This is a genomic window from Spirosoma humi, assembly GCF_054776575.1.
This window is the reverse complement of sequence record NZ_BAAHBR010000015.1, coordinates 224368-455053: the sequence shown is the minus strand read 5'-3', so window position 1 is coordinate 455053 and position 230686 is coordinate 224368. Positions and strand designations below refer to the sequence as shown.

188 protein-coding genes and 1 tRNA gene (1 of these 189 cut by a window edge) are annotated in these 230686 nt (G+C 51.4%); 110 read left to right on the top strand and 79 right to left on the bottom strand.

Features of this window, described 5'->3' with window-relative positions; translation table 11 throughout:
- Both porU2 and ACYU8Y_RS18195 read right to left on the bottom strand, forming a co-directional pair.
- Positions 1-2700 carry the 5' portion of a putative type IX secretion system sortase PorU2 gene (gene porU2 / locus ACYU8Y_RS18200; RefSeq protein WP_460939481.1) on the bottom strand. It extends 1320 nt beyond the left edge of the window, so the window shows 2700 of its 4020 coding nt (coding positions 1-2700); its start codon is at positions 2698-2700; its stop codon lies beyond the left edge, outside the window.
- 129 nt (positions 2701-2829) lie between these two features.
- On the bottom strand, positions 2830-4014 hold the full coding sequence (locus tag ACYU8Y_RS18195; RefSeq protein WP_460939479.1) for a glycosyltransferase family 2 protein: 1185 nt from the start codon (positions 4012-4014) through the stop codon (positions 2830-2832).
- Between the two features lie 154 nt (positions 4015-4168).
- Here ACYU8Y_RS18195 and ACYU8Y_RS18190 point away from each other — a divergent pair, with 154 nt between their 5' ends.
- The 14 genes from ACYU8Y_RS18190 to ACYU8Y_RS18125 all read left to right on the top strand — a co-directional run bounded on the left by ACYU8Y_RS18190 (position 4169) and on the right by ACYU8Y_RS18125 (position 22800).
- A complete protein-coding gene (locus ACYU8Y_RS18190) occupies positions 4169-7615 on the top strand; it encodes a carbohydrate-binding protein (protein WP_460939478.1) in 3447 nt (1148 codons plus the stop codon).
- A gap of 20 nt (positions 7616-7635) precedes the next feature.
- On the top strand, positions 7636-7833 hold the full coding sequence (locus tag ACYU8Y_RS18185; RefSeq protein WP_460939477.1) for a hypothetical protein: 198 nt from the start codon (positions 7636-7638) through the stop codon (positions 7831-7833).
- A gap of 158 nt (positions 7834-7991) precedes the next feature.
- Complete coding sequence (locus ACYU8Y_RS18180) at positions 7992-8966, top strand: glycosyltransferase family 2 protein (RefSeq protein WP_460939476.1); 975 nt, start codon at positions 7992-7994, stop codon at positions 8964-8966.
- Positions 8967-9085: 119 nt separating this feature from the next.
- Positions 9086-10504: an O-antigen ligase family protein gene (locus tag ACYU8Y_RS18175; RefSeq protein ID WP_460939475.1), complete on the top strand. Its 1419-nt coding sequence runs from the start codon at positions 9086-9088 to the stop codon at positions 10502-10504.
- The gene (locus ACYU8Y_RS18170; protein WP_460939474.1) at positions 10491-11696 is read left to right on the top strand and encodes a glycosyltransferase; all 1206 of its coding nucleotides are present in this window, start codon (positions 10491-10493) and stop codon (positions 11694-11696) included. Before ACYU8Y_RS18175 ends, ACYU8Y_RS18170 begins: the two co-directional genes overlap by 14 nt.
- 45 nt (positions 11697-11741) lie before the next feature.
- Complete coding sequence (locus ACYU8Y_RS18165) at positions 11742-12551, top strand: TolC family protein (protein WP_460939472.1); 810 nt, start codon at positions 11742-11744, stop codon at positions 12549-12551.
- A 4-nt stretch (positions 12552-12555) separates the two neighbouring features.
- Complete coding sequence (locus ACYU8Y_RS18160; protein WP_460939471.1) at positions 12556-14790, top strand: GumC family protein; 2235 nt, start codon at positions 12556-12558, stop codon at positions 14788-14790.
- Positions 14787-16223 carry an MOP flippase family protein gene (locus ACYU8Y_RS18155; RefSeq protein ID WP_460939470.1) on the top strand — a complete coding sequence of 479 codons (1437 nt, stop codon included), beginning with the start codon at positions 14787-14789 and terminating at the stop codon, positions 16221-16223. Before ACYU8Y_RS18160 ends, ACYU8Y_RS18155 begins: the two co-directional genes overlap by 4 nt.
- Before the next feature lie 4 nt (positions 16224-16227).
- Positions 16228-17184 carry a hypothetical protein gene (locus tag ACYU8Y_RS18150; protein ID WP_460939469.1) on the top strand — a complete coding sequence of 319 codons (957 nt, stop codon included), beginning with the start codon at positions 16228-16230 and terminating at the stop codon, positions 17182-17184.
- Between the two features lie 156 nt (positions 17185-17340).
- Positions 17341-18213 carry an alpha-1,2-fucosyltransferase gene (locus tag ACYU8Y_RS18145; protein WP_460939468.1) on the top strand — a complete coding sequence of 291 codons (873 nt, stop codon included), beginning with the start codon at positions 17341-17343 and terminating at the stop codon, positions 18211-18213.
- A 39-nt stretch (positions 18214-18252) separates the two neighbouring features.
- Positions 18253-19350, top strand: a complete 1098-nt coding sequence (locus ACYU8Y_RS18140; RefSeq protein ID WP_460939467.1) for a glycosyltransferase family 4 protein — start codon at positions 18253-18255, stop codon at positions 19348-19350.
- A 7-nt stretch (positions 19351-19357) separates the two neighbouring features.
- Complete coding sequence (locus tag ACYU8Y_RS18135) at positions 19358-20437, top strand: acyltransferase family protein (RefSeq protein WP_460939466.1); 1080 nt, start codon at positions 19358-19360, stop codon at positions 20435-20437.
- 25 nt (positions 20438-20462) lie between these two features.
- Positions 20463-21329: a glycosyltransferase family 2 protein gene (locus ACYU8Y_RS18130; protein WP_460939465.1), complete on the top strand. Its 867-nt coding sequence runs from the start codon at positions 20463-20465 to the stop codon at positions 21327-21329.
- On the top strand, positions 21322-22800 hold the full coding sequence (locus ACYU8Y_RS18125; RefSeq protein WP_460939464.1) for a T9SS type B sorting domain-containing protein: 1479 nt from the start codon (positions 21322-21324) through the stop codon (positions 22798-22800). Before ACYU8Y_RS18130 ends, ACYU8Y_RS18125 begins: the two co-directional genes overlap by 8 nt.
- On the opposite strand, the gene ssb is transcribed toward ACYU8Y_RS18125, so the two are convergent.
- The gene (ssb, locus tag ACYU8Y_RS18120) at positions 22797-23165 is read right to left on the bottom strand and encodes a single-stranded DNA-binding protein (protein WP_460939463.1); all 369 of its coding nucleotides are present in this window, start codon (positions 23163-23165) and stop codon (positions 22797-22799) included. The genes ACYU8Y_RS18125 and ssb overlap by 4 nt on opposite strands.
- A 167-nt stretch (positions 23166-23332) precedes the next feature.
- On the opposite strand from ssb, the gene ACYU8Y_RS18115 reads away from it, so the two are divergent.
- Positions 23333-24001 carry an SGNH/GDSL hydrolase family protein gene (locus ACYU8Y_RS18115; RefSeq protein WP_460940320.1) on the top strand — a complete coding sequence of 223 codons (669 nt, stop codon included), beginning with the start codon at positions 23333-23335 and terminating at the stop codon, positions 23999-24001.
- Positions 24002-24103: 102 nt separating this feature from the next.
- On the opposite strand, the gene ACYU8Y_RS18110 is transcribed toward ACYU8Y_RS18115, so the two are convergent.
- The 7 genes from ACYU8Y_RS18110 to ACYU8Y_RS18080 all read right to left on the bottom strand — a co-directional run bounded on the left by ACYU8Y_RS18110 (position 24104) and on the right by ACYU8Y_RS18080 (position 31871).
- A complete protein-coding gene (locus ACYU8Y_RS18110; protein ID WP_460939462.1) occupies positions 24104-24877 on the bottom strand; it encodes a DUF2490 domain-containing protein in 774 nt (257 codons plus the stop codon).
- A 59-nt stretch (positions 24878-24936) separates the two neighbouring features.
- Positions 24937-26076, bottom strand: a complete 1140-nt coding sequence (locus ACYU8Y_RS18105) for a DUF3179 domain-containing (seleno)protein (protein ID WP_460939461.1) — start codon at positions 26074-26076, stop codon at positions 24937-24939.
- 57 nt (positions 26077-26133) lie between these two features.
- Complete coding sequence (locus ACYU8Y_RS18100; RefSeq protein ID WP_460939460.1) at positions 26134-28290, bottom strand: outer membrane protein assembly factor BamB family protein; 2157 nt, start codon at positions 28288-28290, stop codon at positions 26134-26136.
- A 219-nt stretch (positions 28291-28509) separates the two neighbouring features.
- Entirely contained in the window at positions 28510-29958 is a 1449-nt protein-coding gene (locus tag ACYU8Y_RS18095; RefSeq protein WP_460939459.1) for a DEAD/DEAH box helicase, read from the bottom strand.
- Positions 29959-30160: 202 nt separating this feature from the next.
- Positions 30161-30934 carry an SDR family NAD(P)-dependent oxidoreductase gene (locus ACYU8Y_RS18090; protein ID WP_460939458.1) on the bottom strand — a complete coding sequence of 258 codons (774 nt, stop codon included), beginning with the start codon at positions 30932-30934 and terminating at the stop codon, positions 30161-30163.
- Entirely contained in the window at positions 30919-31044 is a 126-nt protein-coding gene (locus ACYU8Y_RS18085) for a hypothetical protein (protein ID WP_460939457.1), read from the bottom strand. Before ACYU8Y_RS18085 ends, ACYU8Y_RS18090 begins: the two co-directional genes overlap by 16 nt.
- An 11-nt stretch (positions 31045-31055) precedes the next feature.
- Positions 31056-31871, bottom strand: a complete 816-nt coding sequence (locus ACYU8Y_RS18080) for a phytanoyl-CoA dioxygenase family protein (protein WP_460939456.1) — start codon at positions 31869-31871, stop codon at positions 31056-31058.
- A 333-nt stretch (positions 31872-32204) separates the two neighbouring features.
- On the opposite strand from ACYU8Y_RS18080, the gene ACYU8Y_RS18075 reads away from it, so the two are divergent.
- The gene (locus ACYU8Y_RS18075) at positions 32205-33188 is read left to right on the top strand and encodes a BamA/TamA family outer membrane protein (RefSeq protein WP_460939455.1); all 984 of its coding nucleotides are present in this window, start codon (positions 32205-32207) and stop codon (positions 33186-33188) included.
- Between the two features lie 5 nt (positions 33189-33193).
- On the opposite strand, the gene ACYU8Y_RS18070 is transcribed toward ACYU8Y_RS18075, so the two are convergent.
- From ACYU8Y_RS18070 to asnS, 3 genes are read right to left on the bottom strand one after another with little or no spacing between them, the layout of a single operon-like run.
- Entirely contained in the window at positions 33194-33862 is a 669-nt protein-coding gene (locus ACYU8Y_RS18070; protein ID WP_460939454.1) for a phosphatase PAP2-related protein, read from the bottom strand.
- A gap of 53 nt (positions 33863-33915) precedes the next feature.
- Positions 33916-34998: a complex I subunit 1/NuoH family protein gene (locus ACYU8Y_RS18065; protein ID WP_460939453.1), complete on the bottom strand. Its 1083-nt coding sequence runs from the start codon at positions 34996-34998 to the stop codon at positions 33916-33918.
- Positions 34999-35057: 59 nt separating this feature from the next.
- Positions 35058-36497: an asparagine--tRNA ligase gene (gene asnS / locus ACYU8Y_RS18060; RefSeq protein ID WP_460939452.1), complete on the bottom strand. Its 1440-nt coding sequence runs from the start codon at positions 36495-36497 to the stop codon at positions 35058-35060.
- A 299-nt stretch (positions 36498-36796) separates the two neighbouring features.
- Here asnS and ACYU8Y_RS18055 point away from each other — a divergent pair, with 299 nt between their 5' ends.
- The 3 genes from ACYU8Y_RS18055 to ACYU8Y_RS18045 are packed head-to-tail and all read left to right on the top strand — an operon-like array spanning position 36797 to position 37926.
- Positions 36797-37300, top strand: a complete 504-nt coding sequence (locus ACYU8Y_RS18055) for a SixA phosphatase family protein (protein WP_460939451.1) — start codon at positions 36797-36799, stop codon at positions 37298-37300.
- 32 nt (positions 37301-37332) lie between these two features.
- A complete protein-coding gene (locus tag ACYU8Y_RS18050; protein ID WP_460939450.1) occupies positions 37333-37527 on the top strand; it encodes a hypothetical protein in 195 nt (64 codons plus the stop codon).
- Positions 37528-37533: 6 nt separating this feature from the next.
- A complete protein-coding gene (locus tag ACYU8Y_RS18045; protein WP_460939449.1) occupies positions 37534-37926 on the top strand; it encodes a VOC family protein in 393 nt (130 codons plus the stop codon).
- Positions 37927-38004: 78 nt separating this feature from the next.
- On the opposite strand, the gene ACYU8Y_RS18040 is transcribed toward ACYU8Y_RS18045, so the two are convergent.
- A complete protein-coding gene (locus tag ACYU8Y_RS18040) occupies positions 38005-39198 on the bottom strand; it encodes an aminotransferase class V-fold PLP-dependent enzyme (RefSeq protein WP_460939448.1) in 1194 nt (397 codons plus the stop codon).
- Positions 39199-39279: 81 nt separating this feature from the next.
- Between ACYU8Y_RS18040 and ACYU8Y_RS18035 the strand changes: the two genes are divergently transcribed.
- On the top strand, positions 39280-39816 hold the full coding sequence (locus tag ACYU8Y_RS18035; RefSeq protein ID WP_460939447.1) for a hypothetical protein: 537 nt from the start codon (positions 39280-39282) through the stop codon (positions 39814-39816).
- Positions 39817-39997: 181 nt separating this feature from the next.
- Here ACYU8Y_RS18035 and xerD read toward each other — a convergent pair whose 3' ends face one another.
- On the bottom strand, positions 39998-40927 hold the full coding sequence (xerD, locus tag ACYU8Y_RS18030; protein ID WP_460939446.1) for a site-specific tyrosine recombinase XerD: 930 nt from the start codon (positions 40925-40927) through the stop codon (positions 39998-40000).
- A 111-nt stretch (positions 40928-41038) separates the two neighbouring features.
- On the opposite strand from xerD, the gene aroQ reads away from it, so the two are divergent.
- The 6 genes from aroQ to ACYU8Y_RS18000 all read left to right on the top strand — a co-directional run bounded on the left by aroQ (position 41039) and on the right by ACYU8Y_RS18000 (position 48325).
- Positions 41039-41467 carry a type II 3-dehydroquinate dehydratase gene (gene aroQ / locus ACYU8Y_RS18025; protein WP_460939445.1) on the top strand — a complete coding sequence of 143 codons (429 nt, stop codon included), beginning with the start codon at positions 41039-41041 and terminating at the stop codon, positions 41465-41467.
- Positions 41468-41586: 119 nt separating this feature from the next.
- Entirely contained in the window at positions 41587-42633 is a 1047-nt protein-coding gene (locus ACYU8Y_RS18020; protein WP_460939444.1) for an aminotransferase class V-fold PLP-dependent enzyme, read from the top strand.
- A 91-nt stretch (positions 42634-42724) separates the two neighbouring features.
- A complete protein-coding gene (locus tag ACYU8Y_RS18015) occupies positions 42725-43300 on the top strand; it encodes a MarC family protein (protein WP_460939443.1) in 576 nt (191 codons plus the stop codon).
- 331 nt (positions 43301-43631) lie between these two features.
- A complete protein-coding gene (locus tag ACYU8Y_RS18010; RefSeq protein ID WP_460939442.1) occupies positions 43632-44669 on the top strand; it encodes a glutamine synthetase beta-grasp domain-containing protein in 1038 nt (345 codons plus the stop codon).
- Between the two features lie 128 nt (positions 44670-44797).
- A complete protein-coding gene (locus tag ACYU8Y_RS18005) occupies positions 44798-46987 on the top strand; it encodes a glutamine synthetase III family protein (protein WP_460939441.1) in 2190 nt (729 codons plus the stop codon).
- Positions 46988-47158: 171 nt separating this feature from the next.
- Positions 47159-48325, top strand: coding sequence for a M28 family metallopeptidase (locus tag ACYU8Y_RS18000; protein ID WP_460939440.1), 1167 nt, complete (start codon positions 47159-47161; stop codon positions 48323-48325).
- 19 nt (positions 48326-48344) lie between these two features.
- Here the strand turns inward: ACYU8Y_RS18000 and ACYU8Y_RS17995 are convergent, their stop codons facing one another.
- The gene (locus ACYU8Y_RS17995) at positions 48345-49244 is read right to left on the bottom strand and encodes a hypothetical protein (protein WP_460939439.1); all 900 of its coding nucleotides are present in this window, start codon (positions 49242-49244) and stop codon (positions 48345-48347) included.
- A 168-nt stretch (positions 49245-49412) separates the two neighbouring features.
- Between ACYU8Y_RS17995 and ACYU8Y_RS17990 the strand changes: the two genes are divergently transcribed.
- From ACYU8Y_RS17990 to bioB, 14 genes are all read left to right on the top strand, one after another.
- Positions 49413-49976, top strand: a complete 564-nt coding sequence (locus tag ACYU8Y_RS17990; protein ID WP_460939438.1) for a hypothetical protein — start codon at positions 49413-49415, stop codon at positions 49974-49976.
- A gap of 95 nt (positions 49977-50071) precedes the next feature.
- On the top strand, positions 50072-50545 hold the full coding sequence (locus ACYU8Y_RS17985; RefSeq protein WP_460939437.1) for a pyrophosphohydrolase domain-containing protein: 474 nt from the start codon (positions 50072-50074) through the stop codon (positions 50543-50545).
- Between the two features lie 73 nt (positions 50546-50618).
- Positions 50619-51866, top strand: coding sequence for a peptidase T (gene pepT / locus ACYU8Y_RS17980; RefSeq protein ID WP_460939436.1), 1248 nt, complete (start codon positions 50619-50621; stop codon positions 51864-51866).
- Between the two features lie 79 nt (positions 51867-51945).
- Positions 51946-52914: an MBL fold metallo-hydrolase gene (locus ACYU8Y_RS17975; protein ID WP_460939435.1), complete on the top strand. Its 969-nt coding sequence runs from the start codon at positions 51946-51948 to the stop codon at positions 52912-52914.
- A 134-nt stretch (positions 52915-53048) separates the two neighbouring features.
- A complete protein-coding gene (locus tag ACYU8Y_RS17970) occupies positions 53049-53270 on the top strand; it encodes a DUF2281 domain-containing protein (RefSeq protein WP_460939434.1) in 222 nt (73 codons plus the stop codon).
- A complete protein-coding gene (locus ACYU8Y_RS17965) occupies positions 53270-53653 on the top strand; it encodes a type II toxin-antitoxin system VapC family toxin (protein WP_460939433.1) in 384 nt (127 codons plus the stop codon). The genes ACYU8Y_RS17970 and ACYU8Y_RS17965 overlap by 1 nt, the downstream gene beginning before the upstream one ends.
- Positions 53654-53658: 5 nt before the next feature.
- Positions 53659-54297 (top strand): ribonuclease H1 domain-containing protein, encoded by a 639-nt coding sequence (locus tag ACYU8Y_RS17960; RefSeq protein WP_460939432.1) that lies wholly within the window; start codon positions 53659-53661, stop codon positions 54295-54297.
- An 89-nt stretch (positions 54298-54386) separates the two neighbouring features.
- Complete coding sequence (locus ACYU8Y_RS17955; RefSeq protein ID WP_460939431.1) at positions 54387-55142, top strand: tRNA1(Val) (adenine(37)-N6)-methyltransferase; 756 nt, start codon at positions 54387-54389, stop codon at positions 55140-55142.
- 83 nt (positions 55143-55225) lie between these two features.
- On the top strand, positions 55226-56221 hold the full coding sequence (locus ACYU8Y_RS17950) for a glycosyltransferase family 2 protein (protein WP_460939430.1): 996 nt from the start codon (positions 55226-55228) through the stop codon (positions 56219-56221).
- Positions 56222-56271: 50 nt separating this feature from the next.
- On the top strand, positions 56272-56874 hold the full coding sequence (locus tag ACYU8Y_RS17945) for an inorganic pyrophosphatase (RefSeq protein WP_460939429.1): 603 nt from the start codon (positions 56272-56274) through the stop codon (positions 56872-56874).
- A gap of 109 nt (positions 56875-56983) precedes the next feature.
- On the top strand, positions 56984-58756 hold the full coding sequence (gene sppA, locus ACYU8Y_RS17940) for a signal peptide peptidase SppA (RefSeq protein WP_460939428.1): 1773 nt from the start codon (positions 56984-56986) through the stop codon (positions 58754-58756).
- 85 nt (positions 58757-58841) lie between these two features.
- Entirely contained in the window at positions 58842-60068 is a 1227-nt protein-coding gene (locus tag ACYU8Y_RS17935; protein ID WP_460939427.1) for a helix-turn-helix domain-containing protein, read from the top strand.
- A gap of 82 nt (positions 60069-60150) precedes the next feature.
- Entirely contained in the window at positions 60151-61356 is a 1206-nt protein-coding gene (locus ACYU8Y_RS17930; protein ID WP_460939426.1) for an acyltransferase family protein, read from the top strand.
- 118 nt (positions 61357-61474) lie between these two features.
- Positions 61475-62470, top strand: a complete 996-nt coding sequence (gene bioB / locus ACYU8Y_RS17925) for a biotin synthase BioB (RefSeq protein WP_460939425.1) — start codon at positions 61475-61477, stop codon at positions 62468-62470.
- A 270-nt stretch (positions 62471-62740) separates the two neighbouring features.
- Here the strand turns inward: bioB and ACYU8Y_RS17920 are convergent, their stop codons facing one another.
- The 4 genes from ACYU8Y_RS17920 to ACYU8Y_RS17905 form a co-directional block, all read right to left on the bottom strand.
- Positions 62741-63643, bottom strand: coding sequence for a Nif3-like dinuclear metal center hexameric protein (locus ACYU8Y_RS17920; RefSeq protein ID WP_460939424.1), 903 nt, complete (start codon positions 63641-63643; stop codon positions 62741-62743).
- A 229-nt stretch (positions 63644-63872) separates the two neighbouring features.
- On the bottom strand, positions 63873-64793 hold the full coding sequence (locus ACYU8Y_RS17915; RefSeq protein ID WP_460939423.1) for a helix-turn-helix domain-containing protein: 921 nt from the start codon (positions 64791-64793) through the stop codon (positions 63873-63875).
- A 12-nt stretch (positions 64794-64805) separates the two neighbouring features.
- On the bottom strand, positions 64806-65693 hold the full coding sequence (locus tag ACYU8Y_RS17910; RefSeq protein ID WP_460939422.1) for an NmrA family NAD(P)-binding protein: 888 nt from the start codon (positions 65691-65693) through the stop codon (positions 64806-64808).
- A 218-nt stretch (positions 65694-65911) separates the two neighbouring features.
- Positions 65912-66682 (bottom strand): hypothetical protein, encoded by a 771-nt coding sequence (locus ACYU8Y_RS17905; protein WP_460939421.1) that lies wholly within the window; start codon positions 66680-66682, stop codon positions 65912-65914.
- A gap of 193 nt (positions 66683-66875) precedes the next feature.
- On the opposite strand from ACYU8Y_RS17905, the gene ACYU8Y_RS17900 reads away from it, so the two are divergent.
- On the top strand, positions 66876-67652 hold the full coding sequence (locus ACYU8Y_RS17900) for a UDP-2,3-diacylglucosamine diphosphatase (protein ID WP_460939420.1): 777 nt from the start codon (positions 66876-66878) through the stop codon (positions 67650-67652).
- Positions 67653-67784: 132 nt separating this feature from the next.
- Here the strand turns inward: ACYU8Y_RS17900 and ACYU8Y_RS17895 are convergent, their stop codons facing one another.
- The 4 genes from ACYU8Y_RS17895 to ACYU8Y_RS17880 form a co-directional block, all read right to left on the bottom strand.
- Positions 67785-68513 carry a carboxypeptidase-like regulatory domain-containing protein gene (locus ACYU8Y_RS17895; RefSeq protein WP_460939419.1) on the bottom strand — a complete coding sequence of 243 codons (729 nt, stop codon included), beginning with the start codon at positions 68511-68513 and terminating at the stop codon, positions 67785-67787.
- A gap of 111 nt (positions 68514-68624) precedes the next feature.
- Entirely contained in the window at positions 68625-69458 is an 834-nt protein-coding gene (locus ACYU8Y_RS17890) for a phosphatidate cytidylyltransferase (RefSeq protein ID WP_460939418.1), read from the bottom strand.
- On the bottom strand, positions 69439-69657 hold the full coding sequence (locus ACYU8Y_RS17885) for a putative signal transducing protein (RefSeq protein ID WP_460939417.1): 219 nt from the start codon (positions 69655-69657) through the stop codon (positions 69439-69441). Before ACYU8Y_RS17885 ends, ACYU8Y_RS17890 begins: the two co-directional genes overlap by 20 nt.
- A gap of 64 nt (positions 69658-69721) precedes the next feature.
- Positions 69722-70621: a lysostaphin resistance A-like protein gene (locus tag ACYU8Y_RS17880; RefSeq protein WP_460940319.1), complete on the bottom strand. Its 900-nt coding sequence runs from the start codon at positions 70619-70621 to the stop codon at positions 69722-69724.
- Between the two features lie 241 nt (positions 70622-70862).
- On the opposite strand from ACYU8Y_RS17880, the gene dusB reads away from it, so the two are divergent.
- The 4 genes from dusB to frr all read left to right on the top strand — a co-directional run bounded on the left by dusB (position 70863) and on the right by frr (position 73854).
- Entirely contained in the window at positions 70863-71852 is a 990-nt protein-coding gene (gene dusB / locus ACYU8Y_RS17875) for a tRNA dihydrouridine synthase DusB (protein ID WP_460939416.1), read from the top strand.
- A gap of 83 nt (positions 71853-71935) precedes the next feature.
- Positions 71936-72433 carry an acyl-CoA carboxylase biotin carboxyl carrier protein subunit gene (locus tag ACYU8Y_RS17870; protein ID WP_460939415.1) on the top strand — a complete coding sequence of 166 codons (498 nt, stop codon included), beginning with the start codon at positions 71936-71938 and terminating at the stop codon, positions 72431-72433.
- Between the two features lie 42 nt (positions 72434-72475).
- The gene (pyrH, locus tag ACYU8Y_RS17865; protein WP_460939414.1) at positions 72476-73210 is read left to right on the top strand and encodes a UMP kinase; all 735 of its coding nucleotides are present in this window, start codon (positions 72476-72478) and stop codon (positions 73208-73210) included.
- 83 nt (positions 73211-73293) lie between these two features.
- Positions 73294-73854: a ribosome recycling factor gene (frr, locus tag ACYU8Y_RS17860; RefSeq protein ID WP_460939413.1), complete on the top strand. Its 561-nt coding sequence runs from the start codon at positions 73294-73296 to the stop codon at positions 73852-73854.
- Between the two features lie 82 nt (positions 73855-73936).
- Here frr and ACYU8Y_RS17855 read toward each other — a convergent pair whose 3' ends face one another.
- A complete protein-coding gene (locus ACYU8Y_RS17855; RefSeq protein WP_460939412.1) occupies positions 73937-74191 on the bottom strand; it encodes a hypothetical protein in 255 nt (84 codons plus the stop codon).
- Positions 74192-74301: 110 nt separating this feature from the next.
- Here ACYU8Y_RS17855 and ACYU8Y_RS17850 point away from each other — a divergent pair, with 110 nt between their 5' ends.
- From ACYU8Y_RS17850 to ACYU8Y_RS17830, 5 genes are all read left to right on the top strand, one after another.
- Complete coding sequence (locus ACYU8Y_RS17850; protein ID WP_460939411.1) at positions 74302-75495, top strand: glycosyltransferase family 2 protein; 1194 nt, start codon at positions 74302-74304, stop codon at positions 75493-75495.
- Positions 75496-75695: 200 nt separating this feature from the next.
- Positions 75696-76517 (top strand): TolC family protein, encoded by an 822-nt coding sequence (locus ACYU8Y_RS17845; RefSeq protein WP_460939410.1) that lies wholly within the window; start codon positions 75696-75698, stop codon positions 76515-76517.
- Between the two features lie 9 nt (positions 76518-76526).
- Positions 76527-78716 (top strand): GumC family protein, encoded by a 2190-nt coding sequence (locus ACYU8Y_RS17840; protein ID WP_460939409.1) that lies wholly within the window; start codon positions 76527-76529, stop codon positions 78714-78716.
- Between the two features lie 111 nt (positions 78717-78827).
- Positions 78828-85601 carry an amino acid adenylation domain-containing protein gene (locus ACYU8Y_RS17835; RefSeq protein WP_460939408.1) on the top strand — a complete coding sequence of 2258 codons (6774 nt, stop codon included), beginning with the start codon at positions 78828-78830 and terminating at the stop codon, positions 85599-85601.
- Between the two features lie 6 nt (positions 85602-85607).
- Entirely contained in the window at positions 85608-89681 is a 4074-nt protein-coding gene (locus tag ACYU8Y_RS17830; protein WP_460939407.1) for a non-ribosomal peptide synthetase, read from the top strand.
- Between the two features lie 331 nt (positions 89682-90012).
- On the opposite strand, the gene ACYU8Y_RS17825 is transcribed toward ACYU8Y_RS17830, so the two are convergent.
- From ACYU8Y_RS17825 to ACYU8Y_RS17815, 3 genes are all read right to left on the bottom strand, one after another.
- Positions 90013-91452 (bottom strand): MOP flippase family protein, encoded by a 1440-nt coding sequence (locus tag ACYU8Y_RS17825; protein WP_460939406.1) that lies wholly within the window; start codon positions 91450-91452, stop codon positions 90013-90015.
- 43 nt (positions 91453-91495) lie between these two features.
- A complete protein-coding gene (locus ACYU8Y_RS17820) occupies positions 91496-93820 on the bottom strand; it encodes a T9SS type A sorting domain-containing protein (protein ID WP_460939405.1) in 2325 nt (774 codons plus the stop codon).
- Between the two features lie 65 nt (positions 93821-93885).
- On the bottom strand, positions 93886-94887 hold the full coding sequence (locus tag ACYU8Y_RS17815; protein ID WP_460939404.1) for a T9SS type B sorting domain-containing protein: 1002 nt from the start codon (positions 94885-94887) through the stop codon (positions 93886-93888).
- A 134-nt stretch (positions 94888-95021) separates the two neighbouring features.
- Here ACYU8Y_RS17815 and ACYU8Y_RS17810 point away from each other — a divergent pair, with 134 nt between their 5' ends.
- From ACYU8Y_RS17810 to ACYU8Y_RS17800, 3 genes are all read left to right on the top strand, one after another.
- Positions 95022-95777, top strand: a complete 756-nt coding sequence (locus ACYU8Y_RS17810; RefSeq protein WP_460939403.1) for a 4'-phosphopantetheinyl transferase family protein — start codon at positions 95022-95024, stop codon at positions 95775-95777.
- A 74-nt stretch (positions 95778-95851) separates the two neighbouring features.
- Positions 95852-96811, top strand: a complete 960-nt coding sequence (locus ACYU8Y_RS17805) for a hypothetical protein (RefSeq protein ID WP_460939402.1) — start codon at positions 95852-95854, stop codon at positions 96809-96811.
- Positions 96801-97448 carry an acyltransferase gene (locus ACYU8Y_RS17800; protein ID WP_460939401.1) on the top strand — a complete coding sequence of 216 codons (648 nt, stop codon included), beginning with the start codon at positions 96801-96803 and terminating at the stop codon, positions 97446-97448. The genes ACYU8Y_RS17805 and ACYU8Y_RS17800 overlap by 11 nt, the downstream gene beginning before the upstream one ends.
- On the opposite strand, the gene ACYU8Y_RS17795 is transcribed toward ACYU8Y_RS17800, so the two are convergent.
- The 7 genes from ACYU8Y_RS17795 to ACYU8Y_RS17765 form a co-directional block, all read right to left on the bottom strand.
- On the bottom strand, positions 97445-98623 hold the full coding sequence (locus tag ACYU8Y_RS17795; protein WP_460939400.1) for a glycosyltransferase: 1179 nt from the start codon (positions 98621-98623) through the stop codon (positions 97445-97447). The two genes, ACYU8Y_RS17800 and ACYU8Y_RS17795, sit on opposite strands and share 4 nt — an antisense overlap.
- A 41-nt stretch (positions 98624-98664) precedes the next feature.
- Entirely contained in the window at positions 98665-99816 is a 1152-nt protein-coding gene (locus ACYU8Y_RS17790; protein ID WP_460939399.1) for a glycosyltransferase family 4 protein, read from the bottom strand.
- Positions 99800-101263 carry an O-antigen ligase family protein gene (locus ACYU8Y_RS17785; RefSeq protein WP_460939398.1) on the bottom strand — a complete coding sequence of 488 codons (1464 nt, stop codon included), beginning with the start codon at positions 101261-101263 and terminating at the stop codon, positions 99800-99802. The genes ACYU8Y_RS17790 and ACYU8Y_RS17785 overlap by 17 nt, the downstream gene beginning before the upstream one ends.
- A 29-nt stretch (positions 101264-101292) precedes the next feature.
- Positions 101293-102522 carry a glycosyltransferase family 2 protein gene (locus ACYU8Y_RS17780; protein WP_460939397.1) on the bottom strand — a complete coding sequence of 410 codons (1230 nt, stop codon included), beginning with the start codon at positions 102520-102522 and terminating at the stop codon, positions 101293-101295.
- Positions 102523-102536: 14 nt separating this feature from the next.
- Positions 102537-103466 carry a glycosyltransferase family 2 protein gene (locus ACYU8Y_RS17775; RefSeq protein WP_460939396.1) on the bottom strand — a complete coding sequence of 310 codons (930 nt, stop codon included), beginning with the start codon at positions 103464-103466 and terminating at the stop codon, positions 102537-102539.
- Positions 103445-104617: a sugar transferase gene (locus ACYU8Y_RS17770; RefSeq protein WP_460939395.1), complete on the bottom strand. Its 1173-nt coding sequence runs from the start codon at positions 104615-104617 to the stop codon at positions 103445-103447. Before ACYU8Y_RS17770 ends, ACYU8Y_RS17775 begins: the two co-directional genes overlap by 22 nt.
- Positions 104618-104825: 208 nt before the next feature.
- Positions 104826-105323: a response regulator transcription factor gene (locus tag ACYU8Y_RS17765; RefSeq protein ID WP_460939394.1), complete on the bottom strand. Its 498-nt coding sequence runs from the start codon at positions 105321-105323 to the stop codon at positions 104826-104828.
- 621 nt (positions 105324-105944) lie between these two features.
- Here ACYU8Y_RS17765 and ACYU8Y_RS17760 point away from each other — a divergent pair.
- The 3 genes from ACYU8Y_RS17760 (at position 105945) to ACYU8Y_RS17750 (ending at position 109622) form a co-directional block, all read left to right on the top strand.
- A complete protein-coding gene (locus tag ACYU8Y_RS17760) occupies positions 105945-108554 on the top strand; it encodes a hypothetical protein (RefSeq protein ID WP_460939393.1) in 2610 nt (869 codons plus the stop codon).
- 188 nt (positions 108555-108742) lie between these two features.
- Entirely contained in the window at positions 108743-109174 is a 432-nt protein-coding gene (locus ACYU8Y_RS17755) for a MarR family winged helix-turn-helix transcriptional regulator (protein WP_460939392.1), read from the top strand.
- Positions 109175-109184: 10 nt separating this feature from the next.
- On the top strand, positions 109185-109622 hold the full coding sequence (locus ACYU8Y_RS17750) for an organic hydroperoxide resistance protein (RefSeq protein ID WP_460939391.1): 438 nt from the start codon (positions 109185-109187) through the stop codon (positions 109620-109622).
- Between the two features lie 79 nt (positions 109623-109701).
- Here ACYU8Y_RS17750 and ACYU8Y_RS17745 read toward each other — a convergent pair whose 3' ends face one another.
- The 3 genes from ACYU8Y_RS17745 to dprA form a co-directional block, all read right to left on the bottom strand.
- On the bottom strand, positions 109702-109824 hold the full coding sequence (locus ACYU8Y_RS17745; RefSeq protein ID WP_460940318.1) for a 30S ribosomal protein THX: 123 nt from the start codon (positions 109822-109824) through the stop codon (positions 109702-109704).
- Between the two features lie 95 nt (positions 109825-109919).
- Complete coding sequence (locus ACYU8Y_RS17740) at positions 109920-110915, bottom strand: glycoside hydrolase family 43 protein (protein ID WP_460939390.1); 996 nt, start codon at positions 110913-110915, stop codon at positions 109920-109922.
- 98 nt (positions 110916-111013) lie between these two features.
- The gene (dprA, locus tag ACYU8Y_RS17735; protein WP_460939389.1) at positions 111014-112126 is read right to left on the bottom strand and encodes a DNA-processing protein DprA; all 1113 of its coding nucleotides are present in this window, start codon (positions 112124-112126) and stop codon (positions 111014-111016) included.
- 247 nt (positions 112127-112373) lie between these two features.
- Between dprA and ACYU8Y_RS17730 the strand changes: the two genes are divergently transcribed.
- The gene (locus tag ACYU8Y_RS17730) at positions 112374-113852 is read left to right on the top strand and encodes an alkaline phosphatase PhoX (protein ID WP_460939388.1); all 1479 of its coding nucleotides are present in this window, start codon (positions 112374-112376) and stop codon (positions 113850-113852) included.
- A gap of 81 nt (positions 113853-113933) precedes the next feature.
- Positions 113934-115784, top strand: a complete 1851-nt coding sequence (locus ACYU8Y_RS17725; protein ID WP_460939387.1) for a cytochrome c peroxidase — start codon at positions 113934-113936, stop codon at positions 115782-115784.
- A gap of 40 nt (positions 115785-115824) precedes the next feature.
- On the opposite strand, the gene ACYU8Y_RS17720 is transcribed toward ACYU8Y_RS17725, so the two are convergent.
- Positions 115825-116214, bottom strand: a complete 390-nt coding sequence (locus tag ACYU8Y_RS17720) for a MerR family transcriptional regulator (RefSeq protein ID WP_460939386.1) — start codon at positions 116212-116214, stop codon at positions 115825-115827.
- A 151-nt stretch (positions 116215-116365) separates the two neighbouring features.
- On the opposite strand from ACYU8Y_RS17720, the gene alaS reads away from it, so the two are divergent.
- The 4 genes from alaS to murI all read left to right on the top strand — a co-directional run bounded on the left by alaS (position 116366) and on the right by murI (position 120549).
- On the top strand, positions 116366-119038 hold the full coding sequence (gene alaS / locus ACYU8Y_RS17715; protein WP_460939385.1) for an alanine--tRNA ligase: 2673 nt from the start codon (positions 116366-116368) through the stop codon (positions 119036-119038).
- 103 nt (positions 119039-119141) lie between these two features.
- Positions 119142-119336: a hypothetical protein gene (locus ACYU8Y_RS17710; RefSeq protein ID WP_460939384.1), complete on the top strand. Its 195-nt coding sequence runs from the start codon at positions 119142-119144 to the stop codon at positions 119334-119336.
- Positions 119336-119719 carry a type II toxin-antitoxin system death-on-curing family toxin gene (locus ACYU8Y_RS17705; RefSeq protein ID WP_460939383.1) on the top strand — a complete coding sequence of 128 codons (384 nt, stop codon included), beginning with the start codon at positions 119336-119338 and terminating at the stop codon, positions 119717-119719. The genes ACYU8Y_RS17710 and ACYU8Y_RS17705 overlap by 1 nt, the downstream gene beginning before the upstream one ends.
- A complete protein-coding gene (gene murI / locus ACYU8Y_RS17700; protein WP_460939382.1) occupies positions 119716-120549 on the top strand; it encodes a glutamate racemase in 834 nt (277 codons plus the stop codon). Before ACYU8Y_RS17705 ends, murI begins: the two co-directional genes overlap by 4 nt.
- Before the next feature lie 101 nt (positions 120550-120650).
- Here murI and ACYU8Y_RS17695 read toward each other — a convergent pair whose 3' ends face one another.
- The 3 genes from ACYU8Y_RS17695 to ACYU8Y_RS17685 form a co-directional block, all read right to left on the bottom strand.
- Positions 120651-121676, bottom strand: coding sequence for an MlaD family protein (locus ACYU8Y_RS17695; RefSeq protein ID WP_460939381.1), 1026 nt, complete (start codon positions 121674-121676; stop codon positions 120651-120653).
- 125 nt (positions 121677-121801) lie between these two features.
- Positions 121802-122557, bottom strand: a complete 756-nt coding sequence (locus ACYU8Y_RS17690) for an ABC transporter ATP-binding protein (protein WP_460939380.1) — start codon at positions 122555-122557, stop codon at positions 121802-121804.
- A gap of 80 nt (positions 122558-122637) precedes the next feature.
- Complete coding sequence (locus ACYU8Y_RS17685) at positions 122638-123441, bottom strand: MlaE family ABC transporter permease (RefSeq protein WP_460939379.1); 804 nt, start codon at positions 123439-123441, stop codon at positions 122638-122640.
- Positions 123442-123734: 293 nt separating this feature from the next.
- Between ACYU8Y_RS17685 and ACYU8Y_RS17680 the strand changes: the two genes are divergently transcribed.
- Positions 123735-124586: a CvfB family protein gene (locus ACYU8Y_RS17680; protein WP_460939378.1), complete on the top strand. Its 852-nt coding sequence runs from the start codon at positions 123735-123737 to the stop codon at positions 124584-124586.
- A 108-nt stretch (positions 124587-124694) separates the two neighbouring features.
- Here ACYU8Y_RS17680 and ACYU8Y_RS17675 read toward each other — a convergent pair whose 3' ends face one another.
- On the bottom strand, positions 124695-125525 hold the full coding sequence (locus ACYU8Y_RS17675; RefSeq protein WP_460939377.1) for a lytic transglycosylase domain-containing protein: 831 nt from the start codon (positions 125523-125525) through the stop codon (positions 124695-124697).
- 328 nt (positions 125526-125853) lie between these two features.
- Between ACYU8Y_RS17675 and ACYU8Y_RS17670 the strand changes: the two genes are divergently transcribed.
- Positions 125854-127560, top strand: a complete 1707-nt coding sequence (locus ACYU8Y_RS17670) for an IlvD/Edd family dehydratase (RefSeq protein WP_460939376.1) — start codon at positions 125854-125856, stop codon at positions 127558-127560.
- A gap of 2 nt (positions 127561-127562) precedes the next feature.
- Complete coding sequence (locus ACYU8Y_RS17665; protein WP_460939375.1) at positions 127563-128327, top strand: SDR family NAD(P)-dependent oxidoreductase; 765 nt, start codon at positions 127563-127565, stop codon at positions 128325-128327.
- An 83-nt stretch (positions 128328-128410) separates the two neighbouring features.
- Here ACYU8Y_RS17665 and ACYU8Y_RS17660 read toward each other — a convergent pair whose 3' ends face one another.
- The 3 genes from ACYU8Y_RS17660 to ACYU8Y_RS17650 form a co-directional block, all read right to left on the bottom strand.
- On the bottom strand, positions 128411-129331 hold the full coding sequence (locus ACYU8Y_RS17660) for an EamA family transporter (protein WP_460939374.1): 921 nt from the start codon (positions 129329-129331) through the stop codon (positions 128411-128413).
- Between the two features lie 121 nt (positions 129332-129452).
- Positions 129453-130883, bottom strand: a complete 1431-nt coding sequence (locus ACYU8Y_RS17655) for a leucine-rich repeat domain-containing protein (RefSeq protein WP_460939373.1) — start codon at positions 130881-130883, stop codon at positions 129453-129455.
- 193 nt (positions 130884-131076) lie between these two features.
- Positions 131077-133881 carry a M16 family metallopeptidase gene (locus tag ACYU8Y_RS17650; protein WP_460939372.1) on the bottom strand — a complete coding sequence of 935 codons (2805 nt, stop codon included), beginning with the start codon at positions 133879-133881 and terminating at the stop codon, positions 131077-131079.
- Positions 133882-134114: 233 nt separating this feature from the next.
- Here ACYU8Y_RS17650 and ACYU8Y_RS17645 point away from each other — a divergent pair, with 233 nt between their 5' ends.
- Positions 134115-134237, top strand: a complete 123-nt coding sequence (locus tag ACYU8Y_RS17645; RefSeq protein ID WP_460939371.1) for a hypothetical protein — start codon at positions 134115-134117, stop codon at positions 134235-134237.
- A gap of 27 nt (positions 134238-134264) precedes the next feature.
- Entirely contained in the window at positions 134265-135608 is a 1344-nt protein-coding gene (locus ACYU8Y_RS17640) for a Gfo/Idh/MocA family protein (RefSeq protein ID WP_460939370.1), read from the top strand.
- Between the two features lie 74 nt (positions 135609-135682).
- On the opposite strand, the gene ACYU8Y_RS17635 is transcribed toward ACYU8Y_RS17640, so the two are convergent.
- Together ACYU8Y_RS17635 and ACYU8Y_RS17630 are read right to left on the bottom strand one after the other, a co-directional pair.
- A complete protein-coding gene (locus ACYU8Y_RS17635; protein ID WP_460939369.1) occupies positions 135683-135868 on the bottom strand; it encodes a CsbD family protein in 186 nt (61 codons plus the stop codon).
- A 176-nt stretch (positions 135869-136044) separates the two neighbouring features.
- Positions 136045-136494: a DUF2147 domain-containing protein gene (locus tag ACYU8Y_RS17630; protein WP_460939368.1), complete on the bottom strand. Its 450-nt coding sequence runs from the start codon at positions 136492-136494 to the stop codon at positions 136045-136047.
- Positions 136495-136744: 250 nt separating this feature from the next.
- Between ACYU8Y_RS17630 and ACYU8Y_RS17625 the strand changes: the two genes are divergently transcribed.
- Both ACYU8Y_RS17625 and ACYU8Y_RS17620 read left to right on the top strand, forming a co-directional pair.
- Complete coding sequence (locus ACYU8Y_RS17625) at positions 136745-137272, top strand: acyl-CoA thioesterase (protein ID WP_460939367.1); 528 nt, start codon at positions 136745-136747, stop codon at positions 137270-137272.
- A gap of 78 nt (positions 137273-137350) precedes the next feature.
- Entirely contained in the window at positions 137351-138622 is a 1272-nt protein-coding gene (locus ACYU8Y_RS17620; RefSeq protein WP_460939366.1) for a dicarboxylate/amino acid:cation symporter, read from the top strand.
- A 1-nt stretch (position 138623) separates the two neighbouring features.
- On the opposite strand, the gene ACYU8Y_RS17615 is transcribed toward ACYU8Y_RS17620, so the two are convergent.
- A complete protein-coding gene (locus tag ACYU8Y_RS17615; RefSeq protein ID WP_460939365.1) occupies positions 138624-139544 on the bottom strand; it encodes a bestrophin family protein in 921 nt (306 codons plus the stop codon).
- Positions 139545-139737: 193 nt separating this feature from the next.
- Between ACYU8Y_RS17615 and ACYU8Y_RS17610 the strand changes: the two genes are divergently transcribed.
- A complete protein-coding gene (locus ACYU8Y_RS17610) occupies positions 139738-140235 on the top strand; it encodes a hypothetical protein (protein WP_460939364.1) in 498 nt (165 codons plus the stop codon).
- Positions 140236-140494: 259 nt separating this feature from the next.
- Positions 140495-142546, top strand: a complete 2052-nt coding sequence (locus ACYU8Y_RS17605) for a M3 family metallopeptidase (protein WP_460940317.1) — start codon at positions 140495-140497, stop codon at positions 142544-142546.
- A gap of 90 nt (positions 142547-142636) precedes the next feature.
- On the opposite strand, the gene ACYU8Y_RS17600 is transcribed toward ACYU8Y_RS17605, so the two are convergent.
- The 3 genes from ACYU8Y_RS17600 to ACYU8Y_RS17590 form a co-directional block, all read right to left on the bottom strand.
- Complete coding sequence (locus ACYU8Y_RS17600; RefSeq protein ID WP_460939363.1) at positions 142637-143557, bottom strand: helix-turn-helix domain-containing protein; 921 nt, start codon at positions 143555-143557, stop codon at positions 142637-142639.
- 50 nt (positions 143558-143607) lie between these two features.
- A complete protein-coding gene (locus ACYU8Y_RS17595; protein ID WP_460939362.1) occupies positions 143608-144624 on the bottom strand; it encodes an aldo/keto reductase in 1017 nt (338 codons plus the stop codon).
- 185 nt (positions 144625-144809) lie between these two features.
- Positions 144810-147488 carry an MGH1-like glycoside hydrolase domain-containing protein gene (locus ACYU8Y_RS17590; RefSeq protein ID WP_460939361.1) on the bottom strand — a complete coding sequence of 893 codons (2679 nt, stop codon included), beginning with the start codon at positions 147486-147488 and terminating at the stop codon, positions 144810-144812.
- A 284-nt stretch (positions 147489-147772) separates the two neighbouring features.
- Between ACYU8Y_RS17590 and ACYU8Y_RS17585 the strand changes: the two genes are divergently transcribed.
- Positions 147773-147988 (top strand): VF530 family protein, encoded by a 216-nt coding sequence (locus tag ACYU8Y_RS17585; protein WP_460939360.1) that lies wholly within the window; start codon positions 147773-147775, stop codon positions 147986-147988.
- 111 nt (positions 147989-148099) lie between these two features.
- Here the strand turns inward: ACYU8Y_RS17585 and ACYU8Y_RS17580 are convergent, their stop codons facing one another.
- From ACYU8Y_RS17580 to ACYU8Y_RS17560, 5 genes are all read right to left on the bottom strand, one after another.
- Positions 148100-149332 carry a TlpA family protein disulfide reductase gene (locus ACYU8Y_RS17580; protein WP_460939359.1) on the bottom strand — a complete coding sequence of 411 codons (1233 nt, stop codon included), beginning with the start codon at positions 149330-149332 and terminating at the stop codon, positions 148100-148102.
- A gap of 72 nt (positions 149333-149404) precedes the next feature.
- Positions 149405-150760, bottom strand: a complete 1356-nt coding sequence (locus tag ACYU8Y_RS17575) for a serine hydrolase domain-containing protein (RefSeq protein ID WP_460939358.1) — start codon at positions 150758-150760, stop codon at positions 149405-149407.
- A 22-nt stretch (positions 150761-150782) separates the two neighbouring features.
- Positions 150783-151589: a helix-turn-helix domain-containing protein gene (locus tag ACYU8Y_RS17570; protein ID WP_460939357.1), complete on the bottom strand. Its 807-nt coding sequence runs from the start codon at positions 151587-151589 to the stop codon at positions 150783-150785.
- A gap of 102 nt (positions 151590-151691) precedes the next feature.
- A complete protein-coding gene (locus ACYU8Y_RS17565; RefSeq protein ID WP_460939356.1) occupies positions 151692-152570 on the bottom strand; it encodes an oxidoreductase in 879 nt (292 codons plus the stop codon).
- A 126-nt stretch (positions 152571-152696) separates the two neighbouring features.
- Positions 152697-154226: a hypothetical protein gene (locus tag ACYU8Y_RS17560; protein WP_460939355.1), complete on the bottom strand. Its 1530-nt coding sequence runs from the start codon at positions 154224-154226 to the stop codon at positions 152697-152699.
- A gap of 92 nt (positions 154227-154318) precedes the next feature.
- On the opposite strand from ACYU8Y_RS17560, the gene ACYU8Y_RS17555 reads away from it, so the two are divergent.
- Complete coding sequence (locus tag ACYU8Y_RS17555) at positions 154319-155707, top strand: glycoside hydrolase family 140 protein (RefSeq protein WP_460939354.1); 1389 nt, start codon at positions 154319-154321, stop codon at positions 155705-155707.
- Position 155708: 1 nt separating this feature from the next.
- Here the strand turns inward: ACYU8Y_RS17555 and ACYU8Y_RS17550 are convergent, their stop codons facing one another.
- Positions 155709-156185, bottom strand: coding sequence for a response regulator (locus tag ACYU8Y_RS17550; protein ID WP_460939353.1), 477 nt, complete (start codon positions 156183-156185; stop codon positions 155709-155711).
- Positions 156186-156409: 224 nt separating this feature from the next.
- Here ACYU8Y_RS17550 and ACYU8Y_RS17545 point away from each other — a divergent pair, with 224 nt between their 5' ends.
- From ACYU8Y_RS17545 to ACYU8Y_RS17535, 3 genes are all read left to right on the top strand, one after another.
- The gene (locus ACYU8Y_RS17545) at positions 156410-157114 is read left to right on the top strand and encodes a DUF421 domain-containing protein (RefSeq protein ID WP_460939352.1); all 705 of its coding nucleotides are present in this window, start codon (positions 156410-156412) and stop codon (positions 157112-157114) included.
- A gap of 162 nt (positions 157115-157276) precedes the next feature.
- A complete protein-coding gene (locus ACYU8Y_RS17540) occupies positions 157277-159079 on the top strand; it encodes a thiamine pyrophosphate-dependent enzyme (RefSeq protein ID WP_460939351.1) in 1803 nt (600 codons plus the stop codon).
- A gap of 114 nt (positions 159080-159193) precedes the next feature.
- Positions 159194-160126: a sterol desaturase family protein gene (locus ACYU8Y_RS17535; protein ID WP_460939350.1), complete on the top strand. Its 933-nt coding sequence runs from the start codon at positions 159194-159196 to the stop codon at positions 160124-160126.
- A gap of 109 nt (positions 160127-160235) precedes the next feature.
- Here the strand turns inward: ACYU8Y_RS17535 and treS are convergent, their stop codons facing one another.
- Positions 160236-163553, bottom strand: a complete 3318-nt coding sequence (gene treS, locus ACYU8Y_RS17530; protein WP_460939349.1) for a maltose alpha-D-glucosyltransferase — start codon at positions 163551-163553, stop codon at positions 160236-160238.
- Positions 163554-163877: 324 nt separating this feature from the next.
- Here treS and ACYU8Y_RS17525 point away from each other — a divergent pair, with 324 nt between their 5' ends.
- The 4 genes from ACYU8Y_RS17525 (at position 163878) to ACYU8Y_RS17510 (ending at position 168480) form a co-directional block, all read left to right on the top strand.
- Positions 163878-166082: a bifunctional alpha,alpha-trehalose-phosphate synthase (UDP-forming)/trehalose-phosphatase gene (locus ACYU8Y_RS17525; RefSeq protein WP_460939348.1), complete on the top strand. Its 2205-nt coding sequence runs from the start codon at positions 163878-163880 to the stop codon at positions 166080-166082.
- Positions 166083-166132: 50 nt separating this feature from the next.
- Entirely contained in the window at positions 166133-166810 is a 678-nt protein-coding gene (locus tag ACYU8Y_RS17520; protein ID WP_460939347.1) for a response regulator transcription factor, read from the top strand.
- Positions 166807-168183 carry a sensor histidine kinase gene (locus ACYU8Y_RS17515; protein WP_460939346.1) on the top strand — a complete coding sequence of 459 codons (1377 nt, stop codon included), beginning with the start codon at positions 166807-166809 and terminating at the stop codon, positions 168181-168183. Before ACYU8Y_RS17520 ends, ACYU8Y_RS17515 begins: the two co-directional genes overlap by 4 nt.
- Positions 168184-168273: 90 nt before the next feature.
- Complete coding sequence (locus ACYU8Y_RS17510) at positions 168274-168480, top strand: hypothetical protein (protein ID WP_460939345.1); 207 nt, start codon at positions 168274-168276, stop codon at positions 168478-168480.
- A gap of 91 nt (positions 168481-168571) precedes the next feature.
- Here ACYU8Y_RS17510 and ACYU8Y_RS17505 read toward each other — a convergent pair whose 3' ends face one another.
- Complete coding sequence (locus ACYU8Y_RS17505; RefSeq protein WP_460939344.1) at positions 168572-169597, bottom strand: rod shape-determining protein; 1026 nt, start codon at positions 169595-169597, stop codon at positions 168572-168574.
- Between the two features lie 225 nt (positions 169598-169822).
- Between ACYU8Y_RS17505 and ACYU8Y_RS17500 the strand changes: the two genes are divergently transcribed.
- Positions 169823-170851, top strand: coding sequence for an SDR family oxidoreductase (locus ACYU8Y_RS17500; RefSeq protein ID WP_460939343.1), 1029 nt, complete (start codon positions 169823-169825; stop codon positions 170849-170851).
- Between the two features lie 124 nt (positions 170852-170975).
- Entirely contained in the window at positions 170976-171788 is an 813-nt protein-coding gene (locus ACYU8Y_RS17495; RefSeq protein ID WP_460939342.1) for an AraC family transcriptional regulator, read from the top strand.
- A 194-nt stretch (positions 171789-171982) separates the two neighbouring features.
- On the opposite strand, the gene ACYU8Y_RS17490 is transcribed toward ACYU8Y_RS17495, so the two are convergent.
- Together ACYU8Y_RS17490 and ACYU8Y_RS17485 are read right to left on the bottom strand one after the other, a co-directional pair.
- Positions 171983-172780 carry an aldo/keto reductase gene (locus tag ACYU8Y_RS17490; RefSeq protein ID WP_460939341.1) on the bottom strand — a complete coding sequence of 266 codons (798 nt, stop codon included), beginning with the start codon at positions 172778-172780 and terminating at the stop codon, positions 171983-171985.
- A 61-nt stretch (positions 172781-172841) separates the two neighbouring features.
- Positions 172842-173840, bottom strand: a complete 999-nt coding sequence (locus ACYU8Y_RS17485) for an aldo/keto reductase (RefSeq protein ID WP_460939340.1) — start codon at positions 173838-173840, stop codon at positions 172842-172844.
- Positions 173841-174007: 167 nt separating this feature from the next.
- Here ACYU8Y_RS17485 and ACYU8Y_RS17480 point away from each other — a divergent pair, with 167 nt between their 5' ends.
- From ACYU8Y_RS17480 to ACYU8Y_RS17440, 9 genes are all read left to right on the top strand, one after another.
- Positions 174008-174904 carry a helix-turn-helix domain-containing protein gene (locus ACYU8Y_RS17480; protein ID WP_460939339.1) on the top strand — a complete coding sequence of 299 codons (897 nt, stop codon included), beginning with the start codon at positions 174008-174010 and terminating at the stop codon, positions 174902-174904.
- Between the two features lie 708 nt (positions 174905-175612).
- Entirely contained in the window at positions 175613-178777 is a 3165-nt protein-coding gene (locus tag ACYU8Y_RS17475) for a SusC/RagA family TonB-linked outer membrane protein (protein WP_460939338.1), read from the top strand.
- 40 nt (positions 178778-178817) lie between these two features.
- Entirely contained in the window at positions 178818-180287 is a 1470-nt protein-coding gene (locus tag ACYU8Y_RS17470) for a RagB/SusD family nutrient uptake outer membrane protein (protein ID WP_460939337.1), read from the top strand.
- Positions 180288-180379: 92 nt separating this feature from the next.
- Positions 180380-182107: an amidohydrolase gene (locus ACYU8Y_RS17465; RefSeq protein ID WP_460939336.1), complete on the top strand. Its 1728-nt coding sequence runs from the start codon at positions 180380-180382 to the stop codon at positions 182105-182107.
- A 72-nt stretch (positions 182108-182179) separates the two neighbouring features.
- Entirely contained in the window at positions 182180-183346 is a 1167-nt protein-coding gene (locus ACYU8Y_RS17460; RefSeq protein ID WP_460939335.1) for an LLM class flavin-dependent oxidoreductase, read from the top strand.
- Complete coding sequence (locus ACYU8Y_RS17455) at positions 183343-184809, top strand: APC family permease (RefSeq protein ID WP_460939334.1); 1467 nt, start codon at positions 183343-183345, stop codon at positions 184807-184809. The genes ACYU8Y_RS17460 and ACYU8Y_RS17455 overlap by 4 nt, the downstream gene beginning before the upstream one ends.
- An 82-nt stretch (positions 184810-184891) precedes the next feature.
- Positions 184892-185383, top strand: a complete 492-nt coding sequence (locus tag ACYU8Y_RS17450) for a c-type cytochrome (protein ID WP_460939333.1) — start codon at positions 184892-184894, stop codon at positions 185381-185383.
- A gap of 1 nt (position 185384) precedes the next feature.
- Complete coding sequence (gene soxC / locus ACYU8Y_RS17445) at positions 185385-186647, top strand: sulfite dehydrogenase (protein WP_460939332.1); 1263 nt, start codon at positions 185385-185387, stop codon at positions 186645-186647.
- A 199-nt stretch (positions 186648-186846) separates the two neighbouring features.
- Entirely contained in the window at positions 186847-187710 is an 864-nt protein-coding gene (locus ACYU8Y_RS17440; protein ID WP_460939331.1) for an SDR family oxidoreductase, read from the top strand.
- Between the two features lie 314 nt (positions 187711-188024).
- Here ACYU8Y_RS17440 and ACYU8Y_RS17435 read toward each other — a convergent pair whose 3' ends face one another.
- Positions 188025-188303: a hypothetical protein gene (locus ACYU8Y_RS17435; protein WP_460939330.1), complete on the bottom strand. Its 279-nt coding sequence runs from the start codon at positions 188301-188303 to the stop codon at positions 188025-188027.
- A 452-nt stretch (positions 188304-188755) separates the two neighbouring features.
- Here ACYU8Y_RS17435 and ACYU8Y_RS17430 point away from each other — a divergent pair, with 452 nt between their 5' ends.
- Both ACYU8Y_RS17430 and ACYU8Y_RS17425 read left to right on the top strand, forming a co-directional pair.
- Positions 188756-190156, top strand: a complete 1401-nt coding sequence (locus tag ACYU8Y_RS17430; protein WP_460939329.1) for a Gfo/Idh/MocA family protein — start codon at positions 188756-188758, stop codon at positions 190154-190156.
- 244 nt (positions 190157-190400) lie between these two features.
- Positions 190401-191777 carry a DUF1593 domain-containing protein gene (locus ACYU8Y_RS17425; RefSeq protein ID WP_460940316.1) on the top strand — a complete coding sequence of 459 codons (1377 nt, stop codon included), beginning with the start codon at positions 190401-190403 and terminating at the stop codon, positions 191775-191777.
- Positions 191778-191885: 108 nt separating this feature from the next.
- On the opposite strand, the gene ACYU8Y_RS17420 is transcribed toward ACYU8Y_RS17425, so the two are convergent.
- Positions 191886-193448, bottom strand: a complete 1563-nt coding sequence (locus ACYU8Y_RS17420) for an FAD-dependent monooxygenase (protein WP_460939328.1) — start codon at positions 193446-193448, stop codon at positions 191886-191888.
- A 49-nt stretch (positions 193449-193497) separates the two neighbouring features.
- Positions 193498-194073, bottom strand: coding sequence for a TetR family transcriptional regulator (locus ACYU8Y_RS17415; protein WP_460940315.1), 576 nt, complete (start codon positions 194071-194073; stop codon positions 193498-193500).
- A gap of 185 nt (positions 194074-194258) precedes the next feature.
- Here ACYU8Y_RS17415 and ACYU8Y_RS17410 point away from each other — a divergent pair, with 185 nt between their 5' ends.
- Positions 194259-194558 carry a hypothetical protein gene (locus ACYU8Y_RS17410; protein WP_460939327.1) on the top strand — a complete coding sequence of 100 codons (300 nt, stop codon included), beginning with the start codon at positions 194259-194261 and terminating at the stop codon, positions 194556-194558.
- A gap of 280 nt (positions 194559-194838) precedes the next feature.
- Here ACYU8Y_RS17410 and ACYU8Y_RS17405 read toward each other — a convergent pair whose 3' ends face one another.
- The 4 genes from ACYU8Y_RS17405 to ACYU8Y_RS17390 all read right to left on the bottom strand — a co-directional run bounded on the left by ACYU8Y_RS17405 (position 194839) and on the right by ACYU8Y_RS17390 (position 197325).
- Positions 194839-195396 (bottom strand): DinB family protein, encoded by a 558-nt coding sequence (locus ACYU8Y_RS17405; protein WP_460939326.1) that lies wholly within the window; start codon positions 195394-195396, stop codon positions 194839-194841.
- Complete coding sequence (locus tag ACYU8Y_RS17400; protein ID WP_460939325.1) at positions 195383-195817, bottom strand: DUF4345 domain-containing protein; 435 nt, start codon at positions 195815-195817, stop codon at positions 195383-195385. Before ACYU8Y_RS17400 ends, ACYU8Y_RS17405 begins: the two co-directional genes overlap by 14 nt.
- A gap of 71 nt (positions 195818-195888) precedes the next feature.
- The gene (locus ACYU8Y_RS17395; protein WP_460939324.1) at positions 195889-196473 is read right to left on the bottom strand and encodes a Crp/Fnr family transcriptional regulator; all 585 of its coding nucleotides are present in this window, start codon (positions 196471-196473) and stop codon (positions 195889-195891) included.
- A 57-nt stretch (positions 196474-196530) separates the two neighbouring features.
- The gene (locus tag ACYU8Y_RS17390; protein ID WP_460939323.1) at positions 196531-197325 is read right to left on the bottom strand and encodes an APH(3') family aminoglycoside O-phosphotransferase; all 795 of its coding nucleotides are present in this window, start codon (positions 197323-197325) and stop codon (positions 196531-196533) included.
- 397 nt (positions 197326-197722) lie between these two features.
- Here ACYU8Y_RS17390 and ACYU8Y_RS17385 point away from each other — a divergent pair, with 397 nt between their 5' ends.
- The gene (locus ACYU8Y_RS17385) at positions 197723-199084 is read left to right on the top strand and encodes a hypothetical protein (protein ID WP_460939322.1); all 1362 of its coding nucleotides are present in this window, start codon (positions 197723-197725) and stop codon (positions 199082-199084) included.
- Between the two features lie 146 nt (positions 199085-199230).
- Here the strand turns inward: ACYU8Y_RS17385 and tpx are convergent, their stop codons facing one another.
- Complete coding sequence (gene tpx / locus ACYU8Y_RS17380) at positions 199231-199824, bottom strand: thiol peroxidase (RefSeq protein ID WP_460939321.1); 594 nt, start codon at positions 199822-199824, stop codon at positions 199231-199233.
- Between the two features lie 146 nt (positions 199825-199970).
- Positions 199971-200552, bottom strand: a complete 582-nt coding sequence (locus ACYU8Y_RS17375; RefSeq protein ID WP_460939320.1) for a DUF6273 domain-containing protein — start codon at positions 200550-200552, stop codon at positions 199971-199973.
- A gap of 149 nt (positions 200553-200701) precedes the next feature.
- On the opposite strand from ACYU8Y_RS17375, the gene ACYU8Y_RS17370 reads away from it, so the two are divergent.
- From ACYU8Y_RS17370 to ACYU8Y_RS17335, 8 genes are all read left to right on the top strand, one after another.
- Positions 200702-202033 carry a chloride channel protein gene (locus tag ACYU8Y_RS17370; RefSeq protein ID WP_460939319.1) on the top strand — a complete coding sequence of 444 codons (1332 nt, stop codon included), beginning with the start codon at positions 200702-200704 and terminating at the stop codon, positions 202031-202033.
- A 71-nt stretch (positions 202034-202104) separates the two neighbouring features.
- Positions 202105-202779 carry a response regulator transcription factor gene (locus ACYU8Y_RS17365; protein ID WP_460939318.1) on the top strand — a complete coding sequence of 225 codons (675 nt, stop codon included), beginning with the start codon at positions 202105-202107 and terminating at the stop codon, positions 202777-202779.
- 2 nt (positions 202780-202781) lie between these two features.
- Positions 202782-204170, top strand: coding sequence for a HAMP domain-containing sensor histidine kinase (locus ACYU8Y_RS17360; protein ID WP_460939317.1), 1389 nt, complete (start codon positions 202782-202784; stop codon positions 204168-204170).
- A gap of 266 nt (positions 204171-204436) precedes the next feature.
- The gene (locus ACYU8Y_RS17355; protein ID WP_460939316.1) at positions 204437-205300 is read left to right on the top strand and encodes a helix-turn-helix domain-containing protein; all 864 of its coding nucleotides are present in this window, start codon (positions 204437-204439) and stop codon (positions 205298-205300) included.
- 72 nt (positions 205301-205372) lie between these two features.
- Positions 205373-206272 (top strand): DJ-1/PfpI family protein, encoded by a 900-nt coding sequence (locus ACYU8Y_RS17350; RefSeq protein WP_460939315.1) that lies wholly within the window; start codon positions 205373-205375, stop codon positions 206270-206272.
- A 297-nt stretch (positions 206273-206569) separates the two neighbouring features.
- On the top strand, positions 206570-208009 hold the full coding sequence (locus ACYU8Y_RS17345; RefSeq protein WP_460939314.1) for a TolC family protein: 1440 nt from the start codon (positions 206570-206572) through the stop codon (positions 208007-208009).
- Positions 208010-208014: 5 nt separating this feature from the next.
- The gene (locus tag ACYU8Y_RS17340; protein ID WP_460939313.1) at positions 208015-211272 is read left to right on the top strand and encodes an efflux RND transporter permease subunit; all 3258 of its coding nucleotides are present in this window, start codon (positions 208015-208017) and stop codon (positions 211270-211272) included.
- Between the two features lie 12 nt (positions 211273-211284).
- The gene (locus ACYU8Y_RS17335) at positions 211285-212418 is read left to right on the top strand and encodes an efflux RND transporter periplasmic adaptor subunit (protein WP_460939312.1); all 1134 of its coding nucleotides are present in this window, start codon (positions 211285-211287) and stop codon (positions 212416-212418) included.
- 20 nt (positions 212419-212438) lie between these two features.
- On the opposite strand, the gene ACYU8Y_RS17330 is transcribed toward ACYU8Y_RS17335, so the two are convergent.
- Positions 212439-212798: a winged helix-turn-helix transcriptional regulator gene (locus ACYU8Y_RS17330; protein WP_460939311.1), complete on the bottom strand. Its 360-nt coding sequence runs from the start codon at positions 212796-212798 to the stop codon at positions 212439-212441.
- Positions 212799-212924: 126 nt separating this feature from the next.
- Here ACYU8Y_RS17330 and ACYU8Y_RS17325 point away from each other — a divergent pair, with 126 nt between their 5' ends.
- The 3 genes from ACYU8Y_RS17325 to ACYU8Y_RS17315 all read left to right on the top strand — a co-directional run bounded on the left by ACYU8Y_RS17325 (position 212925) and on the right by ACYU8Y_RS17315 (position 215110).
- Complete coding sequence (locus ACYU8Y_RS17325; protein WP_460939310.1) at positions 212925-213905, top strand: alpha/beta hydrolase family protein; 981 nt, start codon at positions 212925-212927, stop codon at positions 213903-213905.
- A 51-nt stretch (positions 213906-213956) separates the two neighbouring features.
- On the top strand, positions 213957-214667 hold the full coding sequence (locus tag ACYU8Y_RS17320) for a DUF2461 domain-containing protein (RefSeq protein ID WP_460939309.1): 711 nt from the start codon (positions 213957-213959) through the stop codon (positions 214665-214667).
- Positions 214668-214819: 152 nt separating this feature from the next.
- Positions 214820-215110, top strand: coding sequence for a hypothetical protein (locus tag ACYU8Y_RS17315; RefSeq protein WP_460939308.1), 291 nt, complete (start codon positions 214820-214822; stop codon positions 215108-215110).
- Between the two features lie 3 nt (positions 215111-215113).
- On the opposite strand, the gene arr is transcribed toward ACYU8Y_RS17315, so the two are convergent.
- The 5 genes from arr to folP all read right to left on the bottom strand — a co-directional run bounded on the left by arr (position 215114) and on the right by folP (position 223344).
- A complete protein-coding gene (gene arr / locus ACYU8Y_RS17310) occupies positions 215114-215530 on the bottom strand; it encodes an NAD(+)--rifampin ADP-ribosyltransferase (protein WP_460940314.1) in 417 nt (138 codons plus the stop codon).
- A 205-nt stretch (positions 215531-215735) separates the two neighbouring features.
- Entirely contained in the window at positions 215736-217226 is a 1491-nt protein-coding gene (locus tag ACYU8Y_RS17305; RefSeq protein WP_460939307.1) for a glutamate synthase subunit beta, read from the bottom strand.
- Between the two features lie 15 nt (positions 217227-217241).
- Positions 217242-221816 carry a glutamate synthase large subunit gene (gene gltB, locus ACYU8Y_RS17300; protein WP_460939306.1) on the bottom strand — a complete coding sequence of 1525 codons (4575 nt, stop codon included), beginning with the start codon at positions 221814-221816 and terminating at the stop codon, positions 217242-217244.
- Positions 221817-222348: 532 nt separating this feature from the next.
- A tRNA-Lys gene (locus tag ACYU8Y_RS17295) sits at positions 222349-222421 on the bottom strand.
- 80 nt (positions 222422-222501) lie between these two features.
- Positions 222502-223344, bottom strand: coding sequence for a dihydropteroate synthase (gene folP / locus ACYU8Y_RS17290; protein ID WP_460939305.1), 843 nt, complete (start codon positions 223342-223344; stop codon positions 222502-222504).
- 85 nt (positions 223345-223429) lie between these two features.
- On the opposite strand from folP, the gene ACYU8Y_RS17285 reads away from it, so the two are divergent.
- From ACYU8Y_RS17285 to ACYU8Y_RS17275, 3 genes are all read left to right on the top strand, one after another.
- On the top strand, positions 223430-223996 hold the full coding sequence (locus tag ACYU8Y_RS17285; RefSeq protein WP_460939304.1) for a DUF1599 domain-containing protein: 567 nt from the start codon (positions 223430-223432) through the stop codon (positions 223994-223996).
- A 64-nt stretch (positions 223997-224060) separates the two neighbouring features.
- Positions 224061-225203, top strand: coding sequence for a BT_3928 family protein (locus tag ACYU8Y_RS17280; RefSeq protein WP_460939303.1), 1143 nt, complete (start codon positions 224061-224063; stop codon positions 225201-225203).
- Between the two features lie 82 nt (positions 225204-225285).
- The gene (locus tag ACYU8Y_RS17275) at positions 225286-225792 is read left to right on the top strand and encodes a shikimate kinase (RefSeq protein WP_460939302.1); all 507 of its coding nucleotides are present in this window, start codon (positions 225286-225288) and stop codon (positions 225790-225792) included.
- A gap of 52 nt (positions 225793-225844) precedes the next feature.
- On the opposite strand, the gene ACYU8Y_RS17270 is transcribed toward ACYU8Y_RS17275, so the two are convergent.
- Together ACYU8Y_RS17270 and ACYU8Y_RS17265 are read right to left on the bottom strand one after the other, a co-directional pair.
- Positions 225845-227425, bottom strand: a complete 1581-nt coding sequence (locus tag ACYU8Y_RS17270; protein WP_460939301.1) for a hypothetical protein — start codon at positions 227423-227425, stop codon at positions 225845-225847.
- 173 nt (positions 227426-227598) lie between these two features.
- Positions 227599-228927 carry a hypothetical protein gene (locus tag ACYU8Y_RS17265; protein WP_460939300.1) on the bottom strand — a complete coding sequence of 443 codons (1329 nt, stop codon included), beginning with the start codon at positions 228925-228927 and terminating at the stop codon, positions 227599-227601.
- Between the two features lie 313 nt (positions 228928-229240).
- Between ACYU8Y_RS17265 and proS the strand changes: the two genes are divergently transcribed.
- Positions 229241-230686 (top strand): proline--tRNA ligase (gene proS / locus ACYU8Y_RS17260; RefSeq protein WP_460939299.1); only part of this gene is annotated, 1446 nt, incomplete at its 3' end.

Genomic DNA, 230686 nt, shown 5'->3' with positions numbered 1-230686 from the left:
AACTGGTTTCTGGCTGGAAATCGTTAGTTCGGTAGTGGCCTGATTGTTGGCATGAACCGCTTCATTTTGGGCAATGGGTGAATCCACCGGATTGATCGTTACCTCAAACTGGTTCTGGCCTTGGGCATCGCGCTCGTTTGGGAACGATAGACTGAGTGTGTCCCGATAGGCAACCGGCGATACCCGCATCGTGAATACACCCGATTCCCGTCCATTAACGAACCGACGCACCCGCACCGGGATCACCCCACGCCAATATTGTCCGTTGTTCTGAACGATGGCTCTGATCTGTACCGAATCGCTCAGGCTCGTTAGTGGTTTCTGATCGGCATCAGTAACGGTCAAGCCACTGGTTGTCAATACATAATCGGGTGTGCGAAATGGGAACAGGCGAATGGCCGGGTCGCCTTGCAAAACCATTTGCTGACAATTCGCCACCGCTCGTCCATCGGCCGACTGAGCCAGAACACGCCGGATGGTTTCCTGCTGAAGTTGGCCAATGGACTTGTCAAGCTGTACGCTGTCGGCCAATAAAGAGTAGAACGTGGCGCTGTAAGTGTGCATCACATCCAAATAGCCAAGGTGACTGTGGGCAATGGCCGCAATAGCGCCCCGGTCGGGTGCCAGCACCCAGTCGGTAGCCAGCGTTGGCCGACCGTAAAAGAAATTGCCAATCGCGCAGCCATTGACGAGTAATAGGGGATACCGGCCCTTGTTGCGATAGCCGAGAACATCATTGGAGCAGAAACCAATGTCCAGGTCGGTGATGTCCAGGCCCGAGTGACCAAAAAAAGTAATAAGCCCTACGCCCTCATTAACGGGCGTTACGACCTGAACCGGCTCAACCGGTCTGTTCGTTTCTTTTGATAGAATGGTTACCTGTGCGCCCAGCGATTGCGCACTGACCTGGGATCGGTACCCCTCGATCAGCCGACGAAATAAGTCCTGTTCGCCCGCTGTCTGACCACCACTCAGATGAAGTAGTTTCTTTCGCCAGCTTTTGTCCGCGTCCGGATGCTCATACGCTTTAACTTTAGCCAGATAATGAAGAACGTCCTGGGGCGTCCCGGCATTGATGCGCCCCGTTGGAATGGCTGGAACGTGTTCAGGCTGGCCATCCAGACCAGCCGAAAACAACAGGTCGGAGCCGGGAAAACCGGCCGTCATGACCATGTCCAGACTGGCCTGATCTGGATTTCGCCGGATGCCGGGCGTGCTGCGCGACTGCCCAATAAGCAGCAAATAGGCGAGTGACCCTTTGCTTTGGCGAGAAAGCTGCGTCAAAAATCGGCGGACGGCAAGCGGGTGGCGTTCGCCGTAGCTGTACTGATCGAACAGTTGCTGCATCGTTACCGTCAGCGTATCGTAGCCACCACCCGTTGCCGAGGCCCGGTACGCAGCATACTCCCGAACAGCATTGGCCGACGTTGCTACGGGTCTGAAAAGCGATTCATGGCTGACGATCAGATAAGTGGGCTTTCGGTTATTCCAGTTCGTGAAAGTGACCGGACGAATGGCCGATATCGATAGGGGCTGACGGCTGCAGAAAATTGTCTTCGCTACCGAGGTGCCCTGAACAAGCAACTGCATCGACCCGCTGGCGGAGCTTACTGGCTTAAGTTGACCAGGGGCGTTTGGGTCGGTGATATCCCAGAAACGAGTGTCGGCTGCGGCATCCGGAATTAGTAATAATGACTGATTTTCAAGGGTATTTGGCTCAAGCTGGAAGCGATGAAGGTCCTTCCCATTAACCGTAAAGGCCTGCGGATAGCGGAGCCGGATATAGGAAACCGAATACTTGTCGACAGGACTATTCTCACCCCGCGAAACCGTTGAAACAAACAGGGTACCATCAGGCCCAACATCCGACCAGTTGATGGGCTGCTGAATGCGGGCATTGTCGTAGGTCGAAAAGCGAACGGAGTCGAGCAGGCGCATCTGATCGGGCCGTGGACCAATAAAACAGTCGACCTGATGGTTAGTATAATCGCGGCCCGTGAGTAGGATATCGATCTGTGGCGACGGCCCGGATCTAACGACATTCGTCAGTGAAAATGGAAGGGTATAGGGCTTTCCCTTCTGTTGAACGACACCCGTGTATCCTTCGCCGGCTTCGTAAAAACTGTACTCGATTTTAGGCGCAAGACCAGCCGCCCAGCCGGGGTAATTCTCCGTGAATAGCCGTAGATCTTCGGCCCAGTGATACGGGTCGGGGATTCGATTATGCCGGATTGTATCCGCGTAGACGGTCATTCGCCTGCCGGGCTTTCCGTTCGTCTGCCAGGTCAGGAAATAGGCGGTTGTATCGTTGAAAAGACTGTACATACGGTGAGGCTGAGCGCCTGCCGGATGGTAGAGCAGCGAATCCGGCGCGCCATCGTTACCATGTCCGTAGAATTCCAGATAATCATCCGTATCAACCTTTCGGTCGGCTTCACCGGCCAGAAAAATGGCCTGCTCAACTCCCCGGTGGAAAAGTTGTATGGTTGTTGGGTCAATCTCCCGAACCGGAACCCCCGCCTGTTGCAGGTCACGGGCCGTAATTCGGTAGATACCGGCTTGGGCAATCGGAATTTTGTAGTAAGATTGCGAATAGGTCAACCACCGGGTCGGGTCAGGATCCGACGTTGCCTGTCCTGCAGAAATGAGTGGAATGAACGCGAACAGGAAAAGGAACAGGGAGGTAACTGGTTGCGCCATAGGGGTATACTATTTCCCTTAGACGTAGCGTACCCACAAGAAGTATCAGGCTTTTGGCTGTATTGGGTTAATTGATTTGACGTAATTAACCGCCAGATCGAACCAATTAATCCAGCGTAGCAGGTCGCGCTATTCGGTCGTTTCGGCGTGTGGCGTGTGTAGAAATACTTTACTGGCCTGTTTGAAGTTGAGCAAAGCCCGGAACATACCAAAAATCAACGACGGAAGAACGACGAAGTCCTGAATCGATATTTTTTTCCACAGAGCGGTTGGAATAGACACCACCAGACAAAAAATCATGAGGCCAAAAAGCCCCACCGCGAACAACTGAAAGGCCAGGCTGCCAGTAAATAAACTCACAAACGCCATCAGGAAAAGGGCCGTCAATAAAATGGTCCGTGGCAGCAGCAGCGACCTGAAGAAAGCGTTGAAGGCCTGCCAGTTACCTTTTTTAAGTTGCTGGAAGCCAACCTTATAATAGGCCTTGATGAAATACAATTGTGCGGCTATCCAGCGCGTACGCTGTTTGTTGAACACGGCCACATTTTGGACTTTTTCGTCGTAGATAACCGCATCCTGTAAATACCCGACCCGGACATGGTTGATTGTCAGGAGCATTTCGAGTTCTTTGTCATAGCCGCCCACGGTCTGTATCTGGTTCATAACCCGCTTCATCATCTTCGTCTCAAAAGCCATGCCGGAGCCAATACACATAGCCGAAAGGCCCAGCGCCCGTTGTCCCGCCCGGAAGAGATTGTTATTCACTTCTTCGTTCATGGCGTCAAAAATTGCCACGCTCTTATTCGTATTTTTAGCTTTACGGTGCCCCTGAACGGCTAGCCAGCCTTGCCCAAAAGCATAGTTGATCCGTTCCAGAAAGTCGGTAGCCATGTGGTTATCGGCGTCCGAAATCACGACCAGATCGTATGTATTCTCGGGAAGTGCATTCAGGGCATAAGTAATGGATTTTTGCACCGTCGATTGCTCGAACTGAACCGGTAGTACTTTAATGGGATAATGCGAAAGTTTTTCCAGCGTTTCGGGAAGAAATGAATCGGCAATGACAATTAGGTCGTATAATGCTGGAGGATAGCTCTGTTTTAAATTGGCAACGACTGAGCCCAGAATGACGGCGTCTTCTTTGTAGGCCGGAATCAGAACCGCAATGCGCCGTTGGACATCCGTAGCCTTAGGCGAATAGCTGTCACGTTTGCAACCCAGACGGCCCGCTATGGCTGAAACTGACAAGTAGACAACGTTAAGTAACAGGAAGCCAGCAATCAGGAACCCGATAAAATAAAGTAACAGAGCCATTGCGCGTGATGAATAAATAGGATCTAAGCTTTGGTACTACAAAGAAGCGAATAAAATTAATGAGTTATGGTATTTGTAAACAATAAGTATATGAAAAATTGTTTGTATGAATTAAAAGTATAAATTTTGTAATGCAGTACAAATGAACTCTTACATGGAAAAAAGTTTACTTTCAATCTTTACATGTGTTACTATAGCCCTGACGGCCAGCCTGCATACGGATCGTAGGCAAACCGTTGGGCCGGAAGTGACGAGTCTATCCATTACCCCTGCCATCAATCCGGTAAGCATCAATGTGCCCGGCCGGATCGAGGCAGAAAATTTCGTCTCCATGCAGGGCATCGGTCTGGAAACCACGGACGATCAGGGGGGGGGACAGAACATCAACAGCATCGATACGGGCGACTGGCTCACGTACAGCATCAATGTCCCGCAGACCGGAGTATACTCATTTCGCTTCCGGGTCGCCAATGGCTACGGTGATGGCTCGAAATTCCAGATCCGACTGGCGGATGGTACCGCGCTGAGCACCGTCGACGTGCCCCGGACGGGCGGTATCCAGAACTGGCAAACGACAGGGGCTACCGCTCACCTGAATGCCGGTAGCCAGACCATTCAGATTTACGTTTTGAAAGGCGACTGGAATCTGAACTGGTTCGATATTACAACCGGCCAGTCGCTTCCGGGAAAAGTGGAAGCGGAAAGCTTCGATGTCGCCACCGATGTCCGGCCTGAGCCGGTAACGGATACCGATGGGGGGGCGGACCTGAATTACATCGACGACGGTGACTGGATGGATTACAATGTCACGGCCCCCTCGGCCGGCATTTATACGTTCCAGTTTCGGGTCGCCAATAGCTGGGGAAATGGACGCATCGACATCCGGACGGAGTCGGGAACGGTGTTGGGCAGTATTGATGTCCCGCGAACGGGCGGCTGGCAGAACTGGACCACCATCAGCACCACGGCCACGCTACAGGCGGGAAGCCAGGTGCTGCGCATCTTCTCCGTTCGCGGAGCCTGGAGTTTCAACTGGGTCAACATTACGCCGGGAGGAACGGCCCTTGCGCCGTCGGTAATCAGTTTTGGTGCACTGCCCGACAAGACGACCGACGATGGCGATTTTGCGCTGGTCGCCACGAGTACCAACAACCAAACGCCCATTACGTTTTCGTCATCTAACCCATCCGTCTTGTCCGTGTCGAACGCTACCGGTTCGTGGAAGGCTACTGTCGTTGCTGCCGGAACCGCCATCCTGACGGCGTCGCAAGCTGCTTCCTCGTCGTTCCTTGCCGCCAACGACGTTACCCAAACGCAGGTTGTCCGGGCGTCATCCATCATCGCGGCCAATAAGAAAATCCCAATTGATCCGAAACGCTGGTATCAGCTGACAAACGTTAGTAATGGGCTACAGGGCCTGTTCGATGGCGTCACCGATACCAACGTTGAAACGGGCTGGGGAAAAGTGTTACCGCAGTACGATGCCTATTACCCGCTGCTGCCTGGGGAGTCGATGACGCTGGAAAGTTTACGGTTTTACGATTTTGTCGGCTCGTGTCAGGATACACCCATGACGCTGGCGATCATCACGGATCAGTGGCAGCGCATTCCCATTGCCACCTTCACGGGTAGCGACTATGCCGCCTGGGTTGGTCCGTACCCCGACCGCTCTACGACCGGTAATGTCAAGTTCAAGCTGGATCAGCCCATTGCCAATGCCCGGTATCTGGTTATCAATACCTACGGTTCTTTCCCGACGGAGATAGAACTGTATGGGTCCTATACCCCACCCAGCCAGCAGCCGACACCGACGCCGGCAAAGTCCGTCAAACTGGGCGATATGCTGGGCGTGAACGCCTACGAGTGGAATTTCGAAGATGGTAATTCGCCCTGGATGATCAATGAGGCCAAGATGAACATCGTGAAAAGCTTCTCTGGTATTCGGCATTACATGGACTGGAACAAACTTGAATCGACCGAGGGAAGCTACTCCTACAACCCAACGATGAGCGGAGGCTGGAACTTCGACGCGATCTATGAACGCTGCAAAGCCGAAGGTATCGACGTGCTGGCCTGCGTGAAAACGATTCCGGACTGGATGGTCAATACCTATCCGCAGGATCAGCGGGATGCGGAAAACACACCCCTGCGCTACGGAAAAGACTTCGCCGACCCGAACTCGTATCTGGAACAGGCAAAAATGGGTTTCCAGTACATGGCGCGCTATGGCTACAACCCAAACGTGAACCCGGCCTTACTGAGCGTTAATTCAACTCCGCGCTGGACGGGCGATACGCCGAATTCGGTTAAAATCGGCCTGGGGCTGATCAAATACATCGAATGCGAGAATGAGCGTGACAAATGGTGGAAGGGCCGAAAAGCCTACCAGACGGCCCGCGAATATGCGGCCAACCTATCGGCCTTCTACGACGGTCATAAAAATACGATGGGCGCAGGCGTCGGGGTTAAAAACGCCGATCCTTCCGTGAAAGTAGTGATTGGGGGGCTGGCGTCGGCATCGAGCGGGTCCGATTATGTAAAAGGGATGATCGATTGGTGCAAGCAGTACCGCGGTTACAAACCCGACGGCTCGGTCAATCTGTGCTGGGACATTATCAACTACCACATGTATTCCGATAATACGTCGTCGTCGCAGAGTGGTAACTCCACGCGGGGTGCGGCTCCGGAAGTAACGCCGATCAACAAAATTGCCGAGGATTTCCGGCAAACGGCCCACCGGCAATCCTACGATATGCCGGTCTGGATTACGGAGGCTGGCTATGATGTCAACCAGGGAAGTCCGCTGCGGGCCGTACCCATCGGAAACAAATCGGCTCTGGAAACGCAGGGCGACTGGATCCTGAGAACGGCGTTGTTTTATGCCCGGATGGGAATCGAAAAGGTGTTTTTCTATCAACTGTACGACGACAATTCGGGCGGGGGAATGTTTGGAACATCGGGGCTGGCCAATGGGGATAACATGACCCGGCGCCCGGCGGCTGATTATCTTTTCCAGACGAAAAAGCTTTTCGGGAATTACGTGTATAAAGAAACGCTTGCCCGGGATCCATTCGTGGATCGGTATGAGCGAAGCGGCAATTCCATGTACATGCTGGTAGTTCCGGATGAAGTGGGCCGTACGGCATCCTACACGCTGGATTTGGGTAATGTGACACAGGCCCGGATTTACCGCCCCAAGGCTGGGAGTAATGACATGGACATGGAAGTGGTCACGACCAATCTGGGTAAAGTGCCGTTGACGGTAACCGAAACGCCCCTGTTTGTGGTGCCCGGTAATGTAGCGCCCAGTGCACGAACGGCCGCGGTAACAGACGTGAAAAGTCTTGAGGAGTCGGTGCAGGTATACCCTAATCCAACGGTCGATTTCGTGTCGATTCAGGCGGAGCGGGCCGCTACGGCCCCGATTCGCGTACGTCTTTTCAATGCCGGGACCGGGCAGATGCACCAGCGGCTCGTTATCGCTAATACGGGTACCCATTTTTCGGGCAAGATTGATCTGTCTCAACTGCCTGCCGGAAACTACCTGCTGGAAATAAAGCAGGGCGACGAACGGGTCATGCGCAAAGTGCTTAAAAACTAACCTAGTGATTCTGCCTCACGATGGCAGCAAGTACAGGTTATAGCGACGCCTGGTTTCGGTGCACCGAAACCAGGCGTCGCTGCATAAAACGCATCGGCCCAGCCCGATCGGATAAAGTGCCTGACTATGAAAGGGATGGATTGCCTGACTTAGATCTTCCGGCAACGATTCAGGTGAAGCGCACATTTTTAGGTATTATTAAATGGGGTAAATTATAAATAATAGATTCTCTTAATGAAGATATTAGAATATATTTTATTTATTTTATTTAGAAAAAGTAAATATTGGATTTATCTTTATGGGTGCATTGATATATATGATAGCGATGGCAAAACCTAGGGTAATGGTCTACCCAGGATGGTAGCCTGTAGAACGTATGGCAGACGTAAAACGGATAAATACAACACCACTCATATCCCTCATTACGATCAACTATAACCAGGCGGTGGTAACGTGTGACCTGCTGGAGTCAACCCGGCAGCTTACCTATCCCAATTATGAGATTATCGTTGTCGATAATGGATCGGCAGAAGACCCGACCGAGCGAATACGGCAGGGTAACTATCCTAATGTGCGCGTGATCGTTAGTGCCGAGAATCTTGGGTTTTCCGGCGGAAATAACCTGGGAATTCAGCAGGCGAAGGGTGACTATTATTTTTTGCTGAACAACGATACGATTGTTACCCCTGATCTTCTGGATCAGTTGATCAAGCCCTTCTTTCAGGATTCAACGATTGGTGTTTGTTGCCCTAAAATTCGGTACTACGACCAGCCAACCATTATTCAGTATGCCGGGTACCATCCGCTCAACAAATACACGGGTCGGACATGGGCCATTGGGCTGATGGAGCCCGATCAGGGACAGCATGACCAGGCTAAAGCCACTCATTTTGCGCACGGGGCTGCCATGTTGGTTAGCCGGGAGGTGCTGGATCGGGTGGGTAGCCTGGACGACAGTTTTTTCCTCTATTACGAAGAACTGGACTGGTCGATGCGGATACGCAAAGCAGGCTTTCAAATTTATTACCAGCCCCAGGCCCTGATCTATCACCGCGAATCGATGAGCGTGGGCAAGCAAAACCCCATGAAGGTGTATTACCACACGCGTAACCGGCTGTGGTTCATGCGCCGAAATGTGGGAAAACTGCCGCTATTGGTTTTCTGCACCTACTATTTGGGACTGGCTCTGCCCAAAGCACTCCTTCAGTATATGCTTCGCTGGCAACCCGATTATCTGAAAGCCGTGCGCGATGCGGTTGTCTGGAATCTGAAGCATACGGTAAACAAAATCCATCCCGAAGGAAAATCGTCGCCCGTAGCCAAGCCGTTTGATGCGGTGGTAACGAATTAGGGACACTACGCGACAAACTACTACTCGGAATCAGCATGCCCCTATCTGCCTTTTCTATTTCTAGCAATCTCAGGTCAAATCAGTTCTGGCTGTTTACGCTCTTCGGAGGTATCTACACCATGGCTGTAGGCTATTTTGTTAGTCAGCTGGGTGTACCGGGGGCCGTACTGGCTATTGTGGCCCCAATCGCCATCGGACTGGTCATGCTGGTGTTTATGCAACCGCGCTGGGGCTTGTTTCTGTATGTGCAGTTGAGTTATGTCATCGGGTTCACCCGCTTTTTGCTGGTTCAACTGCCCGTGGGCCTGCTCATTGATGGCTTGTTGTTTCTGACGCTGTTTAGCCTGTTTCTGAACGGCCAGCGGATGGAGTGGAACCGGTTGCGCACCGGGGCATTTGCCCTGATTGCCATCTGGTTTCTATACACCGTTATTGAACTGATCAACCCGGAGGCACCGTATCGCCCGGCCTGGTTTTTTCACGTGCGCCCCTTTTCGCTGCACTGGATCATTGTTGCCTGCGCTGTGCTGGTTATACCCCTTACACGCCGGGATGTCCGGATTTTCGTCAACACCTGGTTGATCTGGTCGTTTCTGGCGGCCTTATGGGGATTCAAACAGCAGTATCTGGGTCTGTCGTCCGCCGAGGTCGTCTGGCTGAACAGCGGATTCAATGCCCGGACGCACATGCTCTTTGGCCAACTCCGCTGCTTCTCGTTCTATTCGGATGCGGCTCAGTTCGGGGGTGAAATGGCCGGGGTGACGCTGGTGGCGCTCATTCGGGTTTTCGAAGAGAAAACACTCCAGAAAAAGATAGCTTATACAGCCCTTACCCTGGTTTATTTCTGGGGATATGCCATCTCAGGAACGCGCAGTGCCCTGTTTGTGATGGTGGGTGGCTTTGCCTTTTACCTGCTCCTCAAGCGCGATTTTCCGAAGCTGATGATCGGTATGATTTTATCGGTTCCCTTGTTTTTGCTGTTGATGTTTACCAGCGTGGGGAGCTCAAATTACCAGGTGCAGCGCATGCGCTCGGCGCTGACGCCCATGAATGATCCCTCGTTTATTCTTCGTCTCCAGAACCAGGCAAAGCTCAAGGCGTACCTGGCCGATCTTCCTTTTGGGGCAGGCATCGGCACATCGACCGATATGGGCGCGCGGTTTTCCCCCTGGCACTGGGCCGCCCAAATTCCGCCCGATAGCTGGTATGTTGAGCTTTGGATCGAAACCGGCCGGGTAGGGGTCGCGCTATACATCGCGATGCTGATCGGGATTACCGGAATAGGCGTATACCGGGTCTGGCAACTGAAAGACCCGTGGATGATCAAGGTCATGTATGCGTTTCTGGCCGAGTTTGTCGGCATGGCCATTATGGGCTATTCCAACCCCGTACTGGGGCAGTTTCCGACCAGCAGTATCGTGTTTATCAGTACCATGCTGGTCGTTTCCTGCAATCGATGGGATAGCCAGCCGACCCTTTCCGGTTCCGTTCATGGCGAACGCAGCCTTATAACGCCCGAACCTTATGCCGCAATTTGACAGTATCATCTGCCTGACCCAAACACCCTGGGCGGGCGATTTTCAGAAGGCCGTGGTGCAGTTGATGACCGAGTTATCGGCTCGTCATCGGGTGCTGTTTGTCGATTACATGTATACCGTCAAAGACCTGGCGGTTGGTCGGAAGGAGATGCCGGTTCGGGAAACCCTGCGTCTACGCAGCCCATTAACCAAAATGTCGACAAAACACGGCGGAGAACTTTACGTCTGGCACCCGCCCCTGATGCTGCCCATCAACTGGTTGCCACCTACGGCGCATGATCGTTTACTCCACTGGAATACGAACCGGCTGGCTGGTGGCCTGCGGGCTATCATGCGCCAACTGGGCATGCGTAAGCCGTTGATCATCAATGCCTATAATCCGGTGATTGGTTTGCCTTTGCTGGGTAAGCTGAATGAATGCGCTACGATCTATTACTGTTTCGACGAGATCACCGCAGCCGGCGACTGGATGAGCCGGCATGGCGATCGCTTCGAAGACGAATTTATCCGGCGTGTCGATGCCGTCGTGACAACCTCTGAAACCCTGCGGCAGGATAAGGCCCGGCTGCAACCCAGGACGTTTTGCGTCAAGAACGGCGCCAATTTCGAGCTGTTCAATCGCACGCGGCAGCTGGCGCAGCAGGAGCCGCCTACCAGGCCGGTCGTTGGTTATCTGGGCTCGGCCGACAACCGGATTGACGGGGAGCTGATGGCCTATTGCGCGGAGAACATGCCGGATGTTGAGTTTCAGTTCATTGGTGAGGTTCATGACCCTACGTTACCGGCGCGGCTAGCTACTTTCCCGAATGTGCGGTTCATTCCGCCCCGTCAGCCTGCCGAGTTACCGCCACTGCTGGCAAAGTTCAGTGTCGGGATCATCCCGTTTGTGTGTAACAAGCACACCTACACCATTTACCCGCTCAAGATCAATGAATACCTGGCGGCTGGCTTGCCGGTTGTGTCCACGCCTTTCTCGATACTGGATGAATTTGCCGGAATCATTGAGCTGGCCGACCGTCCGGATCGCTTTGTCGATGCGCTTCGGCGGGCACTGGCTGATACCGATGAGGAACGCATCCGGCAACGGGTCGAGATGGCGCAGGCGAACTCCTGGGAGCAGCGGGCCAGGGAGTTTGATGTGGTGATTCAACGCTTGCCCACGGCCTTGAAACAGGAACACGTAGTTCAATAATAAACTAACAAATACGCTATAACGCACGACTTTACCACATTATTAATGAATCGTTTTCATCACTTTACGCGTCGATGGTTGCTGAGTCTGGTACTATGGGCTACGGTAGCAACTGTCAGTTACGGGCAGGTTGCCAGCCCCGCACCCGTATCGGTCAAACCAGCCATTACGGCGGCCGATGGTTTGCCCATTGATAGCATTGGGTTCGACTTTGACAAGGATATTGCCATTCAGCTTGTGCCGTTCGATGAGATCTTCAAACTGGCACTGGCCTATGCCCCATCCGTAAAATTTGAGGGAGCGGTGGCCACCTCACAGGCCGCGGCCTACCGGTTAGCCAAACTGCAGGTGCTGCAAAACTTTACGGGCTACGCCAACTACTCGACGGGTAACCAGGCTATCCTGTCTACCGGCACCAACGTTACGGATCAGCTGGGGCAAATCTCCAATGGCTACCGGGCCGGGGTCAACGTAGCCATCAGCATCCATGATCTGTTTGGCCGGCCGCACCAGATCCGCTTAGCCCAGGCCAACTACGAAGCCACGCTGGAACGTCGTAGAACGGCCGAGATTCTGCTGAAACGGGACGTATTCAACTTATACCAGGATATTATTCTGGCCCAGCGCATTTTGCAGATCCGCCTGCGCGACGATCAGGCATCGCTGGCCGCTTACCGGATTGGGGAAGTCGAGCTGCAAAAGGGGAAAATCACTCCCGAAACCCACGCCTTCAACAGTAACCGCTATGCCGAAACCCGATCGACCGTGGAGCAGGCCAAGACCCAGTTCATCAAAAGCATATACGCACTGGAATTATCCGTTGGGGTACCTATTCATCAACTGAAACGCAATTAACCACATGACTATTCAAGGACTTACCCGGCTCCTGAAACAGCATCTTATCTGGTTTATTCTGTTCCCTTGCCTGGCTGGTGGAACGGTGTATTATTTGATGCGCCATGAGACGAAGGTGTACAAAACCAAGGCAACCCTGTATACCGGCTTAACGTCGGGCTATACCCTGCGGTCGGCGCAGGAGGGCTTTCAGACGGATTACTCGGCGGTCAGCAACGCCTTTGACAATATCCTGACAACGCTGACCTCCAACCAGACGCTCTATTACGTTGGCCTGAACCTGCTGGCCGAGCACCTGCAACTCACCAAGCCATCCGAACGACAACTTTCGGCGGCTAATTTTCAGGCACTGCAAACGGCCATTCCGGCCAGCTTCCGGCAGTCGCTGCTCCGGTCTGGCGACCTGGCCTATACCCGCGTGCGGCTCGACAGCCTGGCGAAAAGCTCGACGGATAACCCCGTCCGGCAGCTATTGATCGGGTCCGACTCCTATTACACCGCCGACTACATTGGTAAAAAGCTGAAAGCAACCCGGAGGAGCGGCAGTGATATGCTGGACCTGGAGTATGAAGGGGATGACCCCGCTGTGGTTCAGCAGACGCTGAAACTGGCCATTACGGAACTCAACGAGCGGTACACTGCCCTGAAGCGGGGGGAAACCAATCCCGTGGTTGGCTACTACGAAAACAAAGCGAAAGAGGCCAAGCGCCAACTGGATAATGCGGAGGCTAAGCTCAAGGCATTCAATGTGCAGCACAACGTACTCAACTTCGAGGAAGAACTGAAAACGCGCTCCATTACCCGCGAGGCTCTGGTTGCCGAGTACAATCAGGAAGTCATGCGGAACCAGGCGGCCAAAGCGGCCATGAACGCCCTGAATCAGCGGATGACCCAGGGGGGGAGTTTGCTCAAGATCAACACGGCGCTGACCGATAAACAAGCCGAACTGACCGCGGCTGAATCCCGGCTGATTACCGCCCGGACGAATGGTCAGCCGCAGGCAGTTCTGGATAAATACCAGGCTAAAATCAACCAGGCCTCGGATGAACTGAAGCAGATCGCCCAGACTTATTTTGCGGCCGATAATGGGTCGGAGTCGGTTCCAAAGATGAAACTGGTGAACGAGTGGCTGACGAAAGTACTGGAATATGAAGAGTCGGGAGCCCGGATGGGCGTCGTCAAAAAACGGCTGGACGACTATCAGGCTGAATCCACGACGTTTACCCCGCTGGAATCGGAACAGCGTCAGTTGACCCGCGACATGGATATCGCCGAGAAAGAATACCTGGGTCTGGTACAGTCGCTGAATCAGGCTACCACGCATCGGCAGGATATTAGCATCGACGGGTCGTTATCGGTACTGGACCCGCCCGCCTTTCCGCTGTCGGCACAAGCCCTCAAGCGCTGGCTGTTCACGGCCATTGCGGCTGGTGTGGGCCTTGTTGTTGCCTTGGTGCTGGCAGCCATCCGTTTCTGGGTCGATAAGCGGATAAACTCCCTGGAGCAGGCCGAACAAGTACTGGGTAAATCCATGACGGCCGTATTTCCGCTGGTTAAAAAGTTTGAGGCTAAATCAAAGGCTGGCCGGGCGGCTGTTGGTATGTTCGAGCAACTGGGCAATGCCATCAACATCGAAATCGAGCACCGGCGACCGGCGGACCAAACGCCCCTCATCACTCTATTCAGTATGCGGTCGAAGCAGGGGAAAACCTGGTGTGCGCACGGGTTGGCCCGGATGTATGCCGAATCGGGCGAGAAGGTGGCTTATTTTTACCCCCGGCTGTCCGATGCGGATAAGTCGTTTGAACAGGAAAATATCATTTTTCTACCCTACGAACTACATCCCAATTTTATGAATGTGCGGGAGCCGGAGCAGCTAACGGTCAATGGCGATATGCCGCTGATGAGCACGGTGAACAAAATTATTTTTGAGTTGCCCGCACTCGTGGGTAGCCCGATACCGCTGCATCTGGTCAACCAGAGTGCCGTGTCGCTCATGGTGCTTACGGTACACACGCTCTGGGGGCGTCGGGATAGAGAACTGTTCGGGCTCTACGCCAAAGCAGTTAGACATCCGATGCTGATTGCGCTCAATAAAGTGGAGGGCAGCGATAACGATGCGCCAACCCTGGAAGATATCGAACAGGGACTGGTGCGTACCAAACGCTATACAGAACCTAACCTGGTGGTGCCCGGTGCCTCGCCAACCGAAAAAGTACTTGACCCGCAACCCAAATGAGTCAGAAACAACAGGCGCTTAGCGGGGGCAAATGGATGACGATGTCCACGGCTATTTCCACCATCTTTCAGTTTGGCCAGGTTGCCATTCTGGCCCGGTTGCTGGAGCCGTCGGTGTTCGGGATCATCAGCGTGAGTACGCTGATGATTGCCTTCTTCAGCATTTTCGCCAACCTGGGATTTTCCAATTCCATCATTTACAAGCAGGAGGAGGACCGGCGCGTTTTGTCGACGATCTATCTGCTTAATCTGATCCTGGGGCTGCTGATCGGTGTTGTCGTTTTCTTTAGCTGGCCGCTGGTGGTGGCTTATTACAAAGAACCCCGGCTGGAGCAGGTCATCAAATTGTCGTCCTTGTATTTTAGTATTGTTTACGTTGGGCAGATCTACCTGTTTCTGCTTCAGAAAGAACTTCAGTTCAAGGCCGTTGCCTGCATCGATATTGCCGGAACCGTTATCGGAAGCAGCGTAACCATTCTGCTGGCCTACAATGGGTATGCTGAATTATCGCTGATGTATGGGCAACTGGCGCAGCAGGGCATTAAATCGGTTCTTCAACTGCTGTACGGGCGAAAGCTGTTCAAACCCGTGCCTACGTTCGATCTGAGTCTGATCAAGGATCACCTCCGGTTTGGGTTGTATAACGTTGGCGACGGCATTGTTGGGTTTATTCAGGCCAACTCCGACAATATTCTGGTTGGGGGTATGCTTGGGGTGAAGCAACTAGGCTATTATACCCTGGCCTCGCAACTGGCTGTGTTTCCCATTCAACGGCTCAACCCGATTGTTCTTCAGGTTGCTTACCCGATTCTGGCCCGGCTGAAAGGCGACACCAACGAACTGAAAAAGTCGTATCTGACCATTCTCGACCTGCTCAGTTACGTGAATTTGCCGCTGCTGGCGGGTCTGTTTATCATGGCCGATAGCGTGGTGTTCCTGTTCTACGGACCCGGCTGGGAGCCAACGGTGCTGTTGATCCGAATTTTTGTTTTCGTCAGCATATTCACGTTTCTCAGTAATCCGTTGTTTACGCTGGCCTTTTCGAAAGGGAAGCCGAAGCTGCTCTTTTTTCTCAACATCATTACGCTCGTCATTAAGATTCCGCTGGTTTTTTTATTCGCTCAGTACTGGGGCGTCGTCGGTATAGCGTCGGCTTTTCTGGTGGCAACGCTCGTAAACCTGCTGTTTAACTTTGGCATTGTTCAGTCGCTGATAGGCTCGTTCCTGGGCGAGTTTGCCCAGAATATCAGCAAGCCGATCCTGTTCTGCCTGCTGATGGCGGCTGCCATTCTGCTGTATAAATCGTATGACGATACAATCAATACGGTCAATACACTAGTGGAAATTCTGCTGGGGGGACTGATTTATATTGGCCTGACGATTCGCTACAAATACCCGATCAACGACCTGAAAACGTTTGGCAAAGCTGCCTGATTCTATGCAAAAATTGCTGTTGAAATCCCTGTATGTCGTCGCCCGGCTTTCCTACCCGAAGCTGCCCCACGATCTATGGTATTTTGTGCGGGATAACTACTACTGCAAGCTGGTTCAGGGGCGTTATGTGGTGCGCGATTATGTCCTGAAGAAAAAGTATAAAGTGATCAGTTATCATGGCGAGTTCGATCAGGAATTACGCTATGTATTGCCCTTCGCCTACTGGCATCACCTGAATGGTACGCTTCGTAAAACGATTTCGACCCGGCATACGAAGGAGTTTTATTTCTTCAGCGAAGACCATGAGGAGCGGTTCGAGAAACGGGTCTGGACGGAATCCTACGCGCACTACGACGTGCCTAACATGACGCACAGCAATTCCTACAGCTTCCGCAAGTGGGTGCCGGTGCCGTATAAAACGCATTTCAAAAATGATGTTTTCGTTTTCGACAAACCTATTCTGGTCATTGCCAACAAGTACAACATCGAATGGGACCAGCCGCCCATCAACTTTCTGGACATTCCGACCCTCGATCGAATTATCAGGCGGGTTGGGTCTACCTATCAGATCATTTACAATCGGCCCTTACCCACGCACATCGTGCAGGATAACAGCGAAACGATGGTCCTGAACGAGCACGCGTGGCTGCGGGAAAACCATCCGGATGTTGTGCTGATGGATGATCTGTTTGCGCAGTATCATCCGGCGACGGTTGCCAATTATAATCACCTGCAATTGATGGTTTACGCCAACTGCAGCCATTTTATTTCAATGCACGGGGGAACAGCCGCCCTGGCAAGCTGTTTCGGGGGCACCAATATTATCCTGTCTAACCCGGATTGGGGAAAAGAGCACCCCTTTAACGAATACGAAAACCTGTTTCCCCGGTTATCCGGGGCCACTATCCTGCACGCCAAAGACCGGGAGGGCGTGTTGGCGCATTTATTCGCCAACTACTAAAGTTTGCCAATTTTCTGGTCTATTTATTTGACATAAATTGCATAAACGTTAACTTTAGATTTACAAATAATAAATATATAAAACTTATTTAATTTAGTCTTCCATCCGCAAGGACACGTATTGAAGATTAAAAATCTGCCCGGAGCCGGACCTACTATGATTATTAGCAGAATTACCAGTGGCTTAGGAAATCAGCTTTTTCAGTATGCGACGGGTCGGCATCTTGCCCTGAAAAATAAAGCCGCTTTGTACCTGGACTTAAGCTATTACCTCTATGAGTATGCCGACGATACGGTGCGGCCGTTTAAGCTGGATCACTTCAAGGTACCTTATCGGCTCCTCCAGAAATCGCCAATGGAATACGTGTCCAAAGCCACCAAACTGTTGCCTAACCGGAGTTTGCCGCCCGTCGTTCGGTTTTTGAAGGAAAAGCATTTTCACTTCGATCAGAGTATACTCGATGCCCGCGCTGGCTGTATCATTCTGGAAGGTTTCTGGCAGTCGGAAGCGTATTTTCGAGAGAATGCCCAGACAATCCGGCAGGAGTTAACCCTGGCGGACGTACCCAGTCCGGAGTTTTCGCATTACCGGCAGCAGATCGGCAATACGCCGACACCCGTTTCGATCCACATTCGGCGGGGCGATTACGTGAACCACCCGGAGTTCAGCAAGACCTTCGGCTTCGTGGGATTGGACTATTACAAACAGGCGCTTCAGCAACTGAACGACCATTATGAAAACACGCAGTTGTATGTCTTCAGCGATGATCACGCGTGGGTACATGAGAACCTGCCGCTTCCGGACAATACAGTTTTTGTTCAGAATAGCGGGCCCAACGGCGACGTAGCCGATCTGGTGCTGATGAGTCATTGCCGTCACCATATTATTGCCAACAGTTCCTTTAGCTGGTGGGGTGCCTGGCTCAACCCGCACGCGGATAAACTGGTCATCACGCCCCGGAAGTGGTATAAACAACAGCCTACCTGGAATACCAAAGACCTGTTGCCATCGACCTGGATGGCCCTATAATTCTCCGAAAATGAAACACCTTTCCGACCGCTTTATCCGATGACTAAAGTATTGATTGACCATCAGAAGTTTACAACCCAAAAATACGGAGGCATCAGCCGGTACTTTGCCAATATTATTCAGGGAATAAAGCAGACCAATGACATTACGTATCAGCTGGGGGTGATGCATGCCAAAAATCACTACATCCAGAACGAGCCCCTTCCCCTGAAAGGTAACCTGAGCGATAAGGTATTGAATCGGAATGAGCGTTATGATTATCGGCTGAACGAGTTTTACTGCAAACGCCTGCTGGATAAATCGGACTTCGACGTCTTTCATCCTACCTACTACGATACCTACTACATGAATCGGCTCAAGAAGCCGCTGGTAATTACCATTCACGACATGACCTACGAGCGGCTGCCGGAGTACTTCTGGGCGCTCGATCCACTCACCCGCCAGAAGCGGGAGAATATTCTGCGGGCCGACGCCATCATCACCATTTCGAACACGACCCGGAACGATATGCTCAGCTTTTTTGATGTCGACCCCAAAAAAGTATGGACGATCTACCATGGCATTGATCTCGATAGTCCGGTGGTGACGCAGCCGGTGCCCGATTTGCCCGAGCAATATGTGCTGTTTGTGGGGGATCGGAGCGGGTACAAGAACTTTTATCTCTTTCTGAACGCGATCAGTAAACTGGCTCCTCGGTTTCCGGAACTGAATGTCGTTCTTGCTGGTGGCGGAAAGCTGGAAGTGGCTGATCTTGAGTTTATTCAACGACTAAAGTTGACGAGCCGCGTCAGACACATTGGTGCCACGGATGAACAGCTCAATTACCTCTACCAGCATGCCCAGGTGTTTGCTTATCCTTCGCTCTATGAAGGGTTCGGGTTGCCTATTCTGGAAGCCTTCAAAGCCAAATGCCCCATTCTGTTGAGTGATACGGAGTGCTTTCGCGAGGTCGCAACGGATGCTGCGGTGTATTTCAGACCGACTGATCTGGACGACCTGGCCGAAACACTGGCCGACCTGCTGACCAATTCGACGTTGAGAGACCAGTTGGTGGCGAAGGGAACCCAGCGGCTGAGCGATTTTTCGCTTCGGAAATCCATTGATCAGACCCTCGACGTCTATAAATCCTTAGCCTGATCGTGTCATGAGATTTAAAGCGGTTGATTCGTTTCGGGGGATGGCGGCCATTATGGTAATCCTGTTCCATTTACAGCACCTGGAGTTGTTGTCCGGTATCGCCTTCATTGCCAAAAGTGACATTTTTGTCGATTTCTTTTTTGTGTTGTCGGGCTTCGTCATTACCCACAGCAACTATGACCGGATCACCAATGTAGCCAGTGTGTGGCCTTTCATACGAAAACGGTTTAACCGCCTGTATCCGCTTCATCTGTTTACGCTGCTCCTTGTGCTGGGGTTCGAAATAGTGCGGTACGGCCTGGATCGGTACGTTGTTAAGTTGAGTTTTCCCGTCTTCGCCAGCGACAAGAACCTGCCGTCGTTTATCGCCAACCTCACGTTGACGCAATCGTTGAACCTCTTCGATCAGGTTACCTGGAACGGGCCAAGCTGGAGCATCAGCGTCGAGTTTTACACGTACATCGTGTGGGCGTTGTGTCTGGTTCTGTTTCGTAAAAACCTGCTGCTCATGGGCGGCTTCCTTTTCAGTCTTATAGGCTGGTTTATTGTCCGGCATGACGGCAATATCATTTTCAACTACGATTATGGATTTGTGCGTTGCCTGTACAGCTTCCTCATCGGCATGTTCACCTACCGAATGAACCGGCAGTTGTCCCTCCGATTCAGTTATCGGCAGTTTTCTTTTGTGGAGGTTTCTCTCTTTATACTGACCATCGTGGCGGTCAATTTATTCACGCACCGGGAGAGCTGGCTGATGCCCTTTCTGTTTGCCGTGGTCATTGTCGTTTTCTCCCGCGAATCGGGCGCTCTAGCTAAGCTGCTGGCCAGCCAACGGCTTGCGTTTCTGGGAAAGCTTTCTTACTCGTACTACCTGAATCACACGCTTGTGCTGACGGTTATGGATCTGCTTTTTTTCAAGCTGATGAAGGTGCCGCACTCGGCCATGAGCGAATTGCTTTTTGTGCTCATCTGCCTGGCCTGCGTTCATGTGATGTCTGTCTTCACCCATCGACATGTTGAGTTAATTCTTCAGCCGCCTGCACCGGATCGATCCGGTAAGGCAATGCCCAAAATGGTGGTTTCCTAAGTTCGACCTTTATCAACGACACGCTATGTCTATTTTCAACGCGCCAACCTGGCTTGATCAGTTCAACTTCCCCTATACGTCGTACGACGACGTGCCGCAATCGACGTTCGATGCGATCAACAAGGATCTGGATGCGCTTCAGCATCCCGAGCCCCTGGTCAGTGTTGTCATTCCGGCCTGGAATGAAGAGGTGAATATTCTCCGTAGTATTGCCTCGCTGGCTAAACTGAAAACGTCCATTCCAATGGAGATTCTGGTTGTCAATAACAACTCGACCGACCAGATGCAGAAAACGCTGGATAAACTACACGTTCGGTCGGTGTTTCAGCCCATACAGGGCTGGGGCCCGGCCCGGCAGATGGGGCTGGAGCAGGCGCGGGGTAAATACCTGCTGACGGCCGATGCCGACGGGATCTACCCCCCCGAATGGCTGAACGAAATGATGGCCGTCTTGCAGCAGCCGGGGGTCATCTGTGTGTGTGGCCGGTATTCTTTCATCCCCGCGCCGGGTTTTCCGCGCTGGGTATTATCGATTCATGAATCCCTGAAAGACACGTTGGCAACGGCTCGTCATGTGAAGCGCCCCCACCTGAATGCGTATGGCATCAGTATCGGGTATGAGCGCAAATATGCCCTTAAAATCGGGTATGTCATGCGAAAAGTCCGGGGCGAAGATGGCCGGATGTGTTTCGATATGTTGCAGTATGGCAAGGTGAAATTAGTGAAGTCGAGGAAAGCTCGTGTCTGGACCGGTACCCGTACGCTTCGGGTAGAAGGCAATGGAAGTTATGCAAGAGCCCTATGGCTGAAAGTAGGTACCGAGCTACGGCGGTTGGGTGGTCTCTTCGTGGCCCAGGCTCCTCACGATACAAAGACGTCGATGAATGAATAAGTGTGCGGTGGCCCTTGCCCTGCTGTTGGTCCTGATCGCACCCATCGTGTGCCGGGCGCAGTGCAGTGAGGGGGCTATCATTTGTGAAACGTTTGGCAGGGGGCCAACGGGTCCGCTGGCGCCGGGCTTGACCAATTTCAAGTATGTGTCGAAAAGCTGTCCCGACGACGGTGAGTACAGTGTTATGGACACCGTGGCGGGTAGCTGCCACGGACAGGCCTGGCATGCCGTACCGGAAGATCATACACCCAACGACGTTCGGGGCAACATGTTCGTTGTCAACGCATCGTACCAGCCCAGCGAATTTTATAGCCAGAAAGTAGTGGGCCTTTGTCCCGGCGTCGTGTATGAGTTCTCGCTTTGGGCGCTCAACCTGAACCGGATTCTGCAGGCGGGGGCCTGCGATGATTACAGCCTGCGCAACCCGATCATTGCCATGCGGATCGAGTTGCCGGATGGTACACTGATTCGCGAAGTGGTACAGCCCGCCATTTCCCGTTCGGCAGCGCCCGTCTGGACGCCCTTGTCCATGCAGTTTTCTATACCCACCAGCGGCAATGACATTGTCGTCAAGCTCATCAATAAGGGGCTCGGCGGCTGCGGCAATGATCTGGCCATTGACGACATTAGTTTTCGCCCCGTCCACCCGATTCTGAGCATTGAGTTTCCCGGCTCATCCGTTTCGGAAATGACCGTTTGCGCCGATACTCCACTTAAGCTGGCCGTTGGCGCAGCTCCTGGGTATATCAACCCCGTTTATATGTGGCAGCAGAGCCAGGATAATGTAAACTGGGTACCCGTACCCAACGCGAATCAGACAGCAGCCTACGGTATTAATCAGGTTCGCGCCGGGCGCACCTATTACCGACTTCGAAATACCCAAGCCATCAACGCGTCTGCCGTGGGGAGTGCCCAATGTTCGGCCGTATCGAATGTACTTGTTGTAAACGGGCGTCCGGATAGTCCCTTTTCCCTGGGCGATGACGTGGCGCTTTGTCAGGGCGTTACGAAGGTTTTGGGGAAACCGGATTCGTGGCCAGCCGGCACCTCCTTTTTATGGTCGGATCAGAGTACAAATTCCACCCTGCGTGTCGGTACGCCCGGCAGCTATTGGCTGGAAACGAACCTGAATGGCTGTCTGTATCGGGATACGGTCGAGGTTATCGACCAAAACTGCCGACTGAGTGATATCTATGTTCCCGACGCGTTTTCGCCGAATGGTGATGCCTACAATGATCAGTTACGGGTATTCCACGAAGGTCTGTTCTCGACCTACTCGTTTCGGGTTTATGACCGCTGGGGAAGTGTCATTTTCTCTAGCCAGCAGGCCGATATAGGCTGGGATGGCATGTACCACAACCGCCCCTGCTCCGAAGATATATACGCCTGGACGGTTCACTACAGTGTCATAAATCAGGGAAATAAGGAAGAATATTTTGTCCGGAGCGGGCGGGTGATGCTGGTGCGCTAGTTGAGTTTTCGCTGGTCATCCCCCGGTATCGGATCGCCTTTGTCGAGGACAACGATATGCTCGCCCATAATTTCGGTTATGTGATGCGTTTTTCCATCTGTATCGTCAACCCACTGCGTGTTGACTTTGCCTTCCAGAAAGATCAAACTGCCACTTTTCAGGTATTTATGCGCCAGTTCCGCTAGTTCTTTCCGTAACACAACGGTATGTTGTTCGGTATTTGCCAGGATCTGTCCTTGGTGATCTTTAATGGTTTCCGTAGTTGTCAAGGCAAACCTGGCTACGCTGATTTGGTCTTCCACTTGCTGAATTTCGACATCGTTAGTTATGCTCCCAATAAGGGTTACTTTATTTAATCCTCTCATAGTTTAGGAATATACTAGGTTGACCAGTTTTTGGATTTATCCTTATTCGAAAGAAATAAGTTACCGCCTATCAGACGATGAAGGGATTTTTTGGTAACGCCCGTAACCTGTTTTATAAAATGAATCCGGAGATGAGTAATGGACCGGGGCTTGCTACTTTATCAGGAATGACTATACTTATCCGATCTCTGCTTTTCATAGCTACCGTTGGCGTACTGGCCATGACCGTTGCCAAACCGACCCGAGTTGTTTTCTTTGGAGACTCCATCACCCAGGCTGGCGTAAACCCCGGCGGCTACATCGACCGCCTGAAAAAAATGCTTCCCGCCGAGCAGTTCGAACTGCTCGGTGCTGGTATCGGAGGCAATAAAATCTATGACTTGTTCCTGCGTATGGACGATGACGTACTCGCCAAACAGCCCGATGTCGTGATCGTATGGGTGGGCGTCAATGATGTCTGGCACAAAGCCTCATACGGGACGGGGACCGATCCCGATAAGTTTGTGAAATTTTACGAAGCCGTCATCAGGAAACTTCAGGCCGCCAATGCCAAAGTTATGCTGTGTACGCCAGCTGCCATTGGCGAGAAAACGGATTTCAGTAACCAGCAGGATGGCGATTTGAATCAATACAGCCAACTGATCCGCGATCTGGCAAAACGGCAGAACATACCCCTGATCGACCTGCGGAAGGCGTTTCTGGAATACAATCTGAAGAACAATCCCGATAATAAAGAGAAGGGTATTTTGACCACCGATCGCGTACACCTGAACGAAGCGGGTAATCAGCTGGTGGCCGAGCAAATGCAGAAGGCCCTACAAAGCATGGGGAAATAACGATCAAATTGACCGTCGGTCGCTGATCCTGATTCGGCCATCCTGCTAAACCAGGGTGGCCATTTTTATGGCGGGTAGACTGATCGTCTATTTGTGGAACCCTCACTTTTTGCTAAAATCCAGGTCGTATTTCACGTTCAGCCGGAAGCCGTTGTTGATTTCGAAGACGGGTTTCTGTGTACTAGGCTCCAGTTCAGGGTGCTGCGTAATCTGGTTGAGGTAATTGAGTTCAATTTTAAACGTGTCCCGAAACTGATAGCCCAAACCGCCTGAAATCCGATTTTGGTTAAAGACATTTTGTTCGACCTGATGGCCGAAGCCAATGAACAGCTCATCGAAGAAATTGGCGTACCATTCGCCATCGTCGATGGCTGCCCCCTGCAGTGGAACCGTGCCCGAAATCTGGTAGCGCGCCCGATTCTGGTACTCCCAGCTTTCGATATGGCGCGGATTCGCATCGGCCCCGATTCCAAGCCACCGCTGTTCGAGCCGGAATCGGTGACTCAGGTTAACGATGCCCGCCGTTGCGCTGAGTTGAATGTCTTCATGCGTTCGGCTCTCGATCGTCGGAACGCCCGCGTCGGCAACGGGAAAATCGCCATAAGGGTATGTGGTAAAGAAGGTGTAGCCACCCGCCAGTTTTACCTGGTCACTCAATGTATACCCCAGTCCAAGCCGCGCCAGCGACTGTTGCCAGGACTGAATCAGTTCCACCCGTCGCCATTGGTATTCGGTGTGTACTTCCCAGCGTTTACTCAATTTATGATCGCCGTTGTAGACATACCAGCCAATGGCATTGCGGTCGATGATCCGGTATTGTTGCCCGAAACTGGTTGCTGAAAGCAGCAGAAAGAAAAGGAAATAACGAAGCGTCATCGGGCCAATGGGTGTACATGATAGGTGTACAAGCGCTTTATGACCCTATAGGTTTGAAATTAGTATCGTCCGGTAGCCGGATGGAAGGTTTGCCAGCTATGCCAAAACTCCTGATGAGCAGGCAGCCGAACGAGCCCAGGACCGGCACTCAGCGAACGACCACTAAAGGCATAGGTTTGTTTTCCATCGCTAAGCGTGTCATGATGCAGTACGAAGTGGCTGGCAGAAGCCGGGCGCTCATAAGCGAAAAAGGAACGATTGTCGTTCGCCAGGACCAGTAAAACCGGCCGGTTGGCGAGTGTATCCTGAATCAGGCGTTCGCGTTTCAGGCGGTTCCAGTCGTAGGCTTTGCTATGTTTGCCAACGCTCAGGCCCACCACCCACGATTTATCATGCCACGACAGGCTATCCATTCGGGTAAGGTCGCTGCTGCCTTTGCCGCGCTCGTAGGTATCCATCTTCGTGTACCGCTCCGAAAAGGTCGTGTCGGGTTGCATGACGAGGCTGTTCGGATGCAGGGACATCCATTGGTTCAGCGTCATCTGCTCACTGAATACTTCGGGCAGGGTATCGCCCTTGAGCACTCCGGCAACGGATTCGCCATTTGCCTGACGCCACCAGCTTCCGGTACCCGCATCTTCAAACATCGCATTGAAGTGGTCCATGCCGACAAGCCGGAAAGTCGCAGGTTTCCCGTTTATGATTGGTCGAAACACGCGCCCGGTCCGGCAAACGGTGCAGTAGGTAACCATAATGGGTTGCCCATCAATCGTATCCAGCACCTGATGATGATACCCGATAAATTGAATGGGATACGCCTTGGCCTGCCCGTTCACCTCGATGCCCAGAATCTCCCGATCTGATTTGACGGTATTGTGGCTGGCGGGCTGGAGTTGTACGGAGGTGGGTTGGTAAAACATGTGGTCGGCTGCCATTCGGAAATTAAAGGCGTAGCCAACCCCCGCCACCAGCACCAGCGCGATCAGTGCGCCCCATCTTGACTGCCTGATGGCCGACAGGGCACCTGCTACAATCAATAAGCCAAAAACAGCCCGGAATACCCACCGCCATCGATACAGAAAGTAAGCCAGATCGAGGCTGTTCATACGCTGGCTACCGGGCATTGGCATAATGAAATAGACGTTGGCTACTTCAAACAGGAGCAACCCGGCAATTCCAATATAAAAGAGAGTTTTCATGCTGTGAAGGGTTGTTAATTAATGAGTTAAGGCTTTTAATAGACGAGCGAATGCTCTTTACGGCAACGCAAACGCCACGTACTGGTTGCCTTTCTTTTGCCCAAGTTTTCCTCCGCCACAGGCGATGACTACATATTGTTTGGTACCCACCTGGTACGTGGCTGGCGTGGCGAACCCGGCGGCCGGTAAGGTCGTTTCCCAAAGCAGTTTGCCGTCCTTTTTATCAAATGCCCGGAACTTCCCGTCTTTTGTCGCCCCAATAAACAGCAGGCCACCCGCCGTTACAACCGGGCCGCCATAGTTTTCCACGCCTGTGTTATGAATGCCTTTGGCGGCTAGTTCGGGTTCTTCGCCCAGAGGAATTTTCCAGAGGTACTCGCCTGTATTCAGATCGATGGCGTTTAACGTTCCCCAGGGGGGCGAAATGCCGGACAACCCTTTGCTATCCAGGAACTTCGTGTAGCCCGAAATTTTGTAGGGCACATATGGCGTCTTGCTGCCCTTGGCTACTTTTCCAATGGCTTCTATCTTTTCGTCATCAAAAAGAAAGCCGACCAGAGCCTGCTTTTCTGCGGCTGACAGTTGAGTAAAGCCCGGCATCATGCCTTTCCCATGACCAATAATCTGCGTCACATACGCCCGGTCACGTCGTTGCCCAATATTAACCAGCGATGGGTAGCCGCTCGTGGCATTGCCCTTGCGTTCGGCTCCATGGCAGCTCGAACAGGTGGTGGTGTACAGGCGATTCCCCAACGTGAGGTGGGCCAGTTCATCCTGTTTGGGGGCCAGGTTCAGCGCAATCAGCCAGGCGGCTTCGTTGGCGTTGACATACATAATGCCATTGGGGTCGGTGGCAGCCCCGCCCCATTCGGCCCCGCCATCGAGACCAGGATAAATGAAGGCACCCCGCCGGCTGAGCGGTTGAAAGGTACCCCGGTCACTGCGTCGATACTGCGCAAGTAGGGAGTCCCGCTCGGTGGAATAGGGGTTCAGGTCAGCTTCGCCAAAATTCTGACGGGCAAACGGAGCCGGCCGGGCAGGTATGGGTTGTGTGGGCCAGGTTTCTTCGCCGGGCACGTCGGATTTGGGCATGGGCGTTTCCGTGATGGGGAAAAGCGGCTTGCCCGTAACCCGGTCGAATACAAAAACAAAGCCCGATTTTGTAACCTGAGCGACGGCATCGACCCGCTTGGGCCGACCGTCGGGGCCTTTGCTGGTAACGGTCAGGAGGTTTGGTGGGGCCGGGAAATCACGATCCCAGATGTCGTGGTGAACGGCCTGAAAGTGCCAGAGCCGTTTGCCGGTGCGGGCATCCAGCGCCAGCAAGCAGTTGGCAAACAGGTTTTGCCCTTTACGATTGCCGCCGTAGAAATCAAACGCGGCCGAACCGGTTGGCACGTAAAGAATACCCCGTGGCCGGTCAACAGCCATACCCGACCAGTTATTGGCGCCACCCACGTCCGTATTTTTGTAGGTTTCTTTTGGCCAGGTATCATACCCGTATTCGCCGGGTTGCGGAATGGTATGGAATGTCCAGGCCAGTTTGCCCGTGCGGACATTGAACGCCCGTACATGACCCGGTGCGGCATCGGCTCCTTCCGAAAGGCGGACGGGCATGATAATCAGGTCTTCAAAGATGGTACCAGGTGTGTTGGAAATAACGAATTTATCCCTGGCCTGCTCGCCCAATCCCTCATGCAGATCAATATGGCCGTTCTGTCCGAAGCTCGAAATGGGTTTTCCGGTTTTGGCATCCAGGGCGTAGAGCGACGAGCCAACGGTGTATAGGATTCGGGCTTCCGGATCACCACTAGCAGCTTGTTTGGCTGACTGCCAATAGGTAACTCCCCGACTGGTGCTCAACGATTGCTTGTCTGGCGTACCAAATTTCCAGATTTCTCTACCCGTAGCCGCATCGAGAGCAAAGGCCTGCACGGTGGGCGTTACCCCGTACAAGACCCCGTCAACAATGATTGGATTAGCCTGAATCTGTCCGCTATCGGGCGTGGCATACGTCCAGGCTACTGTCAGGGTCTTGACATTTTCGGGGGTAATCTGGGTCAGGGCCGAGTAATGGCTTCGGTCCGGCCCCCCGAGGTATTCGCCCCAGTTTGTATAATCGTTTGGCTTGGTATCCGTGGTATTTTGGGTAAAGCGAGACCAGCCAAGGGCTAGTACCGCACAAACGAGTAGCGCACAAAGTAAGCGTGTCATGGAGCTTAAGGGGTAGTCTGACAAATCTACGTCAAAAGCAAAAAGGATGGGTATTGTTACTATACGTCATGCCATAGCGCCAGAAATAAACAGCTCGTTTCCTGGTGGTGTCAGCCGGGTCGCTGGTGCGATACTTACATCTGACACTATAAAAAGAATGGCCAGTAAACGAAGCTTCGTTTACTGGCCATTCTTTTTATGATTAGGTAATTGCTGGTCCTAGTAATTCTTGTCAGGATTTGAATTGCTGAACCGGCTATTGCCTGTGCCCCGGCTTTGCGGCTGCGGACGACTGGTGTTGCGGCTTGGACGGCTGCTTTCTGTGTTACGCTCACGCGGTGCTGATGAACTGCTACCCTGGCCTTCCGACCGTGGGCGCTGACTTTGGTGGCGTGACTGTCCGCCACCATTGTTCGACGATCCGGCTGAGCGTCCGTTAGTATTTCCTGGACGGCCACCACCCCGGCGATTGTCATTGCGGCCGTGCCCCTGACGGGCAGGAGCAGGCGAAATGGTTGATTCCGATATAGTAAGCGCGTAAGGGTGGTCGTTAATAACCGGAACGCGTTTGCCGATCAGTTTATGAATATCGCGCAGAAATTCGGTTTCTTCGGCATCGCAGAACGAGAGCGCAATACCATCATGGCCCGCCCGCCCTGTCCGACCGATGCGGTGAACATAGGTTTCGGGAATGTTCGGTAACTCGTAGTTGATCACATGCGACAGTTCATCGACGTCGATTCCACGAGCGGCAATATCCGTGGCAACCAGCACGCGCGTTTCCCGGCTTTTAAAGTTCGACAGAGCGCGCTGACGAGCATTCTGCGACTTGTTGCCATGAATGGCTTCAGCGCCGATGCCTGCTTTCAACAGGTCTTTCACCACCTTATCAGCACCGTGTTTGGTCCGGGCGAAAACAAGGGCCGATTTAATATTCTTGTCGTCAAGGATATGCACAAGCAGTTTACGCTTGTCATCTTTCCCGACGAAATACATGGCCTGTTCAATGGTGTCGGCCGTTGAGGAGACGGGCGTCACTTCAACTTTGGCCGGATTATGCAATATTGTGTCGGCAAGTTTGGCTACATCAACTGGCATAGTTGCTGAGAAGAACAGCGATTGTCGGCGCTCCGGCAACTTGGCAATAACCTTTTTTACGTCGTGAATAAAGCCCATGTCGAGCATCCGGTCGGCTTCATCCAGAACAAAGAACTGTACATCACGGAGCGAGATAAAGCCCTGGTTCATAAGGTCGAGCAGGCGGCCGGGCGTAGCAATAAGTACATCCACGCCTGCCTTTAATGTGTTTACCTGGGCATGCTGCGAAACACCACCGAAGATAACCGTACTACGCAGGTTCAAATAGCGACCGTAAGCGGTAAAGCTTTCGGCAATCTGAATGGCTAATTCACGGGTTGGTGTCAGAATAAGCGTCTTGATGCGTCGTGGGCCACCCGTACTTTTGCTGCGGTCTTCACTCAGTAATTGCAGGATTGGAATAGCAAAGGCGGCTGTTTTACCGGTTCCGGTTTGGGCGCAACCCAGGAGGTCCCGGCGGCTTAACAAAATCGGTATGGCTTTTTCCTGAATAGGGGTAGGGTTGGTGTATCCTTCTTCGGCAAGGGCCTTCAGGATGGGATCAATTAATGATAAATCGGAAAATTGCATGTGTTGGTTGGACGTCGGTAGGCAATGGAATAGGGTACTAAAATGGGTCCAGCATCCAACGTCTTTGTAAAGTTATATGTGTACAACGGCTGTAGTGCAAATAAAGTGCCATTTATTGGCTGAATACAATTCGCAGTAAAAACAAAGACGGCCCCAGCGCCATGGCAAGGCCGTCCTGCTTTCTGATAATCGATCCGATAGTTTAGTCGTAAATGCTACCCGCGGTTTGTTCAACCAGGCCTTTGGGCAACAGCCAGGCCATTAGTTTTCCGGCCTTGTTCAGCAGTCCCGTCACCAGTTCGGTCTTACCGGCCAGGGTAGCTTCTACAGCTTGGCGGGCCACCTCGGCTGGGGTCATGTTAACTTTCTCGGCGGCTTTTCGGCCCTTATTGCCAATTTGTGCCCGGTTAACGAAGTCTGTATCCGTTGAGCCGGGACACACGCAGGTGACCGACACTGTTGAGCGTTTTAATTCCTGATGCAGCCCACGGCTGAACTGGAGTACGAACGACTTGGAGGCTGCGTACAGGCTTAGCCCCGGCACCGCCTGGTAAGCCGCCGAACTGCCTATGTTCAGGATATAAGCTTTCGTCTGCTGGCGAAGCTGCGGCAGAAAGAGGTACGTCAGCTCGACCAGGGTTGTCATATTGACGGCCATCATATTGGTATGCTCGTTTATCGAGTGCTTCTCAAATGGACCGCTCAGACCATAGCCCGCATTATTAATCAGCATCTGAAGGGGGTACTGCTTTTGGCTGCACCAGTCGAACACGTGCTGAGCCGATCCCGCCTGGGCCAGATCAATCGCCAGAAAGTCTGTTTTAACGCCATGCTCGTTCGCCAGTTGCCTGGCTACCTGCTCCAGCAGTGATTCTGATCGGGCTACCAGCAGTAAATCGAACTTTCGATGGGCCAGTTCTCCGGCAATGGCCAGGCCAATGCCCTTACTGGCTCCGGTGATTAAGGCGTAGGCCATGTTGTGCTAATGAGTAGTGAAAACCGCAAATGAGCAAGTCGCAGGGAGTAAGTGGCTAACGTGCGCATATTGCGTTCGCGTCGGCCATTTACTCCCTGCGACTTGCTCATGTACGACAGGTTTAAATATTTACTTTCGAGATAAACCGGTGGTAGAATGGAGTTTTGCTGTTGGCATTTTTGGGCATGTATTTCCCCGTTACGACCGGTACGTACATAACGCGCCGACGGCTGGCTTCGCCCACGAAGGGAGACTGCTGCGCCCGGTGCCAAAGTCGTCCATCGTGTACCGACAGGTCACCCGCGTTGATATCGAAGCCGATTTCGTGTTTGTCAGGGTCATTGTCCACGAAGTATTTTTTGCGGAACAACATTTTGAAAATACCCTGTTTGTGAGTGCCTGGGATGACCCGCAGACCGCCGTTTTCGTAAGGGGTCGGGTTGAGGTGAATTCCCACATTGAGCATCGGCATAATGCGCTGCCCGAGGAAAATGTCGCGTGGGCTATCCGTATGCCAGCCCATCTGCGAAAATTTACTGTTAGGGGTCCGAATGTAGTGGTTAAGAATAAGCCCGTCTTTTTCGATCTCGGCGATACGCCCTTCGTAGGGCTGAAGCAGGTCAACGACTGCCTGAAGCCGTGGGTCCTGTAAAAATTCGTGGAGCGCCTTGCTGTGCTGCGACAGGAAACACATCCGCTGAATCATTGGGTTTCCGGACTCGTCCTGACCAAATTTTAACGGCACACCGTTGATTTTGTCACGACCTTCGGCCAGCCACTCCTTTTCAATGCGTTCAACTTCGCTGATAAATACTTTGACTGTTTCCGGATGGATAAAATTGCGAAAAACGATAACACCATTTTTGTTGAAAAACTGGCGTTGTTCGGGGGTAATGGTTTCGCCCAGCGTAAAGGGCGGCAAGTTTAATTTGCTCATATCGGTGGTTTACAATTCGGAGGTTCCGTCGTTGATGCCAACCGGCGACCGCACGCTAACCGACGGGCGCAAGTTTCACTGTTTATTAACGGCTCAAATCTACGAAATTTACAATTTTAGGATTACTTTGGCGCAATTTAATTAATGTGACTTTAATTAACGGTCATTCCGGTTGTTGTGCATATTTTACGTGATAAAAGGTCATTTCTGCTGTTAATCAGCTTTTTAATAGGTGGATTTACTACGTTATTAGCCCAGTCAGATAGTATTCCAGTCCCTCAGGAACCCATACCTAATCAGCTGTTAAAAACCAGAAATACCCTAATTCTACCCTTGGTAGCCCGGTCGATCGAAACGGACTGGTCGTTGGGGCTGGCGGGTTCGTTTACCTTCCGGTTCAACCGGCATGATACCCTTACGCGTACATCGAATACACAGGCACTGGCATTATACTCGCTCCGGAAACAATTCATTGCCGCTATAAACGGCACTACCTATTTCCCCGGCGAACGGATCATTCTGAACTATCAATTGTCGTATAGTGATTTTCCTGATAAATTCTGGGGCCTGGGGAAAGATGCCCCCAGCAGTCAGGAAGAAGCATACGCCTTTCGGCAATATTACGTTTACCTGCATTTTCAGCGGAAACTTCGGGATCGTGTCTTTCTGGGTGTCGTCTACGAATACCAGCGGTTGCTGGCCGTCGATTACCTGCCCGGTGGTTTGTTCGACCAGTTACCCGTAACCGGTCGCGATCCGTATCATATTTCGGGAGCAGGGCTAAGCTTAACATACGATTCACGAAACAATGCGTTTGCCCCCGATAAGGGTGGGTTTTTGCAGGTATTTTTTAACCATTTTTCGCCCGCCTTTGGTTCCAACTTTCAGTACACCAATTACGTTATTGACTTCCGGCGTTTTCTCCGAATTTACGAGCAACAGGTCCTGGCTATTCAGGCGTATGGCTTTTTTAACTCGGGTGATGTTCCCCTGCGTAGCCTGGCCAGTTTTGGCGGCTCCAACAGTATGAGGGGGTTTTATGACGGGCGTTACCGCAGTAAAAATCAGGTAGTGGCCCAGGCAGAATACCGCATTCCATTATTCTGGCGGATCGGGGCGGTCGGATTTGTGGGTGTCGGCAATGTGGGGAACCACCTCCGCGACCTGAACTTTCAGGAACTTAAGTATTCCTATGGCGGGGGCGTTCGCCTGGCCCTGAATCGTAAGGAGCGGTTAAATCTGCGGGTCGATTATGGCTGGGGCGCCGGGCAGGGGACGTCGCATGGCCTGTATTTTCAACTGGGCGAAGCGTTCTGATATCATTAATTTTCCCGTTTCTCTACATTGTCCCAGCCAGAGAGGGCAAACTTTTTGGCCAGCCAGTAAAGTGGATACGTAAAGACAAATGCACCCAGTACATCGACCGTGTAATGGACATGCTGGACCAGTAATAAACCGCCGACAACGATGGAGCCGATCAGCGCAAAGAGTCGGTCCCACCACCGGCGCAGGCATAAAAACATCAGGAAAATAGACGATGTATGGCCTGAATAAAATAAGTCTTTCGTGATGTATGTTTTGCCATAGAAGGCATTACTGATCGGGTCGATGAGGGGAATCAGGCCAACGGGCGGATCGAGTGGTACGAGGTTGATGCTGAGCATCCGCGACAGGCTGACAATGATGTAGCCATAAATAAACATCATAAATACTGCCGGGCTGTATCGGGCGCGAATAACGAGGAGCAGCGCCGTTGCCCAGATCGTCAGAAAGATGGCTATCGACACATCCGTAGGGGGGAGCTGATTCAGTACCCAGTCATTCAAAACGGGTCCCGAATGGCTCTCGATGGTTTGAAAGAAACCAGGAAACGTGAACAGCAGGGCGACGGTAGCGATGAGCCCCAGCGTGAATTTCCAGCGAAATGTGCTCGATTGCCAGGCTGCCTGCCAAATTAGGTCGCTGGTCGGATTGGGTGTGAGAATGGACATGTAAAACTGTAAAAGGCCGCAAAGGTACAACGAGGCTTTTAAATGCGCCAAGTCTAAACCATTAACAACCGCCAAATCCCCGATAGTAACAGTAAAACCAGGCCGACAGGGGTCAGCACCTTCCAGCAGAGAAACATCATCTGATCGACCCGAACGCGGGGAAACGTCCAGCGAACCCACATTTGTACTAAAACGGCAAAAAACACTTTCGACAGGAGCCAGAAGCCGCCCGTCAGGTTGCCCCAGATCGTACCGGGGGCACCACTTGTCCAGTCGGCCAGCCGAACGGGACCGAGATTGGGGAGGGGCGTATTCCAGCTACCCAGAAACAGCACCGCCCCCAGAAACGAAACCAGCAGCATCATGGCGTACTCCGACAGGTAGAGCAGGGCAAACCGCATTCCCGAATATTCGGTGTGAAAACCGGCAACGATCTCCGACTCGCCTTCCGGTAAATCAAAGGGAGCCCGGTTGCTTTCGGCCAGCGTACAAATGAAAAAAATGATATAAGCGATCAGCAGAAAGGGATTCCGAACGATGTTCCAGGCGAAGAGGCCACCCCAGTGCGTAACGTCGATGCCCAGGCTTTTCAGCCCAAACAGGTAGTTTTTATCCGACGTAAAAACGCCCTGCTGAAAACTGATTTCCTGCAAATCAAGCGTCTGGCAAATCATGACCACGCACAGGATTGTTAACCCCAGCGGAATCTCGTAGGAGATGATCTGGGCTACCGACCGCATGGCGCCAAACAGTGAATATTTGTTGTTGGAACCCCAACCCGCCATTAGAATACCCACGACATCGAACGAGACGATGGCCATCAGATAAAATACACCAACGGCCGCTCCCGACCCCTGTAAGTCGGGGGTGAGGGGAAGTACGGCAAAGCCGGCAAACACCGACGCGAAAATGATGGCCGGGGCTAGCAGAAACAGCCGCCGATCGGCTGCGGTCGGGACAATGTCTTCTTTCTGGAGAAGTTTGAGCAGGTCGGCAAAGAGCTGAAGCATTCCCCATTTGCCCGTTTCCATGGGACCAAGCCGGTCCTGCATAAAGGCAGAAACCTTGCGTTCCGTATACACGCCCACGACCACAAAGCCGGATGCCAGAGCAAGAAAAATGGGAAGTGCCAGCATAAAAGAAGTGAAGAATGACGACTGAAGAGGCTATTCACTCTTCAGTCGTCACTACGAAATTAAAACTCTGCCGTTTTAGGCGCGCGCGGGAATGGAATGACATCGCGGATGTTGCCCATACCCGTGACGAACAGCACCAGTCGCTCGAAGCCGAGCCCAAAACCGGCGTGGGGCGCCGAGCCAAACCGGCGCGTATCCAGGTACCACCATAGCGCTTCGGGTTCAATGCCTACCTCATGCATCCGGGTCACCAGTTTATCCAGATCGTCCTCCCGCTGCGACCCACCGATGATTTCGCCGATACCCGGAAAGAGTACGTCCATTGCGCGAACAGTTTTACCATCCGGGTCCTGCTTCATATAGAACGCTTTGATCTCCCGCGGGTAATTGGTCAGAATCACCGGCTTTTTGAAATGCTTCTCGACCAGGTACCGCTCGTGCTCCGACTGTAAATCGACGCCCCAGCTCACGTCGTACTGGAACTGTCCTTTTTTGGCGGGTTTCGAGTTTACCAGAATGTCGATGGCTTCCGTATACGTAAGCCGAACAAAATCATTGCTGATGACGAACTGTAGTTTTTCCAGTAGTCCCAGTTCGCTCTGTTCTTCTTTCTTTTTGGTTTTTTCTTCCTCTTTCAGGCGGTTATCCAAAAAGGCCAGATCGTCGGCGCAGTGTTGCAGCGCATAGCGAATGATGGTTTTCAGGAAGTCTTCGGCCAGGTTCATGTTGTCTTCCAGTTCATAGAAGGCCATTTCCGGCTCAATCATCCAGAACTCGGCGAGGTGGCGCGTCGTGTTCGAATTCTCGGCCCGGAACGTTGGTCCGAAGGTATAAATTTTGCCCAGTGCCATAGCCCCTAGTTCACCTTCCAACTGCCCCGACACCGTGAGGTTGGTTTCGCGGCCGAAGAAATCCTGGCTATAATCAACTTTACCATCTTCGGTTAAGGGCGGCCTGGTGGCATCGAGCGTAGTGACGCGGAACATTTCGCCCGCGCCTTCGGCATCCGAAGCCGTGATGATCGGTGTGTTGAGGTAATAAAACCCGTTGTCGTTGAAGTACTTATGGACAGCGAACGCCAGCGCGTGCCGGATACGCAGAATGGCGCTAAAGGTATTGGTGCGGGGACGCAGGTGGGCGATCTCGCGCAGAAACTCCAGCGAATGCCGCTTGGGTTGCAATGGATATTTTTCCGGATCGGCCGAACCGTAAATGATAACCTCTGAAATTTTTACTTCAACGGCCTGCCCGGCCCCCTGCGATTCGACCAACTGGCCCGTAACCGCCAGACAGGAGCCAGTGGTGATGAGCTTTAATGTCTCTTCGGGAAGTTGGCCTGCTTCGGATACCACCTGAATGTTATTGATGGTCGATCCATCATTAAGGGCAATGAAAACGGCGTTTTTGCTCTCGCGTTTGGTGCGGACCCACCCCTTTACGGTTACGGTGGTTCCGACAGGGGCAGTTTTTAATAATTGCTGAATAGGTAAATAACTCATACGAAAACGGCGACCAGTATAGTGGTTGTGGGCGTAAAAGTACGGATTGTCGTCCGAAACGTCCATAAAGGAGGGAAACACATTTCTGGGAAGTCAGTTTTTATCAGTGATTCCGTAAAAATCGCCCGCTTGGGGGCGGCTGGTGTAGGCCGTGCACGGCTGAACGACGAATACGGTCATATCCGGGCTATGGGTTGGTCATTGATAAATAAAATATGGGCTGAACGTAAACTTGTCACCCACCTGATACGGTACGAGTCAATAACCCGCTTACTTTTGCGCTTAATTCTTTCCAGACAATGCCCATTACACTCTACATCGTTCGTCATGCTAAAGCCGAAGATCGGGCGATCTTCATGACTGATCATGACCGTCAGCTAACCCCCGACGGTACTATAGCCGCGGCCCGGATGGGTCGTTACCTTCACGGAAAGACTATCCGGCCCGATGTAATCCTTAGCAGTACGGCCCCGCGTGCCAAAGACACTGCTATGGTCATGGCCGAACAGATCGGGTATGATCCGGCGGAGATTCGATTAGATAGCGGGTTGTTCGATGGGGGACCCAAAGCTTATCTTGCTGCACTCAACGCCTTGCCCGCTTCGGTTCAATCGGCCATGATCGTGGGGCACAACCCGGATGTATCGTACCTGGCCGAATACCTGACGCACCAGCGTATTGGGTCCATGAGCAAAGGCGCTGTGGTAGCCATCGGATTCGACGAGGTGAACTGGGCCGAAATGTCGGGTCGTACGGGTCATGTCGCGTTTAGCATTAGCCCCCGGCAACTACCTGCTGAGTAATTGATCTTATCTGGAAAATCAGCATTACGTTTATGAATCGAAACCGCCGAATCTTCATCATCGTCTTTATCCTTTTTACGTCCATCGTGATCCTGATCGCGATCGACATGGGCCGCCGGACAACGGCTCCCTGGAACAAACGCCGGGAGGTTGAACGGGCGCTGCCGATGTCAAAAGATGGCGTCGCCATCGATACAATGGCGACAGACACACTCCTTGCTCCCTGAAACTATATGCTCAACTTATCGGCTGTTCATCACATTGCCCTTATCTGTTCTGACTACGAAACCTCGAAGCGGTTTTACACAGAGATACTGGGGCTGACTATTCTGGGAGAGTATTTCCGGGCCGAACGAAATTCATATAAACTGGATCTGGCGTTGAATGGCCAGTACATCATCGAACTGTTTTCGTTTCCGAATCCACCCAAACGCCCGTCCCGTCCCGAAGCCCTGGGACTTCGTCATTTGGCTTTCGCCGTTCCCGATCTGGATGCAGCCATTGCGCACTTAAACGAAAATGGCGTGCCTACAGAACCCGTCCGGGTCGATCAGCACACCGGTCGGCGCTTCACCTTCTTCGCCGACCCCGACGACCTGCCCCTGGAATTTTATGAACAAACGTAGAGCCGCATAATTGCGGCTCACATCCGGATGGCTTTTAATGAACGATTGCTGACGCATATGAGCCGCAAATATGCGGCTCTACGTGAGGACTTTCGTTAATACCCGTACCAGGGCATCGGCATCTTCGGGCGTATTGTACAGGTGAGGGGCAATACGCAGCGCCTGCGCCCGGGCGGATACCGATACCTTTTCAGCCTGTAAGGCCTGTTGAATGGCCATGGGGTCGGTGTGGTCAGGTAGCCATACCCCAACCAGATGATGAGCCCGGCCCCGCGTTCCATCTATGGGCTCGACCCGGCAGCCAAGTTCTTCCAGCACGGGCCAGGCATCGCGCATGAGGGCATGGGTATAGGCCTGAATTCGCTCCGGTTGCCACTCATTCAGTTGGGTCAACGCGGCTTCAAGCATGGGCATTTGCAGGAAATGTGAATGCTCGCCAACATTATATCGGTACGCTTTAGGGCGGTAGGCAGGCTGGTAGTCCATCAGGCGGTGAAACTGGTTGCTGTCGAGCCGATTCATCCAGCCTTCCTCCAACGGCGTGCCTTCATCGAAGGCCGGTCCGTAATAAGCCAGCCCAAGCGAGTAGGGGCCCATCAACCATTTATACCCGGCACAAACGACGGCGTCGGGCAGAACCGCTGTCAGGTCGAACGGGAGGGCGCCAATCGCCTGCGTACCATCGACGGCCAGCCAGGCCCCAACTTCCCGTGCCCGTTTGCCGAGGGCTTCCAGGTCGAACCGGGTACCGTACATCCAGTGAACAGGCGGTGCAACGACCAATGCCGTGTCGGGACCAATGGCATCGAGCAGGCGCTCATTCCAGGCAGCGCCTTTGGGAAATTCGTCGGGGATTCGTACCCTAGTAATGGTCAGGCCCAGTTCGGTACAGACCCGGTCCCAGGCGTATACATCGCTGGGAAATTCACTGCCAACCAGCACGATGCGCTGACCCGCCCGAATCCCCGGCTTGTTGGGCAGATTTCGTGCCACCACGGCCATTCCGTACGATACCGATGGGATAACGGCAATCCGCTCTGGATCGGAATTATTGATGAGCTGGGAAAACAACGACCGAACGCGCATGGCACCACTGAAGAAATCATCGGGGCGCAGGCCAAACGGATTGGTATCGCGCCGGATCGCGTCAAGACCCGCCTGTTCAACGGTTTTGCTCAAGGGAGAGCGGGTGGCGCAGTTCAGGTAGTGAATGTCGGCGGGAAGCGTAAAGGTATCTTTTTGTGTGAGAAGTGTTGGGAGCGTAGTAGGCATACGGGGAAAAAGCGAAATGGTTAATTTAGTCTGGCACGACGTTTGTTTATGCTAGTATGAATTCTTTAACATGAGTGGTTTATGAATACCCTGTTGGGCATTGGTTCCCGCATACGGCACGACGAGTTTGGCAATGGCGTCATTATCAACTTAAAAGCAACTGGCTATACCATCACGTTTCATGATCATGGCGTGAAGATACTCAAATTCGACGCACCCCTGGCGATCATCGAAGCCATTGAGCCCGATGGTGATCTGGTCAGTTTGTTTGACGTCGAGCAGTCCATTACGCGGGTACTCCAGCGCTGGGTCGACCAGACTGAAATGGTTCCGCTGGGCGACAAATGGAAGGGCGGCAAATTGATTCTGAAGCCCGGCCGGGCTGATCTGTCACAGAAAGAAATGCCGATCGATGCTTTCTTTCACAAAATCGTGATGGTGCGGGATCGCCTTCGGGTACTCGAACAGCGCGTTAACGCCAGCTCTATCGAGGATGAAGAAAAGATTAATATTCAACAATATATCACACGCATTTACGGTAGTCTGACGTCGTTCAACTTATTGTTCAAACACCAGCACCAGCAGTTTGTGGGCGAAAAAGTCAATGCAGACGGATAGTCTGGAAAGGTCGAATGGAATGGAGTTTATATTAAGTTTTGGGTTAGTTAGAGTAGGAGCTCCCCGCCATCGACTTCAATGGCGGGGACTTTTTTTTGCCGGCTTTTTTATGATTTCGCTGGCGTTCGCCAACGTCAAAAGCAGACGATTCACTTAAAGGCTATGCCTGAGAACGGGCGAATCAGGAAGCGTCTGGCCGGACCATCGGGCGGTTTCGGCTTCGCGGATGATACTCGCGCAGGGTCTGTTGTAAATAATCCCGGTCCAGGTGCGTGTAAATTTCGGTGGTGGTAATGGATTCATGGCCAAGCATTTGCTGCACCGCCCGCAGGTCAGCGCCCCCTTCGATCAGGTGCGTAGCGAACGAATGCCGGAACGTGTGCGGACTAATCGTCTTGTCGATGCCTGCCTCGATTGCCAGCTTTTTGATGGTCGTAAAAACCGAAATTCGGGATAATTGCTTACCCCGAAGATTCAGGAAAATAGTGTCCTCGTCACCTTTCTGAACATCCAGTTTTCGACGGACATGCTCGATATACACAAGTGTATAATGAATCGCATCCTGGCCAATCGGAACCAGCCTGACCTTATCGCCCTTGCCCAGCACCCGCACAAAACCATCCTGAAAATAGCAGTTTGTCAGACGCAGGTTGAGTAATTCAGATACTCGAAGTCCTGAACTGTACAGGACTTCGAGCATGGCGCGGTCCCGCGTGCCACCGGGCGTCGACAAGTCAATGGCCGCCAGCATGGCCTCGATTTCGGGAAAGCTGAGCGTGTCGGGTAGTTTACGGCCAAGTTTTGGGGCTTCCAGCAATTGAGTGGGGTCGTGCTGGAGTAGATTTTCGAGTATCAGGTACTTAAAAAACGACTTTATCCCCGACAGCATCCGGGCCTGGCTGTGGGCCGATAAGCCCAGCTCGCCCAGATACATTAAAAAATTAGCCAGTTCCGTTTCCGTCACCTGCATGGGCGTTCGGCTGGGGTCGGTCAGGAGAATGTATTCATACAGTTTCTCGGCGTCGTGCAGGTAGGCCTCCACCGAATTTTCGGCCAGCGACCGTTCCAGTTTGAGGTAGTTCTTAAAGGCGTTTATATAACTTTGCCACACAGTTGATTTACGGTTTATGGTTTACGAATGACGGTTTATTCGGCGACCGCATACCGTAGTGACGGACTGCTGTAAATCCCGGCGGGGAACCGCGTAAATCGTAAACCATCCATGAAGTCAATCCTAATTATCAACGGCCCCAACCTGAACCTGTTGGGCAAGCGGGAACCAACCATTTATGGCAACCGCTCGTTCGTCGATTACCTGAAAACCATCGAAGCGATGTTTCCCGAGGTGCAACTTCGTTATTTTCAGTCGAATCACGAAGGCGAGCTGATCGATAAAATTCATGAGCTTGGCTTTGAGGTAGATGGCATCGTTATTAATGCGGGTGCCTACACGCACACCTCGATCGCTATTGCCGATGCGTTGTCGGCGGTTACGGCCCCGGCGGTGGAGGTGCATATATCGAATGTACACGCCCGCGAGTCGTTCCGGCACCATAGTTATTTATCCGCCAAATGTAAGGGGGTGATTGTTGGCTTAGGATTGATGGGGTATGAACTGGCGGTGCGGTATTTGATAGCGCATGAGAAATGATGAACTAAGTCACTTTGTCTGTAGTCCGTGGGTCGTGTCCGCACGGACCAAATAGGCCCCAGCAAAACCATTCGGATGAGTGGTCCGTAAAGACACGGACACGATAAACCAAAAACCAAATGATTACCTTTTACCCCGGCCCATCGAAAGTATACCCGCAGGTGGCTGATTACGCGGCTGAAGCTGTGCAGCAGGGTATCGTGAGCCTGAACCACCGAAGTGCCGGTTTCATGAATATTGTCGAAGAGACGGTTCGGCTACTGCATGAGAAACTGGCGATTCCGGCCGATTACCATATTGCGCTGGTTTCATCGGCAACGGAATGCTGGGAGATTGTGGCTCAGTCGCTCACCACAACGGCCAGCCTCCATCCCTACAATGGCGCGTTTGGGAAAAAATGGGCCGAGTACGCTTACCGCATAAAGCCACCCGTTAGTCTGAACGAAGCCGATGTGCTCTGCGTCGTTCAGAACGAGACATCCAATGGTACGCAGGTCAGTATGGAAACGCTCGCCCAGTTCCGACGGGATTTCTCGGCGCTGATTGCCGTGGATGCCGTGTCGTCGATGGCGGGAATTGCGTTTGACTGGTCACTGGCCGATGTCTGGTTTGCGTCGGTGCAGAAATGTTTTGGTTTACCAGCGGGGCTGGCCGTGCTCATCTATTCGCCTGCTGCCCTCAAACGAGCGGAGGAGATTGGCGAGAATGCCCACTACAATAGCCTACTGTTTATCCACGAGAATTTCACGAAGTTCCAGACCCCGTATACGCCAAACGGTCTGGGTATTTATATGCTCATGCGGGTGCTGCAACAGGTACCGCCAATCGCGGTTACTGATAAAATCACAAAAAAACGGGCGAACGATTGGTATTCTTTTTTTGCTGAACCCAGCTCAAATTTTGGCCGATCCTCTGGCTTGTCAACCAGAGCCGGGGCTGCGGTCAATCTCCTGATTAACGATCCCGCTATTCGGTCCGACACGGTCATCGCCGTAGAAGGTTCTGAAAATACCATAAAAGACATCAAACAGGCTGCTTATCAGGCAGGTATAATTTTGGGGAATGGCTATGGTGACTGGAAGAACACCACCTTCCGCATTGCCAACTTTCCCGCTATTTCAGACGATGAGATTGGAACCTTAATGGCATTTCTTCGGTCATATTAATCTCGTGTGCAGCCGAAATGGTCACGTACGGGATTAATTATCAACTTATTAGTCGTTGCCCGGACGTACCCGTTCTGGTTATACCACCATCATGTTTAGTTTCAAAGAAACGGTTTCCGTTACACTTATCCTTTTTTCGGTGATCGACGTTGTCGGATCACTTCCCGTAATTATTGACCTGCGCAAGAAAGCCGGTAAAATCGAATCCGAGCAGGCTACGCTTGCTTCGGGTGTATTGATGATCTCTTTCCTGTTCGTTGGCGAGCGTATCCTGAAATTATTCGGCGTCGATGTCGCTTCGTTTGCGGTGGCGGGTGCCCTGATTATTTTTCTGATCGGTCTGGAGATGATTCTGGGCCGCACCATCTTCAAATCGGAGGTGTCGACCGGTGGAGCGTCGCACATTGTACCGATTGCGTTTCCGCTGATTGCCGGAGCCGGTACGTTAACAACCATCATTTCGCTGCGGGCCGAATATCAGACACTCAACATTATCATCGGAATCATTCTTAACCTGATTCTCATTTATGTCGTTCTGAAATCATCCGGCTGGCTGGAAAAGCAGTTGGGGGCTGGCGGGCTGGAAGTGATACGCAAAATATTCGGTATCATCCTGCTGGCCATTGCCATCAAGCTGTTTAAAACCAACCTGATTACCGATTTCTGATCACTAATTAAGTCCTGTATTACATCACTGTTCCGAAAGGCATTTTCCCGGAATATGCGCATTTTTTGCCCTGGCCCCTTCATTCCTGATCACTGATCGGAAATGAAAGGGCTTTTTGTCGATAGACCGGTTTGGATTATAAACTGATAAAAAGTGTGGCTAAATATGGCTATTTACTGTACCAAACGAATTTAAATTATAATATTTCCATAAAATCAGTAAGAAATACGGTTAAAGCTTATACGGGCATTTATTTTTTATTGTAAAGCCACACTATATTTGCTGAAAGTATTGTGACAAAACCCCTATTCAATTAATCCACTTGTACATCATGGCAAAGGCGAAGTTAGAATACATTTGGCTCGATGGTTATAAGCCCACCCAAAGCTTACGTTCCAAAACAAAAATTGAAGCTGATTTCTCGGGTAATCTCGAAGATTGCCCAATGTGGTCATTCGATGGTTCTTCGACTGAACAGGCTGAGGGCGGCTCATCCGACTGTCTGCTGAAACCAGTTTTCATCTGCCCTGATCCACAGCGTAAAAATGGGTACCTGGTTATGTGTGAAGTCCTCAACGCTGATGGCACGCCACACGTAACGAACGGCCGCGCCACGATTGAGGATGACGACAACGATTTCTGGTTTGGCTTCGAGCAGGAGTATTTCCTGTGGGATACGTCAATCGACAAACCACTGGGCTTCCCCGAAGAAGGTTTCCCAACTCGCCCACAAGGACCGTATTACTGTTCGGTGGGTGCTCAGAACGCCTTTGGTCGTAACATTGTGGAAGAGCACCTGGACGTTTGCCTCGATGCTGGTCTGAACGTAGAAGGTATCAATGCAGAAGTAGCAACGGGCCAGTGGGAATTCCAGATTTTCGCTAAAGGGGCTAAAGACGCTGGCGACCAGATTTGGGTAGCCCGTTATTTGCTGGAGCGTATCGGTGAAACATACGATGTGGCCATCAACTGGCATTGCAAGCCGCTGGGTGCTACCGACTGGAATGGTTCGGGTATGCACGCCAACTTCTCGAACACGGCCCTTCGTACATCGGGAAGCAAAGAAGTTTACGATAAGATCTGCCAGTCGTTCTCACCTGCCGATGTGATCAAAGCACACATCGCCGTATATGGTGCGGATAACGAAATGCGCTTGACCGGTAAACACGAAACCCAATCAATCGATCAGTTCTCGTACGGTATCTCTGACCGGGGTGCTTCAATCCGTATCCCCATCGCTACGGTAGAACGGGGCTGGAAAGGCTGGCTGGAAGATCGTCGTCCTAACTCGGCGGCTGATCCGTACAAAGTAGCGGCTGTGATCATCAAAACCGTTAAATCGGCTTCCGACGTGCTGGAAACGGCCTAAGCTAGATTTCATATATCTGAGAAGCCCGACCACGCGAGTGGTCGGGCTTTTTTGTGCTGTCCGTTGTAATCCGGGCCGAAGGCGTGTATGTTTGGTTAAAATTTCATCCTAAACCGTTAGCTACACCGATGTCTAATTTCCGTTTTAAAGCCCTTGAGATCGCTCAAAGCCGCCAGGCGTTGCCCGTCGCTGCGCCAACCGAGCGCGTTGGTGATTTTTTTGGGAGTAATACCTTTAATAGTGAAGTGATGCGGACGCTTCTGTCGCCGGAAGCGTACCTGAAAGTAACCGAAGCCATCAGCACCAACGGCCAGATCGATCGGACCATTGCCGATGAAGTGGCGGGGGCCATGAAATCCTGGGCAACGTCGAAAGGCGCTACGCACTACACGCACTGGTTCCAGCCGCTAACCGGCGAAACCGCCGAGAAGCACGACGCTTTTTTTGACATTACGCTCGAAGGAAAAGCCGTGGAAAAATTCAAAGGGAGTGCGCTGGTTCAGCAGGAACCCGATGCGTCTTCTTTTCCAAATGGTGGTTTGCGGAACACATTCGAAGCCCGTGGGTATACCGGCTGGGACCCGTCTTCGCCGGCTTTTCTGATGGATAATGGCGCGGGTGGCAAAACGCTCTGCATACCGTCGGTGTTTATCTCGTACACGGGCGAGGCACTGGATTATAAAACGCCCCTGTTAAAAGCACTGAATGCGCTGGATAAAGCGGCCACGGCCGTTTGCCAGTATTTCGACCGGAACATCACGAAAGTAACACCGACCCTGGGGCCGGAGCAGGAATACTTCGTGGTCGATCGGGCGCTGTTTTATGCCCGTCCGGATCTGGTGCTGGCAGGCCGTACCGTTTTTGGGCATTCGCCCGCGCGGGGCCAGCAATTGGACGATCACTATTTCGGGTCCATTCCGCCCCGCATCAATGCCTTTATGGTCGATTTTGAATTTGAGTCGATGAAATTGGGAATGCCCGTTCGAACCCGCCATAATGAAGTCGCGCCGGGTCAGTTCGAGGTGGCACCTACGTTCGAAGAAGTGAACCTGGCAGTCGATCACAATGCCCTGCTGATGGATTTGATGGAAAAAGTGTCGGAGAAGCATAATTTGAAAGTGCTTTTTCACGAAAAACCTTTTGCGGGGGTCAATGGGAGCGGCAAGCACAACAACTGGTCGATGGGAACGAATACGGGCGTTAACTTGCTGGCACCCAGTACGAAGCCCAAAGAGAGTCTGCGGTTTCTGACGTTTCTGGTCAATGTGGTCAAGGCCGTACATGACAATGCCGATTTGCTCCGGGCAACCATTGCCTCGGCGGGCAACGAGCACCGGCTCGGGGCCAATGAAGCCCCGCCCGCTATCGTCTCGGTCTTTCTGGGAGAGTCGCTGACGCAGGCACTTAATGACCTGGAAACCAAGTCGGAAGTGACCGTTAATAAGGGGGATAATGTGTATTATAAACTCGGATTGAACCGGATTCCGAGCCTGATGCGTGATAATACCGACCGCAACCGAACATCGCCGTTTGCCTTTACCGGTAACAAATTTGAGTTTCGGGCGGTGGGTAGTGCGGCCAATTCAGCCTCGACCATGACGGTGTTGAATGCCATTGTGGCCGATCAGCTAAACGCCTTCAAAAGCGATCTGGATGCGCGGCTGGCAAAGGGTGAAAAGAAAGAACTGGCCATTGTCGACATTCTGAAAGAGTATTACGCCAACACCAAGCGGATTTTGTTTGAAGGCAACGGCTATTCCGACGAGTGGGTTGAAGAAGCCGCCCGCCGTGGTTTGTCAAACATCAAATCGTCGCCCGAGGCTCTGGGTGTATTTGTTCAACCCGAATCGCTGGCGCTGTTCGAGCGGACGGGCGTCATGAACCACGCCGAAGTAGAATCCCGTTATGAGATTGAACTGGAGAAGTACGTCAAAAATGTACAGATCGAGTCGCGCGTGATGGGCGACCTGGCCATGAACCATGTCGTATCGACGGCGTTAAAATACCAGAACAAACTGGCTGAAACAGCCCGAAATCTGGTCGATCTGGGCATGAATGCCGAAGCGGAACCCATCAAGGATATTCTCCGGGAAATATCGACGCGGGTCATTGCCATCAAAAAGAGCGTTGAGTCGATGGTGGACGCGCGCAAGAAAGCCAACAATGTCGAAGACACCGTCGACCGGGCTAAACTCTACTCAACGGAGGTAAAAGACCACTTCGACATTATCCGCTACGAAGTCGATAAACTCGAAGAAGTTGTGGACGACGAAGACTGGCCGCTGGTGAAATACCGGGAATTGTTGTTTGTGAAGTAAGTGGTGCGTGGCTGACGCAACGGCTATGCGTCAGCCACTATCAAAGCAAACTGTTTTCGATGGGTGAGCCTTTCCAGGATGGGCTCCTCGTCTGAAAAATCGCAAACCTCGATAAACGGTTGGCTATGGCTGACGTAAAGTCAGATAACCTATGAAGTAAATTCATTCCTTGTGAAAATTTCCGTCCAGACAATACTCGACGAACTTTCTTCTTTGCCTCATCGCGGGGCGGCTACGGCCGATGGAGCCAAAGCGGCTGAACTCCTGAAACGTTACCTTACCGGCATGGGTGCCAGGGTACAGACGGAACCTTTTGAAACGCCCAAAACCTACGCGACCATTGTGTACTGGTTAATTGGGGGCTTGCTAACGGGCCTTGCGCTGGTGCCCGTCAGTGGGGTGGCGGTTGGCCTGGTCTGGTACTTCGTGTGGATGGCCCTGTTGTATTTTAACTGGCGTTACTCGTTCATCAGCAAATTTCCGGTTCAGCATACGGATCAAAACGTGATCGGGCGCTGGCCAGCCCGTCGGACGGGCGCGCAACCCGTCCGGAAAATTATCCTGATGGCGCACTATGATACCGCGCCCATTTCACTACTGTATAATCCGAAACGGCAGGCTTCATTCCGGGGCTCACTTCTGGTCTCCCTGTTCCTGATGTTGCTGGCCGGGGTAGCCGCTACCTACGAGGTGTTCAACGTTGGGTTGCCCTATTTGACGTATCTGCGTTATGGTCTGATGGTCTATTTTCTGGTGCAGGCGGTTATCGGTACGGCAGGCTACTGGCTTAAAGGGTACAGCAATGGGGCAAGCGACAACGCAACGGGTGTGACCGCGGCCTTGGTTACGGCCAGTCGGCTTCACGAAACCAGTTTGCCGGATGTAGACATTGAGGTCGTCCTGACCAGTGCCGAAGAAGTCGGTATGATTGGTTCGTACTACTACGTAAAATCACACCGAAAGGAATGGAAACCAGCGCAAACGATGGCGATTAATTTCGATACCCTGGGTGCTGGCAAGCTTACCATCGTAGAGAAAACAGGGACCGCCGAGCAGATCAGCTATGATAACAAGCCTACCCAGCTGGCACGTCAACTAGCTACAAGCGAGGCATTTCAACACCGAACGCAGGTTGGCAACTGGCACACGGCCGACTTCGATAGTGTTTGGTTTGTGCGGCATAAAATCCCGGTGCTGGCGTTGTGTGCGCTGGACGCAACCGGGCAAATGCCACGCATCCATCAGCCAACCGATACGCTGGATCAAGTCGACACGGCACCCCTTCAAACGGCTATCGATCTGGCCGAAGCGGTCGTCTATGCCTGGCTGACCCCTTAAAAAGAATGATCCGGTTAGGTCAAGGATTCCTGACTTCATACTGCCGCCCATACAGATAGCGCAAGGAAATGCCGAATCCCCAGCCCGTTCCATCGGCTGTGATGGTGGCTTGCGTTTTTGAGTTGTTATTGACCGTATAGACCAGGTCAGACTGGAGGGCGATCCCCAGCCCCCAGTATTTGCGAACATAAAACCCCATCTCAACACGCGACGCCAGCCGGGTCGTATAGTCGAGGCCTAATTCGGCAATACCCGTAAGCTGTTTGCGTATGGTTGTCGAGTTGGTCAGCCTGATCGTGTCAACCCGATTGCGGCCATAATAGCTGTAGCCAATCAGGCGGAAATCACCCGTTTGCCCACTGCCATTCGGAATCAGCCAGCCTCCGCCCGTAATCCAGAAGCCGGTACCATTCGCAGCCCGCTTGCCCGAACCAAGGCGTCGTTTCAGGCGCAGGGGAACTCCGTGTCCGTTGTTCAGGTAGTTGAAAACGAGTGGGCTGTTGCTATTCGCAATGCTAATAGTCAGGTGAATAGGTGCGCGGGTGTATCCCGCTTCAACCGTCCAGGCGTTGCGGTATGTATAGCCCAGCAGGGCACTCCAGGAGGCTTTTACCGGCGTCGGATTGCTGACCAGCCTGTCGAGGGAGTTATTCAGTACGCTGCCATCACTTCGAAAGCCGGTTTCGGCACCCACATACCAGGTTTGTACTTCGTTGAGTTTTTCGAGCAACCCCCGTCTTCTGGTAGCTCGCTGGCTACCGCCCGATTGGTATCTTGGGTTGTTGTCCGGATCTTCGGTTAGTAATCGTTCCCGAACTACGGGTGGGGGAGCGTAATAGTTGGTATCAATGACGACCTCCTGCGCCTGCCCCGAGGTGAATAGGCCCATCAGAAACGTAAGAAGGAAGAGGTGTTTCATCGTACAGATTTTGATCACACAAAGATGACGTAGTAAACGAAATACGCAGCGAATAATAAATGCGTTGCGATTGGCCTGAATTCCTTAACGACATACTACAGGCTCAGAAAATGCCCGACTACCTTAGGGCCGATATGGTTTCTGACTAAGAAATACTAGCTTTGCCTCATGGCAAATTATAAAAATGACGGGTACGACCCCGAAGAGATCAGCGCACTGAAAGACGAGTGTAGCCAGGAAGGTAAGTCGTTCATCTATGTAGAAGACGACGATCTGGACGTATTGGAAGAAGGCGAGTGCAGGCATATTCAGTTTCCGGGACACTATCAGGGGCAGGAGGTTATTTTCGATACACTGGTTTATACGCTCCGGCTGCATCACAGCAGTTTAGTGTACGAAATGGCTGTGGAAGAAGTTCAGAAGACGTTTCCAACCTACGTGCCGCCCGAAGAGCGTAAACCAAATTACAAAATAGCACCCGAACTGGAAGAGGAGGCTGAAACAGCCCTGACCGAAATCATCGAGGAAATTGAAGAAACCGAAACGGTTAAAGTGCAGGAACACGTTGAGGTCGATCTGGAATCTGATTATGGGATTGCTCTGGACGTTTGCCTGAACGTTGATGAAATAACCGATGAGGTTATCGAAGACTTCATCGCGCAGTTCAACGCAAACACCCTGTCGCTGGATACCACGCTCTATTCGTTCAGCAGCGACGAGGAAGAAGACTAACTTTTTAAAATTGAACATGACGAGTTAATGAGGACGAATCGAATTCCCGATAATTATTCGTCCTCATTAACTCGTCATGCTTCCCGATAAACCATATGCAACAACCGGACTCGCTTAACCAGGTAGCGGAATTTCACCGCACCTTTCATGCGCCAATCTTAGAAACCCCTCAGATTCCGTCAGAAGCCCGTAGTCAGCTTCGGGTATCGCTGCTGGCCGAAGAACTGGACGAACTGCGTGAAGCCATTGCCGAGGGTGATATTGTGGCCGTGGCCGACGCACTCTGCGATTTACAGTATGTGCTGTCGGGGGCGGTGCTTGAGTTTGGCCTGGGCGATAAATTCAGCGAGCTGTTCGAGGAAGTACAGCGTTCCAACATGAGCAAAGCCTGCCTGACCATTGCCGAAGCGGAAGCCACCGTGGCCCAGTATCAGGCCAAAGGGGTTCCCTGCCATTTTATCGAATCAGACGGGAAGTTCCTGGTTTACCGCGACGCCGACCGGAAGACCCTGAAAAGTATAAATTACTCCCCGGCTGATCTGGAAGGAATCCTGGTCCCTACTGTATAAAGTAAACGACTGATAAATAGGTATCTATATAGCAGTCAGATAGAGGCCAAGGTACAAGCTAGTAAGAAACTAAATGAATAATTACCATTATACCGCCGTCGATCGTTTTCTGCGCTACGTGCAGATCGACACGCAGTCGGACCCGCAGTCGACGACGAATCCGAGTACGGAGAAGCAAAAAGACCTGAGTCGGGTGCTGGTGCAGGAGTTGCTGGATATGGGCATTGCCGATGCCGAAATGGATGAATGGGGGTATGTGTACGCAACGATTCCAGCCAATACAGATAAGCCAAATGTGCCGACAATTTGCTTCTGCTCGCACGTAGATACTTCGCCCGATGTAACGGGTGCGCATGTGAAGCCGATCATTCATGAACGCTGGAACGGTGCCGATATTAGCTTACCCGATGATCCGACGCAGCAAATCCGGCTGGCTGATCATCCCGATTTGACCCATCAGCTTGGTAACGACATCATTACCGCCAGCGGTACCACCTTGCTCGGCGCCGACAATAAGGCCGGGCTGGCCGAAATTATGGATGCCACCCAGTACCTGTTGACGCATCCCGACGTAAAACATGGTCGAATCCGATTGCTTTTCACTCCTGATGAAGAAGTAGGACGCGGCACCGAAAAAGTCGATATTCAGAAACTGGGAGCCGATTTTGGCTATACGATCGATGGTGAAGCGTTGGGTACCCTCGAAGACGAGACGTTCTCCGCCGATGCCGTTAAGCTAACCATTCAGGGCGTGAGCACGCATCCTGGCTTTGCCAAGGGGAAGCTTGAGAACGCGCTGAAAATTGCGGCTGATTTATTGGCCGTGTTACCCAAAAACGCGCTCTCACCCGAAACGACGGAGGCAAAAGAAGGGTTTGTTCATCCAACCCACCTGGAAGGCAATCAGGACAAGGCCGTGCTGGAATTTATTATTCGCGATTTTACCGAAGCGGGCTTGCAGGAAAAGGAGATCTATCTGCAAAATCAACTGAATGATGTGCTGGCCCAGTACCCAAACTCGTCGGCGCAATTCGTGGTAAAAGAACAGTACCGCAACATGAAAGACGTTCTGGATCAACATCCGGCCGTGGTTGACAACGCACTCGAAGCCATTCGCCGATCCGGGTTAACGGCCCAGCGACGCAGCATCCGGGGGGGCACCGATGGATCGCGGTTATCGTTTATGGGATTGCCCTGCCCAAATATATTTGCGGGTGAACATGCCTTTCATTCCCGGCAGGAGTGGGTATCGGTGCAGGATATGCAGAAGGCCGTCGATGTCATTGTCAATGTGGCGAACGTGTGGGAAGAACGTAGTTAGCCTCCCTGGCTTGTTTGGGCTAGATTATCAAACAATCTATTGATTCTATGGGTTGAAAGGCTAACTAAGCTCAACACCTATGGAAACGCAATTCGATATTGAATCGCCAACGGAGACCGACACCAGAACTCCCTACGATGTAACGGCCGATGTGGCGGGTATAAAAACGTTATTTGTCAACGTGTTCTTTATTGGAACACCCGGCCCCGGTAACCACTGGGTATTAATCGATGCCGGTTTGACGGGTTATGCCAGCCAGATAAAAAAACGCGCTGAACAGCTATTTGGCCCCGGTACCAAACCCGATGCCATTGTGCTCACGCACGGTCATGCCGACCATACCGGTTCGCTGGAGAAACTGCTGAGCGAGTGGGATGTGCCGGTTTACGCGCATAAACTCGAACTGCCCTATTTACGGGGTAAATCAAGCTATCCACCACCCGACCCCGCCATTGGTGGAGGGGGCATGTCCTACATGTCGTGGGTATTCCCCATTGGGCCGTCGGATTTTGGTGATCGCATTCAGCCTATTGCCGACAACGGAAAAATTCCCGAGCTTCCCGATTGGCGGGCCATTCACACGCCGGGCCATGCACCGGGTCATATTTCGCTGTTTCGCGATAAAGACCGGACACTCCTCGCGGGTGATGCCTTTGTGACCACGAACCAGAATGCGATTACGGCGGTGGCTACGCAGCGCGAAGAGTTTCACGGGCCACCCGCTTACTTTACCTGCGACTGGCAGGCCGCAAAAAAATCGGTGCTGGCCCTGAACAACCTGAACCCAGTAGCGGCCGGAACGGGCCACGGTGTTTCCGTACATGGCCTCGATCTGCAATTAGGATTGAACAAACTGGCCCACGAGTTCGAAGCCCGCTCCATTCCGTCGGAAGGGCGTTATGTGAAACAACCAGCCGTTACCGATGAAAATGGTATCGTCGATATGCCAACGCCAACATCGTTTCATGTGGCTCGTGCTATCGGATTGGGCCTGTTAGGAGGTGTACTGCTGTACGCAATCTGGGCTGGTGTAAAGAATAAGGAATAATCTGAAAAATACAATGAGTGAAGAAAGCCCTGCCATGAACGGTAGGGCTTTTTTAATGATGAGTAGATAGCCTGGACACTATTTTAAAGAAGAAACTTGTTACTTTGTCGTTTCACCAGCAAGTGATATCACTTATGAACTCTTTAGTCGTAAAAAAATACGAGGCCTTGCCCGACGATTTACAAAAAGAAGTCATTGATTTTATTGAGTTTCTTGAATTAAAATACCAGAAACAAACAGCTGAAAATGAATCACTGGCTCAAAAACGGGCATCTTTATTTGGAAACGCCAAAGGGTTGATAACTATCCTTCCTGGCTTTGATGGTATTCCGGAAGGATTCGATGAGTATAAATAATGGGGTATATTATTGATACACAAGCTTTCATTTGGCACGCAACAGGAGATAGTAAATTAAGCCCTGTTGCAAGACAAATTATTGAATCCGACGAAACTTGCTGGTTGAGTATTGCGAGTATTTGGGAAATGGCGATCAAGCATAATTTGGGAAATCTGGTTTTTGCGAAACCATTCAAAGACTTGATTAGGCAACAACTCACATTATACAATTATCAGATTTATTCTGTCGAGCTGAGACATATCTTCCTCCTTAGTCAGCTACAACAGCATCATAAAGATCCTTTTGATCGATTAATAATTGCTCAGTCTATTGTTGATACGATTCCTGTCGTAAGTGTTGACGACGCCTTCGACCTTTACTCCATTGACCGAATCTGGTAAATCGCATGGCGCAGAAAAAGCCCAAATTTTACGTTGTCTGGCACGGTAGAAAGCCGGGCGTTTATGATAGTTGGGATGAAGCCAAAGCCCAGACCGATGGTTTTGCCAAGCCCTTGTTCAAGGCCTTCGATAGTAAACCGGCCGCTTTGCAGGCCTTCAAAGATAAACCGCATGCCCACATCGGTCAGGCAACCAAGCCAGCGGGTAAACAGGGCAAACTAACCGAGCTAGTCGGTTTACCCATTCAGGACAGTCTGGTCGTCGATGCGGCCTGGAACACCGCATCCGGCGATATGGAATACCAGGGTATTTATCTGGCCACAAAGCAGAGGCTCTTTTTAAAAGGACCCTATCGCGACGGCACGAATAACATTGGTGAGTTTCTGGCCATCGTACACGCTCTGGCATTGCTCCACCAGAAGAATAGTAATATCCCGGTTTACTCCGATTCCCGGACGGCCATCGGCTGGGTGAAGAAGAAAAAAGCAAATACCAAGCTTGAAGAAACCAGCCGCAATGCCGAGCTATTCGAACTCCTCGACCGGGCTGAAACCTGGCTCCAGACACACCGATTCGCGAACCCCGTTCTGAAATGGGAAACGACCGTCTGGGGTGAAAATCCGGCCGATTTTGGTCGTAAATAAGCTGAATTTTTATGATTGACAGAATTGGCTGAATAACGCACCAGGATACGTGCTGTAATGCATAATCTTGTCAACAAATTGTAAGTCAGATGTTTCGCTTCAAGCAATTCACGATTCAGCAAGATCGTACAGCCATGAAAGTTTGTACGGATGCCTGTGTGTTGGGAGCCTATGCCAACGTTACGGATCATGAACCGCTCGAAGCAGGCGGGGCCGTAAAGCGAATCCTCGATATTGGAACCGGAACCGGCTTACTTGCGCTGATGGTCGCCCAGCGCAATCAATCGGCTCAGGTCGATGCCGTTGAGGTAGATGATGCCGCTTTTGAACAGGCTCAGGAAAACGTAGCGGCTAGCCCGTTCGCCGAGCGTGTGCATGTGTGGCATAGTCATATCCAGGAGTTTAAGCCGACGGATCGGTATGACCGGATTTTAACTAATCCACCTTTTTATACCAATCACCTGCGTTCACCTGATTCCGCCGTCAACCGGGCGCTGCATACAGACGAACTGCCCTTTCCGGAATTGATTGCGGCTATTGTGCGGCTAATGAAACCCGACGGACAGTGGTGGGTTCTATTACCACCCTACGAAGCTGAAAAATTGATTAATCTGGCCAGGCAGGCTGGCCTATATGCCAACAAACGACTCCTGGTCCGGCACAATGCACAAAAGCCGATATTCCGGGTCATAACCGGCTTTTCGTTCGAGGAACGTTCTCCTGATGAAGAAACGTTGACCATCTACGAGCTTAAAAAACAAACTGATTCACCTGGAAATCGACTCGCCGAGACCTATACGTCAGAATTTCGGACATTACTCCGTGAATTTTACCTAATATTCTGAAAACTCTGCGAACTTTGTAGTAATACCTGTGCCCGGTCAGGGTGGAGCCGTTCAGGCGGTTCGATTCTGCGTTTAAAAAGTATATGCCCGAATTGCTTCAACTTACCGTTTTAATTCCGCTTTATAACGAAGACGAGTCGCTGCCCGAACTGCACGACTGGATTGTGCGGGTTGTGACGGAACATCATTTCTCCTACGAAATTCTGTTCGTTGACGACGGCAGTACGGACGATTCATGGTCGGTGATTGAGCAACTGGCCAACCGAAACCCCAACGTGCGAGGCATCCGGTTTAACCGTAATTATGGCAAAACAGCCGCGCTGCAAACGGGTTTCCAGGCGGTGCGTGGGCAGGTTGTCATCACTATGGATGCGGATTTGCAGGACAGTCCAGACGAGATTCCGGAGCTTTACCGCATGATTGTGCAGGATAAATACGACCTGGTGTCGGGATGGAAGCAGAAACGCTATGACCCCATTACCAAAACACTCCCTACGAAACTGTTCAATGCTGTTTCGCGCTGGATTTCGGGGGTGCAACTGCATGATTTCAACTGTGGCCTGAAAGCTTACAAACAGAAAGTTGTTAAAACGATTGCGCCGTCGCTTTACGGCGACATGCACCGAAACCTCCCCATTGTCGCCAATTGGGACGGGTTCAGTCAGATCGGCGAGAAAGTCGTGCAACACCGCGCCCGAAAATACGGCACGACCAAATTCGGGCTGGAGCGTTTTGTCAACGGGTTTCTGGATGTGCTCGTGATCGCCTTCGTGCACCGGTTCAGTAAGCGGCCTATGCACTTTTTTGGTACCTTCGGTACGCTATCCTTTTTTGTCGGCTCTGTGCTGGCTATCTGGCTCATTGTAGAGAAACTCATCAATATTGCCCAGGGAGCCAAGTTTCGGAATGTGACAGATAACCCTCTGTTTTTCTTTGGCTTAGTGGCCATTATTCTGGGGGTCCAGTTGTTTCTGGCCGGTTTTCTGGGCGAAATGCTCGTTCGACAAACCCTGAATCGTTCGGCCGAACAGCTAGTGGCCGAAAAAGTAGGGTTTGCCGAACGAAACCTATCCATGTAGCTCCCTTATTTTATCAATAGATTGTTAATTTTTAGTAATACAACCAACCAATGAAGAGTAATTTTAAAGCCCATCCATGGCATGGCATCCCCATCGGCGAACTAGCTCCCCAGCAAGTGACTTGCTTCATCGAGATCGTTCCAACCGATACCGTTAAATACGAAATCGATAAAGCAACCGGCTACCTCAAAATTGACCGGCCCCAGCAGTACTCCAACGTATTACCAGCCCTTTACGGCTTTATTCCCCAAACGTATTGCGGTGATCAGATTGCACGTCTGGCCAGCGAAAAATCGGGCAAAAATGTGGAGATGGGCGACGGTGACCCCCTCGATATCTGCGTACTGACCGAACGCGAAATCACACACGGTGACTTGATTTTACAAGCCATCCCCATCGGGGGGTTCCGCCTAATCGATAAAGGGGAGGCTGATGATAAAATCATTGCTGTGCTCAAAGGCGACGCGATGTATGGACAGTATACCGAGCTGGGACAACTACCCGAAGCCGTTGTGAAACGCCTGCGCCACTACTTCCTGACCTACAAAAACCTGCCCGAAGAGCCGGCTGTCATGGAACTGGCTAACATCTACGGGCAGCAGGAAGCCTGGGAGGTTATTCAAACATCAGTCAATGATTATAAGCTGATGTAAGGATTATACCTTTCGTCCATTCTTTTCGTTCACTTAACACTTTTATAGCCTGGAAACTTTCTTCCGGGCTATATTTGTATAGAGCCTGTTAAACAAGGCCACTTTATTCATGCTACAGTTTCTTAAATATGTATTAGCCACCGTTGTTGGTCTACTGGTGTTTTCATTCGTCGGTTTTCTGCTCCTGATTGGACTGGGAGCTGCTTTGTCTTCCACATCGAATACCAAGCCCGCTATTAAAGAAAACACGGTCTTAAAATTAGATTTAGACAAACCCATTGAAGAACGGAGCGTCAACAATCCATTCAATGGATTTGGTCCTATAAGCAGCTCGGGGGATGCCATTGGTCTGGTAGAGCTGAAACGAGCGCTGAACGAAGCCAAAGATGACGATAACATCAAAGGAATTTACTTACAAACGGAAAGCCCGTCGGCGGGTTGGGCCTCGCTGGAAGAAATTCGCAATGCGCTGATTGACTTTAAGCAGTCGAAAAAGTTTGTGTATGCCTACGCCGAAACGATGACCGAAAAAGGGTACTACATCGCGTCGGTAGCCGATAAGATTTACCTCAACCCGGCGGGTGATCTGGAATGGAACGGCCTGAATGCTGAACTCTCGTTCTTTAAAGGAACGCTCGACAAGCTGAATATCAAACCCGAAATTTTCAAAGTAGGCGATTTCAAGAGTGCCGTTGAACCTTTTATTCGGGAAAACATGAGCGATCCCAACCGGCTGCAGGTTAACTCGTTCCTGAATTCGGTGAACGACCACATGTTGGTTCGGGTAGCGCAAAGCCGCAATCTGCGGGTAGATTCCCTGAAAAACTACGCCAACAACCTGACGATCCAGAAACCCGAAGATGCCCTTCGCACGAAACTCGTTACGAACATTGGCTATCAGGACGAACTGGAAAGCCTGATAAAGAAGCAACTGGGTGTTGAGGAAAAAAAGAAAATCAATTATGTTTCGCTGAGCCGTTACGAGGAGTCAGAAAAGACGAATGATGATACCGATGGTGTCAGTAAAAACCGCATTGCCGTCATCATTGCGTCGGGCGATATTCAGTCGGGCAAGAGTGGCGACAACAGCATCGGCTCGGAAACGATCGTTGAAGAGATTCGCAAAGCGCGCTTAGATGACAAAGTGAAAGCCATCGTATTGCGGGTCAACTCAGGTGGTGGTAGTGCACTGGCGTCGGATGTAATGTACCGGGAGGTGCAGCTAGCGCGCAAAGTGAAGCCGGTTATCGGCTCCATGTCCGACTATGCCGCTTCGGGAGGCTACTACATGCTGATGGGATGCGACAAAATTGTGGCCCAGCCCAACACCATTACGGGTTCTATCGGCGTATTCTCGTTAATGTTCAACACCGAGAATTTCTTCAAAGAGAAACTCGGCGTGACGTATGATCGGGTGAAAACCAATACTAATGCCGATTTTCCGACGGCAACGCACGAAATGACGCCATTTCAAAAGCAGATCATGCAACGGGCTACCGAACGGATTTATGCCGAGTTTACGAACAAAGCGGCTTCCGGACGTAAACTTCCCATCGATAGTCTGCGGGCCATTGCCGGTGGACGCGTCTGGACGGGAACACAAGGGAAAGCCATCGGGCTGGTTGACCAACTCGGTGGTCTGGACGACGCGATCAAACTGGCCGCCCGGTCGGCCAAGCTGAAAGACGATGATTTTCAACTTCGATACCAGCCTCGCAAAAAAGAGTTCCTGGAGCAATTGATGCTGTCGTTCAGTGGCGATGAAGAAGCTAAAATTCAGGCACAACTGGGTGAACTGGCTCCGTATGTAAAGTATATGAAAAAGCTCAAAATGATGGAAGGCACCCAGATGCGGATGCCATTTGAGCTGGATATCCGGTAATTAAGTTGGTTTACAGAGTGAAGACCTATGTGATGTAACGATCGCGTAGGTCTTTTTTTTACCTTCGCTACGTAATACTGTTTACATGCAACCGCTTCCCATTCATCTTGATCTATTCGCACTCATCATTTTTCTGGGCGTTGCACAGGGCCTGTTTCTGGGTATTTTTTTCCTGACTGGTAAGCGGGGAAAGAACATATCCAATCGATGTCATGGGTTGTTTATGCTGGTGTTATCCGCGATTAGCGGGGAAATATTTCTGAACTACACCAACTATACATTTCGAATATTATGGATGGGAGATTTTTCTGAGCCGTTCAATTTTTTACTAGGGCCCCTGTTCTATTTTTTCGTTTTTAGTCGGCTTTGGCAACGATTACCCCATCGTTGGGGTTGGCATTTAGTTCCATTTGGAATCTGGCTGATTAATTCGGTAACCTGGATGTATCAACCTATTGATTTCAAATACAACTCCTACATAAATTCACAGCATCCTGAATTGCCGTATATAAAACAGCATCTCTATTTGGAGGAAGATTTCACGGAACTGCGCGGTTTTATTAGTGAGATGACGCTTATCAGCTGTTTTATCTATGCTATTTTGGCATTATTGGCTATTTGGAAAGCAAGTCGTCAGGATGCAACGTTGCGCTCATCCATCAAGCTAAAATCCCTTCGTTTACCAAGTTGGCTGTTTGCCCTCGTCCCATTTTTAATTGTCTTGGTCAAACCACAGTTCGTAAATGATGTTGGCGATTATTTACTGGCAACATACATTGCGATCACGATTTACACGAACAGTTTTCTAGTAATGAGTCGGTCCGATTTTTTTCGGGAAGAACCGCCTGCCGACCCAAAAACTATTGAACCAGATTCATCTGCCGAACCCAAAAAGAAATACGAGAAGTCGGCGTTGTCGGAAGAGGTCGAAGATGCGGTTCTGGGTAAACTTAACCGCTTGCTGGAGGCCGAGAAACCCTACCTGGATAGTGACCTGTCACTTCCCAAACTAGCCGCTCGACTCGACACCAGCCCGCATAATCTATCGCAGCTGTTGAATGACCGGCTGGGGCAAACCTTCTTCGACTGGCTGGCTACCTACCGCATTGACGAAGCCAAACGATTGTTAAATGAAGCCGCAACGGCCAACCTGAAAATCGATGAAATTGCCGAGCGGGTAGGGTATAACTCACCTTCCGCTTTTCATACGGCCTTTAAACGGCTAACGAATCAAACCCCGGCGCAATATCGGCAATTCGTAGCAGGATCGCTTCCGATCCAGTCACCTCCGACTTCGTCCCGGTCGGCATGAACTTCGTTACTATCGGGACATAGGCCACCAGGCGTTGTTGAGGCCCATTTTTGGGCCATCAAAACAAACTCGTTTGCAGCTTATGGCTCCTGCCCAACAACAAACCTCCCAGGTTTCCAGTCCGGAAAATTCGGCCCTAATGCCTAACGCACGTCGGTACGATCTCGACTGGCTTCGGATTATTGCCATTATCACCCTGTTGTTTTACCATACCGGCATGATCTACGTGTCGTGGGGCTGGCATATTAAAAGCGACGAACACAATCGGCCGATGGAGCTTATCATGCGGTGGCTTCACCAGTGGCGGATGCCGCTGTTGTTCTTGATATCCGGAGCCGGAGCATTTTTTGCTTTACGAAAACGATCATTAAGCTTGTACGCTGGCGAGCGTGTCCGGCGGCTTTTCGTTCCGCTTGTCTTTGGGATGTTCGTTATTGTGCCGCCCCAGATTTACATCGAATGGTTGTTTCGCGGCCGGTTTTCGGGGACTTACAGCGAGTTTTATCCAGAGGTGTTTAATTTCCAGCCCTATCACGATGGGGGAACGGGTGGGGCTTTTAGCTGGCACCATCTGTGGTTTGTCACGTATTTATTTCTCTTTTCGTTGCTTAGTATTCCTGTATTTGGCTGGTTGAAATCCGCCAGTGGGCAACGGTTCACTACTGGTTTTGGCCGCCTGATCGCCCTGCCGGGCGGGGCACTAGGCGTCATGATTGTCAGTATCCTGGCCAGCCAGTATGCGCTTCGTCCGTTATTTCCGGACGAAACCCATGCGTTGATAAATGACTGGGCCTACTTTGCCGAGAACCTGCTGCTATTCTGGTTTGGGTATCTGCTGGTGAGTCGGCAAGAATTCTGGACAATCCTGACCGAGCAACGCCATATCTTTCTGGTGGCAACCCTTGTCTTTACGATCGTCATGTACGGGATGAATTACTGGTTTACGTTTGACGAGCTTGATACGATCTTCTGGCTCGACTTTACGTACTTCACCAATCGGCAATGCCTAATGGTGGCTTCGGTGCTGATGACCGTAGCGTATGGGTACCGCTATCTAAACATCAGTAAGCCAATTTTGCCCCGTCTGAACGAGGCCGTTTATCCGTTCTATATTCTCCACCAAACCGTAATTGTGCTTATTGGCTATGCTGTTTTAACGAGAACGAGTCTGGGCGTTTACGATGGATTTTTGGCGGTAAGCCTTTCAACACTAGTCGTTTGTGTAGCCATCTACCTACTGCTCATCAAGCCGTTCAAGGTGACACGGTTTTTCTTTGGGTTGAAATAAACGGGCGTGCTATTGATTTACGCCTGCTGGTTTACGATTTTTGATGAGCTGAAGGCATCATTCAGAGAATAGAGCGGGCCATGTCTGGTTCGTCTCGTCAATTAAAAATCGTACTGCTATGCTTCGCACTGATTGGACTCGTGCTGAAATCGCCGAAATATACAATTCGCCCGTTCTGGACCTGATGTACCGGGCTGCTACCGTACATCGCCAACACCACGACCCGCAGGAAGTGCAGGTGTGCACGCTGCTGTCGGTTAAGACCGGCGGCTGCCCCGAAGATTGTGCCTACTGCCCGCAGGCGGCCCGCTACCATACCGCCGTGAAAGTACATAAACTCATGGAAGTAAATGAAGTCCTGACGGCTGCTCAGCGGGCGAAAGACACGGGGAGCACGCGCTTTTGCATGGGCGCAGCCTGGCGCGAAGTGCGTGACAACAGCGATTTCGACAAAGTCCTGGATATGGTACAGGGCGTCAATGAGATGGGACTGGAGGTGTGCTGCACCCTCGGCATGCTGACGGAAAGTCAGGCTCAGAAGCTCAAAGACGCGGGTTTGTACGCCTACAACCACAACCTCGATACAAGCGAGGAGTTTTACGGTGACATCATCAGCACGCGTACGTACGATGATCGCCTGGATACGCTGGGACACGCCCGGAAAGCGGGAATTTCCGTTTGCTCGGGGGGAATTATCGGTATGGGCGAGTCGGATCAGGATCGGATTGGTATGCTGCACACGCTGGCTACCCTGCCGCAGCATCCCGAATCTGTACCGGTCAATGCGCTGGTGCCCGTAGAAGGAACTCCGCTCGAAGACCAGCCTCGGGTATCGGTATGGGAAATGATTCGGATGATTGCTACGGCGCGTATCATCATGCCAAAAGCGATGGTCCGTTTATCCGCCGGACGGGTTCGGATGAACACCGAAGAGCAGGCGTTGTGTTTTCTGGCCGGCGCCAACTCTATATTCGCGGGCGACAAACTGCTGACTACCCCGAATCCAAACGAAGATGCTGATCTGCAATTATTCCAGACGCTCAATATCCGTCCTCGCAAAGCATTTAAAGACGCGGACCAACCGGCGGTTGTGTTCGAGCAGATTCCGCTTTAAGCTCAATGGACCGAGTGCCGTCGTAAATTAACAAATAAGAGAGCTGGCTATGTATCAGGCATTGGCCAGCTCTTTTGGTTTTTAATTTTTAAAAATCATTTGACTTAAAATGAGACTGTTTAGGATTCCTCTTTCGGTCATAACCGTGTTTGTTCATCGATCCATTTTTACCCCTAAATCCCCTGAAGGGGACTTTGTCTAAGTGCTAGCAAAGTCCCCTTCAGGGGATTTAGGGTAAAATGGGAATGGGTAGGCCCAAATAGCCTTGAGTCATAGATAGGTGAATGCGTTACCTGACGGGATATAGGCGATTTTGAGGCCGGGGAGTTGGGGTTTCAGCCAGGAGACAACCCATTCCATACCAGCGGCTTCGCTCATGATATGGCCCAGAATGACCAGGGATAGTTTTTTACCCTGCTGGCGGGCGTCGCGTACATACTCGGGCGTCTCCCACTCGCTGGCTTCTCCGCAGAATATAACATCGGGTTTCACTTTTTCAATGGCGCTTATCTGGCTACGTCCGCCCGAAGCGCCGGGCATTAGCAGGATGCGTTGGCAGGATTGGGCAGGATCGCCAACGACCCGAACCATCTTGATTCCCAGCTTGCTTTTCGCGTGGGTAATAAGTTGACTGAGTGGTGTAGCCGGTAACGTAAGTACATGGGCATCGTCGGCGCTGGCATACTTTGTCCATCCTAAAGCAGCTAACACACCCGCCTGAACGCCATCCGGGCGGTGTGAATGAATGTAGTCATGAAAACGCCAGAGGGCAATGTTGTGCTTCGTCAGCAGGTCTTGCTTGTAGCGGAAAACCTCATCGCCTTTAAGCCAGTCCGTCTCGTCCAGGTGGTTGTAGAAAGTTGGTTCGTGGGCAATGATGAAATTAGCCCCCGACGCGATGGTTTTTTCAATGACATCGACCGTGGCAAACATGGTGGACACGATGCCGGTCACTTTCTGAGACGCGTTGCCCGACTTCAGGGTATCAACGGTCTTTTCAAAAGGTGCGTTGGGTATTGTTTTCAGAATCATCGCCATAATTTGCCCAACGGTAAATGAGGGCTGGCTGGCCTGTACGGCCTGATTGAGGCCAAAAGCTGGCATTAGTAATGAAGCCCCAACGGCTTTGGTGATAACACCCACAAATTCTCTTCGTCCAGATTGTTCCTCCATGTGCATACGCAGTTTTAGCTGACCAGGATAGGAAGCCTAGTTAAGGACAAAAATACTGTGTAGTCTCTTTAAACTGGGACCAATAACCTGATTCGTGAAGGCAGGTACTCAAACCTGCCTTGTGCGGTTTCTTAAAACCGAACCATACTAACTGTTCGGTTTTAAGAAACCGCACAAGGTCAGATTTAAGAATCTGATTCCACAGAAACAGGAGCCATTTAATGGTTTGTTAATTGAATGACTGCCTGAATTCGAGCGGAGAAAGGGCCGTTTTGGTTTTGAACAGCTTGCTGAACGACTGTGGATGTTCGAACCCCAACGCATAGGCAATTTCGCTGACGGACATATCCGTGGCGGATAACTGCTCTTTCGCCTTCTCAATCAATTTGTCGTGTATATGTTGCTGGGTGCTTTGACCTGTCAGTACTTTCAGCAGGCCGCTCAGATAAGTGGGTGATACGTTTAAGGATTCGGCAATGTACTGAACGGTTGGCAATCCTTTTTTTCGTAAATCATCACTGCTGAAATAGTCCGAGATCAGGTTTTCCAGGCGATTCAGAATCCTGTGATTGGTTATTTTGCGCGTGATAAACTGCCGTTGATAATACCGTTCTGCATATTTAAGCAATAGGTCAAGCTGAGCAACGATGATATCCTGGCTAAGTTTATCAATAGCTGAATGGTATTCCTGCTGAATATTCTGCATGAGTCCCGTAATCGTCGTTTCTTCCTTTTCAGAAAGAAACAAGGCTTCATGGACCGAGTAATCAAAGTATTCGTATTCCTTAATGGCTTTGGCTAAAGGCGTATTCCACAGGAAATCAGGATGGATGAGCAGAATCCATCCTGATTTAATTGAGGCAGCCACTTGCTCGACCTCAATTCTAAACACCTGACCGGGCGCTATAAAAAACAGGACACCTTCATCGAAATCATACTCTTGCTGACCGTATCTCAATTTGGCGCTAAAATCTCTTTTCAGCGAGATCAGATAAAAATCAAGTACCCAGCTTAGGGGATTGTTATCCGTCGAATGGACGATCGATTGGTAATCAATCACACTGATGAGCGGATGCTCCGGTTTCGGTAAACCTCTTACCCGATGATACTCGCTGATGGTTTTGAATCGATAAGGTTGTGTGTTTTTCATACGACCGAATACTTATTGTTGATTAAAAGCCGCGGCAAATTCAAGGGCAAAATCCTCCATGTTTACGGTACCCATCGTCTTTGGCTTATGCCGGTCGTAGTCTTCGTTCAATAAACCGGTATGACAGGCACCATACATTTCAACCAGCTGAGCGGCAACCTGGGCGGGTACGCCATTCGCTTCCATGCCGGTTTGCATTTGCTCATTGGTCATTGTGACCCACTTTAAGTCGGGTTTGCCAATAGCCGCTCCCAAAATCTGGGCTATCTCGTTGCAGGTACGCTCGTCACTCGCCACATACCGTACGTTCCGGCCAGAAGTCTGAGTCTCAAGCTCTTCAGCCGCAGCGGCCGCAATGTCTTTCGGCGACACCAGTACAACCCGATCGTTGTCACCATAGTTTGCTCTGATAAAACCCAGCGTTTTTATCATGTTCATGTAAGCGTACAGGTTGTAGTAAATATAGGTGGCGCGAAGGTGCGTAAGCGCTTCTAAAGGTAAAGCGTCCAGCGCATTTTCTGCGTGGTGATGGCCGACAATCAGCCCGGTACCTTTTTCTAAATGTGCCCCATAGCTACTGACATACAGCACGCGTTTCACCCCCGATTGACCAATCGCCTGCACCAGGCAATTTCCTAATTTCCTGTGCCGGGCTATTGGGTCTGGCGAGGCATTGGTGGGCGGTATCATGGCATGCACAGCGTCCGCGCCGGTGAAGGCAGACACCAAAAAATCAACGTCTTCCACCGAGCCGATAGCCGCCGTTGCCCCCAACGCTTCAATGGCGGCTTGTTTTTTGGGATCACTGCTGATCACCGTGACGGAATGGCCCTTTTGTACCAATAGTTCGGTCAGGGGTTTCCCAATGTGTCCTAGTGAACCTGTTACAACAATTTTCATTTCTCTGTTATTTTGTTTCTGCAAAGGTCAGCAGCGCGCAAAACCCAGACGTAGTCGAATCTACGGTTGTTGTAGTCGAACTTACGGCAGATCGAAAAAAGACAGTCAGACGCGGCATAGGGCCGTAACGCCAGGGTCATCAATAAACCCAATAAAAAGGCGTGCCCCGGTTCTGAACCGGGGCACGCCTTTTTATTGGGTTTATTGATTTGTATTGCTTACAGCGAGCGAGTGTATTCGTTCGCGGAGATTTTTTCGATCAGGACTTCAACCAGGCTCTGAGCATGCTCTTTCTTTACTTCAGGCTTTTCTTTGGTCTCCACCGTTACGCTGATGATGTTGTTGTTATACAGAACGTGCATCGCGCCGGTCGACGCATCCCATACCGCTTTGTCGCCTACGTTTTGTACGGCTACATAATTGCCCGTGCTAACCGCATGTTTGGTGAGCGCGGGGGTAGCCGCCGTGATACCGCCGTGCTGAGGCTGGTTGTCATCCGTAGTGTGATGAGCCGTTTTCTCGTTTTCGTCCGTTGCCGGTGTTTCGGCGTTGGTTCCTTCTGGCTTAGGACCACTGGCGATTGAGTCGTTGACTGCTTCAACGGGTTCCGTTATGGCGTTGGCTTGCTTGCCCTGATACATTTTGTCAAATGTATATTGAGCCACGTACATCGATTCGAAAGGACGGGTACCGGCAAACGAAACCAGCACCTTATTGCCTGCCCATTCAAAGGCACAGCCATCGTGCCCGATTGCTTCATCTAGCTTGGTATCTTCTCCCAGATTGAAGGTAGAACGTACATACTCTTCACCCAAAATGTTGCAGGGCTCATCATAATTCCGATCAGTAGAGAGTGCGTTCACCCCAACAACCTGTTTGGCCATAATCGGGCTGGCATCAACGTTGTTGGCAGGATCGGTGGTGGAGCTTGGGCTGCTGCAGGCTAAACACAAAACAGGAAAAGCCAGTATCAGTGATTTGATTTTCATGAGATGATTTGAGAAAAGCCAAAATTAGCGTTTTCTTACATACCATATTATCGGTCATGTTGTTTTCGCTAATTTAATCAGGAACATCGGCCTAAAATCGGGCAGAATATACCATCTGCGTACTGGCGGGTAAGCTGTAACGAATACGCGAATGAATCTGCTTGCGTACCTTTACGGCAGAATTACCCTATGCATGTCTGATCTCGAAACAATTCCGCTTGCCCCCGGCCGTAACGTTTATTTCGCTTCTGACTTCCACCTTGGCACGCCCTCTGTCGAGCAAAGCCACGAACGGGAAAAAATTATCGTTGCCTGGCTCGAATCCATCCGGCCCCATGCCGATGTCATTTTTCTGGTGGGGGATGTGTTTGATTTCTGGTTTGAATACAAGCACAGTATACCCAAAGGATTTATTCGTTTGCAGGGTAAGCTGGCCGAACTGACCGATGCCGGTATTCGCATTATTCTCTTCACGGGCAACCATGACATGTGGATGAACGATTACTTCACGAAGGAACTGGGCATTCCCGTCTATCGGAATCCGCGCCGGTACGAAATTGGCGACAAACACTTTCTAATCGGGCACGGGGATGGGCTCGGCCCCGGCGATTTCGTCTACAAACGATTGAAAACCGTATTCGAAAGCGGCTTTGCGCAAGGATTGTTTCGCTGGGTACACCCTGATCTGGGTATCGGGCTGGCCCAGGCGTGGTCGCGTCGGAGCCGCGCCAGTAACCAGGAGAAAGGGGAGGAACATTTTCTGGGAGAAGATCGGGAATGGCTGATGCAGTACTGCCGGGAGGTCGAGAGCCGCATGCACCACGATTACTACATCTTCGGTCATCGCCACCTGCCGCTCGATCTGGCCGTTTCGTCCACCAGTCGCTACATCAACCTCGGCGAGTGGGTATTCGCTAAAACCTACGCCGTATTCGACGGCAGCGATCTGACACTGAAAAAATGGACGTAATGAATACAGGATGTAGTTGGCTCACATACCGAGATTCTCATCGTCGGCGGGAGTCAGAAAGTAATCTTACCGGGCGTTCTGGCAGATAGAGCGACAAAGCGATAATGCAGTTCACTATAAACCGAGAGGAACTCAATTTCCGTCCTGTAGAACGTCTTTTCGGGTCAGGTTTTCCCGGGGCGCTTTGTTAAGTTCGCTACGCCACTCCTTTGTTTTTAGGTCGCCCCGTTTTACCGACCGGATAAAGTTAGCCCAGGCAAAAGGATTCGTGAAGGCAAACGTTGGCGTGGCACTGCGGCCAATAACCGATTCCCGCCCAAAAAATTGCTGATTCACAAAGTTCTGGTGGTTGGCGAGCGCACCCATAGGCATGGTGGCTGCCTGTCGCATAATGGCTTCCGGGCTGGTGTTTCGGGCCAGATTTTCGCGCTCTTTTTCATCGGGAAGTTTCAGGTTCACGAAGGCTTCCTTAAACAGTTCTTCCGTCGCGTACGGGTAAACTTTTACTTCGGCCAGTGTTTTAACGTCTTCCTGCAACGCTACGACCGCCGAGTACGTAAGGTCAGTTAACCGGCGCGGAATAATATGGTATTGCGTTCTGAAGCCTACATAGCTGAAAATGATACTGTCTCCCGGAAAAACTGGCAGCGCAAAATAGCCGTTTGGTGCCGACAAAACACCTTTTCCGGCCTTGGGAATGTAGATGTAAGCACCGGGTAAGGCATCGTTCGATTTACCGCCGGTGATAAAGCCCGTAAACGTAATCTGCTGCTGCTGACCCTGCGCGCGGGCGGTCGTGAAGAGTCCCGCAAGCGCAGACAATACCAGAATAAAAACAAATAACGTCAGTGACTTCTTCATAGACAAAGTTACCATACTACAAAGTAAACGACTAAAAGACCAGTAATGATTCGTATTACCCGAATTTTAAGAAAGTTTAGGCTTTACAGCCCTATTTTAATGTCGGCCGCTTCAGGCGAACAGCTTTAGAAACGTAATGATAAACGGAGCAGCCAGCAACAGACCATCGAACCGGTCCAGAAAGCCACCGTGCCCCGGTATGCTACTGCCGGAGTCTTTAATGGCAATACTTCGCTTGAACAACGACTCGACCAGGTCGCCGTACGTTCCGGTCACGACAATGATGCCGCCCACGCAGTACCACTGCCAGGGGCGTAGTTCGGGTGCCCAGAATGTCAGCCCCAACGCCACAATAGCCGCAGCGGCCGCGCCACCAATACTGCCTTCCCACGATTTTTTTGGCGAAACCCGCTCAAAGAGCTTTCGGCGACCAAACTTGGTACCGGCGAAGTAAGCGCCAATATCACTCGCCCAAAGCAGGAGCAGGCAGCCCGTAATAATCATGGGGTGGAAAGTGCCCCCCTGAAGCGCCAGGATAATGAGCAGCGCAAACGGCATGGCTACGTAAATAATGCCCAGAAACGTGAACCCAATGTTGGTAAAGGGTTTCATGTCCCGTTTTTTATACAGCTTGATGAGAAAAATCATGGAGGAAGCCGGGCAAATGAGGAAGTAATTTCCGGTTCCAATCTGGTCAGTCTCAACAAAGTAGGCCAATACACAAATCATGGTGCCAACCACCGTTCCGTAGGCGGTCAGGGGTTCAAACCCATCGAGGCCGAGCAGCCGGTAAAATTCGCGCTGGGTAAGGGCACTGACGAGGCAGAACAGCAACGCAAATGTCCAGGCGTCGTACCAGATCATGAACAGAATAAACGGAACCCCGGCCACGGCGGCAATGACCCGCTGCTGAAGGTTCGAAAGTTTAGCTAAACGTTGCTTCATTCTCAAGAATTACTTTAGCTAAGATTGCGTCCTGGGCCAATACATGAACCTCGCTTTTTCCTGAGCCAATGGTTGGATAACTGCTGCTTTGTTTATTGATAACAACCGCCGATATATCATGTTCAAGCAATAACGCTTTGGCTAATTCGGCCCTGTGGGGGAGGGGCGTCGAGTAAATTACTTCCCAGGTTTCTGTCATGGTATTGTCACGAATAAGAGGTTAGGCAAAAAAAGCACGAAGGTAACCGGATCGTGCCGACTGATCAGTGTTCGCCATTTGTCGCGGCTCGCTCCTGATTATGTTTCTGGAAATAGAGTAACAAACCCAGGGTGATAACTCCCGAAACCAAAACACCCGCCAGCGAAATGGACTCGGTACTCTCGATGTCCACAGAGACCAATTTCTTCTGGTACATATAGACCATGAGTACGGTAAATCCATTATTGACAAAGTGAGCCAGTATCGGTACCCATAAATTCCCCGACCATAGATACAGGTAGCCAAATAAGGCACCCAGCAACATACGGGGGAAAAACCCCAGAAACTGAACGTGAATGGCGCTGAATAAGGCAGCCGCCAGCCAGATACCGATGTGTGGATTTCTGGTCCAGACGGTTAGGTTGCGCTGTAGAATACCCCGGAAGAGGGTTTCTTCACCAATGGCCGGAATAACGGCAATCACGAGTATGGCAACCAGCAGCTGGCCTGTTGTCTCGAAGGTGGTTAAGTATTTGGTAATGCCTTCCAGGCCTTTCTCTTTATCCCGAATCCACTGCTCAACGGGGGCCAGGGTTTCGGGCAGGTGCAGGCTTCGGTTCCAGTCAATAATGAAGCTATCGAAGGGCATAAAAGCGATGACAATCACGCCAATCAAACCGAAGCCTGCTACCATCGAAACGGGACGGGCGTTGAACTGATCCCATGTCCGGCGTTCGATAAAGTACCAGTAGGCAAGGGCCGGCAGGAAAAACGTGCCGAGGTGATTGACCGCCTGGAGCACCATCAGTTCGTACCAGCTACCGGGCGCTGCCGACGGGTTAGCCGCTAACCGCGTAAGGTAGTTCTGGGCTTCGGTAAAGCCCATCCCTTTGCTGATCGCCATAATGCCAAAAAGCAGCAGCGTGCTAACAACCCCGCCAATCAGCACGAAACCGACCAGCATGGTTAGTCCGCCGATTGTTGGTGGTCTTGAAGAAGCGCCCTGGGGCGTATAACTTGGTTGCATAATTCGGGTAAATTTACAGACTAGTTCGCAGAAATCGTGCAAGGGAACCATTTCGGCCTTTGGATTGTGCTAAAACGTATATAAATAGCCTGTGGAATCGCACTGCTCAGGGCGATTCCACAGAAAGATTACCATCTATCACGTAATTAATTTCGGGTTTGAGGCCCGGTACTACCAAATGGTCAATATTGGTATGATACAGCTCCCGGATTTTCCGTTACTGCTTGCTCCGATGGAGGATGTCAGTGACCCGCCATTTCGTGCGGTTTGCAAGGCAAACGGTGCCGATTTAATGTATACTGAGTTCATCTCGTCCGAAGGGCTTATTCGCGACGCGGCCAAGAGTGTTCAGAAACTGGATATTTTTGAGTATGAGCGCCCCATCGGTATTCAATTATTCGGCTCCGATGTTGACACCATGGGCGAGTGCGCGCGTATTGCTTCGCGGGCCAATCCTGATTTGATCGACATCAACTATGGCTGTCCGGTGAAGCAGGTGGCTTGTCGGGGGGCGGGCGCGGCTTTGTTGCAGGACATTCCCAAAATGGTTCGGATGACCGAAGCCGTCGTGAAAGCAACCCATTTGCCCGTTACCGTAAAAACGCGGCTAGGCTGGGACGAGCGGACTAAAAACGTGGGCGACGTAGCCGAACGCTTACAGGATATTGGCATTCAGGCGCTCACCGTTCATGGCCGCACCCGCGTGCAGATGTACAAGGGCGAGGCCGACTGGACGCTCATTGGACGCATCAAAGAAAACCCCCGTATTCAAATACCAATCTTCGGCAATGGCGATATCGATTCGCCCGAAAAAGCGCTGGAGTATAAGAACCGATACGGTGTGGATGGGGTCATGATTGGCCGGGCCAGCATCGGACACCCCTGGGTATTTAACGAGATCAAGCATTTTGTTAAAACGGGTCAGCATCTGCCTCCGCCGACCGTTGCCGACCGGGTGGCCGTTTGTCGGCAGCACCTTGACTTCGCTATTCGCTGGAAGGGAGAAATCGTTGGGCTGTTTGAAATGCGCCGTCACTACGCTAATTATTTCAAAGGATTACCGGATTTCAAACCGTACCGGATGCGTCTGGTGACGATGGACTCGTACAGCGGGGTAAGCGATATTCTCAACGAGATTCAGGAAACCTACCTGGTCGAACTTGTTTAGGATGTATGGCTGACATAAACTAAGCCACCGGGTTTCAACCCGGCGAGAATGAAAAATAAGCTCAATCAATTTATAGACCCACCATGTACCAGACAACCCTGAACGACCAGCCTCTTACTGTGGACTTTACGGCTGATGGCCCACTCCTGAACAACGAGCCGTTTGGGTGGGATCTGGTAAAAATCAGCGACCGGTCGTTTCACATACTTCACCAGAGTCGGTCGTATACGGCGGAAGTGCTGGACGTAAATACGGCGGACAAACAGGTGAGTCTGAAGATAAATGGCCATATCCACCATGTCCAGCTCAAGGACCGCTTCGACCTGTTGCTCGAAAAAATGGGCATGAGCGCGGCTGCGGGTACGAAAGTCAACGAGTTGAAGGCACCCATGCCGGGCCTGATCGTGGGTATCAGTGTGCAGCCGGGCGATGTGATCAGTAAAGGCGATAGCCTGCTGATTCTGGAAGCCATGAAAATGGAAAATAACCTGAAAGCCCCCGGCGACGGAACCGTAAAAACGATACGAATTGCCAAGGGTGATCGGGTCGAGAAAGGACAGGTGCTGGTAGAATTCGTGTAAGAATTGCTCGTTTTTCTTATCTTTGCCCGCAAATTCTCCCTCATGACATCGCAAACAAAGTATAAACGCATCCTGCTCAAGCTGAGTGGGGAGGCTCTTGCTGGGCCGAACGGTTACAATATTGACCCGGCTGTACTGGAACAATACAGTCAGGAAATTAAACAAGTCGTCGATCTGGGTGTAGAGGTGGCCATTGTCATTGGCGGGGGCAACATCTTCCGGGGGGTGTCTGGTGAGCGTTCCGGAATCGACCGCGTACAGGGCGATTACATGGGCATGCTGGCCACCGTGATCAATGCCATGGCACTCCAGAGTTCGTTTGAGAAACACGGCATGTATACCCGCGTAATGTCGGCGATCAAAATGGAGCAGGTCTCCGAACCCTACGTACGTCGGCGGGCGGTGCGTCACCTCGAAAAAGGCCGCGTCGTTATTTTTGCCGCCGGTACTGGCAGCCCGTACTTCACGACCGACACAACGGCTAGTTTGCGGGCTATCGAAATTGAAGCCGATGTGGTCCTCAAGGGTACCAAAGTCGATGGCGTTTATACCGCCGACCCGATGAAGGACAAAAGCGCCACTCGCTATACCACCATCACCTTCGATGACGTTTACGAAAAGAAACTGAGCGTTATGGATTTAACGGCCTTTACGCTCTGCCAGGAAAACAACCTGCCCATCATTGTTTTTAACATGAACACCAAGGGTAGCCTGCTTCGGTTGGTGCAGGGTGATGATGATCAGGGAACGCTCATCACAATGAAATTGCCAGAATAAATCAGTTGATGTGCGATTTACGATTGGTGACGTAGGCGTCGCCTGAATCGGATTTTGTACATCGTAAATCGTACATTATACTCATGGAAGAAATCGAGTTATTTCTCGACGATGCAAAAGATACGATGGAGAAGGCGCTCAAGCACCTGGCCATTGAATTGACTAAAATCCGGGCTGGTAAGGCAAATGTCGGCATGCTCGATGGTATTCAGGTTGAATATTACGGGATGCTATCTCCCTTGCACACGGTTGCCTCCATTAACACGCCCGACGCCCGTACCATTGTTATCAAGCCATTTGAAAAAAAACTCATCGGTGAAGTCGAAAAGGCCATCCGCAATTCCAGTCTCGGCCTTAATCCAAACAACGACGGCGAACAGATTCGGCTGAGCATTCCACCTTTAACCGAAGAACGTCGGCGTGACCTCGTAAAAAAGGTAAAGCAGGAGGTGGAAACGGCTAAAGTCAACGTGCGGAATATCCGAAAAGAAACAAACGACGATATCCGCAAGCTTATCAAGGAAGGGGTATCGGAAGATGCCGTCAAAGTAGGTGAAGAGCGCGTTCAGAAACTGACCGATGCGTTTATCGCCCGAGTCGATGAAACCTTTGTGGCCAAAGAAAAAGATATTATGGTGGTCTAGACGATTATTGACCGCTTCTCAACAGCCTGAAAGCCTGTCCGACTTGTTATTGGGCAGGCTTTCAGGCTGTTGGGTGTCCTGCCTAGCGTATAGACCGAATAGCCGCTTTAACATAATGCTGGGCAGTTCGGCTGATGAGTTCATCCTCAACATGTATGATGCGCTCTCCCCGGTGTTCGTACGGCCACACTTCTCCTGTGAGGAGGTCAAACGTGCCATAGGGTAGCAATTCATACTCCTCGTAACCCCAAAATAAGAAATCAACGGCATCGACACGGTTTTCAAACCCCATCGCATATGCAATTTCCTGCTGAGCGAAAACAACGATGTAGCGCATATTACTCTATACGCAGGAATGAGGAGCGTGGTTGCGTCGTTTTTGTGACCTGATCCGAAATTGGTGGTCAAAAATAGAAAGAAAATACCCGCTAGTATGCCGGGTTTATTATGATCATCGTCTATTTCACCTACCTGATTTTACTGGCAATCGTTGCTCTCAATGTTCTATACTGGCTTGTCTTCTCCATCGCCGGCCGACTTGGTCGGGCTGACGATGTAAGTGTCGATCCGGCAACGTCCGTTTTTAGGAAAATAGGGGTTTTAATTCCTGCCTACAAAGAGGACGCCGTTATTGTCGAATCCGTTACCGAAAATCTGAAACAGCGGTATCCTGCCGATCGCTACGAGCTGATCGTCATCGCCGACTCGTTTCAAATCCAGACGCTGGCCCGGCTCGCTACCTTACCCATCAAAGTGCTGCAGGTATCCTTTGAGGTATCAACAGTAGCCAAAGCCATCCGATCGGCGTTGTCCCGGTTGCCATTGGAGCAGTATGATATTCTGGTGGTGTCGGATGCCGACAATCACATGGCGCCCGATTTCCTGAGCCGCATAAACCAGGCATTTGCCCAGGGCTGGAAAGCCGTTCAGGGACACCGCGTTGCCAAAAATATCAACACGAGCGTTGCCATTCTGGACGCTATCAGTGAGGAGATAAACAATCACATTTTTCGGAAAGCGAGTCGCGTACTGGGCCTTTCGTCGGCAACCATCGGCTCGGGCATGGCCTTCGAACCTGGCCTGATGAAAGCCGCCATGGCCACGCAACACACCATGGGCGGTTACGATAAAGAGCTGGAAACGAACATCGTATTGAGCGGGCACAAGATCGCTTATCTCGAAGAGGCCTTCATTTATGACGAAAAGGTAGCCAACCGGGCTGTCTTTGAAAACCAGCGTACCCGCTGGATTGCCGCTCAGTGGCAGTTTCTTACATCCTATTTCTGGCAGGGAATCGCCGAAATTCTACGTGGGCGGATTGCCAGTGGCTTTAAAGTATTGCAAGCAGTTTTTCTGCCTAAGATTCTCCTGCTGGGTGTATTGTTCGTCTGTATACTGGGCGGCTTACTAAGTGGCGATTCGAGTTTGTGGGCAATTCCCCTTCTTCTCCTGATTACGCTGTGCGGCAGTTTGATTATTTCGGTACCGACTCATTTGTGGAAGCGAATTACCTTCCGTGAACTACTGCTTGTGCCGCTGCTACTGCTCAGCTTCGTACGGGCGGTTCTTAACATGCGGAAGGCCTTCAAGCGGTTTATGCACACGCCACATACGAGCACAACGGGTACTCCTGTGTCTTAGTTGTTTTCATTTTGTGACAATCTGAATATAAAACAGTCAAAATAGTTAATCTATATAGGAGAATTGGTTAGTAAAATAGTTGAACGATCAAGTCTATTTAACGCACCATTTAATAAACAATCGATTCGTTACCAGCCAGTCTCCCTACTTTGTATAACCGCTATTAACGTGAGATGTATAAGCACGTGGCACTGTAAATCATGTTCAGAATAAAGTTTAGTTTTTTCACTGTAATCAATAAGGCTGGCCTTATTTTATTTCTCGGTCTGTTAACGTTTTCTGTTTGCTCCGGCCAAAGCCGGGGAGGCCGTGGGCTGGTATCGTTTGGCGCGTCATCTGGTTTGGCCGATGATACCTTGTATCTCGATATCAATCAGGACATTGCCGTTCAACTGATGCCATTCGATGAGATTATGAAAGTGGCGGTCTCTCATTCGCCCCTCATCAAATACCAGAATGAGGTCTCCAATTCGCTCAGTTCATCCTACGAGGTGGCCAAACGCCAGATTTTACAGAATGTCGCTGGCTTTGTAAACTACTCAACGGGTGATCAGTCTATTGTATCCTCCGGTTCAGCCTCCATACCGGGCCGGGATGCCCTCGGGCAAATTTCGAACGGATACCGGGTAGGCGTTGATGTCAGACTACCCCTTTACGACCTGTTTGGCCGCAAGCATCAGGTAAAGCAGGCTTATTCGAACTACAAAGCGTCGGTTATTCAGCGGGATGTTGTTGAACTGCAACTGAAGCAAAGCTTGATCGGTATTTATCAGGACATGATCACGACCCAGCAACTGCTGAAAATAAACCTGATCGATGAGCAGGCTTCCTTGACGGCGCTGCGGGTAGCTGAAGTTGAAATTCAGAAAGGACGGACAACGGCCGATGCACTGGCGCTGATCACGAGTCGGTATGTGCAGGCTAAAACGGCCTCGGAGCAGGTTAAAGGAAACTTTCTGAAAAATGTCCACTACTTCGAAGCGTTGGTAGGAATGCCTATTCAGCGGTTGAAACGTAATTAAACAACTCGTATGTCGATCGATGTCTTTCTGCGCTTATTAAAACAGCACATCATCTGGTTTGTACTCATCCCGTGCATAACGGCGGGTGTGGCATTCTTTGTCACGCGCGATGAACCCAAGGTGTATAAGTCGCAGGCAACGCTGTATACGGGTTTAGTCTCTCGGTATTCGTTGCTATCGGATAAACAAAACTCATTTACGGACCGCTCGGCCAGTGCGTTCGACAATATTCTGACGACGCTCAATTCGCGCGAAACCCTGCTTCAGATCGGGATTGGCCTGCTGAGCGATCACCTGCGTCTTCAAAAACCGGATACACTGGTCTTGGGAAATGCAGGGTTTCAAAAACTGCATCAGGCATTAACCCCCGATTGGCAAAATCTATACTTCATCGCGGGTGATTCAATTCTGCTGCATCGCACCATCGATAGTCTGGCGAAATCAACGGCCGACAACCCTATAAAAACCCTATTGCTGAAGTCAGATTCTTATTATTCCATCAATCGGTTAGGCGAAAACATTAAAGCAACCGCCCGGAAGAGTACCAACGACGTGATGTTGATGGAATACGAGTCTGACGACCCGGCCGTATCCCAGCGTACACTTACCCATGCCATTACTATTCTGAATAACCGCTACTCAACGCTCAAAACGTCTGAAACGAATTCAGTCGTTGGGTATTACGAAGACAAACTGCAAAAAGCTAAAGAGAAACTTTCGCAGGCGGAAGCGAACCTTCGGGCGTTCAGCGCCAGACACCAGGTGCTGGATTATGATGAGGAAGCCCGTAACGTGGCTGCGTCCCGCGAGGCACTCAACAACGAGTACAATCAGGAGTTGATGCGCAAAAATGCCGCAAAAGCGTCTTTGGATGCACTTAACCGGCGCATGGGGCAGCAGGGTAGCATTCGCTCGGCCAACAATGACCTGGCTGACAAACAAAAGAAACTGACCGACGTAGAAAATAAACTGGCCAACGCCCGCGCCTACGGACAGCCCAAACATGTGATCAGTCAGTTGCAGGCAAGCGTAGCCCAGGCGCAGGAAGAGCTAAAAATGAGCGCCCAGAAATACGATGCTGCAGCTAATTCGTCCGATGCGGTTCCAACGCAGACAATGGCCAATGATCGTCTGGCAAAATCACTGGAATATGAAGAGTCGGCCGCCCGTCTGGAATTGTATCAGAAGCGGATGTCGGAGTTTCAGGCCAAAACCAATGAATATGGTCCGTTGGGTTCACAACTGCGCGAGTTAAACCGGGATTTGGCGGTTTCGGAAAAAGCGTATCTCGACTTGCTGCAAAACGTTGATCAGTCAAAGACAAAACGGCAGGACGTATCCATCGGTGGAACCCTCGAAATCATCGATGCACCGGATTTCCCGTTACAGCCTTTGTCGTCCAAGCGTTCGCAGTTGATCATGATCGGTTTAGGCGTTGGTATTTTTATCGCTCTGCTCTTAACGGCGCTGCGCTTTTGGCTGGACAAACGCATCCAATCACCCGAGCAAGCCGAAGCGCTGGTGGGTATGCCCGTCACCGCCCTGTTTCCAACGGTAAAAAAACCACTTGTTTATTCACGTGTAACCCGGGCGTCGCGAAGCATGTTTGAGCAGCTCTTCAATGCCATCAATATTGAAGTATCTCAAAATGCCGCGAAGTCCTATCCGCCCATTATTACGCTGTTCAGCATCCGTTCGAAGCAGGGGAAAAGTTGGGTCGCCAATGGGTTGACTCAGTTGTACGACGTGGCTGATCAGAAAGTAGCGTATTGCTACCCACGGACCAACAGCAAAGAGCAACGGGAACAACAGCGAAACATCACATTTTTCCCCTATACCGTTCGCCCTGATTTCATGAATGTGACGGGTATTGACTACCTGATTGATTATAACCAGGGGTTTGATATTACCCAGTATGACCGGATTATTCTGGAAGTACCGGCTTTAATCAATAACCAGATTCCGACGTATCTCCTTAAAGGAAGCGCCCTGTCGCTTTTGGTCATCGATGCCAATAGCCCCTGGGCGAGAGCCGAAAAACAACTGCTCAGCATGTACGTTCGCGTAACCAATCAACCCATCTTAACCGTGTTGAACCGGGTCGAAGGAAATTACGTCGATGTGCCACGCCAGGCTGATGCAATGCAAATACCAATGAGCACAGATCGTTCAGTACAAGCTCAGCGCACGTTTCTGTAAGTTGCTCAATACCAAAAGGGTAATACTTGGTAAATAACGCATTCTACTCGTCGGCCAATCGAGGGGCGAGCAGAATGACCGAATGCTACTCAGTCTTAATTAGTTAACGGTATGCGTGTCTTCGTTGATAAAAATGTGAGCCAGGATAGTCTTCGGCCGCAATTTGTTCATCAGCTTGTCGATCAGGTTGCTCTTGAAAACCCGAATCAAGTTGCGGTGGTGTACGGCGATCAGTCGTTGACGTACGATCAATTGAATGACCGGGCGAACAGGCTCTGCCAAACTATTTTGCAAGCGGATACGGGGGCTAAACTGATTGGAGTAAGTACCTCGCGCAACCTGGAAATGGTCATTGGGGTGCTGGCCATCCTGAAGTCGGGTAAAGCCTATTTGCCCCTCGATCCCGCTTATCCTGAGCAACGTCTCCAGAAAATCATTGCCGACTCGGGCCTTCGGACAAGTGTGACCACCGATCAGGACAAAGGCTTGTTTGAGCAATTGGGGCTGACCGCCATCGCATCCGACGCCGACCATCCTTATTTTTTCCAGCCCATTCCGCGTCAGGGTAGTACGGCTTATGTACTGTATACATCTGGCTCGACCGGCAATCCGAAAGGCGTATGCATGGGGCATGGCCCGCTCATGAACCTGTTGCAGTGGCAGGAAAAAAACTCGGTCGCTGGCCTGGGTACGCGGACGTTGCAGCTTGCCCCGCTTAGTTTCGACGTTTCGTTTCAGGAAATTTTTGCGACACTGACCACTGGCGGAACGCTGATGCTAGTGGATGAGGCCTTACGGCTTGATCTGAACGCGCTCCTTCAGTTTATTGATAAGCAGGCCATTGAGCGGCTTTTTCTGCCGTTCGTTGCCTTGCAGTATCTGGCCGAAGCGGGTGTGAGCCTTCATCAGTTTCCGAAAAACCTCCGTGAGGTTATGACGGCTGGTGAACAATTAAAGATTACTCCTCAGATCGCTGCGTTTTTTTCGGCCTTACCCGCCTGCGTACTCTACAACCAGTACGGTCCTACAGAATGCCATGTTGTTACGCAGCTTAAACTGGAAGGAAACCCCGAAAACTGGCCCCATTTGCCGACAATTGGGCGTGTTATCGATAACGTAAACCTGTTCGTTGTCAATGACCAGTTGGTTCCGCTGCCCGATGGCGACGTTGGTGAGTTGTGCTTCAGCGGAGCCTGTCTGGCCGAAGGGTATTTAAATCAACCCGCTCTGACGGACGAGAAATTTATTTCGTTAGCCATACCGTCAACTGCCGAGACGGTGCGTGTTTATCGAACCGGTGATCTGGGGCGTTTCCTGCCTGATGGCACTATCGAGTTCCTGGGTCGACGGGATGATCAGGTGAAAATTCGGGGGCATCGGGTCGAACTGGGTGAGATTGAAGTCATTCTGAACCATACCGCGGGTATTAAGCAGGCCGTTGTGATGGCGCGGGAGATGGCCGATGCCCAGAAACAACTGGTGGCGTATCTGATCGCCAGCCCCGGCTATACGGATACCGTCGCAATTCGCCGGGAGCTTGAGCAGCGACTGCCCGAGTATATGATGCCATCGGCTTTTGTCTGGATGGATGACTTCCCGAAAACCAGTAGCGGCAAAGTTGATAAAAAACAACTACCCGAACCCAGCCGGAACAGACCCGAACAGACATCGGCGTATCGAAAGCCCAAAACAAAGCTGGAACAGACCGTTGCCGGTATCTGGAGCAATCTGCTGCGAATCGATAAAGTTGGTCTGGATGACAATTTCTTCGAGTTAGGGGGAAATTCACTGCTGGCTCAGAAGACCGTGGCTGCCCTGCATCAGGCGCACTACGGTTTGCCCGTCACGAAACTTTATCAATATCCGACCATAGCGGGTATCGTTCTCTATCTGGATCCCAGCTCGGCCGAAAAGGCGAAGCGGAAAGCGGGTTCTATTTCTGCCGCAGATAATACCGCGAAAAATCAGTCGGCTGATATTGCGGTAATTGGCATGGCTGGCCGTTTCCCCGGTGCCAGCACCATTGATGACTTGTGGGATGTGCTGACGTCGGGTAAAGAAACCACCCGCTTCTTTACCGATGCCGAACTTGATTCGTCGGTGCCCCAGGCGCTCCGCCATGATCCATTATACGTAAAAGCGCGTGGCATCATCGACGGAGCCGAGCAATTTGATGCCCAGTTTTTTGGTCTGACGCCCATTACGGCTCAATTGATGGATCCGCAGCAACGGGTTTTTCTGGAAATAGCCTGGGAAGCCCTCGAACAAACCGGCTACCTGCCCCAGCAATATGCCGGACGGGTTGGTGTGTTTGCCGGAAGCGGGAATAACACCTATTACCTGAACAACATTCTGGGTCATAAAGAGCTGATCGGTCAGGTGGGTGCCTTTCAGGTGATGACTCTGAACGAAAAAGATTATATAGCCTCGCGTACAGCCTATCAGCTCAACCTGAAAGGACCGGCCGTGAGCGTTTACTCTGCCTGTTCGACGTCTTTATTGGCCATCACGCAGGCCGTTCAAAGTATTCGTAATGGCCAGTGCGACGTAGCGCTGGCAGGTGGCGCTAGCATTACAACGCCGATCAAGAGTGGCCATTTATACCAGGAAGGCGTGATGCTGAGCCGGGATGGGCACTGCCGCTCGTTTGATGCCGATGCCCAGGGAACCGTTTTCAGCGATGGGGCAGGGGTCGTGCTGTTGAAAAATCTGGAGGCCGCCCGGCGGGATGGCGACACGATCTATTCGGTTATTAAAGGTGTCGGGGTGAATAACGACGGTGGGGGCAAAGGTAGTTTTTCGGCGCCCAATGCCGAGGGGCAGGCAGGAGCTATCGCCATGGCTATTGCCGATGCCGCTATCGATCCGGCTACGATTACGTATGTTGAAGCACACGGAACGGCCACGCCTTTGGGCGATCCGATTGAAATAGAGGGGCTTGTCCAGGCGTTTGGCGAACAGGACCAGAAGCAGTACTGCGCTATTGGCTCCATCAAGAGTAACATGGGGCACCTGACGCAGGCCGCCGGGGTGGCTGGTTTCATCAAAACCACGCTGGCCTTATACCATCGGCAGATACCCGCATCGCTGAATTTCTCGAAACCAAACCCGGTTATTGATTTTGACAATAGCCCATTTTTCGTCAACACAACCCTGCGCGATTGGACATTGACGGAGAGTGAATCATCAGAAGTTGGTGCGAATACCCGCCAGTCGTATCCACGACGGGCCGGGGTGAGCTCGTTTGGTGTGGGTGGTACGAACGTGCACGTTGTGCTGGAGGAATTTAAACCGGAAGCACCTGCTTCTGCCGATGGCCAACCCGCCAATGCCGTTGAACAAACCACGATCAAGGTGAATCCACGGGCGGCACAGCTAATTACGTGGTCGTCGAAGACAGCGGTCAGCCAGAAAGCGTATGCGCACCAACTCGCTGAAAAGCTGCAACGAGATGAGTCAATCGAGTTGGCTGATGTAGCGTTTACCCTTCAGACAACGCGTCCTGATTTCAGCCACCGCTCGTTTATCGTGGCCACATCGAAAGATGAATTAATCGAGAAGTTACGGGCTGAACCTGTCATACAAAAAGCAGACGGACGCCCCGAAGAAGTTGTTTTTCTATTTCCGGGTCAGGGGTCACAATACCTCAACATGGGCCGGATGCTCTACGAACAGGAAATCGTATACCGAGAGGCCGTCGATGAATGCGCGACCCTGCTCATGGATCAGTTGGCGCTGGATATTCGGGAGGTCATGTACCCGCAGACAGCCAGTTCGGAGGCCGAACAGCGACTGAAAAATACCCGATATACCCAGCCCGCTCTCTTCGTCACGGAATATGCCCTGGCGCGGTTGTGGATGAGTTGGGGAATCGAGCCATCCATCTTTTGTGGCCACAGTGTCGGTGAATTTGTGGCGGCTCATCTGGCTGGTGTTTTCTCCCTGCCGGATGCCTTGACACTGATTGCCGCTCGCGGAAAAATGGTGAGTCAATTGCCGCGTGGCGGAATGCTTTCCGTTCGGAAGGAGGCTGCCCAGGTGCAGGCCATGCTTCCCGATACGCTGTCTATGGCGGCCATCAATAGCTATACACTATGTGTGGTGGCCGGACCTGACGAGCATATCGCTGATTTCTCCCGATTGCTGGACGAAAGCGAAATACCGAATCAGCCGCTGGCGACAAGTCATGCTTTCCATTCCATGATGATGGATCCCATTGTCGACGCGTTTGCGAAGATCGTGGCAGGTGTGCAGTTGCATCAGCCCAAAATGCCCGTTGTCTCCACCTGCACGGGCAACTGGTTAACCGATGCCGAGGCCACCGACCCACACTACTGGGCAACGCACCTGCGCTCGACCGTTCGTTTTTCGGAAGCGCTCGATACGATCTTTACCATTGAAAAGCCCCTTCTCCTGGAAGTGGGTCCCGGTCATGTTACGGCGACGCTCGCCCGCCAGCAGGCCGGTAAAAAACCAGCTACCGTGCTGGCCGGCTTGCCTAATCAGCCCGATTGGACAAAAGCCAGCCAGGCTATTGTGACGATACTGGGCCAATTCTTTCTAAATGGTATGGAGCCCGACTGGAACGCTTTTTACGCCGGGCAGCATCGGAAGAAAGTAAGCTTGCCAACGTACGCCTTTACCAAAAAGCGTTGCTGGCTCGACCCCATACTGGTTGAACCGGCCCCGGTTGCGGCTCAACCAGCACCGTCTCCCGATCGGGCGGTTGTTACCAACGAGAATTCATTGCCTTATCCTGCGATTGACCCTAATCACACCATTATGAGAAAAGACGCCTTACTCCTGAAAGTAAACCAACTGTTAGAAGATGCTTCCGGTATCGACATGGTCGGTGTGGCACCGACGACCAGTTTTCTGGAAATCGGTTTCGACTCGTTGTTATTGACGCAAGTGGCGTTGAACCTGAAGAAAGAATTCGGCCTGCCAATCACGTTCCGGCAGCTAACATCGACCTACACAACGCCGGAGCAATTGGCTGATTACTTAAATCAGATGATGCCTGCTGACGTGGCGCAACCGGTTTCGCAACCAGCGCCGGTGCCAGTACCGGCACCAACGCCTGTTCCGGTTAATGAAGTGAGTAGCCCACCGGTTTATGCCGTTGCGCAACATGATACGGCTCTGGGGTTGATTGCCCAGCAGTTGCAGCTCATGGCAAAGCAGGTGGCCTTACTTCAGGGCGGAGCCCCACAGCCAATGTCTGTTCCTCAGGTAGCGGTGCCGGTTCAGGCACCCGTATCACCAGTACCGATGAACGTAGCGAAGGATCCCGTTGCTGCGGATAGTGCCTTGACGCCGGAAGAAAAAGTCGAACTAAAAAAACCGTTCGGTGCTACCGCCCGGATCGAGAGACAGGCGTCTGCGCTGACGCCGAAACAGCAGGATTTCTTAGCCCAGCTTACCCAACGGTATAACCAGAAAACGAAGGCCAGCAAAGCGTATGCCCAGGAGCATCGCAGCTACATGGCCGATCCCCGGGTCGTATCGGGGTTCCGTCCGCTTACCAAAGAAATCGTTTATCCGCTGGTGGTGAATCGCTCCAAAGGCAGCCATTTGTGGGATATCGACGGGAATGAATACATCGATGCCCTGAATGGGTTTGGTTCCAATCTGTTCGGCTATCAGCCCGATTTCATCAAAGACGTGTTGCACGAACAAATTGAAAGTGGGTATGAAGTTGGGCCCCAACATAGCCTGGCGGGTGAAGTCAGCCAGCTAATTGCGGAGTTGACAGGGATGGACCGCGTAGCGCTTTGCAACACGGGCTCGGAAGCTGTTCTGGGGGCTATGCGTATTGCGCGTACGGTAACGGGCCGTTCCCTGATCGTGGCTTTTTCGGGTTCGTACCACGGCATTGTCGATGAGGTATTGGTGAGAGGGACGAAGAAATTGAAATCTTTTCCGGCTTCCCCCGGTATTATGCCCGAATCGGTGCAGAACATGCTGATTCTGGATTATGGAACGGAGGAAAGCCTTCAAATCATCCGGGAGCGGGCCCACGAACTAGCCGCTGTACTGGTTGAACCCGTGCAGAGCCGTCGGCCGGAATTTGTACCGGTTGAGTTTTTGAAAGCGGTACGAACCATTACGGCCGAGTCGGGTACCGCACTGATTTTCGATGAAGTCATTACGGGCTTTCGTACGCATCCGGGCGGTACGCAGGCCCTGTTCGGGATCAAGGCAGACCTGGCGTCGTATGGGAAAGTTGTGAGCGCGGGCCTGCCCATCGGTGTCATTGCGGGTAAGCGGGAGTACATGGATGCCCTCGACGGCGGCTTCTGGCAGTACGGGGATGCATCGGTTCCTGAGGTGGGCGTTACGTATTTTGCCGGTACGTTTGTGCGTCATCCGCTGGCGCTGGCTGCGGCAAAGGCGGCCCTGGTATACATGAAAAATGCGGGGCCACAGCTACAGGCAGCGCTTACCCGGAAAACGGAACGGCTGGCCAAAGCCATGAATGCCGTCGTTGACCAGTGGCAGGTGCCCATTCTGGTGGCCAGTTTCGGGTCGTTGTGGAAGATCAAGTTTAAGGAAGAGTCGGCGTATTCCGAACTGCTCTTTACGCTCATGCGGGAAAAGGGAATTCATATCTGGGATGGTTTCCCCTGTTTTCTGACCGAAGCCCATACCGATGCCGAAATAGACACGATGATTCATCAGTTCACGGAGAGTTTGCGAAGCCTGCTGTCGACTGGTTTTTTGGGCGGCACTAGAACGGCAGCACATACAGATGGTTCGTCGTTTGTCGGTAACACGCCACCTGCCCTTGGCGCTCGGCTAGGTCGAGATAGAAACGGGAATCCGGCCTGGTTTATACCCAATCCAGAGCAACCAGGTAAATATTTACAGGTTGAACTAAATTGAGTACGAATGACCGAGAGCGCTGCAACCACACAACTTATTGATATTGATTTCAACCCGTTTGAAGGCCCCAGCATTGGGCGGCTTGCCCCAACCACAGAGCCCCAACTGGAAATATGGGCTGCCTGTCAGTTTGGTGGCGACGATGCGAGCCGTGGATTCAATGAATCGGTCTCCCTACGGTTTACGGGATTCGTCGATACACTAGCGTTTGAAAACGCCTGGCAACGGCTGATCGCCCGGCACGAATCCCTGCACGCTGCGTTCAGCGCTGACGGAAAGCAGATGTGCGTGTTCGACGATTTTTCTGTTGAACTGGCCTTTCTGGACTATTCGAACCGGACCGATGCCGACCAGGAGCGCGCCGTCGATGCGTATGCCGAGCAGGATGCGTTGCACGTGTTCGATCTGGTCAACGGTCCGTTGATCAAAGCCGGTTTACTGAAGTTGTCCGATACCTCCTACCACTTTACCCTGACCGCGCATCACATCATTTGCGATGGCTGGTCGCTGGGAATTTTATTGCAGGAACTGGGAACGCTTTATTCGGGCTATGTACAACACGGCTTTCCTGCCCTGGCCGAAGCTCCCCGCTACAGCCAATACGCGTTCGAACAACAACGGTTCGTGTCCAGTGAGGCCCATCGCGCCATCGAGTCTTTCTGGCTCGATCAGTACACCGGTACGGTACCCGTGGTCGATTTGCCAACGGATTTTCCGCGGCCTTCCCTACGTCAGTATGAAAGTGCCCGGCGCGATTACCCGCTGGCGGCTTCCCTGGCCCGTGCGATAAAGCAACTGGGCCAGAAAGAGGGTGCCAGTTTTGTGACGACGCTGATTACCGCCTTCGAGGTTTTTCTGCATCGGCTGACGGGGCAGGATGATCTGATAGTTGGATTACCCACGGCCGGACAATCGGTGTCGGGCCAGACGGGCCTGATCGGGCATTGCGTAAATCTATTGCCCCTACGGAGTTTTCCGCAGATGAATCAGCGCTTCCGGGAGTTTTTACACATCCGAAAAGAACAAATTCTCGATGCGTATGAACACCAGCAACTGACCTTCAGCAGTCTGCTCAAAAAGCTGCCGATCACCCGCGATCCATCCCGGGTGCCTATGGTCCCCGTTATTTTTAACGTCGATATGGGGCTGGACGATGGTGTTACCTTCTCCGGGCTTGACTATCAGTTGATCAGTAATCCGCGGAAATATGCAGCCGTAGATTTGTTTCTGAACATCAGTGGTTCTTCCTCCGCCGGAGATGCTTCGCTACTCTTCGAATGGGCCTATAACACCCACTTGTTCAGGGAAGAAAGCATTGATCGGATGATGGCTGGGTTTGAGCACCTGTTGACCGAGCTCGTTGCAAACCCGTTGGTTCGGCTGGGTGATATCCAGCTAACGAATTCATGGGGCCCGAATGAACAGCTTTCGCGGTGGAACGACACGAAGGCTGCCTACCCCAGACAGGCCTCTTTGCACCAGCTACTGGCGCAAACCGCCGGGCAATATCCTGACAAAATTGCCCTGATTTCGAATGGGCGCTCTATGTCGTTTCGGGAACTGGACGAAACGGCTAATCAGGTAGCCCATGCCATCCGGCAAACGGGTGTTGGGTCGAAGGATGTCATTGGCGTGGTACTGGATCGGTCGCCGGAACTGATCATTACATTGCTGGCCATTCTGAAAGCCGGAGCCGCTTATGTTCCCATCGATCCGGCTTACCCGCATGACCGGATTGCCTTTATGCTCACCGATTCGTCGGCAAACCTGCTCATTACCTCGAAGAAATACCTGGGTGCCGGGTCAACGTATCAACTGGATGGGCAATCGACTGGTCAGACCAGCGTGCTGGCCATCGAAACCGTACTGGCCGAACTGGATAAGTATCCGAAAGAAGCACCCACAACGGTTGTGACGGGTGATGATCTGGCTTATATTCTGTACACATCCGGCTCAACGGGGCAACCCAAAGGAGTGCTGATTGAGCACCATAATCTGGTCAATCTGTTGTACAGCATGATTACCATGCCCGGCATAACCAAAGATGATGCATTACTGGCCGTAACCACTATTTCCTTCGATATTGCCGGTCTCGAATTGTTTCTGCCTCAGCTAGTTGGAGCCACATTGGTGCTTGCTGATACCGAAACGACCAAAGACGGCTGGGCTTTACTGAACGCCATTTCCGAACACGCTATAACGATCATTCAGGCAACCCCGGCCACGTATAAAATGATGTTGCTGGCTGGCTGGGAGCAGCGGTTTGACCTTAAAATTCTCTGCTGCGGGGAGCCAATGCCGAAAGATCTCGCCCAAAAGTTGACCGCCCGTTGTACCTCCCTCTGGAATATGTACGGGCCGACCGAAACGACGATTTACTCCACGGGTAAGCAGATTTTAGCCAGCGATGAGGTCATCACCATTGGTCGTCCGATTCAAAACACACAGGTATATATCCTGGATGAACAACGGAAGCAATTGCCGGTGGGCGCTATTGGGGAAATTTACCTGGCGGGCGATGGCGTAGCCCGCGGATATCTGAAACGGCCGGAACTGACGCAGCAGAAGTTTGTACCAGACCCGTTTGCGGCATCACCCAACCGGATGATGTACCGCACCGGCGACCTCGGTAAGTTCATGCCCGATGGCGAAATTCATTGTCTGGGCCGTATCGATCACCAGGTAAAAATCAGGGGCTACCGGATCGAGCTTGGCGAGATTGAACACGCTCTGGTCAGTCAGCCTGCCATCAAAGATGCCGTGGTGATAGCTCGGGAAGACCGGCCGGGGGATCAGCGGCTGGTTGCCTATGTGGTTACGAAAACTCCCTTGGTGAATGGCGCATTTCTGGAACAGATACCTATCTGGCGGACGATGCTTCGGGATGTGTTACCTGATTACATGATTCCCAGCGATTTCGTTGGTCTGGACGCATTGCCCATCACGCCCAACGGAAAAATCGACCGGAAAGCTTTACCCCGACCCGAAGTGGTGCCGGTAGCCAGTGCAGCGGGCGGTGAGCCAGTTTCGGCTACGGAAAAGCTCATTCACGCCATCTGGACGGATGTGCTGGGGGTGGACAACATTCGTGTCGATCATGATTTCTTCGAATTAGGCGGTCATTCCATGATCGCCGTTCAGATGATGACCCGGCTTGAGAAGGAAACGGGCCGACGGCTGCCCCTGTCGACCTTACTGGTGTACCCGACGGTTCGGAAACTGGCCAGTTTGCTCCAGACGGATGAACGGCCAATGACATGGAAATCATTAGTGCCGATTAAGCCCGAGGGTAGCAAAACGCCCATATATATTATTCATGGTATCGGTCTCAATCTTCTGAATTTCAGTGGTTTGGTAAGCTACATGGATGCCGAGCAGCCCATTTATGGCTTGCAGGCCCTGGGCCTGGATGGGGTCGATGAACCGCTGGACAACATGGAAGCGATTGCCGCCCATTACCTGACCGAAGTAATGGACCAAAATCCGACGGGTCCTTACGCCATCGCAGGCTACTCTTTTGGGGGCTATGTGGCGCTCGAAATGGCTCGTCAGCTGAAGGCGATGGGCAAAGAGGTGAAGTTACTGGCCATGTTCGACACCAATGCCCAGGAGCGGGACTCATCCCAAACGGGACTTCCGCGGTTAATGCGAAAACTATACCGGCAGCTACCCAAGTTAGTGTGGTTTACCAACTCGTTGGTCCGCCATCCACTCATGGCGCTTCAGTACCAGCAGCGACATGTGAAGCGCAACATAGACCGGTTCCTGCAATTGGCGGGTTTTCAAAAACCCGTACCCGTAGAGACCGAGACTCCACTGGACCATTTGGCGCTGATTATGGAGAAACATGAGATTGCGTTTCATACATACACCATGAAGCCGTATGATGGTGTGATCGATGTGTTCAAAGCCAAATTCCGGATCTACTTTGTCGATGACAACACGTATTTGGGCTGGAAGAAATATGCCTTGAAAGGCGTTCGAGTGCACAATGTACCGGGAGATCACGAAAAGATGCTGTTGCCACCCAACGATATAGTGTTCGCCCAAACCTTACAGCGTGCTCTGGACAATAGTTAAGGCTGGGCCAAGGCGCAACAAAGGATACTAGTAGAAACGCCCCCAATCTACACATACGTAGACTGGGGGCGTTTCTTTAACGTACTAATTAAGTCAGCCTGGGAACCTGTATAAGCCCACCGCTTTAGCTGTGGGCTTATAAGGAAAAATGGACCAATACGATAACCGTTTCAATGGTTTGTGCTCCCAATAAACCGTTGAAACGGTTGGTATTCATTCGGTTTATTTCGGGCGGCCCACCGTTAAAACAGTGGGCTAATAAAAGCCCCTAACTCGATTTGGCACTTATTTAGCGGTTGGGTGATAGGCCGTACTATGTATACTTAACGGCTTAAAGTAGCGCCTGTCGGTAAGCTTTAATTTCCGTGAACGAGAGCTTGTAGGCTAAGGTCAACAAGCCATACGTGGCGCCCCCCAGGGCGACTTCTATCACCGCATTCACCAGCCCCGAGTCCCCTACGAATAGCTTGTACGTATAAATGACTCCGATCATGATGAGGCTGAAAATGACGGGTTTGGCCACGTCCCGCATGAAGTCACCCACGAAATCGCCAATGATCGAATGGGCAATGGCAAAATTAGCGACCATATTCAAGCCCGTCGTCAGCAAAAAGGCCAGCGCTATACCCGTTACGCCCCAATAATGGCCCAGGACGTAAACCAACGGTACTTTAACGAGTAGCGTACCCAGGTTCAGGTAGAACAGAAGGTTTGGTTTCCCTTTGGTAAACACCAGGGTGTAGAGCGGATGGCTAAGGCAGGTGAAAATGCCCACGAAAACGAAAATATGAATCAGGTCGATGGTTTTCTCCCAGCCTGGCCCATAAATCAGGGGAACGACACTATCGGCCGTAATGAACAGCCCGGCCAGGAGCGGTAAGTTGCAATAACTGATGAAGTCCAGAATTTTCAGGTACGACTTCTTCAAGTCGGCCATATTATCCTTCATTTTGGCCAGAATCGGATAAGCAACCTGCAAAATGATCGGGTTGAGTTTGGCAATGGGGAAGATCGCCAGCTGGTAGGCAATGGTGTAATACCCAAGCATCTTGACGCCCAGCATACCCCCAATAAAAATGTTGTCGGAGTTAAACTGAATAAAGCCCAGAAACCCATCGCCCATATTGTACAGGCCAAAGCGAAGGTGATCTTTGACTTCGCTTATATTAAACGACCAGGTAGGGCGGAAAAGCGAGCGACCAAACGTAATTTGTAACGCAGATTTAACGGTTTGCATCACCAGAGAGCCAATAATCAGGGACAGTTCGCGGTACCCGCTATAGGCCAGCGTCACCGTCACCGCCGAGCCAATGACTGTTCCGGCAATGTCGAGCATCGCCACCGATTTGAACCGGAGTTCTTTTTCCAGTAAAAACATGTAGAGCTGCCCGAAATAAGCAATCATGAAGTAGTACGAGGACAGGTTGAGAACCTTATCCAGCTTCGGCTCGTGGTAAAACGAGATGATGAACGGAGAACTAAGGTGAATGACAACAAAGATAAAAAAGCCGACCAGGAGGTTCAGAAAATACAGGGTCGATAACACGTTGCGGTCACTTTCCTGCTTGTAGATGATGGAATTGGAGAACCCCAGATTAGAGAAAATCTGAAAGAAAGCAATAATCAGATTGCTGACGCTCACCAGACCAAAATCGGCAGGGTCGAGCAGACGGGCGAGAACGGCTACCTGCAGGAACTGAAACAGCGTGGAAATGGCCGTAGAGATGGTAATCCATTTTCCGCCGTTCATTGCCTTTTGTGTATTACTCATGTACGTATCGATGGGCTGGTAGGGGCGCCACAGGTTTCGTCCCTTACTGATTTATGAGAATCTTCTTAATCAATTTGGCCGGGCCCTGGCGCACGTCAAGCAGATACAAGCCGGGAGCCAGTGCACTTAAATCAAGTTGCTCATTGAGCACACGACCTGACTTAAGAAGGGTTATTTGTTTACATTTTCGACCCGAATTGTCGAAAATGGTCACCTCAACTGGGCGAATATCCCCATTCTCCAGTGTTAATTTAACATAATCAGTGGCTGGCGTTGGATACACCTGCAGACTGCTCAGGCTATTTTTAGCATCGGGATGCGCGGCCCGTGTGGGCATCACAAAGACCGGTGTTTCACTGACGTTGACCGAAATTGTACCCGTCTGACTAACCTGCACGCTTCGGTTCATGTCATCCCGGCCAATCGCGGGTGTGCATATCTGTACGGTGTCTCCCTTCGATACCGACAAGTTGTAAGTTCCTGTTCGCCCTTTTTCGTCCGGAATCAGCAGAACATAGGCCGACTGCCCATCCAGCTCATACCGGTCTACCAGCGGATCTTTGCTGATGGTTTCTTTATAGTGATAGTCGCCGAGCAGGTTTTTTGCCTGGTAGAGAAAATCGGCGGCTGGTTTGCGGGTTTTACCAATTTCATTCAGCAACCCCATGGAAGCAAACTGGGTCGGGTTCTGAATGTCGAAGTCGTAGGCCTGAAAATAAAAAACCCGATCGATCCCTACCCGGCTGTAGAGTAATGATGTTCGCAATATCCAGTCAGCCTGTGTTTCCAGAACGCTTTTGCGACCGATGGGAATGGCCCGAAATGGACTGTCCTGGTTTATGTCGTATCCGGCTTCCGTAATCCAGACCGGCATTCCCTGTGCGTATTGGCGGGCCAGTTTCACAAAGGCGGCAGCCTGCTCGCCAACACCCGCCAGTTCAGGAGCGACACCTCGCGTTGCCCCGCCGTTCTGTTCCGACATGACATCGTTGGCGTACAAATGCTGATTAATAACGTCCCAGCAAAGATTGACGGACCCGTCGGGACGGTATCCCCGGAACTCTTTGCACCAGTCGATCATAGCCCGCAAGTAATCGGTGGTGGGCGTCGACATGCCACCCATCACGACAACAACGGAAGGGTCGGCGTTTTTAACACCAACGCCCGGTCCCATCGTGTTTTTATGGCCGTCGTAAAAAGCCGACAAATTTGCAGCGTATTCGCGGGCCGACTGGTAGCCATTGCGGCCTTTCCAGGTTTTGTCGGGCTCGTTATTGCATTCGATATAGCGAATCAGGCCCAGCCCAATTTTGACGGTGTTGACTCCGGCCCAGGTGACTTCAGGGCTGACACTGACCAGCGCCGGATTGATTTTTTTGTTAAACCCATACCGTGCCATGTACTGAAAGGCTACCCGGGCGTGCTCGATATAGGACGTTGGCTGGGAGCGGTCGCTGCCGTAGCGGGCGGGCGAGTTGCTATAATCGCGGCCATCTTCCGGGTACGTATTTTCCATCCACTTCGGTAGGGTTTGGAGGCAGGCCAGCATCTCGACCCCTTCGGCTCCCAGGCGTTCATACATGCCGTCGTAAGTCCAGCTCCCGCTAAATGTCGGATTGAATGTGTAACTGCCTTGCTGAGCTTCCAGCTTATCCCAGTCGATGTAATGGCGCATCGACGAAAAACTCTTCAAGGCGTTGATGCGGGTCGTTTCAACTTCCCGAAGGGCCGCGCCCGTCGTTGGATCTTCGGCGTCCCATTCGAAACCATTGATACCCAGCATGTGCCGGAATGGATACGACGCCAGCGGCAAAAGGGCAGGCTCCTTACCTATCTGGTAAGTTCCATAAAGTTCTAATTCGGTCGGGTAGAAGCCCGACGAATTAAGGACCAGATAGCGGGCGTTGCCAAAGGCTGTTTTAACGGCGAAATCGGTAGGGTGTTCCGGGTCAGGACCTACCCAGGTTTGGTACTTGTCGCCTGTAAAGCGGGCAATAGGAATGCGTTCCCATTTGTCGGTTATAATCGACAGTGTCATCGGCGTATCGGTATTCGAACCGGCTCCGTCATACATTCGAAGGCTGTCAATCGATATGCGTTCACCCGGCAGAAGGGGGTAGTACGCATCGAAATTGGTCAATACTTTACCCCAGCCCGTATTGACCGTTTCAACGACGTCGCCATCGAACAAGGCATCAAGCCCGCTTGTTGTGTTATTCACCTGATACCAGCGTTTGGCGTCCAGTACGATCTTGGCGGCCGACTGATTGGCCACACCGGCAGACTGTGCCGTGCGGGTCCGTTGCGGCTGATCCGAAACGGAGAGCGTTACCGAAGCAATAGTTAGGAGGAGGAAGGCTTTAAACATTGGATGTTTCGTGTCGGGCGTTGTCAAGAGAGGGGGTACGTGTCGTAGTGGGTGAGTAAACAGCCTTAGCGCAAAAGCAAAACGTGACCTGTTTGAACATGCTCGCTTTGTTCCGGTCTTGCGCTATCCATTCGGTAAGCGATAGTCCAGGTGTAATCGCCTGATGCGCAGGGGCTACCGGCATAGGTTCCATCCCACGTCTGATTGGCGTTGGTGCTGACAAAAATGACACTGCCCCACCGGTTATACACTTTCAACTCGTAGGAGGAAACTTTGGGAAGGAAAAATGTCAGCCTGTCATTCAGCCCATCGTTGTTGGGTGTAAACACATCCGGTACGTAAAGCTGGCTGGATACACACTCCTCGCACTGCCTGACCTGGATATCGTCGATCACCATATCGTTGCCACAACCATAGTCGCCTTTCGTGTTCACCAGTTTCAGAATGACCGCTTCGGTCGTTTGGGGAGCCTCAAACAATGCCGTATGCTGGCGCCAGGCTGGCTGGTCGGCCAGATCAATGGAACCGAGTGGCACCGAGGTGAGGGTAGCCCCACCTTTCGTTTCGAGCGTAAGCATCAGATTGGGGATGAGTGGGGTAGGGCATATACCCGTTTTGAGCAGATTAAGCGCCCATAGGGAAAGTTCATAGGTTGTGCCGGGGCATAGCCCGGATACGGTTTGCTGGTAAAAAGCGCCGGCCGTATTGGCTCCGTTGACAATCATCATATTTCCGTCGGTATCATCAGGCGTATGATCCATGGGAACAGCGTACCAGGTATAATTAAAGCAGCCCCCGTCGATGGTTTCCGTGACAGTATATTGTCCGTCGCCAGGGCAGGTGGGTGGTACATATTGATACGGCGTCAAATCGGCCATGGATATGGGCTGGCTGGCTGTACCGAAGGTTTGATTGATGAGTAACTGACTCGATGGATTAGCGCAGAGCTGGGCAAAAACGGGTTGGCAGCCTGCGTATACAAAGTAGATGACCAAGCCAATCCCACCGTGTAATGCTTTGAGCCACAGTGGGCTGACTCTATTTAATATATGGGAATCAAGAAGCATGGTTAGTAATTTAGACCTTAACCCCTTAATTTGGTCACCATTTCCGCTAACGAATTGCCTTAGTGTCAACTGATTACAGAGAATGGATAAAGGCCGCTACCACGTAAGAATAGATAAATAAATAACGCGTTTATATGGCTATCTCTCGGGTTTTCTGCACCGATCTACCGGCTATTTTGTGGCGGCAATGGCCCGGACCTCCTGCTGTTGACGATGCCGTAGCTGTCTTTCGCTTTCAACTGCCCGAGCAACCCTTTATTTTACCTACCCTGGTTTCGCTGCTGCAGCCCGACGAAATCAACCGGGCCGAGCGGTATCATCGGATTGACGATCGGCAGCGATTCATCTATGCCAGAGGTTTACTGCGCGTGTTGACCGGGCGCTATACCCGTCAGGCACCGGACCAGGTTCGGTTTACGAAAGACGCCAACAACAAACCTGCTTTATTGGGCACTACCGGTTGGCAGATAAACGTGTCGCACTCAGGTAGCTGGATTCTGCTGGCGGTAGGCAAGGTGAAGCTGGGCGTCGATGTGGAACAGATGCAGAGCGCTTTCTCATTCGACGATATCCTGCCTGCCAGTTTTAGTCAGGAAGAGCAGGCATATGTCAGGGCAGGTGCCGATAGTCGACGGCGTTTTTATGAGCTATGGACCCGGAAAGAAGCGTTGGTCAAAGCAACGGGGAAGGGGATGGACGATTCCTTTTCCCGGATTCCTGTCCTGAATGGGTTACATCAGACCGAGAGCCACATCATTGGTGGCCACGGCGACTGGCAGGTTACTGGTTTTGCCATCTCGGCTGATTATCTGGGGGCTGTTGCGTATCAGGCAACGGTAGAAACACCTAAATTTTATACCCTCAAAAGTGGCTTATTGGTTGATTTATAGTCATAACCTAAGACGGGTAAGCGCATTTGTTTACCGGTTCGTCCCGTATCGATCAAATCAACGCTTGTGCCTCTATGCAGCGGTTAATGCTGAAATTTCTGTACGTAGTTGCCGCGCTGAAATACGCAGGAATCCGGCAGGATCTGCGGTATTTTATTCGTGACAACTACTTTGCCCGCTTAAACCAGATTCGGTTCATTACCAGGGATTACATTGCGAAAAAGAAATACAAAGTCGTTGATTTTTACGGCGAATTCGATCAGGAGCTGCGGTATGTGTTGCCCTTTGCTTACTGGCATCACCTGAACGGTACCCTTCAGCAAACCATTTCGAGCAGTAATACCAAACCATTCTATTTTTTTAGCGAAAACCACCTTGAGAAGTACGAAAAGCGAGTTTGGCAGGCAGGCTACGACTATTACGATGTGCCAAATATGACGCACAGCCCCTCGTTCAGCTTCACCAAATGGACGCGGGTTCCGTTGAAAAGCCACTACAAAAACGAACAATTCGTATTTGACAAGCCGCTGCTGGTCATCGCCAACAAATACAATATCGAATGGGATAAACCACCCATTAATTTTCTGGATATTCCGGCCCTGGATCGGATTGTCTCGCGATTTAAACAGTACTACCAGATCATCTACAACCGTCCGCTTTCATCCCAGATCGTTGTCGACAACAGCGAAATTATGGACCTGAATGAGCACGCCTGGCTTCGGGAAAACCACCCGGAGGTTATCCTGATGAATGACCTGCACGAGCAGCACCGCCATAGCGTGTCCAATTTCAATCACCTTCAACTACTCGTTTATGCCAACTGCGACCGGTTCATTTCAATGCACGGCGGCACGGCGGCTCTGGCCAGCTACTTTGGGGGCATAAATATCATTTTATCCCATCCGGGAGGAGGGATGGAGCATCATTTCAACGAATACGATACCATTTTTCCGGCCCTTTCGGGTACTAAAATCCTACACGCGAAAAATACGGCTGACGTATTTCAGTATTTAGACCAGCACTATGTCATTTAAACACTATATCGACCAGCGACCTGCGCTCAAGCAATTTGTGCATTGGCTACTTGAGCCCCATAACCAGGCCAAACCACGCCGTTGGGTAAGATGGTTTGTTAATCCATTTATCCATAACCGGCATCGGACGGCCATTATTCGCTCCCGCGTACGGCTGGATGTCTTACCGTACAACGCCTTTTCGCTGGGCGCGCATAGCATCATCGACGATTTCAGCGTGATCAACAATGGGGTTGGCCCGGTGCAGATTGGCGACAATACGCTTGTCGGGATTGGGGCCGTGGTTATCGGCCCGGTAACCATCGGGTCGAAGGTCATAATGGCGCAGCACATTGTTCTGTCGGGTCTGAATCACTCCTACGAGAATGTTCAATTGCCCATTCGGGATCAGCAGGTAACGATGCGACCTATCGTGATTGAAGATGAATGCTGGATCGGGGCCAACGTGACGATCACGGCGGGGGTCACGGTCGGCCGCCATTCTGTTGTGGCGGGCGGTAGCGTGGTTACACGCGATGTACCGGCTTATACCGTTGTGGGTGGCAATCCGGCCCGGATTCTCAAGTATTATGATCGGGAAACCGATCAGTGGCTAAAAGGAGCCCGAATGACTCCCTCCCTGGTACCAGCAGCCTAAAGCTGCTCGATAACCGCTTCAAATTCTTCCGCCCGTCTCTTCCAGGAGTTGGCTTTGGCCATACCCACCCGTTCCTTGATACGGGGAGCGCTATCGTCGGCCAGCGCGCGCCGGAGGGCTTGTTCGAAGGCCACCGGACTACCAGCCATTTCAACCACTCCGTAGAAATCGTCAAGAATCGAAAAGGGCGTCGACACAACGGGTAAGCCAGCAGCCAGGTATTCATTGATCTTCAACGGGTAGATCGTATACGTGTGTTCATTGCACACGAAAGGAATCATGGCAGCCTGCATATTGGCCAGCAAAGCGGGTAATTCTGCCGGTTGATGAGGAGGAATAAATTCGACGTTCGTGTACGACGAGAGTCGTTGCCTGATGCTGGGTTCGTTTACCTCGCCTACGAACTGGAACAGCACGTCCGGCATGGTCCGAACGCAGTGTTCGACCAGGGTAAGATCGATTCGGTTATCGGCTGTTCCCAGATAGCCAACGATCGGTTTGAGGGGGGGGCGCTTCTCCGCCAATTGCCGCGCCTGGTGGAATAAGTCGAAGTTGACCCCGTTCTTGACACAATACGCCTTGGGTTGCTGCACGGATTTGGAACGGCGCAGGGCCTCCGAGGTGGTAATGATTGCATTGACCTGCTCAAGATACATGGACTCGTACCGATTCCCGTGGCGGCTTATCCAGCTGGCCGCTGTTATTTCATCAAAGCAATAGTAAATCGTGGCCCATTCGTTCAACTGGTGCAGCATGGGTAAACCAAAAACTGGGTTGAACGCATTGATGACCAGCGGCTTGTGCATGTTTAGTTCGCCCATGACCCGACGAAGCCCTTTTACCATGCGGCCAACATTCTGCTTAATCAGGACATCATACGGTTTGTCGGATAACCAGTTGATGGGAAGCATCAACGGCGGAGTCCAGACGAAAACCTCACTGCCATTGTCAAACGTTTTCCTCGTCAATGGGTTTTTCAGACGCACCAGTTCCTGAAGCGGAACATCCTGACGGCCAATAACGCCCATCGCAAAATCTTTCAGCGTGTACTGATAATCGACATAAAGAATTCGATGCCGTACCGATAGCTCAGTCATTAATTGAACGACTGCCTTCTGAAAATCGCCTTTCCAGGGTGTCTGTCCAACACAGATGATGCTGTCGAAATTTTCCATTTAGCGTGAGAAGTGGGTATGCAGCAAGCTAACAAAAGAATTTAATAAGTTGTGGGTGTAGAGTGAATATTTATGATCTCTTTATAAACAACAAGTAACTTATTTGCCGCAGATTGCCATGAAAACGACGCGGCTCTGGCCAGCCCTCTTGTTCGTAACTCAGCCCGAAGGGTGGGCTGTTGAATGAGGTTGCTGAGTTGCAGCGCCATTGCCTCGACCGAGGTCGGGTCGACGAGCAGAGCGGCATCATCGGCAACTTCGGGCATAGACGACGTGGACGATGTTAGAACGGGGGTACCACAAGCCATGGCTTCCAGAATGGGTAAACCAAAACTTTCCCGAAGCGATGGGCACAGGAAAATCGTAGCGGCATTGTACACCAAAGGCAGCACAGAGTTCGGTACGTAGCCACACAAAATTATATTCTCAGTGAGAATCTGCCCGTCAATGTCCGTCAGGATAGCGTTCAGCGAAGCCGCTGTAAGGTTCGATATAACCACGGGCAGGGTAAGCTGCCCCTGTTTTTTCAGAAGTAGCAACGACTTGAGTACGCCCGGTACGTTTTTCTTCGGGTCCGTGTTGCCCAGGAAAAATATAAACTCCTTGGGCAGGTTGTACTCGATCCGGACAGAAGCGAGCTGATCATGGTCATCAATAAGCCGAAACTTGTCGCTAACGCCATTGTAGATCGTGACGACCTGATCGGGGTCCAGCTTCAAATGGTCAATGATTCGTTGCCGTTCGAAGTCGGATACGGTGATAATGCGGTCACATTTGCTGACAATCTGGGGTACGTTCCACCGGCGGTATTGATTCCCGAATCGCTGGTACCAGCTTCCGCGCAGCAACGGCTGATTCTCGAGGAAAATAATGTCGTGAAGCGTCAGCACCAGTGGGACAGATACTTGTAACGGAGCCGTGTTGGCTGTACAATGCAGCAAATCAACGCCGTACTGCTTTACCGCTTTGGGCAAAGCATACTGCTCCCAGATAGGGTACGGGCCACGATCCAATTCCACCAATTCAACATTGGGCGAATCCGGGAGCCCCGTCCGGTCGGTGTCAGGCTTCACAAAAATGACGAACTCGTGCTGAACCGAGGTTGATAGAGCCCGGATTGTTTCCAAAGCCACGATATCCATACCGTGCTTATGTGGCCTTAGGAGCCGTTGCGCTTCAATTCCGATCCGCATAGTATGAGGGCTTTGGGGTATCCCAACGGGTACAGGTGGTGAATAGGACAGAGTTAATGAAGATGATCGTGCTGGTCGGAAATTGACCCAGGATGGGATTGGTATAGCTCACGACCGCTATACCGATAAATTCGGCCAGCAGGGCAATCATCAGGGTGCTGAGCGCTGGATCGTTCAACTGCCAGATTTTGTAAATACCCAGCAGGATGATACACGTCAGCATGACCAAATAGAGTGTAAGGCCAACAACGCCCGTTTCAATCCAAAGCTGAACATACCAGCTATCGGTTGGAATCTGGGCTGCAAAGTGATTGGGCGAGAACCGGTTACCAGCGCCCGAAGAGGTGCCAATGCCCGCGCCGAATGGCCTGTCTTTTAAAAAATTCTTAAGTTTTTGCTGATTTTCCAGCCGGACCAGAAACGACGCATCTTCGGTTGGGCGTAGGGCCGTACGAATGCGGAAGATCTGATAATTTGAGTCGCCAATCGACGTAAACATCAGAATACCGAGTATGGGGGCCGCGATCATAAATCCCCGAAAAATGTTCAACGGATTTCGGCTCAGGAAAAGATAGGCTGGAAATCCTGCCAGCAAAACGAATAGCGCCCCCCGGGTACCTGAAACGGCAAATCCCCAGAACAGCACGACCGCTAAGACCAGGTGCACGATTCGAAGTACCCAGGATTTGCCTTCAAAGAAGAGAATCAGGCAGACCAACGTTACGCCAGCCATTTCGGACCCAAACTGACCGGCATCTGAATAAAAGGAGAAACTACGGAGCTGACCCCATAAAATGTGGGTTCGGGCACCGCCCTCGGCCAGCCACCGGAGCTCAGCACCTGCCAGGCCGATGTATTGCTGTTTGAAGCCCCATAACGCGGCAAATACAGACCAGGCCAACCAGGTTATAATGAATATACGAATGTCTTTCCGGCTAATTGGATTGACCATCACGACAATGGCAATGAAGAACCAGCTCAGGGAAAACGAACGAACATTGTAGAACCAGGCCGGGCGGTAGGGAGCTTCCGGGTTGAAATATTCCAGCATCGTGTAGGCGAACCAAACAATGAGCAGCCATAGAAAAGGATGCTTCAGCCGTTTCCAGTCCATTCGTTTGCCGTTCAGGAACGTGCCTAACAGGCTAAGCACCAGTAAGCCATCCAGTGCCGTGCCGAGTGGAATGGCGGGGGGCAGAAAACGCGTGAAACCAATCAGGAAACTTACATGAACGTACAGGAACAAGCCAATTTTAGGCTCGATCAGAACGCCCAGTAGTAACGCTATACCAACGGGTAAACCCACGAGCATGGCACCGCCGAGCATACCATACGTACCAACCAGCCACCCAGCGACTAAAGCCACCAGTATGCCAGCTACGTAGATGAGCCAGGGGCTTTCGCGCCATTGCTCAGATACCAAAAGGGGGCGGTTCGTGAGGTCCATCCGTTTATAAATTTCTGTCCTTTACTAAATTAGATTGCTCGTTTCGACTTTTCCCAGACACCGGAGAGATTGCCGTTGCAAAAACGGGCAAATCCGGCCAGTACACACCAGTTCATGAACACAAAGTAAAAAGGAACAAACGTTAGCTTGAACCGGGTCTGCCGATTTTCCAGCGCGTATCCGATCGTGGCAATTAGGTAAAACGCTACCTGGCAACCAAATAGAAACAGCCAGAACGATCTGGTAAACAGACCCTCGTCCGGTCCGTCAGGCTGTGTGAGCAAAATGCCGTTGAGCAGTAAGAGCAGCGGCAGGCAAAAGGGAGTGACTGCCCAGCGCAATACCCGATGCGATACGTATTGAAAACTTAGCCAGCCATACCTGAAAATATTGAGAAGTGCCGCCAGCCGTTTGATAGCCTGAAAACCACCCGTCGCAATTCGGACTTTCCGTTTCATTTCTTCAGCTACCGAATGGGAGGGTCGTTCGAGGGCGAAGGCGTCCGGCACATAATCGACCCGGTAGCCCCGCCCGGCAATACGCAGCGAAATAATAAAATCGTCCAGTAGGGTGTCGGCTTCTACGGGCTCGTAAAGCGCTGTCCGAATGGCAAATAATTCACCAGCTGCCCCCACAATGGTATGCAACTGGGCATCGAGCTTTTTCAGGAACGACTCATACCGCCAGTAGAGCCCTTCGCCACTCCCGGCTGCGGCTTCCTCGCCCTGAAGGCTGATTCGTTTTTCGCCGGTTACAGCCCCTACGGTTTCCGTTTCGAAGCGTTTGGTCAACCGGCTTACGGCTTCTGGATTGAGCTCCGTGTTGGCATCGGTAAAAATCGTTATCGGCGTATTTACCAGGCGCATCGCATTATTCATGGCCGCAATCTTGCCCAGGCGCTGCGTGCCTGAAAGAATCGTGAGGTTGGGTACGTTTAACTTACGCTTTTCCAGATACTCGACCGAGCCATCCGTAGAACCTTCCACGACGAACAGCAAATGCAGGTGCTGACTCGGGTAGTCCTGACGCAGGCAGTTTTGAAGTTTATCGGGCAAATACGCCAGTTCATTATAGGCCGGAACAACCATCGTCACATCGGGCCATTGATTGGCTGCGACAACTGGATTACTTTGCTTCGGCTGGCGCGTCCGCAATTTCACCAGAACCCAGGCAACCAGGCCATACCCCAGGTAGGTATAAAAAACCAGGAAGGTGAGGAGGCAGACTGTCCAGCCGAGAAAGTAATAAAACAGTATCATACAGACTTTATAAGCTAAACGGGCGATACGCTGGTCGATCTGAAATTCCAGAGCGTCCCCCTTATAAATGCTTTGGCGTGGGTCAACTGACCGGCGAGTAAGTACGACGCCATGTGTTTCGGTAAAATACAAAAGCCAAAAAACGAATAAAAAACCATGCGCTGAAAAGCTGAGCAATGGCGTCGCATAAACAGAATCCGGTTTCGGGTCAGGTAGTAGGTTTTGAGGGGACTGTGCTGCCCCACAGACATTGATTCTTTATGCAGAATGGATGCAGAGGGTTGATAATAAATAACGTAACCCGCATTTCGAATCCGTTGCGACCAGTCGAGCTCTTCATAATACAGGAAAAAGCGCTCGGCAAATCGCCCGACTTTCTCAACAACCGTCCGGCTGACCATCATGGCACAGCCGTGGGCAAAATTAGTGGCATGGGGCTTGTCGAACTGGCCGTTGTCTGCCTGGTTGCTGCCAATAGCGGTGGCCGTGCCCGTATACATATTGATGGGGCTGTAGCCCGCGTATTGCAGTAACTGAGGAGCCTCGTAAAACCGGATCTTCGGACAAACGACGCCTATTTCGGGCTGTTCGGCGAAGGGTTTGAGCAAGTCTTCCAGAATGGTTGGGGATAGCTCCGTATCATTATTGACAATGAAAAAGTAATCGCCCTGCGCTTCCTGCATACCCAGGTTGTTGCCACCCGTAAAGCCTAAATTTGCTTCCGACCGGATGTAGCGCAGATGCGCGTACTGGGTCAGATCGAGCGCGTCCGACAGCGGCTGAACCGACCCATTGTCGACAACAATAATTTCGTAGGCTGGGTACGTTAAACGTTTCGCCGACTCCAGAAACTGACGGGTTACTTCGGCCTGGTTGTAATTGATGGTGATGATCGAGACGAGAGTCGACTCGTCGGTGCCGTCTACACGTTCTCTTTTTGCCATAAACTGAATAGTGTCTGCCAGATGATCAACGCATCTGTTTTAAATGAAAAAGTCGACGAGTATTCGATGTCCAGTAAGGTCCGTTCCCGGTCAGACATAGGCCCCTGCCCTCTGCCCCGTTTTTTCACCTGCCACAAACCCGTCAGGCCAGCAGGTCCGGCAAAGCGTTTGGCGAATTCGTCGGAGGTAAGTTGCTCCGCTTCATAAAGCGGTAGCGGGCGGTTACCGACCAACGACATATCACCCACCAGAATATTGACTAATTGCGGAAGTTCGTCAATGCTACTGTTGCGCAGGAAGGTGCCAATCCGTGTGATACGGGGGTCATTGCGAAACTTCATGAATTTTGCCTTGTCCTGTGTTTCCTGCAAATAATGTTTTTCGCAAATATGGCGATCCCGATCGAAGAGTAACGTCTGGCACGGCACGCCGGCGGCCTGGCACACACTGCATCTGGATGCTACGCTGGTTGTGGCCGCTGTTTTAGTTTCGGGTTTGGCGTAGATATTATTCGATGCCAGTTGCCCCAGAAGCTGATCCGCTTCTACTTTCATGGTCCGGAACTTATACATGTCGAATACATGGAAATTAGCACCGGCTCGTTTCGACCGATAAATGACCGGCCCTTTTGAGTCCAGCGCAATAACCAACGCCACGACCAGAAGGATGGGGGACAGGAGCAGCAGAATCGTTAGCGAAACGCTGATATCGAGTAAGCGTTTCCACCAGGGCAAGCGTAGCTGAGTGGGCGTTGCTACCGGACCGGCGTTATCGAATGTTCGAATCTGATCGCTTAAGGAAAGGTAGTAGTTGATTTTAGCCTGAATTCGGTAATTATCATCATTGATCGCCAGTAGATCGGTAACCCCCAACGCCAGCGTCGCTTGTTCCAAAGGGCTTTCGCCCAAACGGGATACGACGAGAAAAGGGACCAAGCGGTAATCGCGTTTGTGTCGAACGAGATTTACCAGGACATCCCCGTTCGTTCTATCTGTAATGATCAGATCGACCTGCTGATTATCGGTCAGCCATCGTTCCGATTCGCTTGTCTCCTTGAAGCGTACGATCGCATGACCCGTACCAACCAGACTGGCCATCCGGTTGGCGATCAAATCGTCTTCTATTACCAATAAGACATAGATTATAGACATTTTTTTGTTTTTATAGGCAGGCCGTTACACCCACAAAAGGATTGGCCAGATACGCTGGCATGACGAATGAAGAAAGATAGAGTTGGGAAATAAGAACGGGAGTAGTGGGTGGGCCAGGTCGAAAGAAACGCCCTGCTTAGCCTGAGTTGGAGGTAGTTTTCGGATGCTCGCTGGCATCCCCTTTGTCGAGTTGACAGATGGACGCGGCCTAGGATACGGCCAAATCACCTAATAACAGGGAAACGATGCGTGAGCGATGCGGCCAGGTAGTTTTGTTTTCCGGCTTGATCTGAAGGGGCTGATTATCTTGTGTTTCCTGATTGGATAAGTCTGCTCGCCGAAGAAGGGCATGAAGTTTTGCTTTTACCTCCAGCGGGTTGAAAGGCTTGGATAAGAAGGCATCGACACCTTGTTCCAGACAGTCAATTCGAGTCGTACTGTCCGAAACATTGGATAGAATCATGACCGGCGTTTGTGCCGTTAAATGGCTCATGCGAATCAGCTTGGTTAATTCCAGTCCACTAAAGAAAGGTAGCTCCAGCTCGGTAAGTACCGTATCGAAACGGTTGCCCTGAATTAATAACCGGGCTGCTTCCTGCCCTGTATGCGCTACTGTAATCTTAAAATCTTTCGACAGCGTTTGAACAAGTATATCAACAACGTACTGATTTTCGTCTGCGATGAGGATATGGCGTTTCGTCTTCATTAAAGTATTGATAGTAGTAAAATCTATGGGTTAGATTCAAAATTTTAGACTACGCCACTAGGGAGACGGTTACTTTAGACACAATAAAAAAAAGCGCCTGCCGATGGGCTGGTTTTTAAATAGATACGAGCCCGAGATTATTTTTTATATATCAGATTAGTATACTTCCTGGGTATCTGTTTGGTAATGAGAAGGATATCGGCTTTATAAATAACTGACGGCACTACACGGTGTATAGCCAGGGTTGGGTAATTTAGTATAGTACTATGCTAAAAAATTGATTAAACGGTATGTACATTCCAGCCAAAAAAGAGGCTATAAATTGGTTTTTACGGCCGTTTTATAGTTTAAGGTTTGATGGCTTCTTGTTTATTTTATATATAAAATTCTGTGTTGATTAATTAAATGACCTAAAAACGGCCTAATTGGTAACATGAGGGCGTATGCACGAGGAAAGCGAAACGATGCCTGTTTTAAAATAGTACTAACGCATCGATCGAGTAACGTCATGCCATCAATAATAATGCCATAGTATGTACAAGCCTCAGCTCAACAATCAACTCAGCTATCGAACCGTTTTGGTACAAAGCCGTATCTTTGGGCTACGTATCCGTTGATTTTATGAACCAACCAACCTTTTCTCAACCGCACTGGCGGACCGGCTTACGCCCACACCTGATCGCCGTGCTGGGTTTATTTGTACTAGCCATCATCTACTTCTCGCCGGTACTGTCGGGCAAAACATTATCGATGCACGACGTGCAGGAAGCTTCTGCATCGGCCCGGGAAATCCGGGAAATTACCAAGGAAACGGGTATCAAGCCGCTCTGGACCGATGCGGTATTTAGTGGTATGCCCGGTTACATGATTGACTTTCCTTACCCTTATATACTGGTGTACAAGGGCGTAATGGCGGTCGTTAATGTGCTGCCCAACACGGCTAGTATTGTCTTCGTGGTTATGCTGAGCATGTATATACTGCTCGTCGTGCTGGGCTGTAATTCGTGGCTTTCGGCGCTTGGGGCGGCTGCCTACGGGCTCGGGACGTTCGGTATCGTCAGTCTAGAGGCCGGGCACGTCTCCAAGTTGTTCGCCATGGCCTACGGTGCCGGTATGCTGGCCGGCATCATTCTAGCGTTGCGGGGGCGCTACTGGGTTGGAGCGGCTGTGATGGGCTTCTTTATGTGTATGGAACTGGGCGCTAACCATATTCAGATTACCTATTACCTGGTTATGGCTGCGGTTCTATACGTAGTGATTGAAGGTGTTTCGCTGATTCGTCAGGGAAAAACGCGGCAGTTGGTTCTTGGGTTAGCGACACTGGCCGTTGTGAGTGCCATTGCTGCCGGTAGTTTCGGGAAGCGGCTGCTCGTGCTGAACCAATACACCAAAGAAACGATTCGGGGTAAATCAGAGCTAACCGCCAAAACGACTAATCCTGACGGAAAATCGCCCAGCAGTGAATCTAAAGGAGGACTGGATAAAGACTATGCCTTCACCTACAGTTATGGCAAAGCCGAAACACTCACGCTGCTCATTCCCAATGCCTTTGGCGGTGCGTCGGGGGGCGGACTAACCACCGGATCGGAGTTTTACAAAGCCATGACGAGCCGGGGTGTCGATCCGGCAGCCGCCAAACAAATGGCTGAGCTTGGGGCACCTACCTACTGGGGCGATCAGCCTATGGTGGGAGGGCCCGCCTATGCAGGTGCTGCCTTATTGTTCCTGTTTGTGTTGGGTATGTTTGTTATCCGTGGGTCGATTCGCTGGTGGCTGTTGAGTGCAACGGCCCTGATGATTATGCTGGCCTGGGGGAAAAACTTACTTTTCTTCAACGAGTTTCTGTTCGACAACCTGCCTTACCTCAACAAATTCAGAGCCATGACGATGGCCTTCTGCCTGGCGCAGTTGTTCATCGCAGCCGGGGCCGCGTTGGGAATTCAGCGTATCGTGAGCCAGAAGCTCACGCTGGCTGAATTGAAACAACCCCTCTTGATTAGTCTGGGACTAACCGCTGGTTTAGCCGCTGTACTAGCGCTGTTGGGCGGGTCATTTTTTAGTTTTCAGGCACCGAACGATATACCGACCTTATCCCGCTATTTTGGCGAAGCAGCCCGCGAATTCCAGACGGCTCTAATTACCGACCGGCAGAGTCTGTTCCGGGCCGACGCCGTTCGGTCAGTGGTTGTCATTCTGCTGGCAGCGGGGGCTGTCTGGCTGTTCCTGACCAACAAAATCAAAGGCGGTCTCTTCTACCCATTGATAGTAGCCATCGTCATTATCGATTTGTTCGCTGTCGATAAACGCTTCCTGAACAGTGAAGATTTTGTGTCGAAAACTCAGGCCAGTGTTTTGTTCGAACCCACCACGGCCGACCAGCAGATTTTACAGGATAAATCACTGGGCTACCGGGTGTTCGACCAGACCGGCTCGTTTATGGAAACTAACCGGACGTCCTATTTCCATCGCTCGATTGGGGGCTATAACACAACCCGGCTACGGCGGTACAATGAACTGATAAACTTCGCTTTTCAGACGAACACGCTCAACATTCTGAACATGCTGAATGCGAAATACGTCATCCAGAATGGGCCGGCAAATCCAAATGATCCACAGCAGGCACCGGCCGGACCAATGGCGTTACCAAATCCCGAGGTGATGGGGGCGGCCTGGTTTGTCGGCCATGTGCAGCAGGTTGCCGATGCCGACGAAGAAATGGCGGCTATGAAAACCCTGAATCCCCGTGATTCAGCCGTCGTTGATAAACGGTTCGCTGCCCAGTTGGGGAATCTGCCCGGCACACTGGATCATAGTGGGAGCACCATTCAACTGACGAGTTATCGTCCGGATAAGTTAATGTATGAAGTCAATGCGGCCCGTGACGGACTGGCCGTTTTTTCGGAAATCTACTACCGGGGCGATTCAGACTGGCAGGCGTTTATCGATGGCAAAGCCGCGGCTCATCTTCGGGCAAATTACGTCTTGCGAGCGCTGCGTATTCCGGCCGGGAAGCATTCGGTTGAGTTTCGGTTCGATCCTCCGCTAGCCCGTATAGGTGACACCATCGACCTGATCTGCAATGTATTATTGATCGCATTGATCGGGTTCGTTATCTTCCATGAGGGACGCAGCCGAAACCGCCAACCGGTGCCTGAGCCGGAACCTGTACTGCCATGGGCACCCGTAGAAACAACGCCAGCCGCTAAACCATCTAAAGCGAAACCGCGCTGATGAATTGAGTCAAAAACCCGTCAATAAAAAAACGCCCTTTCACGGGCGTTTTTTTATGTTGTTATAACTAGTTGATTTATAGTCTTAAATCGCTTTCCGCACGAACGAAAGTCTTAAACTAAGCCGTCCTGCTAAACTATAACAGGGCTGCGCTAGTTATTGAATTGTGTACAATATAATTTTGAGCAATGAATATGCTTCTGTTGGATAGTCAGCTTTGTTTCCCGTTGTATGCCCTTTCGCGCCAGGTGACGGCCCAATATCGGCCGTTGCTTGAAAAGCTGGACCTGACGTATCCGCAATATTTAGTCTTACTCTTGCTCTGGGAGTCAGACAATCGAACCGTCGGTGAACTTGGTGAGCGGTTGCTGTTGGACTCCGGAACGCTGACGCCTTTGCTCAAACGCATGGAGCAGAAGGGGTTACTGACCCGGCAGCGAAACCCAACCGACGAACGTCAGGTCGCGATTCAACTCACCGAAAGCGGGCGGGACATGCAGCAGCAGGCTATGGACATTCCCACTCAATTAGTGCAAAGCCTGAATCTGGATAAACAACAGGTCATCGATCTGCGAAACCAATTACAAACCATTTTACATCAGCTTACCAAAACCGTTTAATTAACGAACCATGCTTCAATCCCTGTATACAGCCCACGCTACGGCGACCGGCGGCCGTGATGGTCATGTAACTTCATCCGATAACGTTCTGGATCTCGACGTGCGTACCCCCCGCGAACTGGGTGGATCAGGCGGTGCCTACTCAAATCCGGAGCAACTGTTCGCTGCGGGCTATGCCGCCTGTTTCGATAGCGCCCTCAATCTGGTGGCCCGAATGGCTAAAGTAAAAACGGGTATAACGACGGTAACGGCCGATGTGAGTATCGGTAAACTGGATACGGGTGGGTTTGGCTTAGCCGTGACACTGGATGTCAATGTGCCGGGCGTTGATCAGGCCGTTGCTGAGGAGTTGGTTGAGAAAGCGCACCAGGTGTGTCCCTATTCAAATGCTACGCGTGGCAACATTCCCGTAACGCTTACGGTAACGAACAGCGAAACTACAAACTAAGCACGAGTGACGGGTCTTTGTCTGGTAGCTAAAAAAGCGCCGTTATTCATTAGGATAACGGCGCTTTTTGTTAATCAGGTTACTCCTGAGGCTTGTCGACGGGCTTAGGTACCACTGATTTTTTCGATTTTCCAGGGCGGGTTTTGCCGTAAGAACCCCGCGAAATTTTTCCTCGTTTCGACTTTATATCCCCTCTTCCCATCATTGACATTTGTTTAGTTAAGGTCAGATGACGAGGGGACAGGCCACATTGTTCAAAAAAAAGAGAAATCAGTCGTTTTTATTAGGGTACTGAATTTACTTCAACGCGCGGGCCTCTACACCGCCAACGGTAATCTTGACCGGTTTGATGGCACCATCAGCATCGAAATACATATGGTCGATGCAGGTTTCCCGGTGATTGCCATCGGTTTCGGTTAATGGGCGCCGGTGATAAACGATGTACCAGTCATCGGTTCCGGGTACCTGAATAACCGAGTGATGCCCGGCTCCTCTAGCCACGGTGGGGTCTTGCTGCAGAATTTTACCGACCCGCTCAAAGGGGCCAAACGGCGACTTCGCAACGGCATAAGCAACGGAATAGTCAGGACCCGTCCAGCCGCCCTCCGACCACATAAAGTAATACTTGCCCTGACGAACAAACATGGTAGGGCCTTCTACGTAGCTCTTAGGCGTTATTTCCCGAAAGGTGGTCCCATCGGGGAAGGGTAGGAAACCCGTGAAATCATCGTTTAGTCGGGCAATGTTGCAGTGGCCCCAGCCACCGTAGATTAAATAATACTGCCCGTCCTGATCTTTAAAGACGTACTGGTCAATGGGTTGTGCGCCATTATGAATTTGCCCGACGAGCGGCTTTCCCAGGTAGTCGCGGAATGGGCCAGCGGGATTGTTGGCAACCGCTACCCCAATGCCTCCTACTTCTTTCTTCTCATCGTGAATGTCGTTGGCACCAAAAAACAGAAAGTATTGTCCACCTTTCTCAACGATAGACGGTGCCCACATCGCCTTTTTTGCCCATTTAACGGCTGTCGAGTCAATAATTCGGCTGTGCTTTGTCCAGGTTACCAGATCAGGCGAGGAGAACGCGTCCAGAAATACCTGCTGTTCATACGGAGCGGAGTAGGTTGGATAAATCCAGTATTGCTTCCCAAACAGGACGCCTTCCGGATCGGCGTACCAGCCGGGGAAAATAGGATTCCCACTTTTGGCTGGCTTAGGACTGGTTTGACCGAAACTGAATAGGGTGATGAGGATGAATGAAAAACTAAGGATAGATCGTCGGAGATCAGGCATAGGAGTACGTAGAGAATGAGAGTTGAGTTGGTTTTAAACGGCCAAAAATAGGCATTATTATGGTTGTGCGGACGCGAGATTGGTTCGTGATGACAAAATCAAACGTAAACGACGGCGTATTTCTTGCCCGGTAGGGAGCGCACAAAGCCTTGAAATTCAAGGGTTAGAAGCAGAGAAGCCAGTCGCCCCATTGGAATCTGACTTTTCCAGCTCAACTCATCGACATGCAGATCCGCCGATTGGCGGAGCAAGGCCAGAATCTGGCTTTCTTCTTCCGTAATATTGACCGGTAAAGCGGGTGGTATATTCTTTGGCGAAACCGGCTCATTCGCCCGATCCCAGTTGAGGGCTTCGATAATGTCGTTAGGGCTGGTATAAATCTGGGCTTTATTTTCCCGGATAAGTTTGTTGCAGCCCGCCGAAAAAGTCTGATTCAGCTGTCCCGGAACGGCGAATACCTCCCGGTGATAATTATTCGCGTATTCAGCCGTGATCAGGGCACCGCCCTTGGCGGCTGCTTCAACCACCACGACGACGTCACTTAAACCGGCAATAATTCGATTGCGGGCCGGAAACAGGTGCGCATCGGGCTTGGTGCCGGGCTTGCTTTCGGTCAGCAAACCACCCTGCACCAGCATGTCAGAGGCTGTTTTCTGGTGCACATTGGGGTAGATGATGTCCGGGCCGCTAGCCATGACCCCAATGGTGGGTAAGCCGTTGGCCAGACTGGAGCGGTGAGCAGCAATGTCGATGCCATAAGCCAGCCCGCTGATCACACTAGCGCCATAAGGTACTACCGCTTCGATAATTTCCTGGGTAATCCGTCGGCCGTATTCAGTTGCCTGCCGGGTGCCCACCAGGCCAATGGTACGGGGCGCATTCAGGTTGCCCATCCCCTGAAAATAGAGTAGGGCGGGGGCGTCGTAAAGAGGTTTAAGTCGGCCAGGATACGCTTTATCCAGGTAAAACAGGGCCGACGCCCCCATTTTTTCCAGGCGTATCATTACCTGTTCGGCCTCCAACAGAACGCCGGGTTTTAGGATGGCCCGGGCCGTTACCTCGCCAATACCAGGCACTTTCATCAATCGGGCCAACGGCGATCTGAATACTTCGGTCGCTGAACCGCAGTAACTGATCAGTTGGCGAATAAGAATACTCCCTACACCCGGTACAAGGGTGAGCGCAATTTGATGCTGGGTATCAGTAGGCACGAAACGGATGGGCTGGATATGTAAACAAATATAAAATCAATGTCGACTCGTGCAAGCTTACTAATTTCTGCCGGAAAAAACCAGTTTGCCATGAATTGGAGCCCTGGGTGAGGGACGTAGCGAGAATAAAACGAAAGCGTTATTAATCGCTTTTTAATGATATCAATCTGGTAATACTGGCTTCATACTCAGGTAAAGCGTGCGCGGTTTCTTTGCAAAGACAAGATTCGCTAATAACCGCCTACTCATGTTTACCCAAAAACCTCTACTATCGTCAGCTGCTTTATTCAGCTTATTTGCACTGGCTGGCTGCAACGATCATCGCCTTACCGACAGCCCTGCCATTACGGTTCAAAACCGATCGGTGACGCCTGTGTTGGCTAAATTACTACCGGGTGCGTCGGGCGGACGGCTTGGTGCTGAGACGGTTAAGCTGTACTCGCTGCTCAGTAGTGACGATCGGTTGGAGCAGTCCCCCAATTACATTTTCGGTGGCTCTGCCGATGGCGCTGGCATCTTCCAGAACCCGGATGGAAACTACACCATCCTGGTCAATAATGAAGACAACTTCGCCGTATCGCGCATTACCCTCGATAAATCGTTTAAGCCGGTTAAAGGGGAATACATACTCAACTCCGATGGCGGAACGTGGCGGCTGTGTTCAGCCACGCTGGCCACACCCGTAGAGCATGGTTTTGGCCCCGTGTTCCTCACGTGCGGGGAAAGCGGTCAGGAGTCCCGCACCCATGCACTCAGGGTGGATGCCGACGCGCAGCAGGCGGGTATCTCCCGTGAAGTGGCCGGACTCGGTCGCTGGAGTGCAGAAAATGCCCTGCCTTTGCCGAAAACGGCATATCCCGGCAAGACGATTATCGTGATTGGCGATGACGATTCGGATGTGAACGGTGGGCAATTGGCCATGTACATGGCCAACGCCGTTGGCGATCTGGAAAACGGCTCCTTGTATATGTTGCGTCGGCCCGATGGCAATCAGCGGGAGATGGATATGAATCCGGGGACAGTCTACGACGTTGAATTTACTAAAATCGACGACCAGAAAACGCTGACGGGCGCACAGATCAACGCCAAGGTGAACGAGTTAAAGGGTATTAAGTTTGGTCGCGTTGAAGATGTCGACTACCGCAAAGGGGGCGGGGCCAATGGCCGTGAAGTGTTCTTCGCCGTTACCGGTCAAAACAATACGGGCGTGAACGCCGATTATTCGCGGTCGAAGTATGGCCGTATTTATCGGTTGACTATGGATGCCAATGATCCTACCAAGGGTAAACTGGAAGTGATCCTGAATGGTGATGACCGGAATGGTATGGCCAAAACCTTTCAGGATCCGGACAACGTTTGCGTAACGGCCAACTACGTCTACATCATGGAAGACCCGAACGAATATGGTGATGAAAAACACGACGCCTACGTGTATCAGTACAACCTGAATACCCGGCAATTGACGCCGATCATTGAGCTGGACCACCGCCGGACAGAAGCCGATGCGGCTAAATACAACGTAGGCGGTACATCGAAACTGGGCTCCTGGGAGAGCAGCGGGATGATCGATGTATCGGATGTGACGGGACGACCAAATACCTTCATGCTGGGTATTCAGGGGCACACCTGGCGGGCTGATAAGTATAAAGGGGTTGATGGCGGGTCGAAACGCAAAGACGAAAACCAGGCCAGCCAACTCATTCTGATTGAAGGGTTACCCCGATAACCATTCCACCGTACACTCGCCTGACCGGGATTCTGTTTCGGTCAGGCATTTTGTTATCAGCCGTTTATTGGTAAAAACGTAATGCGCAGCGAACAACCGTCTAGTATAGTTATTTCAAATACCACCCGATTCAGCCTTTGGTGGCTCATTGTGTTGGTCGCGGGTCTGCTGCTTTTATGCGCGGTTTACGGGTTCGTGATCGGGCCGAAACCAATGCCTGCCCAGGCTGTGAAGCAGGCCTTCATGGAGGATGTCAACGAACTCGATAGCGCGGTTAGCCAGTTGCAGCAGGTGATCCGCGCCAACCGATCAAATCGGGATAGTCAAACGGCTTTTCGGCGGGCGCGGCTGGCCTACAAACGAACTGAGTTTCTGACGGCCTACTATAATCCGGAGACAAGTCGCTCCCTCAATGGGCCAAACATTCCGGATGTGGATGACGATCTGCGCATCAATGCGCCCGAAGGATTTCAGGTACTCGAAGAGCTTTTGTTTCCCGCGCTCGATAGCGCGAATCAGACCGAAGCGGTTCATCAGGCGGCTGTCATTCGCTCAAATGTTAACCGGCTGCGTAAAATCTCCGAGAACAATGCGTTGACGGATAGCCATGTATTCGACGCCATGCGGCTTGAAATAGTCCGGATCGTTTCATTGGGCATTACCGGCTTCGACTCGCCCATTGCGATTTACTCGCTTCCCGAAGCGGCCAGCGCACTCGAACGGATGCAGCAGCAGGTAGCATTTTACGAACTGGTCAGGAAAGATGCCGACCTCTCCGGGCGACTCGATCAGGCGTTCACCCGTGCCATCAGGACCTTGCGATCGGCTCATTCGTTCGATGCATTTGATCGGCTTGGTTTCATCAATCAGCAGGCCAACGTGCTGAGTGGGTTGTTATTAGATGCCCAACAAGCCCTTGCGATTCCCGTTTTTACCAAAAATCGGCTCCTTTCGACAACGGCCCGAGCTTTGACAGACTCCGGCGTATTTCATCCGGACTACTTTGTTAACCTCGATGAACAACGCCCAACGCCGGATCGCGTTGCGCTGGGAGAGAAGTTGTTCGTTAACCCGATTCTATCGGGCAATGGAAACCGAACCTGTGCCAGTTGTCACCAGCCGGACAAAGCCTTTACCGACGGCGAATCCAAAAGTCTCGCCATAGCCATGCGTGGGTCTCCGCGTACGGCTCATCGCACGCTTCGCAATGCGCCCACCTTGGTCAATGCCGCTTTTCAAGCCGTTCAATTTGCCGATTCACGGGTGGTTTTCCTGGAAGATCAGGCCGGTGACGTCATTCAGAATGAGCAGGAAATGCATGGTTTCCTGCCCAAAACGATTGCGTTATTGCGCCAGGATGCGGACTATCAGGCTTTATTCGCCAAATCGTATAAAGAAGGCCTAACGGAAGAGACGCTTAAAAATGCCATTGCCAGCTACATCCGTTCGCTGACCAGTCTGGACTCACGAATGGACAGGTATTTTCGCGGTCAGCCAACCGCGCTGACTGCCGAAGAGAAATACGGGTTCAACCTGTTCATGGGTAAGGCGAAGTGCGCTACCTGCCATTTCTTTCCCCTGTTCAATGGCACCGTTCCACCGGCTTATCAGGAAACGGAAAGTGAAGTACTGGGAACACCAGCCTCCGCTGCCGGTAAAGAGGTCGATGCCGATGTCGGCAAATTCGCGCTGACAAACCGTGAACCACATCGCTACGCCTTCAAAACGCCCACCGTTCGTCAGGTAGCTAAAACAGCCCCCTACATGCACAATGGCGTGTTTCGTACGCTTGAGGACGTGGTTGATTTTTACGATAGAGGAGGAGGCAACGGCCTGGGTTTTAAGCTCACCAATCAAACCTTGCCGTTCGATAAGCTGAATCTGACGCAACCGGAGAAGAAGGCGCTGGTTGCCTTTATGAAGGTGCTGTAGGGAAATCAGGGAGAAATAAATGATGCTGATTGGCAGGCGTTTAGTTTACATCTGACTCGTCTTCCGGCATTTCATCTTCCGGTTCCGTTGCGGGCGAAACCGGTTTGTCCAGGCTCGCCCGCATTTTTTCCAGGCCCGCCTTGATTCGCTTCAGTTTGTTGATATACACTGCGTGTTCGCGCCGGTTAGCATCGCGGGTTTTGAGGTACTCGCGGGCACCGGGCAACGTGTATCCTTTGTCGTTGGTCAAGACCAGGATTTCTTTCAGATGGTCGATGTCGGCCTGGGTATATACCCGGTCGCCGGAACGGTTTTTCTTGGGTTGAAGGGTCGGGAATTCTTTTTCGTAATACCGTAGTTTGGAGGCATTGATTGCAAACATCTCCGCTACTTCTTTGATACCGTAGTACAACTTCCCTCCGTTTTCCATACTGCAAACTTGGAAAGCTGGCTGAATAAACGCAAGTTTTGGCGTAAATTTGGCCCCAATTACGCATACGTATGAGCGCTTTATCAGGACTACCTGTTTGGGGCCTGCTCATACTTATTGACGTACGACTCGCTTGCTTTACAATTTTACTATGACTTCCCACGAAATACGTCGGCATTTTCTCGACTTCTTCCAGTCCAAACAACACCTGATTGTAGCTTCGGCACCGCTTGTCGCGAAAAACGACCCAACGCTGATGTTCAACAATTCAGGGATGGCGCAGTTCAAAGACTTTTTCCTGGGTAATGGCACACCCCCGTCCAAACGGGTTGCCGATACGCAAAAGTGTCTGCGCGTGTCGGGGAAACACAATGACCTGGAAGATGTTGGCTTCGACACCTATCACCACACCATGTTCGAAATGCTCGGCAACTGGTCATTTGGGGATTATTTCAAGAAAGAGGCCATCACCTGGGCGTGGGAATTGCTAACGGAGGTGTACAAACTGCCCAAAGACCGGCTCTATGTATCGGTCTTTCAGGGCGACGAGACAGATGGTGTCCCCTTCGATCAGGAAGCGTTCGACCTTTGGAAACCGATTGTCGGCGAAGACCGGATCATTTACGGCAACAAAAAAGACAACTTCTGGGAAATGGGCGATACGGGGCCGTGCGGTCCCTGCTCCGAAATTCACGTCGATTTGCGGTCGCCCGAGGAGATTGCCCAACAGCCGGGTAAGGAGCTTGTCAATGCCGACCATCCGCAGGTTGTCGAAATATGGAACCTCGTATTCATGCAGTTCAACCGCAAGGCCGATGGGTCGCTGGAGCCGCTGCCTGCCCGCCACGTGGATACGGGGATGGGCTTCGAACGGTTGTGCATGGCTATTCAGGGAAAACGCTCTAATTACGACACGGATGTGTTTTCGGGTACGATCAACGTAATCGAAGAATTATCGGGTAAGGCCTACGGCGGCACGATGGACAAGGCCGATGTGGCCATGCGCGTCATCGCCGATCACATTCGGGCGGTCTCGTTTGCCATTGCTGATGGGCTGGTACCGTCCAATGCCAAAGCGGGCTACGTAATCCGGCGGATTCTGCGCCGGGCCATTCGGTACGGCTACTCGTACCTGAACCTGACCGAGCCGTTCATGACCAAACTTGTGCCAACGCTGGCTGCGCAGTTTGCGGATGTTTTCCCTGAACTCAATGCCCAGCGGGATTTTGTGGCTACGGTTATCCGGGAAGAAGAAATCTCGTTCCTGCGGACGCTGGGAACGGGTCTGGGCCGACTGGATCAGATCATCAGTGATCTCAACGGAAAAGGGACGAAAGAAATATCCGGCGAAACCGTATTCGAGCTAAACGACACGTTCGGCTTTCCGGCCGATTTGACGGCGCTCATTGCCCGCGAAAAGGGACTGACGATTGATGAAGCCGGTTTTCAGAATGCCCTTCAGGAGCAGAAAACTCGTTCCCGGAAAGATGCTACCTCATCGGCTGGGGACTGGATCGATGTAAACGAAACCGATCGTGTCGAATTTGTTGGTTACGACCAGCCGGAAGCATACGCTCATATCGTAAAGTACCGCAAGATTCAGAATAAACAGGGTACGCAGGTGCAGGTTGTACTTGATAAAACCCCTTTTTACGCGGAGTCTGGCGGTCAGGTCGGGGATACAGGCGTACTTGAACTCTTCTCTAATTCAGATCAGATCGGCACGCTAACTGTCCTTGACACGAAGAAAGAAAATGACCTGACCATTCACATCATTCAGGATGTGACGGGTATCGACGACCTGCTGACCGAAGCGGATTCTGTCTATGCCGTTATTAACAATGCCCGGCGTGGCCTGACCAGCAGCAACCACTCGGCCACCCACCTGCTCCACGCTGCCCTGCGTGATGTGCTGGGTACGCACGTAGCGCAGAAAGGGTCGTACGTCGGTCCCGATGCCCTGCGCTTCGACTTTTCGCACTTCAGCAAAGTGACGGACGAACAACTGGCCGAAGTGGAGCGAATCGTGAATGAAAAGATTCGGGAAGATATCAAGCTCGACGAAAAACGGAACGTACCCATCGCGGAAGCTAAAGAACTAGGCGCAACGGCGTTGTTTGGCGAAAAATACGGCGATTTCGTGCGGGTAATCACCTTTGAACCGGGCTACTCGGTTGAACTTTGTGGCGGCACCCACGTACCCGCGACGGGTCATATCGGCCTGTTCAAGTTCACGGGCGAGGGTTCCGTATCAACCGGCATTCGGCGGGTCGAAGCCAAAACCTCGGCGGGTGCTGAGACACTGGTGAATGAGCAAATGGCCGTCGTCTCGGAATTGAAAGAATTGCTGAAGGCACCCAAAGACGTTGTGAAAGCCGTTCAGGCGTTGCTGGAGGAGCGGACTGCGTTGCAAAAACAAGTCGAAGCGTTGCAGAACGAGAAGGTTCAACAACTGAAAAATGAATTGCTGACGAAAGTGCAGGCCGTAAACGGAAACGTTGGACCGGGCCACATGGTGCTTGTGGAGCGCGTGGAGGTTCCTAATGCCGATGCCCTCAAGCAACTGGCGTATGACCTGAAAGCCAAAGTGGATAATCTGGCTGTTGTACTGGGTGCCGATATCAACGGCAAACCCCAACTGGCCGTCATGCTGCCCGATTCGCTCATTCAGGAACGTAAACTGAACGCCGGACAGGTCGTGAAGGAGCTGGCCAAAAACATCAAAGGTGGGGGCGGTGGCCAACCCTTTTTTGCTACGGCAGGCGGCTCCGATTCATCGGGTCTGGATGCGGCTCTGGCGCAGGGAAAAGAATTACTGGGGTAAACCTATTCTGGTGCTACCGGATTTATGGCAGTGTGAGTGACTGGAACTGGCTTATTGTTTGTTATTAACCCGAGGGCACGATAATTCTTAAAGAAAATAAGACATGGCAACGCTACAATTGACACTTCCTGATCAACAATTATCAGCTTTGCAGGTAAAGGCTGAATCGGTAAACCTTACGGTAGACGAACTTCTAAAACAGGCCATTGATTCTTTAGTGGCTACATCTACTGTTCAAGAGCAGGCCATTGACTATGTTCTTGCCAAAAACAAGCTGCTTTACAACCGGCTAGCTTAATGAGACAATTATCTCTTGCTGACGTGTTTAAATTGCATGAGCGTATCATTGAACAGTCTGGTGGGAGCTTGGGCATCCGAAACAGTGAAATTGTCGCATCTGCCTTGATTCAACCTTTTGCAACCTTCGACGGACACGAACTCTATCCAACTCTGGTCGATAAGGCTGCAATGACGGGCTATTTACTAATATGCAATCATCCATTTGTTGATGGAAACAAGCGAATTGGACATGCCGTGATGGAAACACTACTGGTTTTAAATGGATTTGAGATTTTGGCCAGTGTAGATGAGCAGGAGCAAATTATCCTACAGGTTGCTGATGGTACCCAAACAAGAGAAAACTTTACACAATGGGTGAGTCAGCATGTAAGTCGGCTATGAATCAACCCATTGGCATATTTGACTCCGGCTATGGCGGGCTGACTGTTCTGCGGGAGATCGTTCAGACGCTGCCCCAATACGACTACATCTACCTCGGCGATAACGCCCGAACGCCCTACGGTACCCGTTCTTTCGATACCGTATACCACTACACGCTCGAATGTGTGCAGCACTTGTTCGACCGGGGGTGCCGGCTCGTAATTCTGGCTTGTAACACAGCTTCGGCCAAAGCGTTGCGGAATATTCAGCAGCTTGATTTGCCTACAATAGCCCCCGGTCGGGATGGACCGGACCGGCGAGTGCTGGGCGTGATACGACCCACGACGGAGGTAATTGGCAACTACTCCAAAACGGGTAAAGTAGGGGTATTGGCTACGCGCGGAACAGTTACGTCAGAGTCGTATCTGGTCGAGATAGAAAAATTCTTTCCTGCTGTGGACGTCTTCCAGGAGGCTTGCCCCATGTGGGTACCGCTGGTAGAAAATGGCGAGTATGCCAGTCCCGGAGCCGACTACTTTGTTCAGCAACACATTGATCGGTTGCTTGAGCAGTCGCCCGACATTGACACGATTCTGCTGGCCTGTACGCACTATCCGTTATTGCTCGGCAAAATTCAGCAGTATGCTCCACCAAATACGACGATTCTGTGCCAGGGTGGGATTGTTTCTAAAAGTCTGGCTGATTATTTGATTCGACACCCGGAAATGGACGTGCAGTGCAGTAAACAAGGCCAGCGAACCTTCCTCACTACCGACTCAACCGAGGATTTCGACCGGCAGGCAACTGTATTCTATGGTCAGCCGGTTCGATCGGAACATTTGTCTTTGTAATACCGTAGTGTACTCATGCCGACATCCTGCTCGGATAGCAAAGGCCATAAGAGCTTATCGCTGTCCGAACAGGATGTCGGCATTATCGCACTAGTGCGTTATTATGGCTTCGCAGCAGCGGTGCTGTCAGCTTTTTGCTTCGCGGCTTCCTTTGCCTGCTTTTTGAAAAAACCACGTAGGAGGAAATTACTCTGCGCAGCCTTCAGGTCCTGATTGAGCAACACCGTACCCTGACTGAGGTTACGAAGGGTAGTCCGCAGGTTAGTCGCTGTTTCCTGATCGGTAAGCAATACACCCAGGGGGCTGTTGGTGTTATTCAGCTTTTCGGATGCCCGGTTCAGGTTCGCCGAGGTTTGGCTGAGTGTGCCAACCGTTTGATTGGCGGAACCCGCAGCTTTTTCTAACTGTGTTGCCGACCGGCTCAACCGGCGGAACACGGTCGTATCCGTCACTAATTCGTTGGCAAGTGTGCCTTTCGTATTTAGTTTGGCGGCAAAATTCGAAACGGAACCCGTTATTTTCACGGTATTGTCGGAAGCGCGTTCCAGGTTTTTCATGGCCCGCTTGAAATTGTCGGCAACAACGGAGTCGGTCAGTACGGCGCCTACGGTGCCTTTTCCGCGTCTTAGATTCCCTACCAACTCCTTGAAGTCATTGGTGACCTTAAGCAAGTTGTTGTTATTTTCCTGCAAGGTCGCCATGATCTGATCGGAGCTGAGCGCGGCCGACGTTTTGATGCGGTCGCCATCTTCCACTTCGGGATGTTTGGTAGTTCCGCCCGTGATCACAACGATTTTGTTGCCAATCAGCCCGTCGGAACTGATGGTGGCATCCGCATCTTTGCGAATGTACTGCTTGGAGCTTTGCTCGATACTCATGTCGACTTCGACCTGCGCGTTTCCGTAGAAACTGATTCGCTTGACCGTTCCGATTTTGACACCCGAAAACCAGACGTTGTTTCCGACTTTCAGGCCGCCTACATCTTTAAAAACGGCCATAAGTTTAAAGCTCTTTGTAAAGCGTTTCTGCTGTCCGCCCAGTACAAACACCCCGGCAACGAATATGGCAATGCCCACCAGGACAAAAATGCCGACAACAACGGAGCGCTTGGTCGATTCAGTACTCATAGTGATGGTTTATAATTCTTGATTTTTGGTAGCTAACATAGTTCACGTTTACGGATAGGTGTACGCCTGCTGTATCAAGTATACCATAAACCATATACTGAAAAACCATAAACGAGTTATTCTGTTTAATCCACGAATTTGTAATTGTAAAACTGTTGAATCCGCTCATCGGGATCAGCAAAAACCTCTTCGAAAGGGCCTACCCGTTCAAATTTCCCATCCAGCAGCATTGCTACCCGGTCGCCGGTAGTTTTCGCACAGGTCAGGTCGTGGGTAATGATGATGGAAGTTGCCTTGAACCGTTCACGCACCTCGTTGATCAGGTTATTGATTTCGATACTTGTAATGGGGTCAAGCCCCGATGTTGGTTCATCATATAACATAATCTCCGGCTGGAGAATCAACGTCCGGGCAATACCAATGCGCTTTCGCTGTCCCCCGGAGAGCTCAGACGGCATCTGGTTGATCGTTTGGGACAGCCCAACATCGTCGAGTGCTTTTTCTACGGCTTTATCAATATCGGCGCGGCCCAGGTTTCGGACGTTGCGAACGAGTGGAAATTCCAGGTTTTCCCGGATGCTCATGCTGTCGTAAAGGGCGCTGCTCTGAAACGAAAAACCCACTTTTTGCCGAAACTCATCTAACTCCCGACCCCGTAGTGTTTCGACATCCTGGCCCAAGACGATAATACGTCCGGCATCGGGTTTGAGCATCCCGATAATTAATTTAATCAATACGGATTTGCCCGTACCGGACCGGCCGAGTACGGCAATGTTTTCGCCCCGGCTTACTTCCAGATCAACTCCCCTCAACACGTGCAAATCGCCGAAGGATTTGCGCAGTCCTTTGATCTCAATAACTGGTTCTGTAGATGGTGTCATAGTGTAAAAAGCGAAAGAGCGACCGGTGAAACAGAGCTGGGTGTATCCAGAAGTACTCGTTCACGTCATCGCTCTTTAGGTCAACTCCCTCGCAGCGCGCCAATAATCTGTAGTGACAGGAGCTCTTCGATGAATACTAAAAACATGGCTGTGACAACAGACGAGTTGGCGGCTTTTCCAACACCCTCGGTGCCCTTGGATGAATGGTACCCTTTATAACAGCCAACCATCCCGATGGTGAAACCAAATACCGTCGATTTGGTAATGGACGCAAAAATGTCGAGGTACGTAATCGCGCCGAATACTTCCTGCATGAAAGATATAAAGCTGGTCTGTTCATTCTGATTGACGTTAATGTACGCGCCAAGCAGCCCGACACAAATGGTGTACATCGTTAGCAGCGGAATTGTGAACGACGTGGCCAGCACCCGGCTGACAACCAGAAATTTGAAGGGGTCGGTGCCCGATACTTCCATCGCGTCAATCTGTTCCGTCACGTTCATCGAGCCTAATTCCGCGCCAATACTCGATCCCACCTTGCCAGCCGCAATCAGGGCCGTAACGAGTGGTCCAAGCGCCCGTACGATGGCAATGGCAATGAGCGAGGGTAGCCAGGACGTAGCGCCAAATTCTGACAGAGAGGGGCGCGACTGGTTTGTGAAAACGATACCGGTAATGAAGCCAGTAGTTGATATCAACAGCAACGAGCGAAACCCAACCTCGTAGCATTGCCGAATAACTTCTTTAAATTCGTACGGTGGCATAGCCGCTTCCCGGAAGAAACGACCGACAAACGAGGCCACATCGGCCAGATTCAGGAAAAAAGAATCGAGCCGTCGGGTAACAACGGGCCGATCCGTAGACTTAGTAGTATCAGATTGCATTCAAATACTGGAAGGAAAGCCGACCGGTTATGCCCAGTCGGATATACGTTAATAACTGATTTTGGCGATCAGGGTTTATTTTGAGTTAGAGATTGTGACGTTACTCCTCATTTCCGCAACCAACGATCGACTAAAAGTAGAAAAAATAGCCGAATAGTAACCCGACACACCATAAAGAGTTGGTCGTTTGCAGAATCTGTCGATAGAAAGAAGCGTAAGGTCGGTATAAAAAAACGACCTTTGTCCCGTGCCAACCCCGCTCACCAGTCGTTGCGCGGGTAGGCTACCTGATTATGATCGATATTGGACGAATAAATACCCTGACTGCCCTGCGCCAAACCAGCGTTGGCTTCTTTCTGGGCGACCTGACTGACCGGAAATCGCAGGATTTTAGTAATGATATATTACTACCCAATAAATACGTGCCTGATACGCTGGCCGTTGACGACGATATTGACGTGTTTGTGTATACTGACTCGGAAGATCGCCCCATTGCCACGACCTTAACGCCTGCTATCCAGCGGAATGAGTTTGCCGCCTTGCAGGTGGTATCGGTTACGTCGGCCGGGGCTTTTCTGGACTGGGGCCTGGAGAAAGACCTGTTGGTACCCCACCGTGAACAAGCCTGGCCAATGGAAGTAGGCAACTGGTACGTCGTGTTCATGTATCTGGACGAGACAACCAATCGGCTGGTAGCATCGAGCAAGGTAAATCGCTTTCTTGACCCGGATATCAGTGACTTGGTGCTGGGCGAAGAGGTGCAACTGTTAGCGTATGAGCTAACGGACCTCGGCGTCAACGTCATCATCAACAACCGGTACCGGGGGTTGGTGTACGCAAATGAGATTTTCCGGACTGTCCGTCCCGGCGATCCATTGATCGGTTACATCAAAAATATCCGGGACGACAGCCGGGTGGATGTCAGTTTGCAACGGTCTGGTTACGAAAACGTAGAGCCCAATGCCCGCCGGATTCTGGCTACTCTTAAAGCAGAAAATGGATTTTTGCCCCTAACGGACAATACATCGCCCGAGGTGATTTATGCCGCGCTGGAAATGAGCAAAAAAACATTTAAAAAGGCAATCGGCACCTTATACCGGGAGCGAAAAATTATGATTGAAGAGAAAGGGATTCGCCTGATTTGACCGGTTAAAAAAAGGATTAACCACAGAGGCACAAAGGCCACGGAGGGCTTTTTATCTCCGTGGCCTTTGTGCCTCTGTGGTTAATCCTTTTTTTAATGTATGTTGCTGTCAGCCAAACCGCTCTGAATTAAATCGCGGGAATGGGTAGTAGGCAGTCTGTTCAACAGGAGACAGAAACGACGAGTAATCGTCAGGTCGCGACATCACCTCTTTATACAGCAGAACCCGGTACAGGTAATAACGGGTTTCGCGCGGAAGTTTCATCTGGTAATAGTCCCGACGGTCGTCCCGCTTGAGTTGGTTTTTCATGTAACCCGGCCCCGCATTATAGGCAGCCGCTACTAACGACCAGGAACCGAGCTGCGTATACAGCGTGCGTAGATACTTGCAGGCCGCTTCGGTTGCCTTGAGCACATTGAATCGCTCATCAATGCGTCCACCCACTTTGAGCCCCAGGGCACGGGCAGTGCCGGGCATCAGTTGCCAGTATCCGGCAGCTCCGGCCCGCGAGACGGCTTTGGGCTGCAAGGCACTTTCGGCCAGTGGAATATACCGGAAATCATCGGGTATATCGTATTTCTCCAGGATCGGATCAATGATTGGGAAGAACGTATCGGCTCGTTGCCGAAGGTTACCCAAGTCGCTGGCATGGGTACGGAAGAGCGTAAAAACGTGTTTCCAGCGATCAACAACGTCGGTCTGATCGAGTGGCAAACACTCACCACAGAAATCGACATCAAGCAGGGGAAGTTCGGGCGAATTGACCGAAACGGGGTGATTGATGGCCGATACATCCGATCGGCGATTTAACAAAGCAGTCGCATCAGACTGGGTTACTGCACCGGTTTTTGAGGGGTGGAGGTTGGGGATGGCCGACGAGCCAATGCTCGGGGCAATCAGTTTGGCAGCAACCGTGACGGCCGGGCGAATAAAGGCCATCAAAAAAGGGAATCCAACTCGTTTCAACAAAACTCAATTCAGGATGGTACTTGGTTTATAACGACAGTATGACTGATTCAGTGCCTTGATAATCAATAAATTATATAGTTTTCGTACATATGACGAAGCCGGTATGAAGCGGCTTCGTCCGGAACAAACTGACCCTCAGAACATTAGTTGGCAAGAATACCTATACGTTTTTGTGAAGAGAAAAATGCGCGCCCTGTTTATTCGTTAGAAATAGATTTATCTGCTAACCCTGATCGTTTTTAACAGTAAAAAAAGACTACCGATACACTTTACCCTCAATAGTTAACAGTCCAATAAAATGCCATTACGCTCCCGAGACTGGTTTGGCCGCACCGGAAAAGACGGCTTTATTTATCGTGCCTGGATGAAAAATCAGGGCTTCCCGCACCACGAGTTCGAAGGAAAGCCCGTTATCGGTATTTGCAATACATGGTCGGAGCTGACGCCCTGCAATGCCCACTTCCGTGAACTGGCCGAAGCCATCAAGCGGGGCGTTTGGGAAGCGGGTGGTTTTCCGCTGGAGTTTCCGGTCATGTCACTGGGCGAGTGCCAGATCAAGCCTACGGCCATGCTCTTTCGCAACCTGGCCAGCATGGATGTCGAAGAAAGCATTCGGGGCAATTCGATTGATGGCGTCATTCTCATGTGTGGCTGCGACAAAACAACGCCTTCACTGGTGATGGGCGCGTGTAGCGTGGATATTCCCACGATGGTGGTGTCGGGCGGACCGATGCTGGCGGGGCGCTTTCAGGGACGAAAAATCGGGACCAGCGACCTCTGGCGTTTTGCCGAATCGTACAAAATGGGTGAGATGAGCCAGGCCGAATTCGTAGCCGCCGAAGCCAGTATGGCCCGTAGTCAGGGGCACTGTGCCGTAATGGGCACGGCCAGCACGATGGCGGCTATGGTGGAGTCGCTGGGCCTGTCGCTGCCCGATAACGCGACCATCCCTGCTGCCGATTCACGCCGGAAAGTCTTGGCCCACATGACGGGTGTCCGGATGGTGGAGTTAGTAAAAGAGGGCGTAAAGCCGTCGCAAATTCTAACTCGGCAAGCGTTTGAAAACGCCATCATGGTCAATGCCGCCCTTGGAGGATCGACCAACTTCATATTGCACCTGACGGCTATTGCCGGACGGGTAGGTGTCGATTTATCGCTGGATGATTTTGACACCCTATCGGCCAAAATCCCACTGCTGGCAAATCTCCAGCCTTCCGGAGAGCATTTCGTAGAGGATTTATTTTATGCCGGTGGCCTGCCCGCCGTTATCCGCGAACTGCGGGATGTACTCAACAACGACGCCATAACCGTCAACGGGCATTCGATCGGCGACAATTGCGCGGATGCACAGTGCTACGACCCGGCGGTGATCGCTTCGGTCGATCAGCCCTTCAAGCCTGAGTCGGGCGTAGCGGTGCTGCGGGGCAATCTCTGCCCGAACGGAGCCGTATTGAAGCCGTCGGCCGCGTCGCCCCACCTGATGCAGCACACGGGCCGAGCGGTTGTATTTGAGAATATCGATGATTACAAAGCCCGGATCGACGATCCCAATCTGGATGTTGACCCGACCTGCGTGCTGGTCTTAAAAAACGTGGGACCGAAGGGATATCCGGGTATGCCCGAAGTCGGGAACATGCAGCTACCCGCCAAAATTCTGGAACAGGGTGTGCACGACATGGTTCGCATTTCGGATGGACGCATGAGCGGCACCGGTTTCGGGACAGTTGTGCTGCACGTATCGCCCGAAGCGGCCGTGGGCGGCAATCTGGCGCTGGTGCAAAACGGCGACCTGATTACGCTAGATGTCGATAATCGGAGCCTTCACCTGCACGTATCGGATCAGGAACTGGCCGGTCGACTCGTGCATTTCAAACCGCTCGATTTAGGCTATAGCCGGGGGTACGTAAACCTGTACATCCGGCACGTAACCCAGGCGCACGAAGGGGCAGATTTTGATTTTCTGCGGGGCGGGTCCGGCAGCGAAGTGAAAAGGGATAGCCACTGAGTATGCCTACTAGATTCGAGAACCAAAGCGTACTAATCACGGGGGCCGGTCAAGGTATTGGCTTCGCCATAGCCCGCTCCCTGGCCCAGCAGGGAGCGGCCGTATTGCTCAACGATTATGACGAAACGTTAGCTCAGCAGGCCACCGACCAAATTCGGCAGGAAGGGGGAACGTGCCACGCTTTTCCAGGCGACGCATCAGACGTGTCTTTTATCCAGGAAATGGTCGATACGGCCGTGCGCCTGTTCGGTTCATTGGACATTGCTATTGCGAACGCGGGGATTACCATTTTTGGCGACATTTTCACGACCACGCCCGACTCGTTTGCGAAGATCGTAAACCTGAATTTGCGGGGCAGCTTTTTCCTGGCCCAGGCGGCATCACTCCAAATGCGCAGGCAGGGGAAGGGGGGAAGCGTCTTGTTTATGTCGTCGGTGGTAGGGCATCAGGCGCATCCCGGATTGCCGGTGTACAGCATGACCAAAGCAGGGCTGGAGATGCTGGCCAAACAGTTGGTCATTGATTTTTCGCCCCTTGGCATCACCGTAAACGCAATTGCGCCGGGAGCCACGCTCACCGAACGGACACTCGACGATCCGACGTACATCCCCATTTGGTCGCGGATTACTCCAATGGGTCGGCCAGCAACCGTTGAGGATATCGCCAATGCCGCTTTGTTTCTGGTTTCGCCCGAATCCCGGCACATTACCGGACAGAGCCTGGTTGTCGACGGGGGCTGGACGAGCGTGAGCCCACCGCCGGAATAAATAATGTTGAATGCGTGAACGATAGAATGAGTGAATAGATAGCGCAGTTTTATTCACTCATTCTATCATTCACGCATTCAACATTATTTTCTCCCGATAGTAATCAATACAACGCCGATAAGGGCGATGGCGGCTCCGATAAACGATTGGCTCGAAAAAGTCTCTCCGGCGAAAGTCGTTCCCAACAACATAGCCACAACAGGGTTCACGAAAGCGTAGGTAGACAGAAGCTGTGGAGAGGCATTGCGGGCTAGCCAGGAGTAGGATGAAAACCCAATGATGCTGCCGAAAATGACCAGGTAAATCATGGAGCCAATGGCTTTTTGAGGGGCGTCGAAAATGCTCAACAGTCCAACCGGCTCTATCGCTAAACTGACCGGTAGCAAAACCAGCCCCCCAACAATCATCTGAATACCACTCGAAATCGTGCCTGATGGCAGAGTAAGGCGGGGCGTAAGCAGCGTGCCAATGGCCCAGGCAAAGTTGCCTGCCGCCACCAGGCCCACGCCAATCAATTTCGCGTCGACCCCACCCGTACCCTGAAGTTTATCGGGTTTGACCAGCAGGTAAATACCGAGAAGGCCAATGGCTAGTCCAGCCAGCGCCAGGTTACTAGGCCGTTTCTTACCAAATGAAATCCAGTTGAGCGAAAGCAGATAAACCGGCAGCAGACCACCCATCAGCGCGGCCATGCCGCTCGGAATGTATTGAATGCCTACTGACAGACAACCGTTTGCAATAGCTAGGAGTAATATCCCGATGATACCCGACGACTTCCATTCGGCCAGGGTTGGGTTCGGTGTGCCGGTAAAGCGGGCGTAGCTATAGAGAATGACGCCAGCGATCAGGTACCGCGCAGAAACCATATACAAAGGAGGCATCCGTTCGGTCATGAAATGAATGAACAGGTAGGTCGACCCCCAAAGAATGTAGACGGAGATTAGGTTCGCCCAGAGCGTAACAGGATTTGGTTTGGTGGAAACAGGAGAGGTAACGGCTTGCATACAACAGACAGACGGATGCTGAGTTAACAACAACAACGTATGTTTCTATCCGTCAACGCGTTTCTTTTTTACACTATCTGAAATTGGTTATAGAAAATCAACGCTTCGTCTTAAAAGCAGACTAGTAGGTGACCTGCGTATGATTCGCTTCCAGGGCTTTAATTTGCGGGGCATATGGGCTTGACATCGCTTCATTGCCGAATAGCGGGTTGCTACCCAGGTAGACTTTTTTCAGGTTTCGGAGGGATGTCAGCATGGTTGGAAACGCCCGTAAATTATTGTTATTGAAGTCTACTTCCTCCAGCGCCGACAGCGAGCCCAAAACAGCAGGCACTGCGTTAAACCAGTTATAGCCTAGATCGAGTACCCGTAGCCGCTGGAGCTTTTTGTATTCAGCCGGTAGCTGACTAATTCGATTATGGTGCGCGAAAATTACCTGCAATCGGCGTAATCGAGCCAGTGATGGCGGTAAATCATGCAAATCATTGTGCGCCACGGCCAATTGCTCCAGGCGTTTCATGCGACCCAGTTCGTTAGGCAGTTTGGTGAATTTGTTATAGTATAAATCCAGCACCTTTACGTGTTTTAAACGCCCAATCGTTTTGGGTAACTGAGTCAGGCCGGCGCTGTATAAATTGAGGTCGGTCAATCGGTGTAACCGACGTAAGGTTTTCACATCAATGTCGGACAACTGATTATTTCCCATCCAGAGACTCTCCAGGCGCCGGTTCTGCCGGATAGAGGCTGGTATGCTGGTCAATTTGTTGCCCTGTAGATTCAGGGATACCAGGTGTTTGTTTCGTGTAAAGAACACACTATCATTTGGAATCGCATTGTAAAGGATACTCAGCCGTTTCAGGGTTCGGATATCGGCAGTCAAGCGGGCGGGTAGCTCATGTAGATTGTTGCGGGTGAGGTCCAACTCCACTAATTTGGGAAATCGGTAAACAACCTCCGGAATCGAACTCAATCCCAGTTGGTTAAACGCCAGCGTCGTAACCGTGTCAGGTCGAGTGGTTTTTTCCGCGGCTTCGAGAGTGCTGAGTATACCCGGACCAGTGCGGGCAACACGTTTTGGCGGCACAGAGCCTAAAATAGACATACTTTGCCAGCGAAAACCAGATGTGGTCTTGAGCGGAAAAGGGTGCTGGCCGTACCATTGGGCTACGAACTGTAAAAACTGGCTTTCCTGCTGGTCGGTGAGTTCCCTGCCTGAAAATTCGCAGAAGATGCGGTCATAGGTGCCGTCAGCCTGGACAAACTCCCAGGTATTTAGCATAATGCCTGTCAGGGGCAACTGCTTTTTAGTTCGTTCTACATACCTGAAAAATTGCTGACTACGAGTGTGCATAGTATCCATGAACATTTTCCCATGCCGCCCGAAAACGCCCTTTTCGCCAATTTCACGAGCGAAAGCTGGGGGGTATTTCTTAGTCATCTCGGCTAACGAGAGATGTAACCGGCTTGTATCCCGCAACAAAACAATACGGTCCTGCGCCCAGCTTTGCAGCGCCAGCAACCCAAAAAATGAGACCAGGATTACTTTTTTCATGTTGAAACTTATTTTTTAGGTAAATAACGATAATTATAGTTAATCCGCCTAAAAAAAGAACCGCCCAGGCGGCCCTTTGGGATTAATATGATTCATTGATTCGTCTGATTTATAGTAAGCTTTCTGAGAAAGCCAAAATCATATCCATCATGTCCATCGAACTAATCCCGAAGGGCCGCCTTGGCGGTTCCGCTTAGTTCTTACCGCCACTCACCGACGACGCCGGTTGTTTTTCCGACGCTTTCTTGGCCGCTTTGGCAAAATCACCTGCTTTGATAATCGAAATTTTCGATGGGTCGATGTGTTTCTTCATCGCAGCATTAACTTGTTCGGGTGTCAGGCTTTCCATTTTCTTTTCGAAATCCGCATCCCAACCCATTGTCCGGTTCAGGTACAGGTAGTTGTTCAGCGTACTCGCCAGCGATGGATCCTGCGCCCGCGATACCATCCGGGATTGCAGTAAGCCCGACCGGGCCGCTTTGATTTCGTCCGCCGTGAACCCTTCTTTCACCACTTTTTCCATTTCTTCGCGGAAAGCTTTTTCCAGCCGTTCGGCGTTTTCCGGATTGTAGATAGCATAGGTCATGAAGATACCCGTTTTGTCGAGCGGGTTGGCCGATAATTGCGAGCCTACGCCATAGCTGATCCCTTCTTTCTGACGAATACGAACAGCCAGCCGCGAGTTCAGGAAGCCGCCACCGAGCATGTAGTTGCCAAGAACAAGGGCTGGATAATCAGGATCATCATCGCGCAGCGGAAGGTTGACCCCGGCAACCATGAAGGCATTGGCTTTATCGGGGGCCTCCAGCGATTGGGGAGTTGGCTTAATGTCATTGTAAGGCGAAACCAGGCGGCTAAACGGCTTTTTCGCTTTCCAGGTGCCTAGCTCATCGGTCACTACTTTCCGAACGGGCGTCTCGTCGAAGTCGCCAACGATGGCCAGGGTTGCGTTCTGTGCGCCATAAAAATCCTTATGAAACTGTTTCAGGTCATCCAGCTTCAGGGCTTTCACATCGGCCACATCTTCGTCGGGGGTCGAGGTATAGCGTACGTCTTCTTTCGGATACGGGTTCATTTGCCGTTGGAACGCGGTGAAGGCAAGCGACTGGGGTTCCGAGCGTTGCGATTCGATCTGTGCTAGTTGTTCCTGTTTTAGTTTCTCAAACTCATTGGCGTCGAAGGCCGGATGCTTCAGCATATCACCCACGAGCCGAATAACGGCCGGCAGGTTTTCTTTGGTCGTTTTGATGGTCACGTTAACCTGATTGCCACCGCCGAATACGCCAACCTGTGCTTTTAGTTTGTCGAGTTCATCTTTAATCTGCTGACGGCTGCGGGTAGTCGTGCCTTTGTCGAGCATTGAGGCCGTGAACACCGAGATTGCACTCTTGTTCATCAGGCTTTTCTGATCACCGTACCGCAGGGTCATGCGGGCGTTTACTTCGTTGCCCCGTGTTGATTTGGGCAGGAAAGCGAGCTCGATGGTGTTGGGCTGTTCAGAACGGCGGGTCCGGCCGTCGATGTTAGCCGGTGATGGGTCAAATGCCTCGCCCTGGGCAACCAGCGCCCGGCCTTTGTAGTCTTTCACCAGGGACGCAATGTCAGGGGCATTCGGTACGTCAACCCGGTCGGGGGTTTGTTCCGGAATAAATACACCAACGGTACGGTTGGAAGGCTTGAAGTAATAACTGGCTACGCGCTTAACGTCGGCGGGGGCTACTTTTTCGAGGGCATCCCGGTACAGGAATCCCAGCCGCCAGTCGCCCGTTGCGATGTACTCACTCATGGCCAGCCCCACGCGCTCGGCGTTTTTAAAACTCAGTTCAACATCTTTCAGGAGTTTGGCCTTGGCGCGGTCAATTTCTTCTTTCGATGGTGTCTTGATGGCAACGGAGTCGAGCGTTGAGAGCAATGCCGTTTTGGCATCGTCAAGCGATTTGTCTTTGAGCATTTCTGCTGCGAAATACACGTAGCCCGGATCTTTGGTAGTAAATGAATAACCATACTGCTGCGACGCTTTCTTGGTCTCGACCAGGGCTTTATACAGGCGGCCGGATGGCTCATTGGTCAGCAGTTCGATCACCACGTCCATCGTTGGGTAGTCGGGGTGAGAGCCGGGCATAATGTGGTACAAGGCCGACACTACTTTCGTGTCGCCTACGCGCCGGAGAGTGACCATCCGTTCGCCGTCCTGGGTAGGCTCCTGGCTATAGGTAGGCTGCAATACCCGTGTCGGGCGTGGAATGGCACCGAAATACTGGTTGATCAGGGCCAGTGTTTTGGGCTCGTCGATTTTGCCAGCCACGACCAACACGGCGTTGTCGGGCTGGTAAAATTTCTTGTAAAACGCCTGAAGGTTTTCGATGGGCACTTTCTCAATATCGGTCCGGTTGCCGATGGTCGAGTTGCCGTAGTTATGCCAGAGGTACGCCGACGACACGACGCGCTCATTCAGAACATTCTGCGGGGAGTTCTCTCCCATTTCAAACTCATTCCGAACAACAGAGAACTCGGTGGCGAGGTCCTCTTTTTTAATGAACGAGTTCACCATCCGGTCAGATTCGAGATCGAGTGCCCATTTCAGGTTCTCGTCGGTGGCCGAAAAGGTTTCGAAGTAATTGGTGCGATCGAGCCAGGTCGTACCGTTCGGGCGGGCGCCGTGGGAGGTGAGTTCCTGGGGGATGTTGGTGTGCTTGGTCGACCCTTTGAAAACCATGTGCTCCAGCAAGTGAGCCATACCGGTTTCGCCCAGACCCTCATGGCGCGAACCAACGAGGTAGGTAATATTGACCGTGATGGTGGGTTTGGATGGATCAGGAAAGAGCAGGACTTTCAGCCCATTTTTCAGATTATACTCGGTAATGCCTTCAACAGATGCGCCTTTGCTAATGCCTTCGGGTAGGGCTGCCGTTTTGTTGTCCTGTGCCGAAGAGAACGTTAGGCTGCTGGCAAACCAGGCAGCGGCCAGCAAACCCCTTTTGGTAAGGTTATTTTTCATAAAAATACAGTTAGTTGGGTTGGCAATAAACTAGCCGTATAGTTACGCATAAAGGAATTGGCGAGCAACGGCTTTTGTAGCGCTTTAACAAAAATTAGGATGAACGGTAGAGCTTGGCAAGTATACGATTCCCATCCGGTAGGTAAATATCGAACAATACGAACCCTGTCTGGCCAGAACCTGTCTCCTGAAAATTGGCTCTTGCCAGTAGAAAATAAGGAACATCGTTTTTTATGGATGATAAGTTGTTTCGACACGGGCCCGACAAGCGATACGGCGACGATGCGATGACCGCATCCGTCGGGTACTTCAAAGGCGTCTGTGATGCTACAAAACAGGGCAAACGAAAAGCATAATTGGCGAATTATATTAACCTGAATACCATGGAAAGTTCAAGAAGAGAATTTATTAAAAAAGCGGCTTTAGGCACCGCTGGCCTGACCGTTGGTGGACTGGCAAACGGGATGTCGGCTAAGAGCTACGCCAAAATCATCGGGGCCAACGAACGGCTGAACGTGGCCATTGCCGGGCTTGGTCGGCGGTTGCCGGCGTATTATGAGCCAATTGCCAAAAAAGAAAGCAACGTCGAGTTGGTGTACCTGTGCGATGTAATGAAAAAACAGCGCGAAGCTGCAGTGCAGAAATTCTCGAAGCACATTACCTACACGCCAAAGCTGGAGAACGACATTCGGAAGGTGATTGCCGATAAGAACGTGGATGTGCTGATCAACGCTACCCCCGATCATTGGCATGCACCGGGTACCTGGATGGCCGTGCTGGCGGGTAAGCACGTGTATGTCGAAAAACCCTGTAGTCACAACCCCCGCGAAGGTGAAATCCTGGTCGAGTTCCAGAAAAAATACGGCAAAATTATCCAGATGGGCAATCAGCAACGCTCGTCGCCGGAATCTATCGATATCATTGGCCAAATCCATAATGGTGTTATCGGAAAGGCTTATAAGGCGGTGGCTTTTTACGCCAATGCCCGGGGTGAAGTTCCTGCCCCTAAAAAAGCACCGGCTCCTGACGGACTCGACTGGGACTTATTTCAGGGGCCAGCCCCACGCGTACCCTACACGCACGATACCTGGGACTACAACTGGCACTGGTACGGTTGGACATATGGCACTGCCGAAGCGGGCAACAACGCGACCCACGAACTGGACGTAGCCCGCTGGGCGTTGCAGGTCGAGTTTCCCGAATACGTGACAGTAGAGGCTGCCAAACGGTCATTTCCGGAAGATGGCTGGGCTGTTTACGATACGATGGACGCAACGTTCCGGTTTCCGGGTGATAAAATTATCAAGTGGGATGGGAAGAGCCGTAATGGACATAAAACCTACGGCAGTGACCGTGGCACGATCATTTACGGCAGCAACGGTACCGTTTATGTAGATCGGGATGGATACACACTCTTTGCCCGCGATGGCAAAGTCATAAAAACAAGCAAAGCCAAAGGGTCGGAGTCGGGTACGGCGCTGGGGGGCGGTGGCGACATGACGACGCTCCACATGATGAATTTCTTCGATGCCGTTCGGGGAAAAGCCAAGCAGAACTCCACCATCGAGGAAGGGGCCAGAAGTACGCTGCTCTGTCATCTGGCGAACATCGCTTACCGCACCAATAAATCGTTTGCGGTCGACGCTAAAAACGGTCATATCCGCGATGCTGATGCCATGAAACTATGGACACGCCAGTACGAAAAAGGCTGGGAGCCGGGAATTTGATGCAGGGGGCACCCGTCAACAACAGAAAAGCCGAAACGCTAACGTTTCGGCTTTTCTGTTGTTGACGGAACCGTCTATAAATCAGCAATTGACTTGTTGATTTCGTCTTTCGTTTTTCCTGTTTTTTGCTGGATCTTGCCCCACATTTCGTCTTCTTTGCCTTCGGTGTAGGTTAGGTCGTCGTCGGTCAAATCGCCATAGGCTTGTTTGATTTTACCTTTTAATTCGTTCCAGCCGCCTTTGATGGTTGTCTCGTTCATGATCGTAGTCTTTTATAGCGTTGAATGATACATAATCACCTTGATTACATAAATAGAACTATGACGAGACGAAATTGTTTTGACGAATGGGGGTGAGTCGTGTGTTTGGCTGGCACGCGCGTGTTAGCGTTGCCCATGTAGGCGTCAGTCAACCAAAAACTGCAAACGAAACCAGTCTACTTAATCCGCGTCCAGGTCTGGGTTTTGCCAAACAGGGAAATGCCCACATACCCCCGAACTTCCAGAGTATTCGGGTCTTTCAGCGTCATTTTGCAATTGTATTCTTTACCGTCTTCAGGATTGTAAATTTTGCCATCACTCCATAAATTGCCTCCGTCGTACTTAAAGTTATACATTAAGAGCATGTTCATTAAAGGACGTGACCGCTTGGATACGTCAGCGTTTTTCTCGTCGGTTCGGGGCTTTCCGGTAGCCGGGTCGGTTGGCTGACCCAGCCAGACGAGTTTGCCGAAATAGGTACCTCCCTGTTTATAAATTTGTACATGCCCTTTCTTGGTGCCATTCAACCACGTGCCAACAACGGCTTCAGAGTCATCGGCGGGCGCAAAAGCCGTCAGCGTAATAAATAGCGAGAGTAAAGGCAGCAGAAAACGCGTATGTTTCATAAGGCAGTGATTGTAAGTAAATAGTGATTTTTTTGTACTAACGTAAATATGGCTGAAAATTGTCTGAACCGCCCGGGAGACCGACAGGATTTATGGGATTGACATGTTTTCTATGATTTTTGGTTAACATTGGTTCCGAATCGTCTCTTGCATCCGTTCAGGGGAATTTACGTCAGGGTAAGGGTTCACCTACGGACGAGTGTTTAAAAGCAGATACATTAGTAAAGTCAGATTAATCCCGGTTTAGAAAATGTTTAAACGTGACCCCAATCGTAGTTACCCGACCGAAACCGAATCGCGGGTAATTATTCGCTTTCAGGACTGCGATCCGTTGCAGCACCTCAATAATGCAAAGTATTTCGACTACTACTTCAATGCCCGTGAAGACCAGGTCGCTAAGCTGTATGACTTCAACCCCGGCCAGTTATTTCAGGAACTGAAAACGAGCTGGGTCGTGTACCAGCATCAAATTGCCTACGTTCGGCCAGCGCGGGTGAGCGAATGGGTACGGATTCTGTCGAGGCTGATTTACGTAAGTGAAGATACGACCGTGACGGAATACATCATGACCGACGATGGCAAGACTCACCTCAAAAATGTCTTGTGGATGACGTCGAAATACATTAGCGTCGCTACGGGTAAACGCATTCCACATGACGAACCGGTGAAGCAATTACTCGACGCCATTCTGGTTCCTAACATCGATTTTCTGAGCATGAACTTCAACGACCGCATTCATGAAGTGAAACAGCAGGTGTTGAAATTGCATACGGTTTGAGCACCAGGAATCGTGTATACCGGGAAATGACGGCCCCAACCCGTATACATTCTCCATTTTCAGCGTATCTTTCACCCAATGAAACTCCTCAATAACCTCACCGTACGCGTTCTGATCGCCATAACGCTGGGCATTCTGACGGGCTATTTTTTCCCTGAAACGGCCGCGAAACTAAAACCTCTTGGCGACATCTTCATCAATTTGATCAAGATGGTCATTGCCCCCATTATTTTTCTGACCATTGTGCTGGGGATCAGTAATATGGGCGATCTTAAGAAGGTTGGCCGGGTAGGGGGAAAGGCACTACTTTATTTCGAGATTGTCACAACGGGTGCGCTGGGTATCGGCTTGGTATTGGCGAACCTGATTCGTCCCGGCGACGGTGTGGAAACGGCAGCCGTGAAAGGGGGAGACGTTAGCAAATACACTGAACAGGGAGCAGGAATGGACTGGACGGAGTTCTTTATTCATATTGTGCCGAGTAACGCCGTCAAGGCCTTTGCCGAAGGAGAAATACTGCAGGTGCTCGTCTTCTCTGTTCTCTTTGGCGTTGGACTCACCCGAATGGGCGAAACGGGCAAACCGCTTATTCTCACCTTCGAACGCTTATCGAAGGTGTTTTTTAATATCCTGAGTGTGGTGATGGTGCTGGCTCCCATTGGGGCTTTCGGCGGGATGGCCTTCACCATCGGCAAGTACGGCTTGAGTACCTTACTGCCGCTGGCTAAACTCATGGGAACGGTGTATGCCTCCATGTTCCTCTTTGTGTTCGTTGTCCTGAACCTGATTCTTCGGTATTACAAAATCAGTCTGTGGACCGTACTGAAGTTTATCAAAGAAGAGTTGTTGATCGTGCTGGGCACGTCGTCGTCCGAGTCGGCGCTGCCGCAGATTATGGATAAGCTGGAAACGATGGGGTGTTCCCGGTCGGTAGTGGGACTGGTGGTTCCGGCTGGCTATTCGTTTAACCTCGATGGCACAACCATTTACCTGGTTATGGCGACGGTATTTCTGGCCCAGGTTTTCGGCGTTAACCTTAGTCTCGGGCAGGAGCTAACCATTATCGGCATCCTGATGGTGACGTCGAAAGGGGCCGCCGGGGTAACGGGCAGTGGTTTCATCGTTTTGGCCAGCACGTTAACGGCCATTAAGGTCATTCCGGTGGAAGGGCTGGCGTTGCTGCTGGGTGTCGATCGGTTTATGTCCGAGGCCCGTTCCATCACCAACATCATTGGCAATACGGTCGCTACTATCTTTATCGCGAACAACGAAGGCGAATTCGACCGGGCGAAGTACGAACAGATTGTCAAACGGGAAGATCAGGCTCCATTGACGGATTACAAGTACTAGCTTAATTCACTTTTTGATACTCGACCTGCGCCGGAGGCATCGCTAACACCTCTCCGGTGAGGGTCTCGTGCATGTTCCGTCGGATGGTCTGGGCAATCTGATTGAGCGGTAAATCATTGCAATCTATCCCAAACGGTTCTTCTATTTCATCACCGATCATTTCCACGCCGAGCAGCGCATAAGCCGCAAACGTAATTGCCACGATGGTGAAATACTGATAAGTTTCAACCAGCACAAGCGGCATAAGCAGCAAATAAAGGGTGATGAATAACTTAATAAAGAAGCTGTAAGAAAAAGGAATCGGGGTGCTCTTGATCCGTTCGCAGGAGCCCGTGATGTCGAGCAGCGCCTGATGATACGATCGCATCGTAATCATATCGCCTTCGCTGATTACATGTTCGCGTTTTAATGTCTGCAACCGGCGCATCAGCAGAGCAGCCGTCCGACTCGGAACATGCTTGGCCTGCAATAAGGTTTCCCGCTCACCCGTTTCCATCTCGTCCAGTTCATCGATTGGAATGCCGGTTCGCAAGTGGCCTTTCAGGACAATGGCGAAGTTGGCGAGCGTACGCGCAAAAAAGGCTCGATTTGCCCGGTCGTCGTCCGGTAAAAGCGAATCCAGCAGCACCGCCATGTTGCGGCTGTAATTGACCAGCATTCCCCATTGCCGACGCCCTTCCCAGAATCGGTCGTAAGCGGTATTCGTTCGGAAGACAAGCAGTAAACTCAACAGAATACCCAACAGCGAAAAAAAAGTCCCGTCAATGGGTACTTCGATATCAATCCAGTGCTGATCAACAAGCGTGATCAGCGCACCGTAGGCGGCAACAAAAGCTACCCGGCGTAGGAGTACCCGAATGACGTAACTGGTTTGAAAATGGCGGAGTGCACCAAACCAATCTTTGGCGTTGTAGATAACCACAGAAGAAAAAACGAAAGGATGACTAGTTGGGTAAAAGATTGTAACCAAGGTACAAATCACCCCTTTAAGTTTTTTAAGAAAGTCGAAAATTTCCTTTTTCAGGCAGCATTCTAGATTTATTTGAAGAATAAATTAAACCATTTGGTGGTGTATTGTTCAAACCGACAAATACAACCTGAAACGGAACACGACCATGAAAAAAGTATTGCTGACTGCCGCAACCCTCATTGCCCTGCTCTCGACCGGCGCCATGGCGCAACGATACGGGTATCCTTCGCCCAACAACAATTACCCCACCCAACAAGGCTACGGCCAGCCGAATTACAACTACGATTATGATGATTACCAATTCGACCGGCACCTCGATTGGTGGGATCGCGAACTGAATCTGAGCCGTCGGCAGGAGCGTGAAATTCGCCGGATTCGGGAGCGCTTCAATCAGCAGACCCAACATGTCAACGTCCGGGATCCCCGTCAGCGTGATTTCTTCCGGCAGGCACGGCAACGGCAGTTTATCGATATGATGGCCGTTCTCAATTCGCAACAGCGCGACCGGGTTATCGAGCACATGCGGCCCTACGAACGAATGGCCGGTCGGGGGCGGGGTAATGGCGGTTATGGAAATGGCGGCTACGGAAACAGCCGCTATGGAGATAGCCGCGGATCAGATAATAGACCCTATGGCTATTGATTGAAGAAGGGAGAGTTGGAAACGGCCGGCCAGATTGGGCGGCTGTTTTTTGTTTTCCACTCACCCGTTGATACAACCGCTGGAGCAACATAGCGTTGCGTATTCTGGCATTGTTTTGTAAGTTGGTCGGAAACTCATTTTGCAATCCAGTATGTTAAGCCATCAACGAATCAAGCAAACCGGCGTCTTGCTGGCTGTAGCCGCTACATCGGCTCTAGCACAGCCGTTCGAGACCCCGGCCTCGCTTCAACAACCTAAAATGACCCAGAATCCATTCCTGACGTCGTACACGACACCGCACCAAACGGCGCCGTTCGACAAAATTAAAAATGCGGATTACCTGCCTGCCCTGAAAGATGGACTGGCGCAGGGCCGCAAAGATGTTAATGCCATCGTTACCAATACCGCTGCCCCAACCTTCGAAAACACCATCGTTGCGCTCGAACGCTCAGGTGATTTGCTGGGGAAAGTAACCTCCGTGCTCTTCAATCTGAACGGTGCCGAAACGACGCCCGATCTTCAGAAAATAGTGAAAGAAGCGTCGCCGTTACTGAGTGAATACGGGAACGATATTACGCTGAACGAGAAGCTGTTTGCGCGGGTGAAAGCCGTGTACGACCAACGTGTCAGCCTGAAACTGGATCCCGAAAGTGCGATGCTGCTCGAAAAATCGTACAAACGGTTTGCCCGGAATGGCGCTAACCTGGACGCAAAAGGGAAAGAAACGTTACGGGCTATCGATAAAGAACTGTCGCAGCTATCGCTTCAGTTTGGCGAGAATGTCCTGAACGAAACCAACGAATACACAATGGTCGTGACGGATGAAAAAGACCTTGCTGGCTTACCCGATTTTGCCCGTGATGCCGCCAAAGCAACGGCCAAACAAAAGGGGAAAGAAGGCTGGGTATTCACCCTACAGGCACCAAGTTACGGTCCGTTCATGCAGTATGCCGATAACCGCGAACTGCGCAAAAAACTGTTCATGGCTTATAATGGTCGCGGTTTTCACGGCGACAAAAACGATAACTCGGCCATTATTAACAAGATCGTTGCGCTGCGTTATGAACGGGCTAATTTGCTGGGTTACCAGACCCACGCCGATTTTGTACTGGAAGAAAGCATGGCTGGTTCCAGAAACAAGGTACAAAGTTTCCTGGACGAACTGGTGACATATGCCCGTCCTGCTGCCGAACGGCAACTAGCCGAGCTAACGACCTATGCGAAAGCCCACGGCTTTGCGGAGGATAAACTTCAGTCCTGGGATAACAGCTATTACGCCGAGAAACTAAAAAAGGAAAAGTACGATCTTGACGACGAGACCCTGAAGCCGTATTTCAAACTTGAAAACGTGCTGAACGGTGCCTTTACCGTTGCTAACAAACTGTATGGAGTTACCTTCAAGGAACGCACCGATATTCCGGTCTATAACCCAGAGGTGAAAACTTTCGATGTGTTCGACAGGGATGGCAAGTTTCTGGCTGTTTTTTATGGCGATTATTTTCCGCGGGCCGGTAAGCGCGGTGGTGCCTGGATGAATGATATTCAGGGGCAGAAAATTGAGAACGGCGAGAACATCCGGCCGCATATCATCAACGTCTGCAACTTCACCCGCCCCGTGGTATCGGCCACCGACACCAAGCCTTCATTACTGACGTTCTATGAAGTTACGACGCTTTTCCATGAGTTCGGACACGGTCTGCATGGCATGCTGGCCAACGGAAAATACGAAAGTCTGAGCGGCACGAGCGTTCCCCGCGATTTCGTTGAGCTGCCTTCGCAGGTGATGGAAAACTGGTGTTACGATCCGGAAGCGCTGAAACTCTTCGCTAGGCATTACCAAACGGGAGAAGTGATTCCGAATGAACTGATCGAGAAAATTCGCGCCAGTCAAAATTTCATGGCGGGCATGGCCAATCTGCGTCAGTTGCGTCTGGGTTTGGTCGATATGTATTATCACGGCCAGAAACCCACCGGCGAGACCATTTCTCAAGTTGAGAGCCGGGTCGATTCCGTCGCCAATTTGTTCCCGCATGTTGACGGAATCGCCGTGAGTCCAGCCTTCTCGCATATTTTCGCGGGTGGTTATTCCGCAGGCTACTACAGCTACAAATGGAGCGAAGTGCTTGACGCCGACGCTTTTGAGTTCTTCAAAGAAAAAGGCGGTCTGGACAATAAAGCGGCTGCCGACAGCTTCCGGAAAAACGTACTGGAAAAAGGAGGCAGCGAAAAGCCCATGGAACTCTACAAGAAATTCCGGGGCCGCGAGCCGTCGCCCAAAGCAATGCTGCGTCGGAGCGGATTACTTTTGTAATTTGTATGCACCAATTAAAAACGGGAAGGCCAATACGTGGCCTTCCCGTTTTTCGTATCAGTAGGGTGTCCGTTCGATCCGCGTTACGGTTTAGTTAAACGATTGCCGGAATTCAAGTGGCGACACGTTCGTTTTGCTCTTGAATAATTTATTGAAGGATTGGGGATATTCGAAACCGAGTTGATAGGCAATTTCACTGACCGACAGTGACGTTGTTGTTAAAATCTCTTTTGCTTTGTCAATCAGTTTGTTATGGATATGTTGCTGCGCGCTTTGGCCCGTCAGCTTCCTTAAAAGATCACTCAGGTAAGTGGGGGACACATTCAGTTTCTCCGCCAGATAGTGAACCGTTGGGAGACCCTTTTCCTGTACCTGCTCGTGGTCAAAGTAATCGGACAAGATACCTTCCAGCTTAGTCAGCAAATCATGGCTGGCGTTTTTTCTGGTAATGAACTGCCGGTTATAAAAGCGATTCGCATAGTTGAGTAATAGCTCAATCTGCGATACAATTACATCCTGACTGTAGTGATCGATTGTCGATCGGTATTCTTGCTCGATCTGTTCAATGAGCATCGTCATCATGGCCTCTTCCTTATCCGAAAGATGCAAGGCTTCATTGACGGCGTAGCTGAAATAGCCGTACTCTTTGATGTTTTTGGCTAACGCATACGATTGAATAAAATCGGGATGGACAACCAGCCACCATCCGTTCATGGCCATATCCTCGGGCGTAACCGTGGAGATGACTTGGCCGGGTGAAAAGAAAGTCATTACGCCTTCATCAAAATCATAATAGTTCTGCCCGTATTTTAACTTACCGGTGAAGTTTTTCTTGATGCAGACCGAATAGAAGTTGTAGACAATGCTCTTGATGTGTTCATCAAAATGGCATTTTATATCACTCATGTCGATGACGCTCACCAGCGGGTGCTCCGGTTTAGGTAAGGCCAGCAGACGATGCAGGTCAGAAATTGAAGTGATAACGTAGGGCTGAGTCGGTTCTTTTCTCATCGAATGAACGTAACGTGGACCGTTCGTGCAGTCCACGTTACATAACCAGTTTATTGATCTATTGATTGCATACCTGATTCATCGTATCGATCGCCGGTCGATGTCCCTAACGGAACGATGGCTTCCAGTTGATCGAGTTCTTCGGGTGTTAAGCGGATGCTGGCTGCTGCGATATTCTGTTCGACGTAGTTGACCCGTTTCGTGCCGGGAATCGGCAGTAAGCCCTTAGCGATGACCCAGGCAATGGCTAGCTGGGATGTTGTCACGTCTTTTTCGTTGGCCAAACGGGTCAATTCGTTGACCAGCTCGATGTTCTTGTAAAAGAAGTCACCCTGAAAGCGGGGGATACCCCGTCTGAAATCATTTGCCGGGAAGTCGTCCGGGCTTTTAATGCGATTGTCGCCCGAAATAAATCCTCTGCCCAGGGGCGAGTACGCTACAAAGCCGATACCCAGTTCCTGAAGCGTATCCAGAATGCCAGCCTCTTCAACGCTGCGTTCAAACAGAGAGTACTCGGTTTGAACCGCCGACAATGGATGAATCTGGTGCGCTTTCCGGATGGTGGCCGAAGAAACTTCGGAAAGTCCTATGTATCCCACTTTGCCTTCACTAACCAGGTCTGCCATTGCCCCAACGGTATCTTCGATGGGCGTATTCGGATCCAGGCGATGCAGGTAATACAGGTCGATGTAATCGGTGCCCAGGTTTTTTAGCGAGCGTTCGACGGCTTTCTTTACGTAGTCGGGTTTGCCGTTAAACTGCCAGGTGAGCTGTTCGTTATCATCTATCTCGAAGCCGAACTTGGTGGCAATAAGGTATTTGTCCCGGCTTCCCTTAATGGCTTTCGCAATTAACCGTTCGTTGGCCAGTGGACCATACAAATCGGCGGTATCCAGGAAATTGCCGCCTAATTCCAGAGATCGGTGAATGGTAGCGATGGATTCTGTTTCATCGGCTTTCCCGTAAATATCACTACCGGCAATCTGTGTCATACCCATGCACCCTAAGCCAACGGCGGGCACTACAAGACCCTGTGTTCCTAAATTCGTTTTTAGAAGCGTGTTCATCACTTGTCTTTCCGTTTTTGTTTTGTGGAACAAAGGTCAGGGAGTCCAGATGTGAAACAGTAGCCAAATTACGTATTGTTGTATCCAGATTTGGGGCGCTTGCGCTATGAGCTGCATCGTATGGCCATACTCAGTCAGATGACTCCGTAACGCAAGAAGCCGGACTCATCGTCCGGCTTCTTGCGTTATTTCTCGGCCACTACGGCCAGTTCGTGCGGCTGGGTCTGGTATTTGTAGAGGTATTCGATCAGGTCCGCCACCAAACCTGTCCAGCCGGTTTGGTGGCTGGCCCCCAGCCCCATGCCATTGTCGCCGTTGAAATATTCGTAGAAGAGATACAAGCCCTGGAAGTTGGGGTCATCCTGCATTTTCTTGTCGGCGCCGTAGGCCGCTACCCGCCCCGATTCGTCGCGCCGGAAGATGTTCAGGAGCCGTTCGATAACGAGTAAGGTCGCTTGCTTGACACTCATTACGTGGCCGGAGTTCGTGGGGTACTCAATCTCGAAGTCGTCGCCGTAGTACTGGTAGAACTTCAGAAGGGAGTCGATGAGCAGAAAATTGACCGGAAACCAGATCGGTCCGCGCCAGTTCGAATTTCCACCGAACATGCTCATCTCCGACTCGGCCGCTACATAACGAACCTGGAAGATTTCGCTGTTCAGCTCAAACTGATACGGCATTTTTTCGTGGTATTTCGACAACGCACGAATGCCATAGTCAGACAGGAATTCCGTTTCGTCGAACATCCGTTTCAGGATCATTTTCATTCGGTGCCCGCGCAGCAGGCTCAGCAGGTGGGTTTCGCCCTTGCCCGGCTCATGCCAGCGCGACACCAGCGAGGCCAGATCGGGGCGGTTTGTGAGCACCCATTCTACCCGGCGTTTGAAATCCGGCAACTGCGACAGCAGCGATTCATCCAGAATTTCGACCGCGAACAGGGGAATCAGCCCAACCATCGAGCGAATTTTCAGCAACCGCGCATTGTGGTCGGGCATGTGCAGCACATCATAATAGAACTGATCAACTTCGTCCCACAGACTGATGTTCTGCTTCCCGAGGTTGTTCATGGCCGAGGCAATGTGCAGGAAGTGCTCGAAAAACTTACTGGCCATATCCTGGTAGGAAGGACGGGTCAACGAAATTTCGCACGCAATCCGCAGCATGTTCAGGGTGTACATGGCCATCCAGCCGGTGCCATCGGCCTGTTCGATACGCCCGCCCATGGGCAGAGGCTGGCTCCGGTCGAATACCCCAATATTATCCAGGCCCAGGAAGCCACCGCCAAAGATGTTGTTGCCCGATACGTCTTTCCGGTTGACCCACCACGTAAAGTTCAGCAGCAGCTTGTGAAAAACCCGTTCCAGAAAGTTTACGTCGCCGACGCCGTTCTGCTCCTTGTCGATTTCATACACTTTCCAGGTTGCCCAGGCATGAACGGGTGGGTTTACATCGCTGAAGTTCCACTCATAAGCCGGAATCTGGCCATTCGGGTGCATGTAATATTCGCGCAGGATAACCGCCAGCTGCCGCTTGGCAAAGTGGGGGTCGAGCCGGGCAAGTGTCAGGGTATGGAAGGCCAGATCCCAGGCCGCAAACCAGGGGTATTCCCACTTGTCGGGCATGGACAGGATGTTGGCCGTGTACATATGCCGCCAGTTTTCATTCCGCGCATAAACGCGTCCCTGAAACGGAACGGGCATTTTCGGGTCTCCCTTCAGCCATTCGTTGACATTATAATAGTAGAACTGCTTGCTCCAAAGCATGCCGGCGTAGGCCTGCCGCTGAATGGCCAGCAATTCGGGATCGGTAACGTTTTTTTGTAAATCGGCATAAAACGCATCCGCTTCATCGATTCGTTTGGTCCAGATGTCATTGAAGTCCGTGAAGGGCTGGGCCAGGGTCGTCTGATCGCTGAACCGCAACCGGATACTGACACTTTTGCCAGCGGGTACGTTGCGGGTATATTGTGCCGAGGCTTTGGTGCCGATCTGGTTTGGATTGATAAATGACTTTTTGCCACCCGACACAATATAGTTATTGATGCCGTCTTTGGTGTACTTCGACCCGTTCGGCCGACCATACAAGCGCTCGGAATTGGTGTCGTTGTCGCAGAAAAGTAAGGCGTCGGCCTCTTCGCAGTAGAGCTTATATTTTCCTAACTGCTTGTGATTTACCTCGATCTGGTTGTTGGCAATGCCATGCAGCATAGGCCGCGCATTGTACTGCTCGTAGCCCCACGACCAGGTATTGCGAAACCAGATGGTGGGCAGTAAGGTGAGGGGGGCATCAACGGCTGAGCGATTATGCGCTGTAATTTTTACCAGCCAGTCGTTCTGGGTGTCTTTCGCGTATTCGATGAATATGTCGAAATATTCATCCTTTTCAAAAATGCCGGTGTCCGTCAGTTCAAATTCCGGTTCCTGCCGCCCTCTTCGTGTCGATTCGATGACCAGGCGATTGTAAGGGAACTCCTGCTGCGGATACTTGTACAGCATTTTCATGTACGAGTGCGTAGGGGTGCTATCCAGATAATAGTACAGTTCCTTGACATCTTCGCCATGATTCCCTTCGGGGCCGTTCAGGCCGAAGAGCCGCTCTTTGAGAATGTTGTCCTTGTGGTTCCAGAAAGCCAGCGCAAAGCAAATGTGCCCTTTGTTGTCCGAAATACCGCCAATGCCTTCTTCGCCCCAGCGGTAGGCGCGGGAGCGGGCCATGTCATGGCTGACGAAATTCCAGGCATCCCCATAAGGGCTATAATCTTCCCGGACGGTGCCCCAGGCACGATCGGACAGATAAGGCCCCCATTTTTTCCAGCCTTTATTGTCGGCTCGTTCGTAGATACGTTCGCGTTCAGCAGTAGGCATATAAGTCAGTAAATATCAACTCGCGCGGTGAGTGTAGTGATGAATGGAATGGTCAACGCAATCAAAGATAGTAGGCCCGCTGCGTATACCGGAAAAAATCTTTTGTATTTGGTCTTTTTCGTAGGCTAATTCTTTTGCTGAATTATACCTGAACAACTAAAAACTTCGGCCAATGTTGTGACGATCTCAAAGAAGGTTAACGGTTGCGAAACCGGGTAGGGTATTTCCGGGAGCCGAGGCAATTTAACCGTACAGGTAATCCGTATAATGCCGTTTTTTGTATCATGAATGCACAGCCTAATAATCCGCTGCACGGAAAAACGCTTGAAATGATCCTAACCGAATTGGTGGCCCACTATGGTTGGGCAACGTTGGGTCAGAAGATCAGGATCAATTGTTTTACGAGTAACCCCAGCATCAAGTCGAGCCTGACGTTCCTGCGTAAAACAGACTGGGCACGCAAACAGGTGGAAGAACTCTATTTGCAGTTGAAATCGTAAATAAGTAACCCCAAAAATTTTAACCACGGAGGCACAGAGAACACAGAGATTAGGCAACCAAAAACCTCTGTGTTCTCTGTGCCTCCGTGGTTAAAATCTAGTTCTGTTCCATTAGTCGGCGATCAATTTAAGAATGTCGGCCAGAACGGCATCGGTCTGGCTGGGTCGTTTGGCATTGGCGTCGATGACCTGGCCATTTTTATTGATCAGGATGTAGCGCGGTATACTCTGAATGCCGAAGTACTGCACCGTACGCGACTTCCAGCCGCCCTTCGACAAACCCTGCTCGCCTGCCAGCTGCAGGCTGGCCAGAGCCTTTTTCCACGCATCTTCTGTATCGTCGATAGACAGGTAAAGAAATACGGTTTGTTCTTTCTGCTTTTTGGTCAGGCGTTCCTGAAGTTGCTTCGAGAACGGAAATTCGGCCCGACAGGGACCGCACCAACTGGCCCACACGTCGAGGTAAACGACTTTTCCTTTAAACTCATCGAGAGTCACCAATTCTCCTTTTTCATTTGTAAAGGAAAATGCGTTGGGGTCTATCGCTTTCTTTTTGGCTGCCACTACGACAGGCTCGTCTTTTCGGGCCATCACGTCACCGCAACGGGCTTTCGCAACGGCAACATAACCCGTAGCGTTTGGCGTTTTACTAAGCCAATCGAACACGGTACGGGCGGACGAAGGAGTTACCCGTTCACAGTTTTCGACCAACAGCCGCGCCAGTGCATATTGATAAACGTTGCCCGTCAGGTGCTGGCGCGCAACGGTGGCTTTGTTGATCAGGCTGTTTTGAATGTCAGTCGGGCCGTATTTTGCGAAATTCCGGGCTTTAGAATTAATATACGTGACGTAGAAAAATAGGAAATTCTGGTAGGGCTCGGCGGGAAGGGCCGTTTCGTCGTTCACGGGTAGGTTGGCTAACTCCTCGACCATGACCGAGGGAAGCGACATCACGTTGGGCTGAGCCGCCTGGCTGTCTCCCCGAAGGATCGGATAAGCCAGTAATAGATGCCAGTAGTTCCAGCGGATACAGGCGTCGACGTATTGGCGAAAAGGTTTCGAAAACTGATCGGCCTGGGGATAGCTTTTATAAAAAGTAGACTGGGCTTTGCGCGCGTCGAAAAGGCTCATTTCCCACGCATCCAAACCGGTGGTCTTGAGCTTGGCGTACTGACTGGCCGCGTCAAAATCAGGTTTAAATTTCGTGGTGAAGTCCGCCAGAAAGGCTTTCTCGGATGCTGCCGTAGCTAAAACCTCGGGTTTAGGTCCTTGATAAATGGTTTGGGCAAACCCCTTTCCAAAGCCTAACAACCATAGAATGAGGGCAACGCGACACAGATGCATAAGCATATAGCTAAAGAAAGTGGTAAAGTACTGTTTGCCCGGTAGTAGGGCAAACATCATTCCAATTCTGCATCACTTTTTCACGGCCGCCAGTACCCGCTTGATCAGTTCGTTGGGGCTGCCGTTATGCCAGCGCCAGACAATCACGATGTCGTGTTCCGGGTCGATCCAAATCGTGTTCGAGCCTGCGCCGATAGCTGCGTAACTGCTTGTGGGCGCATCGGGCCAGGCTTTCTTTCCGGTAGAGCTGGTGCCGGTATTCAGCCACCACAGGTAACCATAGTCGGGGCCAACCGGGCTGGGTGTGGTGGCCTGCTTCACCCAGTCGGCAGAAACAATCTGGCGGTTTTCCCAGCGACCCTGGCGCAGAAAAAGATACCCGAAACGGGCTTCGTCACGGGCGTTGATGCGCAGGCCACCACCCCAGCGCGTACCCCCACTCACCGATGGCATCGACTTACCGTCAATATCGGCCACTGCGTTGGGGTACGGAATATACTGCCAGCTATCCGACGCACCGATTGGGTTCATGATCTCGTCGCGGACAACCTCGGGCAGTGGCTTTTTCCATAGCCGCAGCAGCGATAGGGCCATTCGGTTGATACGGACGTCATTGTATTCGTAATACGTGCCGGGCTTCTGAAGCGTACGCGGTTTACGTTCGCCTTTCCCAAACGCTTCTTTACCAATGAAATCACTGTTTTTACCCCAAAGCGATCCTTCCCACTCGCTGGTTTGCTGAAGATGATTTTCCCAGGTAATGCCTTTATTTTGCGCCGATTCATAGCCGCCATCGTGAATCAGGTTGGCTACCGGATCGTGCACATTAGGAATCATGCCCCGCTCGATGGTGATGCCTGCAACCGTCGACAAAACACTTTTGGCGACGCTGTAGGTAGGGTCCGGGCGTTGGGTGTCGCCCCACTCGGCCACGATGTACCCATGCCGCAAGACAATGCCGTTGGTAGCCGCCCGGCTGGTTGGCATGGGGCCAAGGAGTTTACCGAATATCGCTTCCTGGGTCGAGAAGTCGGGGGCCATCTGGGTTGTTTCCTGCGTTTTGGCGAAGGCGACAGCCTCACCGAGTAAGGCTTTGTCCATGCCTGCTTTTTCGGGAGCAAGGTGAGCCCAGTTATCGCCTTTCGGCGGATAATAGGTGCTTGAGGTAGCTAGTTGCCGGTGGCAGGCTGTCAGCGTAACTAGCGTAAACAGCGTTAATCGAATCCAGATTGGTAATGCGCTTCGTTTCATTGTTACAGAGGTAGTCAGGTTGTCATGCATCGCTGATTCTCCATACCCATAGAAACGAACCAGCAATCGACCGACGAAGGTAATTCGCCGATTTTGGTTTCGCTCGATTCGGACGGCTTTTATTCCTGTCAATACGGCCAGATAAGAAACGGCCTTATGCGTACGTAGTGAACTCACAAACGGTTACTCCATGCCCAGCCTAAATCTTTGACGGGGCCAGTCCGTACGTTTTTTTGAAAGCAAACGAAAAGTGGGAGAGGTCTTCGAAGCCAAGCTCCAGATACACATCGGAGGGGGCCTTGCCTTTTTCTTTAATAAGGTAATGTGCTTCCTGAAGTCGGCGCTGCTGGAGCCATCGGCTGGGCGTCATGTGAAAAATCTTTTCAAAATCCCGTTTGAATGTGGCCAGGCTTCGACCGGTCAAATAAGCGAATCGCTTCAGTTCCACGTTGAAATGGAAGTTTTTATTCATGAAGCTTTCCAGATCCAGCTTACCCGGTTCCGAAAAGTCGAACAGACTATTTTTTAAATCCGGATTTGCCTGGAGCAGAATCAGAATCGCTTCGTTCAGTTTCAGGGTCTGGATATTTTCATTAATGGACTGGCCGGCCTGTAAATAAGGCAACAGGGAGTCCATGTAGCTCTTGTAGAGCGCATGCGGTGTCAGCCTCAGGATTGAATTCCCGACCTGATGCGGCTCTGCTGTATAACCGTATTCCAGACTGAATTTACGCAACGTTTCCTGATCCAGGTAGATGGATAGCGTCTTGTACTCTCCGTTCGCGGGGGGCTGCTTGACGAATTTAATCAGATGGTTGCGTCGGCTGAATAGAAAATCGCCTTCGTTGAACGTATACGCCTGCTGGCCATCGTTTACGACAAGCGTACCGGAAATCTGGTAACTAAAGACGTGTTCAGACACGAATTGTTCGCCCTCGCGGGTTCGGGTGTAATAGCAGGAATAAACTATTTTGGGTAACCGGTTGATTTCCTTCAGCTCAGGCATGGTCAGTGAGTTAAGTTAATGGGTAAACAGCAGGGTTGCCCGAATTCGTTACAACCCTGCTGATTGAGCGTCAATCGCCTGCTTTGTTTGTGCGCAGGCAGCTTACCGTTTGAACATCGACTGGCCTTGTTCCGTATCCAGAAAGTTAACGGCATCCTGATGGTCGGTCGAGAGGCTTACCGACTCCCATGTCTCCAGCTCCGCTTTTCTGGCGGCATCGGCCTGTTTCAGGATGGCTACCGCTTCACTGCCCAGGATCAGATGCACGGGTGGTTCAGGATGCTCAACCAGGTTGATCATGGCAATGGCAGCCTTGGCGGGGTCGCCCATGGGAACAAACATACCCCCTTTAAAGTAATTAACCCGTTGATCCACGGTGCTTTCGTAACCTTCAACGGGCTCTGCATACGTCATGGAGTCTCCAGCCCAGTCGGTTCGAAAGCCGCCCGGCTCTACACTGGTTACGTGGATGCCAAGGGGGGCCACTTCGCTGGCAAGGGCTTCCGTAAAACCACCCAGCCCAAATTTGGCGGCCTGATACATGGTCAGGCCTGCGTTGCCAACCCGACCGCCCACGGAACTGATTTGCAGAATATGCCCGGAGCGTTGTCGGCGCATGATCGGCAGAACAGCGCGGGTTATGTCAATGGGCGCGTAGAGATTCGTTTCCAACTGACTGCGAACCTGTTCGTCGGTGAAGGCTTCGGCAGCTCCGATGATGCCAAAACCGGCATTGTTGACCAAGACATCAATTCGCCCGAAACGCGCTATGGTCTGCTCAACGGCCGCGCGGATTTGTGCTTTGTCGGTCACATTCAGTTGGATGGGTAAAATCTGATTCGGGTACTTTTCAGCGAGAGCCGCCAGTTGATTCGGGTTGCGGGCCGTTGCGGCTACGTTGTCGCCTTTTGCCAGTACCGCTTCGGTTAAACTGCGGCCTAGGCCGCGCGAGCTTCCGGTAATAAACCAAACATTTGTCATTTTACTGTGCTTTTTGTTTTGACAAAGGTCGGCTCAGGTTATCCCGCCAACTTTGTTGAAACGCTCAAAGTTGGTTTGTTGAAACGTTCATGCCGTAGGTCAAAATCGTACCTTTCAGGGATGGGGTCAGGACGGGTAGTCGTCGAAAGCCGAGAAAAGCGGATAAATCGTGTCGCCATTAACCAAGCCACCCGGACCGTGGGTCTGGTAATAAGTAACAGATGAAACCCCGGCTTTTGCCAGGGCTATAAGGCTCTGACGCGTCCATTCGGCCCCAAACTGAGTGGTTTGGCGAGGGTCGGCGGGGGCATCCAGACGTTCTGTGGCGGCTCCGGCCAGGGTTGTGTAGCGGGGACGTAAGGTGACGGGTGAAACATGAATCGGCTTGTTTCCGCTGAACAACCGGGTCGAAAACACCGTTTCGGACTGTCCGGCGATGTTTTCGGTCATCGTCAGATCGTCGTATGCATGAACCTGCGGATTGATCGAATAAGATACAAAATCGACCAGGCTGAAATCAAACCGATGCCGGTTCAGTTCGGCGAAATTGTCGTCGGTACCGCCACCAATCAAGACGCCGGGCCAATCCGTCCGTACCGTCCGTACGACCCGTTGTAAAAGTTGATCGGAAGTTGTCAAGGTCGCTGCGTCGAAGAGGAGCATGGCGCGGACGGGTACGGTCTGTCTTGGCAGAAAAGCGCGTAATTGTGCAAGCTCAGCCGATGGGTCGTTGCCAAAAAACACGGCCAGTTCAAGCGGAATCGTAAGCTGCCGGGCATCCGCTACGGCGTTTGTCAGGCGTTCCTGCCAGTCGGGAAGGCTAAAGAACACATCGGTGCGCAGATGCGCCAGGTGTAAACGCCGAAGTAAAGCCGCTTCGGTAGGGGTCAGGGGTGGACCACCCGCCCATTGGCCCACGCCAATACGCAACTGATCCGGTTGCGGTGCCGCGATGGACGGATCTGGTTTCGTCGTGGGTGAAGCGGTTAGCTGGTTCGATAACGCCTGTGTCGATGGCCTGAATACCACGCGCTGACGAACCTCGTCTTCAGCCTGAACCGTGACCGGAAACGGCTGGGTAAGCGGAGTCGAATACGTTTTAAACGAAGCGTCGGTCCAGTTGCGCTGATCCTCCGTTTCAAACACATCGCCCGAGAAATCCAACTGCCAGACACTGCCGGAAGCGGGTTGCCAGCGCATCGTCTTGAGGTTCAGGAACGGCTGATGGGGGCTGATCGTCGTGGGGAAATGCCCGCTGGTTATCGCTCCGTCGGGGGCGGTCAGTTCCGCCGGTTGCCCTAAGACACCCTCGATCGGGTGCAGCACGCAGAGGCCAATCCGGTTTCGCTGAAACGTAGTAAGAGCTTTCCCGTAAAAATCGACCGATATAACGCCCTGTCTGTTGCCCTGGATGTCGACACGCCCCGCCATCTGGATGGTCGGGTCGTTCGTCTGCCAGTTATACTGGATGTGGAAGAAATCGGCCTGCTGATCAATCACTTCATCTGTAATGGTTAGCGCGGCTGTGAGCCAGTTATGATCCCGAATGGCAAAATAGATCATCCGAATAATTTCGCTATCGCCCTGCGTTAAGTAGCGTAGAAAACCGTTTTCGTAGCGGACGCGGATGGGGCCGGATTGCAGAAAGAGGGGCATGGGTAATTAAGGCGGGTTTTTTGGTTTATAGGGTACAACGGGCAGAAAAGTATACCGACGGCCCGTTGTACCCGCAACTAAAACAATTTCCCATGAAAAAACTCATGATGCTGACCGGATTGCTGTTTGTGCAGAGCTTCGTTATGGCACAGCAACCGTTTACCAATGGACGACTGAAGGTGTCAGCCAATAAGCGTTATCTGGTTCATCAGAATGGGACTCCCTTTTTCTGGCTGGGCGATACAGCCTGGGAACTGTTTCACCGGCTCAACCGCGAAGAGGCCGACCAATACCTTAAACGCCGGGCAGAACAGGGTTTTACAGTGGTGCAGGCAGTAGCACTGGCCGAGTTCGATGGCCTTAAAGAACCCAATCCTTACGGCGATACGCCCTTGCTCAACAACGACCCGACCACTCCCAATGAAGCCTATTTTAAGCACGTCGATTTCATTATCGATAAAGCGGCCCAGTACGGCATCGTAATTGGTTTTCTGCCGACCTGGGGGGATAAAATTTTTAAAAGTACCTGGGGCCAGGGTCCCGAAATCTTTACCGTCGCCAATGCCAACGCCTATGGTCGGTACGTCGGTAACCGGTATAAAAACCGCGAGAATATTGTCTGGATTCTGGGTGGTGACCGTAACCCGCGCGAAGGATCACAGGATCTGGCCATTTGGCGGGCTATGGCTGCCGGTATCGAGGAGGGCGTTGGGGGAGCCGATAAGGCACTGATGACGTACCATCCGCAGCCTAACGGACAGGAGGGCGGGGCGTCGAAATGGTTTCAGGCCGACGACTGGTTCGACTTCAACATGCACCAGAATGGGCATTGTCGCTTTACACCCATATACGACAACATCAGCGTGTCCTACAATCGCCAACCCACCCGACCAACGATAGATGCCGAGCCGATTTACGAGGACCATCCCGTCTGTTTCAACGCCAACGATTTGGGTACGTCCAACGCCTACGATGTACGGCTATACGCTTATCTGGACCTGTTTGCGGGGGCGCACGGACATACCTACGGTTGCCATGACATCTGGCAGATGTATAGTGCCAAACGCCCATCCGTCAACGGGCCCCATTTCTTTTGGCAGGAAGCGATGGAGCTTCCGGGGGCCGCTCAGATGGCGCATGTGCGCCATCTGATGACGGCCCGCCCGCTACTCGACCGGGTTCCTGATCAGTCGCTCATTGTTGAAAATAACCTGAGTTCTGCCGAACGCATTCAGGCTACCCGCGGAACCGATTACGCCTTTGTGTATGCCGCAACGGGCAAACCATTCACCGTAAATGCGGGTAAGATTGCCGGAAAACGTTTAACCGCCACCTGGTTCGACCCGCGAACGGGTAAAACCCAGTCCGCGGGTCATTTTGAGAACCTGAAACCACAACAGTTTAAGCCCCCCACGCAAGGGTATGGGCAGGACTGGGTGCTGGTGCTCGATGATGATGCGAAGAATTACCCTCGTTTATGAGTTAATCCTCGTTCGTGAAGCGGTTGGGGTGCAGGCATTTTGACCAATAGTCGATGATGGCCTGTAGTTGCATGCGTATCTCGCTGATGCTATCCATTTTTTCGAAAAAACCCTGGATAGTCAGATCGTACGCTTCCTCAACCATATGCTTGTAAACGGGATGGGTAAAGAATATGAAGGGAATGGCTCGCTTTTTTAGCTGCGTGTCGGTTTCGATCTGTCGGCGTAATTCCAGTCCACCCATTCCCGCTAAATTAACTTCGGAAATAATCAGAAAGGGCCGTTGGTCGGTCGTTTTGAGGTAATCAATCGCCTGCTGTCCATTATTGAAAAATAAAATGGGGCTCAACGGGGCAATTTCTTCTAAAATAGGCTTGAGGATAAGCTGGTCATCTTCATCGTCATCAATAAAGACGATCGGGCCATTTACTTCCATTGTGTTTATTTTGGTGGTAGCCTGAATGTTGTGTACGTACACAACCAGAATTGTTATTGAAAAAGCTAGTTAAGTTTATCCAGCGGACGTCAAATAGCCTCGGATGCCCACACGGACAGCTACCTTCATCGTTTATGTAAAACAGAACTTAGTAAACTATTTTTCACGCAGAAGGTTGGCTTAGTAGCGAATTTCATTTGTCGGCGTATACATGGATGTGTCTATCCGCCGACGAGTGGTTTAGCCCTCTAATCCTGGTCTGGCCGATGAACCCTTATAAACTTACCGATTGGCAACGCATTCTATTTGGTGAGTTACCCCCTCTGTTTTTGCTGGAAGTGCTGGGCCGATCGCTGGTCATGTTTTGTGTTATTTTTCTGGCGTTGCGGGCAACCGGAAAGCGTACTGTCCGACAGCTATCAGTTATTGAGCTCGTGCTGATCATTGGTCTTGGCTCGGCGGCTGGCGACCCCATGTTTTACGATGACGTTGGTCTGCTGCCTGCCTTAGCGGTCTTTCTGATCATCATCTTAAGCTATCGATTTTTAGCGAAACTGGCCGCAAAGTCGGTTAAGCTCTCCGACTGGGTAGAAGGAAAAGCCGTGCTCATCATTGACGAAGGGGTATTTGCCATCGACGAGTTTGCGAAAGAAGATTTGGGGCAGGATGAGTTTTTTATGGAGCTTCGTTCGGCCGGGGTCGAGCATCTAGGCCAGTTGCGAAGAGCGTACGTAGAAAGCAGCGGCAACGTCAGTCTCTACTACTACGAAGATGCGGACGTAAAGCCAGGGTTGCCCATTCTGCCCGAGTTGTTTGCCAAACGATCAACAAAAATTGATCAGTCAGGTGAATATAGTTGTAGTTTTTGCGGACATGTAGGGGCATTAAGTACCCATGCGGTCAACCAGATTTGTCCCCGTTGTAAACGCAACGAATGGGTAAGAGCCTTGCAATCCCGACGAGTAACCTGATTGGGCTACGGGTCAGGTTTATTTCCTGACCTGGTTCAAGTGCCTACGCTCATAATTCCCGTAAAACTACCGTGTTGACACCAACAATATAGTTCGGATGAAGCTTATAGACTATAGCAGGCCGTTTACGCAGTGAACCAGATACAAACGCCTGTTTGACTTATGGCAAAAACAGGAGGAGATCTTTTAATTGAACGATTAATCGAGTGGGGCGTCGATACTATTTTTGGGTTGCCCGGCGATGGCATAAACGGACTCTTTGAGTCGCTGCGTACGCATCAGGATCAGATTCGGTTTATTCAGGTTCGCCATGAAGAAGCCGCTGCGTTTATGGCGGCAGGGTATGCTAAATTCACCGGTAAGCTGGGGGTTTGTATGGCTACTTCCGGCTGTGGTGGTCTCCATCTACTGAACGGGCTGTACGACGCTAAATACGATGGTCAGCCGGTTTTGGCCATTACGGGCCATACATACCACGATATCAGTGGCTCTATGTACCAGCAGGATGTCGATCTGACGAAAGTATTTCTGGACCTGGCTCCGTACAATGAGCGCATTATGGGCCCTGACCACGTAGTTAATGCGGTCGATCAGGCGATCCGTACGGCACTTGGCCAGCGCACGGTATCGCACATATCCTTTCCAAAAGACTTCCAGGACTGGACCGCTGGCGATGACACGCGAACGATGCCCAACGTTAAGGGGCATACGGATGTACTACGCGTAAGTACCGATATTGCCCCCGCCATCGATCAGCTAAAACGGGCTGCCGACCTGATCAACGCTGGCCGTAAAGTTGTTGTTTTTGCGGGCCGCGGTGCCCTTCATGCCCGCGACGAGGTCATCCAACTGGCTGAAGCAGTAGGGGGTCCCATTCTAAAAGCCCTGCTGGGAAAGGGCGTCGTTCCCGACGATAATCCGTATACTACCGGAGGGTTAGGGCTGTTGGGCACGGCTCCTTCGCAGGATGCGATGGAAGAGTGCGATACGCTCGTCATGGTTGGCACCCACTTCCCTTATCTGGAATATTACCCGAAACCCGGACAGGCCAAGACCATTCAAATTGACCTCGATCCGACGCACATCGGGTTGCGCACACCGGTCGATGTGGGCCTGATCGGCGATACAAAAACGGTTCTACAGGCCTTACTTCCCCTCCTTGATCGCAAGGAGGATCGTAGTTTTCTGGAGAAAGCACAGGAACGAATGACTTTCTGGCGCGAGCTGATGACCGAGCGGGGTACGCAGGGCGCTATACCCATGAAGCCACAAGTGGTGCCGCATGTGTTGAGTCCGTTGCTGAACGATGACGCCATCGTCACCTGCGACTGTGGTAATAACACAACCTGGGCCGCCCGCCATATTCAGATGCGGGGCACCATGCAGTTTTCGACATCGGGTTTGCTGGCGACCATGGGGTCGGGCTTGCCCTACGCCATTGCCGCTTCAGTAGCTTATCCGGGTCGGCAGGTGGTTGCGCTTGTGGGCGATGGTGGCTTTACCATGCTGATGGGCGAAATGGCGACGGCCGTCAAGTATAAGTTGCCGATCAAAGTATTCATCTTCCATAATAATTCCTACGGGCAGATAAAATGGGAACAGATCGTGCTGGAAGGAAATCCGGAGTTCGGGGTTGATATTCAGTCAATCGACTTCGCTGCCTACGCGCAGGCCTGTGGTGCCACGGGGTTTACGATTGATGATCCGAAGAATGCAGACGACATCATTCGCCGGGCGCTGGCGCACGATGGTCCCGTCATTGTGGATGCGATCGTTGACCAAAACGAGCCGCCCATGCCGGGCAAAATCACCACCGATCAGGCCATCGAGTTGACGAAAGCCCTGGTTCGGGGCGAACGTGACAGTGGCGACATTATCAAAAATATCATCGGTAATCAACTCCGCGAAGCCGTGGCGACCAAGGGCCGTAGTTTGCTGACCGTATTGCCGGGGGTTGGTAAATGAGTAACTTGCCGCTTAAGCGATCTCTAAGGAGTTTCTAAGAATTGATTAAGCCTTTTTTAAGCTGAAAACCGGTTTTTTGAGCTCTTCTCAACGACCGACTAAATGCTCGTGATTATGCCTGATTCCTTTTTTGGGGCACCCAAGATTCCGATTGAACAACTCTGGACGGTAGAACAGGGCGCTCCTAATCTCATTTTGTGGGCTGTGCCCGCCATGGTCATTCTAACGGCCATCGAGATGATTGTTACTTATATTCAGGAAAAACCCTACTATGATAAATGGGAAACGGTTGGCTCCGTGTTGGTTGGGCTGGGGTCGCTGGTCGTCGGGGCAGGTGTAAAGCTAGGTTTACTGTATGGTGTTGTGTGGCTATACAATCTGTTGCCCTGGCGGATGGAACTACAGTGGTGGACGATGATTCCGTGCTACTTGATCTTCGATTTTTGTAGTTACTGGGCTCACCGGGTTTCGCACGGACAGCGTTTCTGGTGGGCAACGCACGTGGTTCATCATTCGGGTGAGCATTATAACCTGAGCGTTTCGTTTCGGCTAAGCTGGATCCAGAATCTGAAGACTGTCTTTTTTGTGCCGGTGGCGTTAATGGGCTTTCATCCGATTGTTTTCTTTACCGTTAGCCAGTTGGCGGTGCTTTTCCAGTTCTGGGTGCACACAGAGTACATTAAAAAGATGCCCCGCTGGGTCGAATTTATATTTGCCACTCCTTCCAATCACCGTGTTCATCATGGTTCGCAGGAGAAGTACATCGATAAAAACTTTGGGGCGACGTTTATTTTTTGGGATCGCCTATTCGATACCTACCAGCCTGAAGAAGAGCGCCCCATTTACGGAATTACGACCAATATCGATCAGAAAGCCAACCCGTTTCATATTAATTTCCACGAGTTGTCCGACATTATCCATGACGTAAGAAAGGCGAAAGGATTACGGAGTAAGTGGTTTTACGCCTTTGGGAGCCCGATAAAAGTAGCTCAGCAAAAGCAACGGATGGCTGAGCGCCGTATTGAGGAAGCAGAAACGGTTTCCTAGTCCAATCAGTACATTCGCAATTAAAGTTAATCGTGTGAACGAAATGGGTCTGATGGGTGCAGGCAACTTGCCTGCACCCATCAGACCCATTTCGTTTGGTATCCTTACTTTATTCGTCGATGATCGACTTGACCACCTGCAACGGAACACGCACCCAGTCGGGTCGATGAGCCAGCTCGTAGGCGAGACTGGGAATCGTTTTCTCTAATAGATACGTTTCGATCATCATTTGCTGTTCGGCGGGATCCGCCGGAACAAATGAACTTCCCTGAACCGTCTCCAGATAAGATTTGATGAAAAATCCCCTCATGTAATGCGCCCACAGCGCAGCGTATGGCAGCAACCGTAACGTTGTATCGCCCTCCGGCACCTGGTTGTTATTCAGGAAGCCCTCATACGTTACGTAATAAAAGGAATGAATCATGCTGGCTACATCCCGCAGCGGTGACCGTTTCAGTCGTCGTTCGCTGTAACTGCGGGCAGGATCGCCACCGAAATCCTGGATGGCAATGTCTTTGCCGGTAACCACGATTTTCTCCAGTTTCAGATCACCATGAATGCGGATTTTGGTCGTATCCAGCTTTTTGGTGTAGATCCGCCGGAGGGTCGTCAGCACCTTCTCCTTTTGGCTCAGGAGTTGCTCCACATCCTGTCTGACCTCGTCGGGGAGGGATTTTAAGGTACTTTTGGTGTGTTGGAAACTTTCCCGAACCAGCGACTGCATGCCCGAGAATAGAGAGCGCTGGTAGTGCAGGGAGAAGTCTTCCGGGGCAAAATCTTTCACCGATTTGCTGGACGCCAGCGCCTGGTGCATCTGCCCAATCCGAATGCCTAATAGGCGTGCCTGCTCGGCTGCCCGCTGCCCGATCAGCTCCCGCGTTTCAAACGGCAAGTCGTCGAAGGCGATCGGTTGCGTCAAAGTACCCCTGGGTGCGTCCAGCGCCATATCAAGCTGCTCTTTATCCCGCGCCAGAATTCGCTCAATGAAGTTATTGATCCGTTCCAGCACATACCCTTTGCCGTCGCCGTGATTGTCGACCATTTCCTGCATGGTTCCGAGCATAATCGGGTTATCGGGCGTTGTTATCTCGACAGAGCCGGAGAAGGCCGGGACAAATTTGAACTGGGCCGTCTCGGACAGGAACCGTATCATCTCGGTATCGGGGTTGACCAGCACATCCAGCTTGCGGTATAGCTTCAGGACAAATCTGTAGTCGTAGCTGATCGACGCATAACCGGGACCATTCGGGATCAGTTTTGATTTGATTTCCGGATGCTCCAGCACGTAGGTGTCCAGCGCCGGTACGCTTTGAAACTGAAGACCAGCTTTGCCCGAACGTTTCTGCGTCATGTTCTGAAGAAAAGCCTGCTGCACCTCCGTGAGGTACAGGCCATCGCACAAAAGCCCTGACTCATCACCCATATCCAGCTTCGCCATGACGGAATCAGGACAGCTTTCGCTTAGTTTGGCTGCGACCGTGTCGGTGGCGAAAGCAACCACCAATTGGTATAATTCGGGCAAACCCCGCTCGTAGCTGACCTCAATCAGCAGCACATACGCTGATCCATTCGGTAGCGCGAGGGGCGCGTGATTCGTGATGGTTATCTCGTGCAGCGTCTGGTCCTTGCCATTAAACCAGTCTGTTTTGGGTAAATAATCCGGCAGTACGACCGTTTCCAGCGTTTGGCGGGTACGGCTGTTCAGTAACTCAGGCCAACTCTTCACCCGAACCGAGGGTAGCGTAGCCGAGTCAATGGCTTCGGTCCGCTGTTTCTCCAGCGCAAACCATTGATAATCATGGGAAGCCAGGGTAAAGAAATAAGATTCGTTCTCCGGTACGGGCGGGAACGCGTTTTTGCTGAATACCTCGACCGGCACGTATCCTTTGAATCCTTTTAGCTCTATTTCGGCCGGCTGGGCGTACTTGGATAAGTTGATGACGATCAGCAGCGTTTCGTTTTCGTACGACCGGGTAAAGGCCAGCACTTTTGGGTTTTCAACGGTCAGAAAAGCCAGATCGCCCCGCCCAAATGCCTTGTACATTTTTCGCAGGTTGATCATCCGCTTCATGAACCAGAACAGCGAAGACGTGTTGCGTCGCTGGGTTTCGACATTCACGGATTCGTAATGGTACTCTGGGTCAAGAACAGTTGGTAAATAGAGTTTTTGGGGGTTGGTGCTCGAGAAGCCCGCGTTCCGATCGGGTGACCACTGCATGGGTGTACGAACTCCATCCCGATCGCCCAGGTAAACGTTATCGCCCATCCCGATTTCGTCGCCATAATAAATGACGGGCGTACCGGGCAGCGAAAACAGCAGACTATTGAGCAGTTCTACTTTCTTGCGGTTGTTGCCCATGAGCGGAGCCAGGCGGTGCCGAATGCCGAGGTTGATTTTAGCTTTGGGGTCTTTCGCGTAGGTTTTGTACATGTAATCCCGCTCTTCGTCGGTCACCATTTCGAGGGTTAGCTCGTCGTGATTTCTGAGGAAAATAGCCCATTGGCAATTGTCCGGAATAGCGGGTGTCTGGTCAAAAATATCGGTTATTGGGTACCGGTCCTCCATCTGAAGGGCCATGAACATCCGGGGCATCACCGGAAAATGGTAGTTCATGTGGCACTCGTCGCCGTCACCAAAGTACGAAGCTGAATCTTCGGGCCACATGTTTGCTTCGGCCAGAAACACAACTCCCGGAAAATGATCGTCGATGTGTTTACGTAGTTTTTTAAGGAAAGCATGCGTTTCGGGCAGGTTCTCACCATTGGTGCCTTCCCGCTCGAACAGATACGGAACGGCATCCAGACGAAACCCATCTACGCCCAGTTCGCACCAGTAATCGATCATCTTGAATACTTCGCTCTGCACCAGTGGGCTGTCGTAATTCAGGTCGGGCTGGTGATGGAAGAAGCGGTGCCAGTAGTATTGCTGGGCTTCGGGGTCCCAGGTCCAGTTAGACGTTTCGAAATCCTGAAAGATAATCCGGACGTCTTTGAACTGGGTCGGGTCGTCGGTCCAGACGTAATAATCCCGTTCGGGCGATCCCTTGGGGGCCCGTCGGGCGCGTTGAAACCAGGGGTGCTGGTCGGAAGAGTGGTTGATGACCAGTTCCGTAATGACTTTCAGGTTGCGCTGGTGAGCCTCTTCCAGAAAAAGTTTGAACTGCTCAATTGTCCCGTATGACGGGTTAATGGTATAGTAATCCGCAATATCATATCCATCGTCGCGCAGGGGCGATGGGTAAAAAGGCAGCAGCCAGATGGCCGTAACGCCTAGTTCCTGTAAGTAATCCAGCTTTCCGAGCAAGCCCTGAAAATCACCGATTCCATCACTATTGCCATCGCTGAAGGCTTTGATGTGTAGTTCATAAATAATGGCGTCTTTGTACCATCGAAGATTTTCATCCAATGCTGCGTTATTTTTTTCCATACGTGTTGAGGATTAAGAAACAGGTGAGCTAAGCATTACCCATACCCACAATCAGCCTGTTTAGATGAAACATTGCGCAATACGGAAGGTTTAGATAAAGTGTAGAGTAACACAAGTGATGGACATGAGTTGGCAAAGGGCAGACTTTGGACAAATGCCGCTTTAAATAGTACCCGATATAGCCTGATTGACACTACACATCAGGTTGGTTACTTACTAATAGGTAAGTACTCTAAGCAGTTTCTAAGATCTGCTTAAGCCAGCTCTAATTCCATATGGCTTTATTTGTTGTCTTATACTGGGCGCTCAGTAAGCGCAGATCGTATGAATACATTTAACCGATTGCTTATCGTTTCGTATCGACTACCGTTCACGTTTCAGCAGACAGATGAGGGAGTCGAGTTGGTCCAGAATTCAGGCGGACTGGTGTCGGCCGTGCTGTCGATGGCTGAACGGTTGGGTCAGAAGCAGGAGGGGGCTGCAACGAAAATTCACTGGGTTGGCCATGCCGATGCCTCATTGCAGCATATTGAGACGTCGGCATTTGAAAATGAAACCTTTGTGGCGCACCCGGTTTTTATGGACGAAGCCGTTCACAAAGGTTTTTATGAGGGATTCAGTAATGATCTGATCTGGCCCTTGTTTCATTATTTTACCTCGTTTGCCTCGTTCCGGGAGACGGATTTCGATAGTTATCAGCAAGCCAACACCCGTTTTCTGGAAGAACTGACGGCTCTGATCGAACCCGGTGACCTGGTCTGGATTCATGATTTTCAGTTGATGCTACTGCCTGATATGGTCCGGAAAGCGATACCGACGGCCACCATCGGCTATTTCTTTCATATTCCATTTCCCACCTACGAAATCATCAAACTGTTGCCCCGTACCTGGCGGCAGGCCTTGCTGAATGGCATTTTGGGGGCCGACGTCATTGGCTTTCATACCGCCGATTACGTCCAGCATTTCATGCAAAGCGTGTCCGATGTGCTGGCACTACCCATTATCGGACCCCGCATCGTGTTGCCCGATCATTCGGTGGTGGTCAAAGACTTTCCCATCAGTGTTGATTTTACCAAGTTCAACAGTAGTGGACAGGATGCTGCGGTGGTCGCCATGAAAGACCAGTACCAGACCCTGCTTCGGCAGGATAAGATCATTTTTTCGGTGGACCGGCTCGATTATACGAAGGGAATCACCTACCGGCTGCAGGGATATGAACGGTTTCTGAACCAGAATCCCGACTGGCACGACAAGGTTACGTTTGTGATGACCGTGGTTCCGTCGAGAGACCAGATCGGGCATTATCAGGAAATCAAGCGGGAGATCGAAGAGACCGTCGGGCGAATCAATGGACTCTTCGGAACCATCGGCTGGCGTCCCATCGTGTATTCCTATGCATCGCTCTCGTTTACTGAGTTGATGGCCTTGTACACCGCCTGCGACATTGCCCTGATCACTCCCATTCGGGATGGCATGAATCTGGTCTGCAAAGAGTTTGTCGCGAGTCGGCAGGATCAGCAGGGGGTGTTGATTTTGAGCGAGTTAGCTGGTGCCGCCCAGGAGTTACCTGATGCGCTGATCATTAATCCGACCGATACGCAGGAAGTGGCCGATGCCATCAAACAGGGGCTGGCGATGCCACCCGAGGAGCAGGAGCAGCGCATGGTGCGTATGCGGATGCACTTGCAGAACCACAATGTTTTCCGGTGGAGCAATGATTTTCTGCGGGCGTTCGATAACCTGCTGGGCAATCAGACTGACCTGGAAACCGACTTGCCTATTCAGCCCTTTATTTCTGCCTTTAGCGAGGCTCGCCAGCGGTTGTTGTTGTTCGATTTTGACGGAACACTGGCACCGCTCGTCAATGACCCGGCGGATGCGCGCCCATCGGATGCGCTGAAAGAGGCCTTTCTGACCATTGCCGAAAGCAGTGATCTGGTCGTCATCAGCGGACGTAACCGGGCCTTTCTGGAGAAAACGTTTACCGGCATTCCGCTCTACCTGGTGGCTGAACACGGGGCTTTTCTGAAAAAGCCCAATCAGGATTGGGAGCGGCTCGATCTGTCGGATAGCGACTGGGTCGACTCCGTTCGGACCCTGATGAACGAGGCTGTCGAGCGATTCCCCGGCTCATTTATTGAGGAAAAAGAAACGGCCATTGCCTGGCATTACCGGATGGCTGAGGCCGACGATGTGGAAGGGATGGCCGTTGAACTAGCCACCCAGCTGCGGGGGGGGGCCTTCTCGATTCCCCTGACCGTTATTCAGGGTAGTAAAGTGGTCGAGGTAAAACCTGCTCAGCACAGCAAAGGAACGGTAGCGCTCAAAATTGTTGAGCAGGCTTCCTACGATTTCATTGTGAGTGTTGGCGATGACACCACCGATGAGGATATGTTCCGGCAGTTGCCCAACTGGGCGTATACGGTAAAAGTGGGATCGGGTATGTCGTTTGCCCGCTACCGGTTAGCCCGTCAGCAGGATGTCGAAGCGCTCCTGCAACGCATGAACGATGTGCTGGTGGATGCCTGACGATTGCTTTGCCTTGTCCGCATCTTGGGGTTTATTAAACTGGGTACGCTATGAAAATACTAGTCGTTGAAGACGAGCCAAAGACGCTTCAGGCGATTCAGCAGGGTCTGGAAGAAAGCCAGTTCGAAGTCGATATTGCGTATGATGGGCTAATTGCCAAGCGCCTGGCGATGAAAAATAACTACGCGGGTATCATTACCGATCTTATTCTGCCGGGCCTCAATGGTTATGAACTTTGTCGGCAGCTTCGGGCCGAAGGCATTGTGACACCGATCCTGATGCTGACGGCGCTGGGCGAAACGGAGGATAAAATTTCGGGCTTCGATGCGGGGGCCGATCAATACCTGACCAAACCCTTTCACTTTGCCGAACTCCTGGCGCGGGTACGTGCCTTAACTAAGCGGGGTACCCAGGTAACGATGACGGCCCAGTACCTGCGATATGGCGGAATTGAAATGAATCTGGATGCCAAGATGGTTACCCGCGACGGACAACCCATTGACCTGACGGCGCGCGAGTTTGCCCTGCTGGAATTCCTGATGCGCAACCAGGGGCGCGTCCTGTCGAAACCCGCTATTGCCGAGCAGGTGTGGGATTTGAACTTCGATACGGGTACCAACGTCGTTGAGGTATACATCAACTACCTGCGCAAAAAGATCGATAAAAACTATACGAAAAAACTGATTCATACCCACTTCGGTATGGGTTATATGCTACAGGAGGAATGACCATTCGCAACCGCCTGGCGTTACGGTTCACGGGACTGGTGTCCAGTATTTTGCTGCTGGCATTTATGAGTATCTATGCGTTCTGCTGGTATTTTATCTCATCGGATTTTTACCGGCGACTCAATCGAAAAGCCCACACGACGGGCGAAATGCTGATTCACCACCGGCTGGATGCGCAACTGATCAAACAACTGATCCGAATCCGGAAAGATCAGTTGCCTAACCAGAAGATCGTCGTCTTCGATAGTCGGGATTCGGTTATTTTCTCAACCGACGAACGCGGTTCGTTACCCATCTCCAATTCCGTACTAGAGGCCATCCGGAGAAACCAGCGAAAAGACTTTCCGCAGGCTGAATACTATGTATCGGGGTCGCAGTTCAGGGCGGCTGGCGGTCAGTTTATTGTTGTTGCCAGTGCCGAGAATGTCTACGGCGACGAGTTTTTAAAGCGGCTCATCTGGGCCTTTACGGCGCTCTTTTGCCTGATCGTTGGCATCACCGCGTTTTCGGGCTGGTTTTTTGCCGGGGATGCCCTGCGGCCGATGCAGCAAATCGATCAAATTGTCAGTGATATATTTCCCAATAACCGGGATGAACGACTGATCGTGAAAAAGGATAATGATGAAATGAGTCGATTATCGGCGACCATCAACCGGTTGTTGGATCGCGTAGCGGATTCGTTTCGATCCCAGCGGCTGTTTGTCGCCAATGTGTCGCACGAATTGAAGAACCCGCTTACCCAGATAAGTTCGCAGCTGGAAGTCAGCTTGTTAAACCACCGGGAGCCCGAGGCTTACCGGCAAACGATTCGATCGGTGCTCGATGATGTACGTGAGCTGGCCACCCTAACGCATGAGTTGCTGCAACTGTCGCGGGTAAATCAGGACGATGCCAGTGAATTACTGAAAGAAGCTGTGCGGATGGACGAAGTTGTCTGGGATGTTCGTGATGAGGTGACGGCCCTCAATCCACGCTATCAGGTAACGATCGCGTTTGGTGACTTACCCGAAGACCCGGAACAGCTGGCTGTGCAGGGCAGTAAAACGTTGTTGACAACGGCGCTCAAAAACCTGATCGAAAACGCCTGTAAATTCTCCGACAATGGACACGCTTTCGTACAGGTCAGCGTTCAGGAAAATACCCTGACGATCACCATTCAGAATACCGGCCCGGCCATTCCGGCAAACGAGCTTCCCTATCTTTTCGAACCCTTCTTTCGGAGTCGGCAAACCGCCGATCTGAGAGGGTATGGCGTCGGCCTGTCGCTTGTCGAGCGAATTATTCACCTGCATGCCGGGCAGATAACGGTGTCTTCCCTGGAATCAACTATATTTAGCGTGCAACTACCGCTGCAAAGTTTGTCTTCTAAGTAGATTCTAAGGAATTTATCAGGGGTTACTAAGCAGTCTACTGCAATTTTGAGTTTGTATTATTCAGCTCTTTTTTAGCACCCAAGCCGTAGTATGGCCAATAAAAAAATGCTTTTCGCGCAACCTGCTTCGTTCGCGCCCCATCCGGCTCGGCAGGAAGATGGCCATAAACGAGCCGGTAGCTCACCCGAAGAAAAACCCTCCCGTAAACCGGATTGGTTATTAATTTTTATGGGTGCTGTTTTCCTCCTCACCCTGCTCATTGCCTGGCTGGTAAACATACCCAGTTTGTTGCGGTAACCGACACGCACCTCAAGTCAGCCCGGGCAGTAGTAACCAGTAGGCCACCACCGGTCAAGCTGACCTGAGGTGCGTGTCGGTCGGTTACTACCTAACTGATCAGAACGGACTGATACATATCCATGTTTTTGATCACCTCGCCGGTGCCTTTCACGACGGCTTTAAGCGGGTCTTCGGCCACATGAACCGGCAGCTTGGTCTTTGACGAAAGCCGTTGGTCGAGGCCATGCAACAACGCGCCCCCACCGGTCAGGTGAATACCATTCGTATAAATGTCTGCCGACAGTTCGGGTGGGGCCATTTCCAGGGCCTTCATCGTTGCCTCTTCAATTTTCGATACTGATTTTTCCAGCGCGTACGCTATTTCGCTGTAGGTCACCTTAATTTCTTTCGGGATGCCCGTCATCAGGTCGCGCCCGCGAACTTCATAGTCGGCCGGTGGATTTTCCAGTTCGGAAAGCGCCGAGCCCACCTCCATTTTGATTTGTTCGGCCGACCGTTCGCCAATAAACAGGTTGTGTTCACGGCGGATGTAATCGACAATATCGCGGGTGAAAACGTCCCCGGCTGTTCGGATGGATTGCTCGCAAACAATGCCGGACAACGCAATGACCGCAATCTCGGTCGTGCCGCCACCTATGTCTACAATCATGGTACCATTGGGCTGGGTAATGTCAATGCCGATGCCAATGGCCGCGGCAATGGGTTCAAAAACCATGTAGACCTGTTTGGCACCGGCATGCTCGCAGGAGTCTTTGACGGCCCGCTTTTCCACCTCTGTGATGCCCGACGGAATCGAGACGACCATTCGGTGGGAGGGTGAAAATAGTTTTCCACTACTTTCAAGCAGTTTAATTAAGCCACGGATCATTAACTCGGCGGCCGTGAAATCGGCGATAACGCCATCTTTTAGGGGACGAATCGTTTTAATATTTTCGTTCGTCTTTTCGTGCATTTGCATGGCCTTGTGGCCGATGGCCAGCACTTTGCCACTAAGTCTGTCCATGGCAATAATCGAAGGCTCATCCACCACAATCCGATCCTTATGAATAATCAAGGTATTCGCTGTGCCTAAATCTATTGCAATGTCACTTGTCAGGAAATTGAAGAAAGTCATAATCTGGTAACGCTTAAGCTAATGTTACCAATACAATTTTAAATTTCTTTTAGAGTGAATGGGATGAATAAATCTAGCGAGATGCTGGACTGCTCCGCAGAGAATAGGGTAGCGGCCTGTCGATGACTTGGGGGAAACCGGACGTTTAAACAACGTAAAAGCGTCTTTAAAGCAAAATGCCCGTTTAGCAGGCCCGCTACCTTTGGGTGTCAACTTTTTACCATTATGACTCCAGCAGATCAGATTCTGGTAACCGGCGGATCCGGTTTCATCGCCAGCCATTGCATTGTCGGGCTCTTACGAAAAGGGTACCGGGTAAGAACGTCCCTGCGGTCTTTACAGCGTATACCGGACGTAAAACAGCTACTGTCGGTAGCGGGTATCACCCATTTTGACCAGCTATCGTTTGTTCAGGCGGACCTGTCCGACCAGGCAGCCTGGACAACTGCCGTAGCCGGTTGCCGTTACGTCATACACCCGGCCTCGCCCACCCCCAATTTTTATGCCAGGCACGAAGACGAGTACATTGTACCGGCGGTCAATGGGGTATTACACGTACTACGTGCCGCCAAAGCAGCGGGAGTGGAGCGGGTAGTTTTGACCTCGGCATTTGGTGCCGTCTGTTACGGTACCGACAAGCCCACCCCGTACACGGAAGAAGACTGGACGGATTTGACAAAGGATATTCCGGCCTACCAGAAATCAAAAACGTTATCCGAAAAAGCCGCCTGGGACTATGTGAATGGCGAGGGGAAAGGCCTCGAGCTGACGGCGATTAACCCGGTTGGCGTTTTAGGGCCGGTTTTGGGTGCGGACTATTCCCATTCGATCCGGTTCATTAATCAGATGCTGAACGGCCAGTTGACAGGTGTTCCAAAAATTAAATCGGTTTATGTTGACGTTCGGGACGTAGCTGATCTGCACATTACGGCCATGACCCATCCCAAAGCGAAGGACCAGCGGTTTCTGGCCACATCGGGTAACGCCCTGTCGCTGTTAGACATCGCTACTCGTTTGCGAGCTGAATTTGGCGATCGAGCCGCAAAGGTGCCCACACGGGAAATTCCCAACTGGATTCTCCGGATCGTGGGCTTAGTCAATCCAGAGGTGAAATTGATTCTGCCGCATTTGGGTATGGTGAAAGAGGCCAGCCATCAGAAAGCCACGCGCCTACTCGGTTGGCAACCCAAAACCAACCAGGAAGCGATGATCGCCACGGCCGAAAGCCTGTTCCAGTTAGGGCTGGTTCGGTAATCAGGATTGGTAGGGATTCTTTGCCGAAAAAACGATACTATTGAGGTAAATGGCGTGAAGTCGTCCGCTTCACCGTTTACCCGGCATATGGTTCGGGGTACGTATTAACCAATTTATTCACGTTATGGATTCTCCAGGTACTCAGGTAAAAGGCCGAATCTTTGTCTCCTGCAAAAAGGAGAAACATTATAGCCGGGAGTTGATGCTGGATCAGCATGCACTGGTCTATGTCGTAGCGGGAACGCTGGTCTTATCGTATGCCGATCAGTCGTATACGTTTAATCCCGGAGAAACGCTGCTCATTCCCAGAAATCAACTGGGCCGGATGGCTAAATTGCCCCAACCTGATCAGCCCTTCCGTTCCATTTCGATGTTGTTCCCTGAGGCATTGCTGCGAAAACATTATACCGCGCGGCCCGACAATCCGGCCGAAGGCAAATGGAAAGGCCATCTGGCGCTGGAAAAACATCCGTTGCTGGAAAGCCTGGTCAGTTCATTGACCCCTTACTTCAGCCTGCGTGAGGAATTGCCCCAGGATTTGGCAGAAATCAAAATCGCTGAAAGCCTGACCATACTGGACGCCTGCCACCCCCATGTGCAGCGACTGCTCAGTTCGTTTCATGAACCGGGTAAAGTGAATCTGGTCGATTTTATGGAGCAGCATTTCATGTACAACCTGCCGCTGGAAAAGTTCGGCTATTTAACGGGGCGAAGCCTGACTACCTTTAAAAAGGATTTTCAAAAAATATTCAACGCCACGCCCGGTCGCTGGCTAACCCGAAAGCGCCTGGAGCATGCCCACTACCAGATTGCGGTCAGACACCGAAAGCCGGTGGACGTTTTTCTGGAGACCGGCTTTGAGAACCTGTCGCATTTTTCCTTTGCCTTTAAAAAAGAATTTGGTTATCCGCCTACGGCTATCGCCCGAAAAGAGTAAATCAAACGGACACAATCTCATTTACCTGCTCAAGGCTAGTAAACGTAGTACTCGGATCACCCTCGCAGGAATAATGCTTGTTGGTTCGAACTGGAATTTTTTGTGGTGAAGTCAATAGGGCGTACGAAAAAGCGTGCACAATCGCTAAATGACACTAAAGTTTGCGACGTTTTAGCGCGCGCTTCAAACGTCTTTTAAACAGGATAAATTAGTCCACTACCTGTATCCAGCGATTTGATAGTTGCCATGTCATCGGAAGACAATTCAAAGTCAAATACATTAAAATTTTCAGCTATCCTTTTCGGATTGGCTGATTTCGGAATAACCACGATTTCCCGTTGAATTAACCATCGTAGAACCACCTGGGCAACGCTCTTATTATAGTTGCCTGAAAGCACTTTTAAACGTTCGTTTGTAAAAAGGTTGGCCTTACCCTGAGCAAAAGGAGCCCAGGATTCCAGCCGGATTCCCTGATCGTTCAACGCTTGCTGCATGTCTGTTTTCTGGGAAAACGGATGTGTCTCCACCTGATTGATTGCCGGTACCACACGATGCGGCTTCAGTAGATCCTGAACCTGGTCCATATTGAAATTACTGACGCCGATAGCCCTTACTTTGCCTTCTTTGTAGAATTCTTCCATGGCTGTCCAGGAGGCATGTACGTCGCCCTGCGGCAGATGAATCAGGTATAGATCAATGTAGTCAAGACCCAATTTTTTTAGCGATGCGTCAAAGGCGCGCTTTGCCTGTTCATAGCCGGGAGCCGCTGGCAAAAATTTGGTGGTCACAAAAATCTCTTCTCGCCTGACCCTACTTTTTTTAATCGCCCTACCCACCGATTCCTCATTATGGTAGGCCGCAGCTGTATCGATCAGTCTGTAGCCCGTAGTCAGCGCATGCAGAACAGCTTGCTCACACGCTGAACCGGTTAGCAAGTACGTGCCAAAACCAAGCAGCGGCATTTTGATGCCGTTATTTAATGTTACGTTCATCACCATATACCTATTTTACGTAGAAGCCACAGATAAGCATATGGCTTTGATTATGAGTTGCTTACCTGCCTTGCAGGTCTGCCAAACTGGCGGGATAACGTTCTCCCTGAAGGCTGATGGTGTCCAGAGCCTTATTGATGGTGTCCAGGTCATCCTGGCTTAGGGTGATGGCTGCACCGCCTATATTTTCGGCTAAGCGAGTCATTTTTGTGGTTCCGGGAATTGGTGCAATCCACGGCTTCTGGGCCAGCAGCCAGGCCAAGGCAATCTGCGCGGGTGTGGCTGGCACTCCGGTAGCGTTCTGTTCTTCTGCAATCTTTACCACAAGGTCAACAATGAGTTGATTCGCTTCGCGGTTTTCTTTGCTAAAACGAGGCATGACATTTCGCCAATCGGTCGGGTCAAATTTAGTGTCCGCATTCATCTTACCCGTTAAAAACCCTTTGCCCAAGGGGCTAAACGGAACGAAGCCAATGCCTAATTCGTCCAGCAACGGAATGATTTCTTTTTCCGGTTCGCGCCAAAACATAGAGTATTCGCTTTGCAGGGCGGCCACGGGTTGCACCGCATGCGCTCGGCGTATACTTTGCCCGCTGGCTTCGCTCATACCGAAGTAGTTTACTTTGCCTTCGGCAATCAACTCGCCTACGGTTCCGGCAACGTCCTCAACAGGCACAGCCGGGTCTACGCGGTGTTGATAAAACAAGTCGATATAGTCGGTTTGCAGATAGCGGAGCGAGTTTTCCGCCACCTGCCGGATGCGTTCCGGGCGGCTATTCAACCCATCTGTATTCCTGCCGTTGTTAAAGCCAAATTTGGTCGCGATGATTACGTTATCCCGTACTTCGTGCAAGGCTTTTCCTACCAACTGTTCATTGGCGCCTTGTCCATACACTTCGGCGGTATCAAAGAACGTAATGCCCGACTCATACGCTTTTCGAATAAGGGCAATGGCATCGTTTTCGTTGGTTGCCGGACCATACCCATGGCTTAATCCCATGCAGCCGAAACCAAGTTCGGACACGCTTAATCCTGAGGTTCCTAATTGTCGTGTTCTCATGTTGTATGTATGTTTTCGACTGCAAAATTGAGGGGGAAGGGAGAGTCGTTTTGTATACAGATTACGGGTTTTCCTACCACTATTACCGATTGGGATGGCCGGTATCAGCCGGGCTTGCCGGAACCGGTAAGTTTGTAATGATATTTGTAGCGATAACAGAATAAGGTATGGAGGAGATTGTCAGAATTGGCAGCATCGCGCAATACAATACCATGCGGGGCGTACCGACCAAACATCCGCTGGTTGCGGTGATTGACCTTTCGAAAGCGCAACCGGTGCCCGCGGGGTCGTTCAACTTTGGTTTGTACGCGGTGGGATTGAAAGAACTAAACTATGGCCAGTTGCGCTATGGAAGAAGTCACTATGACTATCAGGAAGGAAGTCTGATATTTATTGCGCCCGGACAGGTGATCGGGGTGCAACCCGGCCTTGACCTGTTTGCCCCGAAAGGCTGGGCATTGCTCTTCCATCCCGACCTGCTGGCCGGCACTCCGCTGGGCAAGTACATGCCGGATTATTCTTTCTTTTCGTACGATGTAAATGAAGCGCTCCACCTGTCGGAAAAAGAGAAGCGTATTGTGATTGATTGCTTCTCAAAAATCGAGTATGAGCTCGATCAAAATATAGACAAGCACAGCAAACGACTGATTGCCTCAAACATCGAGTTGCTGCTCAATTATTGCATACGTTTTTACGACCGCCAGTTCATTACGCGCGACCATACGAACAAAGGTATCCTGGAGCGGTTTGAAGACCTTTTGAGAGGCTATTTTTCGTCCGATAAACCGCAGACTCAAGGCTTGCCTTCCGTCGCTTACTGCGCCGAAGCCCTGCATTTATCACCCAACTATTTTGGTGACCTGGTGAAGAAAGAAACCGGCCGATCGGCGCAGGACTACATTCAGTCGAAAGTGATCGATGTAGCCAAGGAGCGCGTATTTGACCTGAATAAATCGGTGAGTGAAATTGCCTACGAACTGGGCTTTAAATATCCGCAGCATTTCACCCGTTTATTTAAACAAAAAGCAGGCGTTACGCCGAATGATTACCGGATGAAAGGTTAACTGAGTTTATTTAACATCCGTACTAATTTACCCAGCAACGACTTCGTGTAAAGCATACCTGTACTTGACGATGGGTATCAATCCTTTAGCTAGAACAGTCTGTGACTTGTCGTATAATAACCGTATTTCTCGATAGACTATTGGGTAAATGGCTGATAATCATTTTTTTATATTTTCTTTGGAATTGCAAAATCGCTGATTCACCTTTGCCCATTCTTCAAAATAACTAATCATATTTGACGCTTTTGGACTTCTATGAATACTTGAGTTTGAACGGCTTTTTCACGCATGAGTATCGACATGCCCAGTTTTAAGGTAGCTCGGTATACATTGTAGGGTATTATTAAGTCAGCTAACCTGTTGATCCGCATTAGAGTCAGATGATCTTACTGGCTTAGCGTACAACCACCAATTGATCAGTATATAGCCAAACAGCTTCCCTGATCAGTATTATATTGACTATAAAATCGATAGGGTTTGTGGTTAATGTGTTGGGACTTTTGGCCTATCTGGTCATTACGCAGCGGTTAGTTGGGTGAAGTTTTTTACATCAAGGTTTTGAACCAGCGGCAACTGGTCAAAACCTTACAAAAAAGCCGAAACGGCGGCACCGAAGCGTCGGACCGACCGTTCCGGCTGGCTAACAGTTAGGCTCTGGCAACCGAAGCGTCGGACCGGCCTCTTTTTTCACATAACCAAGACAAAGTAATGCAAAAACTTTTATTTGCAGGAGTCGTCTGGCTACTCTCTTGCGGATGGTTGCAGGCACAATTAACCGGATCGCGTATAGAGGGGACCGTTCGGAGCGATAACGGAGAGCCCTTACCCGGTGCCAACATCGTTATTCAGGGTAGTAACGTCGGAACACAAACCGATGCCAACGGAAAATTCTCGATTCAGGTCCCCCAGGGTAGCCGGAAGCTGGTCGTCACCTCCATAGGGTTCACCAATCAGGAAGTCACGATTACGAATGCAACCAAACTTGATCTTACCTTAACGACAGACAATCGTCAACTCAGTGAGGTGGTTGTTACAGGCTATTCGAGCGAAAGCAAAAAGTCATTTACCGGCTCCGCATCAAAAATTGGGGCTTCCCAACTGGAAAATCGACCGGCCCAAAGTTTAGACCAATTATTGGGCGGCCAGGCTGCCGGCGTTAATATTGTTCAGCCCAGTAGTGCACTCAACAATACGCCGGTGTTTCGCATCCGGGGTATCAATTCGATTACCTCGTCGGTATATCCACTTATGATTGTCGACGGTGTTACGGTATTCACCGGCTCATCGGGTGGCTCGGTGGGAAATAACCCACTGGCGGATATAAATCCAACGGATATTGAAACGATCGATGTTCTGAAAGATGCGTCGGCAACGGCAATCTATGGCTCCAGAGCCGCCAATGGCGTTGTCGTAATCACGACCAAAAAGGGAAAGAAAGGCCGGACGAAAGTGACCTACGACGGATGGGCAAGTTTCAGTACGCCCTACAACCTGCCAAAATTATTAAGCCCGTCGGAGTACGTAGCCATCAAGAACGAAGCGCGGGTCAATGCCGGGCTTACCCCTGGTTTTGTGCTGGGGAAAAATGCGGATGGCAGTGACGTGGGCACCAATTGGTATGATGTTGCCTATCAGACCGGGGTTTCGCAGAACCACACGATCAGCGTTTCGGGGGCAAATGAGGCCACTAATTATTTCCTGTCGGTTAATCATTCCGATCAGAACGGCATCATTCGGACCAATACGTTCAAACGGGAAAACGCCCGCGTTAACCTGGAGCATAAATTAACGCGCACCATAAGCATCGGTACGAATCTGACGTATAGCCAATCGACCAATGCAGGCCCCAATTCCGGCGCTATTGGTCCAAACTCGGTCGCATCCTCATCGGGAAACAGTGTTAATACGCAATACATAGGCTTGCAGCCCATGGCGCGGATGACGTATATTTTGCCACCGAACGTTCCCGTTTACAATGCCAATGGCACTTACAACATCAACCCTGCCAATGGCAACATTGGCTACGGTCCGAACAGCTCGGCACTGGGCGTTTTTAATGCCTATAACCTACAGACCATTTTAGATCTGGACAAGAATACATCAGCGAATAACACCTTGATTGGTAGTGTATTTGCCGAAATTGAACTGCTGAAAGACCTGAAGCTGAAAACCGTTTACGGGCTCGACAATTACGTTGTTGAAAACAAAGAGTTTAGAAACCCCTACAGTGGCGACGGCTTTGCCACCAATGGTGCAGCCACCAACTCGACAACGACGTATTACCGGTCGAACTGGACCAACACGCTATCGTACAACACTACGTTCAACGAAAATCACAACCTTCGTATCCTGGTTGGACACGAGGAAATCTACCGGAAAGTAGATGGCTGGGGCGCTACCCGAACTGGATTGGCCGATCCATTTTACACCAATTACCAGGGCGGTTTTACCACCATTACGCCCACCGCGAATGTCTACGCGGAGAACGGGCTGCTGTCTTATTTTAGCAATGTTGGTTATGATTACAGGCGTAAATACCTGTTCAGTTTCAACTTCCGGCGCGATGGTCTGTCGGCGCTGGCGGCAGGCAATAAATGGGGAAACTTTGGCGGAGGTTCCGTAGGCTGGAATCTGTCCGAAGAGTCGTTTTACAAAAATTCGTCGCTGGCCAAAACCCTTAGCGATGTAAAAGTCCGGGCCAGCTACGGCATTGTTGGCAACAGTAGCCTCAACGATTACGCGTCCCTGTCGCAGTTTAGTTCCGGAACCTACGCTGGCGTGGCCAGCTTGTATTTCGGACAGGCGGGTAACCCGGATTTGCGTTGGGAAACGAGTAAGAAAATTGACATCGGTTTAAATGTTGGACTGTGGAACAACCGAATTACGCTGGAGGCAGATTATTATAAAAACACCATTGATGGTCTGATACTGAACGCGCCCCAGCCGTCATCGAAAGGCATTCCCGGTAATTCGATAGCGGCAAACGTTGGCTCTTTATACAATCAGGGCATCGAACTGGCCATCAATGCGAACATCATCAGCAAAGGAAAATTCCAGTGGAATGCCAACGTCAACGTGGCTACCCTGGAAAACAAGGTCACGTCTTTGGGCACGGGTGGCGATATTTACCCCACTGTTTTAAGCACGTTTGGCATTCAGAACATTACCCGGGTAGGGGAGTCGGTGGGGGCTATTTTCGCCGTTCCGACGGCGGGCATAAACCCGGCTAATGGCAACAAACTGTACGTCAACCGGAATAATCAGGTTGTTCAATACAACGCCGTAACCAAGAGCTTTTCAACGTTGGATGGCGCAACGGCTCCAGTCATTGATAACTACGCCGATGGCCGGGTGCAGGGTCCTTCGCTGCCAACGTATTACGGTGGATTTAACAACAACCTGGTTTATGGCCCGTTCGATTTGGCCATTGGTATCATCTTCTCGGGGGGCAACAAACTGTACAATGGCACGCGGGCTACCCTTTCCGATCAGCGCTACTTCAATAACGGTCAGTTCATTCTGAACCGGTGGACGACGCCCGGCCAGGTGACTGACGTACCCAAACTGGTCTGGGGGGATAGTTTTACGGGCGGCTTTTCGTCGGCCAACACGACCAACGTGGAGGATGGCTCTTTCATTAAGTTGAAAAATATCTCGCTCGGGTATCGTGTGCCGGTGCAGCAGATTGGCATCAGCAAATTCATTTCCTCGGCGCGGGCCTACGTGCAGGCGTCGAATATTTTCACCATCACCAAATACACCGGTTCTGACCCGGAAGTGTCCATCAACGGTAACTCCATCAACTCGGGTAAAGACCAGAATGTACCCGTCAATGCCTCGGTCTACACCGTTGGCTTAAACATTGGTTTCTAAGGCTCGATCGGGCAATCAACTTTCTCTTAGCGCAATACATATGCGAACCTATCATAAAATAAAAACGTACGCGGCTCAAGCGTTAGTCATGTTACCGCTCTCCGCGATGTGGCTAACCGCTTGCCACAAAGATATTCTGGAAGCTGTGCCGGTTACCAGTATTTCCAACGAGTCGGCCTATAGCACACCGGCCAAAGTACTGGCTCAGGTTAATGGACTATATTCTCAATTCAGCACGCAATCGTTCTACGGGGGGCGTTTTCAGGTCTTCAACGAACAACGGGGGGATGAATTCAGTCAGAACGACGGGAACAACTCGACCGGAGCTAACGTCTGGAACCAGTCTATTTCGGCATCGGGCGATTTTGTCAATGCCGTGTGGAGTGCTGCCTATACGACCATCAACTCATCGAACCTGTTGATTGAAAATCTGGCCAGCTCAGCCGTTATTCCCGATTCAGCTCGGAAAGGGTATATTGCTGAAGCAAAATTTTTACGGGCGTTCAGCTATCTGAGCCTCGTGCAAACCTACGCGAAGCCCTATGCGCAAAACAGCGCCAGTCCTGCCCTCCCCCTGCGACTGAAAGCCGAAACGTCCAGCAGTAACAACGACCTGGCGTTTAGTTCGGTGGCCGACGTCTACACGCAGATCATCAAGGATCTGAACGAAGCTGAAACGGACCTTCCGGTGGCCTATTCAACGGCTCTGCTCAATGCATCGAGGGCGCATAAAGCAACCGCTATTGCTTTGAAAACCAGGGTCTATCTATCAAAAGGTGATTATGCCGCCGTTGTAACAGAAGCCGCCAAGTTAGTGTCAGCCAGCGCGCCTTATCAATACGTTGCGGGGGCGCTAACCCACCGATTAGAAGCCAACGTTGCAACTGTTTTTGCTGGGTCATACATCGGGAATGAGGCCGTATTTACGGTGCCGTTTATCAATCCGGCTGAAGCCCCCGGATTGCAGAGTGCGCTGGCTGCCAACTACCTGACACCCGTTCTTTACCTGAATACGGCGGGTATTGGGGCCGATCCCGTTTTCTCCTCGACAACATCAACGGATGCCCGCAAGACGCTGATATCGACCAACGCGACGGGGCAAAGGTTAGTCCGAAAATTCCCCAAAAACGCTGCTCCCTACACAGATTACATCCCCGTGATTCGCTACGCGGAGGTACTGCTGAATTACGCCGAAGCAGCTGCGCAGACCGGCGATCTGACCAAGGCGACGGCACTGTTGAAAGCGGTCAGAAACCGATCGGATGCTACCTACACCTTTACGACGGGCATCAGCACAAAAGACGATTTGGTAAACACCATTTTGACTGAACGGCGCATTGAATTAGTTGGCGAAGGTTTCAGAACACCCGATCTGCTCAGACGTGTGCAACCCTTACCGGCTAAGTCGGGAACGGCGGGAACCGCTCCGGAAGTAGTCCCCACCGCGAGTAACTACGTATGGGCTGTTCCCAGCAACGAATTAGCCTACAACACCTTAGCACCTAGATAAGGCAACGCGGACAGGAGGTTCGCCTAGTCAATAGAGTCAACTTAACCATGCGGACGGAATTGGGGCCACCCATGCGGTCCGCGCGACAAGCAATGAATAAAACACTCCCCTTACTCACCCTGACAGCGTTGCCCTTTCTGGCTTTCGGTAAAGGCCCTGGTGACAATGCCAAGCCCGTCAAAGAAACGGCGGATAAAGTCTACATCAACGGTAAGATCATTACCGTTGATGCCAAAAATTCAACGGCGCAGGCGGTCGCTGTTAAGGCTGGAAAAATTCTGGCGGTTGGTTCGGTCAACGATATTAACAAGTTAAAGAATGCCAACACAGTCGTTGTTGATCTGGGCGGTAAAACGGTGATTCCCGGCCTTATTGATGGACATAGCCACTTCATGAGTTTAGAATGGACGCAAACGGCGAACGTAGCGGCTCCACCCGTAGGTCCCGTGAAAACGATCGCGGATATCGTGACGGAACTCCAGAAATACAAGGCGGCCAAAAATATACCCGACGGCGAATGGATTCGCGGATTCGGGTACGATGTGGATCAGCTCGCCGAAAAAAGACACCCAACAAAAGAAGACCTGGACGGCGCTTTTCCGAACAACCCGGTTGTCATTACGCACGTGTCGGGCCATATGTCGGTCGCCAATTCGGCGGCACTAAAAGCGTCTGGGATCGACAGTACCACCAAAGATCCGGCAGGTGGTATTATTGTCCGGAAAGATGGCTCGAACGAACCCGCTGGTCTGCTTCAGGAAAAGGCGCAATACAGTGTCAGACTGAAACAAAATAAGGGAAAGCCGACGCTGGAGGATCAATTGAAAACCCTGAAAGACCAACAATTATTTTACGCCAGTCAGGGAATTACAACGGCTCAGGATGGCAGCACCAGTTTCGAATCGTTGCAACTGCTGAAACAAGCGGCTGATCGGGGCGAACTGCTCATTGACATCGAAACATTGCCGTCCTATGGTATCATTGATAAAGTGCTGGGAAATCCTGATTTCAAGTACGGTATTCTGACGAACCATCTGAAATTGAATGGATTCAAGTTTATGTCGGACGGGTCACCGCAGGGGAAAACCGCTTATTTCGGACGTCCTTATTTAACCAAGGTACCGGGTTGTGACAGCGAGGTTTGCCGCGGCTTTCCGGTAACAACGCAGGAGCAATTCAATGCTGCCGTAAAGAAGGGATTTGAAAACAACATTCAGGTGTTTGTACACTGCAACGGCGATGCCGCCATCGACATGTACATCGAGGCCGTTGAAAACGCGAATCGCGAATTGAAAACCAGTAGTACGAACCGGCGTCCGGTCGTGATTCACTCCCAGTTTGTGCGGCCCGATCAGTTGGATAAATACAAAACGCTGGGGATGTTACCGGCCTGCTTCACCAACCATACCTTTTTCTGGGGGGATGTTCACGTGCAGAATCTGGGCGAGAAGCGTGCCTTCTTTTCCAGCCCACTGAAAACGGCGCTTAAAAAAGGCATCATTGCCACCAATCACACTGACTTCCCCGTTACGCCGGTGAATCAATTGTTTTTGTTGTGGACATCGGTCAGTCGCCAGTCGCGTTCCGGCAAAGTTATCGGTCCCGACGAACGACTGAGCCCAATCGAAGGATTACGGACCATCACCATCAATGGGGCGTATGAATACTTTGAAGAAAAAACGAAAGGGTCGATCGAGCCGGGTAAACTGGCCGATCTGGTTGTCTTATCCGACAATCCCCTAACCATCGATCCGCAACGGATCAAAGACCTGGTCATCCTCGAAACCATCAAAGAAGGCAACACAATTTATAAACGGTAATCAAGTACTTGTCGCCGGGGTAAGGGCATGGCCCTCCTCCCGACGACTCTTTTTGTTAACCCAATCAAACGAATGACGTTATCAACAATAGTCCCGGTAGCCATCCGAACCACGCAACGCGTCGCTGAAGTGTCGTGGTTCGATGACATCATCGGGGGCGATACGGAGTATCTGGGTGTGCTGGACAACAGTCGCCGGAGCAGTTTTGCCCATTGCAAAGACATTGCCCTAGAGGCCGAACGACTTGGGTTTAGTTCAATCCTATTTCCCACGGCTTATACGGTGGGACAGGACCCGCTGACGTTTGCCGCAGGGATGGCCACGCTTACCCAAAAAATCAATTTATTAGTCGCCATACGGACCGGAGAGGTGCACCCACCAACGCTCGCCCGGGCGCTGGCGTCACTTGACCACATGCTCGCCGGGCGACTGATTCTGAACATCATCAATTCTGATTTGCCGGGTTTACGCGAAAATCCGGGTTTGCGTTACGAGCGCTGTATCGAAACCATCGAAATCCTGAAACAAGCCTGGAGTCAGGATCGCATCAATTACAAGGGGAAATATTACGAGGCTAATCTGCCCACCGACCCCGTAAAACCCTATCAGCAAAACGGAGGCCCACTGCTTTATTTCGGGGGTACCTCAAGTGGATCGCGGGATGTGTGTGCTCAGCATTGCGATGTGTTTCTGACCTGGCCTGAATCAGAGGAAAGTATGTACGAGACGATGAAAGATATGAGCGCACGCGCAGCTCAGTATGGTCGAAAAATTGATTTCGGCCTGCGTATTCACGTGATCGTGCGGGAAACTGAAGCCGAGGCACGCGCGTATGCCCGGCGGCTGATGTCGAAATTTGATGAACAGCGCGGCCTCGAAATACGGGCCAGGGGAGAAGATTCCCGGTCGCTGGGTGTGCTCCGGCAGGATCAGCTACGAGAAACGGCCGATGAAGAAGGCTATGTTGAAGATATTCTCTGGACCCACATCGGCAAAGTGTTTTCGGGTTGCGGTGGCGGATTGGTCGGTAGTGCCGATCAGGTCGTTGCCAAATTGAACCGGTATATGGACATGGGTTTTCGGTCGTTTGTCTTTTCGGGTTTCCCCCTGATCGAGGAAGCCAATTATTTCGCTAAACTGGTGCTGCCCCGACTGCCCAACGTATCGATGCCGGTTGTGCAAAACCGCATTCCGACTGATACGCCTGTTACGCCCCTGACAACGGCCCTCCTGACATGAGTACGATAGCAACAAAATCCGAATCAACCGGATCGTCGGCTGCCGTTATGAAACGGGAAATTGGTTTGATCGACGCGACCTTATTGGCCGCCGGGGGTATGATTGGCTCGGGCATTTTCATCGTCAGCGCCGATGTTACACGCCATGTTGGCTCGGCGGGTTGGCTCATTGCGGTCTGGCTCATTGGCGGCTTCATGACCCTGATTGCTGCCGTCAGCTACGGCGAACTCAGCGGTATGTATCCCAAGGCTGGTGGGCAGTACGTTTATCTCAAGGAAGCGTATAATCCGCTGGTGGCATTCCTCTATGGCTGGAGCTTATTCGCGGTCATTCAGACCGGAACAATTGCGGCCGTCGGAGTCTCTTTTTTTAAGTTTCTGGCTTATTTTATACCCGAGGTCAGCGAAGACATTAGCCTGTTTTCCGTCGGAAACGTTCATGTATCGCCCGCTCAAGTCCTGGCCATCGGTATCATCGTTCTACTGACCTACATCAATACGAAGGGCGTGCGCGGGGGTAAAATCATCCAGACAACATTCACCGCTACCAAAGTACTGAGCTTAGTGGGGCTGATTGTTTTTGGACTGGTGCACCTCAAACCTGAGATCTGGTCCCTCAACTGGGCCAATGCCTGGCAGTTACAACCGCTCGATCGGGATGGATCGGTTGGGAGCTATGTTGGGTTACCCGCTTTGGGAGGGGCCATTGCCGCGGCATTGACGGGCACCGTTGTTAGTTACGACGCCTGGAACAACGTAACGTTCGTGGCGGGAGAAATCAAAAATCCCCGCCGGAATATTGGCCTGAGTTTGTTGCTGGGAACGTTGCTCGTTACCCTTTTATATGTATCGCTTAACGTGATGTTCACCGCCGTACTGCCGCTGGCCGACATTGCCGGAGCCGAAAAAGATCGGGTGGGCATCACGGCGGCTCAGGCCATCTTCGGTAATGCAGGCACGGCGGTCATTGCCATCACCATTCTGATTGCAACATTCGGCTGTAACAACGGGCTGATTTTATCCGGGGCACGGGTGTATTACAGCATGGCTAAAGACGGCCTGTTTTTTCGGAAAACGGCGCAGTTGAACAACCATGCCGTACCGGAATTTGCCCTGTGGATTCAGGCGGTGGTGGCCTCAATACTTTGTCTGAGTGGTCGCTACGGTGATTTACTGGATATGATTTCGTTTGTCGTCGTCCTGTTCTATATCCTCACCATCTGGGGCATTTTCATTCTCCGCAGAAAACAACCTAACCTCGAACGGTCGTACAAAGCGTTTGGTTATCCCGTTTTGCCTGCGTTGTACATCGGTATGGGTATTGCTTTTTGCAGTTTGCTCATCGTCTATAAACCAACCTATACCTGGCCCGGTCTCCTGATAGCCCTGATTGGCGTGCCGATCTATTACTGGTTAGTGAAACATAACAAGGCCGTTAGCGATGAAGAAACTCCCGTATTGTAGTTGTTTGTGGGTGGCTCTGCTCCTGGTGACTCAGGAAAGTTGCTTCCCCGTGAATGGAAAAGAACGTACGTCGACAGACCAGATGGATACGTTACCGTGGCCAGCCAGCTTTGGGTTAGGGCGTCCGGCAACGCAGGCAGACATTGCCCGACTCGACATCGACGTTCGGCCGGATGGCAAAGGCCTCCCGGCCGGTGAAGGCAAATCGGCTACCGGGAAGGTAATCTTCGCGACAAAGTGCGCGGCTTGTCATGGCGTTGGGGGCATAGGAGGGCCATCCGGCTCGCTGGTCAGTACGGCCGATACCAGCCGGAAACGCCCCGAAAAAACAATCGGTAACTATTGGCCCTACGCGACCACCGTTTTCGATTACATCCGTCGGGCGATGCCATTCAACGCACCCGGCTCGCTGACGAACGAAGAAGTCTACCACCTGACGGCTTACTTACTGCGCGCTAATGGCATCATCGAAGAGACAGCCATCCTGAATGCCCATACCTTGCCCAACGTTGCTATGCCCGCGCGGAACCTATTCGTGCCGGACGACCGCACGGGCGGACCGACTATAAGATAATATGAGGAAGAAAATCATTCAGCTCGACCAGCTCGAGGGGAAAATTTCTCGTCGGGCCATGCTGGGCGGAGCGGCCACGGCGGCTGTCGCCATTGTGCAAACGGCATCGGGTAAAACGATTCAGGAAGGTGTATCCGTAGCGGAGTTGATTCCCGACGATCCAACCAAGAAAATCGGTACGCTGGCCGGTGAAGTCGGTACACGGTCAGCCTTTGAAAAAGTCGTTAAAAAACCGTCCGATATTTCGTCGCGGTCGCCTTTGCAGGATTTTTACGGCATCATTACGCCCTCCGATTTGCATTTCGAACGCCATCACGCCGGTGTGCCCCTCATTGATCCGGCGAAGCACGAACTGCTCATTCATGGGCTGGTCGACAAACCACTGATCTTCACGCTGGCTGAGCTAAAGCGTTTTCCGTCTGTTTCCCGAATTGCCTTTCTGGAGTGTTCGGGTAATTTTCGTACGGGTAAAGAAAACATGTCGCCACAGGATATTTGCGGACTGACCAGCCAGAGTGAATGGACAGGCGTCAAACTCTCTACCCTGTTTCGCGAAGTAGGCGTCAAGCCAAACGCCAGTTGGTTTCTGGCCGAAGGGTCCGATGCGGCCGTGTTGACCCGTAGTATTCCGATCAAAAAGGGGTGGGATGATGCCATCATTGCCTACGCCCAGAACGGTGAAGCGCTCCGGCCCGAACAGGGCTATCCCGTTCGGTTGTTTCTGCCGGGCTGGGAGGGCAACACATCCGTAAAATGGCTTCGTCGGCTCGAACTGTCCGATCAGCCCTTTATGACACGCGAAGAAACATCGAAATACACCGAACCCATAAAGGGAGGTAAGTTCCGCCAATTCAGTTTCGATATTGATGCCCGGTCAATCATTACGTTTCCATCGTATCCAAAGAAAATTGAAAAAGGCTATGTCGAAATTCGGGGTATTGCCTGGAGTGGCCGAGGCAAGGTTGCGCAGGTTGAGGTAAGTACAGATGCGGGTAAAACGTGGGGGCCGGCGACGCTTCAGGAACCGATTCTGGATAAAGCGCATACCGCGTTCCGATACGTATGGCAATGGAACGGCGACGAAACAGAAATTTTGAGTCGGGTAACCGACGAAACGGGATATCGTCAGCCTACGTTGAAGCAACTCATCGACGCGCGGGGCGGTGAAACACTCGGTTATCATTTTAACCCGATTACCGCCTGGCAAATCAAGCCCGACGGTAGCGTGTTGTTCAAACCCGAGACCTGGCAAGCATACCGTTAGGTCATGCTTACCGCAAAATGAGCAGGGCTCATTTGTCCCCCAATCCGTCAAGCGATGGGCTGATAGGGCAGGTGTAACGATGGTTTAGCTCTTTCGTAGAAAATGATTTACAGAAATACTTGCAAATGGCAAGTATTTTAGCTTATCTTTGAACTTGCAAAATGCAAGTAAAAATATATAGCTTTTAGTTCGTTTTACCATGATTCTAGTAACAGGAGCCACTGGTGGGCTGGGCCACCAAACCATCGATTTTTTGCTCACGACCACCCCGGCTGCCGAAATCGCTGCCCTGGTGCGCGATGCCAGCAAAGCCACGGATCTGGTGGCACAGGGCGTAGACGTGCGGCAAGCTGACTACCTTGACTATCCCGCGCTGGTGAATGCCTTTCGGGGCGTTGATAAGCTGCTATTGGTTTCGGCCGTGGCATTTACCGACCGGGTACACCAGCACCAAAACGTCATCGACGCGGCTAAGGAGGCCGGGGTGAAGCACCTTTTCTATACCAGCATCCAGCGCAGCACACCTTTTGTAATGCCCGAGGTCACTGAAAGCGACCTGGCTACTGAAGCCTATCTCAAAGCGTCCGGACTACTATACACCATTCTAAAAAACGGCTATTATTTTGAAGGCCTGGGGTACCTGATTGGGAGTGAGGTGCCGGATAAGGAGATCCTTTTCACGGCGGGAGAAGGCAGGATAGCTTTCGTCAAGCGGACCGAACTGGCCGCTGCCACGGCCGCCCTGCTGACCAGCGAAGGGCATGACAACCAGGAGTATACTCTATCGGGAAGCGAGGCCTATTCGTTTGCCGATATCGCCCGGGAACTCTCCGCGTTAGCGGGCCGACCCATCGCTTACAAAAGCAGCGAGCTGGCGCCCTACATCGCGCAGAAAGTGGCCGCCGGCTTCCCTGAAGTGGTCGCTAACTTCCTGGGTCAGTGGGGCCTGGCCGCCGGAGACGGCATGCTGGCCGGGACGCACGATACCGTCGAGCGCCTGCTGGGCCGAAAGCCCACTTCGCTGAGGGAGTACCTGAAAACGGCTTATTTCCCAGGTACCTAACCGCTTGTAACGGCAGGCAATACCCATGCATCAGTTCATCGAAACCGGGCAAGTGATTTCTCGCGGGAAATCACTTGCTTGATTCTAGTCTGCTAAAAACACCTATATAAACGTTACATCGTCTCGTTGGGGAGCCTTTTTAACGATTAACGAAAGTTGATGGCGACTCGCCGTGAATGGCTTGTATCTGACATGTTGTACGTTCGCTCCTCAAATGACTCCATCAATGAGTTGAGAGTCAGGCGGATTAATGATGGAAAACAAATGGTTAATTAGCCCACTCAACGAGATTCAGAAGTTAAGGGGATGGCTTACTATTTACCTTCCCCCTTTTGTAGTTCCTCAAAATCGCCAACCACCCATTTCGGTTTGGGGGTGCCAAATGGATCGACAATGACCCGTCCCGTTTTTGTGTCTAGAATGATGGTTTGTCGATCGCTAGTCACCACCTGAAACCGGCGGGTATCCACAACCGCTGGGTCGGGCTGGCTGTCGTGGGCAGGTCTGAAGTTGATTAGCGTCAGCAGGCCGCCTAGCGTGAGTACACCTAGCAAAAACGAGCGCAGGTCAATAGCTATGTTGATAGTTTTCATACTTGATGAGCCTTAAGATTGTATAAAAAAGTGACTTACAAGTCCCAATATACAAATTGTCTCAGGTAGAAGGGTTTCAGGAAATTGTGGCGTCCTCCATTAGTGTACAGTTTCGACGTGAATGGATCAGTTCATGTTTATAGTCCTACCATTGGTTTACAGTATCTCAACCAATTCGGCGGTCCGGTTGATTCTGCCAGTGTTTAGAAAAGGTACTCTGCACCCTACGGCGACGCTTTTAATGTATGGGCTCGTAACAAATCAAACAAGGTAATGGGTTTTCGCAGGTATTCGCTACCTTTTCCGTTGACGGCGCTGATGATCTATTTGGCATTCGAGGGGAGGTAACTTTTCTACTCTTAGTCCCATCAGCTCGCGGGGCCTAAGAGTAGAAAAGTTGCCTTTCTGAGTTATTCGGTCAACAACCGTTTGATTACTCAATTACCTCGTTCATGAAAAAAGACAATCGGGCCTCAAGAAGACGATTTCTACAACAGATTGGGGCGACTAGTCTGGTCGCTGCGTCTTCCCCTTTATCATCACTAGCAGCCCAGGCTAAAGCGGAAGAGCGTATTTTACACTACGAAAAACCCATTTCGTCCACGGATAAAATCCGATTGGGGGTGATCGGTTACGGAGTTCAGGGTCATTTTGATTTGCGTACCGCTTTGAAAGTACCGGGGGTCGAACTAGCCGGTATCTGCGACTTGTACACGGGGCGCCTTGAAAACGCCAAAGAACAATTTGGGCCTGAGCTGTACACGACCCGCAACTACAAAGAGCTTCTGGACCGCTCAGACATCGACGCGGTCATTATTGCGTCCCACGATGTGTGGCACGCCCGTATGACCCAGGATGCACTGGCCAAAGGCAAGCATGTGTACTGCGAGAAACCAATGGTCTATAAAATCAGCGAAGGCTATCCGGTCATGGCAGCGGCCAAAAAAGCGGGCAAGGTATTGCAGGTCGGCAGCCAGCGGGTCAGCAGCATTGGGTATGCCAAAGCGAAAGAATTACTGGCGGCCGGTGAAATTGGCAAACTGAACATGGTCAATGCCGTCTACGACCGACAAAGCTCGATTGGGGCCTGGGAATACACCATTCCGGCCGATGCCGATGCGTTGACGACCGACTGGGATCGCTTTATCGAAGTGACGGCCAAAATGCCCTTCGATGCCAAGAAGTTTTTCTGGTGGCGGGCCTTTAAGGAAGTGGGGACGGGCGTAGCGGGCGACTTATTTATTCACCTGCTGAGCGGCACTCACCTGATCACGGGCTCCAAAGGTCCCCAAAGTATTTATAGCACGGGGCAGTTCAGCTATTGGAAGGATGGGCGTAACCTGCCCGATGTGATGTCGGGGGTCATGCAATATCCCGACAGCCCCGAACACGCTGCGTTTCAGCTGACCTTGCAGGTGAACTTTATCAGCGGCACGGGCGGCCAGGAAGTCATCCGGCTAGTGGGGTCGGAGGGTGTCATCGACGTGATGGGCAATAACCTGAGTATTAAGCACAGCATTCTGCCCCAGGCCCCCGGCTTTGGTGGCTATGATTCGGTGTTTACCTTCTCCAAGAGTATGCAGGAGCAAATGCAGCAGGCGTATGATGCTAAATGGACAACCGACCAGCGGAAACGCCCCGTTAAAATGGATGTTACCTTCAAAGCACCTGAGGGCTATAGCGACCATTTAGATCACTTTACCAACTTTTTTGATGCGATTCGGCTGAACAAGCCGGTGGTGGAGGATGCTCAGTTTGGCTTTCGAGCGGCTGCTCCGGCATTGGCTTGTAACGAAAGTTATTTCAGCAAACAGATCGTCAAGTGGGACCCGTCTAGCATGAAGCTGACGTAGGTTGGCGCTTCTACTCAGAGAATAGGAGTTGTGATTAATGGACCAAGGCCAAGGAACGAAGTTACTTAATGTCCGTTCCTTGGCCTTGGTCCATTAATCGCTTTATAGGTTAAGAGCGTACTTGTCCGCTTTCCCTGCATTCCCGCGGCTACACCGGGAAGGTTATAAAGGGGAGCTAAGTTGTCTTTATAACTTTCCTGAATACCAAACTACTCCAGTGAAAAACAGAATTAGTTGTTTTATAGTGTTGTCCTTGCTTTGGCATTTTTCGCAGGCCCAAAATCCGCGCGTGTTTGTGCTGACCGACATTGAAAACGAACCGGACGATGCCATGTCCTTTGTTCGATACCTAACCTATGCCAATCAATTTGACACGGAAGGCATCGTCGCCACCACCTCCTGCTGGCAGCGAACCAAAACCGCCGAATGGCGTTTGCACGAGATCGTTCAGGCTTACGGAAAAGTCCGGGACAATCTGGAAATCCATGAGAAAGGCTTTCCAACCGAGGCTTACATGCATTCGGTGATCAAAAAAGGGTTACCCGTCTTTGGCAAAGAAGGATTGGGCGATGGAAAAGACTCCGAAGGGTCGGATTGGCTCTTGAAGAGCATGCTCAAAAATGAAAACCGGCCGCTTTTCATTCAGGCCTGGGGCGGCACCAACGTCCTGGCACAGGCCCTTTGGAAACTCCAGCGAACGCAGCCCGAGAACACTGTTTCGAAGGTGATCGCAAACCTTAGAGTCTACACCATTTCCGATCAGGATGATACGGGTCCGTGGATTCGGAAAACCTTTCCCACCCTTTTTTACATTGTTAGTCCAGGCTTTGAAGAAAATGGGGGTGGCCAATATCACTACGCTACCTGGACCGGTATTTCTGGCGACCGGTTACATGGGCGCTTCCTGGGCGCTGACTCAACGCTGGTTGGCACTACGATCTTAGAGCAGCACGTGCGCCGGAATCATGGGCCCCTAGGTGAAAAATACCCACAGGTTGCGGTTCTGATGGAAGGCGATACTCCTTCCTTTTTAGGTCTGATCAACAACGGGTTAAATGATGCTGAACACCCCAATTACGGGAGTTGGGGAGGACGGTATGAGTGGTATATTCCGCCTTATAAAAAGTATATGTACGAACCTGAAACCCGCCCGATCTGGACCGATACCGCCGATGAAGTATACAGTGAACTAACCCAAAGCTATCACACTAGCAATCAGGCAACGATCTGGCGGTGGCGAAACGCCTTCCAACATGATTTCTTTGCCCGCATGGATTGGTGTGTCGCTAAATCGTATGCCAAGGCCAATCATCCGCCTACCGTGGTGCTCGATCATCCAAATCAGCTTACGGTCAAATCAGGGACCGAAGTTGTTCTCTCGGGTACTGGCACTGACCCCGACAACAACACATTGACCTATAACTGGCTGTTCTATAAAGAGGTGGGTTCACTCAATGCGAGCCAGCTCATCTTGAAAAATTCCAAAAGTAAAGCCGTAACGTTTAAAGCGCCAACGGTAACGGAAGTGAAAACAATGCATTTTGTTTTAGAAGTTACCGACAATGGCACACCAAGTTTAACCCGCTACCAGCGGGTCATAGTGAATGTAATTCCTAATTAAATCAAGTCTCCTGCCGTAATTTGTCAATTATTATCAAAAAAGACGGGCTACAGTTGAACAGAATACCATCCTGAAAGATGATTGTAAATCATCTTTCAGGCAGAAGCATCATCGTACCAGTAGGCGATCCACATAGGCTAGCAGGGCCTGACTCTGAGTAGCTTCACCGATAAAACCAAGATAACCATCTGGTCGCACTAAGTACATTAAGCCCGGCTGTTTTCCGTAGGCTAAACTAAAATAGCCCTCAGCATCCACAAAGCCCTCTGCAGGCTGACAACTGGCAGATTGCACTATTCGAACTAACTTGATATCGCTATACCTATCAGGAAGCCTGGTCAATTCATCGGTAACTATATCGCCGTTGACCAACAACGTCCAGTGCGGTCCCCGAAACAAATCGTATAGTCGAATGGGATTGCCTTTTCCATCCTGCAAAGGCGCATCCGGCGCGCGGTCACCCGCCTGTACGGGTATGGGTAGCGAAGTAGCCTGTTGACTCAGGCGGCTGTGTCTATAGTTGAGGCTTAACTGAAACCGTTCGGTATCACCCGGCAAGGCCCGCTGAAGCCCCTGGAATTTGTCCAATAGTTTTGTACTTAACTGTAACACCGCAGCCGCCACGGGCAGGCGCTCTTCCTGGTAAGATTCCAACAGGCTGGGGTTTGCACCTCGCAGGACCAGGTCGAGTTTCCATCCCAGGTTGTAAGCGTCCTGCAGACCGGTGTTCATACCCTGTCCACCGGTGGGCGAATGCACATGGGCCGCATCCCCGCCAAGCAAGACGCGCCCAATAATTGTGCGGTCAACCATGCGGATATTAACCTTAAAGGAGGAAAGCCAGGTGGGAGCATACAGCTCTATGGCCATACCCGTCCGCTTCTGTAAAATCTGCTGGAACAGTTCCAGGGTGGGGGTTGCTTCAAAATCAGGAGCTACCTGGGCGGTCATCTGAAAAATGTCGCTTTGGGCAAAGGGGGTAAGTGCTAAAAAACCGTCGGGGTGGTGCTTCCACATATGGGTATGTTCATGGTCCAGCGCATCGGTATGGACATCCCCAACGAGTATCCGGATCGCTTCACGGGTTTCACCCTCAAAGCCGACGTGCAAAAACTTCCGCACAAAGCTGCGACCGCCGTCGGCAGCAACCAGGTACAAACAGGTGATCGGCCTCGATTCCTGATCTTTTAAAACGGTTGCCGTAACCCATCCGTCGTTTTGTTCGATATTGGTCAGCTCGGTGGCCAATTCGACCGACTTACCGCCTTTTGCCAGTTGTTGCCGTAGGATAGCTTCAATCTGGAATTGAGGAATCCAGAGGGGTAAATAAGGAATGTTGGGTGTGGTGGTAAGCCCTTCATGGAGATCGTCCTCCTTAAGCAGGGTAGGGCCGTCATACTCCCGGGCGATCGGATGCGAATAGCCATAGGGCATCAGTTGATCGATCAGGCCCAAATCATCGAACACCTCCAGCGAGCGCGGGGTTAACCCTTTTCCTCGTGAGCCGGGAAAATAAACGGGCGATTTGTCAATGATTCGAAAGGGGACACCACGTCGTAGCAGGTCACAGGCCAAAGTGAGCCCCGTTAAGCCAGCGCCGACAATCAGTACCTGCGTATCGATCTTCACGGACTTGATACTATTCTTCGATTCTATTGGGTTTGTTTTCATAACGAGAAGTAAAATACCGACCATTCGGTATGTAATCGGGCAAAAAAATTTAAGCTTTGATTAGCTGGTAGATCGTATGCCAGGACGCCAAGACTTCCTTGTCAAGCGCTGCTGTCTGATCAGCTGTAATCAACTGAATCATCCTACCATGACCCATATCAATAAAAAGACGGGCCAACTGCTCATCGGGTAATACGGATTTGATTTCTCCCCTGTTTCTGGCGACTGCGATGATGGCCATCCAGGCGGCTAACGCTTTATCTTCATGGCAATTGATCTTGCTTTTGATGTCAGGAATGAGACGCAGCGCTTCGAACAGTAATGAGTAATGATTAGCTCCAAACGTTAGCTCCGGGGTTAAGATCGTGTCTCGCACTTTTCTAGCCTGGGGAAAATAGTCGTCGAGGAACTGGCGCAGGCTGATTTGGGAAAGTTGCGTAAAATTAACGGTGGCAAACTGATCGATATACAGATCAATGGCTGCTTCAAAGATTTGCTGCTTGTTTTTGAAGTAATGGAAGAAGGCCCCTTTGGAAAAGCCCGTCTTTTCCATCAGCTCCTGAAAGGTGACGGCCTTGTAGCTTTTTTCCATGAACAGCGTCAAGGCCGTTTGGAGAATATGCATTCTGGAGTCTTCCATGGTAGATACCGACTGTTTGGTATGTAAAGGTAAAAAGATTTTTACAAATGCAAACAAGTCATGTATATGAGGTGGAAACGCTTGGCAGACAACCTATCTTACCTCTATATTCGGGCGAATAATAAATCATTAATGAACGAATGGACTTTTCGATTCATTCAGCTTTACGTATGGACTGGCTACTCATAATCATCGGGATTCTGATCATACTGCTGGGGGGGGTGATCTGGCGGTTTAGACTCGTCAACTTATTGAGCCAGGTGGAAGGCCTACGCGTGATCGATAAAGAAAAGGCCACTCGGTATACGGCCTGTTATTTAGCCCTACTGGGCCTCTGTTTTATGATACTGGGGTATTTTATTGACGAGTTGAGTGAGCGCCAATTGCTCTTGATCATCGCCTGCTTTATTCCGCTTAACCTGGTCGTTCTCATCCCGTATATGCTCGCTCAGAGTCGAAACATGAACTAGGGCTTGGGGGATGCCTTTCCCGTTACTTACTGGGCAACCTCATCGATTGACTGGAGGGCTGCCTGGGCCTGCGGGCCTTTGGTTGTGCCGATTAAGATGAATTCGCCAGCGTGAAGCATTCGTTAGCTTGGCCATTTGAAAATCAGAAAATAGGGCTTTAAAATGGCTTTTACCGGCCTGGAGAGCAACCCCGTTTTCCTCCAGACCGGGTGCCGAGAAATTTCAGACCGATTGATCAACGTCGAACGGGCATTAATTTATGACATGTGTTATCATCTAGTTAAAGCGAATTCAGGTTCCGCTTTGCCTGAGCTACATGCCGTTCGGTATGAGCGACCATAAACTGCAGGATATCGCCTACGGGCAAGTGCAGCCAGGGGGCAATCGACAGCGGTACCCGAACGCCGTTGATATTCACTTTCTCCACCTGTTTCAGTAGCAAGAGCAGTTGTTCCTGCTGATCAATAAAGTCAGCGACCACCTGGTGAGCAGACCAAGCCTCGCTGGGCTGATGTCGTTTAATGGCCCTGAACTTCATTTTGCCCGATTTGGGGTCCATCAACCGGGTTAAAAAGTTGCCCAGCCAGGAGCTTTTAAACGAATCGGTGACCGGCTTATCCAGTTGAGTAATCAAGCTATGGTTTAAGCGGGGTAAATAGTAGCGTCCGTAGCTGTTCAGGTGATCTAAACATTGAACGATACTCCACCCACCACGCTGGGACGGTTGGTTGAGGGTGGTGTCGTCCATGTTCTGAAAATGTTCTACAGCCTGCTGAATATGACCATCCACCTGTTGTTCGAGGGCAGCTAGCCAGACCGCCTTGTCAATGAACGTCATGGTAGTGCGTTACCGGCGAAGCCGTCGCTTGTTTAGTTACATACAAGAGCGCCAGAGCGATGAGGAAGAAAAGAGTCTCAATGACCAGCCATTGCCGACCAAACGCGCCCAGGGGGCCTTCGGCAAATACCGTAATCGTTCTCGACAGCGCATAAAATCCCCACAGTAAACTCAGAAAAACCAGCCCTTTCTGTATATCCCGGACCATGAGGTACAATAGACTGATAAATAAAGTAAGCCCTACGCCCCCGTAAACACCCCGGATTGAGCTGAAAGCGTCAGTGTTGGTGAGCTGTACCTGCACCAGATCCATTACCGATTGCGGGTTGGAAAAGGCCATAAGGCTAACGGACAGCAGGGCCAGGGCGGATAGGAGAATGAAACCCTGGGCGGCCCGAGTAACGATAATTTGCTTTTGCATAGTCGTGATCATTAGTTACGGCACAAAATTGGGCCTCATCTTCTGACCAATTATTGGTATTTACCAAGATTTCAGGCTCTGATGGTATTCATAAGCTTACTAAAATTGGTTGGGTCAACGCCAATGTAATTGGCTAAATATTTATGGGGGACTAGCTGTAAGATATGGGGGCTGCGCCGGAGCAGTTGGGTAAACTTATCGGCGGATGAATAGCACTGTAGTTCCACTACCCGTTCCAGCACACCCGACAGGGCGCCCGTAATACCCAGTCGGACCATGGTTTCTACCGCCGGGCTACGTTTCATGACCGCTTCCAGGTCCCGGAAGGAGGCCCGTAGAAAATGGGAAGGCGTAAGCGTTTCATAGTAATAGCGGGAAGGCCGCTGTAGCATAAACGAATCGAGGACACCTCCGAAAGAAGGCCCGTAGGAAAAAACCAGGGTCGCTTCCCGATTTTGCTCATCGAAATAATAAACCCGTTGTACGCCCTCCAGAATAAAATACAGATAGCTTTCCTGTTCGCCTGCTGTCGTCAGAATTTCCTTGCGCTTGGCTGAAAACGGTCGCCAAATGTTGGAGAATTCAGCCCACTCTGGTTCCGGAAGCGTATGGATTGCCTCAACAAGCTGCTTTAAGCCAAGCAACGAATCATTCATAAGCACTACTATAAAAAGTCTTGTAGAATTATTTTCCAAGCACGTCAATCAGGTTCTTTAAAATAGTTCATCCAACTGCTCAAAGAAGGCACGCTTACGGGGGTTATCAGCCTCCCCGAGCCCAGCCAAGAAGGCAGTCGCTAGGGATGGAGAAAACGACTCTCGCAAGTTGTGGTAGACAAAAGCGCGGTCCATCCACCGGTCGGCCACCCCACCACGACCCCAATCAATGAAGTACACCTGGTCCTGAGCATCCACAAAGATGTTGCTGTCCGTCAGATCGCCATGGGCAAATACCGGCTCCTCAGGAGGCTGCGTGGCGTAGAGGTGCGCTACAAATTCCGGCGGATTGGCTGCCTCTACACCAGGCCATTGATGCAGATCGTATTCGTACGCCACTAAGCCATTGACCAGCAGGTACTCCAGCTCCTTGAGCCGGAAAGCTGCTCCGGCCTCAAAGGGGCATGTGGCGATGGGCAGGGCTTGCAGCTGAGCAAGGGCCTCCTGGAACACGGACAGTACGGCCTGTTGACTGTCGATGCGCTGGTACAAAGGTTGGCCTGGCACGCTACGGGTGATCATAAACTCCCCCTGGCTACTTTGGGCCACGGCCACCACTTCGGGTACATTCAACCGCCCACTCAGCCAGACCAGCACATCGGCCTCGCGTTGTACGCTGAAGGTAGTTGGGGAGTAAAGTCTTGAGCACATCTTTAGAAAGAAGGCGTCGTTGCCCCGCTTAAAGCGGTAGACCGGACAAGGCGACTCGCCTACTGTATCCGAAACCAGGCGTGCCTTCCCCAGGAAGCGGGCAATCGGTTTAGGCAGGTCAAGGGTCAACTTTGCATTCATATCTAACCATCCTCAAGAAAACGCTCCTAAAATTAAGATAAGGCTGACTCAAGCAATACATTTTTGATGAGACACTTCTTGAATCGGCCAATTGACCTAATGCCAGGCGGCTACTGCTCAGCTAGGCTAGAGTGATACAACGCCTGTACGCGCCAGGCGCTGACAGGCAATGTCAGCCAGTTTCAGGATGGTGTCGGTGCGACCCGTCGTCAGATCCGCCAGGTGCTGGTTCATAGCCTGAAAGTACTGCTCGGCCAGAGAGAGTGTCTATAATAAGTCGGGCGTTTAATGAAACGGCGTATTAATGGGTATTTCGGTTGATGTTTTCGTACTTTGGCTACTATAAAGATGATGATTTTACAACGTAGCCTATAACCAGCAGTACACACAATCATTCATGTCTGATAATAACCCATCGACGGCTTCCCAACTTACTCCCGACGAGCAAGACAAGCTTCGGGAATTAACCACTCAGAGCTGGAACCTCGAATTAGCTATCTCCGGAGTGGCCATGTTCGCTATCCTGCAATTGCCCGATCTGCTGGAGTCGGCCTTCAGCTACATCCGCTACAATTACATGACCCACACGGAGGGGGCAGCGGTCATGTTGCCCTCGATGGTATACAGCCTGATTCGCGCTACTTGCCATGTCTTGTTTGCGGCTTTTCTGGCCAATTTTGTAATGCGGGCATTTTGGGTGGGTCTGGTCGGTCTGCTGGCTGTTTTCCCCTCGGGCATCCACTACGACCGTATTCCCTTCTCCACGCCGTATGCCCAGCAACGCCTGGCCGACGAGTTTGGCCCACTGGACCGCTACATTCTCTGGCTCGACAAACGGTGCAATATTGTATTTGCCCTCGCGTTTCAGTTCGTGTTCCTGCTGGTGGTCGTTGCCATATTCTACCTGATGGGGTTACTGATCTACCTGGTGGTTCAACCTAACGTGCCCCCCAACGTGTGGTTTGGGGTCAAAATTGCCTTAGGCATACTGATGGCCTTGTTCTTCTTAGCGTCTATTTTGCTGAGTCAAAAGAGGCTGAAAGAGACGCCCAGGGGCATTCAACTTAACTACCAGTTTACCAAAGTAGGGCGACTGATGATGCTGGGTACGTACAAACACACGTCCTATGTTACTAACACGTTTTACACCAATATCCGGCCCGGCAAGTTGATTCAGGCGGCAGCGATGTTCATCGTCGTATTTTTTGGGGTGTTCTTTCTTGAATACGCCAACGATATATCACGTACCAGTGGAGGGATGTCGCTTTTCAACCGCCGACATCTTTACTCGGCCCGTATCGATAGTCTCTACATTGAGCCTACGGCCTACGACAACCAGCGCCCCGAGGGTGCCTTTATTGGCGGGGCTTCCATCCAGTCAGACGTCATTCGGGAACCTTACCTGCGCTTGTTCATTGCCTATCCCAAAGCACTCGACACACTGCTTAAGCAGCTGGCGGCCGAACCAGCCTGGAGCGATACGCTGTCGCGTCAAGTGCGTCGACAGCGATATGCTATCTGGAGCAGCCAGCAGATCAATAAGTTGATCTGCATCACCGTTAATGATTCGGCCTATGCCCAGCCTAACCTGCTATTTACTAAAACCGGGGTTCAGGAGCAAAGTGGCTGGCAAACGGTGTTGATACCGGGCAATCTGAAAACAGGCCACAACCTGCTCCGGGTAGCTCTGCAAGACCCCCGAAAAAAGGAAGCCAATGAACTGGTGACGATTCCTTTCTGGTACGTACCTGAGCCCTAACCTAGCCGCCCTTACTTAGCTAGCCTTATCCGCCTGACATCCTAATAGCCGCTTCCTACTGAATAGGAGCGGCTATTTACGAATGCTATTAACGAACGGCCATTGCCATACCTGCAATTTATTCCCTGCATTAAGCTCATTCAATGCTATTTAATAGCAGCAAGAGCGGCAGCGTAATCAGGCTCTTGCCCTATTTCCGGCACCTGTTGTTCGTAGACGATTTTCCCTTCGGGGTTCACCACGATTACGGCGCGACTTAACAGCCCTTTCATGGGGCCGTCGGCAATTTGTACCCCGTAAGAATGGCCAAAATCAGTTCTGAAATCAGAAAGCATTACCACGTTTTTAATGCCTTCCGCGCCACAAAAAGCTTTCTGGGCAAAAGGTAGGTCTTTGGAGATACAGAGAACCGTGGTGTTTTTTAGCCCAGCTGCATCCTCATTAAACTTCCGGACCGATTTGGAACAAACACCGGTGTTTACACTGGGGAAAATATTCATGATCACATATTTGCCTTTATAATCAGCTAACGTGTTATCCTTCAGATCAACACCGGTCAAGGTGGCCTCTTTAATCGATGTGCCCACCGCAGGTAGTTTACCCACCGTATGAATGGTTTTACCACCTAGCGTAATGGCCGTGCCGGTGGATTGTGCCAGGGTAATTCCTGTCATGAACATGCCTGCCAGGACCAGAAAAAAGATTTTGAAGGCCTGTATTGAGTTTTCGATACCAGTCATAAAATGCATTCCATTAATGGTTGTTCTCCAAATGTACTAAGAAAACATTGATGAATGGCTGTTAGGCCGATTCATGCAGATCCTACGTGACAAGCAGCGTATTGCTGCCCATAGATGGGGTATTTAAGCTACCTATACGGCAAGAGCTAATCGTCCAGCCGCAACCATAAAGCGGGACGAATACCGCCACCGTCTCGGGGCCTGCCGAAGACGCCGTTGCCACGGACATAAACATGGCCGTTTTTGGTAATACTCGCCCCCGTGCGACCGTAGTAGCCCGGCGACCGAAGCCGCCACCCGTGCAAGTCAGTACCGTATCTGGCTTGTCGATTACCGTTGTTTGCGTCGTCAATAAACCACGTTTGTCCCCCTTTGGTACTCAGGTTTGCCCGGCTATCGCCAAAATACTGGCAAACCTCTTCCAGGCTAAGTAAGAATAGGTGATCGGTGGTGTCTGCCCCCCCTTTTGTATTGAACCAGGGGTTGTCAAAATTTTTATTCGTGATCTGAATGATTTTTGCCCTCTCTTCCGGGCTGAATGTAAGGTAGAGTACTTGGTTAAGGTATTGCCTTAACGCGCAATCTGCCCACGTTACATTGACAAATTGGTGGTGATACCATCGCAGTTCCACTATATCCTGGGTAATGATCAGGGCCCTGCGATCCTCTTCAACGGCAAGCACCAGCCACGTGTAGAGGCCAAACGTAATTAGGTCATGTTTTTCCATCGTTTACCTGTCGGGTTGGTTAGTAGACTAGTCTAAATAGCTTTAAACGCTCTTCTACCTGTTCTCGATTATGGCCACCTGACGAAAAACCACTACGCGTTAACAACCTCTCCATGTGAACAGATTGAGTCCTTACTCGTTGATGAATCATGCGTATTCATGAAGAACTGGTTCTGTTTGGTAGTGTTCTTAAGTGGGTTATCCTCTCGGTGCTGATCGGCTGTCTGACCGGATTGGCCGCATCAGCATTTATCCTCTTTATCCACTACGTGATTGAGCAAAGTAATCATTATCAGTACGTTTTCTTCCTGTTGCCGCTCAGTTTTTTTGCCGCGAACCTGCTCAGTCAGTTCGTCTTGAAGCAGCACGTAGGCACCGACGCGCTCATTGCCGCCATCAATCGGAACTACGGCAAAATCGAAGGCAGCTTCGTACCCACCAAGATCGTTAATGTCATCCTGATTCTGGCCACGGGTGGCTCGGCGGGCAAAGAAAGTCCCTGTGCGCAAATCGGTGCGGGTCTGGGTAGTGTTTGCGCCAATCTATTTCGGGTAGACAACGTTGACCGGCGAAAGATGGTCCTGTGCGGCTTCTGCGCCGGTTTTGCCTGTGTATTCGGTGCCCCAATTGCCGGAGCGCTGTTCGGGATTGAAGTGCTGGCCGTGGGGGTTATTCTCTATGATGTACTACTTCCTGCGTTTGTCGCTTCGATTACGGCCTACCAGATTTCATCAGCACTGGGCGTTACGTTCTTTTATTATCCACTTCAGTTTGTTCCTTCATTCGGCCAGGGATTTTTTCTTCAGCTCCTGGGCGGGGGTATCCTTTTTGGCTTGTGCGCCTATGGGTTGATTCGGGCTATGCAGACCAGTACGGCCTGGACGAACGCCATTCCCATCTGGCGGCCCTGGAAGGGCATGCTGGGCGGACTGGTACTCGTTGGGCTGACCCTTTTGTTTTCGCGCGCTTATTTAGGACTAGGTCTTGATCTTCTGGAAAACTGCATTAAAGGACAGCCTGTTGCTTCGTACACCTTTTTACTAAAAGCCCTGTTCACTGTTATCACCCTAAGCATCAGCCGGAGTGGCAGTGTCATTACGCCCATTTTGTTTATTGGAGCTTCCCTGGGTAGCTTTTACGCAGACCTGGTTGGCGCCGACCGCTCGACCTTTGCGGCCATTGGCTTCGTGAGTCTGCTGGCGGGGGCGGCCAACACGCCCATCGCCTGTAGTATTCTGGCCATCGAATTATTCGGGGCGACCGTTGCTCCCTATGCTGCGGTGGCCTGCGTCATTAGTTTTCTATTATCTGGCCACCGGAGTTTGTATGGGTCCCAGTTGCTGACCGTTCGCAAATCGCCGGCCATCCAGATTCAACTGGGAAGCGAAATTAGTGCCGTGCCGGATCAATCGCATCAGACGTCCATTCGTTGGCCCCATTGGTTAAGAAAGCTCCGGTCGTTTTTCCAAAAGCGCTCTTAGGGGTCAGAGGACATGCTGTCAATGCAGAGCAGATCGAGTAAAGGGGCTAAAAGAGATTACTTTTGTCTATTATGAAAGTATTGCTGGTTGAAGATGAAGCGAGTCTGGCGTCGTTTATTCGCAAAGGCGTGGAAAGCGAAGGCTACGACATCGATCTGGCCTACGACGGGCTGATGGGGCAACGACTGGCCGATAATAACACCTACGATGTTATTGTGCTGGATGTCAATCTGCCCCATATCAATGGGTTTGACCTGTGCCGACGCATCAAGCAAGAGTCCCCTCGGCAGCCAATACTGCTGTTAACGGCGCTGGATAGTTTGCCCGATAAAGAAAGCGGCTTTGGCGCGGGTGCCGATGATTATCTGGTCAAACCATTTAATTTTCGCGAGCTGATGCTACGGATCAAAGCGCTGGCCCGGCGAAACAGCGACCACATGGGTCTGAAAACGGTGTTGCGCGTGGTCGACCTCGAACTCGATACCCAGGCGCATTCGGTTTTCCGGGCCGGGCAGCGAATTGAGCTGACGGCCCGCGAATACGCCCTGCTCGAATACCTGATGATCAACAAGGGCCGAACCGTTAGCCGAATCGATATTGCCGAGAAAGTTTGGGACCTGCATTTCGACACCAACACCAACGTCATCGAGGTCTATATCAATTACCTGCGCAAAAAGATAGATAAAGACTTCAGCCCCAAACTGCTGCACACGGTGGTCGGCATGGGATACGTTTTACGGGGTTAATTATGCAGATCAAACACAAGTTGATCCTGTGGTTTTCGTCGCTGGTGGCGAGTATTCTGCTCCTTTTCTCGATCTACGTGTACAGCACCTATGCCAGCTTCCGGCAGCGATCCATCGAAGATCGACTGGAACGTAAAGCACGCGTGACGGAGCAGTTGTTAACGCTCAGAGGAGCCGTAGCGGGTAGCGTTATTACGTCGATGCCCGAACAGGTTGAGTTTGTTTATTCGCCCACCGACAGTCTGATTTACGCCAGCCAGTCTACCAACGATTTTGTGGCTGATTCCGCTTTTCGGCATCGGGTACGGCGGGAGCGAATCGTCCGGTTTCAATACGAAAGTTCCGGGCATACGTATCCTAAAGACGGCGTCGCGCTGACCTACGCCGGGGTTTCGCCTTCGCCGGATGGACGAGAATATGTAGCGATCGCAACCGCCTACGATCAGGATGGCTACCAGCGACAGAAGAATCTGCGCGACCTGTTTGTTGTCGGCAATATGGTGGCCATCGGTCTGGTTAGTTTACTGGGTTACTTTTTTTCCCGACAGGCACTCAAACCCCTTAACAAGCTGATCGATCAGATCAACACCCCCGTAGCTACTATGTTGCCCTTTCGGCTGCGGCCCGACAACGCCCATGACGAGGTAGGCGTACTGGCGCAGGCGTTCAACGACTTACTCACCCGGCAGGAACAACTGGTCGAGAACCAGCGCTCATTTATTGCCCAGGCATCCCACGAACTACGCACCCCGCTGACGACCATCAAAGGCTGGCTGGAAACGTCGCTGCTCTACGATACCGATGCCGAAAGTTTGAAGCGCGGCATGACCCAGGCCGTTACCGAACTGGATAAACTGACGGCGCTGGCCAATGGGCTGTTACAACTGGCCCGCATTGATGGCGTTGATGCGCAGCTTGATCGCCAGCCGCTCGAACTGGTTGAGATTGTTCTCGATGCTGCCGATACGCTCGGGCAGCAACGCGCCGGGCAATCCCTGTCTGTCCAGCTTAGTGACGGTGTTCTCGAACAACCCATGCCCGTCACAGTTCTGGGCAATGCGCACCTCCTCAAAACGGCCTTGCTGAATCTGCTGGACAACGCAGCAAAGTATTCGAATGGTCAGCCCATTACGGTATGCCTGGAAATGGATACCGAAGAACGCGCCCTCATTCGGATTGAAGACCGGGGCATTGGCCTGACGCCGGGCGAAGAAGAACAGATTTTGCTACCGTTGGTACGCGGCTCCAATGTGCGGTCCATCGGTGGGTTTGGCATTGGGTTGACGCTGGCCCATCGCATCATTACGCTGCATCAGGGAAAGCTCCTGCTACGTCCCCGGCCGGGTGGTGGCACCATTACTGAAGTCGTTTTACCCTTGCAGCCTGCTTAGCGACTGATAACTATGTATCACAAAGTCAAACAGGGCTAATGTTTATTACAGCATTTTAAGACTGGTTAATAAATTGAAAAGATATAGGCTGCTCCTTCTTTTACTGTTTCGAAAAACGGGTGTTTCAAGAGATGGCATAGCTCCCCTGAGCATCGCCCTTTCATCCACAGTGCGGGGAAAGAAATTCAACGTTCTACAGTTCTTATTCCAAAAACACGAAGTGGCTGCCAAGTACGTCATCCATCACGATTACATATCGATAAGTAATGGCTCAAGAGAATAATGCGTCTGTCATACCGGCCTTCAATTTGACGCATGATATGGTCCATACAGGACTGGTTATCCGTCAAATTAATAAGGCTAGTCTCACCATGCCCTTCATGGGAATACCTCATACTCACAACTTTTACACGCTATCTGTATTAGCTCAAGGCACAATGACGTTGTACACGGACTATCAGCAGATTCAAGTGCAAGCGCCTGCCTTGTTGCTATTGGGTAAGGATCAAGTTCACGCTCACAACACTTACCAACAAGTGGTCATGACCAGCTTGAGCTTTACCGACTGGTTTACCATTGACACCAATTCCGATTGGCCATCCCTTTTTACGGTCCCTGCCCTTCCGCTAACGGACTACGATTTTAGTCAGATCGCTGAATACACTCGATTACTTGAACGGGAACATGGAACGAATAATCGACTGAACAACAATCATATAGCCAATCATTTATTAACCATAATCATTCAGCTTGCCCTTCAGCTTAAACATAAATACCAGGCGAGCCCTACACATCAGTCATCTACATTGTACCAACGGTTTAATCAGGCCTTGAATCAACAGTATCGATCGGTTGGTGACAGTAAAACCTACGCCCATCAACTTTGTGTGACTCAGCAGCAACTCAAAGCGGCAACTAAACTGGTTACGGGAAAAGGGCCTAAACAACTCATTAATGAGCGACAGATTCTAGAAGCCAAGCGACTTTTGTACTGGGCTGATTGGTCAATTAAAGAGATCGCCTGGCAATTAGGGTTTACCAGTGAGCAGTACTTCAGCCGTTTTTTTAAGAAGCATACGGGTTATGCCCCATCGTCTTTTCAAAAGCTGTTTGGCCACATGTACAAGTGAATGATCGAAAAGGATAAGTCGTGGCGATGAGGGGAGGCTACTTTTGCGAAGTCAACTAATCAAAAAACAGTCATGATTTACGCGATTTCACAGCGTTCGTACCCGATTCTTCTGTCCTGGATAATCCTGCTTCTAGGTAGCCCCCTCAGTAAAGGACAAAGCCAGGATGGCCCGGTCAAGATTGCCGTTTTAGTCTATCCCGGAGTCGAATTACTCGATTTTTCGGGACCCGTCGAAGTTTTTAGTAACGTGCGTGATTTCCAGGTTTATCTGGTTTCAACCGGTGATAGTGTACTAACCACTAAAAATAATACCTTACGTTTTAAACCTGATTATACGATCACCAATGCCCCTCAGCCTGATATTCTGGTTGTTCCGGGAGCTCCCCTTGATCCGGTGGTAGCCACGTATAAGAATCCAGATGTCCTGGCTTGGATCAATCAAGTCCATCAGCATACGCAGGTGAGTATGTCGGTTTGTACGGGGGCCTTCATTATTAGTAAGGCGGGCTTGACGAAGGGGAAAACGATCACCAGTCATGCGGCAGTGCTTGATTCCTTGTCACGATTCGATCGACAAACCAAGGTGGTGCGAGACACTCGTTTTGTCGAAGACGGTAAACTACTTACTACGGCGGGTATTTCAGCGGGTATCGACGGGGCTCTTTATGTCGTCGATAAACTGAGAGGGCGTGATGAGGCTTTACTGGTAACTCGAATTATGCAGTATGACAAGTGGCAACCTGACCGGGGCATTATAATTGGCAAGTCGAAGTCGTCTTTTCCTGGAATGCCCCAAAAGAAGCTAGGTAAGCTTAAAACAGCCAGATCATTGGCTGATCCCGTCTGTCACATGCAGATTATGGCCAGAGATACGATACAATACACGTACAAAGGGAGGAATTATAAGTTTTGCTCGGGGAGTTGCAAGGAGATATTTCGTCGGCGTCCCGAGCAATATATGAGTGAGTAAAAGCAAACACTGGCAACTTATGATGTCTCCCTTTCGGGAGACATCATAAGTTTAATGCTATCTGTCTTGTAAAAACGCTCCTATTTATAGACGAAAGTAGTCCTCTCTTTATGGGATAGGGCGACCGGGGTCGGAAAAAATAGTCGGTAAGTTACCATATGGCTATCCTCTAGCGCAGAGCCTGTATAATTTAACTAGTATCGCAACTCATGACCCGTTCTAATAATAACTAATATGGCTCTAATTTCGCTCTAATCTCCGACCCGTAGCTTTGGGGTTATCCATCAGGCTAATCCCATGCACAGGTTGAAAAAACGATACATCGGGCTTTTATTCGTACTCGTCGGCGGCTGGGGCAGACAGGGTCTGGCGCAACCGGGTGCTTCCTTATCGACTGTAGCCAACCCGCTTACCTTGTCCAAAGCGCTGGAGCTGGCCCGCACCAATTACCCTAGTTTGCGGGGAAAACTGGCCAATATCCGGGCGGCTGAATCCGATGCGCAAGCGCTGAACCTGGCGTTGTTGCCGCAGGCTGGCGTTCAGGCGCAGACACTCAATGCTACGTCCAATCAGGTTCGGGGTGCCTACGTATCCAATGGCGGACTCCTGTTGCCCGTTTCGGGGGTGCGGACCGATGGGTTCAGAAATCAGGCGGCCTGGACGAGCGGGCTTTCGATGGTGGTCGACTGGGAAGCCATTACGTTTGGTCGTCGGCAGGCCCGGCGTAGTCAGGCCCGGCTCGCTATAGAGCAGGCTCAGGCCGACTACGAAGGTGAATTGTTTACCCATCAGGTACGGGTTTGCGATGCTTACTTACTGGCGCTTAATGCCCAAAAATCGGTAGCCTTGCAAACCGCTAATCTTCAGCGGTCGCAGGCGCTACAACGGATCATTCGCGCCAGTACCGAAGGCGGCCTCCGACCCGGTATCGACAGCGCCGTGGCCAACACCGAAGTGGCTCGGGCTCAATTGCAGGTATTGGAAAGTCAGCAACTGGCCCAGCAACAGGTACTCCGACTTACTGAATTGATTGGCCAGCCGAATCCCACCGTCCAGTTGGATTCGATGGTCTTTTACAACCAGCTTCCTCAATTGCCGCAAACGCCAGGAAGCAATCCGGCGCTGCATCCGCAACTCCGGGTTTATCAGAAAAACATTGATCTGGGCCGGGCGCACGAAACCCTGTTGAAGGCCTCGGCCTTACCATCCATTTCGGTGCTGGGTTCGCTTCAGGGACGCGGCTCAGGAATCAGCGAGCAGGCCCAGCCCGACGGTACCTTTCGCATTGATCCCTCGCTGGGAGCTGGTCTGCCGCTACGGTCTTACAACTACATCGTGGGCGTAACGGCCATCTGGCGACCAACTGATTTATGGCGTACCAAGTACGCGCTGTCGGGCCAGCGGGAGCGAGTCAACGCCAATCAACAGGCGTTTGACCAGCAGGCATTGAGCATTCAGGCGGCTAGTCAGAATGCGGTATTGCAATTACAACTGGCGCAGGCTCGCGCCCGGCAAGCTCCGCTTCAACTGGATGCGGCCAGCCAGGCCTACATCCAATCGCAGGCGCGGTACGAATCCGGGCTGGACAACATCCAGGCGCTCACCCAAACGAGTGCGCTGCTCAACCGGGCCGAGGTCGACCAGGCCCTGGTCACCAACAGTGTCTGGCGGGCTTTGCTGTTACGGGCCGCCACGGCTGGTGACTTAGATTCCTTCCTTCAACAACTTCCCCGCTAACCGTTATGATCAAAGCTGCTCTAGCCAAACCCATTACCGTAATCGTCGCACTGGCGGGCATCGTGCTGTTTGCGGTGTTGGCGCTGCTCCAGATTCCGGTGGACATTTTCCCCCGGCTGAATTTGCCCACGATCTACATTGCGCAGCCTTACGGTGGCATGACGCCCGCCCAGATGGAAGGTTTTATTGCGACCCGCTACCAGAATCAGTTGCTGTACGTATCGGGGATCAAGAACGTGGAAGTAAAAAACATTCAGGGGCTGTGTCTGGTCAAATGTACGTTCTACGAAGATGTCAACATGGCGCAGGTATCGGGCGAGGTAGCCAATCAGGTCAGCCGGGTAATGAATTATCTGCCGCCCGGTACCGTCCCGCCCACCGTCGTCCGGTTCGACGCATCGAGCTTACCCGTGGGTCAGTTGGTGTTTAGCAGCCGCCGGGCATCGCTGGGCGAGATGCAGGATTTAGCCTCTACCCGCATACGGCCTCTGTTCTCCCAAATTCCCGGTGCATCGGCTCCGTCGCCGTTTGGTGGCAACGAACGGACCGTCGTCGTGAACGTGAATCCCGAACGGATGCGCAGCTATGAGCTGACGCCCGACGAGATTGTGCAGGCAGTGGTGAAGAACAACCAGATTTCGCCCGCCGGCAGCGTGCAGATGGGTGACTATACGGTCATGACCCCCAGTAATACGGTACTCGACAAGGTAAGCGAATTCATGAATATTCCGCTCCGGAAAGGGGTAGGGCCCACCGTGTTTCTGCGCGACGTAGCGTCGGTCGAAGATGCGACCGACATTACGGTGGGTTACGCGCTGGTCAATGGCAAACGGTCGGTTTATATTCCCGTAACCAAGAGTGCCGATGCGTCGACGATGAGCGTTGTGGGTGCGCTGAAAGCCAAACTGCCTGAAATGAAGGCACTGTTGCCCGATGATGTGAAGCTTACCTACGAGTTCGACCAGTCGGTCTATGTCACGCAGGCGGTGCATAGTCTGGCGGTGGAGGGCGGTCTGGGCGCGATTCTGACGGGCCTGATGGTGCTGGTTTTTCTGGGAGACTGGCGCAGTTCGCTGATTGTGATTCTGACCATTCCGGTATCGATTCTGAGTGCTATTTTGCTTTTAAACCTGACCGGGCAAACCATCAACATCATGACCCTGTCGGGGCTGGCGCTGGCGATCGGGATTCTGGTCGACCAGGCGACGGTGGTGATTGAAAACATTCACCAGCATCTGGAAATGGGAAAGCCGAAGGCCCGCGCGATTCTGGATGCCTGTCAGGAAATGTCGTTTCCACTGCTGCTGATTACGCTGTGTATTCTGGCGGTGTTTGCCCCGGCCTTTCTCATGAACGGGGTGCCGCGCGGGATGTTCCTGCCCCTTTCGCTGTCGGTTGGCTTTTCGATTATCGCGTCCTACATCCTCTCGCAGGTATTTGTGCCGGTCGTGGCTAACTGGTGGCTGAAACATCATGAACACGCCAGTCCGCACGAATTAAGCGTACTACCTGACCTGGCCCATCAGCCAGAAACCCGGCAGGAGCAGTACGAAGAGAAGCACCCGGAAAAAGTAACGGGTTTCGAACGATTCAAGCTGGGCTACCTGCGGCTGCTCGACAGCCTGATGGCCCGGCGGGTACTGGTCATAAGCGTGTATGCGCTGGTTTGCGCGCTGCTGATTGGCGTTGGTTTTACCCAAATTGGGCAGGATATGATGCCGCGTCAGAATCACGCGCGTCAGTTTCAGGTACGGATCGTCGGGCCACAAGGACTACGCATCGAACGGACTGAAGAACTCACTAAGCGGGTTATCAAGCAGATTAACGACATTGTAGGTCCCAATAATGTTGCGATTTCGTCGGCCTTTGTGGGGATGACACCCTCCAGTTACGGCACCAGCGCCCTGTACGTATTCAATGCCGGGCCGCATGAAGCCGTTCTTCAGATTAATCTGGCCGAAACCTATAAGGTTGAGTCGCTGGATGCGCTGAAAGAACAGATTCGCCAGCGGGTCCGGGGGAAAATGCCCAACGTCCGGCTGTCATTCGAGCCCATCGACCTGACCGACAAAATCATGAGCCAGGGCGCGCAAACGCCTATCGAAATTCTGGTGGGTGGGAAAGACCTTACCGAAGGCCAGCACTACGCCAACCGCCTGTTGACCCACCTGCGCGAGATTCCATACCTGCGCGATTTACGCATCAATCAACCGCTGAGTTACCCGACGGTATCAATTAAAATAGACCGCGAACGGGCGGCTCAACTGGGCCTGAGCGCCGACGAGATAGCCAAGTCGCTGGTGGCGGCTACCGCATCGAGTCGGTTCACGGCCAAAAACCTGTGGCTCGACCAGTCGAAAGGATTTGCCTATCAGGTGCAGATTCAGCTGGAGCAGGACCAGATGAAGTCCGTCGCTGACATTCAGGCGATTCCGCTGGTAAAAGGGCAACTGCGCCCCACGCTCGGCGACATAGCGGCTATTACGCCCACGACCGTACCGGGTGAATACGACCGCATCGGTCCCCGACGGATCATTACCGTATCGGCCAACATCAACAACCAGGATTTAGGCACGGCCACGCGGGATGTACAGGCGGCTATCACAGCGGCTGGCGACCCGCCGAAAGGCTCGGTAGTTGAACTACGCGGACTGGCACAACTGCTTCAGGAAACGCTCGGCAGCCTTCAGTTTGGGTTAGGCCTGGCCATTGTGGTGATCTTCCTGCTGCTGGCGGCCAATTATCAATCGTTCAAGGTGGCCAGTGTGGTGCTGGTGAGCATCCCGGCTGTGCTGGCGGGGTCGCTCACGTTGTTGCTCATCACGGGGCAAACCCTGAATCTGCAATCGTACATGGGCATTATCATGTCGGTGGGCGTATCGGTGGCGAATGCGCTGCTGCTGGTGACCAACGCCGAATCGTTGCGACTCCGCTACCGGGATGCCCGGGCGGCCGCACGGGTAGCGGGTGCCGCCCGACTACGGCCCATTCTGATGACGGCTTTAGCCATGATTGCCGGGATGATTCCAATGGCGAGCGGACTGGGTGAATCGGGCGAACAAACCGCCCCGCTGGGCCGGGCCGTCATTGGTGGTCTTCTCTTTTCGACCGTAGCGGCCCTGTTGATTTTACCCGTCGTATTTGCTGCGGTCCAGCGCAAAACCGCGTTCGATTCGCCCTCGCTCGACCCCGACGATTCAACCAGTACGGTTTACGATGGCAACGCCGTTGCCCAACCATCCGAATCGACCCTTACCTATTAACCCTGATCAATCATGGCTGTATATTCTGTTCTTCGTCCTTATTTACACGCAGCGGTCCTCAGCGGCATGGGATTTCTGTTGAGCCAGTGCGGCAATTCGTCCGCCGAAAAAAACGCGATGGCCGAAACACCAGTGGATGAAGAAATCCGGTACGAAGCCATCCGAGTTACGGCCTCCCGCCCAACGTCAGAACTGAACTTGCCGGGTGAGCTGGAAAGTTATTACGAAACCGATCTGTATCCCCGCGTGAGCAGCTACGTCAAGGCGCTGCACGTCGATATTGGCGATCAGGTACGTAAAGGCCAGGTGCTGGCGGAACTGGAAGCCCCCGAACTGACCGCCAATCTAACGGAGGCCTATTCGAAAGTAAAAGCGGCCGAAGCCGTTTACGGCGCCAGCAAAGGCACATTCCTGCGCGTGCTACGAACCAGCCGTACGCTGGGCGCTATTTCGCCCGTCGATCTGGAAACCTCCCGCACGAAAGCCATTTCGGATAGTTTAGCCGTGGTCGCGGCCAACGCCCACTATAGTTCCGTGCAGCAGCTGGTTAGCTACCTGAAAATAACCGCCCCCTTCACCGGCGTCATTACCGACCGTCGGTTGTCGCCTGGTGCATTTGTCGGACCGGGTGGGCAAAACGGCGTACCGATGCTCAAAATCAAACAACTTGATCGGCTCCGGTTACGTATCGCCGTTCCGGAGGCTTACCTGGGCGATATTCGTCGGGGCAATCCGGTGCAGTTTTCGGTACGTAGCTTTCGCAACCAGACATTCACGGGCCGGATCAACCGTGTTTCCAACAATGTGCGCCCCGAAACGCGCTCCGAACTGATTGAAATTGACTTTCCCAACAAAGGCGGCAAGTTAAAACCGGGTATGTTTGCCTCGGTCCGGCTACCGGTCAGTTCGTCGGGCGAAGGCAGTTTATACGTTCCCAAATCAGCCGTGATTAGTACGATGGACCGCACATTCGTGCAGAAAGTAGAGAAGGGCAAAGCGGTTCGGGTAACGGTTCAGAAAGGCGATGATAGCGCGGGCCAAATGCAGGTGTTTGGTGAGCTGAAACCCGGCGATATCATCCTGAAAACCGCCAGCGAAGACATCGCCGACCAGGCAGCGGTGGAAACGCACGTAGTAAGCCAGTAGGCTAAGCAACGCCGACGGTTTTATAAACTCGGGACTTCGTTCATAATCTTCGCCCGGTGAACCTGCCCCCAACTGGCTAGTGAGTCCAATACGGGCTGGAGCGTACGCCCGTAGTCAGTGAGCTCGTATTCCACCGTGATGGGCCTGGTGGCCAAAATTGACCGTTTGACTAAGCCATTTACTTCCAGTTCTTGTAACTCTTTCGAGAGCATTTTGGAGCCAATTCCTTCCACGGCCCGGTGCAGTTCCATATAACGTTTCTTACTGAAGGCCAGGCTGCCGATAATCATCACTTTCCACTTGCCCCCTAAAATATCCTGTGTATCCTGGATAGCCCGTAGATACGGCTTGCAATCCGAAGAAGTCTCTTTCCTGTGCATGCGTTTTCCCATTACTTAACGAAACCACTTCCTTCAAGGATACTACTTCCCTTTGGGGAACTACTGTACAAAGTAAAGCGATAGGTGTGAACTTTGCCACTGAACTGAATCCGTAATAGATGACATATGAGTGCGCCAATAACACCTATCCAGGATGAAACGGGTACCCCACAAAGGCCGGTTCTTTCGCTGCACCCGATTACCCTCTCCGCCCCGGAACGGGGCAACGATTTAAAACTGCGGGTGTCTGCCCCGGTTACGGGCTCTCACCTTCCGGTGATTCTCTTTGCCCATGGCTTCGGTTCATCAGCAGACGGCTACGCGCCCTTGGTGAACTACTGGGCCGCTCACGGCTTTGTCGTCATTCAGCCAACCTTTCTCGATTCCAGAACGCTCAGCTCGGCTCCGAAAGCCTCTCATCGTGAAGCGGTGAGCGCTTATCTGAATGATCCTCGAAAAGAGGTTATGTGGCGCTACCGCGTAGACGATATGAAACAGATTCTTGATCAACTGGCTTTACTTGAAGAAGCTTTCCCAAGCTTGACGGGACGTCTTGACCTGACCCGCATTGCCGCCGTTGGTCATTCATTTGGTGCTCAAACGGTCGGCCAACTCCTGGGTACTCGCGTTATCCAGGCGGATGGCCGGCTGGGCGAGGACCTGCTCGATGCCCGCATTAAAGTGGGGATACTACTGAGTACTGGTGGCCAGGGAGGGGAGGACTTGAGTCCCTTTGGCGCCGAACACTTTCATCACCTTAATCAGAGTTATGCGCAATTGACCACGCCCACCCTAGTGGTGGCCGGCGACCAGGACTATTCCCCCCTGACCCTACGAGGACCAGATTGGTTTACCGATGCGTTTCATTTGAGCCCTGGGGCTAACTGGTTAGTAAGTTTATTTGGGGCCGAACATATGCTAGGCGGAATCAGCGGGTATTTAGTGACCGAAACAACGGACGAGAATCCGCAGCGGGTAGCGATGGTCCAACGGCTTACTTGGGCTTATCTACAAAGCGCTCTTTACCCGAACGACCCCGCCTGGCCTACTGCGATTCACCAACTGTTGGAGAGTACTCATCCACTTGGTCGGGTCGAAGCTAAATAGTTCATTTCGGGCCATACATCCCTCCGGCATCTTCCGTATCTTTGGTTGGTTATGACAACAAAGACTTCTTCAAAAGCGGCCTTCACGGCGCCTACTCTGGAGTTCATGCGCGAACTCGTTCAAAATAACAATCGGGAGTGGTTTCAGGCTAACCGCCCTCGCTACGATGCGGCCAAAACCGAGCTTTGTGGCGTAGTTGAGCGAGTTCTGGCTGGACTAAGTCCGTTTGAACCTTTGGCTAACACAGCCGTTAAAGACTGCATTTTTCGGATCAACCGGGATATTCGCTTCTCAAAAGATAAGGCTCCCTACAAGTCCAATCTGGCGTTTGCCATTGGACCCGGTGGTCGGCATTCGGGCCGGATCGACTACTACGTGCACATTCAACCGGGCAACCAATCGTTCCTGGGTGCGGGCATGTGGCAGCCAACACCCGCTAATCTCGCCAAATTCCGGCAGGAGGTAGATTATAACGTTGAGGAATTAAAGACGATCATCGAGGCTGAGGAGTTCAAATCGTATTTTCCGGAAGCGTCAGGGGAGGTTATGAAAACTACGCCCAAAGGATACCCCGCCGACCATCCCGACATTGACTTGCTGCGCCGGAAAGAGCTTTTCTTTATACATCGATTTACGGATAAAGAGGTGCTAAAACCAAATTTCGCCGACGAAATCGTACGCGGCTCGCGCATCATAAAACCTTACTGTGATTTGTTGAACTACCTGTTTTTCGACGAGAAAGAGGAGCCGGTAACGTTGTAACTCATAGGGGAGTCGATTTTCACCTACAGAACCTCTGTTGTTTTTTGTGGAAAATGGGCTTTTAAAAATTATTTTCTCCTATTCACTTTGAAATACAAAGTACTTTATAGTACATTTGGTTCATGAACTTTTTACTATAAATAACAACGGTTATGCTTACTCAGAACAGAAGACTGATCGGTATACTGCTCACTGTAGCACTTTTACTGTCTGTGCCACTTATTGCGATGCAATTCACTAATGAGGTGAAATGGAGTCCTTTCGATTTTATTGTGGCTGGTATACTGCTGTTCGGCACGGGTCTGACGGGTGAGCTTGTGATCAGGAAGGTAAACCGCATGAATTACCGGATTGCTATCTATGGAGCGATTTTGGTGGTACTCGTTCTTGTTTGGATCGAACTGGCTGTCGGCCTTTTCGGTTCACCACTGGCTGGTAGCTAGGCGTTAGTCTTCAATTGCCTCGATACCCAATTGTTTAAGTCGTTCAAGGTTCTCCTTCATCGCGTTGAGGGACTCGGGAGAGTGCCCTTGCCAATCAACGACCTCGCCCGTAACGCGAAGCGGATTTCGGGAGCGGTATGACTTTGTTGGATTACCCGGATACTTTTTGTCCGTCAAATTGGGGTCGTCTTCGATCGGGCCAGTCGGTTCTACGGTATAAATTCTGCCGGGCCCTTCACCTAAAGCTAGTTCAGCGCCCCAAATCGCAGCATCTAACGTGGCAGTCAGATAAATATAGGACGCCTTCTTTCGCTTACCATAGTTGGAAGGAAAGCCGGGTTTGATCAGGTCGCCCTGTTTCAGATTAGCTTTCGTACCATGATAGAAACGCTGGGCACTCAGATCATGGGGAGAATCGATTGACTTGTCATCAGATTCATTCGTTTCCATTTTCATTGTCTTGTAAGGAATGACTTCTGCATACCTGCACTAAGGAGGAAACGAAGTAATTGCCTTTTTGTTGATTAGCAATTAGTTAAGCCAAACAAAAAGCCCGGCATCTTACGACGCCGGGCTTGGAATTAGTTATTCAATGCCATTATTGTAGATTGAAACGGCTTAAGTTCTACTCCACCGCAATCATCGAAACGGCTTTGGCTTCAAGCATGGTTTCGCCCATCAGGTAGCAGTCGGCGGCACGGGCGGCTTCGCGGCCTTCCGAAATTGCCCACACCACCAGCGATTGACCCCGGCGCATATCGCCAGCGGCAAACACTTTAGGGTTGCTTACGGATTGGTAATTCGTTGCTTTTACATTACCCCGCTCGTCATATTCCAGACCAAGGTTATCCAGCAGACCTTCGTGTTGCGGATGCAGGAAACCCGCGGCCAGCAAGGCCAACTCACAGGGAATTTCACGTTCCGATCCGGGCAATTCGACCATCTGCATGCGGCCATTTTCGTTTTTCCAGGTCAGGTCGACAATGCGCAGTGCTTTCAGGTTACCCTGCTCATCACCAATAAATTCTTTTGTGTTGATTGACCAATGGCGGTCGCAGCCTTCCTCGTGGGAGGTACTGGTGCGGAGCATCATTGGCCAGTTGGGCCAGGGGGTGTTTTCTGCCCGTTCTTTGGGGGGCATTGGCATCAGCTCAATTTGCGTCACGCTGGTTGCCCCGTGCCGGTTCGATGTACCAACACAGTCGGAACCCGTGTCGCCACCACCAATAACGACAACGTTTTTGCCGGTAGCCAGCAAGTCGCCATCGCTATATTTCTGACCCTGGTGATCGACTTCAACCGGCAGATTGGCATTGCGCTTATTCTGCTGGCTAAGGAACTCCATAGCCGGGTAGATGCCTTTCAGGTTGCGACCGGGAATGGGTAAATCACGCGGCACGGTTGACCCGCCTGTGAGCATAACCAAGTCGAACTGGTCCAGCAAATCGTTGGCTTTCAGATGTACGCCAACATTAACGCCGGTTTTGAACGTGATTCCTTCGGCTTCCATAACTGCCAAACGACGGTCGATGGTCCATTTCTCCAGTTTGAAATCGGGGATACCGTAGCGTAATAGGCCTCCAAGCTGATCGGCGCGTTCGAAAACGGTTACGGTATGACCGGCTTTGTTCAACTGAGAAGCCGCGGCCAGCCCGGCAGGACCGGAGCCTACAACCGCGATTTGTTTTCCCGTCCGTTCCTTGGGCGGCTTTGGCGTGACATAGCCGCGCTCAAAGGCCACTTCGGCAATCGATTTCTCAATGAATTCAATGGCAACGGGCGGCTTGTTAATACCTAACACGCAAGATGCTTCGCAGGGGGCGGGACAAATGCGTCCGGTAAATTCCGGGAAGTTATTGGTCGTGGCCAGAATCTCGTAGGCATAAGCCCAGTTCTGTTCATAGACCGCGTCATTGAATTCAGGAATGATATTGCCCAGTGGACAACCGCTATGACAGAACGGGGTACCACAGTCCATACAACGCGCGGCCTGCCGCTGTGAGTCCTGTTCCGAGAACTGAACCTCAATTTCCTTATAGTCATGAATCCGCTGCTGCGGGTCGCGCTTTTTGGGTAGTTCACGCGTAAATTCTAAAAATCCGGTAGGTTTTCCCATAATAATATTTCGCCGTTACCCGTGCGTCACATCAACCGTTATATCCTGATAAACAATGTTTTTGTCGCGAATTTGATCGGCCAGCGCAATACCCCGCCCAGCCAGTGCCTTGCTGAAATCGCCGGGCATTACTTTCACGAACCGGCTAATCTGCGCGTCCCAATTCTCAAGCAGAGCGAGCGCCACATTACTGGTTGTGTACTGGAAATGCTTCTCGACGTATTCGCGGATGATACCCTGATCTTCATCCGTAAGGTTTTCAAGGTTAACCATTTCCGGGTTAACCTTCGACGCGAACGTGCCGTCCTGGTCGTAAACATAGGCTACACCCCCCGACATACCGGCGGCAAAGTTGCGGCCCGTTTGGCCCAGAATGATGGCCAGACCCCCCGTCATGTATTCGAGACCGTGGTCACCCACGCCTTCAACCACGACTTTAGCCCCGGAGTTGCGTACGCAGAACCGTTCGCCCGCCATGCCCCGGATGAAAGCCTCACCCGAAGTAGCTCCGTAGAAGGTCACGTTACCAACGATGCTGTTTTCTTCCGGTTTGAACTGCGCTGTTCGGTCGGGATACACGATCAGTTGAGCCCCACAAAGCCCCTTGCCAAAGTAGTCATTGGCATCGCCTTCCAGTTCCAGTTTGATGCCGGCAGTTGCGAAAGCACCAAAACTCTGGCCGGCGGTTCCGCGCAGCTTGATATGAATCGTGCTGTCGGGTAAACCCGGACCACCGTATACTTTCGAGATTTCATTGGACAGCATCGTGCCGATGCTCCGGTCGATATTTTGTACGGTAAACTCACCGTAAACCGATTCGGCCGAAGCTAGTGCCGGTTGCGCCACTTCAATCAGCTTCCGGTCGAGGACGTCGTCCAGGTAGTGATTTTGTTCTTCCTGTTTGTAAAGCGCTACATCGAGGTTAGTCGGTTCCTTATACAGGAGCGCGTTGAGGTTTACTTTCTTGTACTTCCAGTGCGGTAGGTTTTCGCGCGTTTCGAGCATTTGTGCCTGACCAACCATTTCGTTGATCGTGCGGAAGCCGAGGTCGGCCATAATCTCGCGCAGTTCCATGGCCAGGAACGTGAACATGTTAACTACATGCTCGGGTTTACCCGTAAAGAGCGCCCGTAGTTCTTTGTTCTGCGTAGCTACGCCTACCGGGCAAGTGTTCAGATGGCATTTGCGCATCATGATACAGCCCGTAGCCACCAGTGCGGCTGTGGCCACGCCAAATTCTTCGGCTCCAAGTAGTGCGGCAATGGCCAGATCACGGCCAGTCCGCATTTGCCCATCGGCCTGCACCGTTACGCGACCGCGTAGTTTGTTGCGCACCAGTGTCTGGTGCGCTTCAGCCAGACCCAGTTCCCAGGGCAGACCCGCGTGGCGGATCGACGAGAGGGGAGAAGCTCCCGTACCGCCGTCGTGGCCCGAAATCAGAATATGGTCGGCGTGGGCTTTGGCAACCCCGGCGGCAATGGTGCCAACGCCTGCTTCCGATACCAGCTTGACACTGATCCGGGCCGCCCGGTTTGCATTTTTTAGATCGGAAATAAGCTGCGCTAAATCCTCAATCGAATAAATATCGTGGTGAGGAGGGGGCGAAATCAAGCCTACACCGGGCGTGGAGTGGCGGGTCCGGCCAATCCAGTCATCGACTTTAAAGCCGGGTAACTGACCACCTTCGCCGGGTTTGGCTCCCTGCGCCATTTTGATCTGTAGCTCACGGGCGTTGGTGAGGTAGTAGCTCGTAACACCAAAGCGTCCCGAGGCAACCTGCTTGATACCCGAATTCATGCTATCGCCGTTGGCCAGGGGTGTGTACCGCAGTTCGTCTTCGCCACCTTCGCCCGAGTTGCTTTTACCACCAATACGGTTCATGGCAATGGCCAGGGTCGTGTGCGCTTCCCACGAGATAGACCCGAACGACATGGCACCCGTCGCAAAGCGTTTGAAGATGCTTTCGATAGGCTCAACTTCGTCCAGCGGGACGGAGGCACCCTTTTTGAACTTCAGCAGACCGCGCAGCGTAATGGCTTTCTGCGACTGGTCGTCGATCAGTTTTGAGTATTTCTTGAAAATCGAGTAGTCATTCTTCTGCGTCGATTGCTGAAGCAGGTGAATGGTGTCCGGGTTGAAGATGTGTTTTTCGCCCCGCTGCTTCCATTGGTAAATACCGCCCACTTCCAGCCGGGGTGCCGACACCGGCATATCCGGGAAAGCCACGCAGTGACGAACCAGAATTTCGCGGGCGATCTCATCCAGACCCATCCCGCCGATGCGCGACACCGTACCCGTGAAGTACCGGCTAACCACGTCTTCGTTTAAGCCGAGGCACTCGAAAATCATAGCGCCCTGGTACGATTGCAGCGTGGAGATACCCATCTTCGAGAAGATTTTGAGTAATTCGCCGTTCACCGCTTTGATGTAATTCTTATAGAGTTTGTCCAGGTCATAATCCACCTGGAGCAACCCTTTTTCCTTCATGTTGGCAATCGTTTCAAACGCCATATACGGGTTCACGCCCGACGCGCCATACCCAATGAGGGTAGCTACATGGTGGGTTTCCCAAACGTCACCCGCTTCGACGACAATACCGACCTTACCCCGTAATCCCTGACGGATAAGGTAGTGGTGAATCGCTGACGTAGACAACAGGGATGGAATCGGGGCATGGCTGGAGTCGATCGCCCGGTCTGATAGAACCAGAATCGAGTACCCATCCTGAATGGCATCTTCGGCATACCGACAAATACGGTCAAGGGCGCGCTCCAGTGATTTTCCCTCGCCATCGGCCGTAAACAGACAGTTGATGGTCTTGGCCTGGAAGTTTGGCTTGTCGATAAACCGGAGTTTGTCAAACTCTTTCGTCGTTAGTACGGGTTGATCCAGTTCGACCTGACGGCAATGTTTGGGTGATTCGCTCAACAGGTTGTACGTGGCACCAACAAATGAGATCAACGACATGATCGACCGTTCCCGGATGGAGTCAATCGGTGGATTGGTCACCTGGGCAAACAACTGCTTGAAGTAGTGGCTCATGTGCTGGCTCTGTTCCGATAACACCGCCAGCGGTACATCGGTCCCCATGGAGCCAAGGGCTTCCTTGCCCGTTTCGACCATGGGAGCCAGGATCATACGAAGGTCTTCTGACGTGAAACCGAAAGCCTGCTGCATCCGCAGTAACTTGGCCGGGTCGTAGTTACTATACGTCCGTATGGGCGATTCCAAGTCCTGAATCCTGACTTTGTTATCATCCAGCCATGCCTGATACGGCTTGCGGGACGATATTTCTTCTTTTATTTCTTCGTCCGATACGATCCGGCCCTGTTCCATATCGACCAGGAACATTTTGCCCGGTTGCAGACGACCTTTCGACACGACTTTCGCCGGATCGATATCCAGAACGCCGACCTCCGAGGCCATAATAACGATGTCGTCATTGGTTACCCAGAAACGTGATGGGCGAAGACCATTCCGGTCGAGGGTGGCACCAACGATGCGACCGTCCGTAAAGGATATCGACGCGGGGCCATCCCAGGGCTCAATAAGCGCTGCGTGGAATTCATAAAACGCCTTCCGAACGGGGTCCATGTGATCATTGCCATCCCAGGCTTCGGGAACAAGCATCATCATCACGTGCGGTAATGACCGGCCACTCATAACGAGGAGCTCAATCGCGTTGTCGAGGTTGGCGGAGTCGGACTGGCGCTGATCGCAAATCGGCAACAGCATGTCCATCTCATCTTTCGTAAACTTGGCCGATTCAAGAAGACCTTCGGCGGCTTTCATCCAGTTTACGTTACCACGCACGGTATTGATCTCGCCATTGTGGGCAATATACCGGAAAGGCTGGGCCAGTTTCCAGGATGGAAATGTATTGGTCGAGAAGCGCGAGTGCACAACGCCAAGGGCCGAAACAACTTCCTCATTCTGGAGATCCGGGAAGTAGGGCTCCAGTTGGAGGGTCGTCAACTGACCTTTATAGGTAATCGTACGGCACGAAAGCGACGAGAAATAAAAGGTATCAACGCCCGCAATCGTTTCATTGATGATGCGGGTACTGTAGTTACGAAGAATGTAAAGTTTACGCTCAAAATCTTCAGGATTGGTAATGTCGGCCGGGCGTCTGATAAACACCTGCTCCATCTGGGGTTCTGCCGAGCGGGACCCATTGCCAAGGTCACTGTTGTTGACGGGTACGATCCGGTAGCAAAGAAGCTCCAGGCCGAGCATTTTCATTTTCCGGTTGAGTACCGCCCGGCATTCCTCCCGGAGCCAGACGTCTTTCGGAAAATACACCATCCCTACACCGTATTCGAGGGCAGGAGGTAGGTGAACGCCCAGCTTACGGGTTTCATCGATGAAGAATTCATGCGGAATCTGGATAAGCAGTCCAGCGCCGTCGCCCGAATTTGGCTCGGAACCTACGGCACCCCGGTGCTCCATACGCCGAAGCATCTGGAGAGCATCCGACACAATTTTGTGAGACTTGCGGCCTTTGATATGGGCCACAAAGCCGATACCGCAATTGTCGTGTTCAAACTCAGGGCGGTAGAGTCCCGCCAGTTGGTCAACCTGATCAGACATGGTCGTAACAGTGTTGGGTAAGGTCAATGTTTCTCGATTTTGATTGTCAAAATCGTAAAAAACAGGGACGATTGTTGAGAAAAGCTAAATTAAAAGGTAGCCCAGACTATAAATTAAATCAGAAGATGGTAGCCGGGCTGACGGGCGTTTGTGACAAAGTCATGCAATATACTACTAAAAAAATTTGGCAAAAATCGCTTTTGCCGGAATTTAATAGTAAACGGTCTTAATTGTGAATTTGATTATAATTGTTCTTGGAATATATCAATTATTGTGAACTGTATTCTGAACAGATTATCGCTAAATGGCAATAAATGGCCTATTATAGTACTGTATTTGACATGAACTTTTGCCGGATTTGATGCGCGACTTTGGCTATCGAGCGTACAATATAATTCTTCTTGTGCTTTACGACTCTCTGCCGATTGCAGTAAGACGTACTTCGAACGAAGCCGGTAAGCCTAAACAGGTAGAAAAAGCTTGTTCGAGGAGCATAAAAAAAGCCGCTCAGGTGAGCGGCTTTGGCCTTTTGTGATCCGGCTGGGATTCGAACCCAGGACCCATACATTAAAAGTGTATTGCTCTACCAGCTGAGCTACCAGATCGTTACCCGCTTCAACAAACCAGCTGTTTGTCGTTTGGGAATGCAAAAGTAGGGTTTTGTTTTTGTAAGCGCAAGTAAATGTTAAAAAAAAGTTAATTGCTGAGTGAGTTCTACCGCTTCTACCGCTTCCCGGACATCATGAACCCGTAGGATAGAGGCCCCTTTCAGAAGAGCTACCGTGTTTATGACGGTCGTACCATTCAGGGCATCTTCAGCTTTGATTTTCAAGGTTTTCCAGATCGTCGTTTTACGCGAGAGACCAACCAGTATCGGCTCGTCAAATAGCCTGAAATCATCCAGATGATGCAGGAGTTCAAAATTTTGACTTGGGGTCTTCGCAAACCCAAATCCGGGGTCCAGAATTATATCTTTATGGCCCAAGGAGCGGAGTTCGGTTAGGCGAATGGCCAGTTCGTCGATAACTTCGGTGGCTACATCGCTGTAAGTCGCCATCGACTGCATGGTTTGGGGCGTGCCGCGCGTGTGCATAAGTACATACGGAACACCCAGTTCAGCAACGGTGCCAAACATAGCTGGGTCCAGTGTTCCCCCCGCAATGTCGTTGACCAGAGCTGCCCCCGCTGCCACTGCCTGCCGCGCCACCGATGCCCGGAATGTATCGATCGAAATCAGTGCATCGGGAAACGCAGCCAGGATGGCCTCAATACTGGGCAACACCCGGTCGGCCTCTTCGGCAGGGCTGACTTCTGCGGCACCGGGCCGGGTCGAGTAGCCGCCAATATCCAGAAACGTGGCTCCTTCCTGTTGCATGCGCTCGGCCACTCTAACGGTGTTGTCAAGTGATACGCGGCTACCGGCAAAGAACGAATCGGGGGTTATATTCAGAATTCCCATGACGGCGGGCTGGGTCAAATCGACAAGCCGTCCCCGGCAGTTCAGCGTTTTTTTCGTAACTTTCGGCATAAAATGAGTTTCGGGTTTACTGCTTTTGGTTCACGGTAAACGAACCCATACGTGAAGGTAAACCGAAGACCATAAACTGAAAACCGTGCATAATACTGAATCCGAATATCGGCAGGTTATCCAACGCTGCAAAGATTTATTTTTGAAAAAGAACCAGGACTACGGCACCGCCTGGCGAATTCTGCGTCTGCCAAGCATTACCGATCAAATCTTCATTAAAGCGCAACGCATTCGAACCTTACAGGAAACGGGCGTCAGCCGCGTGGGAGAAGGCATCGAACCTGAATTTGTCGGCATCATCAATTACTGCGTTATGGCGCTGATCCAGATCCAGTTGGCGGGCGATACGGCTAACCTGGTGGGAAACGACATTCCGACGGATGAACTTGAAAAGCTGTACGACGCTGAAATTGGCCGGGTTATTGATCTGTTATTTGCCAAAAATCATGATTATGGTGAAGCCTGGCGTGATATGCGGGTCAGTTCCATGACAGACATTATCTTGATGAAACTTCTGCGTACGAAGCAAATTGAGGACAATCAGGGAAATACATTAGTTTCGGAAGGCGTTGAGGCCAATTATATGGATATGATCAACTACGCCGTTTTTTGTTTGATAAAAATGACAAATGAGTTAAGAATGATTCGTTAAGAATGTTGTGTTTGGAATAAGCCACCTGCTATTCTTCATTACGAGTCATTCTGAACTGTATACTATGAACCCGACAACCTCGCAACCTAAAGTTAAGACCGGCACACCACCCATGTTGATTGCCGCCCGTATCGCCCGTATTCTGGTCGGTATCGTTTTTATTTTTTCGGGCCTTATCAAACTCAATGACCCTGTCGGTACACAGATCAAGTTTGAAGAGTATTTCGAAGTGTTCGCGCAGGATCTACCGTTCATGCACGACTTTTTCATGGCGCTGGTTCCCTTCACGCTGGCGATGTCGGTGCTATTTTGCGCTGCCGAAATTATTCTGGGCGTGGCGCTACTGGCATCCTACAAACCTAAAGTGACAGTTTGGCTCCTGTTTTTCCTGATTACCTTCTTCACGTTCCTGACGTTTTACTCCGCTTACTTTGACCGTGTGACCGACTGCGGTTGTTTTGGGGATGCCATTAAGTTGAAGCCCTGGACTTCGTTTGGGAAAGACATCGTTCTGATGGTGTTGATTCTGTTTATTATCGGTCACCGGAACCGTCTTCGTTCCCGCAATACGGGCTGGCTCGTCGGGTTAACGATTGTACTCACCTTGGGACTCGGTATTTATGCCGTTCAGTTTTTACCGCCTATCGATATGTTGCCGTATGCTGTTGGCAAAAGCATTCCAGCTCAAATGAAGCCATCAGAGCCCTTGCGGTACAAGTATTTGATGGAAAAGGGTGGTAAGACAACGGAATTTGAGCAATACCCGGCCGACCAGAGTTATACGTTCAAGGAAATGGTTCTGGTGAACCCAAATGCCAAACCCAAAATTACCGATTACCGCATCTGGAATGACGAAGGTGATTTTACACAGGAAACTTTCACCGGTAATAAGCTTTTCATCATTGTTAAAAACATCAAGGATATTGATGCGGGTAGTCTGCCTGCTATTCGCTCGCTGGTAGAAGGCCTACAGGGATCATCGGTAAAGCCGTACATTCTGACATCAACCAGCGACGACGAAATCAAGGCATTCCGGAAGGAGTTCCAGTTGGAAACCGTGCCGTATTACAAAGCCGACGCTACGGTTCTGAAAACGATCATGCGTTCGAATCCGGGAACCTGGTTGCTAAGTAACGGCACTGTTCGGGGTAAATGGCACTTTAATTCAACGCCGGACGCGGCTGCAGTACTGGAAAAAGTAAAATGAGTGAAAGAGTGAGAGAGCGAAAGAGTGGTGCTATCAACAGCAGTTCACTCTTTCGCTCTCTCACTCTTTCGCTCTTTAGTATATGAAAAACATCTTCCTGATTGGGATGCCATCATCTGGCAAGAGTACCCTGGGTAAGCGAGTCGCCGATGCTCTGCACTATCGTTTTGTCGATACCGATAAACTCATTACCCGCGAGGAGGGAAGGTCAATCGCTGAGATTTTTGCCGAATCGGGCGAAGACTATTTTCGGGAGGCCGAGCGCCGGGTGCTACGAACCATCAAGCCGGGGGGGAGTCTGGTCGTGTCGACGGGGGGCGGGATGCCCTGCTTTCATGATAACATGACCTACATCAACGCTACCGGTATATCCATATTTCTGGATGTTCCGGTGGAGATTCTGGTAAAACGAATGGTCGTGCATGCGCAGGAAGACCGCCCACTCCACAGGCCGGGCGACCCCGAATTGCTGGCTAACCTGAGACAACGCTACACCGCGCGATTTCCCATTTATAATCAGGCGACCGTTGTTGTATCCGGCGAAACAACCGGCGATGAGATTCTACAACGAATAGGTAAATTGTTATAACGTAAAAATGGCGTCCCCACGGGACGCCATTTTTACGTTATGCTTTGATTTTCTAGAAAAACACCCCGACAGATAACATAATGCTCGTGCTCCGATTGTTTGTTGCAACGGTTGGTGTATCGACGGCACTGGGCAGTTCAAAGGGTGTAAAACCTGATTTGTAGGTCAGGTATGTGCCCGCGAGATCAGCAAAGAAACGGTCATTGCGCATACCTAGCCCAGCTGATAGCTGAATTTTATCCCGGTCCGATTTTGCTACGCGGTCGAGGTCGACTTTATATGCGCTGGGCAAATAGCCAACACCCGCCCTTAACCGAAGCAAGCCCGCCCGAATTTCGGCCCCGGCCCGTACGTTCACGACATTTTGATACGTCTCCTTAACGAAGCCAGTCACGTCATTTTTGAAATCGGTATTGTCCTGCTGATTGGTGAATGAAGATGTACGAACCCGCATTCCCTGGTAGCCAACGTATTCGGCCGTTGCGGTGATGAATCCTATTTTGCCACTACCTAAAAAATAAGTAGCTCCACCAGAGGCCCGCAAAGGTGTCTGAAGAGAATACTCGAAATTATTGGATGGGTCGATCACATCCACGCTGTTGGTCTTGAGGGTAAAATTCTCTGGATTCGGGTTTTTAGCCACAGCTGTCAGCGTTTGGCCAAACACTTCGTTGGCACTACTGAAGGTTGGCGTTACGACCGTGGCACCTACCTGCAATTGCGGACTCAATTTATACATCAGGCCAAGTGATGCGTTTATACCGTTACCCGTAACGTTAAAGGTGTTTGTTTGTCCATAGTTATCAAAGACAGCACCATTCACAGGCCGTTCTAAGAAAATGTATTCAGACGAGTACTTCAACCGGGTCAGTGCAATAGAGCCGCCGATGTATAATTTGTCATCTAGATTACCGGCATACGCAATCGTCCATTGAGAATGCGCTCCTGAACGAGTAAGCGTTGCCCGCTGGTCTTTTTGCTTCGTCGCATCGAAACGCGTGTAAGGTGGCCCTGAACCATTCGTTCCTAAATCAGTGGGATTAATGAGGAACAGGCCATAGGCGGCCGCTTCTCTAAAGTCAGCGCTGCGGTCGCCGGGAAAGAAGGCATCGGATAGTTGCGCTTCACTATATCGGGCGTTGTTGGCCGCGTTAACATACGTTTGCGCTATCGATGAATTGGGGTTGTTGTTCAACCCACGCGCATCGGTGTAGTTGTAAAAGTTGGCGGATTGGGAATAGGAAATACCAAAAGCTGTCCGGCGCCAGCGTCGGTTATTGTCTGATCTTCCGGCTAACACAAGACTTAATTGGCCAATGCTAAGCTTGCCCCCCGTACTGTTCGTTTGCTGCCCCAGAAATGAATTCTGGTTATTGACAGATGTATACATGGGGCTAATGCTTAATTCAGACCGATTATAGAAGGCCAGACCAGCGGCATTACCAAATAGATTGCTGGCGTCGCCACCCAGGGCAGCATGATTTCCACCGAGAGCCCGAAAACGGGCCGTACCTGATTGGGTAAAGTCAGAATAGCGAAACGCATCATCAGCGTAGTCAAAAGCCGCTCCCTGACCAAACGCCAGCGGAGACAATAGCACGAGGGCTACCGATAAGGGGAACTGTTTATTCATGATTTTAATACGATTGGTGGCGTGTACTACAGGTTTTAGGCCTTAGAACGAATCAAGATCTCAACGTTTAATTCGAAGCGGACAATTAGGTAGCCATCACGACAAATACAAAACGAAAATCCCCGCTAATTGTCCTGATTAGCGGGGATTTTTTCAAAAATTAATTTAGCGTACTAGCGCGGACCACGTCCGCCACCACCACTTGAGTGGCCACCACCGCCACCGGAGGAAACTCCTCCGCCACCACCGCCATAGCTTGGTGCGCTGTAGCTCCGGCTTGGCGCACTATAGCTAGGTTGCTGATAAGTGGGTTGTGCCTGCTGGTAACTACCCCGGCTCTGGCTTTGATACGATGGCTGCTGATAGCTTGGCTGAGCTTGTTGGTAGCTGCTCCGGCCACCACCGCTGTAACCACTGTTTCCGGTAGAAGGTGTGTAACTACCCCGGCTGCTTTCCCGCGGCCGTGAATAATAAACATTACCTGAGTTACTGTTGTAGGCTGGCGCTGTAGCTGAGGAATTATTGGCTGCCGCCCGGCCGTTTCCGCTGGCGCTATTGTCGTAGTAATAAGAGCCCCGGCTGCTACCGTTACTCGGACGGGCATAATACCCGTCGCTGTTACTGCGCGTTGCTGTACTGGCTGAACCTGTATTGGCACTACGACCACCGTTTGGATTGTAGGTACGGGCCGAATTATCAAATGGCGCACTAAAACGACCTGCCGAACGGTCAGTTGTCCGGTTGTAGGTACGGTTCCGGTAGGGATCAGCACCAGCGACGTATACGTTGTTTACGTAAACAGGGCTTCCGTAATATCCACCATAGCCAAAGGGAGAATAGAACGGGCTGCCGAAACCGCCATAGCCACCGTACCCATAGGGGCTGTAGAAGGAATCGTATCCACCAAAGCCGAAAGGTGAGTAACCGAATGGCGAATAAGCAAAGGAATTGCCATAAAAAGGCGAGTAGAAAGGACTACCGAAGCCTATGCCAAAGCTGTTGTAGCCACCGTACCCACCAAATGCACCCAAGCCCAGGCCAAGCCCTAGTCCACTGTAAAAGCCAGTATTGTTGAATCCCCAGCGGTTCCAGCTATAAGCTGAGGCTGTAGCTGAATTATAGCCATTGACAAAACCTGAGTTGTAGGCATTTGTGCCCGTATCATTCCAGCCCGGATCGGGGGAAAGACCACGGTTGAGCTTGCGGGCACTCAGGTCAGCATAATACTCGTCCGTGTTGTTGCTTCCAGTTGAATTGTATTGCTGATCATCCACATAATCCGGGTTGGCATTACGGGATAAACGTTGTTGCCGGCGCGATTGCTGGGGAGCAACGGAGGAATAATCAGATGAGTTGCTGGTATAAACGGCGGCATTGCCGGAGTTGCCATACAAATCATCCATCTCTCCCGCATTTTGGGCTGTTTGCTTGCTGGAGCTACAACTCCAGATGCCCATCAGCGCAGCCAGAGAGAGGTAGCGATATAAGGGTTGCGTTTTCATTTAGCCAGGGAATTGAAGTAGTAAAGGCTCATATTGAGAACTCTTTCAATATATAACACAGGAATGACCTGTTTGATTACAAAAATAGACTAAAAACCTATCTTTGCAAGTTCTTGTACATTAGATTCCATTTTGTTACTAAAGGTTTAATTCTATTTAAAATAAAGTCAGAAATAGTCGTAGGAAAGTTGAGAAGAACCCAGAGGTAGCCATCATCGGCGGGTCGTGTCAATCAGTTAATGATTGCGCGCTGAACCAGGTGCAAACTCATTGTTTTATTCATCCATTCCTGACCAGTTCTGATCATTCACGCATGGCAAAAGCGCTTCCGTCCCGTAGTGAAAACTACTCCGAGTGGTATAACGAACTAATTAAAAAAGCCGATCTGGCCGAAAATTCGGCCGTGCGGGGCTGTATGGTCATCAAGCCCTATGGGTTCGCCATCTGGGAAAAAATGCAGCGGGCTCTCGACGATATGTTCAAAGAGACCGGTCACCAGAATGCCTATTTCCCGCTGTTTATTCCCAAATCCTTCTTGAGTAAAGAAGCTTCGCACGTTGAGGGATTCGCCAAAGAGTGCGCGGTGGTTACGCATTACCGGCTCAAAAACGCCGAGGATGGTTCGGGTGTAATCGTTGATCCCGAGGCCAAACTCGAAGAGGAACTCATTGTCCGGCCAACCTCGGAAACCGTGATATGGAGTACGTATAAGAACTGGATTCAGTCGTACCGCGATCTGCCGTTGCTCATCAACCAATGGGCCAACGTTGTTCGCTGGGAAATGCGCACCCGAATATTCCTGCGCACCACTGAGTTCTTATGGCAGGAAGGCCACACGGCTCACGCGACTTCCGAAGAAGCTCAGTTTGAAACGCGGCAGATGCTCGACATCTATGCCCAGTTTGCCGAAGAATGGATGGCCTTGCCGGTTATCAAAGGGACCAAAACAGCGAACGAACGGTTTGCCGGGGCTGACGATACGCTTTGTATTGAAGCCATGATGCAGGACGGGAAAGCACTTCAGGCGGGAACTTCGCACTTTTTGGGGCAGAATTTTGCCAAAGCATTCGAGGTACAGTTTCTGAATAAACAAAACCAGCTGGACTACGTGTGGGGTACTTCCTGGGGGGTATCAACGCGACTTATGGGGGCCCTCATCATGGCGCATTCCGACGATGACGGGCTGGTGTTGCCTCCGAAACTGGCGCCAATCCAGGTTGTTATCGTGCCAATTTACCGGAGCGACGAACAACTGGCGTTACTATCTGCCAAGATCAAACCGTTGGTGCAGGAGCTGAGAAAGGCTGGTATTTCTGTGAAATACGACGACTCCGATGCGAACAAACCCGGCTGGAAATTTGCCGAATATGAACTTCGGGGTGTACCGGTTCGGCTGGCGATGGGCGGACGCGATTTAGAAAATGGAACGGTAGAGATTGCTCGTCGCGACCTGAAAACCAAGGAAACGGTCCCTTTCGATGGCCTGACCGAGCATATCAAAAACCTGCTCGACAATATCCAGGAAACGATCTACGCAAAAGCTAAAGCATTCCGTCAGGAGAATACGTTTATCGTGGATACGTTCGACCAGTTTCAGGAGCAACTCGAAAAGGGTGGTTTCATTCTGGCGCACTGGGATGGAACGAGTGAAACGGAAGAAGCCATAAAAGAAGCAACCAAGGCCACTATACGTTGCATACCATTCGATCAGGAAGCCGAAGAAGGAGTAGACGTTTTTTCCGGTAAACCATCGAAGGGA

Bases quoted from the DNA above. Each gene is read 5' to 3' on its own strand.
- ACYU8Y_RS18195 (WP_460939479.1), bottom strand. From the start codon at position 4,014: ATGGCTCTGTTACTTTATTTTATCGGGTTCCTGATTGCTGGCTTCCTG.
- ACYU8Y_RS18190 (WP_460939478.1), top strand. From the start codon at position 4,169: ATGGAAAAAAGTTTACTTTCAATCTTTACATGTGTTACTATAGCCCTG.
- ACYU8Y_RS18185 (WP_460939477.1), top strand. From the start codon at position 7,636: ATGGCAGCAAGTACAGGTTATAGCGACGCCTGGTTTCGGTGCACCGAA.
- ACYU8Y_RS18180 (WP_460939476.1), top strand. From the start codon at position 7,992: ATGGCAGACGTAAAACGGATAAATACAACACCACTCATATCCCTCATT.
- ACYU8Y_RS18175 (WP_460939475.1), top strand. From the start codon at position 9,086: ATGGCTGTAGGCTATTTTGTTAGTCAGCTGGGTGTACCGGGGGCCGTA.
- ACYU8Y_RS18170 (WP_460939474.1), top strand. From the start codon at position 10,491: ATGCCGCAATTTGACAGTATCATCTGCCTGACCCAAACACCCTGGGCG.
- ACYU8Y_RS18165 (WP_460939472.1), top strand. From the start codon at position 11,742: ATGAATCGTTTTCATCACTTTACGCGTCGATGGTTGCTGAGTCTGGTA.
- ACYU8Y_RS18160 (WP_460939471.1), top strand. From the start codon at position 12,556: ATGACTATTCAAGGACTTACCCGGCTCCTGAAACAGCATCTTATCTGG.
- ACYU8Y_RS18155 (WP_460939470.1), top strand. From the start codon at position 14,787: ATGAGTCAGAAACAACAGGCGCTTAGCGGGGGCAAATGGATGACGATG.
- ACYU8Y_RS18150 (WP_460939469.1), top strand. From the start codon at position 16,228: ATGCAAAAATTGCTGTTGAAATCCCTGTATGTCGTCGCCCGGCTTTCC.
- ACYU8Y_RS18145 (WP_460939468.1), top strand. From the start codon at position 17,341: ATGATTATTAGCAGAATTACCAGTGGCTTAGGAAATCAGCTTTTTCAG.
- ACYU8Y_RS18140 (WP_460939467.1), top strand. From the start codon at position 18,253: ATGACTAAAGTATTGATTGACCATCAGAAGTTTACAACCCAAAAATAC.
- ACYU8Y_RS18135 (WP_460939466.1), top strand. From the start codon at position 19,358: ATGAGATTTAAAGCGGTTGATTCGTTTCGGGGGATGGCGGCCATTATG.
- ACYU8Y_RS18130 (WP_460939465.1), top strand. From the start codon at position 20,463: ATGTCTATTTTCAACGCGCCAACCTGGCTTGATCAGTTCAACTTCCCC.
- ACYU8Y_RS18125 (WP_460939464.1), top strand. From the start codon at position 21,322: ATGAATAAGTGTGCGGTGGCCCTTGCCCTGCTGTTGGTCCTGATCGCA.
- ssb (WP_460939463.1), bottom strand. From the start codon at position 23,165: ATGAGAGGATTAAATAAAGTAACCCTTATTGGGAGCATAACTAACGAT.
- ACYU8Y_RS18115 (WP_460940320.1), top strand. From the start codon at position 23,333: ATGACTATACTTATCCGATCTCTGCTTTTCATAGCTACCGTTGGCGTA.
- ACYU8Y_RS18110 (WP_460939462.1), bottom strand. From the start codon at position 24,877: ATGACGCTTCGTTATTTCCTTTTCTTTCTGCTGCTTTCAGCAACCAGT.
- ACYU8Y_RS18105 (WP_460939461.1), bottom strand. From the start codon at position 26,076: ATGAAAACTCTCTTTTATATTGGAATTGCCGGGTTGCTCCTGTTTGAA.
- ACYU8Y_RS18100 (WP_460939460.1), bottom strand. From the start codon at position 28,290: ATGACACGCTTACTTTGTGCGCTACTCGTTTGTGCGGTACTAGCCCTT.
- ACYU8Y_RS18095 (WP_460939459.1), bottom strand. From the start codon at position 29,958: ATGCAATTTTCCGATTTATCATTAATTGATCCCATCCTGAAGGCCCTT.
- ACYU8Y_RS18090 (WP_460939458.1), bottom strand. From the start codon at position 30,934: ATGGCCTACGCCTTAATCACCGGAGCCAGTAAGGGCATTGGCCTGGCC.
- ACYU8Y_RS18085 (WP_460939457.1), bottom strand. From the start codon at position 31,044: ATGAGCAAGTCGCAGGGAGTAAATGGCCGACGCGAACGCAATATGCGC.
- ACYU8Y_RS18080 (WP_460939456.1), bottom strand. From the start codon at position 31,871: ATGAGCAAATTAAACTTGCCGCCCTTTACGCTGGGCGAAACCATTACC.
- ACYU8Y_RS18070 (WP_460939454.1), bottom strand. From the start codon at position 33,862: ATGTCCATTCTCACACCCAATCCGACCAGCGACCTAATTTGGCAGGCA.
- ACYU8Y_RS18065 (WP_460939453.1), bottom strand. From the start codon at position 34,998: ATGCTGGCACTTCCCATTTTTCTTGCTCTGGCATCCGGCTTTGTGGTC.
- asnS (WP_460939452.1), bottom strand. From the start codon at position 36,497: ATGAGTTATTTACCTATTCAGCAATTATTAAAAACTGCCCCTGTCGGA.
- ACYU8Y_RS18055 (WP_460939451.1), top strand. From the start codon at position 36,797: ATGCCCATTACACTCTACATCGTTCGTCATGCTAAAGCCGAAGATCGG.
- ACYU8Y_RS18050 (WP_460939450.1), top strand. From the start codon at position 37,333: ATGAATCGAAACCGCCGAATCTTCATCATCGTCTTTATCCTTTTTACG.
- ACYU8Y_RS18045 (WP_460939449.1), top strand. From the start codon at position 37,534: ATGCTCAACTTATCGGCTGTTCATCACATTGCCCTTATCTGTTCTGAC.
- ACYU8Y_RS18040 (WP_460939448.1), bottom strand. From the start codon at position 39,198: ATGCCTACTACGCTCCCAACACTTCTCACACAAAAAGATACCTTTACG.
- ACYU8Y_RS18035 (WP_460939447.1), top strand. From the start codon at position 39,280: ATGAATACCCTGTTGGGCATTGGTTCCCGCATACGGCACGACGAGTTT.
- aroQ (WP_460939445.1), top strand. From the start codon at position 41,039: ATGAAGTCAATCCTAATTATCAACGGCCCCAACCTGAACCTGTTGGGC.
- ACYU8Y_RS18020 (WP_460939444.1), top strand. From the start codon at position 41,587: ATGATTACCTTTTACCCCGGCCCATCGAAAGTATACCCGCAGGTGGCT.
- ACYU8Y_RS18015 (WP_460939443.1), top strand. From the start codon at position 42,725: ATGTTTAGTTTCAAAGAAACGGTTTCCGTTACACTTATCCTTTTTTCG.
- ACYU8Y_RS18010 (WP_460939442.1), top strand. From the start codon at position 43,632: ATGGCAAAGGCGAAGTTAGAATACATTTGGCTCGATGGTTATAAGCCC.
- ACYU8Y_RS18005 (WP_460939441.1), top strand. From the start codon at position 44,798: ATGTCTAATTTCCGTTTTAAAGCCCTTGAGATCGCTCAAAGCCGCCAG.
- ACYU8Y_RS17995 (WP_460939439.1), bottom strand. From the start codon at position 49,244: ATGAAACACCTCTTCCTTCTTACGTTTCTGATGGGCCTATTCACCTCG.
- ACYU8Y_RS17990 (WP_460939438.1), top strand. From the start codon at position 49,413: ATGGCAAATTATAAAAATGACGGGTACGACCCCGAAGAGATCAGCGCA.
- ACYU8Y_RS17985 (WP_460939437.1), top strand. From the start codon at position 50,072: ATGCAACAACCGGACTCGCTTAACCAGGTAGCGGAATTTCACCGCACC.
- pepT (WP_460939436.1), top strand. From the start codon at position 50,619: ATGAATAATTACCATTATACCGCCGTCGATCGTTTTCTGCGCTACGTG.
- ACYU8Y_RS17975 (WP_460939435.1), top strand. From the start codon at position 51,946: ATGGAAACGCAATTCGATATTGAATCGCCAACGGAGACCGACACCAGA.
- ACYU8Y_RS17970 (WP_460939434.1), top strand. From the start codon at position 53,049: ATGAACTCTTTAGTCGTAAAAAAATACGAGGCCTTGCCCGACGATTTA.
- ACYU8Y_RS17965 (WP_460939433.1), top strand. From the start codon at position 53,270: ATGGGGTATATTATTGATACACAAGCTTTCATTTGGCACGCAACAGGA.
- ACYU8Y_RS17960 (WP_460939432.1), top strand. From the start codon at position 53,659: ATGGCGCAGAAAAAGCCCAAATTTTACGTTGTCTGGCACGGTAGAAAG.
- ACYU8Y_RS17955 (WP_460939431.1), top strand. From the start codon at position 54,387: ATGTTTCGCTTCAAGCAATTCACGATTCAGCAAGATCGTACAGCCATG.
- ACYU8Y_RS17950 (WP_460939430.1), top strand. From the start codon at position 55,226: ATGCCCGAATTGCTTCAACTTACCGTTTTAATTCCGCTTTATAACGAA.
- ACYU8Y_RS17945 (WP_460939429.1), top strand. From the start codon at position 56,272: ATGAAGAGTAATTTTAAAGCCCATCCATGGCATGGCATCCCCATCGGC.
- sppA (WP_460939428.1), top strand. From the start codon at position 56,984: ATGCTACAGTTTCTTAAATATGTATTAGCCACCGTTGTTGGTCTACTG.
- ACYU8Y_RS17935 (WP_460939427.1), top strand. From the start codon at position 58,842: ATGCAACCGCTTCCCATTCATCTTGATCTATTCGCACTCATCATTTTT.
- ACYU8Y_RS17930 (WP_460939426.1), top strand. From the start codon at position 60,151: ATGGCTCCTGCCCAACAACAAACCTCCCAGGTTTCCAGTCCGGAAAAT.
- bioB (WP_460939425.1), top strand. From the start codon at position 61,475: ATGCTTCGCACTGATTGGACTCGTGCTGAAATCGCCGAAATATACAAT.
- ACYU8Y_RS17920 (WP_460939424.1), bottom strand. From the start codon at position 63,643: ATGGAGGAACAATCTGGACGAAGAGAATTTGTGGGTGTTATCACCAAA.
- ACYU8Y_RS17915 (WP_460939423.1), bottom strand. From the start codon at position 64,793: ATGAAAAACACACAACCTTATCGATTCAAAACCATCAGCGAGTATCAT.
- ACYU8Y_RS17910 (WP_460939422.1), bottom strand. From the start codon at position 65,693: ATGAAAATTGTTGTAACAGGTTCACTAGGACACATTGGGAAACCCCTG.
- ACYU8Y_RS17905 (WP_460939421.1), bottom strand. From the start codon at position 66,682: ATGAAAATCAAATCACTGATACTGGCTTTTCCTGTTTTGTGTTTAGCC.
- ACYU8Y_RS17900 (WP_460939420.1), top strand. From the start codon at position 66,876: ATGTCTGATCTCGAAACAATTCCGCTTGCCCCCGGCCGTAACGTTTAT.
- ACYU8Y_RS17895 (WP_460939419.1), bottom strand. From the start codon at position 68,513: ATGAAGAAGTCACTGACGTTATTTGTTTTTATTCTGGTATTGTCTGCG.
- ACYU8Y_RS17890 (WP_460939418.1), bottom strand. From the start codon at position 69,458: ATGAAGCAACGTTTAGCTAAACTTTCGAACCTTCAGCAGCGGGTCATT.
- ACYU8Y_RS17885 (WP_460939417.1), bottom strand. From the start codon at position 69,657: ATGACAGAAACCTGGGAAGTAATTTACTCGACGCCCCTCCCCCACAGG.
- ACYU8Y_RS17880 (WP_460940319.1), bottom strand. From the start codon at position 70,621: ATGCTGGTCGGTTTCGTGCTGATTGGCGGGGTTGTTAGCACGCTGCTG.
- dusB (WP_460939416.1), top strand. From the start codon at position 70,863: ATGGTCAATATTGGTATGATACAGCTCCCGGATTTTCCGTTACTGCTT.
- ACYU8Y_RS17870 (WP_460939415.1), top strand. From the start codon at position 71,936: ATGTACCAGACAACCCTGAACGACCAGCCTCTTACTGTGGACTTTACG.
- pyrH (WP_460939414.1), top strand. From the start codon at position 72,476: ATGACATCGCAAACAAAGTATAAACGCATCCTGCTCAAGCTGAGTGGG.
- frr (WP_460939413.1), top strand. From the start codon at position 73,294: ATGGAAGAAATCGAGTTATTTCTCGACGATGCAAAAGATACGATGGAG.
- ACYU8Y_RS17855 (WP_460939412.1), bottom strand. From the start codon at position 74,191: ATGCGCTACATCGTTGTTTTCGCTCAGCAGGAAATTGCATATGCGATG.
- ACYU8Y_RS17850 (WP_460939411.1), top strand. From the start codon at position 74,302: ATGATCATCGTCTATTTCACCTACCTGATTTTACTGGCAATCGTTGCT.
- ACYU8Y_RS17845 (WP_460939410.1), top strand. From the start codon at position 75,696: ATGTTCAGAATAAAGTTTAGTTTTTTCACTGTAATCAATAAGGCTGGC.
- ACYU8Y_RS17840 (WP_460939409.1), top strand. From the start codon at position 76,527: ATGTCGATCGATGTCTTTCTGCGCTTATTAAAACAGCACATCATCTGG.
- ACYU8Y_RS17835 (WP_460939408.1), top strand. From the start codon at position 78,828: ATGCGTGTCTTCGTTGATAAAAATGTGAGCCAGGATAGTCTTCGGCCG.
- ACYU8Y_RS17830 (WP_460939407.1), top strand. From the start codon at position 85,608: ATGACCGAGAGCGCTGCAACCACACAACTTATTGATATTGATTTCAAC.
- ACYU8Y_RS17825 (WP_460939406.1), bottom strand. From the start codon at position 91,452: ATGAGTAATACACAAAAGGCAATGAACGGCGGAAAATGGATTACCATC.
- ACYU8Y_RS17820 (WP_460939405.1), bottom strand. From the start codon at position 93,820: ATGTTTAAAGCCTTCCTCCTCCTAACTATTGCTTCGGTAACGCTCTCC.
- ACYU8Y_RS17815 (WP_460939404.1), bottom strand. From the start codon at position 94,887: ATGCTTCTTGATTCCCATATATTAAATAGAGTCAGCCCACTGTGGCTC.
- ACYU8Y_RS17810 (WP_460939403.1), top strand. From the start codon at position 95,022: ATGGCTATCTCTCGGGTTTTCTGCACCGATCTACCGGCTATTTTGTGG.
- ACYU8Y_RS17805 (WP_460939402.1), top strand. From the start codon at position 95,852: ATGCAGCGGTTAATGCTGAAATTTCTGTACGTAGTTGCCGCGCTGAAA.
- ACYU8Y_RS17800 (WP_460939401.1), top strand. From the start codon at position 96,801: ATGTCATTTAAACACTATATCGACCAGCGACCTGCGCTCAAGCAATTT.
- ACYU8Y_RS17795 (WP_460939400.1), bottom strand. From the start codon at position 98,623: ATGGAAAATTTCGACAGCATCATCTGTGTTGGACAGACACCCTGGAAA.
- ACYU8Y_RS17790 (WP_460939399.1), bottom strand. From the start codon at position 99,816: ATGCGGATCGGAATTGAAGCGCAACGGCTCCTAAGGCCACATAAGCAC.
- ACYU8Y_RS17785 (WP_460939398.1), bottom strand. From the start codon at position 101,263: ATGGACCTCACGAACCGCCCCCTTTTGGTATCTGAGCAATGGCGCGAA.
- ACYU8Y_RS17780 (WP_460939397.1), bottom strand. From the start codon at position 102,522: ATGATACTGTTTTATTACTTTCTCGGCTGGACAGTCTGCCTCCTCACC.
- ACYU8Y_RS17775 (WP_460939396.1), bottom strand. From the start codon at position 103,466: ATGGCAAAAAGAGAACGTGTAGACGGCACCGACGAGTCGACTCTCGTC.
- ACYU8Y_RS17770 (WP_460939395.1), bottom strand. From the start codon at position 104,617: ATGTCTATAATCTATGTCTTATTGGTAATAGAAGACGATTTGATCGCC.
- ACYU8Y_RS17765 (WP_460939394.1), bottom strand. From the start codon at position 105,323: ATGAAGACGAAACGCCATATCCTCATCGCAGACGAAAATCAGTACGTT.
- ACYU8Y_RS17760 (WP_460939393.1), top strand. From the start codon at position 105,945: ATGAACCAACCAACCTTTTCTCAACCGCACTGGCGGACCGGCTTACGC.
- ACYU8Y_RS17755 (WP_460939392.1), top strand. From the start codon at position 108,743: ATGAATATGCTTCTGTTGGATAGTCAGCTTTGTTTCCCGTTGTATGCC.
- ACYU8Y_RS17750 (WP_460939391.1), top strand. From the start codon at position 109,185: ATGCTTCAATCCCTGTATACAGCCCACGCTACGGCGACCGGCGGCCGT.
- ACYU8Y_RS17745 (WP_460940318.1), bottom strand. From the start codon at position 109,824: ATGGGAAGAGGGGATATAAAGTCGAAACGAGGAAAAATTTCGCGGGGT.
- ACYU8Y_RS17740 (WP_460939390.1), bottom strand. From the start codon at position 110,915: ATGCCTGATCTCCGACGATCTATCCTTAGTTTTTCATTCATCCTCATC.
- ACYU8Y_RS17730 (WP_460939388.1), top strand. From the start codon at position 112,374: ATGTTTACCCAAAAACCTCTACTATCGTCAGCTGCTTTATTCAGCTTA.
- ACYU8Y_RS17725 (WP_460939387.1), top strand. From the start codon at position 113,934: ATGCGCAGCGAACAACCGTCTAGTATAGTTATTTCAAATACCACCCGA.
- ACYU8Y_RS17720 (WP_460939386.1), bottom strand. From the start codon at position 116,214: ATGGAAAACGGAGGGAAGTTGTACTACGGTATCAAAGAAGTAGCGGAG.
- alaS (WP_460939385.1), top strand. From the start codon at position 116,366: ATGACTTCCCACGAAATACGTCGGCATTTTCTCGACTTCTTCCAGTCC.
- ACYU8Y_RS17710 (WP_460939384.1), top strand. From the start codon at position 119,142: ATGGCAACGCTACAATTGACACTTCCTGATCAACAATTATCAGCTTTG.
- ACYU8Y_RS17705 (WP_460939383.1), top strand. From the start codon at position 119,336: ATGAGACAATTATCTCTTGCTGACGTGTTTAAATTGCATGAGCGTATC.
- murI (WP_460939382.1), top strand. From the start codon at position 119,716: ATGAATCAACCCATTGGCATATTTGACTCCGGCTATGGCGGGCTGACT.
- ACYU8Y_RS17695 (WP_460939381.1), bottom strand. From the start codon at position 121,676: ATGAGTACTGAATCGACCAAGCGCTCCGTTGTTGTCGGCATTTTTGTC.
- ACYU8Y_RS17690 (WP_460939380.1), bottom strand. From the start codon at position 122,557: ATGACACCATCTACAGAACCAGTTATTGAGATCAAAGGACTGCGCAAA.
- ACYU8Y_RS17685 (WP_460939379.1), bottom strand. From the start codon at position 123,441: ATGCAATCTGATACTACTAAGTCTACGGATCGGCCCGTTGTTACCCGA.
- ACYU8Y_RS17680 (WP_460939378.1), top strand. From the start codon at position 123,735: ATGATCGATATTGGACGAATAAATACCCTGACTGCCCTGCGCCAAACC.
- ACYU8Y_RS17675 (WP_460939377.1), bottom strand. From the start codon at position 125,525: ATGGCCTTTATTCGCCCGGCCGTCACGGTTGCTGCCAAACTGATTGCC.
- ACYU8Y_RS17670 (WP_460939376.1), top strand. From the start codon at position 125,854: ATGCCATTACGCTCCCGAGACTGGTTTGGCCGCACCGGAAAAGACGGC.
- ACYU8Y_RS17665 (WP_460939375.1), top strand. From the start codon at position 127,563: ATGCCTACTAGATTCGAGAACCAAAGCGTACTAATCACGGGGGCCGGT.
- ACYU8Y_RS17660 (WP_460939374.1), bottom strand. From the start codon at position 129,331: ATGCAAGCCGTTACCTCTCCTGTTTCCACCAAACCAAATCCTGTTACG.
- ACYU8Y_RS17655 (WP_460939373.1), bottom strand. From the start codon at position 130,883: ATGAAAAAAGTAATCCTGGTCTCATTTTTTGGGTTGCTGGCGCTGCAA.
- ACYU8Y_RS17650 (WP_460939372.1), bottom strand. From the start codon at position 133,881: ATGAAAAATAACCTTACCAAAAGGGGTTTGCTGGCCGCTGCCTGGTTT.
- ACYU8Y_RS17645 (WP_460939371.1), top strand. From the start codon at position 134,115: ATGGATGATAAGTTGTTTCGACACGGGCCCGACAAGCGATACGGCGAC.
- ACYU8Y_RS17640 (WP_460939370.1), top strand. From the start codon at position 134,265: ATGGAAAGTTCAAGAAGAGAATTTATTAAAAAAGCGGCTTTAGGCACC.
- ACYU8Y_RS17635 (WP_460939369.1), bottom strand. From the start codon at position 135,868: ATGAACGAGACAACCATCAAAGGCGGCTGGAACGAATTAAAAGGTAAA.
- ACYU8Y_RS17630 (WP_460939368.1), bottom strand. From the start codon at position 136,494: ATGAAACATACGCGTTTTCTGCTGCCTTTACTCTCGCTATTTATTACG.
- ACYU8Y_RS17625 (WP_460939367.1), top strand. From the start codon at position 136,745: ATGTTTAAACGTGACCCCAATCGTAGTTACCCGACCGAAACCGAATCG.
- ACYU8Y_RS17620 (WP_460939366.1), top strand. From the start codon at position 137,351: ATGAAACTCCTCAATAACCTCACCGTACGCGTTCTGATCGCCATAACG.
- ACYU8Y_RS17610 (WP_460939364.1), top strand. From the start codon at position 139,738: ATGAAAAAAGTATTGCTGACTGCCGCAACCCTCATTGCCCTGCTCTCG.
- ACYU8Y_RS17605 (WP_460940317.1), top strand. From the start codon at position 140,495: ATGACCCAGAATCCATTCCTGACGTCGTACACGACACCGCACCAAACG.
- ACYU8Y_RS17600 (WP_460939363.1), bottom strand. From the start codon at position 143,557: ATGAGAAAAGAACCGACTCAGCCCTACGTTATCACTTCAATTTCTGAC.
- ACYU8Y_RS17595 (WP_460939362.1), bottom strand. From the start codon at position 144,624: ATGAACACGCTTCTAAAAACGAATTTAGGAACACAGGGTCTTGTAGTG.
- ACYU8Y_RS17590 (WP_460939361.1), bottom strand. From the start codon at position 147,488: ATGCCTACTGCTGAACGCGAACGTATCTACGAACGAGCCGACAATAAA.
- ACYU8Y_RS17585 (WP_460939360.1), top strand. From the start codon at position 147,773: ATGAATGCACAGCCTAATAATCCGCTGCACGGAAAAACGCTTGAAATG.
- ACYU8Y_RS17580 (WP_460939359.1), bottom strand. From the start codon at position 149,332: ATGCATCTGTGTCGCGTTGCCCTCATTCTATGGTTGTTAGGCTTTGGA.
- ACYU8Y_RS17570 (WP_460939357.1), bottom strand. From the start codon at position 151,589: ATGCCTGAGCTGAAGGAAATCAACCGGTTACCCAAAATAGTTTATTCC.
- ACYU8Y_RS17565 (WP_460939356.1), bottom strand. From the start codon at position 152,570: ATGACAAATGTTTGGTTTATTACCGGAAGCTCGCGCGGCCTAGGCCGC.
- ACYU8Y_RS17560 (WP_460939355.1), bottom strand. From the start codon at position 154,226: ATGCCCCTCTTTCTGCAATCCGGCCCCATCCGCGTCCGCTACGAAAAC.
- ACYU8Y_RS17555 (WP_460939354.1), top strand. From the start codon at position 154,319: ATGAAAAAACTCATGATGCTGACCGGATTGCTGTTTGTGCAGAGCTTC.
- ACYU8Y_RS17545 (WP_460939352.1), top strand. From the start codon at position 156,410: ATGAACCCTTATAAACTTACCGATTGGCAACGCATTCTATTTGGTGAG.
- ACYU8Y_RS17540 (WP_460939351.1), top strand. From the start codon at position 157,277: ATGGCAAAAACAGGAGGAGATCTTTTAATTGAACGATTAATCGAGTGG.
- ACYU8Y_RS17535 (WP_460939350.1), top strand. From the start codon at position 159,194: ATGCCTGATTCCTTTTTTGGGGCACCCAAGATTCCGATTGAACAACTC.
- treS (WP_460939349.1), bottom strand. From the start codon at position 163,553: ATGGAAAAAAATAACGCAGCATTGGATGAAAATCTTCGATGGTACAAA.
- ACYU8Y_RS17525 (WP_460939348.1), top strand. From the start codon at position 163,878: ATGAATACATTTAACCGATTGCTTATCGTTTCGTATCGACTACCGTTC.
- ACYU8Y_RS17520 (WP_460939347.1), top strand. From the start codon at position 166,133: ATGAAAATACTAGTCGTTGAAGACGAGCCAAAGACGCTTCAGGCGATT.
- ACYU8Y_RS17515 (WP_460939346.1), top strand. From the start codon at position 166,807: ATGACCATTCGCAACCGCCTGGCGTTACGGTTCACGGGACTGGTGTCC.
- ACYU8Y_RS17510 (WP_460939345.1), top strand. From the start codon at position 168,274: ATGGCCAATAAAAAAATGCTTTTCGCGCAACCTGCTTCGTTCGCGCCC.
- ACYU8Y_RS17505 (WP_460939344.1), bottom strand. From the start codon at position 169,597: ATGACTTTCTTCAATTTCCTGACAAGTGACATTGCAATAGATTTAGGC.
- ACYU8Y_RS17500 (WP_460939343.1), top strand. From the start codon at position 169,823: ATGACTCCAGCAGATCAGATTCTGGTAACCGGCGGATCCGGTTTCATC.
- ACYU8Y_RS17495 (WP_460939342.1), top strand. From the start codon at position 170,976: ATGGATTCTCCAGGTACTCAGGTAAAAGGCCGAATCTTTGTCTCCTGC.
- ACYU8Y_RS17490 (WP_460939341.1), bottom strand. From the start codon at position 172,780: ATGAACGTAACATTAAATAACGGCATCAAAATGCCGCTGCTTGGTTTT.
- ACYU8Y_RS17485 (WP_460939340.1), bottom strand. From the start codon at position 173,840: ATGAGAACACGACAATTAGGAACCTCAGGATTAAGCGTGTCCGAACTT.
- ACYU8Y_RS17480 (WP_460939339.1), top strand. From the start codon at position 174,008: ATGGAGGAGATTGTCAGAATTGGCAGCATCGCGCAATACAATACCATG.
- ACYU8Y_RS17475 (WP_460939338.1), top strand. From the start codon at position 175,613: ATGCAAAAACTTTTATTTGCAGGAGTCGTCTGGCTACTCTCTTGCGGA.
- ACYU8Y_RS17470 (WP_460939337.1), top strand. From the start codon at position 178,818: ATGCGAACCTATCATAAAATAAAAACGTACGCGGCTCAAGCGTTAGTC.
- ACYU8Y_RS17465 (WP_460939336.1), top strand. From the start codon at position 180,380: ATGAATAAAACACTCCCCTTACTCACCCTGACAGCGTTGCCCTTTCTG.
- ACYU8Y_RS17460 (WP_460939335.1), top strand. From the start codon at position 182,180: ATGACGTTATCAACAATAGTCCCGGTAGCCATCCGAACCACGCAACGC.
- ACYU8Y_RS17455 (WP_460939334.1), top strand. From the start codon at position 183,343: ATGAGTACGATAGCAACAAAATCCGAATCAACCGGATCGTCGGCTGCC.
- ACYU8Y_RS17450 (WP_460939333.1), top strand. From the start codon at position 184,892: ATGGATACGTTACCGTGGCCAGCCAGCTTTGGGTTAGGGCGTCCGGCA.
- soxC (WP_460939332.1), top strand. From the start codon at position 185,385: ATGAGGAAGAAAATCATTCAGCTCGACCAGCTCGAGGGGAAAATTTCT.
- ACYU8Y_RS17440 (WP_460939331.1), top strand. From the start codon at position 186,847: ATGATTCTAGTAACAGGAGCCACTGGTGGGCTGGGCCACCAAACCATC.
- ACYU8Y_RS17435 (WP_460939330.1), bottom strand. From the start codon at position 188,303: ATGAAAACTATCAACATAGCTATTGACCTGCGCTCGTTTTTGCTAGGT.
- ACYU8Y_RS17430 (WP_460939329.1), top strand. From the start codon at position 188,756: ATGAAAAAAGACAATCGGGCCTCAAGAAGACGATTTCTACAACAGATT.
- ACYU8Y_RS17420 (WP_460939328.1), bottom strand. From the start codon at position 193,448: ATGAAAACAAACCCAATAGAATCGAAGAATAGTATCAAGTCCGTGAAG.
- ACYU8Y_RS17415 (WP_460940315.1), bottom strand. From the start codon at position 194,073: ATGCATATTCTCCAAACGGCCTTGACGCTGTTCATGGAAAAAAGCTAC.
- ACYU8Y_RS17410 (WP_460939327.1), top strand. From the start codon at position 194,259: ATGGACTGGCTACTCATAATCATCGGGATTCTGATCATACTGCTGGGG.
- ACYU8Y_RS17405 (WP_460939326.1), bottom strand. From the start codon at position 195,396: ATGACGTTCATTGACAAGGCGGTCTGGCTAGCTGCCCTCGAACAACAG.
- ACYU8Y_RS17400 (WP_460939325.1), bottom strand. From the start codon at position 195,817: ATGCAAAAGCAAATTATCGTTACTCGGGCCGCCCAGGGTTTCATTCTC.
- ACYU8Y_RS17395 (WP_460939324.1), bottom strand. From the start codon at position 196,473: ATGAATGATTCGTTGCTTGGCTTAAAGCAGCTTGTTGAGGCAATCCAT.
- ACYU8Y_RS17390 (WP_460939323.1), bottom strand. From the start codon at position 197,325: ATGAATGCAAAGTTGACCCTTGACCTGCCTAAACCGATTGCCCGCTTC.
- ACYU8Y_RS17385 (WP_460939322.1), top strand. From the start codon at position 197,723: ATGTCTGATAATAACCCATCGACGGCTTCCCAACTTACTCCCGACGAG.
- tpx (WP_460939321.1), bottom strand. From the start codon at position 199,824: ATGACTGGTATCGAAAACTCAATACAGGCCTTCAAAATCTTTTTTCTG.
- ACYU8Y_RS17375 (WP_460939320.1), bottom strand. From the start codon at position 200,552: ATGGAAAAACATGACCTAATTACGTTTGGCCTCTACACGTGGCTGGTG.
- ACYU8Y_RS17370 (WP_460939319.1), top strand. From the start codon at position 200,702: ATGCGTATTCATGAAGAACTGGTTCTGTTTGGTAGTGTTCTTAAGTGG.
- ACYU8Y_RS17365 (WP_460939318.1), top strand. From the start codon at position 202,105: ATGAAAGTATTGCTGGTTGAAGATGAAGCGAGTCTGGCGTCGTTTATT.
- ACYU8Y_RS17360 (WP_460939317.1), top strand. From the start codon at position 202,782: ATGCAGATCAAACACAAGTTGATCCTGTGGTTTTCGTCGCTGGTGGCG.
- ACYU8Y_RS17355 (WP_460939316.1), top strand. From the start codon at position 204,437: ATGGCTCAAGAGAATAATGCGTCTGTCATACCGGCCTTCAATTTGACG.
- ACYU8Y_RS17350 (WP_460939315.1), top strand. From the start codon at position 205,373: ATGATTTACGCGATTTCACAGCGTTCGTACCCGATTCTTCTGTCCTGG.
- ACYU8Y_RS17345 (WP_460939314.1), top strand. From the start codon at position 206,570: ATGCACAGGTTGAAAAAACGATACATCGGGCTTTTATTCGTACTCGTC.
- ACYU8Y_RS17340 (WP_460939313.1), top strand. From the start codon at position 208,015: ATGATCAAAGCTGCTCTAGCCAAACCCATTACCGTAATCGTCGCACTG.
- ACYU8Y_RS17335 (WP_460939312.1), top strand. From the start codon at position 211,285: ATGGCTGTATATTCTGTTCTTCGTCCTTATTTACACGCAGCGGTCCTC.
- ACYU8Y_RS17330 (WP_460939311.1), bottom strand. From the start codon at position 212,798: ATGCACAGGAAAGAGACTTCTTCGGATTGCAAGCCGTATCTACGGGCT.
- ACYU8Y_RS17325 (WP_460939310.1), top strand. From the start codon at position 212,925: ATGAGTGCGCCAATAACACCTATCCAGGATGAAACGGGTACCCCACAA.
- ACYU8Y_RS17320 (WP_460939309.1), top strand. From the start codon at position 213,957: ATGACAACAAAGACTTCTTCAAAAGCGGCCTTCACGGCGCCTACTCTG.
- ACYU8Y_RS17315 (WP_460939308.1), top strand. From the start codon at position 214,820: ATGCTTACTCAGAACAGAAGACTGATCGGTATACTGCTCACTGTAGCA.
- ACYU8Y_RS17305 (WP_460939307.1), bottom strand. From the start codon at position 217,226: ATGGGAAAACCTACCGGATTTTTAGAATTTACGCGTGAACTACCCAAA.
- gltB (WP_460939306.1), bottom strand. From the start codon at position 221,816: ATGTCTGATCAGGTTGACCAACTGGCGGGACTCTACCGCCCTGAGTTT.
- folP (WP_460939305.1), bottom strand. From the start codon at position 223,344: ATGCCGAAAGTTACGAAAAAAACGCTGAACTGCCGGGGACGGCTTGTC.
- ACYU8Y_RS17280 (WP_460939303.1), top strand. From the start codon at position 224,061: ATGAACCCGACAACCTCGCAACCTAAAGTTAAGACCGGCACACCACCC.
- ACYU8Y_RS17275 (WP_460939302.1), top strand. From the start codon at position 225,286: ATGAAAAACATCTTCCTGATTGGGATGCCATCATCTGGCAAGAGTACC.
- ACYU8Y_RS17270 (WP_460939301.1), bottom strand. From the start codon at position 227,425: ATGAATAAACAGTTCCCCTTATCGGTAGCCCTCGTGCTATTGTCTCCG.
- ACYU8Y_RS17265 (WP_460939300.1), bottom strand. From the start codon at position 228,927: ATGAAAACGCAACCCTTATATCGCTACCTCTCTCTGGCTGCGCTGATG.